Genomic DNA, 228,168 nt, shown 5'->3' on the forward strand with positions numbered 1-228,168 from the left:
TAAGTGTAGGAAAAATTTTACTGGAAGAATCCGCAAAAATTGGCTGGAAGGGTTTTTTAGCCATGTTTTCTGCTCATATTTCAATTGATTATATATGGCTAATGCTTCTAGCTGGTGGAGGAATAGTCTTCAAACTTATAGGCTATAAAGCTTATGCTTCTCTTCTGCTATTTTTAGGAACAACTTTAGTCTATTTTGCTATTAAGATAGCTTTAGATACGTTTTCTATTAATCTTTCTCCCAGAAAAGTTTTGGCCAAAAATAAATAATGAAACTGTAAGCTTAGATCATCGCGACCAGGTCCTTACCTCGTGAGATTGCTTCGCCCGCAATGACAGTAATGGAAAAGGAGCTCGCCGTGACAGGTAAAAAGCAACAACAAAAAATTGTCACCAACCGCCATTGGCTATCAACCAGCTACCAGTTTGTCATGCGAGGAGGCCTGTTTAAGGGGCCGACGGAGCAGTCTTTTAAACTACCATTAGCTAACTTCCATCAGCCAAGTATTCTTTAGTCTCTGTGAGCCCCTTCTCTTCTTGTCACTGCGAGCCCACTTGGGCGAAGCAGTCCCTGTCCCGAGCACAGCGAAAGGATCTCTAGGATAGAGATCGCCACGGTGACTGCGTTGCCTCGCGATGACAGAAAGGGGGCTAAACTGGAAGTTACGAGAGACTGCTTCGGACTTTATTGCGAGCAAAGCGAAGCAATCACCCCCCGCATGACCGGAATTGTCGCCTGTTCAATGCCCCATTGATACATAAAAATTTACTGAGCAATTCTGTTTTTAGCCATGCGATAGGAGAGCTTTATGGCTGCTACTAGGCTATCTTCTTTAGCCAGACCTTTCCCGGCTATGTCGTAAGCGGTGCCGTGGTCAACCGAAGTTCGAACTATGGGGAGCCCCAGAGTCAGATTAACCCCGTCTTCAAAGTGTAGAAGTTTAAAAGGTATAAGCCCCTGGTCGTGATAAAGGGAGACTACCAAATCAAAATGTCCGTTTATGGCCCGGTAAAATAGGCTGTCAGCGGGATAAGGGCCAGAGAGGGGTAAGCCCTCTTCTTTTGCTTTTTTAACCGCGGGCTCTAAGATGCGAGCCTCTTCGTCTCCAAAAAGGCCACCCTCGCCAGCGTGGGGATTTAGAGCCGCAATTGCCAGGCGAGGATTTTTAATGGCTAGGTCTTCTCGCAAAAAGTTATAAGCCAGACGAGTAACCTTCAAAATAGCCTCTATTGAAAGCAGTTCAGGCACTTTACTTAAAGGTTCGTGAATGGTTACAAGGACTATTTTTAACTTTTCCCCGTAAAAGGCCATGGCGTATTCTTTAGTGTTGGTAAGGGCGGCAAGCATTTCCGTGTGCCCGGGGTAAGGTTCGCCAGCAAGTTTTAAAGCGGTTTTGCTTATCGGACAGGTCACCAGGCCATTTAATTCACCGTTTAGGCACATTTTTAGGCCTTCTTTTATATAACGCACCATGGCCTTGGCAGTTTCAAGATTGGGCTTACCAGGAGTGTATTCGTCAAGCGAAGAAAGAGAAATAATTTGATTTTTATTAGGATAGGGGAGACGCAGGCGACGGGCCACTTCATTTAAAATAACTTTGTCCCCAAGAATGAAAAGCTCAAGGTCTTCAGGCCAGGATTTAGCCAGGGCCTTCAAGCAAATTTCCGGCCCCACTCCTGCCGGGCAACCCATCGTTACGCCAAGTTTAACTTTAGGCATAGTAAAAAATCTGGTTTTGGTGGCGTTTAGTTTTTGCCCGTCCCTTTTTTACTAGTTCTTCAAGCACTGATAGGGTAGCTTTAAAGTCACAGGAGAGAGCCTCGGCAATTTCTGAAGAAGGGGCAGGCCTACGGCTTATAAGCGCTAAAATTTCTTCTGCGCTTGGCTTACGCTTGCCGCTTTTTTCTTTCAGGGCCTCCCGGGTAATAACTTCTACCTCTCCCTTAAAAAGGGAAGCTATTTCTCGCAATTTATTTAACGGGAGGGCTTTAGCCTGACGATAGGCCGGAGGCCTATCCACTGAGTTTAGCTGAATTTTATCGGGAGAAATGTCTATTACTGTTTCGGCTAGGGCCCTGATTTCTTCTTCGTGGTCATTCACACCCGCTACTAACATGATCTCAAGCCATATCTCACCGGCAAATTCTTCTCTGAATTTTTTAAGACCTTCAATAATTTTTGAGGCGCAAAGCCCCTTTACCGGTTTATTTAATTTTTGAAAAATTTCTTCGTTAACGGCATCAAGAGAAGGGAGCACCAAATCGGCATTTAGCAAAGCTTTACGAACTTCTTTCCGCCAGAGAAGAGACGAGTTAGTAAGCACACAAATAGGACGGTCGGTAAGCTCTTTGGCAAAAATAATCAGTTCTTCTAACTCGGCGTGAAGAGTGGGCTCGCCTGAACCTGCAAAAGTAAGCACTTCAAAGCAAAGATTCTCATCAGCAAGCCTTTCTTGCAGGGCCTTTTTTATTTCTTCGGTAGGTCGGTAAAGGCGACGTTCAATAGTATGAACTTTGGTAGGCCCGATCTCACAATAAAGGCAATCAAAAGAGCATACCTTGGGGACAAGGGGATCCACCCCCAGAGATAATCCCAATCTCCTTGACTTTACCGGCCCAAAAACTACACTTGCTGGCCGCATTACGGTTTAGGAGCCATATTTTGAAAATTACAGCGGGCCACGATGTTTTTCATGTCAAGGTAGGCCTCTCGAGCTCGGTTAATATAATCGAGGAAGCAAGGAATTTCTTCAAGAAAAAGGGCCTGCGGGCCGTCACATAGGGCGCGATGCGGATCCGGATGAAATTCCACAAGCACCATATTGGCTCCGGATATCACTCCTTGAGCGGCTACATGGTAAATGTCTTTTATGCCGTCAGGAGCAGCCACTCTTGAACCTATAGGATGAGACGGATCAACGCAAACGGGAAGACGGGTGAGCCTTTTGATTACCGGCACATGCCCGAAATCAACCAGGTTACGGTGAGGATCTCCAAGATGAGTTCTTACCCCACGCAGGCAGAAGATAATATTGTGATTCCCCTCGCTGGCAATGTATTCACAGGCGTTTAAGCTTTCTTCTATGGTAAGCCCCATGCCTCGCTTGTAAAGAACTGGGAACTCTTGCTGATTGCCTACGGCCTTTAAAAGCTCAAAATTCTGGGCATTACGCGTCCCTATTTGAAGCATCACCCCTGTGGGATGGCCTGCTTTTTCTAGTTCTTCCCAGATTTCGTCTATATGATGCGGTGAAAGGACTTCCATAGCGATTATAGCGATATTGTATTTCCCAGCCAGTTCAAAAAGCCAGGGGAGACATTCTCTGCCATGACCTTGAAAGTCGTAAGGAGAAGTCCTCGGTTTATAAGCCCCCATGCGCGCTGTGCGCACCCCGGCTTCATTCATGGCCTTAAAAATGGCCTCTACATTTTCTTTGGTGTCAGCCGCACAAAGGCCCATGAACACGTGGAAGGAATCCTGGTCAAAGTGAAGACCTTTATAATCAAACCCTACAGGTTCTAAATCACCGTGGCGCCCAATCTGACGATACTTGGCCGAGACTCTGACTACCTTTTCAACTCCGGGTAAACTTTGAAGCAGCTCTACAGGAAGATCGTAATCTTCTCCAATAAGGTGGATTTCTATAACTTTACGTGTAACTCCCTGATATTCAGCTACTAAAGTCTTAATCCCCTTAAGCTCTGAAAGATATTTCATTAAAAATTTAAACTCCGGAGTTTCCTGGGTAATTTCGGGTTTAAGAATAATAATCATTCAAATCCACCTCCTAAAAACTTTAAAAAGCATTGTACCCCTCATTTTGAGCTTTGCAATTTTTAGAAATTTTAAATTTATTTACAGAGACCTTTGCACATAGATTGAGATTACTTCGCTACTTCGTGGCCCGCAATGACCCTGCTGGGCCACTTCGTCGGCCCTGCGGGGCTCCTCGTAAATATGAGTGAAAAGTAAAAATTGTTTACCACCAGCTATCAGCCATCTACCACTCAGTCACTGCGAGCGGAACGAAGCAGTCTCAGAGATTACTTCGTCGGCGCTACGCGCCTACTCGTAATGACCAGGTTGGGCCACTTCGTCGGCAATACTGGTATCCTCGCGTGTATAAGTAAGTGAGAAGTGACAATTATTTACCATCAGCCACCAGCCATCGGCCATCTGCTATTTTGTCACTGCGAGCCCGTACGGGCGAAGCAGTCTCTTAAATATAGCATTATTTTGTAAAGGTCTCTTAATAGAATTTTAAAAAGCTTATAGAATTTAAAAAGCTTGCATTTTTTTAACAAATAGATATTATAATCCAAAAATATTTTAAAGGAGGGTAACGATGGAGGTGGGTATGGTTTCTAGTATATGGATTTATCTTCTATCTATTGCTCCTCAAGTGCTTGGCGCTATTGTAATTCTTATCGTGGGGATTTGGCTTTCCAAACGCATTGCCAACATTTGTGAAAAATTACTTAAAAAAAGAGAAGTTGATATAACTCTTAGCCGGTTTTTGCGCGGGTTAATTTATTATGCCCTGGTAATCTTGGTTCTGATTGCGGCGGCTGGTCAGCTTGGTATAAATACCATGTCTTTTCTTACGGTCCTCGGTGCTTTAGGTTTAGCTGTTGGCTTGGCCCTTAAGGATTCTCTTTCAAACATTGCTGCTGGGGTGATGCTTCTCATTTTTCGTCCATTTAGGGTAGGAGATGCCGTCACCGTAGCTGGCGTTACGGGTGGAGTCCAATTGATTGGGCTTTTTAATACTATTCTTCACACCCCTGATAACCAGAAAATTATTGTGCCTAACGCCAAAATTTTGGGTGATATTATCACTAACATCACCGCCAATGATACCAGACGCATTGACCTGGTAGTAGGCATTAGTTACGAAGATGACATAGACAAGGCCAAGGCCCTACTCTGGGAAATGGCGGCTAAAGACCCGCGTATCTTGAAAGACCCGGCCACTACGGTAGCCGTGGCCGAGCTGGCCGACAGTTCTGTCAATTTGGTGTTTAGGCCCTGGGTAAAAACAAGTGATTACTGGGCCGTAAGGTTTGACCTCATTGAACAGATTAAAAAGACCTTTGACCAGGAAGGCATTAGCATTCCTTACCCACAACAGGATGTGCATCTCTTTGTAGAAAAGTCTCCAAAAACTCCCCAATAAATTTCCAAAAGGCCCGTGCTTCGCGGGCCTTTTCCCATAAGTTTATTTTTTTTAAAAACCGTTTAAAATAGGCTTAAATCCATTTAAAGGAGTTTTTTATGGCCCAAGTTGATAAGAAAAAGGCCATTGAAGCGGCTATTTCTCAAATTGAACGACAATTCGGCCGGGGTGCCGTTATGCGCCTTGGGGAGTCCCCTAAGATTAGAGATGTAGCGGCCATTCCTTCAGGTTCTATTGGTCTTGATATCGCCACCGGAATTGGAGGTATTCCTAAAGGTCGTATTACCGAAATTTTCGGCCCCGAGTCCTCTGGTAAAACTACGCTGGCCCTCCATGTAATCGCCGAAGCCCAGAAAGGCGGAGGCACGGCCGCTTTTATCGACGCCGAGCATGCCCTTGACGTACATTACGCCCAAAAGCTTGGCGTAAACGTAGATGACCTCCTAGTCTCCCAGCCTGATACCGGAGAGCAGGCCTTAGAGATTGCTGAAGTCCTGGCGAGAAGTGGCGGGGTTGATGTAATTGTAATTGACTCCGTAGCGGCCCTTGTGCCTCAAGCAGAGATAGAAGGCGCAATGGACGAAACACAGGTAGGCCTTCAAGCCCGTCTTATGTCAAAGGCTATGCGGAAACTAACCGCTGCTATCTCCAAAACCGGCACCGCCGTAATTTTCATAAACCAGATTCGTATGAAAATTGGTATGGGTGGTTATGGTAATCCTGAGACCACTCCTGGGGGTAATGCCCTTAAGTTTTATGCCAGCCTGCGTCTGGATATCCGCCGTATCGGCACTATCAAAGAGGCCAATGAACCTATTGGCAACCGGGTGCGGGTGAAAGTGGTCAAAAATAAAATGGCTCCTCCTTTTAAAGAAGCCGAGTTCGATATCTATTACGGCGAAGGGATTTCCAAGCTTACGGAAATTCTGGATCTGGGTGTAAAAATGGGGCTTATTGATAAAAGTGGAGCCTGGTACTCCTACCAGGGAGACCGTTTAGGCCAGGGGCGTGAAAACGTAAAGCGCACCTTTCTTGAAAAACCAGAATTAGTAGCTGAACTGGAAAGCAAGATAAGAGAGTTAGCCGGGCTGGCAAACACTGAAACCTCTGAAACCAAAGAGGCCCATGCCAAATAACTCCCTCAAAGACTACTGCTTTCTGGTTGTAGGCGATGTCATGCTTGACCGCTACTTCTGGGGAGAGGTGGAAAGGATCTCTCCAGAGGCACCAGTTCCAGTCTTTGCTCTCAAATCTATCACTATGTCCCTTGGTGGTGCAGCCAATGTCGCCAATAACTTAAGGGGGCTGGGGACCAGGGTAGAACTGGCCGGAGTAGTGGGGCAAGACAGTGAAGCCCAAGAATTTTTAAGTCTTGCCCAAGAAAAAAAGATAGGCACTAAGGCTATTATCCGAGATAGAGGCCGCCCTACTACGGTTAAAACACGCGTTATAGCCAGTTCGCAACAACTTCTCCGTATTGACGCCGAAAATACCGATACCCTTTCTGAAGAAAGCCTGGCCCTACTTAAAGAAGAAATAAAAGCATTGCTCCCCAAAATAAATGCCTTAATTCTTTCCGACTATGCCAAGGGTATTCTCTCTTCAGGAGAATTTTGTAAATGGCTTATTGAGAGAGCTAAAGAATTATCAATTCCCGTCATGGTTGATCCTAAAGGCCTTTTCTGGCGGCGTTACGAGGGAGCCACCTGCATTACTCCCAATCTTAAAGAACTCAAGGAAATCGCCAAAGAAGAGGGCCTTTATAGTTCTGATATGGCGAAGATTTGTGAACACTTAATCCGCAAATATGATCTTTCTTTTATGTTGGTAACTCTTGGACCAGAAGGTATGTACCTTCATCATCCTGAAATCAAGAGGCGTTTTCCGGCTAAGGCCCGTGAGGTTTACGATGTTTCAGGGGCAGGAGACACGGTTATAGCCACTCTTACCGCCTTTTATGCAGCTGGCTATCCTTTGGAGAAGGTGGTCAATATTGCGAACCAGGCCGCGGGCATAGTGGTTGGGAAAGTAGGCACCCAGCCTATCTTGTGGGACGAGCTCAAGCCTTTTCTTTAGGCAGGAATCAAAATTACTATCAGCTTATAAATTATCGGGAGCGTTAAGAAAGAAAAAATTATACCCAGCCCCACTAGCGAAGAAGCTAAATTAGGGCGCAAGCCGGCAATAGCAGCCATAGCCCCGGCTACTACCATAGGGGGCATGGCTGCTTCTAAAAGAGCAACCTGGACGGGAAGCCCTTTAAAACCCAAAAAATGGCAACTCAAAATAAATATTATCGGCGTAATTAATAATCTTATGATCAGTCCTGTAGCAAACGGTAGCAAATCATTAACTGGCATTTTTATTTCCAGCTGAAAACCTATTGACACCAAAACTACCGGTACTAGAGAAGCGGCTGTTATCTTAAAAAAGCTATCTAACCAGAGAGGATAACCAAGGTCCTTAAAAATTAAGGCGAGGATCAGGGCTATAAATGGGGGAAAAGAAATAACCTTACGGACAGCATCTTTAAGTGTTGGCCTGTGACCAGGAGCGTAAAGTGACAAAATTAAAGTACCATAAGTGGTGAGGGCTAAGAAAGAACCGAGCTGGTCATAAAGCACAGCAAAAGGTATTCCTTGAGAACCAAAAAACTGCTCGACCATAGGAATACCTAAAAAAGCGGTATTTCCCAAAGGAGTAAGCAGAAGCAAAGCCCCTGTGGTCTCTCGGTCAAAGCGAAACAAAAAAGACAATACCAGTACCAAGGTAGCGGAAACCAATACTACCAACCAGGGGAGTATTACAGGAACTAATAAATGCGTTGAAAACTGAATTTTAGGAACCTGTACAAAAATAAGGGCTGGAAGAGCAATGTAAATAACATATAAGTTGAGGGCTAGAGCCGTATCTTTAGGAAAGTCAGACAAACGCTTTAAGGAAAAACCTGCTATTAATATTAACAAAAAGGGTATAACCTTTTCCATGAGGCATTCCTTTATTTCCTAGGCTCAGAAAAAGATATTAAAAGACTCCGCCGATACGGAAATTCCAGTTGCTTTTCTCTTCGCCGGGCTTGGTGTCTATGTTAAAGCCCCATTCTATGCGCATGGGCCCCAGGGGAGAAAGCCAGCGAAGACCAAAGCCAACGGATTTTCTTAAGTCAGAGAATCGATAGCCTGTATCCGGGTCCCAAGCATTTCCCATATCAAAAAACACTACCCCTTTAAGACCCATACTTTTTACCAGTGGGAAAATAGCCTCTGTCTGTACAAAAAACATTTGCTCACCACCAATACGCTCACCGGTGGCAGGGTCAATGGGGCTTATATCTCCGTAGCGATATCCTCTAACTGAGTCAAGCCCTCCCAGATAGAACTTTTTAAAGACCGGTAGTTTCCCTCCACTTCCTTCGGTTATGTAACCTGCCCCCACTCGAATATGGCCTACTAGATCTTTAAAAAGCGGGTGATAGAAACTAAAATTAGCCGTTATCTTTTCGTAAGCGCTGTCTCCACCTAAAAAGCCCCCAGCGTGTTCGTAAAAAATAGAAGTCAATGACCCTCGAGAAGGATCAAAAAAATGGTTCCTTGAATCTCTAGTAACTCCTAATTCAATAGAACTGGTAATGTGAATGTCTGCTGACTCTCTAATAATGGCCGAAGTGTACTCAGAATAGTCTGTAAGATTTGAGTCATCGTATTGATAACCAAAGTGGAAACGAATATCTGGCCGCCATAAATAACCTATGTTAATGCCAAAGCCCTGGCTTTTGCGAGTATAATCATCGTATTCTCTAGTCCAATCATAGGCATTAAGCCCTAAAGAAAATTTGCTGTCGCGGAAATAAGGATCCGTAAAAGAAAGCTTGTAGCGTGTAGTTCTAGAGCTGAAATAACCTTGCAAAGCAAGAGTCTGCCCTTTGCCCAGGAAATTGCGTTGTGAAATTTCTGACGTGAAAACAAATTTATCTACAGAAGAATAGCCGGCTCCTATGCTAAAGGTACCAGTAGGTTGTTCTTTGACCTTAACTTTTATGTTCATCTGGTCTTCTTTGACGCCTTTTTCTGTACTTATGCGCACGTCTTCAAAGTATCCCAGACGTCTAAGACGGTTTTCACTTTTACGAAGCCTGGTGGCACTAAAAGGTCGCTGTTCTACGATGAGAAGCTCTCTTCTTATAACATTGTCTCGTGTGCGGGTATTTCCGGTAATTTCTATACGGTTCACGTAAACAAGAGGACCTTTATCTACTTTAAAAATTACATCTACTTGATGTTTTTTAAGATCACGGCGGATAATAGGTTCAACTCTCGCGTAAGCATACCCTTTATCAGCAAAAAGGTCTGTAATCTTCAAAATATCTCGCCGTAAGGCCTCACGGCTAAAGTACTTCTTTTTGGGCAATTCTAGTTTTTTGAGAATGAATTCTTTATCTTTGAAGAGGTCCTGCTTTATGTCCACCTGCCCCACAGTGTAACGTGGCCCCTCTTCAATGGGAATGGTTATATAAACCCACTCACCCTTACGTTTTATGCGGGGCTCACCCACTTTAACGTCTATGTAGCCGTGATTTTGGTAAAAAGCCACGATCTTGGGCAAACTCCGATAAAGCCCCCCATAACTGTAAACACCAGGTGGAATACCTCCGGTAAAAAACGTCTTTATCTTTTTTAGCCAGGAAAAATGTCCCTTTTCACTTACTTCAAGAAGTTTTTTAAGGTCATTATCAGAAAAGGCCTTATTGCCTTCAAAAGTGATTTTCTTGATATAAATCTTTTTACCTTCTTTTATTTTAAAGATGACTTCTACTTCTCGAGGATTAAGTTTTTTAACCTGAGTTTGTACCTTGGTGTCATAGAACCCTTTTTCTTTGTAAAAGAGTTTTATTTTTTCTGCAGCTTCGTCTATTTTGCGAAGATTCAAAATTGAAGACGTTTTAAGCTCGGTGATCTTTTGTAAATCTTTCTCTTTAATAGCCTTATTGCCTTGATAAACTATACGTTTTACTACTGGCTTTTCACGTACAATATATGTAACCACCAGGCCTTCTTTCGTTTGTTCTACATCTACCTTAACGTCGTCGAAATAACCCAGTTTATAGATATTTTTTATGTCTTCTCTTATTTTTTGGGGATCAAAAATATCCCCTGCTTTTAAGGAAAGTACCGGATAAATGGCATCGGCATCCATGCGTATATTGCCTTTAATTTTCACCTCAGCCACTATTTGTTGGCGAAGAAGGGTTTTTTCAATGAGATTAACCGTCTTTTGCGTTAACTCTTTAAGCTCTGTTATCTTTCCTTCGGAATAAAGACGTTTGGGGTATGGACTTCCGCAATTATAGACTTTCAAATCAAGGCTTACCTGACCGGCAATATACGTAAGCGAGCCAGAAACAACTGCGGAAACAGGAAATTTCTTACAATAAAAATTAAAGTCATGCTTGGCTTCTTCAGAAAAAAGAACTTTAAAGCCTCTATTTTCTAAGGAATCTCTGAGAAGATGGTTAATCTTTAAAAGCTTTTCCTGGTAATTTTTAGGAGCATTTATCTTCAAAGGTAAAAAAAGAAGAGTCTTTTTTTCAGCCAAAGCCTTATCAAGGCCTAGGCAACTCAAAAAAAACAAAATTGATAACAAAAATAAAGTTACTTTTTTAAAGTCCAAGGCCATGGTTCATCCTTTGGTAGTTCAATAATTTTTCTGTTACTCAAACCAAAAACCCGGTCCATTTTGGCTGCTAGCTCTGGATTATGGGTAACTACCACTAAGGTGGTAGCATGGGCTTGGTTAATGTACAAAAAAAGATCAACTATTCCCTGAGCCGTCTTTACATCCAGATTACCAGTAGGTTCATCAGCTAAAAGTACCGGAGGGTTTAAAACCAAGGCTCGGGCAATAGCTACTCTCTGCCTTTCCCCGCCAGAAAGTTCAGATACACGATGAGTTAGTCTATGCGAAAGACCAACCTTTTCAAGAATGGCTTCGGCAAGCTCTCGTGCTTCTTTAGTAGGCCTTCCTTCAATCAAAGCAGGGAGCATAGTGTTCTCGAGAGCATTAAACTCTGGCAATAAATGATGGAATTGGAAAACAAAACCCAGTTTTTTATTTCTAAAACGAGAAAGCTCTAGATCAGGGAGAGAAAAAACATCAACACCGAAGTGAAGCACCTGGCCACTGTCCGGACGGTCAAGAGTTCCTATGATGTGAAGCAAAGTCGTTTTTCCCACCCCTGAAGCCCCTACAATAGCCACTTTTTCACCAGCAAGTATTTCAAGGTCTGCACCTTTTAAAACCTCTACTCTCCCCAGACCTGAGCCGTAAACTTTGGTAAGATTTTTGGCCTCAATAGCCAGCTTAGTCATAACGCAGGACCTCAGCTGGAGGAAGTTTGGCCGCCTGCCGTGCAGGATAAACCGTGGCCAAAAGGGCCAGGAAAATGGCTGAAATGGAAATTAAAGAAATATCAAAAAAATCTACCAGTACGGGGAGCGTTTCTACAAAATATACATCTCCAGGGAGTTTAATAATAGGATAACGGTCAATGAAGAAACAGAGGGAAAGTCCCGAGAGGACTCCCAGGATAATCCCCGAAAGCCCAAGTAAAAACCCGGTTAACATAAAAATTTTAAGGATAGAACGATCAGACGCCCCGATAGTTTTTAAAATGGCAATATCCGCTTTCTTTTCTCCAACGAGCATAATCAGGGCAGCCACAATATTAAAGGCCGCTACCACGATGATAAGGGTCAAAATGATAAACATAGCTGCTTTTTCAAGCTTGAGAGCAGAAAACAGGCTAGCATTCATAGTGCGCCAATCAATCACCCAATAAGGGAATCCAAGCTTTTTAGCTACTAATTTAGAAAATTCTCCGGCGTAAAAAGGGTCAGTTATACGGACCTCTATGTTGGAAACGCCTTTTGTATCAGCCAGGTTTTGAGCAAGTCCTAAAGGAATAAAAGCCAGAGAAGAATCAAATTCATAAAGCCCGGTTTCAAAAATACCTCCAACCGTTAAAGTTTTCATCTTGGGCAGAAACCCCACTACCGTCGCCCGACCCTGAGGAAGAATAACAGTAACTTTGTCTCCCTTAGTTAAATCAAGGTTTTTGGCAAGACGCCAGCCTAAAATAATTACAGGTGCGTCTCCTTTAAGCTCGAGAAAACTGCCCTGCTTGAGTTTAATTTTCTTAAAAAATTTATTCGCCTCTTTTCCTGGAACCCCCCTAAGAATAACTCCAGACTGGCCTTCTCCTGCAGAAAGCATACCCTGGAGAATCACCGAGGGTAAAACATCTTCGACTTTTACCTCGCCTTTGCCTCGCAAACGGCCAAGCCAATAGAAAATACCTTGCTTTTTAAGGCTCATGCCTTTAATCTCTTGCATAACTTGCTGGTAGTTAGTGATAGGCCCCCCCATCTTTTGAACGATAACGTGGGCGTTAATGCCAAGAAGTTTATCACGCAACTCTTTCTGAAACCCTGACATCACCGAAATAACTACAATCAGGGCGCAAACACCTATAGCCACCCCAAGGATGGCCATCCCCGAAATAAAGGAAGTGAACCGGTGTTTCTTACGAGAAAGCAGATACCTAAAGGCAATGTACCATTCAAAACGGCTTATCATTTTTGCTCTGGCCTGAGATGAGGAAAAAGGATAACCTCCCTTATTGAGGGTGAATCAGTAAAAAGCATAACTACCCTATCAATACCAATTCCTTCTCCAGCAGCTGGGGGCATGCCATATTCCAGAGCCCGAATAAAATCTTCGTCTATCTCTGGGTGAATCTCCGGATCATCCTTTAAGCGGCGTTTAATTTGCTCTTCAAAGCGTGCCCGTTGATCCCGAGGGTCATTAAGTTCAGAGAAGGCGTTGGCTATCTCTCGCCCGGCAATAAATAACTCAAAGCGGTCGGCTACGCTTGGGTCTTTTTCATTACGCCTGGCAAGAGGTGAAATATCTACTGGGAAAGCAATGATAAAAGTAGGTTGAATAAGCTCAGGTTCAACCAGGGCGTCAAAGAGTTTGGCCCAAAGTTTACCCAGCACAGGCTCACGTTCATCAATCTTTATTTCTTTTTCTCGGGCAAAAGCAATAACTTTTTCGCGATCATCAAGGACTTCTTCAGGCACACCACCAATATCTATCAAGGCCTGTTTGAAGGGAATTTTAGGCCAAGGAGGAGTAAAATCTATTTCCTGGCCCTGATAAACGATTTTTGTATCACCTTTTAACTCACGGGCTAGACCTACAAATATTTCTTCCGTGCGAGTCATCAGGTCTTCATAAGTGGCATAGGCCTCATAAAACTCTAGCATAGTAAATTCAGGATTGTGTTGAATGGATATACCCTCATTTCGGAAATTGCGATTAAGCTCAAAGACTCTCTCAAAACCTCCCACCAAGAGGCGCTTTAAATAAAGTTCTGGGGCAATGCGGAGATAAAGTTCTCTTTCAAGGGCGTGGTGATAGGTTTTAAAAGGTCTAGCCGTAGCTCCCCCAGGAATTGGCTGCATCATCGGGGTTTCTACTTCAAGGAACCCCTGAGAAGAAAAATAACGCCTAAAATACTCAACGATTCGGGTACGAGTACGAAAAATCTCCCTTACCCGCTCATTCATAATAAGATCCAGGTAACGGCGACGATAGCGAAGTTCAACGTCCTGAAGACCGTGGTATTTTTCAGGCAGAGGCCTTAAGGCTTTGGTTACCAGCACTACCTCTTTGGCCAGGATAGTTAACTCACCGGTTTTAGTTTTAAAAAGAGAGCCTTCTACCCCGATTATGTCGCCCAGGTCAAAATATTTTTTGAAAAGCTTAAATTTTTCTGCTCCTAGTTCGTCTCTCTTAATGAAAACCTGTATGCGGCCAGTCTCATCTTGAATATGGATAAACATGGCCTTACCAAAATCGCGACGAGCCATAAGACGCCCAGCCACTTTGAACGTGGCCTCAAGTTTCTCAAGCTCCTCTGGCTGGTAATCTCCAAATATTTCTTTTATTGCACCGGCTTTGTCTTCAGGCTTGAACTGGTTTGGAAAAAGGGGGACACCCTGAGACTCAAGCTCTTCGGCCTTTTCACGTCTTACTTTTAATACCTGGCTTTCCTCGCTCACAAAAAACCTCCGTTACTCTTTGTTGAGGCGAAAGATAACGCCCTTATTAAATCTCGCAAAGGGGCAAATTTAGCCAAATAGTTTTTTCTGGCGGGCCTTAGGTTTAGTTTTGGAAGACTTTTCTTTTATGGGCAGTGTTTCAAAAAAAGGGCTCACTTTTCCTGAAAGCTTGTGGCCATAAAGAAAGCGACCTGTTTTAACCTGAGTAAAGTAAAAGCTCTCCTGAGCCCGGGTTACGGCTACATAAGCTACGCGCTTTTCCTCTGCTAGGTCGTAATCTTCCAAAAGGGTAAACGGAAGAAGACCATCTTCAGCCCCAACAAGAATTACAACCTTGAACTCAAGACCTTTGGCCTCATGAATAGTAAGAAGAGGTACCCCGTCTTTTCTTATAGAAATACTCGCAAAGGTTTTTAGCATCTCTAGACGAAACAAAAAGCCTTCTAAAGATTGACTTTCTAGCCAGGCCTCCTTTACTGAAGAAGGACCTTCAGCCAGATATGCCTCTAACTCTTTTAAGCTCTTAATACTTTTAGCTATATCGCTTAGGCTCTCAATAGCAGAAATTTCTTCTTTCAAGTTTTCTGAAGGCACTTGAAAAGGGATACCAAACTTAATAAAGGCCTCTTTTATCGGATTGAGTAAGGTTCGTACCCTTGATAAGATCGCTATTTCAGGAGGAGCAAGCCCTCTTTGGCTGGCCTCCATCTGGAGACCACCTAACAATTCGCTAACTAACTTGGCCACTCCTTTGGCCTCATTAAATGGCTTGTTAAAAGAAAGCCCTAAACGATTTCCACCCTTTTGCACAGCCTCAAGAGGCTCTAAAGGGAAACCTTGAGTTTCTCTAAGAGTCTCCGCAAAGTTAAGGACCTTTTCCGGTACCCGATAGCTTTTTTTGAGAAAATATATTTGAGGGGCAAGATAATCTACAAATTCTTTTATTACTTGGGGACAGGCCCCACGAAAACCGTATATAGCCTGGGCAGGATCACCTACCAGAAAAAATTCGGCCTTGGTAAAAGTTTTTAAAAACGAAGTAAGCTCCGGGTTAAGGTCCTGAAATTCGTCTATCAAAAGATAAACCTTTTCTTGTTGTAGATAATGCCCCGTAGCTTCTTTTAACAAGAGAGAAAAATCGTAAAGACCATGTAATTTTAAGGCCTCTTCCCAGAGAGAACGATAATGGTTTTCGCCTTTATCTAAGGCCTTTCTAAAATCCTTGAGGGAAAGGCCCTTACGCTTAGAAAGGTCTCTCGCTAAGGCCTTTAATTCTTCTTCTGTGGCCAAACGCGGCTTAATGCCTTTTGCTTTTAAAAGATCGTAGGCAAGGGCGTGAAAGGTATCTACCTTTACTCCTTTGATACCTATTGAGGCCAGCCTTTCTTTTAATTCCTGTGTGGTTTTAATAGTAAAGGTAAGAATTAAAACTTTCTCAGGATCAATCCCTTGTTCAAGCAAATGAATGGCTTTGGCTAAAAGAACTCTAGTTTTACCGGCTCCAGGACCAGCTACAACTAAAGTATTGCCTTTGGCCTTAACCGCTTGCTCCTGATACTGATCAAGAGAGATTGACGTCATAGGGGCATTTTAAACCAAGTGGAAAGGCAACGAAACAGCACCTAGGAATTCTAAATGGCCTGTTTCCAGGCCTCTTTTATGCTTTCTTTTACAAACAGTAGATGTTCAACAATGGTTTGATAAAGCTCTTCGTCAAGACCTAGCTTTTTGAGTAAAGGAGAAGGATCTTCTTTAGGCGCTCCGGGGAGTTCAGCAAGTTTTAATTGATGAGATATCAAATCTGCCAGTTTTATAACGGCTGGTTCGAAAAGAAACTTGCCTTTGTAAAAGGGATTATGATGAAATCTAGCCACTTTTATAAACTTTTCTGGAAGTCCCCAGCGTTGAAGGAGCCAACGCCCAATCCAAGTATGAGCCAGCCCAGCTTCAAGTTCAATGGCTAAAAGGGATTTTTCGCTATTTTCCTGAATAACAAGAATTTCTTCAAACTGATCAGGAAAAAGATGAAGGGTCGCCAATCTTCCTATATCGTGTAAAAGCCCAAGAGTAAAAAACAAGTCTTCATCTTCGGCATCTAACGATTGGGCAATTACTCTAGCCGTAATACCTGTAGCAATAGAATGGATCCAAAATTCGTGTACATCGAAATTTCTTATATTTTTGAGGGTTTTGAATACGCTAAAAACACAAATGCTAAAGGCTATCTCGCTAACTTCGCGCACCCCTAAAAACATGATAGCCCTGTCAAGGGTAGTTATCTCTTTTTGAGTAGAAATGTACGCTGAATTAGCTACTGAAAGAATTTTAGCGGTAATGGCTTGGTCATACCTGATAACACCTTCAAGTTCGGCAATGTCTGGATCCCCTGAGAGAAGTTCAAGTAAACGGTAGGCAATATCTGGTAAAGTTGGGAGTTTTTTGGCTTCAATTATCTTATTTTGGGGAGTACGTAGGGGTATCATATCAATGACCTCGGCTTGAGAGGAAGCTTCTTGCTGGTTTAAATTTTTTACCTGCATTTCTGGCATAAAATTCCTCCTTGGTACAAACATCGGAAAAGAATTCCAAAAACTTTAAATTAGCCCGAGAAGTTTTTGGGATATCCAAATTTGGCTATCATCAATGATATGAATAACGCCAATACCCTTTTCAGAGAGCTTACGGCTGATAAACCGTCGGTGGCAACGCCAGGGGAATTTTTCCGCACAAATAATAACGCTAGTGTCTCCTTCAATTAAGGCTAAAAGTCTATTTAAGCCTTCGGCAAAATCCTCAGTTTGCATATATTTTTCATAACCTTCACGCCTAAAACCACCAAGCTCTTTGCCAAGCCATACGTAATAAAAGCCTTCCTCTGCTAGTTTTTTAGAAAGAATTTCCTGATTAAAGTGGGGGAACCGCCGACTTTTAGGGAACGACCGCACATCAATCACCTGTTTTATTTTGTACTTTTTGAGTATCCTCAAAAACTCGTCGAAACTTCTGGTAGAGGTCCCAAGGGTATATACTACTTTTTTACTAGGTTCTTGTCTTTGCTCAGGCATGGTTTATCTTTGTAGCTGACCATAAATATTTAAAGGAGGTCAACACATGCCGATATATGAATTTGTTTGCAAGGACTGTCGCCATATATTTGAAAGCCTTTGCTTTACTTCTCGTGACATAGAAAGTGTAAGGTGTAAACGCTGTGGCAGCAAAAACGTAAGTAAATTAGTTTCTACTTTTAGTAGTCGAGTAGGAAGTTCGTCATCTTTTGGTGGAGGTTTTAGTAGCGGAAGTTCATGTGGCGGGCTGGGAGGATTTTCCTGAGCCTAGTTTAAACTGCAGGTAGCAGCAAAATGCTTGAAAAAATAGTCTCCTTTATCTTGCAAACCACGTCTCAGCTTGGTTATCCAGGAATTATTTTATTGATGGCCCTTGAGTCATCATTTTTCCCTTTTCCCAGTGAAGTAATCATTCCCCCGGCCGCCTATCTAGCGGCCAAGGGGGAATTCAATATTTGGTTGGTTATTGCCTCGGGGATTCTGGGAAGTCTTTTAGGGGCTTGGTTTAACTACTTCCTGGCCATGCGCCTAGGAAGACCAGCCCTTCAGCTACTCATATTGCGTTACGGGAAATTCTTCTTTTTACCGCCAGATACACTTTTACGTATGGAAAAATTCTTTGCTGAACACGGGCACATAAGTACTTTTGTGGGGCGCCTTATTCCTGGTGTTCGCCAGTACATAAGCCTTCCTGCAGGTCTTGGCCGCATGAATCTGGCCCTTTTTTCTTTTTACACAGGTCTTGGAGCAGGAATATGGGTATGTATTCTTGCGGCGGCAGGTTATCTAATAGGGGCCAACGAAGCCCTTTTAAAAGAGTGGCTACACCGCAGCTCAGCCTTTTTAATTCTATTTTCCGTAATGCTAGTAACTCTTTATGTCTATTTCAAACGCAGACGTTAAAGTAAGGGTTTTTGTTTAAGGCTATCTACGTCTAAAAAAGACGGTTCTTCCAAATAAAAGAGGAATCCCTTGGGCCTTTGGCCGAAAATGTGGGTAAGAATTTTTTGATAAAGGTTGACTTGTTCCTTGTGCGCCCGGCGGCGACCGCCAAGTTTGTATTCAATGACCACTGGGCCTTCCCTGGTTATCACCAGACGGTCAATCCGGTGAAGCATACCTGTTTTATCTTGCACTTCGATTTCTTTAAAAACTTCAACTCCTTCTTCGAAATAAGGTTTCACTTCTTCAAGTAATAGGGCCTTAGTTAATATTTTTCCGAGTTGTTTTTCCGTTTCAGAAAAATCCTCCCTAAAACGAGGATCAAAAAGGGCCAAGGCCCTTTTTAGAGCCTTTTTAACAAAAGATGATACCTCTTTGCGCTGGTATCCTTTAGGCAAAGAGGGCAAAAAATAAAGGGCCTGATGGGCAATTTCACCGTAGCTTATTTCCCGACTTCGTTCTCCCAAAAGCTCAAGATCGTAGCGGCGCACCCTCAGATTAAGACGCATTTCTAAACCCCAATTCGTTTAAAAAGGTTCTTACGATATCTCCTGTACCGAACTGTTCTCTTGGAGCCTTTTTTTCAGGTACAAAAACGAAGAGCTCCTCTTTGGCCCGGGTAAAAGCCACGTAAAGAAGATTTAAATTTTCCAAGGCCTGAGCCGCTCTTTCACGTAAAATCTTTTCTTTTACGGGCTGAGGATAAGGTTTTTGTACGTAGGCCAAGGTCCCCTCTTCAAGGGAAACAAGCTTTGAAGTCTTAATTTCCCAATGAATAAAGGGGAGAAACACAACGTCAAACTCAAGGCCTTTGGCTGCGTGAATGGTCAAAACACGCACAGCAGCAACCTCTTCCGGAAGCCCCAAACGCTCTTCGGGAGCCTTTTCTTCCCAGTGTTCAAGAAAAGAAGAAAGCCCTGCTCCCTCTTGTTCAAAAGCTAAGACCAGAGATAAAAACCGGTGTAAAAAGGCCTCCTCAGCAGGAAAACGCTCGTAAACTTTAAAAAGAAACATTATTTCGCGTACCAAATCATAAGGGGAAAGAAAACCCGCCTTGGCCAGCAATGGTTCAAGATAGTTTTTAAAGCCTTCTTTATCAAATTCTGCACAAGAGTCTTTTAGACAGCCTTTTTTACCAGCCTCTAGCCAAAATTCTTCTGGAAGATTTAAAAAACCTTTGGCCACAGGGCTCCTCAAAAAACCCGCAAGGGCCACGTTATCATAAGGATAGTCTAGAAAAGAAAGGAGCGAAATTAAAGCCTTAATCACGGGAGAACTGGTAAGGCGTAAGGCATTTTCAGTCACCGCGGGGATACCCATTTCAAAAAGAAGGCAGGCCATATCTTCAGCCTGGTTGTTAGTGCGCACCAAAATGGCCAGACTTTTTTGGCCAATAAGAGAACGTTTTTCTTGCAAAATGTCTTTCAACTTTTCTTTTAAAGCTTCTTCTTGGGCCTGGCGTGTATCACCCTCATAAAAGATAATTTTCACCTGGCCGCCTGGCTTTTTTTCGGGAAGTTTTTGGTTTGCCCGAGAAAAGGTGTTACAAATAAATTTGGCCAGTTCCTCAGCGTGCGAACTGGCCAAGTTCCTTCGTTTACGGTCTTCTTCTGGATGAAGCATTTTAAAGGCAATGTTTCGAGCGTGTTTTTCTTCAGCAAGGAGCTCAAAAAAACTGTTATTAAAGGACACCAGCGCCTCTTTAGCGCGCCAGTTAAAAGGTAGGGGTTCATCTATTAACTCAGCAGGTAGTTCCTGAGGCACCAGATTAAAAAGCCTAGGATCGCCTCCTCGCCAAACATAAATGGCTTGTTTTATGTCACCCACGTAAGTTAAGGTGCCCCCCTGGCTCAAAGCCTCTTCTACCAATGGTTTTAAGGCAGACCACTGTTGCTGGCTGGTATCCTGAAATTCGTCTATCAAAAAATGTCTAAATCTGGACCCAAGTTTACAGTAAACGAGGGGGACTCCTTCTTCGCGCAAGAATTTTTCTACTAATTCTATCCAGCCACCGCCGTGAATGAGGCCTTCTTGGCGGCGCAAACGTTCAAGTTCATTTTTTAGTTTCTCGTATAAACGGGCATAAGGTATAAGCCTTACGATGGCCCGCGCCAAAAGATATTCTTCAAGCCTTTCTTTAAATTCCGTATAGCGTTTTTCAACTTTTTCAGGGATAAAACGGCTTTTAAATAATTCTCTGGCATAATCTTTATGAAACGGAGTAGCGTTAAAGTGGCCAAGGGGGTCGAGGAATTTTTCTTCCCAGGAAGAATACCTGAAAACGAGCCCCTCCTCTTGAACCACGGCTAAAAAGTCCTTGGCAGCCTGTTCAACACTTTGGGCCAGTTCTTCAAGAAGGTAATCTTCTTTTACTCCAGCAAGGGATTTGCCTTTTAGTTCGTAGCGAAAGAGATCGAGTAAGGTTTTACGAATAGACTTTTCCGGGTTAAAGCCGCTTCTGGTTTCTATCTCTAGGAAAGTCAAAAGCACTTCACGAAAAACATTGCGAATATCACTTTCTCCTTCGCGTAAGGAAAGAAGTAAACGGTCGTAGGCCCTGGCTAAGAGGATATCTTCTTTCAATTCGGCCTCAAGGTCTGGCCTAAGGCCTGCCTCAAGGGCCACTCCCCTCAAAATACTAAAAATCAAGGAATCGATGGTACGCACCTGGAGGTCGTTGAAGTTTTCAAAAATTATTTTTAGCCACTTATGAGCAACTTCAGGCGAAAGCTTAGTTTGGGAAGCAAGGCTTTTACCGTAAGAAGTTTCAAGGGCAATACTCTTTAAGGCCTTTATAAGCCGTTCTTTCATTTCAGCCGCAGCCTTGTTGGTAAAAGTGATAGCCACTATGGAACGCAAATTGGCCGGGCTCGGAGGAAGGCTAGCCAAAAGTTCAAGAAACCGGCTGGTGAGCCTATAAGTCTTTCCCGCTCCTGCAGAAGCCTCTATTCTCAAAATAAAAGGGCTATTCATCTTTCGGACGTTTAATTTCCACTCTAAGGATTATCTCTTGTTTTCCATTAGGAGGAAGATTAAAGCGCCATATAACCTTGCCATCAGGATGTTTTTCCTGCCAGGGAGGATTAGCCTGTGCTTTGATTTTTACTTCTTTTTTTCGGCTTATTGGCACTTTATCTATGATTTCCAGGTCAAAAGGCCTATCATAGTGGTTGATAAACACAGTTTTTACCTCGCGCAAGCGGGTCTTCTTACCGAAAAAGCTATCTCCTTTGACATCCTTTAGGACAACCCGTTTTATTTCAATAAGAGAGGCTGGCCCGAAATAAACTTTTTGACTTATACCGGGATTTAAGGGGCCGATTTCCCCCTCCCCTACGAGAGCTCCATCCAGGTAAAAACGGGCCTTTAATCGAGGAAAACTCCTGTCAGGAATTAGGTCCGCCCTGAAAAAGGCTTTATTTACCGCATAAACCGGTGCTTCTAAAAGGAATTTTTCAACTTTAAATGTTTCTTCACCCAGAGAAATAGCAGTTGGCTTACCTGAAGGTAAGTCAACATAAGAGACTGTTACCCTTTCCCAAATATTTCCTGGAGACTTTTCTCTTTTTATTTCTTTTACGGCCTCTACAGTCTTTCGTAAAAGGAGCTTAGGCCGAGGAGAAAATTCATCTACTATCCAGGGAGTAAAGGGAGGAGGTTTTAGCACAGCAAAATCTTCCCCACGGGGATAAAAGATTATCTTTACTCCAGGCCAAGAGTTACCGCTCTTTTGGGTAATTAAACCCATGGCCCTGAGAAAGAGTTCTTTATCCTGGGTATTTAGTAAACATTCATAATTTTCGCGCCAGGAGATGAGCTTTCCAGCAGGATAGCGCACTTGAAAGCTCCCCTGCCCTTTTACCTGAATTATTAACGCTGAGGTGTTAAGAGAAACTATTTGACTTTCAAGTTCTTTAAGCTGTTTTTTTAGTGTTTCTCTCTCTTTTTCTTTGGCAAGCTTAGCTATAAAAAGCTTTTTCCACACCTGGTGATAGCTTTCAAAAACCTGCGGGGAAGGCGTTTCTCTCTTTCCTTTTAAGGCGTCTTCAACCAGAGATATTTCTCGGTTCAAGGTCTCTATATCTCTTTCTAAGGCATCAAGTTTTTCTCTGAGTTTTTTTACATTAAGACTTAGAAGATCTTTTTTGGAAACTTTTTCAAGAGAAATGGAGATGAGCCTTAATCCCGAAGAGGCCCTAAAATTTATTTCCTCAGGTGAGACTTCTTTGGCCAGAATCAGACGGTTAAGCCCGGCTTTTAAAGGGAATTCTTCTACGATAAAAATTTTATGCTGGTAAATCTCTATTTCTTTTACTTTGGCTTTAGCAGAACTAGGCAGAATAATTATTATTAGAAAATAGACCCAAAAAAGCTTTTTCACGGCAGGCCTCTAAAATTTTATTAAAAAGAATAACCAGATTTATGGGGACAGGCAAACCCTAATAAGCCTCGGAAATAAGATGGCGATTACCGATATTGACTTTTTTGAGCCCGTATTTTTTGGCTATGGCCAGGGCCATTTCTACATGACGCCTAGAAGTAGTAGGAAGGTCATCGAGGTAAAAAGTAGGGTAATAAGCCAGAAGAGACCAAGGAATATCTTTTGATAGAGAAGAGATAAAGGACGCTATCTTTTCCAGTTCTTCTTCGTCGACATAGCCTGGCACAAGAAGAGTAGAAGCAACTAAGGCCGGAAGTTCAGGGCGACCCTCGGCCATCTCTGCTAACAAAGCAAAATTCTCCCAGGTTTGCTTATTAGAAACACCACAAAGGGCTTGATGAACTGTGACACTGGCGGCTTTAAGGTCGATTTTTATACAGCCACCAGACCCGAGAGAAAGCCTCATCATTTCCTTTATAACGCGGAAGTTTTCGGCACCATTGGTTTCCCAGCACACGCGAAAGATTTTTTCTTTTCTGAGTTCACGAGCCTTATCTGCCCAAAAAATAGCATGAAGGGCCTGAGGCCCTGGATCTCCTCCAAAAAAACATACACAAGAAACATGTTCTTTAAGGTCAGCAAACATATTGGCACTAGAAATCAGAGGGCCTCCCAGCCTACGGTTTCTAAAATGCCAGTTCTGGCAATAAAGACAATTAAAGTTACACGCCTCGTAGAAGACCGCTAGATTGGCGTAACCTCGCTCAGGGCCAGGCAAATAAGCAAAATGGGGATAACCAGCCCCAGTCCCGCCAGGACAAACAAAATCAGCCACACAATTGGTGGGTAAAGGATCAAGATACCAGGATACATAGGCCCCATCTCGCCCGGGACCTATTAATCGGCCTTGGCGGTTTTGCCATACACCACAATAACCGTATTCACCTTCTAGAATACGACATTTATGATGACACAAGTTACAAGGAAGCCCATCGGGGGCCTTAGGAGGGACTTCTGGAAGGCCAAAATCCTTTCTAGTAAGCCGATGTATTTTTTCTATTTCTCTGCCAATTTCAGGCCATTTTTCCCGAATACAGCGCACACAAAAACCGATTTTTGAAGAAATAGTGACAGATTCCCTTCCACAGGCACGACAAACACCCATATCAGCTTTTTCTTTTTACCCTTAAACGAAAACCCTCTACTTTTTCTACAACTACTTCTGTGTCTTCGGGGATTTCTTCATCACTTATTGCCTGCCAGATTTCACCGTGTACAAAAACTTGTCCACCTTTAGGGCCAACCCGAGTAAGAGTTTTACCTGTTTCCCCAATAAGGCCTTCTGACCCAGTGGTAGGCTTACGCAAAACCGCTTTAGCGGCTAAAAAAGTTATACCTACAAAAAAGAGAGCTGTGCTTCCAAGTATGGGGAACAAGACTTCTTTGGCCAGTTTAAGACCTTCTGGACTTTGATCAAAAAGCATCAGAGAACCAAAAATAAGACTTAATAAACCGACCAGAGCCAAAAGCCCGTAACTGGTTAGCTTGATTTCTAAAAAGAAAAATAAGCCAGAGAGCAAAATCAACAGCAAACCAGCATAGTTAATCGGTAAAAGATGCATAGAATAGAAAGCAAAAATCAGACACAAAGCCCCTATTACCCCTGGAAGAATAGCCCCTGGATTTGAAAACTCAAAGTAAAGTCCGGCCAAACCTAACATGAGAAGAATATAAGAAATATTGGGGTTAGTTATCAGGCGAAGAAGTTTATCTCTAAATGATTCTTTGAGGGTTATAGTTTTAGCGTCTTTGGTCTTTAAGATAACTTCTTTATTGTTGGCTAAAAGCACTTTACGGCCATCTATTTTTTGTAGCAGATCGTTAGGATTTTCAGCAATTAAATCAATAACTTTTAGTTTAAGGGCCTCCTCCGCAGAGATAGAAACACTTTTCAGCACAGCTTTTTCCGCCCAGCGTGCATTCCGCCCCCTGAGCTTAGCTAAAGACTTGGCAAAAGCCGCTAAATCGTTAGCGGCCTTTCTCATCATTTCTTCGTCTTTTCCTCGTCCCATAGTCACTGGATGAGCCGCACCGATATTGGTGCCCGGAGCCATAGCAGCTATATGAGCAGCCAGAGTTATAAAGGTTCCCGCTGAAGCAGCATGAGCCCCTGAGGGATACACATAAACCACCACTGGGACCTCAGCAGATAAAATATTTTTTACTATTTTGCGAGTGGTAGAAACAAGACCACCCGGTGTATCAAGTTCAATTACGAGACAAGAAGCCCCTTCTTTCTCAGCCTTATTGATAGCTTTTTCTATTTTGGAATTAGTAATAGGAGTAATGGCTTCCTGAATAGGAAGAATATATACTTTTTCTGCTGCCAAGACATTTGGAACAAAAAGAAAAATTAAGAGAAATGATAAAAGGAAATATCGGGCCACTTTCTACTCCCAAAATTAAGTATTATCAAACATAAGTTAATAAACTACCCAATAGATATCAAACAATTTCGCCAAAATCTCTGCTTGAACATTGTGGCAATGCCTCCTAAACCCCCTGTTTACGGGCGGGGCAAAACCTCGCCTCTATTTGTTTGTGTAGGGACGGCCTGGAAGGCCTTATTATTCCTGCTACCTATACAAATGCGGTTGTAGGGTTAAGCGGGAATCTAGGATAAAAATTAAAGGGTAAAGTTTTCGGAATTTTAACCGATAGTATTTATGTAACTTTTGTTCAAAAAAACTTAACAAGTTTTAAAAAAAATAAAATAAATACTTGTTTTATCAAAAAAATTGATTAAACTTCCCTTTAATAGCAACAAAAATAAGGTTTAAAGGAGTTGATAAAATGGCTCTTACATTAAGACAACTAGAAATATTTTTGGCAGTGGCTGAAACCGGGCATGTTACCACCGCGGCTAAGAAGATTTTTTTAACCCAATCAGCGGTAAGCATGGCTATTTCAGAGATGGAAAATATTCTGAACGGCCCTCTGTTTGATAGACAGGGCAAAAAGTTGGTTTTGAACGATCGTGGAAGGTTTTTGCTGCCTCATGCCCGCGAAATAGTAAATAAAATTCGCAATTTGGAACTTCTTTTGTCAGAGCCTGAAAACAAAATTGTAGGTACCCTTCACGTAGGAGCCAGCACCACCATTGGCAATTACGTAATGCCATTTATCGTTAGTGCCTTTATAGAAAAATACCCCGATGCAGAAATCAAACTCATTGTAGGAAATACACGCCAAATTGAAGAGCAAATAGAAGAAGGCATTTTAGACATAGGTTTTGTAGGAGGCTCTGTTCATAGTGACAAAATCGATGTTAAACCCTGGCTTGAAGATCGTATTCATATAATTGCTGGGGCTAATCATCCTCTGGCCCAAAAAGATAAAGTAACCTTAAAAGACCTTGAAAAGGCCCGTTGGATTATACGTGAAGAAGGCTCTGGAGTAGCTGAAATCTTTGAAAACGTGATAGCCAAACAACTACCCAAAATAAACGTTTTCCTGCGGTTGGGTCATACAGAGGCCATTAAAAAAGCAGTTGAAGCTGGCCTTGGTATTACCTGTCTTTCGGTCCTTACAGTATGTAGAGAGGTTGAACACGGCTGGATTAAGATTCTTGATGTCCCTGAACTAGAAATAAGCCATCGTCTTTCTATGATTTTAAGAAAAGACAAGCTTAAAACCAAGCTTCTTTCAGAATTTATGAATTTCTGCGAAGTCCTTGAGGTATGTTGCCAAGCTCAAAGTGCTTGTTTTACTTCTCCTGAACAGCTCATTTCTATATTGTCAAATTATGAGAGCTTACCACAAGCACAAATAAGCCAATAAATGGGAAAAACAAATTCTCAAGAAGAAAAATGGGGGGCCGTTTTACGGCCCCTTCGTTTTGTAAGTCGAAATGATTTTGCCAATCTGAATAAAGTCAAAAACCTTGAAAACACTTTAAAAGACGCCTTAGCGCGAATAAAAGACACCCTTCCTCAAGAAATTTATTCTCAAATTTTTAATCTTTTGGATCGTCTAGATAAACTTTCTTTTGACGAAAAAAAGGCCCACCTTGAAAAAATTTTTTCTTTATTAGAAGACGCCTCTCAAGAAACTCTTCAAAAAGTCTGGCCACCACTTGAAGACGTTTACATAGATCTTGAAACTTATCGCTTATACCGCAAAGAATTAAGCAAACCTGTCCAATTTTTAAAAGGAGTTGGTCCTAAACTTGCTCACAAACTTGCCACCAGGGAAGTAAAAACTGTCGAAGATTTGCTTTTTTTTCTGCCAAGAACTTATGAAGACCGTCGTAAAATGCGTTTTATCGGTAGCCTAAAAACCGGAGAACAGGCAGTAGTAGAAGGGGAGGTTGTTCTTTCGGGAGTAGTCAAATTTAAAAGACGACGGGTTTTTGAAATCGTTATCTCTGATGGTACTGGTCTTTTGGCGGCCAAATGGTTTCATTTCAACGAAAAACGACACAGAGAAACCTTTCGCCCTGGACGCAAGGTCATACTTGCAGGAGAAATCTCGACTTTTGCCGGACGCAAAGAAATGATTCATCCTGAAGTGGAATTCCCTGAAGATGAAAAAGTAGGCCTTCATGTAGGAAGAATCCTCCCCGTTTATCCCACTATAGAAGGGGTTTCACCTAAAGTTTTACGTCGCATCATAGCTAACGCTGTAGAGGAATACGCTGAAAAAGCTATAAGCCCTATCCCGGCCAAAATTCTAAATAAAAGAAGACTTTTACCCGTTCCTTTAGCCCTTAAAGGAATACATTTCCCTGACCCTCAGGATGACATTTACATTCTCAATGAAGAAAAAAGTATTTACCACAAAAGCTTGGCCTTTGACGAATTCTTTTACCTAGAACTGGCTTTGGCTTTACGCAAATCCCAAATCGCCCGGGCTCCTGGTATAGCTTTCAAGCCAGGAACTCCCCGCGTAAGAAGATTTCTTAAAAGTTTGCCCTTTAAATTAACTAGAGCTCAGACCCGCGTTTTAAAAGAAATCGAAAAAGACATGACCAGCCCCTATCCCATGAATCGTCTTCTTCAGGGAGATGTCGGGTGTGGTAAAACAGTGGTAGCTTTTCTCGCCGCCCTTATCGCCATTGATAATGGCTATCAGGTAGCCCTCATGGCTCCTACCGAAATACTTGCCGAACAACACTATCTTAACTTTAAAAAATACGCAGGGCTAATTGGCGTGGAGATAGCTCTTTTAACCGGTGGTAAAACTGCTCGCGAAAAAAAGGAAATATACCAGGGCCTAAAAGAAGGCCACATTAACCTCGTAATCGGCACCCACGCCTTGTTCCAGGAAGCCGTTGAGTTTAAAAAATTAGGCCTGGTTATAGTTGACGAACAGCACCGTTTTGGAGTTTTACAAAGAGCAGCACTTAGACAAAAGGCCAAAGGCCTTGAACCAGATACACTGGTTATGACCGCTACCCCCATTCCCCGTACCTTGGCCATGACAGTTTATGGTGACCTCGATGTCTCCATAATTGACGAATTACCAGCAGGGCGAAAGCCAGTTAAGACTTATCTTTTTACCGCTAAAGATCGCCAGAAGGCCTACGAAATAGTAAGGCAAGAGCTTTCCAAAGGCCATCGGGCCTACGTTGTGTTCCCACTAGTTGAAGAATCCGAAAAGATGGATCTGCTGGCCGCTACTACAATGGCTGAACACCTGCAAAAAGAGCTTTTTCCTGATTATCAGGTAGGCCTTTTGCACGGAAAGATGAAACCTTCAGAAAAAGAAGCGGCTATGGCCGCCTTCAAAGAAGGCCGAACCCAGATTCTTGTCTCCACCACAGTTATTGAGGTGGGCGTAGATGTACCTGAAGCCACAGTTATGGTTATTGAAAATGCTGAAAGATTTGGCCTTTCGCAGCTTCATCAGTTACGAGGCCGAGTTGGTAGAAGTGCTAGAGAATCTTATTGTCTTCTGGTGGCCCATAAGCTAAAACCAGGAAGTGAGGCCTTAAGGCGCTTAAAAATCCTCTGTGAAACCACAGATGGCTTTCGTATTGCCGAAGAAGACATGAAAATTAGAGGTCCTGGAGAAATACTTGGTACTAGACAGTCAGGCTTTTTTGCCTTTAGACGCGCTGACCCTGTAAGAGATTATGATATGCTCGTGATAGCTAGGGAAGAAGCATTTTCTCTGTTAAAAGAAGACCCATTACTAGAAAATTATCCTTTGCTTAAAGAGATTCTCATGGAAAGATGGCAGGAACGTCTAAAACTTTCAGAAGTGGCTTAGGGAGGATGAAATGAGTATCGCGATTGGCATTATAGGTTTAGGCACGGTGGGTTCAGGAACTGTAAAAATTCTTTTCGAAAATCAAAGCCTAATTAAAAAGCGCCTGGGGTGTCCATTAATAATCAAAAAAATAGCCGTAAGGGATCCCTCTTTGCCCCGCCTAGTGGAGGTACCTGATACCCTTCTTACCACCGATGTAGAAAGTCTTTTTCGTGATCCTGATATCAAAATCGTAGTAGAGCTTATTGGAGGCCTTGAGCCTGCTCGTACCTTTATTTTACAAGCCATTAAAGCTGGCAAGCACGTGGTAACGGCTAACAAGGCCGTACTTGCTGAATACGGCCAGGAGATCTTTAAAGCCGCCAAAGAAGCTGGCGTTGATGTGGCCTTTGAGGCCGCTGTAGGCGGAGGTATTCCTATCATCAAGACGTTAAAAGAGAGCCTTGCCGGGAACCGCATACTGTCTTTAACTGGTATTGTTAATGGCACGTGTAATTACATTCTTACCCGCATGACAGAAGAAAACATCTCCTTTGAAGAAGTCCTCTCTCAAGCTCAAAAGGCAGGCTATGCCGAAGCAGATCCTAGCCTTGATATCGATGGCTTGGATGCTGCTCACAAATTGGTCATTCTTACTACCCTTGCTTATGGAACTGAGGTCTCTATCGATGACATTTATGTAGAAGGGATCCGTAATATTGAACCTACAGATATTGCTTTTGCTAAAGAATTTGGCTTTGTAACCAAGCTTCTAGCCATGTGCAAAGAAACAGAAGAGGGACTTGAAGTAAGGGTACACCCCACTTTAATACCAGAAAAACACGTACTGGCTTCAGTCAGAATGGCCTACAATGCTTTTTATATAAGAGGTGATGCCGTAGGCGATGTCTTACTTTATGGTCTTGGAGCTGGGCAGCTACCTACTGGAAGTGCTGTAGTCAGTGATATTATCGATCTTGCCAGAAATGTTCTCAGTGGAGGAAGTGGACGGGTTCCACCCCTTTCATACCAGCTGAGTGATTTAGCCAGGCTTCCGATAAAGCCAATGGATAAAGTGGTTTGCCGGTATTATTTTCGTTTTTCAGTACTTGATCGTCCAGGTGTTCTCTCAAAAATAGCCGGCATATTGGGACAAAATAACATAAGCATTGCCTCGGTGATCCAAAAAGGGCGCGAAGAAAAAGGCCCTGTTCCCATTGTAATGCTTACCCATGAGGCCAGAGAGGCTTCTGTGCGCAAGGCCCTTGAAGAAATAGATCAACTTAATATAGTTATTGCTCCTACTAAGTTTTTACGCATTGAAAAACCTTAAGTTAAATGCAAACAAAAACTTGATAAAAGTGAGGAGGCAGGCTACATGTTCCCTATTACCAAAGAAGATACTTGTTGTATCCTGGAATATAAGGGAGAGACTATGGAAAAGTTAAAACTTGTTATCTCTGAAAAGGAAATCAGGATCAAAATAGAAGAACTAGCAGAGGCTATCTCTCAAGATTATGCTGGAAAAAAGCCGGTCTTTATAGGTGTTTTAAAAGGAGCTTTTATCTTTCTGGCAGATTTGGTACGAAAGGTTTCCTTAGAAGGATTAGAAATAGATTTTGTTCGCCTAGCCAGTTATGGTCTTTCAGACACAACCTCAGGGGAAGTCAAAATCATAAAAGACATAGAGCTAGACCTTGAGAACAAGGACGTTTTAGTTATAGAAGACATAATTGACACTGGTATAACGCTAGATTTTTTTCTCAAACACTTGGAAAAATATAAACCTAATTCGGTAAAGGTTTGTTGTTTAATTGATAAACCTCAGAGAAGAGAAATAGAAGTCCCTATTCATTATCGGGGTTTTTATATCCGAGAGGGTTTTTTAGTAGGTTATGGCCTTGATTTTGCCGAAAAATACCGACAATTGCCAGAAGTTTACGAAATAGTTAAGGAGTAATCAGGTTGAAAAAATTTTTTAAGTTTGTTTTTTTATACTTTAAAAACAGCCCTTGGTATATGTGGGTAATACGTATCGGATTAGCTTTACTTTTATTTAAACTTTTTATGTGGTCTCAAAAGCTAGGTCAAATATCCAAAGGTGGGGGCTAAAACCCCCACCATCTATTTTCTTACCACCAACTTATAGTCTTATCCGCCTCAAAGATTAATTGTATCAGTTTGTCATAGTCCTGATCTTCTTTAGCTTCATAAAGTTTAAACTCAAGAGCTTCATTTCCTTCATTCAATATAGCTACCAACTTTTTTACTTCTTCGTTTGGTTCAGTTCTATATACATGGAGAATTTTCATGTGCATACCTCCTTACCAATTAATCAGCACAAGCTGGTGGTGGATCATGTTTTTGTTTAGGCAGGCCATATGGAATAACAACATCAGCTTCTTTTAATTTTTGAGCCAGTTCTTCAAGGGTAATAGGTGTAAGGCCTGCTTCCTCGATATTGTATTTTTTAGCTTCTTCGTCTTCTATAGTATCCACTACACAATAAACTTCTCCTTCCATATCGCGAATCCACTCAATGTTTTCTTTTACGTAATCATTAAGCTTGGGCATTTTTTGGTAAAAAATGCAAGCATGAGAATAGTGATTCTCAATAGCCTGTCCTAAAGTTGATCGTATAGCATCGGTAATATAAATACGATTGGCTATCAAAAAATATATTTTCAAACTTTCACTCATAGTCGCCTCCTTTTAAAGGACTATATATTTACCACATTGAGAAAGAAGCTCCCCATGAAAGGCTTGGGTACGCATCTGTTTAGGGCTCATACCAGCGGGAATATCTGTATCTACATCAAAACCTTCACACACATAAGAATCTGCACAAATTGCCAGGTCTTCTTCGGGAACCATTTTTACTAACTTGGCAAATTCAGAATGTTTGGTAAGATGGATGGCCTTGAAGGTGAGAAATATTTTTACTTTTTTACCGGCTCTTTGAGCCGCTTCAACTATCTTCATTAAATGGGTCATATATTGAGGATTAGTAACAAAAATCCCCAGCTTATCCGGATCTTTAGACATAAAAGCACCTCCTTTTTAGAAAATTATCCGCCCTTTTTAATATAGAAGCGTATGAAACCAGCATCTTCTCTTTCGCCTAAATATTCGTGACCAGCTCTTTCGCACCATCCAGGAAGGTCATTTCTTGAGCCAGGGTCAGTACCCAACACCTCTAATATCTGTCCTTTTTCCATCTTTTGGATAGCCTTTTTGGTCTTAAGCAAAGGCATAGGACAGGAAAGACCTTTACAATCTAAAGTAACATCTGCTTTGATCCCTTCGGGAGCTACTTTTACATCAGCCATAATTCTTCCTCCTCCTTTATTTGGATTTATTTGTTTATTTACATTTCTATTACAAATTTATTTGAATCTTCATTCCAGTCGATAATTATATACCAGAGCACACAAATAAAAGTTATTAAGAATAAAGTCCCACCATAACCTAGATACTCTGGCATAAATATAGCCTTACCTAAATAACCATTTTCTATTACTTCATATTCAGCGAAATAATGTCTTATAAGGGAGTTAGAAAGAGCAAAAAATATTACAACAACCCAAAGCTTTATCTGTCCTTCAGCTACTCTCCAGAGAGCTCCTGAACCACAACCACCTGCCACAACCATAGCTGCTCCAAAAATAAAACCTCCAAGTAAAGCTCCTAAACCAAAAGTAGGGGTTACATATACCATTTCTGGACGAATTTCTTGATATTTGAGAATAGAAACTCCAATAGCTCCCAATATAATACTAACCATTACAGCTTTACCCATAGAAGCCTCACCAGTAACAAAGGGCTCTCTAAAACCGTTAACCATACAAAAACGGCTACGATGTATTACATATCCAATACCAGCTGTAATAATGAGACAACCACCTAAGATCTCACCATTATCCATATCGCTGTTAAAATAGGCATAAGTAGCAACTATTAAGCCTACAAATAGTAAAAACCCAATATAAGGGCCAACTTTCTTGAAGCTTATTTCAAAACCACCTGAGCTGGGAAAACGTTCAAGCTCCCAGTAAAGATATTTAACACCTAAAATTACACCAAAAACTAAACCTACCGCCATCAAAAATCCGTTGGCCGCAAGATTTTGAATAGCCACGTAGAAACCACCTACATTACATCCCATAGCCAGAGCCGAACCCAAACCCATCAGAATACCGGCTATAATAGCTTTTACGTATTCGATCTTGGGAGGAAAACGCAGACCAAATTCACGGGCAAAGAAGGCGGAAATGGCCGCCCCCCATATATAACCAATATTTAATACAGAAGACGAAAACTCTAGAGGATGTGGGGGGGCTTCATCATAAAAACCTATACCGTAAAAAAACCAGTCTGCCCAATTTCTTATACCACCTACAATCCCCCATGGGCGGTACCACATTTCTAAAAAAATAGCAAATAAGGCCAACAATATGCCGCCCATCATAGGAGACCAGGTACTCACCGCGAAGGACCTCCAGCTTCTAGAAATGGCTTCTTTGAAGTCAGACATACATGACCTCCCTCCAAATTATATTTCTTTACTATAAAATACCAGGCTCTAATGTTGCCTATCAAAACTGAATAAAACTGTCAAATTCTTTGAATATAGAAAAAACTATTTTAATCTCCGAAATAAAAAGTTTTTTTCTTTCTGTCTATGATAATCTTGCCAAAAGGCAAAATGTGAAGTTTGTTTTAAAAAAACACAACTAAATTATTAATGTGAACATAGAAAAACAGATGACAATTTATGGACATTTTTATTCGGTCATGGCAAGCGCTAAAGTGACGAAACAATCCCATAAGCTTACCGAGGCGGCTATGTCGCCTCGCGATAATATTTTGTTGTACAAAAACATCCGGCTCAATAGTTTGAGAAAATTTTAAGTTTTTGAGCAATTTAAGGGGTTTATTATGAAACAAGTAAAATTTTTGTTTTTTTCATTTTTTATCATATGTCTGGCTTTAAAAGGGGTATGGGCTATGGAAATTGCTCCTGGACTTTACAAAACTGTTCTGGATAATGGGCTCACCTTAATAGTTGAAGAAAATCACCGAGCTCCAGTGGTTTCAGTCCAAGTATGGGTAAAAGCTGGAAGCGCTTATGAAAAAGACGACGAAGCCGGCATAACCCATTTAATAGAACACATGATTTTTAAAGGCACCGAAAAGCGCAAGCCTGGAGAGATTGCCGACACTATTGAAAGTTTTGGCGGAAATATAAATGCTTTCACCTCTTATGATTATACCTGTTATTACGTTAACGGCCCATCAGAGATCCTTGATACAGCTTTAGATGTCCTTTCTGATGCTATTTTTCACTCGGTTTTTGATCCCACCGAACTCGAGCGCGAAAAACAAGTGGTTTTAGAAGAAATGCGCATGCGGCAAGACCGGCCAGCTCTGGCCTTGGCAGAAGCGGTAATGCAAAAAGCTTATCTCAAATATCCTTATCGTCGTCCTATAATCGGCTATCCAGAAACAGTAAAGGCCATCACCCGTGATGATATTTTAAAATATATGGCTAGAAGATATCGTCCCGCCCATATGGCAGTGGTCATTGTAGGTGATGTAGAAGCCGAAACAGCACTTGCCAAAGCAGCGACTTATTTTGGCCAAGAACCTAAAAAGCCCCCTGTAGAAGTGAATTTCCCAAAAGAGCCACCCAAAAAAAAGCCCATTTTAGTTACTCTTAATAAAGAAGTTCAGGAAGGATATTTTCAGCTGGCTTTACCAGGTCCCAGCCTTTTAGACAAAGAGGCTCCAGTAATGGATGTTATCGCCGCTATTTTGGGGCAAGGTGAATCTTCACGCCTTTACCGCGCACTCAGACGAGAAAAAGGTATTGTACATACAGTTTATGCTTACACCTTCACCCCCAAAGGCCCAGGGCTCTTTGAAGTAGCGGGCACAGCCCCAGTAGAAAACCTACGTGAAAGTTTAAAAGAGGCTTTGGTAGAAATATTCCGTTTGAAATACGAGCCAGTTTTGCCTGAAGAGTTAAACAAGGCCAAAGTCATGGTAGCGGCTGATTTTGTTTATAGCCGTGAAACTATGCAGGGAGAGGCTCGCAAGCTTGGAGCCTTTGAAATGATTACTGGTGACCCATTAAAAGCCAAGGCTTATCTTGAGGCCATAAAAAAAGTAACTCCGGCCCAAATTAAAGAAGTAGCCCAGAAGTTTTTTACCCCCCAAGCAGTAGTAGCAGGGCTTCTAGCCCAAAATGTTTCTCAAATAATCTCCCAAGAAGAGTTAGAAAACCTAGTAGAAGAAGCGGAGATGGAGGCCTCTGGCATAACCCCGGAAATGGAACGCTGGGTAGCCCCAACGGTTAAAAAGAAGCTTCCAAACGGGCTAACGGTACTTATTACTCCCCAAAAAGACGTTCCTTCGCTAGCTATGACTTTAGTTTTTCCAGGAGGCCTTAGATTTGAAACCAAAGAAACCAACGGTCTTTTTAGGACCCTTGCCGGGTTATGGACCAAAGGCACCACTAAACATTCAGCTGAAGTGTTGGCTACATTGATTGAATCCATGGGTGGAGAGATTTCTGGTTTTTCCGGACGCAATACCTTTGGCTTAAAAGGCGTTTTCCTTGCTGATTATCTGGATAAAGCCCTTTCTATCTTTGCTGAAATAGCTGAAAATCCAGCCTTTTCGCAAGATGAATTAGAAAAACTCAAACCAGAACTACTTTCAGCTTTAGCTCGCCAGAAAGATGATCCCCTTCAACTGGCGGTGAAGGAATTTTATCGCCTTCTCTTTTCTCCACATCCATACGGCCTAAATATTTTAGGTTCTCCAGAGGTAATACAAAATCTCACAGCTGAAGACATAAAGAAGGCCTATGATTCTTTTGTTGCTCCTTCAAGAGGAGTGCTGGCCATTGTTGGCGACGTAGATCCTGAAAAAGTTTTGCCTTTAATAGAAAAATATTTTGGTACTTGGCAAAAAGAGGCTCCACCATTGCCAGAAGATAAGGAACCTGAGCCACTTCTTGAGCCTAGAATTTCTACCATTAACATGGACCGTGAACAGGTTCACCTTATCCTAGGCTTTAGAGGGCCTGATATATTCTCTCAGGACCGATATGCCATGGAAGTTTTAAACGCCATTTTAGCTGGGCAAGGCGGGCGCTTATTCAAAGAATTACGAGACAAAGAGGCCCTCGCCTATTCGGTTACTTCCTTTCTAACCTTAGGAATCAACACAGGCGGAATTGGTTTCTATATAGCAACAGAACCGGCCAAAAAGAAGTTAGCTCTAGCTGGGCTCTGGCAGGAGATCACCAAAATAACCCAAGAAGGCGTAACCGACGAAGAAATAAAACGAGCTAAAAGATGGTTAGTAGGGCGCTACTTAACAAGTCTCCAAACCAACAGTGCCCAGGCCATGGAACAGGCGGTAAATGAAATCCTGGGGCTGGGATATAATTACGGTTTGCGTTACATTCAAAAGATTCAAAATGTTGACTGGGAAAACATAAACGACGTAGCTAAAAAATATCTTCAAAATCAAAGCTATGTCTTAGTCACCGTAGGGCCAATTGAAGACTAGCCATTGATTCTCGCTTAAGCGGGAATCAATGGTACTAAAATAGCTGCCCTTGAGGCCAGTTATCGCGGGTTCACCCTGAAAGGACTCTAGGGTTACGCCCCCATACCTTGCCTCCAATAGTTACCAGGGGAGACTAGGGGTTATACATTTTAAAGGTTTCGTGTAAAGATTGAGCAATAGCTGAAAGGACAGCCAGCCATATAGCCAATTTGATACCGCTTTTTAAAGGAAAAGGTTGTTTTAAAAATTTGCGACAGATACCAGAAAACATGTAAGCCATAACACCACTATAAAAAAAGAAACTAAAAACCCACCTGAAAGACTCATAAATAGTTCTTTCGAGGTTTTCAGGATAATAGCGAATACTGAAAAGAATGCACAGAATAATTCCCGAAAAAAGGTATATTTTTTCTTTTAAGGTAAAAGAGGGCCAATTCATTCTAATCTTAAGTTTACTTTTTCCACGTAAGGTTTAAAAGCCTTGGTACCTTTTGCTTCACTTACCAGGGTTAAAATCTTTTCATCTTTTACTAGCAGGCCAGAAAGGATGGTTATCGGTGTATCCCTGAAGGCTTCGGGAAACAAAGGAGTGCTAGGCCCTAGAAGAATTACTTCTCGTGGTTTATGCAAATATTCAAAAATTTCTTCAAGGGTTTTATTTATAAGGGTAACCGAGGTAATTATAGCTACAGTGGCCTGGGGCAAAAGGTCAAACATATCACTTTCGCGAAGAGTTTCCGCGTGTCTAGCTGGATTTCTTTCAAATATCCATAGTTCCGCCACTTTATTTCTCAATTTTTGTGCCAGAGGTTCAAAATAACCCACCATAGCCACTCTATCTTCAGAAGTTATCGTGGCAAGTTTTAAAGGATCTCCCAAAAGATAGTCTTCTCTAGGATTATTCAAAATGGCATTTATAGTGGCTAACCCCACTCCCGCTTCTAACAGATTAGCCGAAAGGAAATACTTAGCCACTACGTCAGCAGGTTTCCCTGCAAAACTAACTTCTGGCGGCAGTATATTACAACTCAGTTTTTCTTCTAAAATGGTATAGCCCAAACCTATTTGGCCGCTATCAAGCTTTACGGCTGTATAACCAAGACCGAGGCGCACGTCATCTATCATGCGTCCTCGGCCTTGGGAAAGGGCTTTTTCTAAAAGGCGTTCGTAAATATTCATCTTAGGATTTTTTAAGGCCACAGCTTCCCATCTTCTCGAACTCTAGAGACTGAGTAGCTATTTTTTCAGCTATCTCTCCAAAGACTTTACCTAATTCACTTTCAGGATCAAGGGCTGCTGGTTTTCCAATTTCACCACTTTTGGAAAGATTTGGATCTAGTGGCACCTTGCCAAGCAAAGGTACTCTCAGATCTTTTGCTAGTTTCTCTCCTCCCCCTTCACCAAAAACAGGGATGACCTGCTCCTTACCATCTGGGCCTACTGTTTTGAGGTAGGACATGTTCTCTACAATACCAAAAATCCTGGTACCAAGTTCATTGAACATGTTTATGGAACGAACCACATCAGATAGCGCCACTTTTTGAGGCGTGGTAACAATGACCACTCCTCTTAAAGGGAAGACCTGAGCCACGGTTAAAGGTGCGTCACCAGTTCCAGGGGGTAGGTCAATTACTAAGAAATCAAGAACACCCCAGTCCACAGCTTCAGCAAGTTCTGAAAGGGCCCGATGTACCAAAGGACCACGCCAAATGATGGCCTGCCCTTCAGGAGCCAAAAATCCGAAGGACATGACTTTAATACCCCAGCGCTCAGGAGGTACCAAAAGATTATCTCTGGTAAAAGGTCTTTCACCTTGAAGTCCCATAAGCAAAGGGACATTGGGACCATAAATATCAGCGTCAAGGATTCCCACTTTATAGCCTTTTTTAGCAAGAGCCACCGCCAGGTTCACAGACACCGTGGTCTTACCTACTCCACCTTTACCACTGGCCACGGCAATAATATGTCTTATGTCTTTTAAGGCCTTTTTCTCAGGAACTTTCTTTTTACCGAGAATTTTTTCACGTTCTTCAGGGGTCATAGTAGTCAGTTCAACATCTACTTCTTTTACCCCTGGAACTTCAGAAACAGCTTTTTTGACATCACCAGCAATACGACCTTTCATAGGGCAGCCGGCTATAGTTAAAGCCACTACTACCTTTACCTTGTCACCATCAATTTTTACATCTCGAATCATTCCCAAATCTACCAGACTACGGCCAAGCTCGGGATCTTTAACCTTTTTGAGAACCTCCATTATCTCTTCACGCGTTGGCATAACTCGAACCTCCTATTTGTTAATTGAGACTTAATTTTAACACCGGTTAACCGGGTGACTAGAGGAAACTAAAGTTTTTTTTGTAAAAGAGATAGCTTTTAGCTAAATAAAATTTACTTACCTAAACAGAAATTGCTGAAAATGCGGTCAAGGAGGTCTTCGGTAGTGGTCTCTCCCGTTATTTCTCCAAGAGAGCTTAAAGCGTCTCTTAAATCAATAGCTATAAGTTCAGGGTAAATATCTGTCTTTTTGAGATTGGAGATAGCCTGTTCTGTTGCTTTTAAGGCGTTTTCAATGGCCATTTTTTGCCGCAAATTGGGCACTACCGAAGGGATAAATTCTTCCGTGCGACCAGTTACCAGCTCAAAAATGGCTTCAGCTAAAGCCTCAAGACCTTCACCTGTACGCGCGGAGATAAAAATAAGCTTTTCTTGAGGGAATATTTCGCGATAACGATTCAAATTTTCGTGAGAGGCAATGTCTATTTTGTTGATCACTACCAAGTGTGGCATGGCCTTTATTTCCTGGTAAAGCTTTAAATCTTCTTCAGTAGGCTCCAGAGAACCATCAAGCATAAAAATTACCACATCTGCGGTAGCAATCTTTTCTTTGGCCTTTTTAACCCCTATTTCTTCCACTAAGTCTTCTGTTTCTCTAAGGCCAGCTGTATCAATAAGACGAACAGGTAAGCCTTTTATAGTAGCAAATTCTTCGATAATATCGCGGGTGGTTCCAGGAATAGGCGTAACAATGGCCCTTTCTTCGGCAAGCAAAGCATTAAGAAGGCTTGATTTACCAACATTAGGGCGGCCTGCGATTACCACGGCAATACCCTCGCGATACAAACGCCCCTCCTGATAGTTTTTAAGCAATTCTTTAAGCGGCTCAAGAACTTGATTTTCTAAATTTTCCGCCAGTTCATAATGAGAAATAATCTCTACGTCTTCGTCGGGGAAATCCACGGCCACTTCTACTACAGCCAAAGCTGAAAGTAAGGCCTCACGCACAGGTCTTAATTTCTCAGCTAAAGCGCCGCGAAGCTGATTTAAGGCCAGCTTAAGACTTTCTTCCGAACGAGCGTTTATAAGGTCTAGCAGAGCCTCGGCCTGAGAAAGATCAATGCGGCCATTCAAAAAAGCACGCTTGGTAAACTCTCCTGGTTCAGCCAAACGAGCCCCTTCTTTTAAAACCAGTTCAAGTATCTTGGTTAACACCAGGTAGCCACTGTGGCCGTAAATTTCAAGGACGTCCTCGCGGGTGTAAGTGTGGGGCTTTCGCATCAAAGTTATTAAAACTTCATCAACAGGAGTCTCGGTTTCAGGATTTACTATGTAGCCATAATACAAGCGGTGGCTTTGAAATTCTTTGATTGGCTTCTTGGAACGGAAAAGACGTTTTAAAATTTTCTCTGAAAGACTACCACTTACTTTAATGACCCCTATGGCTCCCGGGCCAATAGGCGTAGCAATAGCGGCGATAGTGGCTTCCGTATATTCTAAATCCTTTAACTTCATTTAGGCCTTCGTCCAGAAAAACGACTACTCTGAGGGAAGATTACCACACGACGTTTTTGCCCTACCCCCCTACTGCGGCTAATAACCCCTTTCATTTTTTTTACTGCTAGGTGAATTTGACGACGATCACTAGCAGGCATCGGAGGGAGAAAAACCGGCTTTTTGGTTTTAATAGCTTCTTTGGCTGCTTTGCGGGCCAAACCTTCTAGTTTTTGGCTCTTACCATTTTTAAAGCCTTCAATATTAAGAGTTATTTTAGGCCCTACCCCTAATCTTTTGGCTACGATTTTGTTAATCAGATACTGCAAAGCATTTAAAGGCGCGCCATCTTTGGCCACGAATAATTTACTGTCAGGCCCGGAAAGTGAAAAAGAAATGCCATTTGGTTTAATTTCAAAAGAAAAGTTAATTTCCAAGTCACCACTAGTTATTAACTTAACTAGAACTCTCTGGGCTTCTTCTGCCCTTTTCTTTAAAAGGGTCTCAGGTTTTATGCTTGCTTTTATGCGCGCTTTTTTGGCTCCTATTCCAAATATACCTGTAGAACCCTGACTCAAAACCTCTATATCTAGATCGTCTCTTTCTACGCCAAAGTGTTTACAAGCTAATTCTACGGCCTGATCTAAAGTTTTGGCTTCGAATTCTTCAGATATCATGCCCTACTCCGCTCAAGCATTTTATTAGTAATCACCTGCTGAACAATAGAAAGAATATTATTGGTAAGCCAATAAAGAACTAAACCTGAGGGAAAGTTCACAAAAAGTATTGTAAAAAATATAGGCATTAAAAGCATCATTTTTTCCTGAGTAGGATCCATAGATGTAGGAGTCAATTTCTGCTGAAAATACATAGAAATTCCCATAAGTATAGTCAATACCGGAATGCCTCCTAAATAAGGGATATCTATACCCACCGGCAATCTATCAGGAGAAGAAAGGTCTTTTATCCAGGCAAAGAAAGGTGCATGGCGCAACTCAATGGCCATCAGAAGAACTTTATATAAAGAGAAAAATACTGGAATTTGAATTATCATAGGAAGACAGCCCATAAAAGGATTAACCTTATAAGTCTTATAGATACGCATAAGCTCTTGATTAAGTTTTTCTTTATCATCACCGTACTTCTCTTTTAATCTGGCGATAATGGGCTGAAGATCTTTCATCTTTTTCATGTTTTTCATACTAATGTGATTGAGAGGCCAAAAAATAATTCTAATAAGCACTGTTAACAAGATTATAGATATTCCATAGTTATGAGTGTATTTATAGAAAAATTTGAGAGCATAGAGAAGAGGTTTAGCTATAGGATCAAAAAAACCAAAGTGGATAGCTTTATCTAAATGATAGCCAACTTTTTTTAGTTCATCTAAACTCTTCGGGCCAAAATAAAGCTTTAAGTTTATTTGTTTCTCTTCATGAGGGGCAAAAGTAATTTTGGGAGTCCAAAGTATAAGTTCATCAGTATTTCCTTCTAAGCGTCTAAAAGTAACTCGCCAATCATTTCCTTTTGGAGGAATTATGGCCATAAGAAAATAAGGATCTCCATAAGCAACCCAATCTAAATCACCTTTATATTCAATAATCTTATCTTTTAGTTTAACTTCTTCATAAATACCGTTATGACTATAAGCTGGCCCTCTAAATACATAACGGTCAAGTTTGGCAACTGGATGTGAAGCCATCCTAAATAAAATATTATCAGAAATAGGTTTATCTGTAGGATTTTTAATTTTAACATCCAAATTAAAGAGATAAGAACCATCTTTAAAAGAAAATTTCTTATCTATAATTAGCGGAGTCTTGACAACGGGTTCAAAAAGAATATCTCCTTTCTGTTCTTTATCTAAAGTGAGTTCAAGAGGATTAGCTTTATAAGGAGAAATAGCCAATTTAGGAGCAATTGTGGGATAGACTTCAATAGGAAGCCCAAACTTAGGTGAATTAATTAAATCTACCGGAGGTGAATCAGGATCTAAAGTCTTCTTATACTTTAGCAGCTTAAAATGAGTAAAACGCGCCCCTGCTTCAGTAATTTGGGCCTCAAAAAGAGATGTATCTACTTTAGCTTCTTTTATATTCTGATAGTTCTTCTGTTCGGGAACTATTGCTTTTTGAGGGAAATTTTCTTTTTCTGTTTTTACAACTTGCTGAGTAGTAGTTACTGCTTTTTTTTGAGTTTGAGTTTTATGTGGAGAAAACAAAAGTTGAAAACCAACTATTACCAACATAGAAAGAATTATAGCTATAATGACGTTTCGTTCCATTTGGAAATTACTCCTTTATTCAATTTTTTAGGCCATAATGAAGGGAATCTTTCTGGTACAGGATCATAGCCACCTTTACATAAAGGGTGACAACGCATAAGCCTAAAGCAGGCTAAAATCAATCCCTTTATTACCCCAAACTTAGAAATAGATTCTATAGCATAATGACTACAAGTAGGATAAAAACGACAACTTTGAGGCAAAAAAGGTGAAAGTAATAATTGATATATTTTAATAACTTTTATAACTATTTTTCTCATACTTTTTAAATAATTCAACTAAATCTTTTTTAATTTTATCTTGAGGGATTTCTAATATTTTAGCCCTAGGAATTATAACTATATCATGACTTAAAGGGAAGATATCTCTATTTCTTCTAAATACTTCTCGCAAAATTCGTTTAATATAATTACGTTTCACCGCATTTCCTACCTTTTTGGAAACACTAAGACCTAATCTTGAATGGCCTAATTGATTTGGGGCTAGTATTATTCTTAAATAAGGTAACGAAAGGCGTTTACCTTGACGGTAAACCCTTTCGTACTCCCTGCGACGCCTTAGACGCTCATCTTTGGTAAAAGATTCTTTTTTTATACCGTAAGCCGCCAACGTCCCTTACGCCGCCTGTTAGCCAAAATACGCCTTCCTGAACGAGTTCTCATGCGAGCTCGAAAACCATGGCATCTTTTACGCTTGATACGACTGGGTTGATAAGTACGTTTCATAGCATTCCTCCAGATATATGATCTTCAAAATAACACAAAATAATATAAAAACGGCCTTAATTTTCAAAGGCCGTTGCCTCAACCTAATAACCATACCCCTTGCCAAGTGTCAACTACTCAGGGACAGGCAAATTTGCGCCTGTCCCTCAAAATTACTTGTGTTCTTTTTCAAAATGTTTGCGGAAAGCCTTAAACTTGGATAACAGCTCTTCAAACATCTTGGCACTGTGATTTTTGCCTTTAATCTCTTTTTTGAGGTCTTTAATTCGCTTGACTAAATCTTTGTATTCTTTCTCATAATCTTTTACATATCCTAAAAGTTCTGCTATTTTCAGCTGTTTTTCAGCCCGGTTTAAATATTCAATAGCCTTGTCTTTATCAGTTTTAGCAACTTTCGAAGCGGCCTTAACAAGCATTTCTGCTCTGACTATGGGCAAAGGAATAACTACAACGTCTTGTACAAGAGAAGAAAGAGCAGCATTTAAAAGAGTTTTGGCCTCTTCTATCTTACCTTGAGCAATGTACTTGACAGCAAGCTTTATGGTATCTGGATAAGTAGCCAGGGGAAGTTTTTCAATAATGATATCAATTTCTGACTGCAAGGTATTTAACAAAAGACGGGCTTTTTGCACATCTCCTTCATCAAGCAATTTCTGCACCTGTTTTAAAGTTTCTTCAATTTCTTTAGGGCCAGCTTGTAAATCAACAGCTACGGTAGAAACATTTATGGGCACATAAGCCAAATTAGGATTGGCCGCAAGCACCACTTCAAGTTTTCCTACGGCTTCCTGTAATACCTTGACCGCCTCATCTACTTTACCCTGGTCCAACAAAACCAAGGCTTTATGTGTATCTTCTACCGCTTTTATAGCATCTTCACTCAACTTGGCCTGAATGTTTTCGGCCGTCTTCTTGGCAGATTTTACTGCCCCTTTAGCAACCTCTTGAGGAGTAAGAGTTTGATTAGCCGCTAAGCTAACCGAAGAACACAATAACCCCACCAGCAACCACAAAACACTAAACTTTTTAAAACACTTCCACATAACAAACCTCCTTTTTAGATTTAATTATGTTTTTTGCCAAATGCCATACTTACGAGACTGCTTCGCCCATAAGGGCTCGCAGTGACACTCTAAAAAGAGTCCATTGCGAGGCTGCGCCCAGCAGCCGAAGCAATCTCTATCGCGAGGCGACATAGTCGCCGTGGCGATCAATCTATGGTTTTTGCCTGTCCTTTTTTTGTAAATCTATTTTTTACAATTTTGTTGTTTTGAACTAAAAGAAAAAATAAGTTCGCCTAGAGAGGGATCAAGAATTGCCTATCTGAACTTTAATGCTTAATGATAAAGGTTTACAGTTTAAGTCCTGCCCATTAAATTAACGCACCATGAAAAGAAGAATCTATCTCCGCAAAAAGACCCTTGAAGAAGCCATAAAAATCACCTTAGAGGCCTTTGCCTGGCCACGTTTTCTTAAAAAAGAGAATATCCCGGTAAAAAACGCCTTAGGCCGAATAACTGCTGAAGCTATCTATGCCAAGCGGTCAGTGCCGGCCTTTAATGCCGCCGCCATGGATGGCATTGCCGTACAGGCGGAAAAAACTTTCGGTGCTCACGAAAGTCATCCCCTACGCTTAAAAGTAGGCCAGGAAGCCTTTTTCGTTAACACCGGCGAGCCCCTTCCTCCTGACACCAACGCGGTCATCATGATTGAAGAAGTCCACCAGGTTAGCGAAGACGAAGTAGAGATAATGACTCCGGCCTTTCCCTGGCAGCACGTAAGAAAAATCGGCGAAGATGTTGTTGAAGGGGAACTCATTTTTCCGCCTTCGCATAAACTTGCGCCCTGGGACTTAGGGGCCCTTTTAGCCACCGGCCACCTTGAAATTCCTGTTAAAGAAAGGCCCAAAGTGGCTATTATTCCCACGGGAGATGAACTCGTTTCTCCTGAAGAGGCCACCGAAGAACTTCTTAAAGAAGGCCGTACCGTAGAGTTTAACTCCACCATGATTGCCGCCACCGTAGAAGAATGGGGAGGAAAAGCCCAAGTCTTTCCCATTGTCCCGGACATCCCCGAAGAGATAGAAAAAGTTATCCTGGAGGCCCTGGAGGCTGACTTCCACCTAGTGACGGTTTTAGCCGGCTCTTCAGCAGGTTCTAAAGACCATACTGCTAACCTCATTGAAAAAGAAGGCGAACTCCTCTTCCACGGCATAGCCATGATGCCCGGGAAACCCGCTATTTTAGGCCGTATCAAGGAAAAACCGATTCTCGGTGTCCCGGGCTACCCTGTATCAGCGGTGCTCGCCTTTGAAAAATTAATGAAGCCCGCTTTTTCCGCCATGCTAGGCGTAAGGCTACCTGAAAGGCCGAAAGTAACAGCCAAAGCCGGGCGCAAAATACCCTCACGCCTGGGCACCAGAGAATTTTTGAGGGTAAGACTTGGCGAAGTAGCCGGTGAAAAGGTTTTCATGCAGCTTAAAAGAGGGGCCGGAGCCATCACCACCCTTACTAAAGCTGACGCCCTTTGTGAAATTCCCGAAGAAGTAGAAGGCCTGGACGCTGGAACTAAAGTAACCTTGGAAATTCTGCGTCCCGAAAAAGACCTCTCGCACACCGCCCTGGTGCTGGGTAGCCATGATATGGCCCTTGATATTCTGGAAGAGTTTCTCAAAAAGGAAGCCCCGGAATATGATCTTTCTCTGGCCCATCTGGGAAGCCTTGGCGGGCTTTTGGCTTTAAGGGATAATCTCTCGCACTTTGGTGGAACTCATCTCTTTGACCCTGAAACAGGAGAATTCAATGTCCCTTACATTAAACGTCACCTGCCGGAAACCCCTCTGGTGCTGGTTCATTTTGCCTATCGTGAACAGGGCCTCATTGTTCCCAAAGGAAACCCTAAAAACATTACCCGCCTTGAAGACCTGGCCCGCGAAGACGTAACTTTTATAAACCGCCAGCCAGGGGCCGGAACCCGTGTATTACTTGATTACCACCTTGAGAAACTTGACTTAAACCCACGCCAGATAAAAGGCTACGAGACCGAAGAAACCACTCACTTAGGAGTAGCCATTGCCGTGGCTACTGGCCGGGCTGACGTGGGCCTTGGGATTCTTGCGGCCGCACGTCTTCTTTCTCTTGACTTTGTCCCCCTTTTCCCAGAGCGCTATGACCTAGCCGTGCGGAAGGACTTTTTCCTCTCACCCTTCTGGCAAAAAATCGCCTCAATCCTGGCTTCACAGGCCTTCCGGGAGAGGGTTTTAGCCCTTGGCGGCTACGATGTCTCTCAAATGGGAAAGATGCTTTACGAACAGTAGCCTTCTCAAGCTCTATACCTGGTAGTTTTACCAATATAGAACCGCAGATGAGAACTTTTATGCTTTGAGAAGTTATTGGTGTGTAAATCTTTAGGCCGTTACGGTTCACTTCTTCAACGATACCAAGGCCAAGATGTTTTTCTCCGTCACCAAGGGCGCAAAGAAGGTTAGGCGTAATTTTTCTTTGCCGCTGAACACTTATTGCTCGCCAGGATAGTTCTATTAGGTGACAATCTGAAAAATACTTTTGGTAAGCTGCCTCACGCCGCTTTTTTCTTTCAGGCAGAGTTTTGGGGCTGGCCATGGACGAGACCTCTAGCAAACGCACCGGGTAGTGCTTAAAGGCCTGAAGAAGGGGATAAAGCTCTCGCTCCCTTTGAAAGGCTAGAATTAAATCAGGCCTTATGTTCTCAATTTTAAAGGTTTTTAAGGCCACCCCCGGACCTTTAATTAAACCGGTGGTATTTATAACGGTTACTTCGGCCTGGCTTTCTCTGGCGAGCAGGCCCGTTCCTACTACCAGAGGTAAAAGATGCCCTACCGGGGTGGTAGAACCCACAAAGTAGAGTTTTTCAGCGCAAAAAGGTCTTTCTACTTTTAGTTCCTCTGGATTTTGGAAATGTTTGAGGCCTATGGTAGTGGGAGGGCCTACGTCTTTTTGACCTACATCAGCGTCAAGAAGTGCGGCTGATATTCCGTTTAGCAGAAGCTTTTCAATAAGATAAAGGGAAAAGGTGCTTTTACCCACATCAACTCCCCCAATGAGGATAACCTTAGACGGCTTGTTAGCTAGAATTTCCTCAGCCACCTTTTCCCAGGAAGAAGGGATATCAATTGTGTTTTGGTTTGACATCTCAAATAGGTCCTGACTCGACTATTAAAACTAAGATAAAACTAAAATTGGCTTAAGATAAGTTGTTTTAAAGAGACATTTATAAAAGGCGTTACTTAAGAGACTGCTTCACCCATACGGGCTCGCAGTGACACCTGAGAGAGTCATTGCGAGGCTGCGCCCAGCAGCCGAAGCAATCCTTGTCGCGAGGCGACACAGTCGCCGTGGCGATCAATCTATATTTTCCTTAATTTTGCAAAGATCTCTAAAGAGACATTTGTAAAAGACGTTACTTAAAAGACTGCTTTGCTTCGCTCGCAGTGACGGGATGGTAGATGGCTAACGGCTGATGGCAGGTGGTCGATGGCCAATGGCGGTTGGTGACAAACCCTTTCTCATTGCCATGCGGGTCCCTTTTCCCTTCCTGTCATTGCTAACAAAGTGAAGCAACGCTTTCGCGAAACGAATGTCTCGCCTTCCCCTATCGGCCCTTCCTCTCCGTACCACCCAATTAGTACGTCCACAAGTTCGCGGCAACTCCGGCAAACCATCGTTTCGACGACGGAGACCATTCCGCAATCCTTTCCCCCGGAGACTTCGGCGCGGTATACGCACTTCTTGCACGTAAATTCAATCCTGAATCCCATGAGAGTGTCCTCTGCGGTTGTCGCTTGTTTCAGAACCTGTCTGCATAACGCCCAAACTCACCTGCCGCTATGGAGCGCCAGCGGAATAGCGGTCAAGTGCACCCTATTGTTAGAATTTATTTTTTTATATAATCGAAAAACTGCAATAATTTTCACTCAAAAAGTTAAAACAGAATTATATAATTGAGTTAGCAATAAATTGAAGTTGGGCCTTTATTTTTTCTACAGATTGATTAACAGTCGTCTTAACTCTATTTATGCGCATTGTCTCTCCAGCTTGCAGTAGAGTTACTGGCTTTGATAAAGCAGTTGATATGCGTCCAGTTCCTAAAAAGTCGTCTAATAACAGAATATGATTATCAGGATCATCTGTTGTAAAATGTTGAATATTTCTACTTACAATATCTCTAATTTTCTCGAGATAGACTTTGGTCTGTTGATTGGGAATATTTCTCGCCCCAGACCTCGTTGACCATGTACAATGAGTAAGTATGACTAATTGAATTTTAGGGGTTACTCCGTCTTTGGGCATATTTCTACGAAATTCACTTGCGGGATTTTCTAAAACATCTATCAATAATTCTAAAGAGTTTATTGACTGTTGATCTGTTCGTACCGGTACAATTAAAGCGTCTGAAGCGTGCCAACTAAGATGAGTGGCACCAGAAAAGAATGGGGAAGTATCAATTAAAACATGTTGTAAATTATTTTCTTCTAGTTCTCTGTCAATTTCATATTTTAATGAGTAAAGGATATTTCTTAATGCTTCTTCTTGTTGTGAACCCGTTAATGTTTTTGCTTGATTTATTGCGGTAGATAATTGAGATGGTAATAAATAAAGTTCACTTGTTGAAGGGATATAGAATGCATTTTTATTTTGAAAAAATGGATTAGTCGCACCAATTTTCTTGGCTGTTCTTGATGGCTTGCCCAAACCTGGTAAAATATATGGCAGGATTAAATCTTTAACTGTTGTCCTGTTATTAGAAAAATATTGTGAATCATAAAAATATGACAAATTCCCTTGTGGGCAAGTATCAATAACTAACACGTCATTCAATAAATATGATAAATTGAACGCAATTGTTGTTTTACCAATCCCCCCTCTCAAATTACAAATAACATATTTTTTAAATTTAGGTAAATTAAGGGAAGAAATTCGACCAGTTACTATTTCATCTTGTCTATCAATAATTTTTTTAATATTTGCTAATTTGGTCTTTTTCTTTCTAATTGGTTTCATTGCTCTGCGTCCTCCTTTTTGAGGACAATGGTAACAACTAGTTTTCCTGATGTCAAGTAAAATGCGGAAAAATAATTGATGTAATTCTAACATTCCTTTTTGACCTGCGGCTGTGGGTTTAAAAATTTCTTTATTCCCCACCTCCAAATTTAGAATTACGTTACCATATCATCTACTACCTGCCAATAAATCACTCAAAATTAGCCGTATAAAGTTAATAAGTTTGACATAATAATGTTAGAAGATTAGTCATAGCTGCCATTATTCTCCCCTATCTTCTTGTCTATTATATCGGAAAAGAAGAAAAAGAGCTTAAAAATTTTTTTATCCTACTTTGGTTCAGTACGCTTTAAAAAAAAGCTATAAAGGATAGAGAATAATTTTAGAAATTGTGACAGAGATTGCTTCGCTTCGCTCGCAATGACGGAATAAAAAAAACACTAAATGACGGAATAAAAACCCTAAAATGACGGAATAAAAAGCGCTAAACAGGATAAAACCTGCCCACAATTATTCCTTTGCTTCCTTAAGCTCTATAAAAGAGCTGTATCTCAAGATTAGAGAAATTGATGTAAAAATTTACTGAGGTTCCCAAAAAGGTGGTTGTTATGATTCCATTATCCATTTTGCTAATTTTTCTTTAATCTTACGCAACCTTTCTGGAGATATCTTACCTATTCTTCCAATTAATATGTCTTTTTCTACAACCGCAAGCCTGCTTACCCGTATTACACTTTCTGTTTTCAGCCCTGAATCCTGAAAATCACTATCTTTGGGTGTAATTATTTCATCTATTTTTTCATTGTATTGATATACCCTGGAAGAAATCATACATATCAGCCAGTCTTCATAGTCGCCAGGAACTCTTTTTATTACAAGGGCTGGTCTTAGTTTTCCCTCCTGTAAATCTGTTTGTGGAAATTGAAAAAGAACTACATCCCCTTCTTGTATCATTTAGTATTTTTCCTTTATATCATCAAGAGAATATAAAGACTCTTCTGTTTCTAACCCTCGCATGGCTGTTTCAAGTGAAAATTGACTCCACTGCTTTCTTTCTTCTTCATTTACTTTTTTAGAAAGAAATTCTATAAAATCTAATATTTCTGATTGCTTATCTTCAGGTAGTGACTTAACTCTTTCAATTATCTTTTCAGCTAGACTCATAATTCACCTCTATGAAAATTTTGACTTTAATTTATTATATCATAACATTCTTTTTTGAGCTGCGGCCACAGAGATTGCTTCGCTTCGCTCGCAATGACGGAATAAAAAACCTAAATGACGGAATAAAAACCCTAAAATGACGGAATAAAAAGCGCTAACCAGGATAAAACTTGCTCACAATTATTCCTTTGCATCCTTAAGCTCTATCAGCATACATTGGACATAGCGTGGGTCGGGGATATCTTTTTCGTCGGCGAAGGCGAATTCTTCCTCGGCGCGGAAAAAACACAAGTCAAGAAAGCTTTTGAGGTGGTCTTCTTCAACCGGGGCAATTTCTCTGGCAAGCTTTTTAAAGTTCGCAAAAGTTTCTTCTTTTACTTTTTCACGCACCACACTGCGGTTGGACCCCGGATGTTTGGTAAGAAGTTTTGAAATCACTTCTGGCCATTTTCCCTGAACAATGGCTTCAAAGCGGAATTCTTTTTCGGTGAGCCAGTTTCCAAGGGAAGTAAGCACCAGGGTGCTCCATCTAATGTCTGCCGGTTCAAGGAGATTGGTCTTTTTAAGGGCAAGTTCGGCCAGCCATACCGGTGGCGTACCAAAGGCCTTCTGGATAAGAGGCGCCCAGTAGGCAATCTCAGAAAGCATCCTTCTTACTCGCTCTATTTCTTCTAAGCGCCTGAAGAAGCGAAATTCTTCGGCTGTGCCCACTTTTTCAGGCTGAAAAAGCATGATGCGGTTAGCGTCTTTGGCCGTTACTCCCTTAAGGTAAGAGGCATAAGGCTCATCTAAATGGCGAAAAATGCGAGAATCAAGGCCTTCCTGGGTGATAATTTCGTTGGCGTAGCGGCGCAGGTCGGTTATTAGCTTCTGGGCCAGACGAAAAATGTCTTCCAGAAAATAAGTCTCAAGGATTTTTACCGCGGCCTCAATTTGACCGTGAGCTAAATATTCCAGGCCTATGTTCAGGTAGCCGGCCACTTTGTCAAAAACCTTTCGAGCCTCTTCTATATCATCTATAGTGCCTATATCCACGATTAGAACCTTGTTAACCAGCCAGGCAAGCTCTCGTTTCAAGCGCTCTATCTGGCGATAATCCCTGACACGACTTATAGCTTCAGCCAAAAAATCAACGCCTTCGGTTTGGATAGCCGGCAAAAAGGCAGGGGGCGGAGTTTCTTCCTCTTCAGGAGCCGGAAGATAAGTTGGCTCTATACGGCGCAGGTGGTCAGGGGTAGTGGGCGCGTAAATGTCCACGGCTTCGTAATAATCAGGGATTCCCCAGTCAGCCAGGCGCGCCCTACGCCAGCGGTAAGCCAGTTCTTCTATTTCGGCCGGAAGTTCCCAGATAATAGATTCCATCAAATCCCGGTAGCGCGGTTGATCAAACTCCATGAGAATTTCAATCAAACGGCGGGCTAAAGGTTCAAATTTGTCCAGGCGAAAGTTTACGAAATACAGGTCATCAAGGGTATAAGGAGGAAGCCAGTCGCGGGCCTCGGTAAGGTCAACCCCATCAGGGCGTTTATAAACCTCAACCAGGCGCTTCATGAGGGTTACCAGAAACTCAAAATCTACCTGCTTTAACCAACGAGCCACCACGTCTTCGCTGGCCTCAAAAAGAAGGGTCAGCCAGGCCAGAGCTCGCTCTAAAACCAGCTGATCCTTGCGCCAGCAATCAAGATCAAAGAGAAACTGAAGTTGAAGCGGCGTGGCCATGGAAAGGAGGGTTACCGCCTCTTCTGGGCTTACGGCCTTAACCGTCCAGAAGAACTCCTGCGGTGGTAGGGCCTTAACCAGGCGCTCGGCCTGGGGAGAAAGCACTATAAGCCTTTCGCGCACTTCCCAGGGGGCCTGAAGGATAAGGGTAAGCTGCTCACGAAGGGAAAGCCCTTGCATGATTTCTTCGGCCTTTTCAGAAGGGGCGGTAAGTAGTTCTCGCCAGTCAGGAAGCTCTTTTTCCGGCCAGATGGGCTGCCTTTTACTTTTTAAGGCTTTCTCTTCGCGCTCTTTTTGTTTAGTAGTCATCTTCAATCACCCCCTGGTAATGTCTAAGTTGTGGCTTTTTCTCTGAAAAATCAACGGCCACCAGGTCAAAACGTACCTTTTTAGGCTTTATTTTTTCCTGCTGGAGATAAAGTTTGGCCAAAGTCAAAAGTTTTTTCTGTTTAGAAGGGGTTAAGGCCTCTTCAGGTGTTCCCTTGCGCAGGCTTTGCCTCGCTTTTACTTCCACAAAAACCAGCGTGTCTTTTCGTTTGACGATAAGGTCTATTTCGCCGTAACGCGTGCGCCAGTTTTGGGCTAAGACTTTGTATCCCTTAAGTTTAAAATAACGACAGGCGAGTTCTTCCGCGAAAGAACCCAATTTCTTCGGATCTTTGGGTTTCTGAAATCGGCTTAAAAGAGTAACGATGGAAGGGAGAAGGGCCATGGGCTTTTAGGGCCTCCAGATGTTGTTTGGTGGCGTAGCCTTTATGTTTCTCAAAGGCGTATTCAGGAAACCTTTGCGCCGCCTTAATCATAATATGATCCCGGGTGACTTTGGCTACAATTGAAGCCGCGGCAATGGACTTGCAAAGAGCATCACCATCTACGATGGCCTTCTGCAACCCCACCCAGGGAGTAACAAATTTTCCGTCAACCAGGGCAATTTCCGGCCGCGGAGTTAAGGCCTCAAGGGCCTCAGCCATAGCCTTGAGGCTTGCCTTAAGAATACCTATCTCGTCAATAACGTGGTTTTCTATCTGGGCCACGGCCCAGGCGATAGCTTCCTGAGTAATCAGACGATAAAGTTCTTCTCTTTTTTCTGGAGTGAGGCATTTGGAATCAGCCAGATCGGGATGATCAAAATCTTGAGGCAATATAACCGCTGCGGCCACCACGGGGCCAGCGAGAGCCCCGCGGCCTACTTCATCCACTCCGGCAATGTATTGGTAACGCCGATAAAACTGCTTTTCTTTTTCCCAGCGAACAGGTTTTACGAACAAACTAGCGTCTCTCCTTAATCCTTGCCGCTTTACCGGTACGACCACGGAGGTAGTAGAGGCGCGCCCGACGCACTTTACCCTTCTTGACTACTTCTATTTTTTCCAGACGAGGAGAATGCAAGGGAAAAGTGCGCTCAACGCCAATACCGTAAGAAACTTTACGCACAGTAAAAGTGGCGCCCGTGCCAGAGCCTCTTTTTCTGATAACCACGCCCTGAAAGACCTGAGTTCTTTCTTTGTCTTCCCCTTCTACGATACGAAAATAAACTTTCACTGTGTCTCCAGGGCGGAAGTCAGGGAGATCTTTGCGCAGGTATTCGTTTTCAATTTCTCTTACCACCGGGATCATGGTTTCCCTCCTTGTTTCTATTCCTTCCACCAGGTTTCGCCAAGCAGGCGATCTAATATAATAGCCGCTGCCGCGCGAACCGAAAGGTGGTTATAATCACTTTGAGCCCCTTTTACCGGCTCAAGTATATAATCACAATCATCTAGCAACTTTGGGGCCAGGCCCCAGGCGGTTCCTAAAAGTAACAAAGAAACTTCACCTTGCCAAATAAGTTTTCGCATAGGTAAGAATTTAATATTAGCATAATCTTCACGAGCGTCAGTACCTATCAGTATCGGCCGCTTTCCTTCTATTTCTTCAATCTCTTTTAAAACCAGCTTGAAAGAAGGAACAACCTTTAAAACTTTTAAGGCCTCTTCGCGATCGGGGTTATATACCCTACCATAGCCACTTTGCCAATAGGTAAGAAGCTCTTCCACGAGTTCCCTTTGTTCCCTTAAAGGCTGAACCACGTAATAACGTTTAACGCCATAGGTACGGCAGATGCGAGAAATATCGTGAAGGTCAAGATTAGTCACCGAAGAAGCAATAATCTTTCCTTCTTTATTGATTACCGGATAATGTATTAGAGCTACATAAAGTTTAGGGTCGCTCATCTTTTTCCCAGCCAAATTCTTTGAGAATCTTTTCGTCTTCAGGGGTGAGTTTGGCTTTTTTTAATAAATCTGGCCGGCGTTTCAAGGTGGCTTCAAGAGATTTCCGGCGCCGCCAGACCTCAATACGGGCGTGGTCTCCAGAGAGCAAAACCTCTGGCACCTGGTAACCCATAAAATCGCGCGGCCGGGTATATTGAGGATATTTAAGGAGCCCTTGGCTAAAAGATTCTTTTTCTACCGAGTCTCTTTTACCTACCACTCCTGGCACAAGCCTTGAGACCGCCTCAATAATCACCAAAGCCGCCACTTCCCCCCCAAAAACCACGTAATCACCGATAGAAATTTCATCGTCAATGAAATGCTCCCTTATGCGTTCATCAATGCCTTCGTAACGACCGCAGATGAGTAATAGATGGTCTTTCTCATAAAGTTCTTTTACTATTTCCTGGTTTAAAACCCTACCCTGCGGTGAAAGATAAACCACATAAGGGTGTCCCTCTTCTTTTACCTTTTGGATAGCCCGGTAAAGGGGCTCAGGCTTAAAAACCATGCCTTCTCCGCCACCAAAAGGACGGTCATCCACCATCTTGTGTTTGTCAAAAGCAAAGTCACGAAGATTTAACAAATTAACAGTAATAAGCCCCTTTTCTCGGGCCTTTTTTATAGCTCCTACTTCAAGAGGGCTTTCAAAATATTCAGGAAAAATGGTTATAATATCGTATCTCATTCTTTTCCTCTGTTGCCTGGCTTTTTATTTTGTGGTAAACGACAAAACAAATTTTAGCACTTTTAACTTTAAAAAAAAACGGTAGTCCAGTGAACGAAGAAGGTCGATCTTGCTACGTATTTATCGCGCTGAAAAAGGAGTGCTTTCTCTTGCGCCGCAAATTGAGCGGCCTTGCTGGGTTTGTCTAACCTCCCCCACTGAAGAAGAACTTCAGTATGTACAAGAATCTTTAAAGGTCTTTCCGGAATTTTTGCGCTATCCCCTTGATGAAGAAGAAATTCCTCGCATAGAACTTGAAGAAGACCAGCTTCTTATTATTCTTCGAGTCCCTGATCCACGCCACGAAGAAGGTTTTATCCGTTATGAAACAATCCCTATAGGCATAATACTTACCGAAGAAGCCATTATTACGGTTTGTTTAAAAGAAAACCCTGTCTTCGAAGATTTTCTAATGGCCTTAAATAAAGTCAAAAACTTTACCTTGGAAAGACCTATCCCTTTTCTTTTTCATTTCTTCTGGTGTATTGCCACTATTTATCTGCGTTATCTTAGATTAATAGACAAACTTATCACTGAATACGAACAGGAACTTTACCGTTCCATGCGGAATAAGGAACTGTTAAAGCTTTTAAACATTGAAAAAAGCCTGGTTTATTTTAACACCGCCTTACGAGCCAATGACATTGTTTTAAGCCGCTTACAGTCTGGTCGGTTTTTACGTCTTACTGAAGATGACTTAGAGCTTCTTGAAGACGTCCAGATTGAAAACCGCCAGGCCATTGATATGGCCAAAATATTTAGCGACATTTTAACCGGCACTATGGATGCTTACGCCTCAGTTATTTCTAATAACCTCAACATGGTAATGAAGTTTCTTACCTCAGCCACCATAGTGCTTATGCTCCCCACGCTGGTGGCAAGTATTTACGGCATGAATATCCAATTACCTCTTCAAAATTCTCCCCATGCTTTTGCCATTTTGATGACTATTTCGTTTATTCTTTCGGGTATTGTAGTTGCCCTATTTATCAAAAAACGTTTATTTTGACTGAGGGAAACCATCCATGACTTATTTAGAAGCTATAGCTTTAGGAGTTTTACAGGGAATTACTGAATTTTTACCTATCTCAAGTTCCGGCCATTTAATACTTGCGGAAAAATTTTTTCACATTAAAGGAACAGGCCTTACCTTTGACGTCTTTCTTCACCTAGGCACCCTTCTAGCCGTTCTTATCTATTTCTGGCAGGACTGGTGGAATATCCTTTCTTTCAAGCGAGATAAGAAGCACAATCCCCGCCTTTTATTCTATTTAATTTTAGCCACTATTCCTGGAGTAATAGCCGGCCTCTTTTTGGAAGACGCTGTGGCTACTGTGTTTCGTTCGGCTGAAAGAGTGGCTTTTATGTTAATAATCATGTCCATTCCTATGATTTTGGCAGAAATATTTTCCCGTCAGAAAGAATCAGTTTATCAGCTCAATTTACCTAAAGCCCTGATTATTGGCTGTGCCCAGGCCCTGGCCGTAATCCCCGGCACTTCTCGCAGCGGGATTACCATGTCAGCCGGCATGCTGGTAGGCCTTAAAAGACCTGAAGCCGCCAGATTTTCTTTTCTACTTTCTGCCCCCATAATAGCTGGAGCAGGCTTTTATGAAGCCCTTAAAGTATTGCAGGGCGGAGAACCTTTCAGTATCGTATATGTAATTGGCTTTTTGGCTTCGTTTATTTCCGGGCTTGCGGTTATAGCCTGGCTTTTACGCTTCCTCAGGACTCACACTTTTTACCCATTTGTGGTATATCGAATATTGTTAGCGGTATTTATTTTGTGGAGGCTTAATGGTTAGATTCTGGGGGCTTATTTTTATCCTTTGGCTGCTATGGCCAGCCTATTCTTTTGGCAGTTCGGCCCTTAATCGTGTTTACAATCAGGTTGTTACCCTGGTTGCCGCTCCTGTTAACGCCGATTATTTGAAATCTTCAGAAGTTCCCAAACAGGTAGCCTCAGGTGTTTTTGTCTCGAGAGATGGCCTTGTTCTGGCCCCTGCTTATCTGGTTCAAGGAGCCCGCTGGGTGGACGTAATTCTCCCGAATGGGACCTTTCTCGGAGGAAAAGTTTTAGGTGTTGATCACCTAAGCGGCCTTGCCCTTCTCAAAGTCAATTATTCTTATCAAAATTTGGGTGTATCCATTAGTAGGCGAAGGGTTCAGGTAGGAGAAGACATTTTTTTAGTAGGACGCCCACGATTTAAAGCCAGCTTAAAAGCCGGCAAGGTGATTGAAAATCCGGTAAGTGTGAGTTTTTCGTTTGGAACGCTTGCTAGTTTTTACGCTACCAATCTCTCTCTTGCAGGTATTGGTTCAGGGCCGGTTTTTAACGCCAGAGGAGAATTAGTAGGCTTTGCCTTAGACTTACCCAATCTCCACTTTGCTGGAGGTTTGAAAATTGTACCCTCTCACCTAATCCGTCCGGTAGTAGCCGCTTTATCCGAGAAAGGCCAGATGGTATGGCCTTGGCTAGGTGTGGAGGGGCTGCCACTTAATCCTACCCTCGCTAAAGTATTGAAACTACCTTTTAATCAAGGACTTTTAGTGACCAAAACCCTCCCGGGAAGCCCGGCCAGGAAAATAGGCCTGCTCGGCCAAAGGAAATCTATATCACTCGGGAATATCATTTATCCCGTAGGAGGCGATATAATTGTTAGCGTAGCGGGAAGAAGAGTTGGCTCTCAAGCAGATTTAGAACGAATCATTTTTGCCAAGAAACCCGGTGATATAGTAACTATAAAGTATTGGCGGGGTAAAAAATTTCATAATGTTAAAGTTTATTTAGGAAAAAGGAGTTTTTTACAGCCATGATTCAGGTACCGGAAAACATAAAACCCATTTATGATAAATTGGCCAAAAGATACACCCTCGAAGTAGAGCCTTTAAACATTCGCGGAAAAGTTTTAAACATTATTAAACCGGCCAATATTGAAGAACTCATCTCTGAGGATTCACTTGAAAAAGTAGAAAATTTCCCTTTTTGGATAAAGATCTGGGAAGCGGCCATAGTACTGGCCGATTTCATGGCCAGCATGAAACCTGTAAAAAGGGTGCTTGAAATTGGAGCTGGCCTTGGTGTGGTAGGGCTTACCGCTGCTCTTTTCGGCCACGAAGAAGTAGTTATTACCGACTTTGAAGACGAATGTCTTGATTTTTTGCGCTTAAACGCCGCCTTTAATAAGCTTGATAACGTAACTATTGAAAAGCTTGACTGGCGTACCCCCAAAGAACTTGGCCAATTTGATATTATTGTTGGGGCGGAAGTGGTATTTAGCGGCCGCTTATTTGAGCCTCTTTACCAGCTTTTTCACAAATACCTGGCCCCAAACGGAGTAGTTTACCTGGCCCACGATAAAGAGAGAATGCGCACCCTGGCGCCCTTCCTTTATCTCGCCGAAAAGGAATTTGAACAGGCCGTAAGTCAGAGAAAACTACGCACTGATGACGAAGTTTACGAAATTATCATCTCGCGTCTGATACCCCGGCAAAAAACTATGGAAACCAAAAGCTCAGCTTAAAAGCCATTAGATTGTTTCGCTATTTAGTGTTTAAAGGCCTTTGCAAAATTCAAAATAACATAGATAGATCACCACGGCGCCATCGGCGTCTCGTGACAGGGATTGCTTCCGCTGCTGACGCAGCCTCGCAACGGAAAGTGGGAACGCATCTCACAGTAACTGCCCGTTGTCACTGCAAGCCCCTTCCTTTGTCACGGTGAGCCTTTACCTTCTTGTCACTGTGAGCCCTTTCCTTCTTGTCACTGTGAGCCCTTTCCTTCTTTGTCACTGTGAGCCCTTTCCTTCTTTGTCACTGCGAGGAGCCAAAGGCGACGAAGCAGTCTCTGGGATTGCTTCGGCCTCTAGCGAGACCTCGCAATGACAGTGTTAAATTAAAACCATACAATGAATCAATTGTCGCCTATTTAGTGATTCCATTAGTAATCAAAGGAGACTTCGCCCTCACGGCTTAAAAGGCTCGCCATAGGTAGTCTCATTATCGCTGAAAGTAGAACCCTGCGGCTCACACAACGTGTGATTAATCGTTCAGAACGGATTAATTTTTGAAAAGGGCTGGACGGGCAGCCATAAAAAGGCTTACATTCTCAAAAATCAAAAAAACTAACGCCGCGAATAAATAGGCCGGTATTAATTCCTCAATAAGCAAGCTAAAAACAGCTAAAACAAAAAACACTATCGGAAAAATTTCTTGAATTTTACCTCTTTTAAAAAATAATAGACCTTCTCGCAAAAATATTAACACTACTACCAAAGGGATGAGTATCCAGAAATCTCCGGCCTTATTGGCAAAGATTATAATGATTGCTGGCCAAAGGGCGCCAGGAATAATCTTTAAAAAATCTTTTAAGCTAATTTGGGATAAGGCCAATTTAAGATAATCTAAAGCAGAGAGCCAAGTTACCCCAAGGGCTACTAAACTCAAAACCAGAATAAGGTGTTTTAAAGAAAGAAAAGATAAACAGGGTAAAGTCAAAGATAGAAAGATTACTATTAAAAATTTGGCCCCTTTTAACCTGGCAAGAATTCCTCCCAACAATAAGATAGCTCCAGCGCCTAAAAGAAAATAAACCGTATATGCCGAAAAAGTAACAACAGCTACTACTAATGCGGCCACAAACATCTGGATAGTGGTCTTCATTTTGGCCAGCCAGGTAACAGGAAGAGCCCCAGGCACTTTTCGTCTTAAAGAAGAGACCAAAAGTTCTCTTACAAAGATAGCTGCAGCCACCCAAATAGGCATAAAGCCCAGATGAGAAAGAAAAGTATAAAGAGCTACGATAAAAATCTTGTCAGCAATGGGATCAAGAAAAGCGCCGAGCGGGGTGGAACCATGCCTTCTGGCCAGCTTCCCGTCTAAAAAATCCGTAAGGCCAAGAAGAGAACCAATGCCCAGGGCCGTGAGCTTGGCCTCTGGGCCGCCATAAAGCAAAATACAGGGAAGCGGTAAAAGAATTATCCTCAAAAAAGTTAGATGATTAGCCGTTACCCTCATTCAATAGCTTTCAACTTTTCCCATTTTTCCTGACATTCCCGGCAGCGTGCCGCCCAGGGCATAATCTCAAGTCTTTTAGTCCTAAGCCACTTCCCACAATCAATGCAGCGACCATACTCACCTAGCTCTATACGAATGAGAGCCTGTTCTATTTCTTCAAGTTCTCTAATTTTAGGTTCAAGAGAGGCTAAGACTAAGTCTTCTCTGAGGTCAGCCAGAGCCAAGTCTTCTTCCTCACGCACCGTGCGAATTAGATCTTGATACTCTTCCCCGGCCTCGCGTTCAAGGGTATCAGCCACCTCACGCCATAGTTCTTTCTTTCTTTTAAGGAGTTTTTCTTTAAAATATTCAATCTCTTCTTCAGTAAGGGGGCGTCTTTCGTGTTTAGACATAAAAATCCTCCTATCTCTGCCAATAGACCCTCACCAACTTGTTTCCTTCTGACCATTTGAAGGTAAGATCTCCCTTGTAAGCCTTGTATACAGCACGCCCTAAACGCTGGGCCAGATTTTCCGTGGTCGTTTCGATGACCGTGCGGCCATCTTCTTCATACATGGAAATTATTTGCTGAAGAGGATTGTTTTGCCGCGCTCTTTCGTATTCGTTATTTATTACCCTTAAAATTTCGTCACGATGCTTTTCAAAAAATTCACCGGAGAGATAAAGATATCCCATAGGATAACGGTCAACCGCCTTACGACATCCCGGACACAAAAACTTAGGGACCAAATCGCTATCTTTAAACTCCTGGTAAAACTCCTCATCAATCAACCAGCGTTTATCACGAAAGACCGCGTGACAACGCGGGCAGATTGCCTCCCCCGAAGGATATTTTTTAGGAAGATAGGGATCATCTGTGGTTTGAAATTCCTGGGTCTCTGTAATCCACTTACGCCCTTTTCTGCCCATAGAAACCTCCTTTTAATGATGGGTTTTACGGCGTCCGAAACGACTAGCCAACCTGTTAAGAAGCTCAGCTATGGTTTCCGCATAAAGGGGGCCGCCTTTTTCTATAGTTTCTTCTCGCTTAAAACCCGGCATAATCAAAAGCCTTTTATTCCTCGCTGCTGTAAAGATAAGCACTTTTTCTGCCTCTGGTAAGGAGACTTCTTCATCTTTTTGGGCTTGAAAAACAAGGAGTGGTTTGCGCCACTTTTTAAATTTTTCAATAATCTCAAATGGATCTTTATCCGTATTTAAGCCCCGATGGGCCAGCCAGGAAATACCATCAACAACTGGACTATCCAAAATAAGGGCTGTAACCTCATGAGGGAGTTCTACTGCCAGAGAAAGGGCTACCCCTGCCCCCAAAGAGCGCCCCAGAAGAGACACCGGCCCTTTGCGGCCTTTTTCGGCAAATTTATCACGTAAAAAGAAAAAGGCTTCTTTGGCGTCGCTAAAAATGTTTTCAAAGGAGGCCTCACCAGGTAAGCCATGGGCTCCCCTATATCCTATAACTCCGAACGAAATATCATGCCCCAAGAAATACTGGCCAAGTTGATTGTATTTATCAACGGGCTCCTTTTCGGCTATAAAGAAAAATAGAATCGGCGCGGCTGAGGAAGCCAAAAAGAGCCTGGCCGGTAGTTTCCCTCCCTGCAAAGGAACTTCTACATCCTCTGCGCCGGTAGGAGGTGGAGAAAGGGGTTCCTGAGGGATTAAGTCCATTAAATTGGTCTGTCTTTCCATTCTTCTTCAAGCCTCTCTATTTCTTCGTCTTTTTGTTTAACCTGCTCTTCCCACGCCTTGCGACGCTCATAAAGGGCTACTTCAGCGGCTATAAGCCTTTCTTTAAAGCTAGGGTGAGAAAGGTAATTAAGGGCCGCCTCCAGAAATCGGCTCTTTAGCTGTTCAAAAAGGGCTTCACATTCTCTTTCATCCACAAAGGTTCTTTCTTTACGGTAGCGGTAATAAACCTTGCCCTCTTCTTCATCGCAAAAAACCTCATAAAGTTCCCGCCGTGAAAAGGCCTCGGGAGGCGCTTCAACCACTATCTGGGCAAGCATCCCCACTAGCCAGCGATCTCCCGCAAGTCTCCGTGAATAATCCCATATTTCAAGCACCAGGCCGTTTTCAAGGTCAATCTTTTCCACCAGACGGCCTGGCCAACGCGGCTCATAATTTTTGCTCGGAGGCAACCATTCGTAGGGCACAAAACCCTCCTTTCAACCTGAATTTAAGACATTATCCTACGGAAAAATAAAAGTGTCCAGTTTAAGATTTACTGAGGGCAAAAAGAAAGTTTGAGAGGTGAGAATAAATTAAAATCTACAGAGACTTTGCCAAAGTTTGAAAATTAAATAGATCACCGTAGCGACTACGTCGCCTCGAGAGAGATTGCTTCAGCTGCTTCCGCAGCCTCGCAATGGACTCGCTTGATGTCACGGCGAGCCATTGCCAGTTTGTCACTCCGAGGAGATGTCTCCATTTTGTCACTGCGAGGAGCTTTTAGGGAGATCCCTTCGCTGCGCTCGGGACAGGCGTAGCAGCCTCTGGAATATTACCAGCAGCCATTTTTGCTATAAGCCATCTGCCACTTTGTCACGGCGAGCTCCCTGTGGGCGAAGCAGTCTCTTAAATAAGCCATTTTGTAAGGACCTTTAAAATGAGTGCTTTGCCCCCGGTTCAAATTAATCTGCCCTGGGAGCAAAGCACTTAACCGCGACAAATATTACTTCTTATGCCGCAAACGATAAGCTAATAATGAACCACCAGCCAAAGCCAGTAACAGGATGGATGAAGGTTCAGGAATTGGGTTAAGGCGGACAGCGTCAATATAAACCCATGATTGGATAATGTCGTCTCCTGTATTTCCAGCATATATTGTAAGCGTTAGAGTATCAAAGGGATAATTTGTCAAGTCGTAAGTAAAAAGTTGCCAGCCGGTAAAATCAAGAGAAGTTTCATCTCCTGTAGTATCTATGTCTCCGGCATTGATAGAAAGAACTGGATTGCCATTAATCTGTATTTCAAAACCAGGCTCGTCCCACCCTGCAAAGTCCCAAGTGTAATAATTGTAATAAAGGCTTAAACTAGCCATTCCTGAAACGTTTATTATCTGCGAAATCCAGTTGTTAGTATAACCTTCTGTACCTCCTTCACCGGTAAAATCATTTGTATCATCATCATTAAAATCTACTGTTCCTATCCAGGCAGCGTAAAGACCTTCAAAGACAACACTACTTTGAACTCCTGCCTGGCCACCAGCAGCCCATCCTGTTAAATCTCCTGTCTCAAAACTGCCATTAATTATGACTGCCTGGACCGATAAAGGTAACACCAAACATAATACCAAACCAAAAACTAACCCCAAAATACCCTTCTTCATAACTTTAACCCCTCCTCTCTTCTTCTTTATTTTTCTCAAATCAAGCAAAATTAATGCCAGAAAATTTTCTTAGTAAAATCTAGGGCTTCTGGGAGGCTAAAACTGAAAAGAGAAAAAAATTTCCCTTTAAATAGATTTAAAGGGAAATTTAGTGGAAAATTTTTTCCAAAATTAGGCTCTGGATGGAAAAATTTTTCCACTCAAACATAAAGGGACAGGCAAAAGTTTGCCTGTCCCTTGTGCTTAGTGTTTAAAAACTCGCTGGCCGGTGAAGAGCATGGCCACGGGGGGATCCGCTTCGTTGCAGGCCTCAATGGACTCCCAGTCTCTAACCGAACCACCCGGCTGTATAATGGCCGAAATACCTTCCTTGATAGCCACATCTACAGCGTCCCTGAAAGGGAAAAAGGCGTCTGAAACCATCACCGAGCCGGGAAGGCCGGCCCTCTTGGCCCTGGTTTCTTCGTCTATTTCTATTTTCTGGGCCTCGGGCCTGAGCCCCTTTCGTATTTCAAGCTCAAGTTGTTTATAGGGAATTCCGTAGCGGTCATAACAAAGGAGGTCAGCATACTTGACATAGGCCTTGAAAATGGCGATTTCCGTAACGCCGACCCGGTCCTGCTCTCCGGTGCCAATAGCCACGGTGCAAAGGTCTTTTACGAAAAGAACGGAGTTCGAAGTTACGCCTATCTCTACCGCCCAGCCGAAGATCATATCTTCAATCTCGCGCTCGGTAGGCTCTCTCTTGCAGCGCACTTCCGTACCGTCAGGTTTTTTGGCCACCGCTGGTTTCAGATCTTCAGGCCCTCTAACTTTATTAACCTGGGACTGCTGAACAATAATGCCACCGTCAATTAAGCTTTTAAACTCAACGACCCTTTTACCCCAGTATTCTTCAAGCCTGTCTATCCGTTTGATACGAATTATGCGAAGGTTTTTGCGTTTTTTGAGAATCTCAACCGCCCCTTCCTCATATTCCGGCGCCGCCACCACTTCAAAGTATTCCCGACTAATAGCCTCGGCGCAGGCCTTATCCACCGAACGGTTAAGAGCAATGGCGCCACCGAAAGCGGCAATTCGGTCTGCCCGATAAGCCCTGATGAAGGCCTCTTCAATGGTTTCACCATGAGCCACCCCACAAGGGTTATTATGTTTTACGATTACACAGGCTGGCCGCTTGGCCAAATAACGTAAAATATTGAGAGAGTTATCCACATCGGTAAGATTGGTTTTACTAGGGTGTTTACCAAACTGGAGCATGTCTTCTTCAGATAGGCTTGAGACAAGGCCAAGGCCCGGCTCTATATACTCACATTCACCCAAAACCAGATTACCTCCTACCAGCTCGTAAAGAGCTGCCTCCTGATCAGGGTTTTCCCCATAACGCAAACCGCGCTCCTCAATGACCCCAGGCTCTACTTCTATCTTCCAGGTCCTTTTGCGATAGGTAAGGGTTTGGTCCCCAAAAGTTATCTTGATTTCATCAGGGAAATGGTCAGAAACAATGGTGCGATACATTTTTTTGATATCTTCGCTCACGGCACCCTCCTTAAACTTTTTTCTTCTTTAGGCCTACCCCAAACTTAAAATTTTCTCAAATGTTAATATCAAAAAATTTAAAACGGGATAGAAACAAAGTGGTAATAAAGACAAAAAATCTATAAAAATAATTAATTGAACGATTATTGTTTCAACAGATCCTGCCACCAGGAAGGAATGGCAAATGAGGCCTGGTGCACCGCGGGGTTATAAAACTTGCCGTGATAAGACCTTCTGGGCTTACAAGCAGAATCGGTTTTGCTTCCCAAGATAAAGGCAATTTCATCACCATAGCAGGGAACGGGGGCCCTGAGTATCTCTACCACAGGAAAGGCTTTTTGGGCCCGATGGTAGGCCATAGGTAAAGTTTCAGGAAAAAAACGAGGAATACTTGCCTGTTGAATAAAACAACCCTTTGGTTTTAAAACTCTGGCTATATTCTTGTAAAATTCTTCGGTATAAAGAACCACGGCCGGGCCAATTGGGTCTGTACAATCAACTATCACCAGGTCATAGGTTTCTGCCGGGGCTTCAGCAACAAATTTAGCTCCATCTGCTATGCGAAACTCTACGCGAGGATCACTATAATCTCCAGCTATTTCTCGCAAATACTTTTGGCAGGCCTTAAATACTTCCTGGTCTATTTCCAGTTGAAGAATAGACTTTATTTCTGAAATCTTTTGTAATTCGCGTATGACACCACCGTCTCCCCCACCGATAACAAGAACTTTTTCAGGTGGGGTTTCTAAAGAGGCCGCCGGGCAAAAGACAATAGTCTCGTGATAAATAAATTCGTCTTTTTCAGTAAATTGAGTTATCCCGTCAAGAACGAGGAAGCGCCCCCACAGCTCGTTTTTATAAATCAGCAAATGCTGATAAGGGGTGCGCTTCTCGTAAATGGGGATAACGTTATACCCGTGCGAATAATGCGGTGTGATTTTTTCGAACCACCAGTAGCGAGTCAAGTTTCCTCCATTTCAATAAGTTGTCCCCGTTTCATTTCCAGGGCGTGAACATAATGAGGCTTAAAGGCTTCCTTTAAACGCTCAAAAATCTCGTAAGCCTCTTCATCACTTCCGGCAAAAATGTCAATGGCCGCGTAACCATTTTCCGGCCAGGTGTGAATAAAGATGTGCGCGTCTCCAAAAGTGGCTTTAGCTGAAACGCCATAAGGAGAAAACTGGTAGCTAATTACCTCTCCCTGTTCATCGTGGTAATCGCCGCTTCCGCCGTAACGCAATGCCTTTTCTACTACTTTGGCGTCAGCCAGCAAATTAAATGGAGACTGCCACATCTCAACCAAAAGATGCGTAGAAATAAAACCTGTTTCAGTGGCCTTTTGGGCCCCCTGGGCGGGAAACCTGTCAATCTGGCAAACTGTTGCTGGTGCCCGCATTATTCACCTCCCCCCAGGCCAAAGCCCGGTTTTATTAGTTTTCCATAATAAATTAAGGCCCCCAGTTTTTCCCAGGAGCCTTACAGGCTGAACTAAGCTAATGGTCGGGACGGGCGGATTTGAACCGCCGACCCCCTACACCCCAAGCAGGTGCGCTGCCAGGCTGCGCCACGTCCCGCTGCGTCCCGATCCCGACAAATCTATAGCCACCTTAGGCCGTTTTGTCAACCTTTATATCTACTAACTACTAACCTCGGTGGACCATGATCTTTGAAATTATTCTTTATCTCGGCTCCCCAAAGGACTCTTAAGTAAAAAGCTCTCAGGTATAGTTGCTTTTTGCCAGAAATAAATTAACGCCCAAATAGCCATTCCTATAACAAAAGAAAGATACTCAGAGGGCATATCAAAATACCGATGGGCGAGATTGGGAACCAAGAAAAGGAAAGTAGCAAATAAAAAAAGAAGGCGCTGAATTATATTTAGTTTTTTCAATAGAAAACCCTGTACAGCAGATGAAAAACTCAACATTCCCATAAGGGCCATACCAAAAATAAAAGCTATTTTAAGTGGATTCTTGATGAACGTGACCTCGGTAAGATCCCAGCTATTTACTGAAGAAATTAATAGTAATTCCGTATTAAAGAAAAAGGCAAAAGGTAAAATGGCTGTTCTTATATCATAAGAAAAACCTTGGACACCAGTTTTTATAGGATTCGACTTAGCTATAGCGGAAGCAGCATAAGCAGCTATACCCACAGGAGGAGTGTCGTCAGCTAAAATTCCAAAATAAAATACAAAAAGATGAGCAGCTAATGCAGGAATAAGAAAACCATTGGCTTGAGCAAGTTGAAGAATAACAGGAGCTGCCAATGAAGATACTACAATATAATTTGCAGTAGTGGGAAGCCCCATTCCCAAAATCAAAGAAATAATAGCAGTAAGGAAAAGAATTATAAAAATATTTCCTTGAGAAATAGTATCAACCACATCTACAAGAACCTGGCCTATCCCTGTAATAGTAATACTTCCTACTACTATTCCTGCTATAGCTGTAGCCAGAGCAATTGGAATCATATTTCTGGCCCCAGTTACCATACCATGGTAAATATCTATGAATCCCTGTATAAAATCTCTTTTATTCAAAGGTTGTTTGGCAATTATCTTTTGAAAAATAGGCTGAATTATCATTAATACCATCATTACCCAGATAGCAGAAAAAGCAGACATTTGAGGAGATTGCCTTAAAATCATAAGTACATACAAAAGATAGACAACTGGAATAAAATAATGTAATCCACTAATGAATGTTTTTAGTTTAGGGGGCAATTTAGAAGGATCTTCTCCTCTCAAACCTAATTTCTTAGCTTCTAAGTGGACGATATAAAGAAGACCTATATAACTTACAATGGCAGGAATAGCCGCAGAGATAACAACGTCCATATAACTTAAACCAAGAAATTCAGCTATAATAAAAGCAGCAGCACCCATCACTGGAGGCATAAGCTGTCCATTAGTAGAAGCGGCAACTTCTACAGCAGCGGCTTTTTCGGGAGGAAAGCCCGCCTTTTTCATAAGAGGGATAGTAAACACTCCCGTGGTTACTACATTAGCTGTAGAACTTCCACTAATAATACCGGTTAGGCCGCTGGCTACTACAGCAGCTTTAGCCGGGCCACCGACGTATCTACCTAATAAAGCGTAAGCAAGTTTGATAAAATATTCTCCAGCCCCCGCTCTCTCAAGTAGAGCTCCAAAGAGAACAAAAAGGAAAACAAAACTAGCGGAAACACCTAAAGGGACTCCAAAAATGCCTTCGGTGGTTAAATAAATTTGACCGATTAGCTTCTCTAATGGCACATTTTTATGAGCTATTAAGTCGGGAAGATGTTCACCCAATTTATCATAAAGCAAAAAGGCAATAGCAACTAAGCTAAGAGCAATTCCTATTGCTCTTCTGCCGGCTTCAAGTAAAATAACAATAAATATTATACCTATCGCAATGTCTCTTAAAAGATAATCTCCAGCTCTGTTGGCAAGACCTGTAAAATCAATAGCAATATAAGCAGCTCCAATCATTCCTATAATAGCTAAAAGATAGTCATACCAAAAAACTTTCTCTAAGTATTTCTGTTTTTTCTTAATAGGATAAATCAAAAAAGTAAGGAATATGGCAAAGGCCAGATGAACACTTCTTATAATAGTGGAATTAACTGGAAAATATGATACGTATAGCTGAAAAACTGACCAACTAAAGGCAATAACAGATATGAGAGGGGCAAGAAAGGTATTTTCAAAAGTCCTTTGCCCCTCTAGCTCAATAAGAAGTCTTTCTTCTAAATCTTTGTCTATGTGGAGCGAGGCGCTTTGCTTTTCGGCCTCCTCCACATCTTTCCTTAAATCAGTCATTACAGAAGCCCTGCCTCCTTAAACGCTTTTACAGCACCAGGATGCATCATACTTTTATCAAAACCTTTAAGAAGGTCTTTTTTGGTAAGATGTTTGTATGCAGGATGCATTTTTTTGAAGGTATCAAAATTATCAAGAATTACTTTGACCATATTGTAAACAATCTTAGGATCCATCTTATCACTAGTCACAAGAATTGCTTTTACTCCAAAAGTATTAGTAGGATGATTTACACCCCTATACATTTTGGCAGGAATTGTTCCCCAAGCATAATATGGTTTATCTTCGACTAGTTTTTTAATACAAGGGACATTATCTAAATTAATCAAATCAATATCAACTGAGTTAGCCGCGTCTTTAATATTGGCTGTGGGATGGCCTACCATATAAAAATAACCTTCTATTTTTCTATCTTTTAATGCATTAGGACATTCGCTTGCTTTCAAATATTCTGGTGTGATATCTTTGAGACTTACTACGTTTTTACAATATTCAAAAATAGCTCTTGAGGTAGCTTCTTGGCCGCTACCAGGATTCCCTATATTAATAGTTTTACCTTTAAGATCATAAAAACTTTTTATTCCGCTATCTTTTCTTACAACTAAAGTCATAAGTTCAGGATGAATAGACATTACCACTCTTAAATTTTTGATAGGCTTACCTTTAAAACGGCCGGTACCAGTAAATGCCTGATAGACAACATCACTTTGAGCAATACCAAAATCAAGTTCTCCTTTTTTAATCATATTTACGTTATATACGCTTCCACCAGTAGATTCCACAGTGCATCTCACACCGGTAATCTTTCTCTCTTTGTTCATTAAACGACAAATAGCGCCACCAGTAGGATAATAAACACCTGTTACACTTCCTGTACCAATTGTTATAAACTTTTGAGCACTGGAAACTACTGGAAAACATAAAACAAGAGTTATTAAAGCTAAAACAGCACTCCATCCTTTCACGTTCATAATAACCTCCTTAATTTTTATTTTTATATGGCTGCGAACAGAGTTGTTTAAGAGAATTTGGTTTGTTTAAAAAGCCTTAACAGAAATTTAAAAAAATTTCAAGCTTTTCTTGAAGGCCTTTGTTTTCAATAAACTCTGGAACAAAACAGTTTTTTATCTAGCTGTCTCTCAATTTTGTCCTTTGTAATTTTTGACATTTTTCAGTCCAAATTTATTTAGCTTTACATAATATATTGCAACTTATAATCTATTTATCAAAAACTGAACTACAATAGTTATCTAAATAACAAAATACGATTTATATTTTCCAGATACTACGTAACTTCATAACAAAATTATTACAATTAGTTATTTTTATATCGTCAAGAAAGGCAAAATAATAATGAAGTCATTAAATAGGCGACAATTGAGTCATTGCGAGCAAAGCAAAGCAATTCTTGTCCGAGCGCAGCGAAGGAGTCTGTGAGACTGCTTCGGCCTCTAACAAGGCCTCGCAGTGACAAAGAGAGTTACTTAGCCTTAGCGATTATGTTAGCGATGACACTTTGTTAATCTAAAAATGCTCAGATTAATAATAAAGATATGACTTGAAACTATATAAACAATAAAAACTAAAAAGAATATATAAGATAACTACCTGAGATTCGTAACACTTGTTTTAAAATTTCGATGTTTTCAAAAACTCAAGTTAATTTTCTTGATAAATATGATTCTATTTTTCTTTTTATTTCTTTAATAGAAGAATTTGTTTGCTCTGCTATGTTTTTAAGATCTTCAAATTCTACTTTGAAATCTTTACATGGGAATTTAGCTTTTTTTACCCTAACTTTTCCCCACGGAGTAGATACTTCTTCTATTTGTCGTTCACAACTTATTCTTTTTACTTCTTTTAGGCGCACTCCTAAAGTCTTAGTTTCTTTTAAGACTAGGTAAGTAAGACTTAATACTTTATTAGGTTTAGCTAAAATAAAAAACTTAATTCCTGGACGACCCTTTTTCATATAAAATGGAACAAAGCCCACATCTAATGCTCCTGCCTCTAGAATTTTTTCCGCTACATAAGCCAATTCTTCTGGAGACTGGTCGTCTATGTTAGTTTCTATTTCTACTAAAGTTTCACAGATTAGTTCTTCAAAATTTTCAGTTTTTCCTAAAAAAAAACGCAACATATTTGGCCGGGACTTAAAAATAAAAGTTCCGGTACTAACTCCTATTTTTTCTAAAACCATAGAAGGTAGGGGGCCAAAATTTGAAACAAGCACTCTTAACAATGCTGCTCCAGTTGGAGTAACTGTTTCAGCTTCTTCAGGGATACCCACAACAGGAAGATCTTTCAAAATATTAATCGTCGCCGGGGCAGGAATCGGAATCTTTCCGTGAGAAGTGTCAATGACAGCTCTTCCCAAAGGGATTTCTGAGGCAAACAATCCTTCAATACCCAAAAAGTCAAGGCCGACAAGCACTCCAAAAATGTCAGCTAAAGTATCGTAGGCTGAAAGTTCGTGAAGATGAATTTCTTCTAATGGTTTACCGTGGGCTTCGGCTTCAGCCTCAAAAATGATTTTTAGTATCTCTTTAGCCTGAGTTTTTATAGATTCAGAAAAATCTAGCCTTTCAACCAAGCTTATTAGCTCGTGATATTTTTGAGGAAGAGAACCTTTTTCATAGGCGTCTATCTTTATACGTAAAGCTTTAAGTCCATTTACTTCAACTTTTTCACATTGCCAGTATATTTTCCCTGGAAGCCGAGCGAAGGTCTCATCAAAAATTTCCTTCGGCACCCCAGCTCCGTGCAAGGCAGCGAGAAACATATCCCCAGATATACCGCCTATTAAATCAAGATAAGCTAGGCGCATTTTTATCCAGATACTCGTAAATTATTTTTCGTTTCCAGTAAAAAAGACCTAAAAGTATTAGACTTAAGCCCCCCACTATGCCTAACATAACCCAATTTTTTTCATAAAGAGAAGCTCCCTGTAATACTAAAGCCAATGTCCCGGGGATTCTTCCCAAAACCATGATAACTAAAAACACTCTAAAAGGGATGGGGAAAAGCCCTACAAAATAATTAAGAGAATCTTTCGGAAACCCTGGGAAAAGATAACAAATAAAAATGGCCAAAAGTCCCCTGCGGCAAATAAAAATTTCTAAGCGCCGAAATTGCTTTGAACGGGAAAACTTCTTGGCAAAAAAACGACGAAAATAGCGAGCTATGTAAAAAGCAATTGATGATCCAATGGTAAGACCAATCATAGCGTAGATAAAACCCCAGAAAGCTCCAAAGAGATAACCTGCAATAAAGCCTGTTATCTCTCCGGGAAGAGGAGCTAAGACTATCTGAAGGACCTGAATAAAAATAAAAACCAGCGGCCCATAAGGCCCGTAACTTTCGACGGTCTGTCTTATTACATCGGGTCTATGCCAGAAAACTTCTAAAAATTTTGACCCATCAAGGTTAAAAATCATTAAAACGATTTTAAGACAAGTTGAAAAATAAAAAAGCCCCCATAAGGGGGGCTTTTAAAGGGAGGGATTATTAATTTTAGAGAATAGGTTTGCCGTTATAGGTAACGCTCTTAAGAATCTTCTCTCCTTTATGCACTACAATAGGAGGAAGTTTTCCGTAAAGGAGCTTTTCGTTGTACTGCTGGGCATCGTGGATACACCACCAGAGAAGTTTAACCAATTCTTTGGCACGTTTGTAAGAACGGTTATTATAATTTTGTTCTTTATAGATAATAATCCAGGTAAAAGAAGCTATAGGATAACCATTAGGAGCATCGGTGTTGGTAATAGAACAACGAGTATCATCGGGAATATTTTTAATATTAGCAGCAGCAGAAATAGATTCTAAAGTAGGTTTTATAAATCTTCCAGCTTTATTCTGGAGAGCAGCTACAGGAATGTGGTTTTCTATGGCGTAGGCAATTTCAATGTAGCCGATTGTTCCCGGAATCTTCTTAATATAAGCGGCTACCCCGGGATTACCTTTACCACCCATACCTACAGGCCATTTTACTGTCTTACCATGACCAACTTTTTCACACCATTCTTTGCTAACTTTGCAAAGATAGTCGGTAAAAATATAGGTGGTTCCAGAAGAATCAGAACGATGAGCCACAATAATAGGCAAATCAGGTAACCTTACATCATTAATTTTTTGAATAGCGGGATCATTCCATTTGGTAATTTTCCCTAAAAAGATATCAGCAAGCACTTTGGGAGTTAATTTTAACTCTGTTACTCCAGGAACGTTAAAACCAATGGCTACCGCACCAAGAGTCATCGGAATGTGAAGAATTGGCGCCGGAGCTTTAGCCAGATCAGAATCCTTCATAGGAGCATCGGTAGCCCCAAAATCAACCGTACGGGCCAAAAGCTGACGAATACCACCGCCAGAACCAATAGCCTGATAATTAACTTTTATACCTGTCTTTTTGTAATAAACATTAAACCACTTAGAATACAGGGGATAAGGGAAAGTCGCTCCTGCCCCAAGCAGAGTAAGCTTGGCAGCATGAACCCCTGTAACACTAAAAAGAAACAACATTAAAACCATCAACCATTTACGCATAACGCTTCCTCCTCTATTTTAAAGTTTTGCTCTATAATTAGCGCCTATCTTTGACAAAAGCTCTTCTAAATTGTTACAAATTTTTGACTTAATTCGAATTAATTTTTTCTTTGAAGACGGGACAAGTATTTCCGGGCTTCCAGTTATTCATTACCGGATCAGAAAAATCTTTATGGCAGGGAAGGCATAAGCCCACTCTCAAAATGCGCTTAATCTCTTCTGAAGTAAAAGCCCTTAAGTCTTTGCGCGAAAAATTTACAAATACTTTTCCGTTTAGATCCGTAACCGCCGAAAGCGGGAAATCTAGTCCAAGTAGCTCACTTTCTTTCCTTTCAGCGCTCTCAAAGTGCCACTCACCATTGCCTAAATAGCTGAGAGAACCATAACCAAGCCCCACGGTCTTGGCTGAAGTATGACAATCCTCACAAGTACGAGCCTTGCTCGTAGCGTGAGGGTCCATAAATGACCAGGTCATTCTTTTGAATTCTTTTTTTAGCTTTCCGTCCCGGGAAAGCACACTAACAAAGTCCTGTCACCCGGGAACAATAATTAGCACCTCATCGCCTTTGACACCTAGAGTTGGCTCATCAAGGCGCATATACGAACGAAATTCTTCCCAGGCACCTGGGGTTTCCGTATTGGTAAGTTTGTCTAACTGTTTTTCACGAGGGTCATAACGTATATGACATCCAAAACATTGAGGCACCCGTGGAGCATGACAGGCTTGACAACTAAGCCTTTTGTGCACTGGATGTTCACATTTTATAGGATCAGGAGGCTTAAGCTCATATTTTCGGCCATTTAATCCGGTCAAAATCCATTTTTTTCCTTCCTTTTTGACTCGAGGCAACTTGTTACCTTTACGAGTAATACCTTTCCCTCCGTGACAGGAACGGCAAGTTATCTCCAGGCTTTCTTCAAAATGATTATAGGCTTTCCCATCACCCATAGTTTCGTTAGCCACGTGACAATCCGTGCATACCAACCCGGCCTTGAAATGGATATCCGCGGGGATACGCCGTACAAAACGGCCATCAATTAGTGTTTCCGCCCCAAAGTCTCCATCAGTATAAGGGGTGCCGTAACCTTCGTCTTCATAAAGTCCTTGATAGGTAAGACCAATACGGCCGCTTCTATTGTGGCATCTTACGCAATTTTCCAAGGGAATCTTACGAGTGAGTATTGGGTGTTTGGCTCCTTTTGGGCCTTTTACTAAGTGGCAAGCCACACATCCCCCGCCTTTTTCCGCCAGAAAATCTGGAAGCTTACCCTTTTCCATCCATAAATGACAGGAGCCACAAAGCTTGCGGTAATAATCAAGGGCTAGTGAATTTTTCCCGGTTTTTAAGAGATACTCTACGCTGTCTTCGGGACGATTTTTGGCATCTTTAGGAATTTCTCCCCAGTAACGCAAAAGAACATTTATAATCCCTCTGTTAGTAGCCATAAGGGACTTTTTCACTTTGCCTGGCATTTCTGGATGACATTCAGGCCTCCCGCAAGTTTTTTCCACTACCCGCAGGTCCCCCGGATTTTTTACCATACCCGTATGGGCCAGGTCTTTATCCATGCGCAAGGGATTGCCTAAATGACAAGGGGAACAGCCTACCACTTCCCGGCTGTGGACTTTTTCAGGCGCTTCATCATGGCAGGCCAAACACATCTCCACCCGACCAGAAGTAGTGGTGAACACCTGAGGAGCCCTCTTGCGCTTCCATTCCTTAACCAGAACAAAAACTAAAAGGGCTATACCTAAAATAACAAAAATCTTTCTCATCGATTAAAGCCTACCCACATAAGAAAAAAGTAAACAACATGCCAAGCAAGCAAAATACCTGCTGAAAACTTAGGAAATTTTTTATACCCAAATAAAGCAACCACCGGTATAGAAGGGAAGACTACGCCAGCCCAAAATGGCGGCAAATGCCTGAGAAGCTCTTGAATACCTACAAAAAACCAAGGACCAAGGACAGAAAGGTCCGGCTCAAAAGGCCTCAGAAGTGGTGGGTAAATCAAAGTTAAAGCCGAGGCCAATAAGCCCATGAAAGCCAGATCATATATCTTGATTTTTTTAAGATTAAAGTGCCAACCACAAAGCCCTATAAACAAAAGAAAAGATACACAGATATGGGCGGCATAAATCCTGTGAACTCCTTCTTTGGAAACGGCCATTATAAGATGATTCAAAAAGCTACCTACTAACGGCACTTCAAGCAACAGGCTTTCAGCAATATGGCCGGCAGAAGAGCCTATTTCATCATTACGCACCACATAACCGGAAAAAAGAGCAAATACGGTGAGGGGAAAAGTAACTATTAAAAGGAACCAAGAAAACCAACTTTTGCGGGCATAACTTCTAAGCCTCAGGCTATCTACAATGTGGGCCAACAAAAACAAAAAAGCTAACTGGCCTGTGTAAAAATGAATTCCTCTGATAAAATCACCAAAAGGTAAAACCCCTTCTATACCAACCGTTGAAACAAGAGGCATCTCTACCCTAAAAGGAAAAGCCAGAAAAACTCCACTTATCAGGGCCAATAAAAAAGAATTAGCCGCCGCCCAGGCTATAAAAGGGTTAACCCGGGAGCTCAACGATAAGCCCCCCTTGTTTTTGACTAACAGCTAAAACTTCAAGGTCTTTTTTAGCCGGGCCAGCTATATATTGGCCGCTTTTAGTAAAACGGCTCTGGTGACACGGGCAGATAAAAATTTCTTGCCGAGGATCATAGTTTACCTGGCACCCTAAATGAGGACAGCGCCGCCAAAGGGCAAGCCAGCTATCCTGTTGTTTTACCAAGAAAAAATCTTTAGCCACATATAAATTTTTGTTTTTGAGCTCCTCCCCTTTGACCAACACCTTTTTAGGGGGCCGAGGGAAAATGTGCACAGCCATATAAAGACCGGTAACGGCCAATCCTCCCAAAAATAACTTGGCCCCAATACTTAAAAAGTCTCGACGGGAGCTTTGTTTCATTTATGAAGTTTTCTCCAATAAAGTTACACTTTCAAGGTGAAAAGTCTGGGGAAACATGTCAAAGGCCTTGACAGAAAGAATTTTAAAACCAAGCTTTTGCAAAATCTTAAGGTCTCGCGCGAGGGTGGGTGGATCACAGGAGATGTAAACTAATTTTTCTGAAACCACGTCAGGCAAAAAGCGAAGAATCTCTTTGCAGCCTCCCCGTGGGGGATCTAGTAAGGCCAAAGGAAAAGAGCGAGCTTCTTTGAAATAATTAATCAGGGCCTCTATGGCCGAATACACTTCAAAGGTTACCTGGGAAAGCCCCCACAAAGAGGCATTTTCCTGAGCATCGGCAATGGCCCGGTGGTCAGTATCAACACCTTCTCCACAATTAGTCCCGGTGGCCAGTGGTAACAAAAAATTCCCTATTCCACAATGGACGTCTAAAATTTCCTGGCCAGAGGCAAGGGGTAAAATCTCTTTCAAATAGGCCATAATATTGAGATTAATCTCCCAGTTAGCCTGGACAAAGACTCCAGGAGAGGCCCAGAAAAATACATCTTTTTCGGTACCGGCAATTTGTTTGGGTATAGGCATACGCCGGCGACCCCGGTCTTTGGCGTCTTTGGGGAATGGGCCTACCGGATTTCTTCCACGAATCCAATAATAAATAGCTTTGAGCACCGAAAGTTCTTCATAAATTTCGGCCAGATCCTCTTCACGGGGAGCAAGTTGACTCCAGAAAAGGAGCACCACTTTTCTTTCCGCCAGAGAAAGGGCCAGGTTCACTCGTTTAACATAAGGATGCAGGCGCTTCCAGGCCGGTATATCAGGGAGTTTTTTGATTACCTCGTTAATTTCCGGTGCAGCCAGAGCACATTCCCTAACCGGAACCAGATCATGAGAGCGACGCTTCAAAAAGCCAAGGGCCCCTGTTTCCTGATGCACGTGAAATTGCAGGCGGTTACGGTAAAAAAATTCTCTTGGCGAAGGCACAATACCTGAGACCAGCTCCTTAGCAGGAAGCTTTCCGGTGCGCTCAAGGGTTTCACAAAAAATAGAAAGCTTTTCTTCTAGCTGCCGCGTGTAAGGCAGATGTTGAAACTGGCATCCCCCACAAGAAGAAAAATACGGACAGATCGGTTTTCTGCGCTGAGGATCAGGCTCAAGGATCTCTAAAGGCCTGGCGAGCGAGTAGTCTCCAAGCCTTTGCGTTATTTTTATATGAACTTTTTCGCCAGGAATAACATCAGAGACAAAGACCACCTGGCCGTCAGGAAGCCTTGCCAGCCCCTCTCCACCGTGGATGAGCTTTTCAATAACTACTACGGCTTCAGGCTTCATGGTCAAAAGCCGCAGCAATAGGTCCTCGCGGGGTATCTATGACCCAAAAACCCTGCTTTATCAGTTCTTCGCGCAAGCGGTCAGCCTTTTCAAAAAGCCCTTTTTGGCGGGCTTCTTCTCGGCGTGCTAAAACTTCTTTAACTTCAGGTTCAGCAGCGATTTTCGCCTCGCGAATAATGGCCAAAACCTTGTTGACCTTGCTTAAAGCCTCTTTGACCTTCAATGTATCATCTTCGTCAAGACCTTCTCGGCTAAGTACTGGCTCAAGCCGATTGGTAAACTCAAAAAGAGCCGCAAACGCCTTGGAAATATTCAGGTCATCGTCTAAAGCTGCTTCAAAACATTCTAAAAAATTCTCTACAGTTTGGGCCACGGGAAAATCAGTCTGCCCGCTAGGCTCTCGCGCCAAAAACACCATAAAAAGGTCAAGCCCTTTTAGGGCTTTAGCCGCTTCATCTAGGGCTTTAAAAGAAAAATCAAGAGGCTTGCGATAATGAGTGCGCAAAAGAAAGTAGCGTATTCCCCGCCCAGAGTACCCCTTGGCCAAAAGCTCCGGGATAGTAATGGCGTTTCCGGCAGAAAAAGACATCTTTTTGCCCTTACGAGAAACAAGAGCCGAATGCAGCCAGAAACGAGCCGGAATTTTTCCCGTAAGGGCGCGGGCAATGGCTATTTCGTCTTCATGGTGAGGGAAGATAAGATCTGTTCCGCTAGTATGAATGTCAAATTCCTCGCCGAGATACTTGAGAGACATGGCCGCACACTGGATATGCCAGCCTGGACGCACCTTACCCCATTCGGTTTCCACATAAAACCCTTCTTTTAGTTCCTGAAGAGAAGCCCTCTTAAATAGGGTAAAATCAAGCGGATCGTCTTTTTCGTAATCTTCAAGGTCAACAGTTGCTCCAGTTTTTAATTTGGTAAGATCAATTTTTGAAAGAAGGCCGTAGTTTTTAAGTTTTGAAACATCAAAATAAACTGACCCGTGTCTTACGTAAGCAAAATCTTTTTCTATAAGACGACGAGTAAGTTCAATCATCTCCTCTATATGTTCACTGGCCCGCGGGTAAAAACTCGCCTGAGAAATATTGAGAGTTTTAAGGTCTTCAAAAAATTCATGAGCTACTCTCTGAGTTAGTTCTTTTAAAGGAATTTTATTTTCTAAAGCAGCTTGAATAGTCTTATCATCAAAATCAGTAAGGTTAACCACGTGAGTCACTTCATAGCCTTTGTATTCAAGATAGCGTCTCAAGAGGTCAGCTGTAATCATACGACGGTAAAGCCCAAGATGAGGCCTTCTATGAACAGTAGGACCACAGGTGTAAATACCCACCAGGCCTTCCTTTAAAGGCTTAAAGGCCTCTGTTTTTCTCGTCAGGGTGTTGGTAAAACGTGGCCCTTGTTTGGGCAGGTCTTCAAAGTCCCAAAGGGACGTAGAAAGATAGCGCTCACCCCCATCAGGGAAGATAACGACTATTACACCTTCGTCTATGCGTTTAGCCAGCTCAAGGGCCCCGTAAAGAGCGGCCCCTGAACTCATGCCCACAAAGATACCTTCTTCCCTGGCCAGGCGGCGAGTAAGCTCAAAAGCCTCTTCATCAGGCACGTTTATGATTTCCGCAAGAATCTTCTTATCAAAAATGCCCGGCGGGTAGGACTCTTTCATATTTTTAAGGCCCTGCAAACGATGGCCTGGTAAAGGCTCAACCCCTATAACTTTTGCTGGGAGATTTTTATCTCTGAAAAAACGGGCCAGGCCCATGAGGGTGCCTGTAGTCCCCATACCGGCTACAATATGGGTTACTTTACCCTCGGTGTCTCGCCAAATTTCAGGTGCTGTACCGTAATAATGGGCCTGCCAGTTGGCAGGATTATTGAACTGGTCGGTAAGATAATATTTATCGGGATATTTACGGGCGAGTTCATAGACCGCTTCAATAGCCCCGTCTGTTCCCTTTTCCGCAGAGGTGAGCAAAATCTCCGCACCAAAGGCCCGCATAATTTTACGGCGCTCAATGGAAGCTGCCTCACTCATGGCTATTAAGCAACGGTAGCCCTTAACTGCTGAAACCAGCGCCAGGCCTATGCCGGTATTTCCGCTTGAAGCCTCAATGATAATCTTCTCTCGGGTTAGCTCTCCAGATTCTTCAGCGGCTTCTATCATAGAAAGGGCAATGCGATCTTTTACCGAACCGCCAGGGTTTACGGCTTCAATTTTTCCGTAAATCTGGACTTTGGGGTTAGACCTAAGCCTCCTGATAGGAACCAAAGGGGTATTACCAATGCGGTCTAAAATATTTCCATATTTTTTTCTGGCCATAATTAGTCTTTATAAGCGAAAAATAAACACTAGCCAAGTTAATCTTCTCCGGCCAGGCCATATTTAGCCAGTTTGTAACGCAACACCCGCTCAGATATTCCCAAAAGTTCGGCGGCCCTTGTCTTTATCCCCTGGGCCTCTTCCATGGCTTGTTTTATACGATCTTTTTCGAGGAGGGACACTGCTTCTGGTAAAGGTAACGTGTAAAAAAGATCCGTCTTTTTCTTTTCGTTTTGCAGCTTCATGGGTAACGGGAATCCTTCAAGGGTGATTGCCTCTCCTTCTTCAGTTAAAATAACCGCACGTTCAATCAAGTTTTCAAGCTCCCGTACGTTTCCAGGATAATGATGAGAAAGCAAAGCATCGAGCGCTTCTCGGCTAAACCCCTGAAGCGTTTTTTGGTGTTTTTGGGAAAATTTATCTAGGAAATACTGGGTAAGGGGCAAAATATCTTCGCGCCGTTCTCTTAAAGGAGGAATCCTTATAGTAAAAACATTTATCCGCCAGAAAAGATCTTCGCGAAATCTGCCTTCTTCCACCAAAGTCTCGAGATCTTTATTGGTAGCGGTGATAATCCTTACATTTACTTTGGTTTCCTTGGTCGCCCCTATCCTCCTAATAAGGCCTTCTTGAAGTACCCTTAATAACTTGGCCTGTAAAGAAAGGGGCATATCGCCTATCTCATCAAGGAAAATACTTCCTCCATCAGCCATCTCAAAAAGCCCGGGCTTGGCTTTGTCAGCTCCAGTAAAAGCCCCTTTTTCATGACCAAATAGCTCTGACTCAAGGAGCCCCTCGGGAATAGCGGCACAGTTCACCTTAATAAAAGGAGCATTTTGCCTGGGACTTAAACGGTGAATAAGATTAGCAATAACCTCTTTGCCTGTCCCCGACTCGCCTAAAATGAGAACCGTAGCATCAGTTGAGGCCACTTTGGCTACCAGACGCAATGTATCTTTCATCTTAGGGCTTTCGGCTATGATATCCGGCACATCAGGTGGCGAAAGCTCTTTTAGCTGGGCCCTTAATTTTTCCACCTCACGCACTAGGCGAAGCTCTTTCAGGGCCTTTTCTATGATAAAAATTAGTTCCTCAAGGTTTACCGGCTTGGTAAGGTAGTGATAAGCTCCGCCTTTTATAGCCTCTACCGCCCGTTCTACCGTAGCGAAGGCGGTAAGCATTATTACTTGGGTAAGTGGTTGCTTTTCTTTTAGCCATTTTAGAAGGGAAAGGCCGTCTTCATCAGGCAGCTTCCAGTCAAGTATGGCCAGGTCAAAAATCCGTTCTTCAAGGAGTTTTTTGCCTTCAGCGGCGTTAAGAGCACAAGAGACATCAAAACCTTTATGCCGCAAGTAATCTCCAAGAATTTTGGCCTGAGGTTTATCATCTTCTACAATAAGAATTTTGCTATTCATGGGCTTTAGGAAAATAAATTTTAAAAACGGTACCTTCTTTGGGCTTAGAAATAAAAGATACTCGGCCACCGTGGGCTTCGGCAACCTTACGCACTAAATAAAGCCCTAAACCAAAGCCATTTTCTTTAGTAGTAAAAAAAGGCTCAAAAAGTTTATTTTGAACAGAAAAAGAAACCCCTTCTCCGCTATCTTTTACGTAAAAACATACCTCTTTATCTAAAATCTCATAACCCAGTTCTATAGTTCCGCCAGCAGGAGTGGCCTCTATGGCATTATGTAACAGATTCTCAAGGGCCCTGAGACACCATCTTTTATCTATCCAAATGGTTGCCGAAGGTCCTTTTTCTACAATGAAAGTCAAGCTAAGGCGCTCAATCTTTTCTCTGAATTTTTCTTCTAGCTCTTCAATTACGTCTAAAACGTCAATTTTTTGGGGCCTTGTTTCAAAACCCCGAGTATAAGAAAAAAGCTCACCGGTAAGTTCCGTAAGCTTTTGTGCTTCGTTTTTTATCATATCAATTATTTCAGGTGAAAGTCTTCTAGTTTCACTCATGTACTGAAGGCCCATAACAATACTATTTAAGGGATTTCTTATCTCATGGGCCACCATGGCTGACATTTTACCCATAGCCGCTAGTTTTTCTGAAGCCAAAAGCTTTTCTTCCAGTTCCTTTTGGCGGCGGGCAAACTTTTCCAGATAAAAAAGGCCTGAGGCCAAAAGCGCCGTTCCCGCTATTAAAATACAGGCACTCAAAAAAATGAAATTGGCAAAGGCTTTGTGGGCAAATTTTATATCAAGGCCAAGGAGGAGAAAAAATTCTCGATCAGGTAGGGCCTCAAATTTTTGACAAACATACCTGACATTTCCTCTATTAAAACCCTGGTAGCAACTCTTAAAAACCGTTTCCGGCAAAGACAGGTTTTGCGGAAAGGTATTTAGAAGGATTTTACCTTTTTCTTTTACTAAAACACCAACCAGTTGAGGCTGACCTTGGAGTTCATCTGTTAGCCAGGCTAAATCTTTCAAATAATCAGGAACATCCGGTAATAATGCGATGGTTTCAACATAAGCGGTAAGGCGAGCTTTAAGAAAATTTAAAGTACTTCTAGCTTCTCTGGCCATGCTTTTATCTAAAAAGTGGCGGAAATAAAACCCTTCAATAACAATAGCCAGTATTAAGACTCCAATGGCTAAAAAAAAGGTAGTTTTGTAGCCTAAAATTTTTTGTGACATTATCTTTCTGTACGCCAAAGAGGCTCGCCACATTCATTCCGAATACGAAAAACGCCAAAGTCTTGACTAGAGATGACAATGGGAAAAAGTAAAAGACCTTTTTGAATGGCTACAATCCTAACATGCTCGCCAACCTTCAAATAAAAACCCTGTTTTTTCCAAAACCAATAAGGACCAAGGCGCACATGATAAATATTGCCGTAAGAATCTCGAACTAACGCAATGGGATGCTTAACCGCCACCACCTCACCAGTAATAATAACCTGAGGTAGCCCATCACAGGGGTTCTGGGCAAAAACCGGATTACCTATAATGGATGACAAAAGAATAACTATCGCTAGCGAGTACATCATATCTTTCTAATATAGCACATTTTATACCATATTAGATAGTTTCATTTTCTTTAACTTTATTTACTTAGGCAACTTTCTACCCCTGACAATAGCGAATAAAAAAGCCTGAGAGGATTTTATCGAAAAATTCGCTAATGATTTAGACGCTAGAAGCGTCAAGATTTTCAAAAAATTCGACAAATTTGTCCCTGTTAGAAAAGACTACTTTAATAATCTAGGCGTTTTTAAATAACAAAATGTCATAGTGGGCAAACGTAATCGCCACGCCAAAGTAACCCTTCACTGTCACTGCGAGGCCTCGTTAGAGGATGAAGTAGTCTCAGAGATTGCTTTCTATTCCGTGGTTTGCAAAATACATGTCACATTTTTTTCATAAAACGGCAATCAATTGTTAACACACAGTTAAATTTTAAAAGATAAATTTTCAGCGATCAAAAGGAGAACAAATGACTATAGAACTTAAAAATATAATAAAAAAATTTGGAGATAAAGAAGTCATAAAAAATCTAAGTCTATCTATAGATTCAAAAAAGTTTACAGTCTTACTTGGAGAGTCAGGTTCTGGAAAAACGACTGTTTTGAGAATAATAGCCGGGTTAGAAAAAATCGATAACGGAAAAATAATTATAGATGGCAAGGATGTAACTTATAAAGAAGCTCATGAACGTGGAATTTCCATGGTTTTTCAATCATATGCTTTATTTCCTCACATGACAGCCAAAGAAAATATTATATTTGGACTAAAAGTGAGGAAGGAAAAGAAAGATACTATAGAAGCAAAACTAAAAAGAATAGCATCATTATTAAACATTACAGAAATATTAAATAGAAAGCCATCACAGCTATCAGGAGGACAAAGACAAAGAATAGCTCTGGCTAGAGCTATTATCTCTGGAAGGAAAATATGTCTTATGGACGAACCACTTTCCAATCTTGACGCTAGACTAAGGGACAATATGCGAAAAGAATTAAAAAATTTACAGCAGACGCTAAATTTAACAGTAGTATATGTAACTCACGATCAAATAGAAGCTATGAGTATGGCGGATAAAATTATTCTAATTCGTGAAGGAAAAATAGAACAAGAAGGAACACCTTACGAACTTTATAATTTTCCAAAAACCATCTACACTGCAAAATTTATAGGAACACCTCCTATGAACGTAATCACAATTGAAGAAATAAAAAAAGAAAATATCTTACCAAAACTTAAATTTCCTGAAACAGCAAAATATATTGGCATAAGACCTGAAAACTTCGAAATAAATACAAAGAAAATATTTTTTGGCACTGGAGAAATAAAGTTTACTGAATACTGTGGAAGCGAAACTATTCATACTATAAAAATTGGAAAAATTTTAATCTATTTAAAAACCTCTTCAAAAACAAATATTAAAGCAGGAAAAAGAATAAAAATATATTGCGATTATAATGATTTAAGGTTTTTTGATAAAAATGGCCAATTATTAATTGAAAACAAAATAAAAGGAGGGGTAGGCAATGAAAAAAACGTTAGGAGCATTGATTCTACTACTAATTATGGCGATCAACTTGAAAATTTGTTATGCAGCTGAAAAAATTAAAATTACTTTTTGGCATGCAATGGGAGGATCAAGAGCAGCTTTTATAAATAGAATGGTTGAAGATTTCAATTATACACATCCTGGAATAGAAGTTAAAGCAGAATACAAAGGCAGCTATAGAGACACCCTAAACAGTGCTATTCTTGCCTATAAACAGGGTAATGCTCCTCACATTGTACAAATTTTTGAGGTTGGAACACAGTTGGCATTAGATTCTCATATTTTTATGCCTTTTCAAGACACAATAAAACCAACAGATTATGCATTATTAGACGATTTTATCAAACCTGTAGCTAATTATTATAGAATTAAAGGAAAATTTAACTCTGTTCCTTTTAACTCTTCAAATCCAATTCTTTATTATAACAAAACTATGTTTAAAAAAGCTGGTCTTGATCCTGAAAATCCTCCGAAAACTTTTAATGAAGTCATAAAAGCTTGTAAAAAGCTAAAAAAAGCAGGAGCCAAATATTGTATTACCTGGCCTCTACATTCCTGGTTTGTTGAACAATGGGTCGCAGAACAGGGCGCTCTTTTGGCTAACAATAAAAATGGTAGAAAGGCAAGGGCAACTGATATCTATATCAATTCTGAAGCGATGAAAAAAATCATGAAATGGTGGAAGATACTTTACGACAAAGGATATTATGCCTATTCTGGAAAGCCTGAAGACTGGGATGGGGCTAACAACTTATTTATTTCTGGTCAAGCACCTATGCTAATCACCTCAACATCCGATGTAACTATTTTAGAAAACGCTGCTTTTGAACACGGATTCAAATTGGGAACAGCTTTTATTCCTATTCCCGATGGTACTGAAAGAAACGGCGTAGTTGTTGGAGGTGCAAGCCTCTGGTTAACTAAAGGGCATTCTAAAAAAGAAATTGAAGCAGCTAAAGAATTTTTACTTTGGTTTACAAATACTGAAAATGAAGTCCGCTGGCACAAAGGTACTGGTTATTTCCCTGTAAGAGAAAGCGCTGTTAATGTATTAAAATTTGAAAAATGGTTTGATAAACATCCTGCTTATAAAGCAGCATTTGATCAGCTTCTTCAAACAAAAGTCAATAGAGCTACCCAAGGCGCTTTAATAGGAAATTTTCCAGAAATTAGAACAATAATTGAAGAAGCAATACAAGAAATACTTGCTGGCAAACCAATTAATTACGTTTTAAACGAAGCGGATAAAAAAGCTGATAATGCTCTTAAAAGATACAACGATTCTATAAAATAAACTTAAAAGGGAGGGCTACGTCCTCCCTTTTAAAAGCACATGACACAAGACTATAATATTTATAAAAATAAGTGGATAGCTCTTTTACTACTTTTACCTACAATTTTAATCTTACTACTTTTCTTATATTATCCAATACTAGAAACATTTCTTCTATCGTTATATAGAGTAGGATTTTTAGGACTTACTAAAAAATTTGTTGGCTTAGATAACTATAAATATATCTTTAGCTCTAAAGACTATATTAAAATTTTTAAAAACACAGCCGTTTTTATTGTTCCCAGTATATTATTAAGTATAACAATTGGTTTTATTATATCCCTTTTCTTAAATAGCAAAATAAAAGGTATAAGTTTCTTTAGATTATTACTTATATGGCCTTATGCTTTACCTCCAGCGGTAGCTGGTGTCATCTTCTTATTTTTATTTAATGAACAATCTGGCATAACTAATTTTCTACTAAATAAAGTATTACAAATTCAAATTCCCTGGCTGTCAAATAATATTTTAGCAATGGGAGTTCTGATTATTGCTTTTGTATGGAAAATGTTAGGGTACAATATAGTTTTCTATCTAGCCGCCCTCCAAAATATCCCAGAAGAGCTTTTAGAAGCTGCCAGTCTAGAAGGAGCTTCTTATTTTCAAAAAATTTTTAAAATAATTTTACCCCTTCTTTCTCCCATAAGCCTTTTTTTATTAATAACAAATACAATTGCTGCATTTTTTGAAAGTTTCGCTTTCGTCGATTTAATCACTAAAGGAGGACCTGCAGGAAGTACGACTATTTTAATTTATAGTATTTATAGAGATGGCTTTGAGTATTTTAAAACCGGCATAGCTGCAGCACAATCTGTAATTCTTTTTATATTTGTCGTTATACTTACATTAATTCAATTAAGAGTATCCTCTAGGATGGTTCACTATGAAAGATAAGTTTCTATATATAATCTTATCTCTTTTTGTTTTTTTAATAGCATTTCCTCTAATATTAGCTTTTATTTTTTCCACTCAAACTCCAGCAGAAATATTTAGTTACCCACCAAAACTTACCATAGGTAGTGCTTTTTTAGAAAACTATAAAATAGCTTGGCAAAAATATCACTTAGGAAAATATCTTTTCAACACCATTTTTGTAGCCTTTTTTGTAACTACTGGTAAAGCTATCATTTCTTTTATGGCTGCTACCGCTATTGTTTATTTTTCTATTCCATTTAAAAGAGCAATTTTTCTTTTTATACTTTTTACATTAATGATGCCGACGGAAATTATGATTATTTCTTTATTTAATATCATTACAAAATTAAAGCTAGTTAATTCATTTGGCGCTTTAATCCTTCCCTTCTTAGCTTCAGCTACAGGAACTTTTCTTTTTAGACAACATTTCCTTCAAATCTCAAGAGATCTTTTAGACGCAGTAAAAATAGAAGGTGTTAATCCCTTACAATTTATGTTTAAAATTCTTCTTCCCATGTCAAAAAACATATTAGCAGCTCTTTTACTTATCGAATTTGTTTATGTATGGAATCAATATCTGTGGCCACTAGTAATTATTAGAGACAACTCAAAACAGCTTATACAAATCGGACTTAGAATGATGACAACAGGTCAAGATGCCACTAACTGGGGAGTTGTAATGGCAGGCGCAATAATTTCTTTATTGCCAGCATTATTAATATTTTTCTTCCTTCAAAAATATTTTTCTCAAGGCCTTGCTTTTAAAAGTGAAAAATAATTAAAAATTTTTTCCTTTTAATACTTTTCTAATCTTATCTGGTATATTTGTAGTAATAGAGTTTACTCCCATTTTAGAAAATTTCTTAGCAATATCTTCATCATCTATTGTCCAAACATTCCAGTAGAGTTTTTTACTAACTATTTTAAAGGCATGCTTCTCCCATATATCCAAGTTACTATCAGTTGATATACCAGTAAGATTAATATATTCTATTTTTTCTATTATTCTTTCTATTGGTTCGTCTTCAGATATATTGTATCCATATTCAACTATCCATAAAGTTCTAACATTTTTATTAAATTTTTGCCATTCTAGCAAAAAACTATAATCAAAACTAAAAACCATTAATCTTTCTTTTTCTTTAACTTTTTCCAAAGCAGAAAATAAGGGAAAAGCCGCTTCTTTACCGGACTTAATTTCTATATAAATTTCTAAATCTCTAAACTTATTTATTACTTCTTCTAAAGTAGGTATTTTCTCTCCTTTAAACTGTGGTCCAAACCAACTACCAACATCAATTGCTTTCAATTCTTCCAAAGTAGCTTTACTAACTATAACGTTTTTATCCCCTGTACGCTCAGTTGTTTTATCATGTATAACCACCAATTTATTGTCTTTTGTAAGATGAACATCCAATTCAATCCCATCAGCCTGTAATTCCTGAGCTATATAGAAAGCAGCTATGGTGTTTTCAGGGGCGTAATAGGAAGCACCTCTATGAGCAATAATTTTTATATCCATAACAAACCTTCGCTGTCACTGCAAGGCTTCGTTAGAGGTCGAAGCAGTCTCAGGGATTGCTTCGCTTCGCTCGCAATGACTCAATTGTCGCCTATTTAGTGGCCCCATTCCTGTGAAAACATCGACCAATAACCACCAACTCTAGTTCAAGAGAGATTCCTGTGCGTGGTCAAAGCCTACAATTTGTTGTGCCTGCTGGTGGTCGGTCAGGTTAATATCGCGCTCTTTGGCTTCAGTGGGGGCTACGACCTTACCTCGCTGTTTTATGCCGCTACCACTTTATACCCAAGTCTTTCTGCTTCTTCTTTTATTTTTGTCAATAATCTCTCCCTATTTATCTGCTTCAGATGATTTGCCCCTAATTCCCTGTATTCCTGACCCTCTTTGATGATAAAATACACCGCTTTCAATATCTTATGCGCTATGGCCCCTATGGCTTTCTTAGGCCCTCGACGAGCACGAAGTTGCCTATATTTTGCCGCATAATATGTCCCTTTCTTCCTCGTGGCCGCCCAAGACACCTCTATCAAAACGCTTCTTAAAGGATGTTTCTTTACCGGGCTCTTGCCGCTAATCCTCTTTCCTCCACTTTCGTTATTCCCTGGACAAACTCCTGCCCAACTGGCTAGCGCCCTCTCATTTGAAAAACTTCTCAGATCCGGCCCTACTTCTGCCCAAATAGCTCGCGCTGAAACTTCACTTACTCCTGGTATCCCTTTTAATCTCTCTATTAAATCTTCATGGTGTCTCATTACTTCCTTGATCCTTATATCCATAATCCCTATCTCTTTTTCCAGAGTCTCTATTATGCTTAAGAGCGAATGCAAAAGAAAACGATGATGCTCTTCGAAAAAGCCACAAATAGAGCGATAGAGCTCTTCTACTTTCTTCTTAAGTTTCCCTTTAGCACAAACCCTAACTTCTTCAAGGCTAGGCTTGGGGGTCTCTAAAAGTAATCTCATGATTTGACGACCTGTTTCCCCAAACAAATCTGAAACTACATTGTCTAGCTTAATATTTGCTGATTCAAAAAGCTTTTGAACTCTTTTCTTATAATCAGCAAGCGTTTTGACATGTTTCTGTCTAAGTCGTACTAGCTCTCTCCAGAAACGAACTTGTTTTGGGGGAATATAACTTGCCCGTAGCAGACCTACACGAAGTAATTCTGCTAACCAGCGGCTGTCTGAGACATCCGTCTTTCGTCCAGGGACATTTTTGATATGCCTGGCATTGACTAAGATCACTTCCACATAGCCTTCTAAAATATTGTGTATAGGCTGCCAGTAAACACCTGTGCTTTCCATGGCTACAATGGGACAATCTTTTTCGATCAGCCATTCTCTCAGGGCTATAAGATCGTCGGTAAAAGTTTCAAATTCTCGAACTTCGACTTCTATAGAACCATCAGGAAGAGTCTTTAGGATACATGCTGAGACGAAACGCTTATGAACGTCAAGGCCACAACAAATGGGATGAATAATTCTTAAAACCTGGTTATTTTCTTTTTCAGGAGCCATGGGTATATACCTCCTTTTTAAAGACTTTTTGAAGCAACAAAATATCCATGGCTCCTCTCTTTTCAATGTTTTCATGCCTTCGTTGTGCCCCTTTGGGGCATGGAGGTTAATAAAACATTACTTGCTGGCTAGCAAAGATAACGTCTCTTTTTAATACAAACAGTTTTTCCGAACTTTCGACAAATTTGTTTTAAAACAATCAAGATTACTTAGCTTTTTAAGCACTCTAAAATAAATAAGTCAAAACTACTGTCTGTTGAAATTCGCTAGGACCTAAAAAACGACTTTAGTTGTTCCGAACATAGCGAAGAATTTCTCCTAGCATCCCTGTTGGACAAATAAAATTGGCATCTATCTTGCTTATTCTAAAAGTGTCAAAAAGAAAGGAGGTAGCCATGAAAAAGATAATTCTATGTTTAATGCCATTATTATTTTTAATAGTCTTAAACAGTTGTACCACTACCCAGCAAAGTGCTTCTTACCAAGGAGCAACTTTAGGGGCAGCAGTAGGGGCTGTAACTGGAGCCATGTTAGACAACAATAATCCCTGGCGAGGCGCAGTCATTGGAGCCACAGCTGGAGCTGTATTGGGAGGGGGACTTACAGAAATAAGTTCTCAGGCCTCTGCCAACGCCGCCAGCACCGGACATACAGTGGTATATCGGCAGGGTGATAACGTAGTTGAAGCCACACCGCTTTCCTACAACCAACAAACAAAATGCCACAAAATACGCAAGCGTATCTGGAAAAAAGGCCGTTTGATTGAAGACCGCGTTGAAGAAGTATGTGAGGCCCACAAAACTACCAACTCTTACTTTTGATTACTTTTGATATAGAGTGTTAACCGGCCCGCCTATCCTCAATGTGAGCCTGCCACCTTGCGGCAGGCTCTTTCTTTGCTATTTTGCTTTTATCAATGGAGACCTTTGCAAAATATGCCATACTTAAAGAGACTGCTTCGCCCATACGGGCTCGCAGTGACACCCTAAAAGGGTCATTGCGAGGCTGCCCCCAGCAGCCGAAACAATCTCATGTAATTGTTTCGCTTCACTCACAATGACAAAAAGGCATTCGCAATGATAGCATTTATTTTCTAAAATGATCATTGAAGACTTTTTAAATTATTTACAAAACGAAAAAAGGGCCTCTCCAAACACGGTGCGTTCATACGCTACAGATCTTTATCAATTAAAAGAGGCCTTAGGGAAGGACCCCGCTCAAGCCACTCTCCCTGAAATCAGGCTATATTTGGCAAAATTGGCGCAAAAAATTTCTCGCGCAAGTCTTGCGCGAAAGCTTTCAAGTTTTAAGGCCTATTTTCGTTTTTTAAAAAAGAATAATAAGCTCAACGACGAGCGGCTTTTATTCCTTAAAGGCCCAAAGCTTGAGCGCAAACTGCCCCGGGTTTTAAACGTTGACGAAGTGTTTGCCATGCTTGAAAAGCCAACCGGAGACGACTTCTTGGCTTTGCGGGACAAAGCCATTCTTGAAATTCTTTACGGAGCAGGGCTAAGGGTCTCTGAGTTGGCTTCTCTTTCTATTGATGATGTGCTGCTTGACCTCCAAGTATTTCGCATAAAAGGTAAGGGGGGAAAAGAAAGGCTCACCCCCTTTGGCCAAAAAGCCAAAACCGCTCTTTTGACTTACCTTGAGGCCCGTGAAAAGCTACTTAAGCGCAAAAAGAAGGAAACGCGGCATCTTTTTTTAAGTGTGCGCGGCAAACCTTTATCCAGCCGGAGTATTCATAGAATAGTTAAAAAATACGCTCTTTATCTAGGTTTGCCAGAAGTTTCACCTCATACTTTAAGACATTCCTTTGCCACCCACTTGTTAGAAGCCGGTGCTGACCTTAGAGTTATTCAAGAAATGCTTGGGCACGCGCGCTTGGCCACCACCCAGCGCTATACACACCTTGATTTTTCAAGGCTTGCCCGAGTTTATGACGATTCACATCCCAGGGCTAAAAGGAGTAAAAAAAATGAAGGGAACAACGATTATCGCCGTAAAAAAAGACGGTAAAGTCGTAGTAGCTGGTGACGGACAGGTCTCTCTTGGAGAAACAATTATCAAACACAAAGCCCGCAAAGTAAGACGGCTTTATCACGGAAAAGTCATTGTAGGATTTGCCGGGGCCACCGCTGACGCTTTAACTCTTTTTGAAAGGCTTGAAAAGAAGCTTGAAGCTTATGGTGGGCAACTGGTGAGAGCCGTAGTAGAACTAGCTAAAGACTGGCGTACAGAAAGGACCTTAAGACGCCTTGAAGCCATGCTCATTGCCTGTGACAAAAATCACATGTTTTTGCTATCAGGGGCAGGTGACGTGATGGAACCTGATGATCAGGTGCTCGCCATTGGCTCAGGTGGTTCTATGGCCTTAGCTGCGGCCAAGGCCCTTTTAAAACACACGGACCTCCCCCCACGAGACATTGCCCTTGAAGCCATGCAAATTGCTGCTTCAATTTGTGTTTATACGAACGACCAAATCGTAGTTGAGGAATTATAGGAGGAAATTATGGAAAAGCTTACCGGAAGCGAACTTACACCACGCCAGATAGTAGCCGAACTTGATAAGTATATAATTGGCCAAGACAAGGCCAAAAAGGCTGTAGCCATAGCGCTTCGCAATCGCTGGCGAAGACAACAGGTGCCGCCTCCTCTATCAGAAGAAATTTACCCCAAAAACATTATCCTTATCGGCCCCACCGGTGTGGGTAAAACAGAGATAGCTAGAAGGCTTGCCAAACTTTCTAACTCCCCCTTTCTAAAAATAGAAGCCACCAAGTTTACCGAAGTGGGCTACGTGGGCCGAGACGTAGAATCCATGATAAGGGATCTCGTCCACATAGCCGTAGAAATGGTCCGCGAAGAAGAACAAAAACGCGTGCAAGAAAAAGCCACCTACCTGGCTGAAGACAGAATCCTTGACCTGCTTCTCCCTCCACCCTCTGACACAGATAGCGCCACCTTTGCTTCTACCCGGGAAAAATTCCGCGAAAAACTTCGCCGGGGAGAACTTGATGACAAATTCGTCGAGATAGAACTGGCCGGGAAACCTGCTCCAATGGTAGAGGTGCTCGCCGCCACCGGACTTGAAGACCTGGAACAGCAAATTCGCGACATGATGGGGAATCTTTTTCCCAGACGCCCCAAACGCAAAAAAATGAAAGTAAAAGAAGCCCTTGAACTTCTTAAGCAGGAAGAAGCCAACCGCCTGGTGGATATGGACAAAGTGGCCAAAGAAGCCATCAGGCGGGTAGAAACAAGTGGCATTATCTTCATAGACGAGATAGACAAAATTGCCGCCAGAGCCGGCGGAGGTAGTACCCCTGATGTTTCCCGCGAAGGAGTGCAACGGGATCTGCTGCCCATTGTGGAAGGAACCACCGTAAACACCCGCTATGGCATGGTGCGCACGGACCATATTCTTTTTATAGCCAGCGGTGCTTTCCATGTGGCCAAACCGTCTGACCTTATCCCTGAGCTTCAAGGGCGATTTCCTATCAGAGTGGAACTTGATCCTCTAACGGAAAAAGACTTCGTCCGCATTTTAACCGAACCAGAAAACGCCCTGATAAAGCAATACAAAGCCTTACTTGAAACCGAAGGCGTAATCCTTGAATTTACACCTGAAGGCGTAGAAGAAATCGCCCGTATTGCTTACGAAGTAAATGAACGCACTGAAAATATCGGCGCAAGAAGGCTTTACACCGTTATGGAAAAACTGCTTGAAGACATTTCCTTTGAGGCTCCAGATGTGGCGCCAACTAAAATTGTTATTACCGCAGAGTACGTGCGGGAGAAATTGGCCAACGTGGCCCAGGACTTAGACTTGAGCCGCTTTATTTTGTAATTTATGTGGCCACGCCTTTATCCTGCACCAGAGAAGAGCCCCAGGCTGCTTTTTGCCGATAAGGAAGGCCGTATTTACGACCACCCTTATCTCCTGGCCATGGGGCTCTCTGGCTACGATGTGGTTTTGCCAGAAAGGGAAGACTTTATACCTTTGCCCGTAGGCAGTGCTCTTTATGTTTTGCCTGAGCGCTATCCTATTGGCTATGACCCCCATAAAGATGAACCAGTGGTCCTTAAGGAAAACCCCTTTGCTCCAGGCGAGCCTGTTTTCGCCGTGGCAGCCTATCTGGCCCCGGCGCACACTCAGGTTTATCTCTGCCCTTATTTGGAAAGCCGAAAAGAGCTTCCGCCGCTTCCTCTTTTTTCTTATGCCGCGGCAGGCTGGCACCGAGGGCGTTTTTGGGCTACGGCCTTTAGGTCTGACTTTGATCATCGTCAGGAAGTTCGTTTTTTTAATGAAGAACGCATAGAAAAGGCGGCTAAGGAATTCTTAAGACGCTTTCCAAATAACCGTTTTGTCAAACATCTGGTAGAAAACTGTGTAAGGCGTTACCGTTGCCCAGCAGCCAGAAACTTTGTGCTTAAACGCTTTGAGGCCCCGGCTCCGTGTTCTCCATCCTGTAACGCCAGGTGTATTGGTTGCCTTTCCTGGCAGGCCGAAGACGGCCCCCACATTGCCCAGGAAAGAATAGCCTTTGTGCCCACGGCGGAAGAAATGGCTGAAGCCCTGATTCCCCATTTAAAGGGGGCCCAAAGAGCCATGGTTTCTTTTGGGCAGGGCTGCGAAGGCGAGCCTTTGCTTCAGGCTGGGCTGATAGAAAAAGCCATAAAACTTATGCGCCAGGCCACCAGGCGAGGCACTATAAATCTCAATACTAACGCTAGCCTCCCTGATGAAGTAGAAAGGCTCCGTAAGGCCGGGCTTGACAGTATAAGGGTAAGCCTTTCAAGTGCTAGAGACAATTATTATAAGGCCTATTTTAGGCCCAGAGGTTATGATTTACACAACGTCAGGGAAAGTATCAGGCGCATGAAAAACCTCGGCGGCTTTGTGTCATTAAACCTTTTTGTTTTTCCCGGATTTACCGATGAAAAAGAAGAGTTTGAAGCCCTATGCGATATGGTATCTTTGGGGATTGATTTTATTCAGCTACGTAATCATGCAATAGACCCTATTTGGTATTTAAAAAAGATAAATTTTGAGGCTGGTAGCGAATGTTTAGGCATAAAAAATTTAGTAAAAAGGCTTGGCGAAGAATTCCCTCGCTTACGTTTCGGTTATTTCAACCCTCCATTAAGATAGCTCTTATTTTACTTGTTTTCGCTGGAAATGCCCTTGCCCTGGATAGATACGTTTGGGATAGCCATCATACTGTGGTAGGGGAAGTTAAGAAACACGTCATTTCTGAAAATGAAACTTTACTTGATATCGCCCGCTGGTATGACCTAGGTTATAATCAAATCATACTGGCTAATCCTAAATACGACCCCTGGATCCCCCCTCCGGGCAAGGAAGCTGTTATTCCTACTCAATACGTATTACCCAGTGTAAAAACAGGCTTAGTAGTCAATCTTGCGGAAATGCGTTTGTATTTTTTTACAAGAGAAGGAAATAAAAAAATAGTTTATACCGCTCCTATAGGTATTGGCACAGATGGGAAACTTACTGAACTAGGAATTTATACCATTGTTCGCAAAAGAAAAAACCCCCCCTGGCATGTACCTGAATCTATCAGGAAAGAAGAACCTGATTTGCCAGAGGTAGTACCCCCTGGCCCGAATAATCCCTTGGGAACGCGAGCACTTTATCTTTCCCGAGGCTCATACATGATCCACGGAACTAACAAGCCTTGGGGAATAGGAAGACGTGTAAGTCACGGCTGCATGCGCCTGTACCCAGAAGATATTGAGGCTCTTTACCCACTAGTTCCCGTAGGTACTCCGGTAACAGTAATATACGAGCCTTATAAATTAGGCGTAAAAGATAACAAAATATATTTGCAAGTCTTTCCAGACTTTGAAAATAAAGTTGCTTCTTCTTTTGCGGAAATTATGCGATTAGCCAATATTTTAAAAAAAGAACAAGGTGGTAAAATTATCCTTTACTGGATGGAAATAAGAAAATATTTAGAGAATAAAGACGGTATCCCTCATATAGTAGGTGAAATTAGAGGGATACCGCCGGCTAAAAATTAAAATTATTTGGTCAAGCTCTTTTCGAAAACACGTTCAATTTTGCTGGCCGCAGCGTCGGCTTTAGCAGCGGCTTGAGCTGCTCTATTAGCTGCAGCATCAGCTCTCTGAGCCGCCATGGTAGCTGCCTGAGCCGCAGCCTCAGCCCTCTGAGCCGCAGCTTCTATGCGAGCAAGGGTTTCCTGGAGATTCTGGCACTGAGCAGCTGCTTCTTTGGCTTCTTGAGAAGCCTTAATGGCTTCCTGCATCAAAGCCTTGTCCTCTGGCTTAAGACCAGTAGAACATCCTATAGGGACCAAAAGCAAAGAAGCAAGACTAGCCATACCAAGCCATTTTTTAAACCGTTTCATAAATACCTCCTCTCTCTTGTCTTAATTATTAAGTTTTATATACGAGTATTAAGGCCAATTTGCAAGCTTAAAACAGGATATTAATTAAAATTTTTGTTAAAATGCATCTATTCCAATAATCCAATATACTAATAATCTCAAATTATTAAACATTTTTAAAGCAACCTTTACGAAAGCTTAGAAAATAGATTGAGATCGCACAGCGAGACTTTCGCCTTTCAATAGGGATTGTTTCGCTTTGCTAGCAAAGACTTTTTAGGGTGTCATTGCAAGGTCTCTCAGAGTGTCACTGCGAGGAGCCGAAGGCAACGACGCACTCTCTTGAGCCACCAGCTACCGGCCATCTGCCATATGCCATTTAGTCACAGCAATCCCGTATGTCTCTTAAGCAAAACATTTTGTAACGATCTCTTTCTATGTGGCAAATTATTAGGCTTTATTGAAATTATGGGAAAGGGAAAAAATTGAAGATTTTCACCTATGGTAAAGGGTTGAAAATAAAGCGTTTTAAAAATATGTAATTTTAAAGTTCTCCTCTTCCTCTGCCCGAAAAGTATTATAGAGGACGGAACAATGAATATCTACTTTAACAAAATTCAAAATGTTATAAAAAATTACGGCCGCCAAGCTGGCCGAAAAATCTCTTGGCACAGAGAAAGGCCTACTCCTGATAAAGTAACTATATCGGAAGAAGGTAAAAACTTATTAAATCAGCTGGCTTGGCGTTTAAATAAACAACAAGAACCAGGGGTTGAGAATAATGAAAAAACTTTTAAGTTTAAAATTGTTGATGCCGAAAAAGGATTAGAGGAAACCGAAGAAATATCTTCGGAGGAAAAATCTAAGCTTTTAGAGAGGGTCGTCGCCAAAATATTAAAGGCGAAAGGAGATAACCGATGAAAATAGAAAATCTTTACCAAAAATTTAATGTTCAGACGGAACAGGTTAAACAGGCCCAGACCCAAGAGCTCAATCAAAAAGCAACCCAAGCAAACCAGCAACCTGCTGTTGAGCGAGACCGGGTAGAAATTTCCCAAACAGCGCGAGACATCAAAAAGATTGAATCTATAGTGAAAACCTCCCCTGATGTTCGAGCCGATAAAGTAAGGGCCATTAAGGAACAAATTGAATCTGGCACTTATCAGGTAGATTCTAAAAAAGTAGCCAACGCCATGTTAGCTGACCTCTTGAAAGATATAGCTTAGAAACCATCCCCCTCCTCAATTTTAAAGGGAGGCTCTCCGCCTCCCTTTTTGTTTTTGGAAAAGCCTGTTATATTATTCATAATGATTGTTAAACTTACAGAAATATTAAACTAATGACATAAAAATTGTTATTTTATTTATAAAACAATGAAAACATCTGTAATTGTATCAACTTACAATCGTCCTTCAGCATTAAAAAAAGTAATAGATGGACTAATAAACCAAAAACATCTACCAAATGAAGTGATTATTGCAGATGATGGTTCGAATAATGAAACTAAAATATTAGTAAAAAATATAAAAAAAAGGGCTCCTTTTCCAATTATACATATATGGCAACGAGACAAAGGTTTTAGACTTAGCAGAATAAAAAATAAAGCTATTAAAATCGCCCAATATGAATACATTATTTTTTTAGATGGAGATTGTATACCTCATAAATTTTTTATTGCAGATCACCTTTTCCTAGCCGAAAAAGGATATTTTGTTCAAGGAAAAAGGATTCTAGTAGGCCAAAAAATAGAACCTTTTTTCTCTTATAAAGAAGCAAATTCTTTAATATTTCTTTTAAAAGCCATATTAACAAATAAAATATCTAATTGGCATCATATTTTTCGAATAAAAAAATTCCCTTGTTTTAAAAATAGAAAACTGAGAGGCATAAAAGGTTGCAACATGAGCTTTTTTAAAGAAGATCTTATAGCAATAAATGGCTTTAATGAAGACTTTATAGGATGGGGACGAGAAGATTCAGAGTTAGTAGTAAGATGCTATAATTATGGATTATATCGCAAAGAACATCCTTTCCTAGCTATTTGTTTCCATCTTTGGCATCCCCCTGCACCTAAAAATAATTTATTAAAAAATGAGCTTCTTTTAGAAAAAATTTTAAAAACAGATAAATACTTTTGTGATAACGGAATATTAAAAAGAAAATAATATTATTAACAATGAAAAAGATTCCTATTTCGGTTATAATTATTACTAAAAATGAAGAAAAACGTTTGATTCCCTGTTTAAAAAGCATTTCTTTTGCTGATGATATAGTAATTTTAGATTCGGGAAGTGAAGATAGAACAATAGAAATTGCTAAAAATTTCGGCTGTAGAGTTTTTGTAGAAAAATGGAAAGGATATGGGCCTCAAAAGCAAAGTGCGTTAGAAAAGACTAAATATAAATGGGTATTAAGTCTAGATGCTGATGAAAGAATACCACAAGAAACAGCAGAAACCATTAAAAATATAATAAAACAACCAAATGCTTCCGCTTATAGTTTTTGTAGAAAAAACTTTTTTCATGGTAAATGGATAAAAAGATGTGGTTGGTGGCCAGATAGAATAATAAGACTTTTTGATAAATCTACAGGTAAATTTGAAGGATTAGTTCATGAAAGATGGGTTACATATGGAAAAACTATTAACTTACAGGCATATATAGAACATTATTCTTTTGATAATTATTCATCAATGTTAAAAAAATTAGACGTTTATTCTGAGCTAGCAGCTATAGAATTATTCAAAAAAGGGGTTAAACCATCTATTATTACACCATTTTCTCATTCTATATGGTCCTTTTTAAAAATATATTTATTAAAACAGGGCTTCCTAGAAGGACTAGATGGATTTATTATATCATTCTTAAATGCAGCTGGACACTTCTTTAAATATGCCAAATTAATAGAATTGTATCGCTACTCAGACAAAATTGAATATAAACACTAGCATTCTAAAGTAGTTCTCCTAATACATAGCCCTATTATAAAACTAAAAGTAACTAGCAACATATGAATAAATAACACATTTTCAGTAAATCCGGATACAATCATATGGATACAAGCACACAAAGAAATATATCCTAACGGATTATTACTTAATATGAGTTTCTTGGAATAGATCAGAATTTTATAAAAAATATATAACAAGGCTGTTAATCCTAAAAGCCCATTAGTTGCCAATACAAACATAAACATATTATGAGGATGATTATATCGGGCAAGTAAAGATGGGAATTTCCCACTTTTTACATATTCTTTTGCAGCAATGATATAATCGCCTGTCCCGACGCCCAAAAAAGGATTTGACATAAACATTTTAAAAGAAGCCTTCCACATAACAAAGCGTGAACCAATAGAAGTACCAACAATTCCAGACTGATATTTAGAAATATCGGAAAAAATTAAATTTACTCTTTGATTAACTACATTATTAAATTTATAGAGAGAGATTAAAAACACAAAAATTACTGCAAATACTATTAATAATATCTTTTTCTGTTTTCTAAAAACAACTAAAAGTAAAATCATAAAAGTGACTAACAGCCCCAACCAGGCAGTTCTTGAAGTAGACAAAATTATAGAAACTAAACCAATCAAGATAAAAGAGAAAAGAAAAAATTTCTCAGTAAACTTTAGAGAAAGCCTATAAAAAATCAAAAATATAGTGGCTACATAAAAACCAAATGAATTGATGTTTCCAACCCAAATATGATGAACTCCTAAAGGACGAAACGGTATAAGCGTTGAGTCTTTTATAAAGATACCAAAATAACTTAAAAACCCTATTACATCAAAAACAATCAATCCAAACAAAAAAGAAAAAAAAATCAACTTGACCCGACGATTGCTTAAAAAACAAGAATCTAACAAAACAGAAAAGAGCCAATAAACCAATATCAGGTTAACTAGTGTTTTTGCCCGCTTAAAACCTTCAACATAATCTTCGCTATAAACAACACCAAAAAAAGAAATACCTACTAGAAACAAAAAAGGATAAAGCAACGGCTGTTTAATATTACTAAATACTTGCTTTCTAAGCTTAGAGCTAAAAAGAGAAAAAATCACAACTTGCAAATAAATTAGTATCATTATTATAGTATTAATACTTTTAGAAAGAACTATAGTAAATGCAAATAAAATCAACGAAATAATCAAAGCAAGAAAAAATTTTTCTAAACTTTTATCTTTATCGTTAGCGATGATCATTTCACCAATTTAAAATGCTTTTTGCTAAAATCCAGATTAAATAATTTCTCGAAAAACAATAAAACACGATGTTTCTTTTCTCTCCAGGTTAACTTATAATTGGGATCCGCTCGAAATATTCCTTCTGCGGGTGGTAACCAGTCTTCTATAACTTTTGGATGCTTACCTTTGAACTCTCGTAAAATTTTAGGATCAATTTTATCATATTTTTTTTCTTTATATTCTTTGCCCCAATACTTTTCTACCTTTTGTAACTTTAGATTCATTTGTTCTTCACTTCTTATCCAACCGTAATGATATATCTTAGCCCCAGTCATAGCTGCTTTGGGATAGCGACCTCTTTTATAATTATTTACAACAAGAAAAAATAAACCTTTTGGAGCCCATACAAACAAATTATTTTTAATTATTCTTACTTCTTTTCTATACCATCCAGGAGACCATATATAGGTATTTTTATTACCATAAAAATGGATATAATCAAAAGCTAAGGCTTCTACATCGGGATCATTTAAATATTTTTGCATAGCTCTTTTTATTTTTGGTAAATCATCTTCATGTATAACTTCATCGGCTTCCAGATAAAAAGCCCAATCTCCTGTGCAATTAAAAAGAGCAATACTTTTTTGCTGACCATACACAAAACCTTTTGTTCTCATATTTTCATTCCATTGTGTATGGATAATTTTTAGTTTTGGAGTATCTATTTCTTTAAGTTTTATTTCAGTATTATCTTCACAAGGACCTAAGGCCACAATAAATTCATCTACTATCGGTAAAATAGACTTTATAGATTGAACAAATGGATAACCCAACATTTCTGCATTTCTTAAAAAGGTAAAACCGCTAACTTTCATTGCAATTCCTCTTTAATGCCTCACAAAAGATTCGTATAATTCTTCATATACATGACATTTTTGTAGCAATTCTTCGTGTTTTCCTTGAGCAATTATTTTACCTTTTTCCATAACTACTAAAATATCTGCATTTTTTACGGTGGATAAACGATGGGCAATAAGAATAGTTGTTCTATTTTTCATCAGGTTATTCATGGCCTTTTGTACTAGCTGTTCGGAAACTGAATCTAAATGACTGGTTGCTTCGTCTAAAATTAATATAGGAGGATTTTTAAGTATGGCTCTAGCAATAGCTATTCTCTGCCGCTGGCCCCCTGAAAGGTTAAAACCTTTTTCTCCTAGCAAAGTATCATATCCTTGAGGCAAGTCTTTAATAAATTCATGGGCATAAGCTAGCCGTGCTGCCTGTTTTATTTCTTCTCTGGTGGCTTCCGGTTTTCCAAAAGCAATATTTTCTGCCACCGTTGCATTAAAAAGTATTACGTCTTGAGAAACCAAACCTATAAGAGCTCTTAAAGATTTTAAGTCAAACTCTTTTAAATCTATATTATCAAGAAAAATCTTTCCAGAAGTAGGATCGAAAAAGCGAGGAATCAAAGAAATTAAGGTACTCTTTCCAGCACCACTTGGGCCCACGATAGCTAAAACTTTTCCTGATGGAATAAGCAAATCTATGTTCTCAATAGCAGCTTCTTCTGCCCTGGGATATTTAAAAGTTACACTTTTAAAGTTTATGCCAATTTTTGGAGGGAAAGCTTTAATTTTTCCAGACTCTTCTTTCGGCAAGCCCGAAAATTCTTCAAGTCTCTCAACGGCAGCTAAAGCTTCATGACTTTTGGCATAAGCTGAAGACAATTTTTTTACCGGATTAAATATCATCAGAATAGCTGTAAGCACTGAGAAAAAATCTCCAGGACTTATGGCTCCTTTTATAATCAAGTGGCCTCCGTAAGCAAAGACAGCTCCGCCACCAACCCCAGCCATAAGGTTGGCGAAAAACTTAGTTCCTTCATTATATTTTGTAAGCTTCAAAGAAAAACGATAAAACTGATTTAAAGCATGATTAAAGCGTTTTAACATGTACTTTTCTTGCGTAAACACCTTTATATCTTTTAAACCCTGTAGGCTTTCAGAAAGATGGCTGGTAAGATTGGCCATCTCCTGTTGGGCCAAGTGTCTGGTCTGGTGAGATTTTTTGGCCAGTTTCCTTGAAATTAAAGCTACGGCAGGCAAAACCGTTAAAGCAAGAAGAGTTAAGTCCCAACTTCGCCATAATGCCACGCCAATTAGAATTACTATTGTTGAACTTTCAAGGACTATAGTTCTAAAAACATCAGTTAAACTTGTTTCTACTATGTTAGTATCGTTAATAACGCGTGATACCAATCTACCAGAAGTCTCTCGTCTCACTTGAGAAAGAGGTAAAAAAAGAAGTTTTTCAAATATATCGGCACGTAATTTATTGGTTAACTTAAGTGCAGCTATGCGCATAAAGTAAGCCTGACAAAAAACAGAAAGGCCTCTAAAAAGGAAAACTACTACTATCGCTAGGGGAACAAATTTAAGATAATGATAGTTTTCTTTTAAAAAAACATTATCCATTAATGGCTTTACTAACCAGGCAACAGAACCTGAAAAGATAGAAGCAATAAAACTAAAGATGATAGACAAAAATATTAAAAACCAATAAGGTTTAACGAGTTGCCAGAGCTTTAAAATAGAGGAATCTTTTTTCATTTCAAGTGACCAGAAATATTAAATTCCAGGAAGGCCAAAAATAAAATTTGGCGGCCCCACGGGGACTCGAACCCCGGTCTCTGGCGTGAGAGGCCAGTATCCTAGGCCACTAGACGATGGGGCCGTCATGTCTTCTCTAAACTTAGCTACAGCTAAACGGCCTGTCAAGAAACCGCCTCCCGATTCTGAACTTCTAGAGAATCCGCTTTCTGCAGATGATAGGCCCTTATAAAACCGTCTATATCCCCATCAAGCACCGCCTCTACGTTTCCCACTTCTACTCCTGTGCGGTGGTCTTTAATAAGCCGATAAGGTTGTAGCACGTAAGAGCGTATCTGGCTACCCCAGGCAATTTCTTTTTTCTCGCCGTAAAGTTTTTGCCTTTCCTCTTCTTTTTTGCGGCGCTCAAGTTCATAAAGCCTGGCTTTCAATATAGCCATGGCTATGGCCTTATTGCGATGCTGGGAGCGCTCGTTCTGGCACTGGACCACGATACCCGTTGGCAGGTGCGTAATACGCACGGCACTTTCAGTCTTGTTAACATGCTGGCCACCATGGCCACTGGCACGCATAGTTTCTATTTTTAAGTCTTCCGGCCTGATTTCTATCTGGATATCTTCTTCAATTTCAGGGATCACGGAAACCGAAGCAAAAGATGTATGCCTCCGGCCACTGGCGTCAAAGGGAGAAATCCTTACCAGCCGATGAATCCCTGACTCGGCCTTTAAGTGGCCATAGGCATAAGGGCCTTCCACCATAAAGGTTACTGATTTTATGCCGGCCTCTTCTCCAGGAAGAATATCAATTATCCTGGTCTTAAAGCCCTTTTTTTCCGCCCAGCGAAGATACATACGAAGAAGCATCTCAACCCAGTCCTGAGCTTCTGTGCCCCCTGCCCCAGCGTGAATAGTAACAATAGCGTTAGAGGCATCATGAGGGCCAGAAAGAAAAAGTTTAACCTCTTCTTCTTCTATAGTTTTCTCTAAATTTTTAAGGCGGGCTTTTACTTCTTTAAGTGTTTCCTCATCATCTTCCTCTACACCCAGCTCAAAAAGAACTCTCGTATCTTCAAATTCCTGTTCTAGCTTTTCCCAGGAGGCTAAAAGGTCTTCAAGGCGTGCCCGCTCCCTTAAAACTTCTTTGGCGTCTTTACGGTCCCAGAAGCCTTCTTTGACCAGCTCTTTTTCCAGTTCTTTGAGTCGTTCTCTTTTAGCCGCTGGATCAAAGACACCTCCTTAAACTTGATATACGTTCCTCAAGTTTTTCAATCTGCATTTTTATCTCAGCTGGATTAAGGGTCATCAAACCAGATTTGGCTTCCATAACTCCTTTTTTCATCTTCTCCTCCCCCACCAATTTTTGACGATTAAAAGCAAAGAACTCAATACACAAGCAATCGCCCACCAATCTCCATATCTAGTATAACAGCTTTCATAAGATAAATGTCTGACTACTACCGTAGGATACGCCTCTTTTTCGAGGGGAGTTCGAAGTATAATGCGACCATAGGGATCTATCAACCCACTAATCCCGGTATTGGCGGCTCTAACCAGATAACGCCTGTTTTCCACAGCTCGAAAAACCGCCTGGGCAAAATGCTGGTAGGGCCCGGCACTGGTACGAAACCAGGCATCATTGGTGGCTACCAGAAGTACCGTTGCTCCTTTTTTTACCTGTTCACGGGCCAAATCCGGGAATACGCTTTCAAAACAAATCAACCCACCAAAGGCCTCTCCAGGCTTTATCACAAGCGGTGAATGTTTTGGCCCAGGACTATAGCCTCCAGCAGCCACAGCAAAAGTTCGCAAAAAAGGTAATACATCTTCAAAAGGGACAAACTCCCCAAAGGGCACCAGGTGTTGTTTATCGTAAATGGCTTTTACATGTCCATTTCGGTCAAGCAAAAACAAGCTGTTAAAAATTTTGTAGCCGTTATTCTCGCGTTCTAATCGAGGAGTCCCCAAAATTAGATATACTTTGTGGAAAGCCACCCAGTTCGCTATCTTTTGAGATAAATTCCTCTCCAGGCCAAAGTAAAAGGGAAGAGCGGTTTCTGGCCAAATTATTACCTCTGGTTTTTCTTTTAAGGCCCTTTGCGAAAGGTTCAAATATTTTTCAAGGCTTTCTTCTTTTAATTCCGGCTTCCATTTTACATCCTGAGGGATATTGCCCTGAATAATGGCCACTTTTTGAGGCGTACCAGAAAATTTGTGATCCAAGGCCTTTGCACCGTAAAGGTAGGCACCCAAAAAAACCACCAAGGCCAAAGCTATAGTGTAACGGGCCTTAAATTGCTCGGTTATAAAGGCAAAGCAGGCATAATTAATCAGATAAAGCACAAAAGAAACTGCGTAAACGCCTCCAAGAGAAGCTATTTGAATCAAAAAAATATTTTCGTACTGGGTGGTGCCCAAAAAACCCCAGGGAAAAGCAAAAGGCACTTTGGCTCGTAAAAACTCAAAAGAGGTAAAAAGAGCAGCGCAAAACAAGGCATTTAGAGGACCGAGTCGCAACAAGCCAAGCTTCTCAGAAAGCCAGAAAGGAATGGCCAGATACAAAGCTAGATAAGCGGCCAGAAGAGAAAGAACCCCCACCGCGGCTAAAAACGGCAGCCCCCCAAAATCCATCATTACATTTATAAGCCAGTAAAGGAGGCCCCAAAAATAAACAAATCCGAAGATAAAACCAAGTCTAAAGCCCTGGCGAGAAACCTTTATGGCCTCAAAGACCAACCCTAGCGCAAAGAAAGCTAAAAAAGAAAAGCCTGCTTTAGGATGAGCTAGAAAAAGTAAACTTCCAGAAATAATGGCTAAAATATAAGGCCACATCAGATATCTTTCCTGAAACGGATCTTTTTAATTCGCCTTTCGTCAGCGGAAAGGACCTCCACATGAAGGCCATCAAAGCGAAACCGCTCTCCCTTTTCAGGGATACGGCCTGCCTGATTGATTATAAAACCAGAAATAGTTTCGTAAGGCCCTCTGGGAAGCTTTATTTTCAAAATCCGTTCTACGTCGTCTATTCTAACTAAACCATCGGCAATATACCAGCCTTCCTGATCTCTGGGGAAAACCGGGGTTTCTTCTCCAAGTATTTCTTCAAACAAATCAATTAGCGTAACCAGCCCCACGATAACGCCGCTTTCGTCGATAACCAGGGCAATCTGTTCTCTTCGTTTTCTAAATTCTGTTAATAGGTCAATCAATTTCAGATTTTCCGGAATTATATAAGGGGCTCGCAAAAGCTCTTTGAGGCCTGACGGATTATCATTCTTACACAAACGAAACAGGTCTTTTATATGAGTAATTCCTACAATTTGGTCAAGGTCTTTTTCATAAACCGGATAACGAGTATGAGGTTTTTGAAGAATAGTCTCTTTTATTTTTTCAAAATCAGCATTTACTTCAAGGGCCACTATGTCTTTACGGGGTACCATTACTTCCCGTATAGGAACATTGCGCACCTCAAGTATATTGATAATTATCTCCCCTTCTTCGGGAGAAAGAAGCCCTTTATCTTCACCTTCTTCTATTAACTCGGTTATTTCTTCGGTGAATTCTCTGGCTTCTTCCTGGGGAGACTTCCTGAAAATCTCTTTTATGGCTTTAAAAACCGAGGGTTTTTCCTCAGACAAAAGGGACCTCCGCACTTTTTTTCTGTAGTTTAACGTCCTTTGATGAAGCTAAAAGGCTTCTACCCAGTAACGTACCTAAAATGGCGAGAAAAATGGTCGTGGCATCGGCGTATCGGCCTACTATAAAAAGCTGGCCAACTTCTGCTACTAACGAAAGCAAAAAAGCTCCCCCAATAGAACCTTGAATAAGCCCCCAAAAGACAAAACAAAAAAGCTCTCTAAAAAGGGAAAAAATAGCACCGAAAGAAACATTATCATAAAAATACTTAAACGGTATCAAAGCGTCTATTTTAAATGAAGGATGCCGAAAAGAAAAAGGAGCCCAAGCCTCAAGCAGATAACAAATAGCAAAGGCCCAAACATAAAAATCTTTTTGTTTTATAAAAGACTTAAAAAGGAATGCCAAAATCAAACGCAAAAAGGATTTAATAGGATTTAAAACTATACCTACCACCAAATACCTAAACCCTTCTATCAGTAGCCAAAAGAATCCTAAAGAGGCCCAGGAAAACCTTTTAAAGGCATAGGCCATAAAAAAAGAGGATAAAAAAACATTGTTTAAACCCGGAGAAAAAGAGATGTGTTTGAGCTTATATTTTAAGTCTCCGATATCCAAACTGGGAATAAAAGGCTCGGCCAAAAGATAAAAAACCATAAAAAGGGCAAAGTATTCATCAAGGCTAAACCTGGACTTTCTAGGCAGGGAAAGAAAAGGCGCGGCTAAAAATCCGGCCACTGCTCCCAATGTATTTGTAGCTACATCAGTAAGAGAGGAGATTCTTTCTGGCAGAAACTGTTGAAAAAATTCAAGGGTGAAAGAAAATATAGCGGCAAAAAAGAATAACATCGCTAGGGAAATCCATTTTCGATAAGTCTTAGTGGCGTAAAACCAGAAGAAACCTATAGGGAAAAAAAGTAAAAAATTGCTGAAAATATCAGATAAAGAATGCTTTTCAGGATGTAATAGAAAGATTTTTAGCTCAATTTCCCTAAAATTTCCTAAAAAATTAAAAGGATAAAGGGTCAGATACACGATAATGGATAGGGAAATTAGCAAAAAAAATGAAGTAGTTTTCCCCTTCAAACTGGCCCTCTCTTTTTATTTTGGTAAAGTTAAGCCATGATTCTTTTTAGATATTTGAGTACTGAACTCTGGAAAAACTTTGTAATCACTCTTTTAAGCCTTACCTCTTTACTCCTTTTTACCAGATTTATCGGACTTTTGGTAAGCCTCACTGAGGAAAATTTGGGTGTCAAAGATTACTTACGCTTGATAACCTATTTCTTACCCCTTTTACTTTCCTATGCTTTACCTTTAGCGGCCTTAATGGCCTCACTCTTCCTTTTTATGCGGCTTGTTCAAGATAAAGAATTACTAGCCCTAGAAAGCCTTGGTCTTTCTTTTGAAAAGCTTTTACGGCCGGTATTTCTCTTTTCGATAATCACTTTGATAATTACTTATTTTATTACCCTTTCTTTTATTCCCTGGAGCAAACATGCTTATCGGACCTTTCTCTTTGAACTCACTAAAAGAAAAATAGAAAATGGTATTCCCGCTAAAACTTTTGTGCCTATCACTAACGGGTTAACCATGTTTGTAAAAAAGTCCTGGGAAAAAGGAAAAAACTTCGCCATTGTTTTTATCCTTGATGAAACCCAGAAGGGGCAAAAAGGGCTTATTTTTGCTAAAAAAGGCTGGTTTACCCTGAAAGATGATATCTTAGAACTCCATCTGGACAAGGGGAGTGTACACTTGATAAGCAAGGACTATTCTTCTGTCCAGGAAATTGAATTTCAAAAATATGTTTACCGAACCAGACTTAAAGAACTCAAAGCCACCAGAACTCCAAGCCGCGGTGAAATGAGCCTTAAAGAACTAAAAGAGAAGACCATTTCTTTGCCCCCTAATGATCCCAAGCGTGCCAAATATATAACTGAGTATTATCGTCGTTTAGCCTTTCCCTGGGCGGCTTTTTTTCTCCCTATTTTAGGAGCTTATCTTGGGAGTATGATAAAAACCTCCGGCAGAGTAACAGGAGGAGTAGTGGCTGTTATTCTTTATTTGGGCTATTATTTTTTGCAATCTCTGGGGATAAGCCTGGCTGAAACCCAAAAACTATCTCCTCTTATGGCTTCTAATATACCCAATATATTTTTGATTTTGGTACTAACTTTGCTATTCTGGGCAACTAAAAAAAGACTAATCAGGCCGTACTAAATGAAGATATACATCCGCTATCTATTAAAACCTTATTTTACTGTAGCTGCTTTGATATTCCCCGTCTTTATCAGCATTTACGCCCTTATAGAGTTTTTTGACAAGTTAGATAATGTACTTAAGGCCAAAGTTCCTCTCTATTTTTTACTAGAATATATACTCTGGCGCATCCCCGAAATCTTGTTTGACCTTTGGCCGGTATGTCTGGTGCTAGCCGGGCTTTTGGCCTTTGCTTTTCTGGCTAGAGGAAATGAACTTATTGCCTTTAGGTCTCTTGGTTTTTCGGCTATGCGACTTGCCTTCCCCTACGTAACCTTTGCCCTTCTCTTTTCTCTACTATTTGTCATTGTTTCTGATTCCCTACTTCCAGAATCGGCTTACCGATCAACCTTTGTTTGGGAAACTAAAATCGGTAAAAAAAATCCCCAGGGCGTTATCCTCAAAGGGAAACTCCACTTTAGAGGAATAAATTCTTTTTTTATAGGACAGCTGATAACCTCTTCGGTTACCTACGTAAGAAATGTTGTTTACGCCAAGGTGGATTCACAGGGGCAACCAGTGCGCATTATCTGGGCCAAAGAAGCTATTTTTAAAAACGGCCGCTGGATTTTTAAAAACGGAGTCGTAAAAGAAAAAAAGAATCACTTCATACCTACGTGGTTCAATGAATATTCCTTAATACTTGAGTTTGATCCGGATACAGTTATGCTAGTAAAAAAGACTCCAAGACTTCACAGCCTCCAAGAACTCTGGGAACAACGAAGTTTTCTAAAGCAAGCTGGCCTACCAACAGTGGTAACGGAAAGTGAAATTACTTATCGCTTGTGTTATCCTTTGCTTTCAGCCGCTCTGCTTCTATTTTCTCTTCCTGTATTGATGGGTCAACGTGGACGTGAATCTTTAGGCAAAGGCTTAAGCCTAAGTATCTTCTTTATGACCACGGGCCTAATAGCTTTTTTAATCTTCAAATATATTGGCGATAAAGGCCTTGTATCGCCTCTTTTAATTCAACCTTTAGGCCTCGTTTTTATTTCTTTAACAGGTGTTATGTTATTTAAAATTTTCAGGGTGTGACCATGCTTAAAATAGGGCTTGTTTCTTATTTGAATACGGCACCCCTTGTTTGGGGGCTTAACAAACAAAAAACTGCCTGGGGAATCTACGAGGCTCACCCAAGTGAGCTTAACCGATTACTTTCTCAAGGCGAACTTGATATGGCTCTGGTGTCTTCGTTTGAGTACGCCGCCCACGCAGAAAACTACCTACTCCTGCCAGACATTTCTATTTCCGCCACGGGGAGAGTGGGAAGTGTACTTCTTTTTTCGCGGCTTCCCCTGGAAAAGCTCTCTCACCAGGAAATAGTGTTAACCAGGGCCAGCGCCACATCAGTGGCTTTGCTCAAACTTTTACTTGAAGACTTTTGTGGCCTTAAGCCGCTTTATCGCCCCGGCACTTACGAAGAGAGCCGCGATGCCTCGGCTTATCTTGCTATTGGAGACGAGGCTCTTATCCTCAGAACCAAAAATAATTTTTTAGAATGCCACGATCTCGCCGCCCTCTGGATGGAACATACAAGGCTTCCCTTTGTCTTCGCGGTCCTTGCCGTGAGAAAAGAAGCCTGGGAACAAAAGAAAGACACCATAAAGGCCTTTGCCCGTGAACTCTATCTCTCCCGGGCCAAAGGCACAGCAGCCCTGGGCGATATAGCCAAAGCATGCCGAAACCTCACTTCATTAGGAATCAACGAATGCCTAGTCTATTTAAAAGGCATTGAATATGACTTATCTGGCTTAAAACAGGAGGCCTTACGCGTCTTTTTCAGACATCTGGTAAGGCGCGGTGAAATTCCTAAGCTTCCTGAACTTAAATTTGTGGAGCTATGATGATTAACGCCCTCTCCGTTGACGTGGAAGAATACTTTCAGGTAGTAGCCTTCGCCAAAGTGGTAAAACCTGAAGACTGGGACGTCTTCCCCCCGCGGGTGGAAAAAAACACCAAGCTTGTCCTTGACCTTCTAGCTGAGGAGGGCGTTAAAGCCACCTTTTTTTGCCTAGGCTGGGTGGCTAAAAAATATCCAGCTCTTATCCGCCTTATCGCCCAAGCCGGTCACGAAGTGGCCTCTCACGGCGTAAGCCACAAGCCTCTTTTTGAAATGACACCAGAAGAATTCCGTAAGGAGGCCCGCGAAAGCAAAAAAGTTCTTGAAGATATAGCTGGCCAGGAAGTTCTGGGCTTTCGCGCCTCTACTTATTCCGTCACCCGAAAGACCATCTGGGCCCTAAAGATACTTGCTGAAGAGGGCTACGCTTACGATTCAAGCATCTTTCCCATTTATCATGACCTTTACGGTATCCCCTCTGCCCCGCGTCGCCCTTTCGTGATCAAAGAACACAATCTCAAAGAATTCCCTGTTTCTACGGCCCGTTTAGGAAAAATGAACATTCCTGTGGCCGGAGGGGGCTATTTTCGGCTTTTTCCTTATTTTTTGACCAGGTATCTCCTAAAGCGCGTAAATAAAAAAGAAAAACTTCCCTTTGTTTTTTACGTACACCCCTGGGAGTTTGACCCGTCCCAGCCGCGCATAAAAGCGCCACTTAAATCTCGCTTCAGGCATTACCAAAATTTGTCGAAAACTAAAAAAAGATTCCATAAACTTTTAAAAGACTTTTCTTTCGCGCCGTTAAAAGAAGTTTTAAAATCTCTAGAGTCACTACCCAAAGTTAGCTTAAAAGAGCTGGTTGATGAGGGTTAAAAGAAAAATTCTCAACTAGAAAATAAGAATTGTAGGAGAATAAAAATGAAACTTAAAATCGTTTTAGAACCTAGCGAAGAAGGTGGATATACCGTATATGTTCCCGGATTGCCAGGATGTATTAGTGAAGGTGATACTGTAGAAGAAGCCCTTCAGAATATTAAAGAAGCTATAGAGTTATACCTTGAGCCCGTTGAAGATGATTTAGTCTCTTTTGCAGAAAAGCAAGTCAAAATAATAGAGTTAACTATATGAGTAAAGTCCCTAGCCTAAACTATGATAAAGTAATAAAAGCTCTCCAGAGAGATGGATGGGTTGTGGTGCGGCAGAAAGGGAGCCATATAAGGCTTCATAAATACACGAAAGATAAGAAATTGAAATTAATAGTTCCTGCACATAAACCGATTAAAAGATCAACTTTATCTCATATTTTAAAACAAGCAGGATTAAGTGTGGAAGAATTTTTGGAACTTTTATAACATTTAAAAATTTTGCAAAAAAAACAGAGACTGCTTCGCCCATACGGGCTCGCAGTGACAGTGAAGGTTACTTTGCTTTAGCGATTATGTCAGCGGCGATAATTTGTCGTGTAAAAACACTCGGATTAATTGTAGCCTAAAAGAGCTGGTTGATAAGGGTTAAGAAATATTCTAAACCTTTAAATAGATCTTTCAAAATTTTATGCTTCAGGAGACATAGTATGAAAACAAAAAACGTTTCTATTCCAATAGATATAATAATTGAAATGTTGAAAAAGTTAAATGAAGAAGAAAAGCAGGAGATTTTTGAAAAAGTATTTTTAGAAGAAGATACTTCCCCTTTAACAATTGAAGAAAAACAAGAAATAGAAAGATCAGAACAAGAATTAAAGAATAAAGAGACTATTTCATGGCCTTTTGGCACATAGAATTTTCAAAACAGGCATATAAAACTTATAAAAAATTAGCAAAAGGATATCAGAAAAAGATAGATAGTATTTTATATCTCTTGATAAATAAAGAAAGAATAGACATAAAACCTGTAGCAGGAGAAGAAGACATTTACAGGGTAAGAGTTGGAAAGTATAGAATGTTAATTAAAGTTTATAAAAAAGAACGCATTATTTTAGTAGTAAAAATAGGACCAAGGGGAGATATATATAAGAAATAATTCTAAAATTTACTTCAGCACACAGCTAACTAAAGGTGAAATTTTGCAAAAAAAACAGAGACTGCTTCGCCCATACGGCCTCGCAGTGACGAAATGGAGTCAGCTCCTCGCAGACACAGGAAGGACGGCTCTTCGTAGAGACAGTAAGAAATATTGTCATTGCGAGCTACTTTACATTGTCATTGCGAGCGAAGCGAAGCAATCCTTGTCCCGAGCGCAGCGAAGGGATCTCGGAGACTGCTTCGTCGCCCTCGGCTCCTCGCAGTGACAAAGAAGGAAAGGCCTCGCAGTGACAGCGAAGGTTACTTTGCTTTAGCGATTATGTCAGCGGCGATAAATTTGTCGTGTAAAAACACTCGGATTAATTGTAGCCTAAAAGAGCTGGTTGATGAGGGTTAAGAGAGTATTTTTAAACGAAATCCCCGACTGGGACGACTTAATAAAGGATTTCGCCCCTGGGCCGTATCATCACCTGGCCTGGCTTAAAGCTGTGGCTAGGGCTTACGGCCACGCCCCTGTTTTTTTGCTGGCCTATGAAGGCCAAGAGCTCCGTGGGGCGCTGCCACTGGTTATCTTTAAAGGCTTTCGAGGGAAAAGCCTAATCTCGCTTCCCTTTGGTGATTACGGCGGGCCCCTTGCTTCTGACGAAGAAGCCCAAAAGGCCCTTGTTTTTCACGCTCAAAAAATAGCCGAAGAAATAGGCCCTCTTGAGATCAGGTTTCCCGAAAAACCGGCCTTTCTTCCGAAAAATAGCGGCCAGGTAGCCAAAGTAAGACTTCTTCTTCCCTTGCCAGACGAAAGCGACGACCTTTGGAAGGCACTCAAATCAAAAGTGCGCAGCCAGGTGCGGCGCCCCATGAAAGAAGGCGCCGAGGCGGTAGTAGCCGGAGTTGAACTTTTGCCAGCCTTTTACCGCATTTATACCAAAACCATGCATTACCTGGGCTCTCCGCCCCACGCCCTTTCCTGGTTCAAAAGCATCGTTTCTTTTTACGAAGATAAAGCCAGAGTGGTTATGGTTCACCTTAAAGGGAAACCTCTGGCGGCAAGCATTATCATTTTTAGTAACGAAACAGCCACGGTGCCCTGGGCCGCTTCACTGAGAGAATATAAACGCATAAGCCCCAACATGCTCCTTTACTGGCAGATGCTCTCTCTCGCCATAGAAAAAGGAGCCAAAATTTTTGACTTTGGCCGTTCAACACCTGGTAGTGGCACCTATCGCTTCAAAAAACAATGGGGAGCTGAAGAAAAAGCGCTCTTTTGGTACCGCGTGCCAGCCGAAGAAGAAAAGGTCTCAAAAGTGCGGCCCCTGATAGAAAAAATCTGGCAAAAACTTCCAGAAAAGGCCGCAAATTACTTGGGGCCGAAGCTAAGGGGGCGCATCGCCTTATGAAGCGCGCCATCTTTATTGCCCACCGCTTCCCCTTTCCCCCCAACAAAGGCGATAAACTAAGGGCCTATAACATCCTGAAATACTTGACCAGGCGCTACGAAGTAAGCCTTATCTGCCACCTTGACGAAGAAAGAGACCTTAACGAGCTTAACCGCCTGGACTTACCCCTTAAAAATGTATTTTTTGACTTCAAGCCCAAAAAATGGCGAAAACTTGCTTCTTTTAAGGCTTTACCCAAAGGTAGTCTGTCAGTAGTTTACTTTTACGCCAAAGAGTTGCAGGTCCGTTTCAATCAACTAGTAAAAAAAGATCCAATAAGTCTTATTTTTTGTTCGTGTGCGCCGGCCGCTGAATATGTTTTCCGAGGGCCTGAAACTAAAGCCCGCCTTTTTCTTGACTTTATGGACGTGGACTCGGAAAAATGGCGTCTTTACGCTGAGAGATCAGGGTTTCCCTGGCGCTTGGTGTATGCCCTTGAGGCCGGTCGCATGCGGACATACGAAAAGAAAATCGTCAAGGCCTTTGACCGGGTCTTTCTGGTCTCCGCGGCTGAAGCTGCGCTTTTTCAAGAGAAGGTGGAAAGTAGCCCGAAAGTAACGGTGCTTGAAAACGGCGTTGACCTTGATTTTTTCAGCCCGGCTTATCGTTCAAAACTTAAAAAAAACGGGCCAACTGTGGTTTTTACCGGAGCTATGGATTACTGGCCAAACGCCGAAGGGGTAATCTGGTTCGCCAGAGAAATCTGGCCGCTGGTAAAAAACGAGTTCCCTAAAGCCACTTTTTACGTTGTAGGCAAAGACCCTTTGCCGGAAGTAGAAGCTCTATCTAAAGAACCAGGGGTTCAGGTGACAGGTTTTGTGCCAGACGCCCGCGATTATATCTCTCTTGCTGATGTGTGTGTGGCCCCACTCAGGCTGGCCCGCGGCATTCAAAACAAAGTGCTTGAGGCCATGGCCATGGCCAAACCCGTAGTGGCCACACCAGAGGCGGCTGAAGGTATCACGTTTCAGGAAAGCGAGCTTCTCGTAGCTCACCAGGCAAAAGATTTTGCTGAAGCCGTTAAGGAATTATTGAAAAACCCAGTCAAGGCCCATAAAATAGGCCGGCTCGCCCGCAAGAGAATGGAAAAAGACTATAGCTGGGAGAAAAAGCTAGAGGTGCTTGATGCTTACCTACCCTGAGCCCGTAATATGCCACGTGGCCCACGCTTTAAACCCGGGCGGCACAGAACGCCTGGTCTGCGAGTTGGCCCGCGCCTTTAGCAAAAAAGCCAAAGTAATAGTGGCTACCCTTGAAGAGCCCGGAAAATGGGGGCTTGAGTTGCGGCAAGAGGGCATCCCGGTTTTCCCCCTTTTTCGGGAGCCAGGTATTGATTTAAACCTGGTCTGGAATTTGAGCCGCCTTATAAGAGAACATCGGATAGCGCTGATTCACGCCCACCAATACACGCCTTTCTTTTATGCCGGCCTGGCCAGGCTTTTTAACCCGGGGGTTAAACTCATTTTTCATGAGCACGGCCGCCATTACCCGGAGGTATTAAAACGTCCGAAAAACATCTTTAATCGCCTGGTGCTTCAGCCACTTGCCAGCGAAATAGTGGCTGTATCAGAAGAGGTCAAAGAAAGGCTTGTAAAATATGAAGGCCTTTCCCGAAAACGAATACGCGTGATTTATAACGGTATCATTCCGCCGGAAACAATCCCTGCGGGAGAAAAGGAAAAAATCAGAGCCAGGCTCGGCTTTAGCAGAAAGGATTTTATAGTGGCCACAGTAGGGCGTTTTGACCCTATAAAGAACCTGCCTATGCTTCTTAAGGCCATTGCCATGGCGAGGACCAAAGCCTCCCAAATTAAAGGGCTTCTCATTGGTGACGGGCCGGAAATGGAAAAATTAAAGGCCCTGACAAAAGAACTCGGGCTTTCTGAACACATAATTTTTACAGGCTTTCGCCAGGACGCGGTGAAACTGGTGCAAGTGGCCGATGTTTTTGCCTTATCAAGCTTCAGTGAAGGCACTTCGTTGGCTTTGCTTGAGGCTATGGCCGTGGGGCTTCCGGCGGTGGTTACCGCTGTTGGCGGAAACCCTGAAATAGTCAAAGACGGCCAAACCGGCCTCCTGGTGCCAAGTGATGACGAAGTAAAGATGGCCGCGGCCTTAAGCCTGCTTGCTGAAGAGCCGAATCTCAAAGTTAAAATGGCTGAGGCGGCCCAAAAGCACTTTTTTGAGCACTTCACCTTTGCCAAAATGGTAAAAGAATTTGAAAAACTATATGAAGAGACTTTGGCCGCATAGGAAAAAAGTGAGAAGGTCTTTCTCCTGTCACGGCAAGGAGCCGTGTGGGAGATCCCTTCGCTGCGCTCGGGACAGGCGAAGCAGTCTAAAGAGGATTAAATGTGCGGGATAATCGGCATAATAGACCTTTCAGGTGTTTCTAAAAAAGACGAGGCGATGGTCCGCCAGGGCCTGGCCCTCCTGAAGCACCGTGGCCCTGACGAAGAAGGTGTCTTTAAAGACAACCAGGCCGTGCTTGGGCATGTGCGCCTTTCCATAATTGACCTCTCTAGCGGCCGCCAGCCCATGGTGGACGAAGAACTCACCGTGGTCTTTAACGGTGAAATTTATAACTTTCTTGGGTTGCGGAAAGAGCTTGAAGCCCTGGGACATAAGTTTGAAACCCGAAGTGATACCGAAGTAATTCTTAAGGCCTATCGGGAATGGGGCCCAGATTGTGTGGAAAGGCTATCTGGCATGTTTGCCTTTGCCCTCTGGGATGCTGCTAAAAGGCGTCTTGTCCTGGCTAGAGACCGCCTGGGCAAAAAACCGCTTTATTACACCGTGAAAGGCCAGCACCTCGCTTTTGCCTCGGAGATAAAGGCGCTTTTACCGGAGCTTGATAAAAAAACTTTAGACCCAGAAGCCCTTGACTGCTATTTTTCCTTCGGCTTTGTACCCTCACCCAAAAGTATTTTTTATGGCATTAAAAAGCTACCTCCAGCCCACGTGGCTGTCTTTTCGGAAAACGGGCTATCTCTCAAACGTTACTGGGAAATAAAGTTCTCTCCCCGGCCTTACACCCTTGATGATGCCCTTGAAGAATTCTTTACCCTTTTTGAAAAGGCCGTATCTATCAGGCTCATAAGTGATGTACCTCTTGGGGCCTTTCTTTCTGGCGGAATAGACTCACCGCTGGTGGTAGCCCAGATGACCCGCCTCCTTGACCGTCCGGTGCTTACCAATAGCATTGGCTTTGACGATGAAAAAACGAGCGAATTGCCACTCGCCAGAGAAATTGCCAGGCACCTCGGCACAGACCACCGCGAATATCTGGTTAAACCTGAAGCCGCCGAAATTCTTCCCGGGTTAATTTATCATCTTGATGAGCCCCTGGCGGACTCAAGTGCCCTTCCCACTTATTATGTGTGCCAGATGGCGCGGCAAAACGTAACTGTAGCGCTCTCTGGGGACGGCGGCGATGAGTCCTTTGGAGGCTACACTTTTCGCTATTTGCCTCATCTCTTTGAAAGCCGTTTGCGTAAAAGAATCCCGCTTCCCTTAAGAAGCACTTTCTTCAGGCTCCTTGGCAGCCTTTATCCGCGAGCCTCGTGGTTGCCTAAGCCTTTACGGCTCAAGACCATTTTTCAAAACCTGGCGGTATCAGATGTTAGGGCCTTTTATCAGGATCTCGTTTGGCTTCCGGTTGATATTCGCGAAGAAATTTATTCAGCGCAGTTTAAAAAAGAGCTTGACGGGGCAAGCCCTTTTGAATGGATATACCCTCTTTACCAGCAGGTAAAAGAGCTTGACCCGATGAGCCGGGCCCAGTTTGTTGACCTGAATTTTTATCTACCAGAAGACGTCCTGGTCAAGGTGGACCGTATGAGCATGGCCGTGGCGCTTGAAGTGCGCTCACCACTTCTTGATTATCAACTGGTTGAGTTTGCCGGAAAACTCCCCCTTAAACTCAAAGTCCGCGGAAATACAGGAAAAATACTTTTGCGCGAGGCCCTGAAAAAGTTCCTTCCAGAAGGGCTAATCTCAAAGCCCAAAAGGGGCTTTGCCGTACCAGAGGCCAAGTGGCTTAGGGGTGAACTTAAACCTTTTCTGGAAGAAGCCCTGGCGGCCAATGATTCGTTTATCTGGCAATATTTAAGCCGGGAAAAAGTTAAGGTCTTGTGGCAGAAGCATTTATCTGGCCGTTTCAATCTCGGTGTGTTTTTCTGGGGGCTTATGATTTTGCGCCTCTGGGAAAAGGAGTTCTTCTATGAGGCTTAGGGTTTTACAGCTTGGCAGCCCCACCGGGCTTTACGGCGCTGAGCGCTGGATCCTGGCGCTAATCAAGTATCTTGCCCCAGAGAAGGTAGAAACCATTGTTGGTGTCATCCGTGATGACCCGGCCCTTTCTGCGCCGCTTCTCTCTGAAGCCCAAAAGCTCGGCTTTGAAACCGTAGCCATTAACGCTTACGGCCGTTTTAACCCCGAAGCCGTCAAAAAATTAAGGGCCTACCTTAAAGAAAAAGGCATTCATATTCTTCACACCCATGGCTACAAACAGGATCTCGCCGGATTTCTCGCCACCAGAGGCTTAAAGACCAAGATCATCGCCACTCCCCATGGCTGGAGCAAGGAACCCGACTTTAAGCTCGCTGTTTACGAGACTTTAAACCGTCTGGTGTTTCTCGGGCTGGATAAGGTAGTTCCTCTGTCAAAAGAGATTTATCAGGGGCTCTTGCGCATTCCGGGGCTTAAACGCAAATTAACCCTTATCGTCAACGCCGTTGACCTCTCCGAGATTGAAGCGGTAAAAGACGTGCCAGAAGAAGTCCTCGCCCGCAAAAAAGAGGGCTTTTTCATTCTTGGTTACATCGGCCAGCTCATTCATCGCAAGGGGTTGGATATTCTTTTAAAGGCGCTTTCCCATAAAGAGCTTTCAGATTGTTTTCTTTTCGTGGTAGGCGAAGGCCCTCTCAAAAACGAGCTTAAAGCCCTGGCCAAAAAGCTTGGCCTTTTTTCACGGGTAGCTTTTACCGGCTATCGTGAAGACCGCTTGAACTTTTTACGCGGTTTTGATGTCTTCGTATTGCCTTCTCGTCTGGAGGGAATCCCCCGTTGCCTTATGGAAGCCATGGGTATGGGGAAACCGGTAGTGGCCTCAGCCATTGAGGGCGTGATGGATTTAATCCCTGAAGACGGTGAAGGTGGCCTGCTCTTTCCAGTGAAGGACGCACACGCTTTAGCCCAAAAAATCGCCATTTTCAAGGGAGACCAAAAGCTCAGGGAAAATATAAGCCAAAAAGCCCGCCAGATTGTAGCGGAAAAGTTTTCCGCCGAGCGCATGGCCAGGGAATACGAAGCCCTTTACCAGAGCCTCTTTTCTTAAGGGGGAGTAGAGACATCGCTGACATAAGTCGCCAGGACGAAGGCCTCTAGCTGTCGCGGCGAGGCCTCGTTAGAGGCCGAAGCAGAGATCCCTTCACTTCGCTCGGAGTGACATAATAGTAGCTGGCTAATGGCTAATAGCTGATGGCTAATCACTTTTCACTTGCGAACCCAGATAGCAAAGCAATCTCCCCTTGCCATCATTATCCCACGTTGTCACGGCAAGCCCGTATAAGTAGTCTCGCAAATAAAGCATACAAAGGACTTTTACCAGCCGATTTCGGAAAATAGCTTTTCCAGGTAGGCAAGGCCTGGTATTACGTCTTCAGGGCGATGGGCCTCGTAAGTCACCAGGGGTTTTATCCCCTTCTTGGCCAGTTGAGCAAACATGTTTTTAAAAGGGATTTTTCCCTGGCCAGGGGGCAGGTGATCGTCCCAGGTGCCATCGTTGTCATGCACGTGGAGCTCAAAAAGGCGCTGGCCAAAAGCCTCAACCCAGGGCTCCCAGGAAGACTTGGCAAAGGCCAGAGCATGGCCAGCATCAAAGCAATAGCCCAGGTTTGGCGAAGCAATCTTTTCTACAACATCTGTTAACCAGCTTGGGTCAGGCTCAAGCACGTTTTCTACCGCCAGTTTAAGTTTTAAATTCTCAGCTTCGCCAGCCAGCGAAATAAAACTTTCTCTAACGGCCTCCTGCCATTTCTCCCGGCGCTCAAGGTGATAGGCCGGGCTGTAACCGGTGTGCAAGACCACTACTTCAGGCCCAAAAAGAGCCGCCACTTTGAGGGCTTCTTTCAGGCGTTTCACCGTTGCGTTTTTTATGGCGCTATCAAGCGCTCCCAGAGAAAGGTCCCTAAAAGGACTGTGAACGCTGCACTTTACCTGATGTTCTTTGAGTATTCTTGCCGCGGCTTCAAAGTCCTCAAAAGAAAATAGATCAAGGGCTCCGTCGTCAAGGCCTACTTCAAGGCTTAAGCCCTGCTCAAGGGCCAAGGGTAGATATTTTTCAAATAGAACAACAGGAAGGGCAAGATGCACCTCTTTTTTAATCTTTTCTGAGATCACAAGGCCTCCTGGTAAAAAGCCGCTATGGCCGCAGCTATCTTTTCCTGGTCCTCTTTTGAAAGGAAAGGATGCATGGGCAGGGAAATTACCTCTTGCGCAAGCCTTTCCGCCTCTCGCAATTCGCCCTGAGCATAGCCAAGGTCTTCAAAAGCTGGCTGTAAGTGAAGTGGCCGAGGGTAGTGAATAGCCGTAGGGATCCCTTTTTCAGATAAAAAATTTGCCAGCTCATCTCTTTTGGTCACGCGCAAGGTAAACTGGGCATAAACCGAATAGCATTCTTCGGGAACCTGTTGAAACTCAACTGGCAAATCTTTTAAAAGCTCACGATATCTTTTAGCCACTTCCTGGCGCAGCTCTAATTCGCGAGAGAAGTGTTTAAACTTTACCAGAAGAAGGGCGGCCTGGAGGGTATCAAGCCGCGCGTTTAAGCCCTGGTGTTGATGAAGATAACGTTCTGTCTGGCCGTGCACCCGAAGGGCCTTTATTTTTTGGGCAAGGCCCTCGTCATCAGTAAAGACCATGCCAGCGTCTCCGTAAGCCCCAAGAGGCTTGGCCGGGAAAAAAGAGGTAGCTGAGGCCACGCCAAAACTCCCTGACCTGCGCCCGGCACACTCAGCTCCTAAAGACTGGCAGGCATCTTCTATAAGCCAGAGCCCTTCCCTATCGCAAAAAGTTTCAAGCTCTGGTAAGTAAGCCGGAAGGCCAAAGAGGCTTACAGCTACCACTGCTCGCACTTGATAGCCTTTTTGGCGAGCTTTTTCCAGGGCCTCTGAAACGGTCTCAGGGGTGAGGAGAAAAGTTTCAGGATCTATATCCGCAAAGATGACCCTTGCGCCAACACGTCTTATTACCTCAGCCGTAGCCACAAAAGTAAAAGGAGTGGTAATAACGGCGTCTTGGGGGCCAAGTTCAAGGGCTTTGAGGATTAACAAAAGGGCATCTGTGCCTGAAGAAGTGCCTATAGCGTATTTAGTGCCCACAAACGAGGCCAGTTTTTCTTCAAGCTCTTTTACCTCAGGGCCAAGAATGTAGCGCCCGCTTCTTAAAACTCTTAAAGCCGCTTCTTCTAACTCTTCCTGATACAGGCGATATTGCTTTTTCAGGTCAATAAATTCCATGGCCTCATAATTTACTACCTGGGAAAAATTTTTCTAGAAAATTTTCTGCTAGGCCCAATAATCTGACTCTTTGTGGTGTTTGGGATAGGTTGGAAGAAAAGCTCTTTGGAAAAAGAAGAGAGGACCACAATAGCCGAAGGAAGCTAAACCGCACCTTCTCTTTTGAGAACTACTTTTATAGTTTTGACAAGAATAATGAAATCTAACCACAAACTCCAGTTAAGTACATACCAAACGTCCATTTTTAGCCGGTCTTTAAAAGTCAAATTATTTCTTCCACTAACCTGCCATAATCCAGTTATACCTGGTCTAGTCAGAAGAATCAGACTTTGATATTGGGCTAGATTTTCTTTTTCTCTTGGTAAGTATGGCCTCGGTCCGACCAAAGACATATCTCCCTTAATAACATTAAAAATTTGGGGTAATTCATCTAAAGAAGTTTTTCTTAAAAATTTACCCACTCTAGTTACCCTCGGGTCAAAAGTTTTTAATTTTTTAAATAAAATCCACTCCTCACGTGCTTCCGGGTTTTTTAACAAATATTCTTCTAACATCTGATCGGCATTCTCATACATACTACGAAATTTGTACACTTTTATAGGTTTACCAAAACGACCTATTCTTTCATGGACAAAAAGAACTGGACCAGGAGAATCTAATTTGATTAGCAATGCAATAACTGCCATTATAGGTAAAAGAATAGGCAAAAGTAAAAAAGACAAAATGCAATCTATCAGTCTTTTAAGTAATCGATTTGTGGGAGACTTTAGATTGTTTTTTACTTTGATAAGAAACAATTTTTCGTTGAAAAGAGTCTGTGTTTCTGTATTTAACATACCAAAATTAGCAAGTTCAGGGATAATACACACTTCTTTCACAAGATTCTGAACGTTGCTAAGAATACTGGAAAGATGACCATTAGGAAAAGCATTACTATTTACAAAAATGGTATCTACTTTTAAAAAAGAAATAAACTTTGTAAGCTGTTTTAATGGAGAATATACCTTTACTCCATTAATTACTTTATTTTGATAAATAACATTATCATCCAACAAACCAACTACTTGATAACCTAAAAAAGAGTCATTAGAAAGAGATTTAATAAGTTTTTCCACTCCTTCAGAAACTCCAAGTATAAGAACTTTTCTTCGATAACGAGTAAAGTGAAAAAGCAAAATTTTAAGAAAGTAACGAAATAACGGAAAAATCAAAAAAGAGGAAACAAACATCAAACCAAGTGCGAGACGGCTTACCTGAGGGCCCAATTTTTTAATAAAAATTAAAGTAAAGATGGCTAAAAAAGCTAATATCAAAGCTCGGAAAATTTCTCTTGTCTCTTCCCAAAAACACAATCTTCGGTCATAAAGACGCTGATATATCATGAAGAGCGGAAAAGGCAGGAATAGCCACCAATTAGCAAAAATAAAAAATCCCTGGCTTAGAGAGTATGCAGGTATAGCATGAAAAAAATCACCCAATAAAATACGAATAAAAATAGCTATAAAAAATGAAGCGAACAAAGCCAAAATATCTGTCAAAAATAAAAACAAATAGTAATCAAGAGGGTCAGCAAGCCTAGGGAAAGTTTGCTGACGAGAAACGGATATACCCTTTAAAGAAGAGCTATATCTTTCTACTTCTTCTTTTAATGATAATCCTTTCACCTACCACCCCAGAAGATATTAACAAAAAATATACAGTTTATTTTTCTTCAAGCAAGCCTAATTTCAGCAAATCATAAAATGGTGCTCCGAAGGTGATATAAACCCATGTGTTCAAGATTTTTTTCCTAAGAAAATGACTTGATAAGAAGTTGGGCTAAACCCAGGAAGACTGCGAAGCAGTCTCATAAAACCTCTTCCCACTCAAAGCCTACGATATTGCGTTCTTTTTGGCTGAACTCAATCCCTATAAGATAAATCTTCCCGCACCCTGTAAGATACTTTTCGTGATACTTCTTGGCTTTTAGTTGCTCAAGGGCTCTTCCCTCCGGCTCTATCTCCACCACCTTAAATTCAAACAAATAACACCTATCCTCAAATCTTACCGCCATATCTAGCCGGCCTTTACTCGTAGACTCTTCTACTCTTACATCTAAGCCCAAGGCCGCAAAGTAGGCGTAAAACACACTGGCGTAAAATCCTTCGTAGCGATGCAACTCCGTCTTACGATACCAGTCATGTGGTATGCCCGCAAAAATGGCCTTAAAGACTTCCAGCAGCAAAGGAACATCGCCACTTATGAGAATTCTGGCAAGTTTAGTTTTGTTATGCGTTTTGGTGGAAATGTCTTCAAATATATAGTTTAGCACATGGTCTGCCAGGGCTTTTTTAACCTCTATGTTCGGATACTTGAGTTTGTAAACTGCTTCGCCAGGAAGAAGCTCTATTTTTTCGGCTATAGTGAGATAACCGGTTTGGAAAAGAAGGGTCTCAAGTTTTATGTTTTCAACTTCAAAGCTTTCAATGAGTTCTTCTCCCGCTTCAAGGTTCTCCAGGTCAGGCAGGCAGTAGCGTTTTTCAAATAGGAGCTTGATGAGAAAAGTGGGCGTGCCGGTCTCAAACCAGTAGGGCCTGAAGATCTTTTCCCTCAGGAAAAGCAAAATATCAAAAGGGTTATAAACGGGCTCTCCTAGCCAGGAGTAGCCATTATACCAGCGGCGGACTTCGTCTAAATCAACCCCTTCAAGACGATCGGCAAAGACTGTTTCAAATTCGCTTTGCGTGTAACCGCAAATGGTGGCAAAAGATGGCGAGATAGTTATGTCTTCAAGGTTGTTCAGACCAGAAAAGAGAGAGACCTTGCTGAACTTGGTAACACCGGTGATGAAGACGAACTTAAGATACGGGTCAGCATCTTTTAAGACCGAGTAGAAGTTTTTAAGTTCCTCGCGTATTTCGGTAGCAGTTTCTGTTTTGTTTATATTGTCAAGGATTGGTTTGTCGTATTCGTCTATGAGGACTACTACTTTTTGACCGCACTTTTGGTAGAGGGTTTTAATGAGTTCCATAAAACGATCTTTAATATTTGAATACTGTAAATTGAGTTGGTAGTCTTTTTCGTGTTCTTTAATAATTACTCTTTCGGTTTCCTGGAGTTCCTGCACACTCCTATGTACCCCGCTACCAAACGAAATGTAAATAACCGGATATTTAATGCTCCAATCCCAATTATCCTCTAAGTAAAGGCCCTCAAAAAGTTCCCTTTTGGCTAAAAAGGCCTGGCGTAAGGTGTCAAGAAATAGGCTTTTACCAAAACGCCGCGGACGAGAAAGAAAATAATATTCTCCTTCTTCAACCAGTTTTTTAACAAACCGGGTTTTGTCAACATAGTAATAATTTTCCGTACGAATTTTTTCAAAACTCTGAATACCTACAGGAAGCTTTTTCTTCATACAAACATTATAACAGAAAAAACTTAGTCAGGGCATGCAAGCGTGCCCTGACTAAAACTAATCTTTCACCGGCTCAATGGTTACGAGAGGGCGAATCTTTTCAAGTTTTTTAGGACCAATGCCTTTTATCTCAAGTAATTCATCAACACTCTTAAATGGCCCATATTTTTCACGATACTCAACGATGGCGGCGGCTATTTTAGGGCCAACTCCTGGTAGGTTAGCGAGTTCTTCCTGACCGGCCACATTCAAATTAATAGAACCCGCCCATGCCGAGACCACCAGAAACACACTAAACAAAATACCCAGCCATAAACTTTTAAGCTTCCTCATACCCACCTCCTGAGTTATTTAAATAAAGTTTTCGGCCAGGAAGCGGGTTAGCTTAAATTTGGATCATTTTTTCGGTATAATTTTGCGAAACCTTTGCAAAATATCTTATTCAAGAGACTGCTTCGCCCATATGGGCTCGCAGTAACACCTGAGAGAGTCATTGTATGGTTTCAATTTAACCCTGTCATTGCGAGGCCTCGCTAGAGGCCGAAGCAATCCCAGGGACTGCTTCGTGGCCCTACGGGCCTCCTCGCAGTGACACCTGAAAGAGTCATTGTATGGTTTTAAGTAAAGGGCAAAAGCATTAAAGTAAAAAAGTTGGTAGGGAGGGACAGGCTGTTGAGTCATGGAACGTTTGCTTTTTAGCAAACTGTTCGATCGCAAGATTAGCCGTCCTTCCCTGTGTTTGAACAGTATCCGGGACGTTTCCAATTACGGAAACTGTCCGTATACAAGGCTAAACCTGGAAGGACCTCCCTACCAACAATCTTTATTTTATCTCAAAGAAAGGAGAATTGAAGACCTATGAAAAATTTATCTTTTCTTGGGGTGGATGTGGCCAAGGATACATTGGTTATTTTTGATGGCCAGAAGGTTTACGAGTTTCAAAATGAAAGGGGTTTAAAGAAATTTAAGAGGAAGTTTTTTAAGAAGAAAGAAGACAGGAAGAAAAGGGTGGTGATATACGAGCCCACAGGGCCATATTCGGTATTTCTGGAGGAGTTCTGTGCTACGAATATGATAAAAGTAGTATCCATTAACCCCAGAAAAGTCCCCCGTTTAAGAGAAGTATTAGGTCATAGAGCAAAAACAGATAATCTTGATGCGAAACTGTTATACGAATATCACAAGATAGTTAGCGAAGAAGAGATCAAAGAAATAGAATATAACGAAAATTTAGAGAAATTATCTTTATTGTTAAGTGAGTATCAATTACTTCAAAATATAGAAAACAAGTTATCTAATTTTCTAGAGTATTTAGATAGAGTACCAGTAGATAGTAAAGAAAGCAAAAAACACATACAGAAAAACTTAGAAGAAACAAGGCAGAGGCTTCAGAAGATAAAGAAAGAGATGGAGGAATTAGTAAATAAAGATGACGACATAAACAAAGGGGTTAAAGAAATAGAGAAAGTTAAAGGTATAGGGAAGATGATAGCGACATATTGTTACATCTTTTTTCGGAAGAGGCGGATAAGAAACCGGCGGGAGGTAGTAGCTCTAGCAGGATTGGACCCGGAAGTAAAGGAATCTGGTAAGAGGAAGCTGGTAACCAGGATAAGCAAGAAAGGGGATAATAGGTTAAGGAGTTTGCTTTTTATGGGGGCGCTTAGTGCCATAAGATGTAAAGAAGGGGGACTAAAAGAGTATTACGAAAGTTTGATAAAGAGAGGAAAACCGAAGAAAGTGGCCATAATAGCCTGTGCCAGAAAATTATTGATATTTGCTTTCTATAATTACAAAAAATGGCAAATGGAAGCTCAAAGTGCTTGACAAAAACCACAGTATCTTGCGAGGGTGCGCCAGCAGCCGAAGCAATCTCTGTTGCGAAGCGCTAAGCGCTAAGCGCTGTGGCGATCAATCTATATTTTCCTTAATTTTGCAAAGATCTCTTCGCAAACAACGCTTTATCCAGGCATTCTTTCGCAATAACAGACGAAGAATGAAAAGTGAAAACTTAGAAATACCTGTTAACCATTAACCATTCGCCAGCTACTATCTCGTCACTACGAGGAGCCGTCCAGGGAGACCCCTTCACTGCGCTCAGGACAGACGAAGCAGTCTCTGAGTCATTACCAGCAACCATCTGCTATAAGCCATTCTCACATTTGTCACTACAAGCGAAGCGAAGTAGTCCCGAGATTCCAGATTCCTTCGCTTTGCTCGGGGCAGGGACGGCTTCGGCCTCTAACGAGGCCTCGCCATAACATGAAAAGTTAATTTTTAAAAACTAGTTGATAATTTTCCGAGAATTTGCTAATTTTTCGAAAAAATCTCGGAGTTTTTCATGACCAAAAATAAAATACTCAAGCGAGATATAATAGACAATCTGCTAAAAAATATTTCCAACGATTATATCCTGATAATAGTTGGAGCCAGGCAAACTGGCAAAACTTCTGTCCTTCTATATCTACAGAATCTACTCGGTAAAAAAGAAGCTGTTTCTTATCTTTCTCTAGAAGATCCGACTTTGCTATCACTTCTCAATGAACATCCCCATGATTTGTTTGACATAATTGGCCCAGTCACTGAAAGACATATTGTTTTAATTGATGAAATCCAATATCTAAAAGATCCTTCAAATTTTTTAAAGTATCATTACGATTTTAATCGCGATAAACTCAAACTTATCGTAACAGGCTCTTCTGCTTTTTATATTGACCAAAAATTCAAAGATTCCCTAGCTGGTAGAAAAAGAATTTTCTTATTAAAACCACTGAGCTTAAAAGAAGTTCTTTACTTTAAAAGTATAAAAATTCCCAATTTACACATAAATAGAGATGAATATATTTCTTATCCTTTACTATATAGAGATAAAATAGCCGGCACCATAAAAGAAATGCTGATATATGGTTCATATCCAGCAGTTGTTCTTGAAAATAACAGTGAAGAAAAGAGAACAATCCTTTACGAACTTGTTAGCTCTTATACTAAAAAAGATATACTGGAAAGTGGTCTTACTTCTCAAGAGGAATATTTTTTATTTTTGAAAATTTTGGCCTCACAAATAGGAAGCTTAGTTAATTTGTCAGAGATAGCCTCTACTCTAAGGATATCCCGTTACAAGATAGATAAATTTGTTTCCATTGCTTTAAAATGTTTTCATCTTTATCGTATTCGTCCTTTTTTTAAAAATGTTCGCAAAGAATTATCCAAAACTCCTAAATTTTATTTTTTTGATTGTGGTTTAAGAAACGCCTTGCTAAATAATTTTGAACTTTTGAATACCCGCCAGGACACCGGCCAGTTATTTGAAAATTTCGTTTTTAATTTTTTGGGAGATCTTTTTGGTTATGAAAATATCCAGTTTTGGCGCACTAAAGACAAAAATGAAATAGACTTCATAGTTGAACAGAAAAGGGCTGTTGAAGCCAAATACAGCGACAGTTCTATCAAATTAGGCCGTTATCGTTATTTTTTAGAAAAATATAATCTGCCTTTACACTTTCTAATTTTTAAGAGAAGTAGTACCTCTCGTCTAGATAAAGACCCACGTCTAAAATTCATATTTTTTACTTGATGCGTTGTTTCTACGCGGGGCGATATGTTACCAAGTCATCTAAACAAGAGAATCTATCTCATAAAATCTCTTCCCACTCAAAGCCTACTATATTGCGTTCTTTTTGGCTGAACTCAATCCCTATAAGATAAATCTTCCCGCACCCTGTAAGATACTTTTCGTGATACTTCTTGGCTTTTAGTTGCTCAAGGGCTCTTCCCTCCGGCTCTATCTCCACCACCTTAAATTCAAACAAATAACACCTATCCTCAAATCTTACCGCCATATCTAGCCGGCCTTTACTCGTAGAATCTTCTACTCTTACATCTAAGCCCAAGGCCGCAAAGTAGGCGTAAAACACACTGGCGTAAAATCCTTCGTAGCGATGCAACTCCGTCTTACGATACCAGTCATGTGGTATGCCCGCAAAAATGGCCTTAAAAACTTCCAGCAGCAAAGGAACATCGCCACTTATGAGAATTCTGGCAAGTTTAGTTTTGTTATGCGTTTTGGTGGAAATGTCTTCAAATATATAGTTTAGCACATGGTCTGCCAGGGCTTTTTTAACCTCTATGTTCGGATACTTGAGTTTGTAAACTGCTTCGCCGGGAAGAAGCTCTATTTTTTCGGCTATAGTGAGATAACCGGTTTGAAAAAGAAGGGTCTCAAGTTTTATGTTTTCAACTTCAAAGCTTTCAATGAGTTCTTCTCCCGCTTCAAGGTTCTCCAGGTCAGGCAGGCAGTAGCGTTTTTCAAATAGGAGCTTGATGAGAAAAGTGGGCGTGCCGGTCTCAAACCAGTAGGGCCTGAAGATTTTTTCCTTCAGAAAAAGCAAAATATCAAAAGGGTTATAAACGGGCTCTCCTAGCCAGGAGTAGCCATTATACCAGCGGCGGACTTCGTCTAAATCAACCCCTTCAAGACGATCGGCAAAAGTTTTTTCAAATTCGCTTTGCGTGTAACCACAAATAGTGGCAAAAGATGGCGAGATGGTTATGTCTTCAAGGTTGTTCAGACCAGAGAAGAGAGAAACTTTACTAAATTTGGTAACACCGGTGATGAAAACGAACTTAAGATACGGGTCAGCGTCTTTTAAGACCGAGTAGAAGTTTTTAAGTTCCTCGCGTATTTCGGTAGCAGTTTCTGTTTTGTTTATATTGTCAAGGATTGGTTTGTCGTATTCGTCTATGAGAACTACTACTTTTTGACCGCATTTATCAGCCAGCTTTTGGAAGAGTTCATTGGCTTTATCTGGAATAATATTTTTAGTCAAACAAACATCGTAAAACTGGGCATGATCATCTAAAATATAATTTATCTTTTTCTGGAGAATTTCCTTTTCTCTGATAACTCCGCTACCAAACGAAATGTAAATAACCGGATATTTAATGCTCCAATCCCAATTATCCTCTAAGTAAAGGCCCTCAAAAAGTTCTTTTTTGGCTAAAAAGGCCTGGCGTAAGGTGTCAAGAAATAGGCTTTTACCAAAACGCCGCGGACGAGAAAGAAAATAATATTTTCCTTCGTCAACCAGTTTTTTAACAAACCGGGTTTTGTCAACATAGTAATAATTTTCCGTGCGAATATTCTCAAAACTCTGAATGCCTACAGGAAGTTTTTTCTTCATGCAAACATTATAACAGAAAAAACTTAGAAAGTGTTTATTTTTCAATCAAGATGATTGGGACTTCTTTTATATCATTGAGTTTAGGATCACCTCCGAACCTACAAGTCAACATTGAAAATCGCAAGGCAAAGATCTCAAAATCATTCACAATAATTTCCCTCTTGCGAAGTGGCACTTACGAAGTGGGAAATTATAAAATCTTTAGCCTTTCCAGAGAATAAACCCACCTTTTTTCAAGAATACCAAGGATTTTCATACTTACGAAGTGGGGAAAAGTTAAGGTGATATGACATTAAGATCCTTAAAATAACTGCGGTAAAATCCTTTATCTCTAGTTAAAAGTCGATCACATTGTACCAGAGCATGGCCACCTATCAAAAAATCAGCTGCAATCCGTCTTTTTTTATTGCTCCGTTTTATATACTCAGACCAGCATCTAGCTGCCATAAGAGAAGCTTCAAAGCTCATCGGAGAAAACTGAATTCCTATTTCTTTAAGAGTGTTAACAAGTTCATCTCGAGCATGAGAATAAGCTACGGCAACTTCGGCCCATACTACTTCACAAGCAACTGCTATTCCCTCAAGTAAACATCTTTTTAAAGCTTCCTTAGAAAGGAGACCATAAACTGGATCTGGCTCAAGAATGTCTATAAGAATGTTGGTATCAACAGCTGTTATCATCTGTATATTCCCGAAGTTGTTTCATTATTTCATCTGTGCGTCTACCACGACCAAATTTTCCATAAGCTCGATCTACAGGATCCAAAGGCTCTATTTTTGTGGCTATCAAGTAACCATTTTTTTCCCTAAATTCTAAAATCGTTCCAGGACGAATCCCCAAACGTTCGCGCAATACTTTGGGAATAGTAACTTGCCCTCGCTCAGCTACTTTTACCCTCATTTAATCCTCCCAAATTCTTCTGGTATGAAATTTAAATTATGATTTCATACTTGTCAAAAACCTATTTTCCTTCTTTACTTGGCCCTCCTCCTCACAACAAAGTGCGCTTACAAAGTCGGAAAAAAGATAAAATTTATTCCTTAATCCCTAAAGGCCTTGGTTTTGGCCAATGATAACCCTTCTTAGAAAGACCTAGTGTCTCCTGAAGGGATTTTCTAATCAATTCTGTAACTGTAATATTTCTCCGTTTTGCTTCTTCTACTAAAGCTATTTTTTCCTTTAAAGGAATCCGTATAGTAAGGGTAACCTTTGGATCCGTTGATTGGCTAATTTTTGCTCTTGCCTTCATCTTTTTTCTCCTCAAAAACAAATCCTCCTTTTAAGCTTTCTTATAGGGCATTCTTGATCTACTTCCTGCCCAAGTGCTTCATATTCGGGATCTTTATGGACCAGTATGGCGCCTCTTATCTTTGCTATGGCCGCTATAATAGCATCTGCTAACGAGAGACGATGTAGTGCTTTAAACCTTCCTGCCGTAAGCAAAATAGCTTCGTCAAGATTCCATAGAAATTCAAAGTCTAAACTTTTCAAAAGCGCATATCTTCGATTGGCTATCTCCTCCCCTTTCTCTCGATAAGAAATGTAATAGATTTCTAATAGAACCATAAAAGGCATTAAAATCCGCCCGGTCTTAAGTATTTCCTCAACTCTATCCGCTCCCTCTTCATCTTCCATATAAGCTAACCAGGCCGAGGTATCCAAAAGAAATAAGGTATTATTCTCGGATCTCATCTCTTTTCCTTTCTCGGAGCAATTTCTTTCCCAGATTCTCTCCCTTTGCTATCCCCCTTAAAGCCTTCAGGGGATCTTCAGGAAGAGGCACCACCCTAATGTTCTCTCCGGTGTCTATCCATAGCAAAGTAGTCCCCCTTTCTATCCTGTACTTTTTCCTGAGAGGAGCAGGCACTACCGTTTGCCCTCTTTTTGTAACCGTACTTTTCATGGTACCCTCCGAACCGCAATTCTTAGATTTAAGATACAAGGCAAAAACAAAAATTACAAGACGCAAATCAATAACCTTAGCATTTCACTTTAAAGCGGGACCAGGGTCATTAGGCAGGCGACAATTGCGATCACTACAAAGCCAGTGGCTTCACAAAGCCAGTGGCTTCGCAAACAACGCTTTGTCCAGGTATTCTTATGAAGCTTACTTTGCTTAGCTCGTAATAACAGGCGAAGAATGAAAAGTGAAAAGTTAGAAATACTTGTTAACCATTAGCCATCGCCATTCGTCAGCTACTATCTCATCACTGCGAGCAGAGCAAAGCAGTCTCAGAGATTACAAAGTCGGCCCAAGGGCCTTCTCGTAATGAACCAGCTAGACCACTTCATCGGCCCTACTGGCCCCCTAACGCTGACTGAACGACAATCAGCCACCAGCAGAACTTTTTCACTTCTTCAACTACTCAACAACCCAACCACTCAACCAACTCCTCCCTCCAATCAGCTATCTCTATATTTAACTTTTTGCAGATCCTAGAATTACTCATAGCAGAAAAACGTGGTCTTTTGGCTGGTAAATCAAAATCTGCCTGAGAGGCTGGATAAATAAACTTTTTTATCCCTTTAATCTTGAAAAACGCTTTCGCCCACTCATAACGGGAAGCATATCCGGAGTTTACAAGGTGATAAAGCCCTTTTAATCCTGTATCAAGAGCTTTTAAAGTTACCTCAACTATGGTTCTCGTTGATGTAGGCACTGAAAACTCATCACAGGCAATTCTTAAATACTCCTGTTTTTCTGCCCACTGCATAAGCTTGTAAAGAAAATTTTGCTTTCCCTCTCCATACACCCAGCTTGTACGAAAAATTAAATAATTCTCAAGATTATCTCTTATAAAATTCTCTCCATAAAGCTTGCTTTTTCCGTAGTTATTCAAGGGATTTGTATCATCTTCTTCAGTATAAAGACCCTCTTTTTCTCCATCAAAAACATAATCTGTAGAATAATGGACTAAAAAACTATTATATGTTCTGCAGGCATAAACAAGATTGCATACTCCTCCAAAATTAACCCTCATTGCCTCCCAGGGAAACTCTTCAGCCCTATCCACAAGATTATAAGCCGCACAATTTATAACCACATCTGGCCTAAATTCTTTAAAAACTTCTAAAACTCTAGTTAAATTTCCTATGTCGCATTCTTCTCGGGATAAAAACAAACACTTATACTTAGACTGCTCTCTTAAGACATTTCCAAATGTGCTTCCAAGCTGCCCTCTTTTTCCTAAAATTAGTACTTTCATCACTTATTAATCCGAGCGTTTTTTACACGACAAATTATCGCCGCTGACATAATCGCTAAAGCAAAGTAAGCTTCGCTGTCACTGCGAGGCCTCGTTAGAGGCCGAAGCAGTCTCATGGATTGCTTCGCTTCGCTCGCAAAATGACTCACTTGTCGCCTATTTAGTGACCCCATTAATATTTTCCGTAAACTTTTTCCCAATAGCTCTTTAAAAATTTTACTTTCTCTTGCACCCAGTCCAAATTATCTAAATACCACCTTACTGTTTTCTCTATTCCTTCATCAAACTTTACCTTGGCTTTCCAGCCAATTTCTCTTTCTATTTTTGATACATCCAAGGCATATCTAAAATCATGCCCAGGTCTATCTTTTACAAAACTTATTAAATCTTCCGATTTGTTTAAAAGGCTTAAAATTGCTTTTACTACTTCTATATTTCTCCTTTCCTCTCCGCTTCCCACATTGTAAATCTCTCCGGGTTTTCCCTTTGCTATAATCTCAAAAACAGCTTCTGCACAATCACTTACATAAAGCCATTCCCTTATGTTTTGTCCCCTCCCATAAACAGGTATAGGCTCATTATTTAAAGCTTTCAGTATAACAACAGGGATCAGCTTTTCTGGATACTGCCAGGGGCCATAATTGTTTGAAGGCCTAACTGTAATTACAGGTAAACCATAAGTCCGATAATAAGCCCTACCAAGCATATCTGCCGAGGCTTTACTTACAGAATACGGAGAATTGGGATTTAAAGGAGTCTCCTCCGTAAATTTTCCCTCTTCCCCAAGCTCTCCATATATCTCATCTGTAGCAATATTAATAAAAAGCTTCACATTAAATTTCTTTGAAACATCAAGCAATACTTGAGTGCCCTTTACATTAGTTTCCATAAAAGGAGCAGCATCAAGAATGCTTCTGTCCACATGGCTTTCTGCCGCCCAGTGAACAACAACATCTGGTTTTTCTATAGAAAAGATAATTTCCATTAACTCTAAATTTGCTATATCTCCCTTATAAAAATGAATATTATCCCAAACGCTTTTTATTCTTTCTATGTCACCTGCATAAGTTAATTTATCTATCACCACAACTTCATAGCCATTTTTAACAGCCTGCCTTACAAACTCACTCCCTATAAACCCCGCGCCACCAGTCACCAAAATCTTCATCGCTTCCTCCTACTACTCAACAATTCAACTAATCAACCACTCAACCACCCAACCACTCAACCAAAAACGACGCCTTTCTATCCTTTTCCGAAAGAATAGGTTCTTCCTTCAAAGGCCAGTTTATACCTATATCAGGGTCATTCCACCTGATACTTCTGTCATGTTCCGGCGAATATTCACTACCTGAAACCTTATAAATAATCTCTGCTTCCTCAGAAATGGTCAGAAAACCATGAGCAAATCCCTTAGGTATCCAAAGCATTAGTTTGTTTTCTTCGGAAAGTTCTACTCCTACCCACTTTCCAAAACTTGGACTTCCTTTTCTTATATCAACAGCCACGTCAAAAATTTTTCCCCTTATGCATCTTACAAGCTTTCCTTGAGCTTTAGGCTCGATCTGAAAGTGTAGTCCTCGTAGCACATTCTTTATAGATTTTGAATGATTATCTTGGACAAAATCCGTATCAATTCCGGCCCTTTCAAAATCAGACTTTTTATAGGTTTCCATGAAAAAACCTCTTTCGTCACCGAACACTTTCGGTTTTACGATGATCACCTCTGGGATTTCCGTTTTTATGAATTCGAAGGGCATTTCTCCTCCTTCTTTAGTGAAGAGTGAACAGTGAACCAGTAAATAGACAGAAAATCAATCTTTCTTTTTCTCTTTCAAATACTTTATTAAACCTATTAGCATCCTTCTTATAAAGATTAACTTTTCTATCTCAGAATTTATTACATCAATATATGACAACTCTTTTGCAATAATTAATTGTGTTTCAAGCTCCGCCAATGAACCCAAAGAGATATATAAAAATTGCACCAACTCATTATCAGAATTTCTAGCACAACCTTCTGCAATATTTGACGGCACAGATATTGCCGCTTTTCGCAACTGACTAGTTAAACCATACAACTCATTTTTAGGAAATTTCTCTGTTATTTCATATATACGTTTTACAAACTTGATACTTTCTTTCCATACCTCCAAATCTTTATGATCCATTTCCACCTCTCTTCACACTTCACTCCTCATCCTTCACTCTTCACTTCCTTCACTCTTCACTCTTCACTATTTCACACAAATACCTCCCATACTCCGTCTTCCGAAGAGGTTTGGTGAGTTCTAAGAGCTGTTCCCGTGTAATCCAGCCATTGCGGAAGGCAATCTCCTCAATACACCCAATCATAAGTCCGGTTCTTTTTTCAATAGTAGCCACAAACTCTCCCGCTTCAAGGAAGCTGTCATGCGTTCCAGCATCAAACCAGGCAAAGCCTCTTCCAAGAAGCTTCACTTTGAGCTTCCCACGCCTTAGATATTCCTCGTTTACGCTTGTGATTTCAAGCTCGCCTCTATCGGAGGGCTTCACGTTCTTGGCAATTTCCAGGGCCTCGTTGTCGTAAAAATACATGCCCACTACGGCAAAGTTTGACTTTGGCTTTTTGGGCTTTTCTTCAAGGGAGATTACATTTCCCTGGTCATCAAGTTCTACAATTCCAAACCTTTCTGGGTCTTTTACATAGTAGCCAAACACATAGGCCCCGCCATTCTTTTCAATTTCCTGTCGAGCTTCATCCATGATTTTCACCAAATCATGACCAAAGAAGATATTGTCTCCCAACATGTAGCAAATATTATCGTCGCCGATAAAATCTTCTGCTAAAACCAATCCTTCCGCCAGTCCATTTGGCTTTTTTTGAATTTGATACTGAATATTTATTCCCAGATGCGAGCCATTTTTAAGGAGCTTTTGGAAGTCGGCTAGATCTTCTGGCTTTACGATAAAGAGGATATCTCTTATTCCAAGAAGCATAACCAATGACAGAGGATAATAAATCATAGGCTTATTGTAGATAGGAAGAAAATGCTTATTGATAGCTAACGTGACCGGATAAAGCCTTGTTCCACTACCACCTGCGAGGATTATGGCTTTCATCAATTAACCCTCCTCACATAAGGATTTAAAAACTTTCAAATACTCTGCAGAAACTCTATTCCAATTGTAAATTTCTTTTATTTTTCGGCGATTCTTCTGAATAAATACATCTCGAAATTCATCAGTATATTTCTTTATTATTTTGGCAATATCTTCTGGAGTTTTAAAGTAAAAAGCCTCCTCTCCAAGAACATAACGATTAAAGGGATTGTCGTGAGCAACAATATAAGAGTTAGAAGCCATAGCCTCAAGTAAAGATGGATTAGTTCCACCAACAGAATGACCATGAAAATAAAGTTTAGAATACCAACGTAAAGAGCTTAATTTCTCATAATTGTATATTCCTCCAACAAATCTTATACTTTCTATATTTTTATATTTTCTTAGCAAATATTTTGCATATTTGTTTCTCAAACCACCAACGACAATGAAAGGCTCCTTATTCTTCGATAAAATATACCCATCTAATATCATTTCTATATTATTTTCAGGTTCTAAACGAGATACTAGCATATAGTAGGAGTAAGGCTCAAGATCAAATTCTCTTAAAAAATCCATATTAGGATTATCAAATAATCTTGCTCCATACGGAATAAATGTAATATTCTTCAACTTATAGTTTTTAACATAGTAATCTTTAATTCCTGGATTATCTGCTATAAGGTAATCGCTCAAATAAACAGCTCTCTTTTCACAAAATTTTATAAACTTCTTTAAAATTGAATTCCACTTGCTCCTTTTGCATTCTAAGCCATCCATATTAGTAACAAACTTAGCTCTTGTTTTTTTCTTTAAATAAAAAAACAAGGCACTGGGAACATACCCCAAATTGAGAATAATGTCAAAATTTTGTTTTACTGCATCTTTTAAACATAAGAAATCATAAACGAATATTCCTCCTATTCCAAATTTACTTTCTTTAGAGAAAACATGTTTTATCTTAACCCCATTCCATTCTTTCCCTTTATAAGGGTGTTCGTCGGGGTTGTATACAACTACCTCATGCCCCTTCTTTACCCAATAAACAGATAAGTTTTCTGCATTTTGTTCAAAACCACCATAATTATTAGGTATTCCTCTTGTTCCAAGGATTGCTATTTTCACTAACCTACCTCCGATTTAAAAATTTTCTCAAGAAAATCAACTATTCTACATGTCGCTTTCCCATCCAAACTATAGAGATAATTTTCAAGAAAGTTTTTACATTTATCCAAATACTGCATATATGTACTAATAGAACATCTTCTTTTAAAAGCAGATTTGACAGCTTCTACCAAACAATCTTCGTCTGCAAAAATACCAACATCATACCTTTGATATGGAATAGGATTAGGAAAGCCTCTTAGCTCTAAATTAACTAAAATTAATCCCTTTGCGATAGCTTCTATCCCAACTGTTGAATTGCCTACAATAGCAATATCCCCAGGTCTCAACTCTTCAGGTATTCCAACAGAATGAATAATTTTAACTTTCTTGCCACAAGGAAATTTTTTCAAAATTCCTTTATAAAAATTCATATCTTCAGATGGATGTATCTTGAGAAATACATTTTTAAAAAAATGTCCAGGTAAAGACAAAAAAGATTTTATAATTCTGAAATTAATAGACAAATCAATAGGATTTGTAAAAAGACAAATATTAGGGCAAGATTTTAAAAATTGCTCAATTTTATTCATATTCAAATTGTCTACAACAAACGATAAAGTATCATATCTTGGACATCCTGTTACAATAATTTTTTCAGATGGTGTACCTCTTTCCAAAAACCAGTTTTTAGATTCTTCTCCCCATACGAAGATTTTGTTAGCAGTTACAGGAACGTAAGCATATTCCCATATAGGTGCCCCATGTTGTATTACAAACGTTTTTATTCCTTCCTGCTGGGCAAGTAAAAACAACATCCTTGAAATTTTGTGAGCATCAGTAGAACTTACAATAATTTTCGGAGAAAGTTCCTTCAAGAAAGCTCTTGCTGATACAATTTCTCTTACAGTTTGTGTTACTTGTTTATCAAAGAATTTCAGTATCTGTTCGATAAACTTGTCGGGTAACTTAGCGGATTTCTTGAAATTGGAAATTAAACAATCTTTATATTGTTTAATCTGCTTTCTAATTGATCTTGCCTTCTTATATATGTTCTTTTCCATAGAAATGGTATAAAATTCACTCAAAAAATATATGGATAAATTTTCCGAGATCTGTTTCTTAATGTTTGCGTCTATTGTTACTGCTGCTACGGAAATCTTTCTCTTTAATAATTCCTGCGCCACAAGATTTAAATTTTTAATCATCGGTTTATTGTTTACGTCGTAAATCAGTAAAACATCGCAATTCTGTTTCTTTTTTTGATTCTTGAAAGAAAGAGCTTTGGAGTGAAAAAATCTAAGGTGCCATTCGTATCCTAAACGTTTTATCATGTTTTTTAAATTTCTTGTATTAGCAACTGAATTTGCTTGCGGATAAAATTTTTCGTAAATGTAAATTTGAAGTATGCGACCTAAGGATAAATTCGCAAATAACGATACATCCTCGTTTCGACATATATACCAATTGCGAGATATATTAAGAGCTACTTTTTCATTTACTTTCTCTATACTCATCTTTTAAAACCTTCTTGGACTTCCTATCTGATAACACAAAAGCTATCAAAGGAGCAATATAATTACCGGGTAAGGGTGCCATTAATGCATGACCTGCCAAAAGAGAATGCGCTAAAAATAATGATAATAAGAAGGTTATTAATCCAAATTCCTTCTTTCTTCCCATCAAAAACTTTTTTGTTGAAGCAAAAAGAAAATAAAAATAAAAAAGATAAATAACAATCAAAAATATTAGACCATAACAACCCCAAATATCTATCCAGTCAACTTCTACATTTTTTCCAATTTTGCTATAATAAGCAAATTGACCCTCTTTTTGAACATTGAAGAAAAAAACAGAAGGAGTATTACCAAACAAAATACTACACACAGAACTATTGAATAAAACTTCAATACCAACTTCTTGCAGATCACCTCTTGCATTAAAATACTGCAAAAAATACAATATCTTTTGTATAAGATACTCATTATTAAGTAAATTAACGTATGCATTATAACTAGTAACAGAAACAATAAAGAGAAAAAAAATGCATCTTATACTATTAAACTCATAACTAAGAGATCTCTTACAGTAAAATTCACAAAAAAGCGCCAAAAATAATATAATGACAGGTACAACTATAGAACCTAAAATACTAGTTCTTGTAGCTAAAATAATCATCCCAATTACTATGGACACAAAATATAATAAATAAATCTTTTTTTTTGAATATAAAAATAACCAAACTGTAATAGCCTCTACAATCAACAAACTTAAAGCGATTTCATTAGGGCTCAAAAGAATACCTCTAGATCCTATCGTAGTTACTGTATATGTTGGCTTTCCATAACCAAGAAGAAAAGGAAAAATAATAGCTAAAGATTCTATAAAACCTGCTAAAGATAGAGTATTCAATATCAAATATCTAAAATTTTTGTATCTTAAGAGAAAAACATATATAAACATACTTATAACTGGAATATAGAGTACTTTAAAAAAACGAGAAATTTCAAAAAAAAGGTATACATTATAATTAGAAAAAAAACTATAAATCTGTGTCAAGAAAAATAATAGAATTAAAACAAATATCAAAGCTTTCCATCTTACAGAAATTTTTCTCGAAAGAAAAATTACTAATATCCCCACTATTTCTATAGTTCCTCTAAAAATAGCACTAACAGAAAGACTTAATTCCTGAGTACCAAGAAGACCATTTATAATGTCCGTAATGATACCACCTATAAATAAAGCTATTACTAAAAGCTTTGCTAACGATTCTCTTCGTAATTTAAAAAAACAATTTACTTTCATAAAATCTAATTTACTTCCACACCTTAATTGCATATTCTATTTCCATAACTCCAAGCTCTTTCCTATAATAATTTCTAGTGAATTAATTTCTTCTTGAAAAACATTTTTTAAAAAGTATCTATCTTTTACTGACATTTTAGGCAATATAAAAGGTTTTTTGTTTAAATTATCTATAAATCTAAATCCTTTTCTAAGAGGTCGATATATAACTTTAGGCAAATTTTCTTTAAGTCTATCCATGGTTCTTATCTTGGCCCACAAAAGATTTAACCATTTAAACTTATAAATTTTAGCAGCATTTTTCTTTTCTACATATTCAATATTAAAAGAATCATCAACACCTAGAAATCTAAAAATCTCTCCAAAAAATTTAGAAGGTTCTTTACTAAATTCTTCGAGAATAATAAACTTCATCTGAGTCTTTGGAAAAAATTTTAAAAATCTCCTTATATGAGTCGCATACATACCATACCTCACAATATACTCATTCAAATTACCATCCTTCACGCTTCTAATGACATCCTCAAAGCTTCTAGTCTCCTCCCCCATTTTCACTCTATGCCAATAATGAGACCATGCTCTATCTACTGGATTACGCATAATAAATATTAACTTAACATTAGTAATAACTTTATAAATTCTCTCTGAAGCATGTTCGTCAACCATATATTCAACTGTTGCTTCTCCTATTGCTTTCTCACCATTCCAGTGATCAAATTGAGATTCATACCACTTTAAGTCTTTTTTTCCCCAATATTTAGTAAAATAAGCTGGTTCTTTTTCTTTTGACATCAGAATTTCTGGATGTCTTCCTAAATAAAAATATAATGTAGAAGAACCACTTTTAGCTGCTCCAGCAATAATAAAATTAGGCAGCATTTTCTCCCCCATACTTTTTTAGAATAAAAATAATCGCAATAAAAGAACAAAAAGAAAAAATAAGGTAACTAATAGCACTTCCTAAGGCAACACCCACTATTCCATATCCAAATTTCACAAACATAATACTTAAAATAATATTCAAAACAACAGAAAATAAAGTAACAAACAAATAAATGATTTGTTTGTTAATACTTAAAAGAAACACCCCAAAACTATTGGCAATAGTTAAAAACACAAAACCAACTACTATAATCTTTATAACTTCGATACTGGGCAGATAAGAAGGCAAGAATATTTCGACAACAATCGGAAAAAAGATACATATTAAAATAGCTAATGGTATAACTATAACTAAACTCAAAAACAATTGTTTAAATTTCAAGATCACCAATATACGTAAATTACCATATTCTCCAAATGATTTAACCATTCTGGGATATATTTGCTCAGCTAAAGATCGGGGTAGCAGGAAAAGAGAATTTCCAACTAAAAGGCCCAGCGAATAGAATCCTAAACTTTCGGAATCCATATAAGCAGAAATGATCCATCTATCGGCTGATGTAAATAAACCATAAAACAAAGCAACCAACATTATAGGAAAACCTATTTTTATCAACCGTATTAATTCTTTTTTATCAAAATCTATAACTGGACGAAAACAAATTTTTTTCTTAATATATAGACAAATTACAAATATTACTAAGGCCTGCCCTAATATAAATCCTAAAAGTTTATACTTTATAGTTAAAGGTATCACAATTAGAGGCAAAGACACTGAAAATAGCATTTGCTGTAAGCTCATAATCTTGAATTGAATGGAAGATTTTAAGTAAACTTGAAAGTAATGATATAATTGAGTGGCAAAAAAAAGAATCACCATACTAATTAACGCACACTTTAATAACCTATCTTTAATAAGCAATACAGAAAAGAGAAAAACCACAACACTTAGAAAGCTAAAAACTAACAAATATGAGAAAGTTACACTTCTTATTTTGTTTACCCTATCAAAATCTTTCTTTCCAATAAAAAAGGGAATTTCTCGATTCATAGCTGGAATTACTCCAAAATGTGTAATTCCCCTATAAAGTAAAAACAAACTTAATAAGCTCCACCATCCATATTGTTTTGGACCTAAAATTTTTGCTGCTACAAAAAAACAAAAAAATCTTGAAAATTGGAAAGAAATTGTTGTAAGCGAATACCAAAATGTTTCTTTTAAGAATTTCCGTTCTCTATTTTTTAATTTCGTTCCTATTAACAATGTCAAATTAAACATAAATGTCTGACCATTTTATAAGTTGATCTTCTTCTATATTGTGCACTACCTTTTTCCCGACAACCTCATCAATAAACTTGGGACTTATTCCATGTGCAGGCCTTTTCCAAGTCAAATCTTCATATTCAATCACTTTCCCCTTAGGAATAAGCTTCTTAGCAACTAAACTTCTTCTTGCATTTTTCCGAGCTGGTTCCTCAGAAGGTAAAGCATACTTTCTAAAATCGCCAAGCAGCTCAAAAATTCTTTCTAAGTTACTTTTAAAAATTTTTAAGTCTTCCTTGTCCATAGCATGATAATGATCATTACCCGATAAAGTTTTATCAAAAGTAAAATGCTTCTCAATAATTACAGCTCCAAGTAATACTGCTACTTCTAATGTTTTCATGTCTTTTGGCAATGTATGGTCTGAATAACCTATAATCTTATCTGGGAACTTTCTTTTTAAATCAAGAATCATTCCAAGATTTGCGTTTTTGTCTTCTGTTGGATAATTTAAAACGCAATGGAGCAAAGCTAAAGGATTACCATATTTTTCTATCCAAAAAACAGCTTCTTCTATTTCCCAAATATAGGAAGCTCCCGTAGAAAGAATAATAGGCTTTTCAAATTGACAAATATATTCTATAAAGGGTTTATTAGTAATATCAGAGGAAGATATTTTAAAGGCAGGCATTAGATCGTTCAAAAATTTTGCAGACTCCAAATCAAAAGGTGTACTTAAAAATTCTATCTCCACATCATCACAGTACTTTTTTAATTCCTCAAACTCCTTTTTCCAAAATTTATCATATTTTTTGAAGAGTTCATATTGGCTTTTGGTAGGTTCTTTTGTCGTATCCCAATAGGCTGGTGAGTATTTGGAAGCGAGAGTTTCTGCTTTATAACTTTGAAATTTTATTGCATCAGCTCCTCCCTCTTTAGCTTCTTCTATTAAACGTTTAGCTAAATCCATCTTCCCTTCATGGTTTACTCCCGCTTCTGCAATAATATAGGGAACATAAATTCGTTGATCATATGAATTGAAATCTTTAAAAAGCTTTAAAAGTTTACTCATTTTTTCCTCCATTATTTTCAATTATAGATTTTATAAGATTAATAACTCTTTCTCTACCCTTCCTAACTTCTTTCGAAAGCATCAAGCGATTCATTAATTTTCTTTCTTCAAAGTTATTAATAAGTCTTTTAAATACATCCAAAATTTCTTTATTTGATACATTTATTCCTAAACCCAAATTAATAAATCCATTCTCAGAATTTGCGAAAAAGTGCGTCAGTTCTCTTTCATTTTGCGCCAAAACTATAGTTGGAGTCCCTATACAAGCTATTTCATATACAGTTCTTCCAGCTGAGGTAAAAATAATATCAGCATCTAACATATATTGAGAAATATTTTTTATATTTTCAAACATTTCGATATCTTTAAAATTTGATAAAGAATCTTGGTATTTATAACCTAAACCTAAAATAACCTTAATTTTTATTCCCTGTTGCACGCAGTAATCATAAATACTTTTCAATGTTTTAAGAGTAAGATTGTTGGGATCTGTGCCTCCAAATGTAATTAGCACATTTTGTACTTCAGGAGACACATTTTTAAATTTGGAATAAATAAATTCATCACGTGGTACAAAATATTTATATCCAAAATAATGATTTGGAAGAGGCTCTCGTTCAGGATAGAGAGCATTTATAACAAGATCTGCATATCTTGCTCCTTCCCCTAAATCTTCAAAATTGATAACCGTATAACCTTTATTTTTAAGTGACAGGACATATTCCTTAGAAGTATCTAAAATATCATTGATTACCACATCCGGATCTATCTTTTCAATATCATCTAAAATATTTTCAGATTGCTGTAAAATAACAGGATAATTATACTCTTTTATTTTTTGCAATCCCAATATACTTTTTTTATCAACTAAAAACAGGAGATCATGCGATGTAATATTATTTGCTATTATTAAAGTCCTGTACACATGTCCTAAACCTATTTCTCTATAACCTGACACTACAAATAAAATTTTTTTCTTATTTAATAGATATTCACATAGATTCCAATCTTCATAAGTATCTATATCAATAGCTTCTATTTCCGAAAGAAGATATAAATTTATATTTTTACCTATTCTCGTCCCATATTTTAAAAGATTTTCTGATTTACAGATAATAAATCCTCCTGTCTCTAAATAAATGGGTTCTAAAAATTGCCTATTAACTCTTTCTTTATATAGTGGCACAAATTTTCCATGCTCTTTCTTCCACATTAAATGGGCAAACTTTTTGGCAGATATAATCGTATCGTATTGGGAATCAAGAAATTCTTTGATAGCACTTATTAAAGTTCTTGCTTTAAGAAGAGGTGAAGTTGGTTGTATAGTAATTATATAGTCATACGTTTGCTTACATTCTTTACTTAAAGACTTAAAAACATCTAAAATCACTTCATCTAAAGTGGTTCTATCATCCGCAAGTTTCTTTGGGCGTTTATGAATTTTAGCTCCAAACTTTTCTGCTATAGCGATAATTTCTTCATCATCACTACTAACATAAACATCAACATCAAAATCTTTAGCAGCTTTTAATGCAGTTTTTATAGAATAATAAATTAAAGGTTTCCCTGCTAAATTTCTAATATTTTTTCTCGGAATTCCCTTTGAACCACCTCTTGCCGGAATTATAAGTAAGCCCTTCATGAACTACTCCTATAAGCCCGAATTTTTCCGGCCCCAGAACCCGCACCAAGTAGGGCAGAGTGACCAGCGGCAAAATATAATTCGCTCCTTGAAGAACCGAAAGGGAAATGAAGTTTTCTAAAAGCCGGCGTTTGTCTTTGTCCCGCAATTTGGCGATGATCATAGTGTTAGTGTTAGTGTTAGTGTTGGTGATGGTGTTAGTGTTGGTGTTGGTATCACTATCACTTCCCCTTCCTGCTCCTCTGCAACAAAGATGATGAAAGCGATCTAAGCATTTTTGAAATTTGGTTAACCTTTTCTATCAACTCGACATATTTGGACTCATCTAAATACCCCAAGTCCTTAGCCAGCAATAAATGATATTTCAATTCTCCTACAGAACCATTTGCAATTCCTACAAACTGTCTAAATTCTTTTGAACTATGTCTATGACTACCTTCCATCAAATTTGAACAAATAGAACTAGAAGCTCTTCTTATTTGAGATACCAGAGCAAACTTTTCACTTTTTGGAAATTTTCCTGTTAATTTATATAATTCCAAAGTAAGTCTATGTGCCATTTTAAAAACTTCTAAATCTTCTGTCTTTTTTATTTTAGTGTTAGTGGTGTTGCTAGTGCTGGTGCTGGTGATAGTGTTAGTGTTGGTGTTCCTACCACTACCACTATCACTACCACTCACTAAATCCTTCCATCCATTCGCCATCTATCAACCTCTATCACCTCTACAACCTCTTCAAATCCCACTAAACGGATTTACAATCTTTAGCCTGTTTTCAATCACCTGCCCATCCTGCATGTCTTCTGTATAAAGAATTGAACAATTGCTTTCCAATGCTGAAGCCACTATAAGACTATCCCAAAATGACAAATTGTACCGAATTCTTAATGTATTAGCTTTCATATAAGTAGTTAAATGTAGACTTACTATATTTGTAATTTTTATTACATTTTCATGAATCAATTTCACAACTTTTTCATCTGGCAATTCAAACTTTCTAACAAGATTCCAATGGCATTCGTTAACTACTTGAATAGATATGAAAATTTGTGCCTGCTGTTTTAGTAATTCTTCAAGCACTAGTAAAGAAATTTCTCTTTTATTTTTATCAGCCTCTAATTCACTTTCTGTAAGCCCGTATATCCAAATATTTGTATCTACAAAAACTCTATCTTCTTTCATATATTTCTTCCCGTGCTGTAATTTTTGAATAAGATTTTACTTTTATAGGTTGATAGAAACCTTTAGGCAAAAGCCCTCTCTTTTTAATTTTATATTTTTTCAAGAGCATCTGATAAAACTCCATTAATTCTTTTTTGGCCTCATTGGGTAAGATTTCAAGGTCTAACTGTTCTTGGTTTAATTCTTCCATTTTTGGTCCTCCTGCATTTTTTACTATCATTAAGTTTTTTAAATTCCACCAAACGAATTTATAATCTTTAGCTTCCCCTCAATCACTTGATAACATTCCCACAATCACCTGTCCATTTGATTTTAGTGTTAGTGTTGGTGCTAGTGTTGGTGCTAGTGCTGGTGCTAGTGCTGGTGTTAGTGTTGGTGTTAGTGCTCCTACCACTACCACTAGCACTAACACTCATTAACCCGCCCTCTCAAGCAAAATCTCCATTCCCTTCTCATATATCCGGCTGTTGCCAGTTACCTTGAGCTCCAGCGGATCATAAAATAGTATCTCTTTCTCCGCCCAGGCCTGCAGAATCCTCCTTTTATCCGCCTTTAATCCGCTTATATCAAAATACCCTTTATCCACTATCTCTTTCGCCACCTTCACAAAAAACTCTGTCTCCTCTTCACCAAACTCGGCTAAATACTCATCTATCTCCGTATACGCCAACCAGGCTTCTCTTTTTAAAAATTCTTCTAAATTCTCTCCCTTCTTCCTGGCTTTTATTGCTTCTAAAATAAATGAAATAGCGCCACCTAAATACTCCCAAATAACCTCTATTTCTTCTTTCCTGAAATTCTCTATTTGAAGCCATTCAAAAACTTTCTCTCTGCTTAGATGGTCTATCTTTTTAAACCTACTCGTAGCTTTCATCCTTGCATCATTATATATCCGCTCTATAAATACCGTGTTTGACGTAAGAATAACCACATGGCCTAAATGCTTCTCTTTTGTCAGGCTTACACAAAAGTTTAAAAACTCCTTGAGCAGCTCCCTATTGCTATTTATGTATAAATCCTGAAGCTTCTGTATCTCATCTATTATTAAAATCGGCCTCTTATTTTGCGCTTGGTTCTCTATCTCTTCCATCAACGCCTCAAATAAATCTTTCTCCCGCGCTTCTATTTCCTTGATCTTCTTCCTCTCTATAGAAAACACCCTTAATGAAAAACTCTTGTTACTCTCTACGGTTTCCTTATACACGTCGTCCGGCACTATAAACGCATGCAAAAACGTCTTATAGCTGGAAATCAGCTTGCGGCGCAAATTTATGTACTTCACCCAGAATTTGCTCTTCTCCCACCAAGCGCCCTCTCCTAGCAGCTTCTTCTCCACCACATACTCTATCACCGTCGTCTTACCGCTTGACTTCGGCCCATATACCCAGAGTATCCTCTGCGGAACTTCATTAAACCAGTCAACAAAAAACTCTATCTCCTCTTCCCTATCTATAAACGGCGCCCCGCGGTAGGTCTCTATCTTCATTTTCTACTCCGTTTTGGTTTAGAGGTTGTAAAAGAAAGAAAATATCTTAATTCTTCCAGAAAACTTCGGGGAATATAAAGATTCCTTAAATATTCTTTCTTGGTTTTCTTCGAATGTCCTTCAACAATGTTTGCAGGCACAGAATAAGTGGCTCTTTTAATTTGATCTCCAAGAGAATAAGTCTCTGCCCTGGAAAAATCTCTTGTCAAACTATAGACTCCTAGTACCATATCGTGAGCCTTCTGCCATACTACTATTATTCCGAGCATTTTTGCACGACCAAACGTTATTACAAGGCTCCATAATAGCCCTGCCCTCTCTTTGTCACTGCGAGGCCTCGTTAGAGGCCGAAGCAGTCTCACAGACCCCTTCGCTGCGCTCGGGACAAGGATTGCTTTGCTCTGCTCGCAATGACAGGGAATAAGAAAATATCTTAGCCCCTCAAGCGAGCCTCTAAGATATAATGATACCTTAAAAATTCTTTCTTGCTACGTTTAGAAGTCCCCTCAACTATGTTTGCAGGCACAGAATAAGCCAACCTTTTAAAATCTTTTAGCAATTCATAAGCTTTCTACCATATTACCAAATTATCACCTCTACACCCTCTACAACATCTACCCTCCCAAAATTTTAAAAGATTACTTTGGCCGTTTCCAATTTTGCAAAACAGGACAAAAGTGGCTAAGATTTGCCAAGAAGAACAAAAAGGAGAGAGGTGAGTTATGGCAGGGCACTCTCATTGGGCACAGATAAAGCGTAAAAAAGCAGCTCAGGATGCCAAGCGAGGCAAGATTTTTACCAAGCTTATCCGGGAAATTATGGTAGCCGCTCGCATGGGCGGAGGAGACCCCAGTGCTAACCCGCGTTTACGTGCTGCTATCCAGGCCGCCAAAGCCGCTAATATGCCCAAAGAAAACATTGAACGGGCTATTCGTAAAGGCACTGGTCAAGAACCTGGTACAACCTGGGAAGAGGTTACCTACGAGGGTTACGGCCCCGGTGGTGTGGCTGTTCTTATAAAAAGCGTTACTGATAACAAAAGGCGCACGGTTTCTGAATTAAGACACATCTTTAGCAAATGTGGTGGAAATCTGGCCGAGCCTGGAGCAGTAGCCTGGGTGTTTGAACAAAAAGGGCTTATTCTTGTAAATCGCAACGAAACAGATGAAGAAAAACTCCTTGAAGCTGCTCTGGAGGCTGGAGCTGAAGATGTCAGAGAATACGAAAGCGAATTTGAAATTATCACCCTTCCAGAGGATCTTGAAAACGTCAAAAAAGCTTTAGAAGAAGCTGGTTTTGTCATCCAGTCAGCAAGGGTTACCATGGTTCCTAAGTCAACGGTTAAAATAGAAGACGAAAAAACTGCTCAGCAAATGCTTCGCCTCATGGAAACCCTAGAAGACCACGACGACGTCCAGCAGGTTTACGCTAATTTTGATATTCCAGACGAACTCATGGAACGGGTAGGTGCAAATATTTAATGAGAGTTCTAGGGATAGACCCAGGGTCTCGAGTAACAGGCTTTGGCCTGGTGGAAAAGGGTGACGTCCCTTTGGCTTGGGGAGTAATTCGCCTTAAAGAGAAAGACTTGGCCCAACGTCTTTTTCGCATATATTCTGAGATTCTCGCTATCATAAAACAGTTTGAGCCAGAAGTTATTGCTTTTGAAGAGGTTATTCCTGAGACTTATCCGCGGGCAGCTCTTAAGCTGGGCCAGGCTCAAGGGGCTGCCCTTCTGGCCGCAGCCCACGCCAAAATACCAGTATTCTTTTATCATCCCTTGGAGATAAAAAAGGCTATCACTGGCTATGGGAATGCCTCTAAAGAACAACTGCGCTATATGGTAATAAACATTCTTGGCCTTGAAGAAGAACTTCCTGTTGACGCTTCAGACGCTCTCTCTGTAGCCCTTTATCATTTGCAAAATCATAAATGGGAAAATGTTAGCTCAAGTTAAAGGTAAAATCGTAAAAAAAATCCCAGGTAAAGTCTTTATGGCCACGGGGCCGGTGGTGCTTGAAGTTACCGTGCCCTTAAATTTGAGCCAAAATCTTCCTCAAGAAGGCGAAGACTACACTCTTTACACCACCTTGCGCTTACGAGGAGAAGTCCTTGAGCTCTATGGCTTTAACAGCTGGGACAACAAGATTTTCTTCGAAAAACTTATTTCTATTTCTTCGTTAGGGCCAAGGCTTGCCTTGAATATCCTTTCAGTTTTTGAACCTGAAGAATTCATAGAAGCAGTGGCCAAAAACGATGTCAAAAAGCTATCTGAGGTCCCGGGCATTGGCCCCAGACGGGCAGAAAAACTTTGCGTAGAATTGCGTGCGCGCCTTGAGCTTTCGCCTCAAACACAAAGTCCTTTATGGAATGAAGCGCTCTCAGCCCTGTTGAACCTCGGCTTTGCCGAAAAAGAAGCCCGCAAGGCCTTAAAAAATGTTTTTAAAGAGGGAGAAGATCTTACAGTCTTGATTAAAGAGGCCCTTAAGAGACTTTCAAATGGCTAACGTGGAGATACGTCCTAAAAACCTTGCTGATTACATTGGCCAGGAAGACGTAAAAAGAGAACTCAGCGTTTATCTAAAAGCAGCCAAAGCCCGCGGCGAGGCCCTTGACCACGTTTTGCTAACCGGGTTTCCTGGCCTGGGTAAGACTACACTTGCCCACATCATTGCCCATGAACTCGGAAGCAAACTCCACGTGACTTCTGGGGCAGCCCTAGAACGCCCTGGGGATCTAGCCGCCATCCTTTCAAGCCTCTCAGAAAGAGACGTGCTTTTTGTGGACGAAATACACCGTCTGCCTAGCTCTGTAGAAGAGATTCTTTATCCAGCCATGGAAGACTTTAAGCTTGACATCGTAGTGGGCAAAGGCCCTGGGGCACGTATTCTAAGGCTTAGTCTTCCGCGTTTCACTCTAGTAGGAGCCACTACCAGAAGTGGCCTTCTGTCTGCCCCCTTAAGAGACCGCTTTGGCATAACCTTCAAATTGGATTTTTATAACGAAGAGGAGCTTTTAGCCATTGTACTTCAAACCGCTAAAGCCCTTGATATTGAAATAGACCGGGAAGGGGCCTTAGAAATTGCCAAACGTTCCCGGGGAACACCGCGTATTGCTAACCGCCTATTAAAGCGCGTGGTGGACTTTGCTTGTGTGGAAAAAGTAGAAATTATTACTAGAGAACTGGCGAGAAAAGCCCTTTCTCTTATGGACCTAGATGATATAGGGCTTGGGCCGTTTGATCGCAAGCTCCTTAAAGTAATCATGGAAAAATTTGATGGGGGCCCGGTGGGGCTTGATACTCTGGCCACAGCCCTTTGTGAAGACCCGCGTACCCTGGAAGACGTTTATGAACCTTTCCTCATCAGGCTCGGCTTTATCCGTAGAACCAAAAGAGGACGGGTGATAACTAACCGCACTTACGAATATTTTGCCAAAAGGGGTATAAGTCATGGCAAACTTTTCTAAAATAACGGTACCCGAGCTTATAGCTAAAAAAGGCCGGGAAAAAATTTGTGCCCTTACGGCCTATGATGTCCTCTGGGCCAGGCTCCTTGACGAAGCAGGTATTGATTTAATCTTGGTGGGAGACTCTGCGGCTATGATCGTCCTCGGCTATGAAGACACCCTTCCCATCACCATGGAAGAGATGCTTATTTTTGCCAGAGCCGTTTCTCGCGGAGCAAAAAGAGCGCTGGTGGTGGGTGATATGCCCTTTCTTTCTTATCAGATAAGCCCCGAAGAGGCTATAAAAAACGCCGGGCGTTTCCTTAAAGAAGGCGGCTGTCAGGCGGTAAAAATAGAAGGCGGCGAAGAGATGGCCGAAACCATAGCAGCGGTAGTAAAAGCCGGTATCCCGGTCATGGGCCATATAGGGCTCACTCCCCAGCGAGCCCATGCCCTTGGCGGCTTTAAAGTCCAAGGGCGTGACCTTGAATCAGCTAAGAAACTTATAAACGATGCCAAGGCCCTTGAAGATGCAGGAGTGTTTTCTTTGGTGCTTGAGTGCGTACCCAAAGAGCTTGCCGCTTATATTACCAGGGAAGTTTCGGTCCCCACCATTGGCATTGGCGCCGGACCTCATTGTGATGGCCAGATCCTTGTACTTCCAGATCTGCTTGGACTTTTTGAGGCCTTTAGACCTAAGTTTGTCAAGTTTTATGCCAATTTTGCCGAAGAAGGCCGCAAGGCCCTAAATGCCTACTTACAGGAAGTAAAAGAAGGGGTATTCCCCGGGGCTAAAGAAAGTTTTTCTTTGAGTGACGAAGTCAAGAAAGCTTTAGGGATTAATGTAGGGGAGGCCTAAAAGCCTCCCTATATTAAAAAATTGTCAAAAATTACGAATTCTTTAAACTATCACGCATAGAACGTAACACTTTAGCCAGTTTAGGCCACATAGTCACCCCGATAAACTCCCAGCGAGCTATTTTAGGAATACCTATTTCTTTAAAAATCTTTTCCATAAACTTAAAACGCCGTGTTTCCATATCATTTCCCCAGAGATGATGACAATTTTTAGGCGGGCAACCAGCTACCAATACCCCGTCAGCTAGATCTCTAGCAAGAATTTCAAACACTATTTCGGGATTAAGTGAAGCAGAACATCTAATTCTAATACTTCTGTAACCTTCTGGAATCTTTTCTCCGTAAACTCCCATCAGATCTCCCGCAGCGTAAGAACACCAGTAACACAAGAAAGCCAGAAGCCGAGGTTCACCAGGGGGGCAGTTTTCAAAGGCTACTTCAGCCATCTTTAGTAGCTGATGGTCTTCAAGGTTTAATAGCCTTATGGCCTTTGAACCGCAGGTAGCCGAACAAAGCCCGCAACCTTTACAAAGGGCAGCTTCTATCCGGGCACCGTTTTCGTCAAAGTTTATCGCCCCGTGAGGGCAGACCGCCACACACATTCCACAACGAGAACATTTTTCCGTTTCAACTACGGAAACATACTTGGCCTCACGCCCTTTTAAGGCCTCATGGATCCTTAAGGCCGCGGCCTGTCCTGATTCTACGCTTTCTTGAACGTCTTTAAAGCCTTTGGCCGTACCTACGGCAAAGACTCTTTCCACATGAGTTTCGAGAGGATTTATAACCCTTGGCTGAAATTCGTAAGGGAAGCCATACTGGTCTAGCTCAACTCCAAACATTTTGGCTATTTTGACGCCAGAGGGTACCAGAGGTTCGGCAAGGACTACCAAATCCGCCTCAAATTCTCCATCTTTAGTAACCACTTTAAGCCAGCCCTCTTCGCCTGGTTCAACTTTTTCTACCTCGGTTTGTAGGAAACCAACTCCTTTAGCTTCTGCTTCCCGACGAAAGGCCTCAAAAGCCCGGCCACAGGAACGCAAGCTCTTGTAATAAACGTTTACTTCAGTACCAAGGTAGGCCATGGATAAGCGCACGGCGTGTTTCATGGCCGCCAAACAGCAAAGTCTTGAGCAATAGCCTACTTCGTCTTTCTGGCAGAGAACAAAAGCTATGCTTATAGGTGGTTTGCCTTTGAACTTATTGGCCCAAAGCCTTTCAAATTCAAGCATGGTAACAACATTTGGCAGGTGGTAGGAAAGCTTTTCAAAGGCATTCATATCATAACCGGAAAAACCAGTAGCTAAAGCTACGGCTCCATAGGTTTCTTCAAAGATTTCTGGTTTGGCTTGAAGATCAATGGCCCCGGTGGGACAGACTTTCTCGCATTCACCACATTCTGTACAGGCTTCCCTTATCAGGTGATACACGTTGGGAACCGCCAGCTTAAAGCTCTTGTCTATAACTTTGCGATCTTTGAGACCTATATCAAAATCATTGGGAACGGTTTCAGGGCATACCACCGCACACTCTCCACAACCCATACACTTTTTAGGATCTACGAACTGAGGCCCCTTTTCTATGGTGACGATAAAATTACCGTCTTTCTTTTTGACTTCGGTAACTTTAGAAGAAAGGAACAAAGAAACGTTATCCTGCCAAAGGGTTTCACGGGCTATAACCGGCCCAATACACTCGCTGGTACAAACCGAAGGGTAACCTTCTGATTGCCAAAGAAGAGGAATCTGGCAGGCGTGGCCGCCAATATACGACTTTTCCTCTACCAGGGTAACTTTTACTCCCAGATCTCCCAGACTTTTGGCACAACTCATTCCCGCCACTCCGGCTCCGATTACTAAGGCTTTTTGGGCAATTTCTCGTGAAGCATGGGCTGGCTGGTTAGTGATGAGCTTTTCAAAACCCATTTGAAGCAGGTCAAGGGCTTTGGCGGTGGTGGCCGAAGAATCTTCATGAATCATAAAACATTGCTCTTTTATATTCACAACTTCAGCAAAACCAGGATCTATTCCAAGAAAAGAGAGGAGTTTTCCCAAACGTTTTTCATCAAAGCTAAGTGAAGAACGCTCAGAACAACCCACAAAAAGCAAGTGGGTAAAGCGCTCTTTGTACTCAGCAAGTTTGTCTTCTGGGCATAAGCAAAAGTCAGAAAATTTCAAAACAACTTCTACGTCTGGCAAAGATTGGGCTTTTTCAGCCAACGAAGAAAAATCTATTTTCTTTTCCAAAAGGCCTCCACAAGAACACAAAACCACGCCTATACTTCTATTTTCATTTTTCAAGGCCCCCATCCTCCTTTGTGTTTTCTTATTTTTTCGCTATACGCCCAGTTTTTTTGTTTGTCAAATTGTTTCTCAGTATCAAAAAACATTTTTAAATGATTTTGAACAAGCTAAAAGATTTTATTGATGACTAGTCTAAAATTTTTAGAAAATCTTTGAAGATTAAACAAAAACTTTGTTAATAGGTCATTAAACAGGCGACAATTGAGTCATTGCGAACAAAGCGAAACAATCCTTGTCCCGAGCGCAGCGAAGGGATCTGTGAGACTGCTTCGGCCTCTAACGAGGCCTCGCAGTGACGGCGAGAGTTACTTAGCCTTATCGATTATGTTAGCGATGACACTTTGTTAATTAAAAATGCTCGGATTAATAGTGGGGCTAGTTGATTGATATAAATTAGCTCAAGGGGCGGTTATGATCTGCCGCCCCTAAACACTAAAGTATAACTGAGCAGTCTATTAAACAGAGTATTCCAGAATCATAAACTCAATGGTTTTAGCTTTAATTTTTTAATTGGTTTTCGAGAATCTATCGGCTTTAGTTTCAAAAGTAATTTTCCATCTTTTAATATGAACGGAGCAAGAGGAGCTAGTTTTGGAGGATCTTTAAAGTAAGGTGTCTTTTCAGGAACATAATAATCAACTACTAAATATCCACGGTCTTTGTCATAATAAACTACTACGCCAACTTTATATTTGTATTTCTGCGTATCATAACCTTCTTCTGTAAGGCAATAATTAAAAGCATTTTCTTTCAGATGGACACCTATTACTGTTGACTCAGTAAATGATATAGTGTGAGTAGTAATTTTTTCATTGGTGTATGTTTTCTTTGTTTTTGAAGACATACCAGGAATAACATTTCTCACCATATCAAAAAAATCTTTTTTATCCATTTTAAGTTGGCTACTTCGTTTATCCTGTGTTACTTGAATATTGGCCTCACTTAATCCTATTTTTAAATATCTGGAATCGCACATAACATTAAAGGATAAACTTCCAATTTCATTCTTAGCTAGATAATTATAAAGTAAACTTTTTCTTTCTGGATAAGAAGCAACATATCCTGTAACATGCGTAGAAGAAATATACTGAGGAACAGTATCTATATCAGTGACTTCTATATCTACAGGAACATAGATTAAAACATATTGCCTTTCGCCATTTTCAAAGGCTATCTCTTTAGGGAACAAAATGGGATAAGCAAAAATTTTATATGTTGTTTTTATAGTAATAGCTGTGTCATATCGGTCAGCCTTTAATCCGTAGCCAATGGTTTTAGTGGTTACCTTTTCTGAAATTGTACTTGTAGATTTTTCAAAAATTCGCCTTACTTTAAAATCCATTAAGTCAATCAAAGGAGCATCCATTTTAGAATCACGAGTAATCAAAACTCCTTCTTTAGCTTCTACTTTTAAACCATTTTCAAGCTCTGTTACCCTATCAAAAGAAGCATAAAAATAGCTTCCATCTTTTCTGATCAAAGCCTTTTCCTTGGGAGGGGCATTAATTATAGCCACTATCTGTTCTATTCTGGTAGTGACTTTGCCTACTTTTGGTGAGCCTACCACTACAGAATTCCCATCTATATCACCAACCGCAAGACTGTCATATCTTTCAAAGTCGGGATCTATCTTTTGAGCTATAATACGTCCTCTATAATCATAAACTCTAACAATATCATCTTTAGCGTAGGCCACAATAATATCTTCGTAGCCATCTCTATTTATATCTCCCACTGCCATTTGGCTATATTTATCATACTTTACTTTAAAAGGTTTTCCTTTTAAATTACCCTTCATGTCGTAAAAATAAATAGTGCCATCATTATTAAGAAAAACGATTTCGTCAATTCCGTCACCATCTACATCACCAGCACTAAGCCTATCATCAATATTAAAAATACCTTTACCAGAAAAATTACTAATACGGAGAACTCTTCTTACTTTGGGATTATAGAAAAAGACTTTTATTTTATTTTCTGAAGCGTCTCCCATTATTATTTCATCTATTCCATCTCCATTAACATCCCCAGTAGCTATCTTATCATTTTTTTCATAGCCAACATTAATAGAGGCTAATCTAGAGCGAGTTTTAAATGACCAGACTTCTAAAGTATCTCTTGCTCGACTACCCAATACAATATAGTCGTAACCCTTACTATTCTTTTCTAAATATCCAGCAGCCAATCCGTCATCTCGCTCATAATTGGCCGCAAGTGTACTATAGATAACATGCATATCTGGTGCGTATGCGACTATTTGACCAGCATAGTTTTTATTTTCTCTTTTCTTACCAAAAGCTATGATAATTTCGTCTTCAAAATTAGCAGCCACGTTTCCACAAATAACAGTGTCATTTCTATCAAATTTATTAAATAATTGTTTATCTAATATTCTAACAGCTCGGTTTTTACCATAAGATAAATTCCTATAGTCAAATACCTGCAACCCGTCTTTAGACACATCTCCGATAATAAGTTCTACATCAGAAATTATCCGTCTTTTTTTCAGGGGATCATTTTGCGCTAATACATCAAAGGAAAAAGAAAAAAACAACATTAACGCCATCATGAACTTCACTAAATAGCTAAATTTCATAAAATTCCTCCTTAATTTATTAGATTCATTTATTAAACAGATGACAATTGCACCGTCATTGCGAGCGGAGCGAAACAATCTCAAAATTACTCCTGAGATTACTTCGTCGCTCCCAGCAGACCTCCTAATAACAAAAAAAGGGTCATTTACCTCGCCCACTACAGAGCCTTTGTGACAGCTTTGTCGTATAAAAACGCTCGGATTAATAAATTAGATTCGTCTTTAAAAATACTGACAAAAAATTCAAACTAACGGAACTTAACTTTCAATTAAATTGTATTAAAATGTCACTTTTTTCTCTTTATATCTAGGGAATACGTCCAAAATTAAAGAAATCCAAACAATTTACTTGAATTTGTCTGAACGCATCAAAGAATCTACTCTCCATGATGTGACAATTAGATCGGATTTTGACTATGCTGTAAGCCCTCAAAACAGCCTATATCCCCTTGAGTGGAAATCTGGAAGAAACTGTTTTTTTGCTTGGCTCTCTTTTGTTTCATGGTTATTATACCTCTTGAACAGGAGAAATTTATGTCTTCTTTTACTTTTACTGACAGAATTAGAGAAATAAGCCGGCCTTTTTTATTACCCATCGTCAACTTTCTAGCGCGGCTGAAAATTCCTCCTAACGCTGTTTCGCTGGCAGGCTTCCTCGGCTGTGCGGCCACAGGTGTGGCCATTGCTTTTGGCTATTTTCAGCTAGCTGGCCTTTTACTTTTGATTTTTGGCCCTCTTGACGCTATAGATGGCCTTTTAGCCAGGAGTACAGGTAAGAAGTCAATTTTTGGAGCCTTTTTTGATTCTACCCTTGATCGTTACGCAGAAATTGCCATTTTTGGCGGCTTTTTATATTTTGCGTTTAACACCCAAGCGCCTTTAGTAGGTTATCTGGCTTTTGCCGCTTTGTGCGGCTCTCTTATGGTGAGCTATACTAGAGCACGGGCAGAGGCACTTGGCCTTGACTGCAAAGTAGGGCTGCTTACGCGTTTTGAACGCCTGGCCCTTTTAACTGGTGGCCTTTTATTAGATTGGTTTGTTCCTGTTTTGGCTATTCTAGCCGTGTTTGCTAATATAACTGCCCTTCAGCGAATATTCCATGTCTGGCGTCAAACAAAAAGCTGAACCAGGCACTCTTTACGTAGTCGCTACTCCTCTTGGCAACCTGAGAGACATAACTCTGCGAGCCCTGGATATATTGGAATCCGTTGATATTATTGCCGCAGAAGACACACGCACTACTTTAAAACTCCTTAATGCCTACCAGATAAAAGGCCCCAAACTTGTTCCTTATCATGAACACAATGAAAAAGAAAAGGCTTCCCTTTTGATTGAAAAACTTTTGGCTGGTCAAAGTGTAGCCCTGGTAAGTGAGGCAGGAACTCCTGGCATTTCTGACCCAGGTGCTTATCTGATTCGTCTCGCCCACGAAAAAGGACTAAAAGTTAGGCCGGTACCTGGCCCTTCGGCTATTTCTACGGCTCTTGGTGTGAGCGGTCTAAACCTAAAAAATGGCTTTATTTTTTTAGGATTTCTCCCTTCTAAGAGAGGTGAACGCCAAAAATTATTACAACAACTCAAAAACGAAAAAAGGCCCTTTTTGTGTTACGAAGCCCCTCATCGCTTAAAAGCCATGCTAAAAGACGCTCTAAAGATACTTGGGCCAAGAAGGATTTTTGTGGCCAGGGAGATGACCAAAAAATTTGAAGAATACTTCTGGACTGACCTTCCCTCCCTGCTTGAAAAAGTTAAAGATAATAACCCCCGTGGAGAATTTACCCTTATAATAGAAGGAGCTCCTGAAAAATTAACACGGCAGATAAACCCCGAGGAAAGGCTTCGTGTTTTCCTAAACCAGGGCCTAAGCCTTAAAGAAGCCGTAAAGCTGGTGGCTGAAGAAACTGATATTTCCCGAAAAGAGATTTATCCATTAGCGCTAAAAATCAGGGATTCTCTTCTAAAAAAGCCTTGACCTCGGCAAAAAAGGCCGGAAGAATCTCTTCTTCTTTCACCTTTTTTACAATTTTACCCTTGCGAAAAATAAGACCTACTCCCTTTCCTCCAGCAAGCCCTACATCGGCTTCACGCGCTTCACCAGGGCCGTTTACCACACAGCCCATTACTGCGAGTTTAATAGGCTGTTCAATTTTTCTGGCAAATTTTTCTACCTCTTCGGCAATAGGGAAAAGGTCTATTTCACAGCGACCACAGGTAGGGCAGGAAATTATTTCTGGCCCACGCTCACGCAAGCCCACGGCCCGCAAAATTTCATAGGCCACGTGAATTTCCTCTTCAGGGTCTCTGGTGAGAGAAACCCGAAGGGTATCGCCTATACCTTCTGAAAGCAAAAGGCCAAGAGCAAAGGCACTTTTTACCGTTCCCGCAATAAGGCCCCCGGCCTCAGTTACCCCGAGGTGGAGGGGAAAATCGCTTTTTTCAGAAAATAGCCGGTAGGCGTTAACAGTAGTCCATACGTCTGAGGATTTGAGAGAGACTTTTAGATTTTCAAAACCGAGGTCCCCCACTATAAAATCAAGGTGACGCAAAGCACTTTCTACCAAGGCTTCTGCTGTTGGTCCTTTATGTTTGCGCAAAAGATCTTTTTCAAGAGAACCGGCGTTAACTCCTATTCTGATAGCAGCTCCTTGCTCTTTAGCGGCTAAAACTACTTTGCGCACGTTATCCAGACCTTTAATATTTCCGGGGTTTATGCGAATGCCATCGGCTCCAGCTTCGAGGGAAGAAATAGCCAGCCGCCAATCAAAATGAATGTCAGCTACCAGGGGAATTCTAATTTGATTTTTTATTTTTTTAATGGCCTGGGCTGCTTCTTCATCAGGCACAGCTACTCTTATGAGCTCACAGCCTACTTCTTCAAGGCGCTTAATCTGCGCCACGGTAGCGACGATATCGCGCGTGTCGGTATTGGTCATTGATTGCACCAATACCGGCTGGCCACCGCCAATAAAAACGTTGCCGATACGGATAGTTCTAGTATTCTTTCTAGTAATTTTAGGCATTTCTGTTACAAAATGAGTTGCAAAGCTTTTTCATCTGATTATAACATCTTTTAGTTGTTTATAATATGGGCAAAATTTATGGAGGCAGCCTTGAATTTAGTCAAAGCAAAAAAAGAAGCCCAAAAGTACATAAAATTAATGCCAAAGCTGGTTAAGTTGCTTTATAAGCTAATAAAAGACCCTAGAGTGCCCGCCAAAGATAAGACCATTTTAGCCGCGGCCATAGTCTATCTAATGAATCCACTTGATTTTATTCCGGATATGATCCCTTTTTTTGGCATGGTAGATGACCTCTATCTGGTGGGCCTTGCTCTTTTGCGTTTACTTTATCACACTGACGAACAAGTTTTACGGGACAACTGGGAAGGTGAAGAAGATATCGTTTCTCTAGTAAAAAAGATTGTCGAAATAGGAGCCAAGCTTTTACCTCCGCGGGTGCGCGAGGCGGTTCTTGGCAGTTTTGAATAAAATTCTTATTTTCTAACATCGAGTTAATATTTGCCAGAAAAATTTTGTTAGGGGGTTATAAATGGGTGATAAGAAGATAAAACTCGCCATAGCGGGTGTAGGAAATTGTGCCAGTTCTTTGATTCAAGGAATCTTTTACTACCGTGATAAAGGCCTTGATAGCACCCAGGGGGTTATGTTTCCAGAAATAGGCGGCTATAAACCCTGGGACATTGAAGTAGTAGCTGCCTGGGACATAGACGAACGCAAAGTAGGTAAAGATGTTTCTGAGGCCATTTTTGCTCCACCCAATTGCACCACTGTATTTTACCCTGATGTGCCCAAGTTTGGCACTATTGTTAGAAAAGGCAAAGTGCTTGATGGCTGTGCCTCTCACATGAAAGATTATCCGCCAGAAAAGTCCTTTGTCCTTTCCTCGGAGAAAGAAGACGAACTTGAAGACGTAGTTGCTGTTCTTAAAGACTCTGGAGCCGATGTACTCATCAATTACGTACCTGTAGGTTCTGAACAGGCAGCTCGCTTTTATGCGGAAGCCTGCCTTAAAGCCGGGGTGGCCTTTATAAACGCCATGCCTACTTTTATCGTCTCAGAAGAATGGGGTAAACGTTTTGAAGAAGCTGGTATCCCCGCTGTAGGTGACGATATCAAGAGCCAGGTAGGCGCTACCATAGTTCATCGGGTACTTACCAAGCTCATGATAGACCGTGGTGTGCCGGTTAAGCGCTCTTATCAGGTAAACTTTGGTGGCAACACAGACTTTCTTAACATGCTGGCCCGTGAACGTTTAAGTACTAAAAAAGTTTCCAAAACAGAAGCGGTAACTTCCCTTCTCCCGTACGACATCGGGGCTGACAATATTCACATTGGCCCTTCTGACTGGATACCCTGGCTCAAGGACAATAAAATTGCCTACATTCGTCTTGAGGGCGAACTTTTTGGCGGTGTGCCCATGTATATTGAATTAAAACTAAGTGTTGAGGACTCTCCTAACTCAGCTGGTTCAGCCATGGATGCCATTCGCTGCGCCAAACTGGCTAAAGACCGTGGCATTGCTGGGCCACTTCTTTCCATCTCGGCCTATACCATGAAACATCCGCCTAAGCAGTATCCTGATGACGTGGCCAGGCAAATGGTTTTAGAATTTATTGAAGGCAAGCGCGAACGTTAGGAGGAAGCCAATGTTCTCTTTTTCTGAACGTTTACAAAAATTGCCACCTTATCTTTTTGTTGAGCTTGATCGTATGAAGGCCGAAGTCCAGGCCAAAGGTGTTGACGTGATAGACCTGGGAGTGGGAGATCCAGATCTTCCCACTCCTTCTCATATAGTTGAAGCTGCCAAAAAAGCCCTGGATAAACCTGAAAATCACCATTATCCCTCAAGTGCAGGTATGCTTTCTTTTCGGCAGGCCGCGGCCAACTGGATGAAAAACCGCTTTGGGGTGGAGCTTGATCCTCAAAAAGAGGTAGTCGCTCTTATTGGTTCCAAGGAAGGTATTGCCCATTTCCCGTTGGCTTTTGTAAACCCTGGAGACGTAGTGTTGGTACCCACTCCTGCTTATCCTGTTTATCACATCGGTACTCTTTTCGCCGGGGGAGAAACTTATTATATGCCGCTTCTACCTGAGAATAATTTTTTGCCAGACCTAAAAAGCATTCCTGAAGATATTCTTTCTCGAGCTAAAATCTTATGGCTCAATTATCCTAATAATCCTACCGCAGCGGTAGCAGATAAAAACTTTTTCGCCGAAGTAATAGCCTTTGCCAAAGAACACAATTTAATAGTCGCTCACGACGCCGCTTATACAGAACTATTTTTTGATGACTATGTACCACCGAGCATACTTGAAGTAGAAGGAGCCAAAGAAGTAGCCATAGAGTTTCACAGCCTTTCTAAAACCTATTGTATGACTGGCTGGCGTATTGCCTTTGCCGTGGGGAACGAAACCCTCGTTACCGGCCTTACCAAAGTAAAAAATAATGTTGACTCGGGTGCCTTTCAGGTAGTTCAGGAAGCAGCTATAGCCGCCCTTACAGGAGACCAGCAGTGCGTGGCTGATTTTAGAAATATCTTCAAAAAACGTCGTAATGTTTTGGTTGAAGGCCTCAAAAAACTTGGTTTTCAGGTTGAGGCCCCCAAAGCCACTTTTTACGTTTGGGCAAGAGTCCCTGAAGGCTATACCTCAGCTGATTTTGCCGCCAAGCTCTTAAAAGAAGCAGGCATTGTAGTAACTCCTGGCAACGGCTTTGGTGAACCGGGAGAAGGCTTTTTCAGAGTAGCTTTAACCGTTGATGAAAAGCGCCTTGAGGAGGCTATAAAACGGATCTCCTCCCTCAAGTTTTAAAACGAGCTTTTATTGGTATAGGTTCAAATTTAGGCGATCGTAAATTTTTTTGTCAGAGGGCCCTATGGGCCCTTAAAAAATTACCCGGTGTTTATCTTATAAAATGGTCTAGTCTTTATCTCACGCCTCCAGTAGGATTTTCTTCTGATAGGTATTTTTATAATCTGGTAGCAGAGATAAAAACTTCTCTTTCACCCTGGGCATTACTCTTCAGTTTATGGCAGATAGAGTTAGCCAATGGGCGTAAAAGAACAGGAAAAGTAACAGATCGTTCTCTTGACCTGGATATTTTGCTTTACGAAGGGGCAACTTTTGATTCTAAATTGCTTTCCTTGCCTCACCAAAAACTCCATGAGCGCTCTTTTGTTTTAATCCCACTTGTTGAATTGCTTCCTCACGAAAAACATCCTATTCTTAATAAGACATATGAAGAACTTTTAGCTAAGCGGCCACCTTCTGAGAAGAGGGCCATAAAAATTTTGGGGCCGTTATGTTTAGAATAATACTTATTATAGTCCTTTTTTTGCTTATCTGGTTTACCATTAAAGCCATCTGGAAGGATTTACGGCAAGCACGCCCTAAGGCCAAAACTTCAAGTTCTCCACCCGAAGTAACCGATAAATTAGTTAAAGACCCGGTTTGTGGGGTTTACTGCCCTCGCAAAACAGCTTATACCGCTATATGGCAAGGAAAAGTATATTACTTTTGCAGCGAAGAGTGCCGACAAAAATTTTTAGCCGAAAAAGGGGCCAAGGCCTCTTCATCTGGCTAATAATCTTATTCTTGTTGTATTGCTCCACTTCCTATGCCGAACTTTATTATTACAAAGACGCTTCAGGCAACATTTACATAACCAATATCCCTACAAACAAGCCTCTTTGGAAAAACACAAAAGCAAAAATTCCTGAAAAGATTTTCAAAAAAGCTGGAAGGCTTTACGGGATCGACCCGGCCTTACTCAAAGCTATGGCCAAAGTAGAATCAAATTTTGACCCTTACGCCATCTCTCCCAAAGGGGCCAGGGGACTTATGCAACTGATGCCCTCTACAGCTAAAATTTATGGGGTAAGGAATTGTTTCCATACGGAAGAGAATGTAAAAGCTGCCGCGGCTTTTTTAAAAGACCTATTGGAAGAGTTTGAAAATCTCGAACTAGCTTTAGCGGCTTATAACGCCGGGCCCAATAAGGTAAAAAAATTCAAAAAAATACCACCTTACCCTGAAACCCGCCGTTATGTAAAAAAAGTCCTCTATTTTTATTCAAAATATAAAAAATGAAAATTTTTGTCGATTTTTCTATTTTACATCTTAAAAATAGACATATTACGCTTTACAATATAAGTAACAATATTACGTTTAGCCATTTGAGAGGAGGAAGCCGTGAAAATATATTTTGATCCAGATATACCAGCAGACATACAGGAAGACATCAAACAAGTTGTGGAAGAACAGATTGAAGGTCCGTGCCCTTCTTGTGGTTGCGACGAGATCTATGTCTCTTTGATTGGAAATACCCTAGATGTAAAGTGTTACGACTGTGGCGAAAGCTTCTTTGAATTAGAACTTGAGGTAGAGGAGCAACAAACAGCTTAAACTTTGTTCCGCTCAATAAAGGCGTAGGCATTATGGGCATGGATAGACTCAAAATTTTCAGCCTCAACCGAGAACCAAATAATCTTTTGGTTCTCGGTAAAGCGCCGACATACTTCCCTTACCACGTCTTCCACAAACATAGGGTGGTCGTAAGCCCACTCGGTAATAAACTTTTCGTCGGTTCTTTTAAGTAAAGGATAAACAGGCGAAGAAGCACACTCTTCTACTATTTCTATTAGCTCTTCAATCCAGATAAACTTTTTAAATCTTACCTTTACCCTCACGATTCCTCTTTGATTATGAGCCCCTCTTTCGCTTATTTCTCTAGAGCATGGACAAACCGTCATAACCGGAACTTCTACTTCGAGGACTAGGTCACGAAAATCTTCGCCCATAGAACCTAAAATTCGACAATTATATTCCATAAGCCCTATAGCTTTAGAAACAGGGGCTTCCTTTTCCATAAAGAAGGGAAAAGACATTTCAATATGGGCGACTTTTGCCGTGAGGCGTTTTCTCATCTCCTGTAAAATACAAAGGATTTTTTTTATATGAATTTCGTGGCGGAATTCATTTAGAATTTCTACAAAACGGCTCATGTGAGTGCCTTTAAAATGGTGGGGCAAGTCCACGTACATATTGATTTGGGCCACAGTATGCTGAATACCTTTGCGGCGGTCAAGAATTGATATAGGATAGCGGATTCCCTTTATACCGACTTTGTCTATCTCTATTTGACGATGGTCTGGTAAGCTTTGGACGTCTTTAAGTTTATCCATTGGTACTCAATTGTTTTTCAAGCTTCTCTACCAGCAAATGGGCTATCTTTTTAGGTTCGTCAATTTCTATTACAGATTGGCCGCTTCTTTCGGCACCAGCCAAATCCTTGTTGTTAAAAAAATAGACTAAAAGAGGGCTATCTAATTCTTTTTCAAGAAAAACTATATCTTCTTTGTCCGATATATTATTCCCTACGAAAAATATATTTTTGACCCCTAGGTCTTTGGCCATTTTAGCAATTTGTTTGGCCGTCTCTATACTGCCTAGATAAGGCTGAACTACGATTAATACCGCGTCAATAGCGGAAATAGTAGCTCGGCCAAAGGGTTCCACTCCGGCCTCAAGGTCAATAACTATAGCTTCTTTACTCTGTAACAACAGAAAAGAAAGAAGACGCCTTAAAACAGTTTGTTCCGGACAGGCACACCCTCCACCTGCTTCTTTAATGGCACCGAGGACCATTAACTTTAAACCATTGCGAACAAGAGTAAACTTTTCAGGTAGATCATCTACTTTAGGATTTAGTGAATAAAAAGGACCTTCTTTTTCAGCTCTAGCCGCTAAAAGATCTTTCATTTCTGCTATAGGAGTAACCTTATCTGCCTCTTTGAAACCGAGTAAACGAGCCAGATGCGGGCTTGGATCAGCATCTATGGCTAGGACCTTATAGCCTTTTTCCAAAAGGGCCCTGCATAAAAGAGCCGCAATAGTTGACTTTCCTACTCCACCTTTGCCACATATAGCTATTTTCATGACAAGAATTTTTAGCAGGTAAAAAAGATTTTTGCCAGTATTTATTTTTTGTTTGACCCTGCTGTAAAACTTGATTTCGCCTGTCCCTGTTTTACGTTTATGTTTTGCGTTCAAAATATTGAAACATTAAGGAGGAGTTATGCGGCTTAGTCGTTATTTTATTCCTACCTTGAGAGAAGACCCTGCTGAAGCTGAAGTTATAAGTCACAAGCTTCTATTACGAGCCGGTATGATAAGAAGGGTAGCCTCGGGAATTTACACTTTTCTCCCTTTAGGTCTAAGGGTCCTGCGTAAAGTAGAAAATATTGTGCGCGAAGAAATGAATAGAGCCGGGGCCCTTGAAGTTCTTTTGCCTTTGGTTCAACCTGGAGAATTATGGCAGGAAACCGGCCGTTGGGACAAATTTGGCAAAGAGTTATTACGGTTTAAAGACCGCAAAGAACATGATTTCTGCCTTGGTCCTACCCATGAAGAAGTCATTACTGACCTGGTAAGAGGAGAAGTTCGCTCCTATCGCCAGCTACCCCTCATCCTTTACCAGATCGCCACTAAGTTTAGAGATGAGATAAGGCCGCGTTTTGGTCTTATGCGGGGGCGAGAGTTCATCATGAAAGATGCTTACAGCTTTGATGCCGATGAAAAGGGCCTTGATAAAAGCTACTGGCTCATGTATGAGGCTTATGAACGCACTTTTAAAAGATGCGGCTTAAAATTTAGGGCCGTATTAGCTGATACTGGGGCCATCGGAGGTAGCGAATCTCACGAATTCATGGTCCTGGCTGATACCGGTGAAGATGTTATTGCCACCTGTCCGGCTTGTGGCTATGCCGCTAATTTAGAAATGGCTGAGGCCAAAAGAGAATTTTCCTATCCAGATGAACCAGAAAAACCTTTAGAAAAAGTTGCTACCCCTGAAGCCAAACGAGTTGAAGAAGTAACGGCCTTTTTGGGAGTTCCTCCTGAAAAGTTAGTCAAAACATTAATCTATGTCGTAGATGGCCAGCCTCATGCCGTGTTAATAAGGGGGGACCATGAACTAAACGAGATAAAGCTGAGAAAAGCCTTAGGAGCAGAAGAATTAGAAATGGCTGACCCGGAAACAGTAGAAAAGCTCACGGGAGCTCCCGTTGGTTTTGCTGGTCCGGTGAGGATTTCTGGCGTAAAAATTATTGCCGATAAAGCTATTTGGGGGCTGAAAAACTTTATCGTAGGGGCTAACGAGGCTGATGCCCATTACGTAAATGTCAATTATCCCAGAGACTTTGAAATAGAGGCCTTTTTTGACTTGAGAAACGTAACTGAGGGAGACCTATGCCCTAAGTGCGGTAAGCCGCTTGAGTTGGTGCGCGGAATAGAAGTAGGCCATGTATTTAAACTTGGCACCAAATACAGTGAGGCTATGGGAGCTACCTTCCTTGATGCCGAGGGCAAAGAACGACCGTTTGTAATGGGTTGCTACGGCATAGGTGTTTCTCGTACCATGGCCGCAGCAATTGAGCAGAACCATGATGAAAACGGAATCATCTGGCCAATAAGTATAGCTCCTTTTCAGGTCATTCTGCTCACACTTAATCCCAAAAGCACAACATTAATGGAATTTTCAGAAAAGCTTTATAAAGAGCTTGAGGCCCAAGGCCTTGAAGTTCTCTGGGATGAAAGAGATGAGCGTCCAGGTGTCAAATTTAAAGATGCAGATTTAATTGGCATCCCCTATCAATTAGTAATAGGCAAAACCTTTGAAAAAGAAGGAAAACTTGAAATTAAAGAAAGGGCCACTGGAGAAAAAAGGCTTTTAAGTGAGGAAGAAGCCCTAAACTTCCTAAAAGAAAAGGCTAAAACAACTTCTGGTGAGTAAAGAGAGACTTGATAAACTGTTAGTTAAACGAGGCCTGGTGGAGAGTAGAGAAAAAGCCCAGGCTATGATTATGGCCGGCCAGGTTTATGTTAATGGCGAGCGTGTGGATAAGGCCGGCCATAAAGTCCCTGTTGAGGCAGATATTCAAATAAAAGGAAGACTTCCGTTTGTTTCTCGAGGTGGCCTCAAGCTTGCTCACGCTCTAACACACTTTGGTTTAAACGTTAAAGGGTTAGTATGCGCGGATATCGGTGCCTCAACCGGCGGCTTTACTGACTGTTTATTACAGGCCGGAGCCCAAAAAGTTTACGCCATCGATGTGGGAAAAGGCCAGCTTCACTATAAACTACGCAGTGATCCTCGAGTTGTGGTATTTGAAGAAGTAAATGCCCGTTATCTTACAGAAAAAGACCTGCCTGAACCAGTAGATTTAATAACTATAGATGTCTCTTTTATTTCTCTTACGAAAATTTTACCAGCAGCCTTACGCATTTTAAAACCCGGGGGAAAGATAGTCGCTTTGATAAAACCCCAATTTGAAGTAGGTAGAAACAAAGTAGGTAGAGGCGGGGTTGTTCGCGACCCGGCTTTACACCAAGAAGCTATAAAAAAAATAGAAGATTTTGCTACTAAAGAGCTAAATCTAAAGTCATATGGTGTGATAGAGAGCCCTATCTTAGGCCCTGCCGGGAACAAAGAATTTCTAATACTTTTAGCAAAAACCGACAGCTAAATAAGTTGGCTTATCAAATCAATAATGTTATAAAAGCAAAAATTAGGGATTTTAAAAGGGGGTATTTTATGCTGGTTAAAGAATGGATGACCGAAGATCCCATAACCATAGACGAAAATGCATCTATCATGAAAGCTGTCCAGATAATGAAAGAACATAGTATGCGGCGCTTACCAGTAGTCAAAGCCGGCAAACTAGTGGGTATTATCACAGATAGGGATATTCGTGAAGCCACACCCTCAAGAGCCACTACCTTGGATATTCACGAACTCTATTATTTGCTTTCAGAAATAAGAGTAAAAGACGTAATGACTCCAAACCCCATTGCCATAAGTCCTGATGTAACCGTTGAATACGCTGCCGTTGTTATGCTAGAAAACTGTATTTCTGGACTTCCCATCGTAGACGAAGAAAACCACGTTTTAGGTATTATTACCCAAACCGATATTTTTAAAGTCCTTATTCATATTACGGGCATCTACTACGGCCCCTGGCAGGTAGCTTTTTTACTGCCTGCTAAACCAGGGCTAATTTCTGAACTAGTACAAAACATTCGCACCTGGGGAGCTCGCATTGTCACTGTACTGAGCGCCTACGAAGGGCTTGAGCTTGAAAGAAGACGCGTTTATATACGCCTAACAGGAATAGAAGAAGAAAAATTCAAAGAAATGATAGAGGCCCTAAAAGAAAAGTATGAGGTACTTTACTGGGTAAGAGATGATCTCTCCTACATCCCCAGAAAGGAAGAAAGATCTAAAAGCCGAGAGGCCTCAAAATTTCTCTAAAGATATTAGGTAATATACTCCTGCGCGGTAATGAATTTTTGAGTTCAGGAACATTTTCTTCTTTAAACGGAGTAAGGATAATTTCTTCTCCGCGAAGTGGGTCGAAATCTTTTGTTTCTACAAAAACTATTCCTTTTGGAGGTTCGGGGGCTTCTTCTTTGTAACTGTCAGGTCTGCTTTTCATTACCTTTACCCACAAAGGACAGGCGGCTCGACCTCCTGTTTCTAGCCTTCCCAATGGTTTAACCTTATCATAACCTATCCATACTCCGCAGGTTATATCGGGAGTAAATCCTATAAACCAGGCATCTTGGTAATTATCAGTGGTTCCTGTTTTCCCAGCTGCCCAGACTCCTAATTGCTTAGCACAACGACCGGTACCTTCTCTAACTACTTCGTGTAATAAAAATTCCATAATGTAGGCAGTTTCTGCGGAAAGAACCCTCTTAGACGATCTTTCCAGAGGAATCTCTTGGCCGTGTCGGTCAAAGATACTGTCAACTAAAGTCTCTTCTTTAAAAACTCCCTGGTTGGCAAAAACAGAATAAGCTCTGGTTAGCTCTAGAAGAGAAAGTCCACTACTTCCCAAGGCCACAGAATAATTTTTAGCTAAAGGGCTTTTTATCCCTAAACTTTTGGCCATCACAAATAAATCCGGAAGCCCTACTGCATAAGCCAATTTAACCGCTGCTGTATTACGAGAATGTACCAACGCCGTACGCAGACTTATAATCCCGAAATAATCTCTATCAAAATTTTTGGGCTGCCAGTAAGAGCCTGGTCTAGCTCCTGGAAGGACAATAGGCTCATCTACAATTTTACTAGCTGCAGTGGCTATGTCTTTTTCGATGGCTGTAGCCCAGATAATGGGTTTAAAAGCTGAACCAGGCTGCCTTCTAGCCTGAACCGCCCGATTAAACTGATTGTGCTCATAGTCTCTTCCGCCTATCAAGACCCGCACAGCCCCTCTTTTATTATCAAGACAAATTATGGCTCCTTGCGGGATATCCTTATGCTTGTTTCTTTTGGCAATTAGTTCTAACTGTTCTTTTAGTTTTTTAATGGCTTCTTCTTGCCATAGCAGATCAAGCGAAGCATAAATGGTGTAACCACCGGTATAGAGTTCTTTACCGAACTTTTTTTCCAGGCGATATTTCAAAATACTCAAGAAATAAAGGGCTTCTTTTTTAGGAGAAAAATCTCCTGGGTTCAACTTTAAAGGACTGGCCATGGCTTTTTTGGCCGTCTCAAGGCTGATGTAACCCTCTTCAGCCATCCTCGTAAGTACGTAAGCCCGCCTTTTAAGGGCAAGTTCGGGATTGCGAAACGGATTATAACGGCTGGGAGCAGGCGTTAAACCAGCAATAAGCGCGGCTTCTGGTAAGGTTAGCTCCCAGACATGTTTATTAAAATAAGTACGAGCCGCAGCTTCTACTCCGTAAGCTCCGGCACCCAGGTAAATTTGGTTAAGATAAATGGTTAATATCTCGTCTTTGGTAAGAGCTGAGTCTATTTGCCAGGCCAGGATAGCTTCTTTAAGTTTTCGCTTAAAAGTTCGTTCACGAGTTAAAAGAAGGGCTCTGGCCACCTGTTGAGTTATAGTGCTTCCTCCTTGAACTATTCGCCTCTCTTTTATGTCCACAATAAGAGCCCGTAAAATACTCCAAAAATCAAGCCCTTGGTGTTCGTAAAAACGGGCATCTTCTGCAGAAACAAAAGCTTGAATTAAATAAGGGGGTACCTGAGAAAGAGGAACAGGAAACCGCCTTTCTTTATACCAGTAAGCCAATACTTCACCGCGATGGTCAAGAACAGTGGTAGCAGCTGGGGGTTCGTACTTAGCTAGTTTAGAAATACTCGGAAGATTAAGTGAAAAATAAAAGTAAACCAGAAATAAAATTAGCCCTAAAGATATTGCCGCAGCGCTAAACAACACTATAGTCAGGTGAAAATGAGTAAGTATTCTTTGTTTTTTGGGACGTCTTCTAGGCATCTTTAACTCTCAGAGAACGCAAACGATTAAGGGCCGCAGCTAGCTCCATTGGCCTGAAAAAAGCAAGGTCTCCCCGGGGCATTCCACTCAAACATTTAAGCCCCTTAGTTTTTACAGTCATTTCTATAAAGTTTAACCCTTCTAGCAAATTTTTCCCCTGCTTTATTTGTTCGGCCAAAAGAGGAAGGGCTAAACTGATAGCTCTAGTTTGATCTACAGAAACTATCTGTTCCACTGCTGAAAGATCAATAACTTCTTTTCCCCAAAGAACGGTGTCTCTGGATTTTGCTTTAGGACTTTTTGAAACTTTGGGGAAACTTTCAGGAAGAAAATACCTGGAATTTGGTTTTTTAAAAGGGGGGACGTCTTCTTTTAGGCGATTTGAAGGATATTTTTGGATAATATTTCTGGCCTCTATAGTGGCATCTTTGGGAAGATAATTGTCCATCACTATTACTGTATCAGCCACATCAAGATAATCTCCACAGCCACCAATTACCAGTATGCTTGATACACCAAAAATTTCATATAATTCACGTACTCTATCAAGAAACGGTGTAATGGGTTCTTTCTCTTTACTTACTAGCATCTGCATTCTTAGATCACGAATCATAAAGTTAGTAGCTGAGGTGTCTTCGTCAATAAGAAGGACATCGGCGAAAAGCTCAAGGGCTTCCATGATATTGGCCGCCTGACTAGTAGAACCAGAGGCACAGTCAGTAGTAAAAGATTTAGTATCAAGACCTAAAGGCAAATTATTTATAAAAGGTGAAATATCTACACCGGTAATCTTGCGGCCATCTTCAGCACGAATTTTTACTGCTAAAGGAGAAGTTACAACTAGCTCCCGCCCATCTCCTGGTATGTGATTGTAAATACCAAGTTCAAGGGCCCGCAAGAGAGTAGATTTTCCGTGAAAGCCACCACCAGCAATTAAGGTAACTCCTGGACGTATTCCTAAACCCCGCACTCGGCCACGATTGGGAAGATCTATCTCTACAGCTAAAGAATCAGGAGCCTTAAAAGGTACGGCATTTTTTGCCGGTTTCGGATCTATCCCGGAAGCCCTTGGTAAAATACTTCCATCCGCTACAAAGGCTATAAGGCCCAAAGCTTTTAGCCTATCCCGTAAAAAATCGGCATCTTCATTTATTTCCACAAAAGCCTTGAGGAAAGTATGGTCTAATTCCGGGTAACAAAGGGCTTTGGCTAATTTGGGCAGATAATCCAAGAGAATTTTCTGGGCTTCTTTAGCTAAAATACGACGCCCTGCGGCCGGAAGCCCTACAAAAAAACGCAGCTCAATACCTCCGTTATCATCTAGTTCTAGGGCTGTGCGAGGAAGAATTTCCTGCCCTGGGCCGTGAACTTTTATTAATCCACCTTTGCCTGTGCCAATTTTGCGGGAAAACTTTTGAGCTAATTGAGAAGCTTTATAAGCCAGATAATTTTCAAGTCCTACCTTTCGTGAAGGATTATTGTAAAAATGGGAAGGGATTTGGGCCAGATCTCCAGGAATTTTTAATCTCAGTAAACTTGGAGGGGCAAATGGGTCTGACTGAACTTTATCTATAAAAAGTGTGCCTTCTGAAAATTGATAAACACCTTTTAGCTCTTTGTAAGCACCATATCCTTGGCCACCTATGCGTTTAAGTTTGGCGCTAAGAGTTTTGGCATCCATATTAAGCTCTTCTTTTAAAGGCCCAGAGAATATGACTACGCGGGAACTCCCTGGCTATTAGTCGGGCTAAAATTTTTTGGAGATCTTTTAGATCTCTGGCCACGTGATCTTCATTAAAAAAGCCTCTTTCTTCCACTAAAAAAGCGTCTTCAACTTTTATTACCCTTACGATGCGATTTCTTTTTTTGCACAGCAAATCAATACATTCACCTACATCTAAATCTTTACACTGGGAAAGACTCCAGTTAAGTGCCTTTTCTATAGCAACGCGGGCCATACCTTTTGCATTTTAGGTCAAAACCACACAAAAACAAGATAGCCTTTTCGAGAACAAGTTTTTCCATTAGAAAATAACATCATCTTATTTAAGGAGGAAACAAGTGTTTATACCTGAAGGCTTTTCTTTTGGAGCTATAGCTAGCGGTATCAAGAAAAAGGGGTTTGATCTCGGTTTGATTTATGCGGAAAAACCCGCTTTGGGAGTAGGGGTTTTCACTACCAATCTGGTAAAAGCTGCACCTGTCCTTCTGGGGCAAGAGGTTCTAACTAGAAATAATAAATTTCGAGCCATAATAGTAAATAGCGGCTGTGCCAATGCCTGCACCGGAGAAGCAGGGCTTTTAGACGCCAAAGAAATATCTTCTTATCTCGCTCAAAAACTTAATTGCTCTCCAGAAGAAATACTTCCCGCCTCAACAGGCGTTATAGGTGAACGTCTTCCCAAAGAAAAGATTATTAAAGCTATACCTTCTCTTATAGAAAAGTTATCTCCCGAAAGATATCAAGATTTTGCAAAAGCCATTATGACTACTGATGCTTTTCCCAAAATAGCTAGTCGGCAAATTGAAATTTCTGGAGTAAAAATAAATATTTTAGGCATCGCCAAAGGTGCTGGAATGATAGCTCCCAATATGGCCACCATGTTAGCTTTTTTACTTACTGATATCTCTCTTCCCCAGGAAAGACTAGCAAAAATTTTAAAAGCCGTTGTTAACAAAACTTTTAATAGAATTACCGTTGATGGAGATACCAGTACTAACGATACTGTTTACTTAATGGCCAGTGGTCAAAAAAAAGAAGTAGAAAAAAAAGATATGACAACTTTTGAAAAAGCACTTTATGAAGTATGTTATGAACTGGCTTCTTTTATTGTTAAGGACGGAGAAGGTGCTACAAAGTTAGTAAAAATAAGCGTAACAAATGCTAAAAGCGAAGAAAAAGCTCTAAAAATGGCTAAAACTATAGCCAATTCTCTCCTAGTAAAAACAGCCCTTTTTGGAGAAGACCCAAATTGGGGCCGTTTTCTGGCAGCTATGGGAAGAGCAGGCGTAAATTTTGATCCAAATAAAGTTGATATTTATGTAAACAAAATAAAAATTGTAGAAAATGGTCTAGGGATAGGAAAAGAAAACGAAAACAAAGCTCATCTGGAAATGAAAAAACCAAACTTTTCAATAACTATTGACTTAAAAGAAGGAGATTATAAAGCTTATTATTTAACCTGTGATTTAAGTTACGATTATGTAAAAATCAATGCCGAATACCGAACTTAAAAATCAAAATAAAGAAAAGGGCAAGAAATCTGAAGAAGAATTAGGTTTTTGCGCTAAAGATGGAGAATACCGTCTTATAAAAGAAGGTTGTCCTTATCCTAAAGATTATTGTCCTTATCGAAAAGCTTGTCTTATTCATTTTATATCAAAAAAAGGAGGCGATTTTTAGTGCGTATCCTTTTAACCAATGATGACGGTATTTTTGCTGAAGGTCTTTGTGCTTTATACGATGCTTTGTGTGATCAGCATGAAATTTTTGTTGTAGCTCCAGAAGCCGAAAGAAGTGCCGTAGGTCATGCCATTACTATAGCTGATCCTCTAAGAATCAAAAAAGTCAAAAGAGGAAATATATTTTTTGGCTATGCTGTTAGTGGTACCCCTGCAGATTGTGTAAAAATTGCTTTAAAAGAGATTATCCGTTCACCAATAGATTTAGTTCTTTCAGGCATTAATAGAGGAGCAAATGTTGGCATAAATGTGCTTTACTCAGGAACGGTTTCAGCTGCTACCGAAGGAGCTATTCTCGGTTATCCAAGCGTAGCTGTATCTCTAGATGAATATAAAGAACCTGATTATTGTTTTGCCGCTTATTTTATCAGCTGTCTTTTGGACTTTTTAAAAGAAAACAAAATAAAAAATTCTTTTTGTTTGAATGTTAATATTCCCTTTTTACCAGCACATAAAATAAAAGGTATTAAATTTGTCCCTCAAAGCACCAAGCCTCTTATTGAAAGGTTCGAAAAAAGAATTGATCCTCATGGAAATCTTTACTACTGGCAATGTAGTGAAGAATTTACCGAAAAAGACCCAAACACCGATGTAGTTGCTTTAAAAGAAGGCTACATTACCATAACTCCTCTCTTCCATAACTTAACTTCTTTTGAACTACTTAATAAAATTTCTTCTTGGGAAATTCACTACTAAAGAAATTTTTTCTATTTTAAGTCTTGACATTTATAAACATTTGTTTCTTAATAAAAGAAAAACAAAGGAGGGTTATAAATGGCCAGAAAGCGTAGCAGACCTATCACCAAAGAAGATGTAAAGTTTGTCTTTGAAAACTATCTTAACATGTCCGCTGCTGAAATTGCTGAAAAATTAGGTATTAGTAAGTTTCAAGTAATGAAAATCGTTACTGAACTTCGCAAAAGAGGGGTAAACATTCCTAAGAAAGTCGGCAAAAGAGAAAATCCCATTGACGCGTTCGTTAAAGAACTTAAAGAAGCAGGAAAAGTATAGTTTTCCTTTTTACAGGCACCATTCCCATCAAAAAAAGTTAAAAGGGATGTCTTTATGGCATCCCTTTTAATTTTTTAAAATGACGCTCAAAAATTATTAATCCGAGTGTTTTTTACACGACAAAGTATCGCCACTGACATAATCGCTAAAGCAAAGTAACCTTCGCTGTCACTGCGAGGCCTCGTTAGAGGTCGAAGCAGTCTCAGGGATTGCTTCGCTTCGCTCGCAATGACTCAATTGTCGCCTATTTAGTGACACCATTAATATCTGAATTATCTACTAGCGTTCTCAAGCTAATAATGATTAAGAGTCTTTCAGTTAGAATGAATACGCCGAAAGATGCGGAACATATCAACTCCTAAAGTAGCCTCTTCTATTCTAACTTTCAGCACTCTATAACTCTGAGAAATTACTTCAAAGTTGTTTTGCCTGTCCCTCGACTTTTATGGTATGTTGAGACCAGAACAAAGGAGGTTGTTATGCATCAAAACCATCCCCACAACGCTGAACAAAAATTTATTCCCAGGCTAGTAGCTTGGGAGCTTACCAGACACTGTAATCTTGATTGTGTTCATTGCCGAGCCGCGGCCAGCCGTGGGCCTTATCAAAACGAATTAACTACTGAAGAATGCTTCCGCATATTAAAGGAAATAAAAGAAGTGGGAAATCCCATTATTATTTTGACTGGAGGAGAACCCCTTCTCAGAGAAGACATATTTGAAATAGCCCAGGAGGCCTCTCGTTTAGGATTCAGGCCAGTTATAGCTACCAACGGAATCCTTATAACAGATGAAATAGCAAAAAAGATGAAAGAAACCGGAGTAGCCAGAGTCTCCATAAGTCTTGATGGAGCAACTGCTGAATCACACGATAATTTCCGCAAAGTAAAAGGCGCTTTTGAAGGGGCCCTAAAAGGTATCTCTATATTAAAAAAAGCCGGCATACCATTTCAAATCAACACCACTATCACTGAAGTCAATGTTGAGGAAGTCCCAGCTATTTTAGAGCTAGCTTTAAAGCTTGGAGCAGTGGCTCATCATATCTTTTTGTTAGTACCAGTTGGACGGGGAAAAGAAATGGCCGACCAGGCCCTCACTGCAGAAAAATACGAAAAAGTCCTACACTGGTTTTATGATCAAAGGAAAAAAGTACCTGAAGGGTTCCACCTTAAAGCCACCTGTGCTCCTCATTATTACCGTATTTTACGCCAAAGGGCGAAAGAAGAAGGTCAACAAGTTACTTACGAAACTTTTGGTTTAGATGCCGTAACTCGCGGATGTTTAGCAGGTACTGGTTTTTGTTTTATTTCTCATCGAGGAGTTATCCAACCATGTGGCTATCTTGAGTTAAATTGCGGAGAACTCAGGAAACAAACCTTTCCAGAAATTTGGTGGCATTCTGAAATATTTAAAAATTTACGAAATTTTAAGGTTTATAAAGGCAAATGTGGAAGATGTGAATACGTACGTGTTTGTGGCGGCTGTCGGGCTAGGGCCTATGAAGCCACTGGTGATTATCTTGACGAAGAACCTCTTTGCACCTACGAACCCAAGAAAGGGGGTTAGCCCCCCCTTTCTTTACTCAAAATATTTTTCTTCGATTTCAATACCAGCTTTTTTAAGGCGCTCATAATCTTCTTTTAATAAAGCATTAGCTAAATTTCTATTAGCCAGCTCTTCTTCATAACTTTCGCTAGGAAATCCCATAGCATAAAATCTTTCTATCTTGTAAGTTTCGCCATCTACTTCAAACTCAAAAATAGCCCCCAAGATATATGCTTCTTTTTCTTCAAGAATTTGAGCTTCTGGATGGATTTTTAACACAATAGGACGCTTGAGAAGAGTGACTTTGGCTTTTACTTTTTTGCCTTGTTTGGCCATTTCTACTATTTGTGCTAAACGATCGACTCTTTCCATAATTAGACCTCCTGCTTTTTTTGAGAGAAATAGGTATTACTTTGGTCCTGGTCAAGCTTTCGGAGATAGGTAAACTTTGGAGCTTTGTCAATCCTTTTATCTTGCCACGCCACTTGCACCTTGGTATAACTCCGACCATGAAGGATATAGAAATAAAGTTTCAAAATACACTTACTAGAAAAAAAGAAGTCTTTGAGCCGCTCTCTCCGCCTAGGGTCACCATGTACGCCTGCGGTGTCACCGCTTATGATGAATCACATTTAGGTCACGCCCGGGCCGCGGTGGTCTTTGATGTTCTCTTTCGTTTTCTTAAGTTTCTCGGCTTTGAAGTTATTTATGTGCGCAATTACACCGACATAGACGACAAAATTATCAAACGGGCTTATGAAGTGGGGGTTAGCCCCAAAGAACTCGCCGAGCGTTACATAAAATCTTACGACGAAGACATGAAGGCCCTAAAAGTCTTAAGGCCTACATATGAACCTAAGGCCACCGAACACATTCCCCAAATAATTGCCTTGATTGAAACGCTTATTAAAAAAGGCTTTGCCTATGTGGCCGATGGAGATGTTTATTTTTCTGTAGAGAAATTCCCAGAATACGGAAAGCTTTCTGGCAGAAACCTTGAAGAATTAAAGGCCGGTGCTCGCATAGCTGTTTCAGAAAAAAAACGCCATCCCCTTGATTTTGCTCTCTGGAAGGCGGAAAAACCAGGAGAGCCTTCTTGGGACAGCCCCTGGGGCCGAGGACGCCCTGGCTGGCACATTGAGTGCTCGGCCATGGCCATGTATTACCTTGGTGAAACTATAGACATCCACGGCGGTGGCCTTGACTTGATTTTCCCTCACCACGAGAACGAAATAGCCCAGAGTGAAGCCGCCACCGGTAAACCCTTTGTGCGCTACTGGCTCCATAACGGCATGGTAACCGTTGGCCGGGAGAAGATGTCAAAAAGCCTTGGGAATTTCGTCACTATAAAACAAATGCTCTCCCGCCATCACCCTGAGGCCATAAGGTTATTCTTACTTTCTATGCATTACCGGAGCCCCCTTGACTATACGGAAAAAGTCGTCTCTGACCACGAAAAGGCCCTTGAAGGTCTTTACGAAACTCTTTATTTAATTGAAAAGTTACGCCCTAGCTCGGAAAAGGCCCCTGAAAATCAACAAAAAAATCTTGCTAAAATAAGCGAAACCATCAAAAACTTTGAAAACGACTTTATCTCAGCCCTGGCTGACGACTTAAATACCGCTCGGGCCATAGGCTCTCTTTTCTCTTTAGAAAAGGCCCTTAACAATCTCCTCAAGCTCTGCGCTCGTAAAGTAGCAGAAGACCACTTAAAACTGGCAAAAAAAGGCAAAACTCTGGCCACTAAACTTGCGGGAAGCCTTCTTGGCATACTTGAAGAAAGCCCGGAGGCCTTTATTGAAAGGAAACGCTCCCAGGCCCTTTTGGCCAAAGGTCTTGACCGAGATGAAATAGAAAGGCTCATCAAAGAAAGAGAAGAAGCGCGCAAGGCCAAAAACTTTGAAAAGGCCGACGCCATCCGCGATGACTTAGCCCAAAAAGGTATTATAATTAGAGACACTCCCTGGGGAACTTTCTGGACGGTGGAACATGAAGCTTCCAGTTAATTGGGTGGACATCGCGGTTATAGTCATAATGGCTGTGCTCATTATTAGAAACGCCTGGACAGGTTTTTTTCGAGGTCTTTCTTCTTTTGCCGGGCTTATAGCTGGTTACGTAATAGCCTTGAAGTATAGTGGCTTAATTGAAGGTATAATTGCTCCCTGGCTCTCAGGCCAGTGGGTTAAAATTGCCTCCTATGTTTTGGCCTTTCTAGTAGGTTTTTTAGGAATATTCATTTTAGCTGAGCTTTTAACCTACTTTTTAAAAAAAACCAGGCTTTCCTGGATTGACCGTTCACTTGGTGCTATTCTTGGTGCCGTAAAAGGTTTTTTACTTCTGGCCGCTATCTTTATTCTTGTTACCACCTTTTTCCCTCAGGGAGATAAATATTTCCGCCATTCTTATACTTATCCTTATATCATGAAAGGGGCTCGTTTTATTGTCGGTTTTTTACCCACAGAAATCAAAGCCCGCTTCAATTACAACCTGCGGAGAATTTTAAGTAATGAAAGGCAAATTTGACGACCTTGGACCTCTTTTCGTAAAGCTGGTAGAAATTGTCGCCCGTCTGAGAGGGCCTGGTGGCTGCCCGTGGGACCAGGAGCAAACTCCTGAAACCCTCAAAAAATATGTTCTTGAAGAGGCTTATGAAGTCTTTGAAGCCATAGGTGAAGAAACACCGCTCTCGGTCTGTGAAGAAATAGGCGATCTTCTCTTTTTGCTTGTGTTTATCGCTTATCTTTACGAAGAAAAAGGTGATTTTGAACTGGCAGATGTATTAAAACTCTGCGCGGACAAGATGATTCGCCGCCACCCTCATGTGTTTGGAGAAAATACTCTGACAAACCCTGATGAAGTAGTAGCCCAATGGCAAAAAATCAAAGAAAAAGAGGCCAAAGACAAAGGCAAAAAGTCTTCGGTGCTAGGGAACCTGCCCAAAGCGCTTCCTGCCCTTCAGCGGGCCTTTCGCCTGGGAGAAAGAGCAAGCCGCGTAGGTTTTGACTGGGACAAGCCAGAAGAGCTTTTTCCGAAACTTCACGAAGAAATAACGGAGCTAAAAGAAGCCCTCACTAAAAAAGACAAAAAGGCCTTAAAGGAAGAAGTAGGGGACTTGCTTTTTACCGTAGCCAACCTTTCTCGCAAACTGGGAGTAAACCCCGAAGAGGCCTTACGCCTTGCCAACGAAAAGTTTGAAACTCGCTTTCGCCAAATGGAAAGCCATTTTAAAGACAAGGGTAAGAACTTAAACGAAGTTTCTCTCGCCGAGATGGACGCCGTTTGGGAAAAGGTTAAGAAAAGCTAATCTATCTGGGCAAGGCCCTGGAGCTTCCCGGCCCAGAAAGAAGTGGCCTTGGGATAAATCTTGGCAAACTCTACATGGAGATACTCGTCTTTCCATTCCTCACGGCGGATTTCAATACGCACCTGCGCGGTGCGAAAGTGGGCCATAAGGGCTTCAAGGGATTCTTTACGGCGCAAACGCACCTTGAAGACCTCCTCTACTGGTTCGCCCTGGGCTACTTTGTCTAGAAGTTCTTTCATCTCACCGAAAAAGGCCTCTCCAAGCGCTTGATAAAAATTCTCGTCAAAGGGCTGGTCTAATTCCCAGCGGGTGATAGTCATGCGCACCAGACGATGAACGATGTAGCTGGCGTCAAGCTCGCCAATATAGGGAAAGGCCACCCGCAGGTCAGAAACATTTGAAGACGAGGTAACATACTTTATAACCCGGCCGTCTTTAAAGGACACGGGTTTTAAAACTACGCCCTCCCGGCCTTCCTCTTCGTAGCGGAGAATAAGTCCTTTTAAAGGATCAATCTCCTGTGGACTATACGGCCCGCTTATTTCCGGAGTCCTGAATTCATATTCTCGCAAAAGGGCATATTTTTTTTCTGGCGCAAGGAACTTTTGCCTTTCAAGATCAAAGATATCAAACACAAAGAAGGCCACGTCTTCTTTTATGTAGGGCGGCCATTCAGACACAAAGGGATTTTCCGGGCCTGCTACTTCGCAGCAGATTACATAACGAGGATATTTTTCAAAGAACTCGGGAAGCATGGGTAAAAAATCAGGCCAGCGGTCGGTGGCAAAAGGGCACACGTAGCCACGGCGGGTGAAGGCCTTTATCTCGCCAAAAACATTGGCCAGCCTAACATTGTAGCCTTCTATCTTTTCCTCGGCGTAGAAAGGACCGTAAATATAGCGCGGAATGCCGGTTTTAAGCACAAACACCCTGGGGATACTGGGAAAACCCGGCATAAGAAGACCTGGGCCAATTACCGTTCCCGCCGGAAACCCCCGAAACTCTCTCCTGAAACGAAAGGCTGGCTTCTTTAAGCCCTCAATAAAAAGAAGCTTGCTCTGCTCTAAGGCCTTCTCCAGGTCTTCTAACCTGACTTTGCGAAGGGGTCTCAGGGCTTGATAAACTTCACGCAAAAGCTCAGTCTGTTTTTTGAACTCTTCTTCAATCATAGCTCTCCTTTGTTAAAAGATGGGTCACCTCACCAGGAGTATCAAGGTCTCCTTTAACTTCAGGCGTAAATTCCGGCAAAAATTGTTTTATTACCCAGAGATTGGTAAAAAAATGCCTGGTTAGCCTAGAGCAGTCAAAATAAAAAGGCACTCGGGTTAAGGCCAGAGGCACCAGAAGCTGGTCCGCCAGATATGGGTCAACGGCCTTACCCGTGCGATAAAAGTCAAAAAAGGCACGAACGGCTTCTTCAGCCACTTTTTCCGCAGGTTTCCCTTTTTTACCCAGGGCAAAAAAGCCGGCACGCTTTTCCTGTTCATTATAAGCGAGAAAAACCACGGTGCCCGGACTTTTGGCCCGGGCCTTTTCCAGAAAGACAATAGGCTCAAAGCCTTTTTGGGCTAGAAGCTCTGAGGCCGCCTTGGCCTGCCGCGTGCGTATGTGCGAAGGCAGATCCTCGGTCACAATAGAGAGTACTTTTACCCGCTTGCGCTTATAAGGCCCTTTTAAAACAAAAGGGCCTCTTGCTTCTTGATGAGGAGCTATCTTTATTACCACCTCTCCGCCACCAGCCGGGTAAAAACCGTAACGTCTTAGTTCAAATTCAAAAGAAAAGCCAAGAGGCCCAAGCACAGGACCGTAAACTTCGGCCAGGAAATGAAAACACGGGGCATGAGGCACATGTGTCCCGCCTTTTAACAATAGCTTTGAAGCGCCGGCCAGGGCCAGGGGAAGGCCCACTGTCTGAAAAACAAGGGCCGTTGAACCAGCAGTGCCAATATCAAAGTGGTAAGAACCTGGCTTTGCTCTCCCCGGCTTAAAAGTAAGATTGAGAGACCCAACCTGAGCGCCTTCAACTTCTGCCCCTGAAACCTTTTGAGCGGCCTTAACACAAGTAAGATGCTGGGGCCTCAAACCCGGCTTTGGCCTTTTGGCCCGAATGTTTACCAGCTCAAAGGGCTTTCCTGTAAGCAGAGAAAGGGTAAGCGAGGTACGAAGTATTTGCCCTCCCCCTTCGCCATAAGAGCCGTCTATGCGAATCATAGCCGATGACACGCTACGAAATGTCCTTTGGCAATTTCTTTTAAAGCAGGGGCTTCTCTTTCACAAGAAGATAAGGCCTCCTGGCAGCGAGGGAAGAAGGGGCAGCCCGTAAATTCAAGGGTAGGGTCAGGGGGTTCGCCTTTTATGTGGCTCATTAGCTTGCGCCTGGCAGGATCAGGCTCGGGCACGGACTCAAGAAGCAGGCGCGTGTACGGATGGTGAGGCCTACTCATAAAATCCTCAGTCGGAGAAATTTCTACCACCCGGCCAAGGTACATAACCGCCACCCGCTGGCTTAAAAATAGCACCAAAGGTAAATCGTGCGAAATGAAAAGATAAGTTAAGTTCCCTATTTTTTTGAACTCAAGGAGCAGTTTAAGTATCTGGGCCTGAACAGAAACATCAAGGGCAGAGGTTGGCTCATCAAGCACCAGCACTTTGGGCGAAAGGATAAGGGCCCTGGCTAGCGCTATGCGCTGGCGCTGGCCGCCGCTAAACTGATGGGGATAACGATCCATATCTTCTTCACGAAGCCCTACCCTGGTTAGCATTTCAGCTACTCTAGCACGAAGCTCTCTTTTAGGGGCCAGACGGTGAATCATTAAAGGCTCAGCCAGAAGTTCGTAAATTTTTTTGCGTGGGTTAAGAGAGGCGAAGGGATCCTGAAAGACGATTTGTATTTTGCGGCGATACGGACGTCGTTCTTTCTCAGAAAAGGCTGAAAAATTTACCCCTTCAAAAAAGACTTCACCTTCTTCAGGTGTTTCAAGACCTAGGGCCAGACGTGCCAGCGTGCTCTTACCACAACCAGACTCCCCCAGGATGCCCAGGACTTCGTTTTCATAAACGGAAAGATTTATATGACGCAGGGCATAAAAGGCCTTTTTGCCGGCGAAAAAACCACGGCGCAGGTGATAAACCTTTGAAACATCACGAAACTCAAGCGTAATTTTATCCAAATGTAATTCTCCTTTTCGTCAGCGCGAGAAATACTCGCTACGCTCGGGACAAGGATTGCTTCGCTTCGCTCACAAGTATAAAAAGTTAGCCACCATAATAAAAAATTTCCACCATTCTGTCACTGCGAAGAGCCGGAGGCGGCGAAGTCTCTTAAGTAAAACATTTTGCCAGGGTCTTTTTAAAAAGATTACGAGACCTTTGCAAATATCTTAGTCAAGAGACTGCTTCGCCCATAAGGGCTCGCAGTGACAGATAGAAAATAGACTCGCAGTGATAACCACAAAGAGTCATGGTATGGTTCCAATTTAACCCTGTCATTGCGAGGCCTCGTTAGAGGCCGAAGCAATCCCAGGGACTGCTTCGTCGCCTTCGGCTCCTCGCAGTGACGCCTGAGAGAGTCATTGTATGGTTTTAAGTAAAGGGCAAAAGCATTAAAGTAAAAAAAGTTGGTAGGGAGGGACAGGCTGTTGAGTCATGGAACGTTTGCTTTTTAGCAAACTGTTCGATCGCAAGATTAGCCGTCCTTCCCTGTGTTTGAACAGTATCCGGGACGTTTCCGCTTACGGAAACTGTCCGTATACAAGGCTAAACCTGGAAGGACCTCCCTACCAACAATCTTTATTTTATCTCAAAGAAAGGAGAATTGAAGACCTATGAAAAATTTATCTTTTCTTGGGGTGGATGTGGCCAAGGATACATTGGTTATTTTTGATGGCCAGAAGGTTTACGAGTTTCAAAATGAAAGGGGTTTAAAGAAATTTAAGAGGAAGTTTTTTAAGAAGAAAGAAGACAGGAAGAAAAGGGTGGTGATATACGAGCCCACAGGGCCATATTCGGTATTTCTGGAGGAGTTCTGTGCTACGAATATGATAAAAGTAGTATCCATTAACCCCAGAAAAGTCCCCCGTTTAAGAGAAGTATTAGGTCATAGAGCAAAAACAGATAATCTTGATGCGAAACTGTTATACGAATATCACAAGATAGTTAGCGAAGAAGAGATCAAAGAAATAGAATATAACGAAAATTTAGAGAAATTATCTTTATTGTTAAGTGAGTATCAATTACTTCAAAATATAGAAAACAAGTTATCTAATTTTCTAGAGTATTTAGATAGAGTACCAGTAGATAGTAAAGAAAGCAAAAAAACACATACAGAAAAACTTAGAAGAAACAAGGCAGAGGCTTCAGAAGATAAAGAAAGAGATGGAGGAATTAGTAAATAAAGATGACGACATAAACAAAGGGGTTAAAGAAATAGAGAAAGTTAAAGGTATAGGGAAGATGATAGCGACATATTGTTACATCTTTTTTCGGAAGAGGCGGATAAGAAACCGGCGGGAGGTAGTAGCTCTAGCAGGATTGGACCCGGAAGTAAAGGAATCTGGTAAGAGGAAGCTGGTAACCAGGATAAGCAAGAAAGGGGATAATAGGTTAAGGAGTTTGCTTTTTATGGGGGCGCTTAGTGCCATAAGATGTAAAGAAGGGGGACTAAAAGAGTATTACGAAAGTTTGATAAAGAGAGGAAAACCGAAGAAAGTGGCCATAATAGCCTGTGCCAGAAAATTATTGATATTTGCTTTCTATAATTACAAAAAATGGCAAATGGAAGTTCAAAGTGCTTGACAAAAACCACAGTATCTTGCGAGGCCTCGTTAGAGGCCGAAGCAACGCTCTCGCGAAGCGCTAAGCGCTGTGGCGATCTATCTATATTTTCCTGAATTTTTGCAAAGATCTCATTACAATTATTAAGCCTCAAAAAACTTGGAACATCTGTGTTTCAATTTTTTATCAAAAGTTAATATTTCGCCTTTTTGTTTATGAGCTTTTACGCACAGAAAACACTCAAGCCAAATAAGACCTTCAGATTCAAAAAATAAGTTTAAGGCTTCAAGCAATACTTTCTTGTCACGATTGACCACACCCCTGTATAGCAAAAGGTCTTTCAGGGCTTCCGCAGTTTCTCTTGCTGGAATACTGTAAGTTTTAGTAAGCACATAAAAAGTTTCCAACAAAACTTCCGGAAGTATAATAGCTTTTTGATATCCTTGTCTCAGATCTTCGAAAAAAGGACAAATTTCTTGGTATTGTTCCTCAATATCGGCCAAAAGATAGCGCAAAAGAACATTGGTATCAGGGAAGATCACGGTACCCATCGGCTACTTTTTGCCAGGCAATCTCTCGTTTTTCTGAATGAGAAAAATCTTCTTTAACGTATTTTTTGAATATTCCACCTACGTTTCTAACGGATTCAAGAATTATTTTCCCCTCTACTACTCTAAAACGCACTAAATCTGTTCCCAAAATCTGCCGCATTTTTTTGGGAATAGTAACCTGACCTTTAGAAGAAATTTTTAGCATAGCTTCCATGTTTTACTCCAGGTGAAATTCTTTACTAAGAGTGCTTGACCATCTAGAAGCCCAAACTCAAGCACCACTTGCATAAAAACACCTAACCAAATGCCCTTTGGCTACTTCCTGCCACGAGGGCTCTTTCTCTAAACAAACTTTACGAACAATAGGGCAGCGGTCAGAGAATTTACATCCCTTGGGCCTGGCCCCGGGCGGGGGCACCTGACCTGGCAGAGGTTTCAGCTCTTTTTTATCGGGACGAGGCAATACTTCAAGAAGGGCCTTAGTGTACGGGTGAAGAGGCCTTGAGAAAAGCTCTTCACAGGTAGCCTTTTCCACCAGACGGCCGGCATACATTACCGCCACGTAATCGGCTAAAGTGGCCACTACCCCCAGGTCGTGTGAAATAAGCAGGATGGAAAGATTTCGTTTTTCTCGCAAAGTGGCCAGAAGCGCAAGTATCTGCGCTTGAATAGTAACATCAAGAGCTGTGGTAGGCTCATCGGCAATAAGGAGAAGAGGATCTCCAGCCAGGGCCATAGCTATCATTACCCGCTGGCGCATACCCCCTGAAAGCTCGTGAGGATAAGCTTTAAGACGAGACTCTGGCGCAGGGATCCCTACTTCTGCCAGGAGCCTTGCCGCTTGGGCCAGGGCTTCCTTGTGCGAAAGCCCCTTGTGCCACTCAAGAACCTCGGCAATCTGTGTGCCCACAGTGAAAACAGGGTTAAGGCTTACCATTGGGTCCTGAAAAATCATGGCCACTTTGGCGCCACGGATTTTGCGCATTTCCTCTGGAGGGAGTGAAAGAATATTTTTCCCTTGAAAAAGTATCTCGCCGCTCGTTACTTCAAGGCCGGGAGGCAAAAGGCGCATAATAGCAAGCCCTGTCAAACTTTTGCCACAACCAGATTCTCCTACCAGGGCAAGTATCTTCCCGGAGGGTAGGAAAAAGGAGACATCCTCCACTACCGGAACCCTTGACTTACTATATGAAATGTTTAGAGCGTTAATTTCCAGCAGATTCATCTTGACACAAGCTTAACCGTCCCCATTTTTTCAAGCAACTAAAATAAGGAGGCTTTGCCATGTTTCCCATTCAGGATAGCGCCCCAAGGCGAGGGGTACCGCTGGCTACTTACTTCTTGATAGCGGTAAACGTAGCCATTTTTCTGGTAGAAGTTTCTCTTCCCAAAGAACTCCTCCAGCAAATAGTTTTCTATCTGGGGGTAGTGCCAGCGCGTTACACCGGAGGCCTTAACGATGTAGGCCCAGGCCTGAAGTACCTAGCCCTTTTCACTTCACTTTTTCTCCATGGAAGTTGGATCCATCTTTTTGGAAATATGTGGACGCTCTGGATCTTTGGCGACAATGTAGAAGACCGCATGGGGAGTTTACGTTTTCTGGCCTTCTATATCTTGTGCGGGCTGGCGGCGTCTTTTACCCATATTTACTTTCACCCAACTTCCACTGTCCCTACCATAGGCGCTTCAGGGGCTATTTCAGGGGTGCTTGGCGCCTATTACGCTCTATTCCCGCTGGCCAGAGTAATTGTTATGATTCCCGTCTTTATTTTTCCGTTCTTTTTTGAATTGCCGGCGGTGTTTTATCTCGCCTGGTGGTTCTTTTTACAGGTCTTTTCCGGCACGCTTTCCATTGTTCACGGTGAGATCGTTGGTGGCGTGGCCTGGTGGGCTCACGCCGGAGGCTTTGTTGCTGGTCTTCTGCTTCACCGGTTTTTCTGTAAACGAGGCTTCCGCAAATATTTCTTTGATGAGTACCGACCCTGGGGCGTTTTGGCCCTATATCAAAATAAAACAAATCGTTAAGGAGGTGTAAGATGACAGGTTTTGACATTTTTTGGATTTTCTTCATTTTAATGACGCTTCAACCTTTGATGCGGCAGCGATTTTTAGAAGCCGCCCGGCAGCGCATGATTGAAAAGATTGAAAAGAAGAGAAACTCGCGTGTAATTTTGCTGGTGCACCGCCAGGAAACCATGAGCTTCTTTGGCTTTCCCGTAATGCGCTACATTGACGTGAACGACTCCGAACAGGTAATTCGGGCCATTCACATGACTGATCCTGATGTCCCCATTGATTTGGTCTTACACACGCCAGGTGGTCTGGTGCTGGCTGCCCTTCAAATTGCCAAGGCCTTGAAACGTCATAAGGCCAAGACCACGGTTTTTGTGCCGCACTACGCCATGAGCGGTGGAACCCTGATTGCCCTTGCGGCTGACGAAATCGTTATGGACGAACACGCGGTGCTCGGCCCGGTTGACCCACAACTTGGCCAGTATCCAGCCGCTTCTATCGTCAAAGTGAAACAGGAAAAACCCGTAGAAAAGATCGATGACCAAACTTTGATTTTGGCCGATGTTTCGGAAAAGGCTTTAAAGCAGATGAAAGAACAGTTAAAGGAATTGCTTTCCGATAAGTATCCTGCAAATAAAGTAGAAGAATTAGCCGAGATTATGTCTCAGGGGCGCTGGACTCACGATTATCCCATAACCTTTGAAGAAGCGAAAAAGCTTGGTCTTCCCGTGCGCACGGACATGCCTGCGGAAATCTATCAGCTAATGAATCTCTTCCCACAGCCGGTAAGATATCAGCCTTCAGTCCTGTACGACCCAAGCCCCAAACGAGCCAGTGAAAACAAAATAGAATCATTGGTAAAGAGCTTAAAGTAAGATGAAGGGCGGGAAGCTCCCGCCCTTAACGAAATTACTTGTTTAAAAGTTTTCGCAAAAGTTCTTCGGCAACACTTTTTCCGCCGAGACCAAAAGCTAGGGCAAAGGCTAAGCCAGCACCAATACACAATGAAAAAACTACGATCTTGACTATATCTGGAGACAACCCAACGAAAGGAAGAGCAATAAAAACCGCCGCCACAATAAAGGCCACCTGAATGGTTTTAGCCAAAGACTTGTTAGCAATTTTTTGCGAAAAAGTACTTCCAAGAAAAATACCGGCAAACAAAATTAGAAAAGCTACCACTAATTTAAAGGCTATTAAAATAAAAGAGTAAGTTAACTGATAAAGAGCAGTGGCTTCTAAATAGTTAAACGCCTGAGATAAACCGAGAAGAACAGCAAAGGTGACAACTAAATACCTTACTATTTCGCTAAAATTAACACCTTCCCCAAAAATACCAGTTTTCCTGATAGCATCTTCCAGATTAAGATTCCTTACAACACGAGCCAAAATATCAGCAAGGATTCTTCCCACATAAAAGGCTATTCCCAGAATTAAAATAGCGGCGATTACTTTAGGAATGGCTTCAAAAATAGTAGTAAGCATACCAACGGCAGGCTTAGTGATAGCTTCTATCTGAAGCGTGTTAAGAGCAGCAATTATTACGAAAATTACTATTAAGCCATAAACAATATTGCCTACAACGGTAGCAATGTTTTTAAATCCGTATTTTTCCGCTAAAGATTTAATTTTTATAGTTTCGAGAAGAGAAGATATAAACTCTCGGGCTATTTTAGCAAAGAGAAAACCTATGACCAAAATGACAATGGCCCCTACAATATTGGGCATGTATGCCGCTACCTTATTGAGTAGATCAAGAAAAGGCTCAGTAACATACTTGAGTCCAAGAACTTCCAATACGGCCACTACGGTGATTAAAAGAATGAAGTAATAGACTAAGTTACTGGTGCTTTTTAAAAATTCTTCTTGATTTTTAAATGCACTTATCTTGCCTAAACCCTTTAAAGTGCCGCTTCTTAAAATACGAGCGACAACCCAGCCAACTATTAGTAACGCTAAAGCTTGGATCGCCAAAATCAAATAGGGCAAAAGGTTATTTAACCATTCCATTTTAAACCTCCTTACGCCTTATTTAGTAATTTTATAAAAATGTATTATATATTATTCAGTAAAAATGTCAATATAGTATATAAAATAATCTAGTAAAATATATGAATAAAATAATTTTAAATTGTCATCTATTAGAATTAACTAAATTTAATAAGAATCTTTGCAAAGACAGAACGTTAGTTGAGATCGCCTCAGACTACGTCGCCCCGCGACAGAGAAATAGCAAAGCAATTTGACTTAACAGGGAAAGAAGGGAAAAAGTTAAAACCATCTGACGACCAAGATTTAAAAATAAAAAAGCCCCGCAAGCGGGGCTTTTTAACTGGGTACTCTTAAGGGTAACTACCCTCTGAACTAGCAGCTTCAGCCACTTCCGCAATTGCGCATATCACAAGCGGCAAAATCCATAGCCGTGGCTTCACGAACTTCGTCTATCTTGATTTTCATAATTACGTTGTGGCCAGCAGCAGGGTGATTAAAATCAGCCACGACTTTGCCGTCTTTTTTAGCTATTACTAAAAACATAAGCTGGCGGCCAGTAGGAGTAACTTCTTGATAATATTCGCCTTCTTTAACCTGGTCTGGATTTTTGAGCTGGTCAAGAGAAATTTCCTGGACAAGATTTTTGTCATAAGGACCGTAAGCCTGCTCAGGCGGGATAGTAACGGTGATTTCTTCACCTTCTTTAGCACCAACAATAGCTTGTTCAATAATAGGCATGAGAGGATCACGGCCAAGGAGAAAGCTCACTTTCATAGGCCTGGCAAACCAGGCTGGAGTTTCTTTGCCTTCAATTTCGAGCTGGTAGCTCAGGGTAATTACTTTGTTAGGGGCAACGGTTTTGTCTTCCATTTCTTCCTCCAAAATACAAATTGTAAAATTTTACTCTAGCAAACAAGTCAACTATCGTCAAAATTTATTTTTGTTTAATCAACTATTGTTAAAATTTATACTAAAGACCTTTGCAAAATATTTTACTTAAAAGACTGCTTCGCCCTTGCGGGCTCGCAGTGACAAACTGACCGGTGGCTGGTGGTAGATGGAGGATGGCAGAAGAGACTGCTTCACTCCGTTCGCAGTGACAACAAGAGGGCATCATACGAGTCTGTGTCAGTAGGCAAAGCAACATCTGTTTAATTTTTAAAGATCTCACCTAGATTAACGCTTAAGCGTTGGGGGCAAAGCGGGAATCTTGGTTTCTTTTGTATTTTCCAAAATTTTTGCTATTTTAATCTACGCTTAAGGGTAAAATAAAATGGGAGGATATATGGACCGGAAGCTTTTAGATCAACTCAAAAAGAAAGTACAAGCAGAACTGGTAAAAAAAGAAAGGGAAACCTTAGAGTATTGGCTTCAGGAACTTCAAAAAATATATGCTAAAAAACACCAAACTCTTCCTGAATTTAAAGCGGATGTGCGCCAATTTATGGAACGCATGAAAAACAGACTCGAAGTCTTAAAGACCAAAGGTCTATAGTTTAACTACTCCTTAAAACTAAGTTATTTTTAGAGTTAGTCTTTTGGTAAAAAGGCTACCTTCTTTAAATTCCACTGCCCAGAAAGGCATAATTGCCAGACCTTGGGTAGTTAAATCAAAGCCGGCCTCAGATTGACTGACCGTCTTCACCGGGAACATAAAAAAGCTTGCTTGTTCTTCTAGTTTGAGAACAAATTTTTCTTTTTTAGGACCTTCTATTGCCAACTCTTTTCCAGAAAAGCTCACCGGCTTAGTAAAATCTATTGTTTGGCCGTCAACTTTTATATTTCCTTTACCATAAGCCAAAAGCGGCGGATAAATATTTAATTCCACCCCGAAGAAACATCTAGTTTTTTGAGAAGCACGATACTCCAGTTCATAGGAAACATCTAAAACAAGACCCGATTTCTCCAGTTTTATCTTTTTGCGCAATAAAAGGGGCCTTCTTGGAGAACCTGGGGGATAAAGACCACCATCACGGAAAAATATCAGTTCTTTTCCCTTTTTATGGCAGTTAAAAGGCTGGTTAGCAAAGTCTCCCCATTCAGCAAAATCACATCTAACAAAATCAGAAAGCCTACGATTTGGATCAAAAAAGTGCTCAATTAAGCTATGCCTTTCATACCAGTCATAAACCAAGGCCTTTAATACTTCTTCAGAAGGCTTTTTGCGAAGGGTATGGATGCTTGAAACTCCTTCTTCAAAATCAACAGGTTGTTCTTCTGGGTATTTTATGGCTTCGTGATAGGCTTCAAAGCGTCTGGTAAGAACGTTCGTGTAATTGTGTGGATGGCAAAGCCGTGACCACTCTATCAGCTGTGCACCATAAGAAGGTTTAAAAATAGCCACGGCTTTGGCCGAAGAAAAGAATATTTCTTCCTGGCCGTCATAATCAACATCACAAGTATCAATTTTTGCTTTTTGCTTTGCCCTTAATTTGCCTTCAGCAGATAATAGCTTCTGCCATACCGCCTGGCGTAAATGGGGCAGATAAAGACCGCCGAAGATCCCGTGCCAATATGCATCATTACACTGGGAGGCAAGAAGATCGAGCCTGGCCTCAGGGTCGATCTTTCGCCTTGAAAGCTCGCTCACTTGCAGCATGCGTTTATGGAGATGATTTGACTCTGGATACTTAACAAAAAAATTTCGCCAATGACCACCTCTTATAAAAGCAGAAAAGCGAGTTTTTTCAGGTTTGAGACGCTTTAAAAGCTCCTCAAGTTCAAGAATTCGCTTGGCCGGAAGGGCCCATTCTTCCATTTCTGAGTATGAAGCTGTAGGCAAGTAGGCCAGCCCATTTGGCTTAACTTTTTCTAACGCTTGCGCATAAGTCATAAGTTCAATTTTTTCTTCTTCAATCCACTGGCCCATAGTCTTCAAAAAAGTCTCAAGCCAACCTTCTTCAAAGACCCACTTTTTAGTCCCAGGCCATACTCCAAATTTTTCGCCATCGTCAAAATAAACGGCAAGCCGTCCTCCCCGAGAAACCACATCAGCAAGATAAAGTCCAAGCCTTTCTACTGGCCAGAAAGGGATTGCGTAACGCAAAGTCTCATCTATTGGGAAAACCGCAAGCTTGTGCCCTTCAGCCTCAGTAAGATAGTAACCATACAAGTCGTTTTTTTCGAAACCCGTGACGAGAAAATGTCGGTCGTCAACAACTACATATTTTATCCCTAATAAGGCCAAGTCCTCCACCAGTGGCTGATCCCACACACGCTCAGTAAGCCAGAGGCCTATTGATGTCTTCCCAAACTGTTTCTTTATATAGTCTTTATGACGAAGAATCTGTTCTTTACGGTCCTCTCTAGGGATAACGGCCAAGATAGGTTCAAAAAAACCCCCTACCACTGGCTCGATTTGGCCTCGGGAAATTAATTCTCCTAAAAGCTCGAAAGTGGTGGGATGATTATCTTCCCACCACTTGAGTAAAATACCGCTAACATGAAGGCTTATACAAAAGAAAGGATATTTGGCCAATATTTTCAGGAAAGGGTAATAACTTTCTTCAGTCAGCCGCCTTATCACAGAATCAAAATTGCCAAGGGGTTGATGATTATGGACTCCAAAAACAAACGGCAATTTCATTTGGGCCTCCTACTCCTAAGTGCGAGGGATTTCTAACATACGAGTTACCGCCCGGTAAGCCTTGATCCTTATATCTTCAGGAACCTTTACCGTGGGAGATAAAGTTTCGAGCGATTTTTTTAAATCTTCAAGGGAAATAATCTTCATGGCCTCGCAGAGCATCTTTTCTGAAGCCGGATAAAATTCTTTATCGGGGTTTTGTTTTTTCAAAGGATATAAAAGCCCAACCTCTGTACCTATAATGAATTCTTTAGCTTTGGACTCGCGAACATAGCGTAACATACCGCTGGTTGACCTTACGGCATCAGCCAGGTCAATTACCTCAGGGCGGCATTCTGGATGGGCTATAAAGAGAGCCTCTGGATGTGCTTTGCGCGCCGCTTTAACCTCTTCCACCGTTAACACATCATGGAAAGGACAATAGCCTTCAAAATAGTGAATTTTTTTATCTTTTAAAAAACGCTGGGTGTAGCGAGCTAGATTTTTGTCCGGGATAAAGATTACTTCTTTTTCCGGTAAAGCCTTAACCACATTTACAGCGTTAGCTGAAGTGCAACAAATATCAGAGACGGCCTTTATTTCTACATAGGAATTGACATAAGTTACCACAGGCGCGCCAGGATATTTTGCCTTAAGGGCTTCTACATCTTCAACGGTTATCATATCAGCCATCTCGCAGCCCGCCTCTACCCGTGGGAAAACTACCAATTTGTCTGGCGAAACTATGGCCGCGGTCTCGGCCATAAAGCGCACCCCGCAAAAGACAATAACTTCCGCCTCGGTTTGAGCGGCTTTCAGGGAAAGTTCAAGAGAATCACCAACAAGATCAGCTACATCTTGAATCTCTGGGGGCTGATAATTATGGGCCAAAATAATGGCTTTACGATCTCGCGCAAGCTCTCTTATCTCTTGCTGAAGTTCATTCAAGGCTGGCTGTTCACCCATAAAATCACCTCTGTCTTATTATCTCAACATCTCTTGGAGGTTCAAAGTGAAAAATGGACGATTTAAGTTTAACATTTCGTTTTATTTTAAAAAATTTAATTTTCGTAAGGTTTTCGAGCTGATCCCAAAACCATATCTCTTTAATGGCTCCATTTTCAGGAGTAACAATTAGACAAATTTTTTGTACCTGAGTTTCCTGATCTTTAGGAATAAGAGTAAGGGCTACCTTTTTTTCAGAAAGTTTTTCAAAGGAGCTAAGCTCAAAATCTCGCAAAATGTCAGCCTGACCTTTGAGAAAATTAACTGTAACCTTAGAAGATAATGATTGATCTAACGGAAAAACCATCACCTGTTTATCCTTAGGGCTATAAACATAAATGGTTTTACCGTCAAATATGACCAGAAGTTTCTCAGGCCACTCATATTCCCAGCGCATAAGGCCGGGTTTTTTATAAAAAACTTTACCTTTAGAAATCTTTACCTGGCCACCTCTTTTGAAAAGAACTTCTTGTTCAAATTCACCAGCAAAACTTTTGGTTGCCTGATAATAAGCCTCAACGCGCTGGGCTATCTCGGTCGGCAAGTTTGCCGCCCAAAGCGACTTATTTATCAGGACTCCTAAGCACAGGACGAGGACGAACACCATCTGACGGACCAACGATTCCCTCCTTTTCCATTCTTTCTATCATGCGAGCAGCTCTATTATAGCCCACTCTTAAACGTCTTTGTAACATAGAAATAGACGCTTGGCCGGTTTGCACTACGATTTGTACAGCCTGTTCATAAAGTTCATCAACTTCATCGTCAGCAATTTCTGAACCACCCTCTTCGGTTACCGTAAACTCTATCTCGTAAGCGGGTTCACCCTGGGATTGCAGGAATTCAATCACCCTTTTTACTTCTTCTTCGCTTATATAAGCCCCATGAATACGCTTTAATTTTGAAGTTCCAGGAGGCAAAAAGAGCATGTCTCCAGCACCAAGGAGCCTTTCTGCTCCACCTGTGTCTAAAATGGTACGAGAATCAGTACGAGAAGATACTTGAAATGAAATCCTAGCAGGAAAATTCGCTTTTATAATACCGGTTAACACATCTACCGATGGCCTCTGGGTAGCCAAAAGCAAATGAATACCTGAAGCCCTAGCCATTTGGGCTAATCTAGTAAGAGACATTTCTACATCTTTTGACGAAACTACCATGAGGTCTGCCAGCTCATCCACCACTATGACAATATACGGGAGCTTTTCTTCTGCCTGGGCGTTATAAGATTCAAGGTTTCTCGCCCTGGCTTCTTCAAGGAGCTGATAGCGCCTTTCCATCTCAGCTACTGCCCATTTTAAGGCCAGAGTAGCGGTTTTGGGCTCAAGTAGTACCGGATGTAAAAGATGAGGAATGCCGTCATAAACCGAAAGTTCAATACGTTTAGGATCTATAAGGAGCAAGCGTACTTCTTCAGGAGTAGCCTTAAAAAGAAGGCTCATAAGCATGGAATGGAGGCACACACTTTTCCCTGTCCCAGTGGCTCCAGCTATGAGGAGGTGGGGCATTTTGGCCAAGTCTGTAACCACTGGACGTCCTGAAATATCTTTTCCCAGGGCCAGCGTCAGCTTTGATTTGGCTTTACGATAGGTCTCACTGGCAAGAATTTCTTTCAAATAAACAATCTCCCGTTCACGGTTAGCTACCTCTATACCTACAGCTGATTTGCCAGGTATCGGGGCTACAATACGAACACTTGCCGCCTTAAGCCCAAGGGCTAAGTCATCGGCCAGAGAAGAAATCTTATTGATTTTTATACCAGGAGCTGGTTCGTATTCATAAACTGTAATTACCGGGCCTGGACAAATCTCTGTTACCTTTCCTCTTACCCCAAAGTCTTCAAGCTTTTGTTCGAGAAGCTTGGCTCTGGCCAAAAGCTCTTCTTTACTTTCGCGTTTTACCTGAGGCGGAGGATCATTCAACAAGTTTAATGGAGGTTTTTGAAATTTCTGCCCTATACTGGGGGTAGGCAATTTTTTAGACTCGTCTTTTTCTGGAGTATAAAGGTCTTCTTCTGGCTCAGGGTAGATTTCTTGAGCCTCTGGAATTTGTGGTTCAAAGGCCGAAACCAGTTCTCTTGCTTCCTGAACCGGAGATTCATGAGTTTCTCTTGAAAAGAAAGTTTTAAACTTACTTATCAAAAAGACAACGAAGTTTTTGGCCCTTTCTAAAAGCTCTTTTGGAGAAAAGCCGGAAATCAAAGAAAGTGCTACCAACTGAAACAAAACTATGATGAGGAAAAGCCCTGGTTTACCTAAAAGGGCTACTAACTGTTTGCCTAAAACGCCTAGGAGGCCACCGTTTAATGGATAAGGCCCAATTTCTCCATGAAGGTTGGCCAATGGTTCCAGAAAAGAAACCGAAGATATAAAAAGAACCGCCGCCACCAGAAGCCTTAATCCCTGTTTTTGGCCGCTAAAAAGCCAGATTCCTCCAAGGATCAAAAAAATAGGGACAAACCAGGCCCCAATACCTGCAAGATCAAAGAAAAAGGCAGATATATAAGCCCCGATAAGACCGGTAAAATTTTTAACCTGAATAGCTCCAACACGACCAAAACCAGGATCATCAGGGTGATAACCCACCAAGGCTAAAAAAATAAAAACTCCAAGAGCTAGTAAAACTATACCTATAATTTCGTGTTTAAAACGATTAAACATTTTTTAAGGAGACTCTTCTTTGAGAAAAGCCAACCCCTGACTAATCAAGCCAGACCAGCCCAATTGTTTTAGTATCGGCCATATCTCTTCATCTGAAAGAGACGAAAAGCGTGCTAACAGTAAAAGAGAAGGATTATCCTTTAAAAAAATAGCCACAAAACCCTTTTTTTCTTTGGGTGCATAGCTAATCAAGGCTCGATAACCATCTATCTGACGGTATTTCAAAATAAAGTCAGGTGTTTCTACTTCAAGCCTACCCTTAAGAGTTTGAGCTAACTTTTCCCCTTGCGTCCCACCGGCGAAAAGGACTTCTAGTCTGGCGCCATCTCCTCGCTCATAGAAGCGACGAATATAAAAGGCCTTTTGTTCTCCACCAGCGTATTTAAGATAATGCGGCTCAGAGGCCTTCCAGCCGGCAAGATCTTTAAGAAAAGAAAGTTCCGCCTTTGAGGCCCAAACTACCAAAGGAGACAAACAAAGAAATAAGACGAATAAAAATCTCTTCATAAATGCCTCGTAAAAATTATTTTTTAAAAGATACCACGAATGCAGCATTTCTAAAAATCAAATGTAAAAATTAGGGACAGGCAAAACAAAAATTAAAGATGAATTCTAAAGATAAGCCGAGTATAATGACTTCAATTTTCAAAGTTTCGGGAGGAGCAAGTGGATCAAATAAAAGATATCCTCTGGCCCTGGCAAAAAGAAAAAGGCCTTGAGGCCTTAGAAATATATGCTTATGAAGAAAAAGGCCTAAAAATAGAAAAAAAAGACCGCCGACTAGAAAAATTTCAACCTTATGAAGAACACGGGCTGGCCATAAGAATACTGAAAGATGGGGCTCTGGGGTTTTCTTTCACCACTTCTTTGGCTCCAGAAGATGTTTTAAACGCGGCCTTTAAGGCTTATGAAATGGCCTCGGTTATGGAAAAAGACGCTTACTCTTTACCAGGCCCCCAGGAATATCCCATTTTACCGCCGGCAAGAGAAGAATTAATTTCTGCAGAAGAAGGACTTGCTATTCTTGAACAAGTAGAAGAAACAGCTTTTTCTTATGACTCACGCGTAAAAAGAATTCAAGAAGCTGGCCTTAGTCATAGCCAGGGGAAACTTTACATAGCCAATACAAACGGCCTCGAAGCTCAATGGGACTACGGCGGCTTTTCTTTGGTAGCGGTAGTGATAGCCATGGAGGGAGAAGAAGCCCAAATGGGCTGGGAATGGCAGCTATTTCCCTTGAGAGAGAGGATAAAACCTGAGGAAATAGCGCAAAAAGCCGCTTATCGGGCGGTAAAAAGACTTGGGGCTAAGCCAATTTCTTCCCGAAAAATCCATGTTCTCCTGCCGCCTCACGTAGCAGTAGATTTCCTAGAGCTACTTTCAAGTTCGTTTCTGGGAGATAATCTAGTTAAAGGCAAATCTGTTCTCAAAAATAAACTTGGCCAAAAAGTATTTCCCTCATTTATAAACATTATCGATAACGGAGTTTTGGTTGATGTTATAGGCACAAGACCTTTTGATGACGAAGGTATTCCCCAACGCGAGACAGTCTTAGTTAAAGAAGGGAAAATAGAAAATTTTCTCTTTGACTCTTATTGGGGTAAAAAAGCAGGTTTCCCATCTACCGGTAATGCCAGGAGGGGAAGCTTCAAAGATCAACCCTCTGTAGGGCTTACCAATTTTTATCTTAAGCCAGGAGAATACCCTCCAGAAAAAATTACAGGCAAGTTATCAGAATTTTTTGAGGTCTTAGAAGTTTTAGGCATGCACACTGCTGATCCCATTTCAGGAGAATTCTCGTTAGGCGTTTCTGGTCTTCTTCACCGCAACGGAGAAATTATCCCTGTAAATGGCATGGCTATTTCAGGTGATATTTTTTCACTTTTTGAAAAGATTGAAGCCCTAGGCAATGACCTCACTTTTTACAGCAACATTGGGAGCCCTAGCATTCTTACCGCTAAGCTTGACCTTGCTGGTAGCTAGTTTGTCCTCAATAAAAACAAAGAACTTAAGCTTTTAAAAAAAATTGGAAGTAATATTAAAAAAATTATCTCTTTTAAAGATAAGTAAAAACACAAAGCTATGATATAGCTTTGTGAAAAAAATGGAGGGGCTTTATATGAAAGATTTAGCACAAATAACAGTTAACAAAGTGATGACACGATCGCTAAAAATTGTAGATATCGATACTTCTTTTGAAGAAGTGGTTAAAACTTTTAATGAAACCAAAGTACACGCCCTCATCGTAGTAGGGCCCGGTGGTGAATTTATGGGGATTTTGAGCCATTCCGATATTATAAAAGGCTTACAAGAATATGGTCCTAAAATATTTGTATTAACTGCTGAAGACCTTATGCATCCTAAACCCTTCACTATTGACCCCAATGCAAACCTCAAAGAAGCAGCGGCCATAATGGTTAAAAACAGGATCCATCGTCTTTTAGTTATCTCCTCTCATGCGGGGAAATATATCCCTATAGGTGTTCTTTCGGCTACTGATATAATTAAAGCCGTAGCCAATACTTAGAAGGAGGATATCCAAATGACAGCCAAAAAGTTAAGCGCGCTGATTTTTATTTTGGTCTTATTTTTAGGGACACGGGTTTGGGCTTTTGGACTTGAAGCAGCCGGGGGCTTTTGGAGTGAAAACCCTAGTGGAGATATCTCTTATAAAGGAGATAGCCTGTCAGTAAAAGACGACCTTAGATACGATACCGAATATAAACCTTTCGGAAGAGTTAAAATTGACCTCCCTCTCATAAATTTTTACCTGGCATATACGCCTGTTAATTTTGAAGAAGAAGGAGAACTAAATAAAACTTTTACTTTCGGAGATAAAACTTTTAATGCTAATGTGCCTTTTGATAGCTACCTAAAAATGCAACAATATGACCTTGGTGTTTACTGGGGAATTCCTTTTCTTAAATCTGTTACTGAAGCGGCCACTTTAGGATTTGCAGGGATAAACGTGGAACTTGGCTTAAACGCTAGAGTCATGAACGTAGAAGCAGGTATTGAGCAGCAAAACCTCAAAGAAGATACCTCTTTTACTGTGGTTATCCCGTTACTTTACGGCGGCCTGAGTATAGATTTTGGTAAAGTAAGTCTTGAAGGTGAGTTCCGCGGCATCGCCTACAATAACAACCATTATTACGATGCTATTGGAAGGCTTAAATTTTATATATTTAGCACTCCTTTGGTTGGGCCGTCGGCCTTTGTTGGTGTGGGTTACCGGTATCAAGACTTAAAATTCGATGTTGACGATTTTAAAGGCACCTTTACTTTATCAGGTCCCTTTGCTGAACTTGGAGTTAATTTTTAACCTGCTTTTTAGGGTGATAAGTACAGATCTGAAACCTTTTGCAAAATGCTATACTTAAGAGACTGCTTCGCCCATACGGGCTCGCAGTGACAGTGTGGTAGATGGCTAATGGCTGAGGGAGGAAAATACGGCTTCGCTCCGCTCGCAGTAACTAAATGGTAGATGGCAGATGGCTGATGGTAGATTGCTCTCACTTCTCACTTATATTTACGAGGAGCCCCGCAGGGCTGACGAAATGGCCCAGCAGGGTCATTGCGAGCCCGTCCCTTTTCAGTCATTGCGAGCAAGCCGCAGGCGAGCGAAGCAATCTCAGGGCCAAAACAACGCTCTCGCGAGGCGAAAGTCTCGCCGTGGTCATCAATCTATGTTTTTTAAATTTTGTAAAGGTCTCAGAAAAATTTTTATAGGAGGGAAGTTATGCCCGTTGAAAGGACTTTGAGTCTTATCAAGCCAGATGGAGTAGAACGCAATTTAATAGGTCAGGTGTTGAGTTTTTTTGAAAAAGGCGGCCTTAAAATCGTGGCCATGAAGATGCTTCACCTCACCAAGGCCCAGGCCGAAGAGTTTTACATCGTCCACAAGGAACGCCCTTTTTACCAAGAATTAACCGAGTACATGGCCTCTGGCCCTATTGTAGCCATTGTCCTTGAGGGCGAAAACGCCATTGCCAAGTGCCGCGAAATTATGGGAGCCACTGACCCGGCTGAAGCTGCCGAGGGTACTATTCGTAAAACATTTGCTTTGAGCAAGGGAGAAAACACGGTTCACGGCTCTGACAGCCCTGAATCAGCTGCCAGGGAAATAGCCTTTTTCTTCAGTGAACTTGAGATTTGCCCTCGTTCATGACCGAAGAAGAAATCCTTGCCTTTTTCCGGAAAAAATCTAAGCCGGTTCACCGGGAAGTCATCTGCGGTATCGGTGATGACTGTGCCGTAATCTCAAGGGGCTCCTTCTGGGAGCTCCTTACCACCGATACCATGGTGGAAAATGTCCACTTTGACTTCGCCTACTTTGATCCGTATTTTGTGGGGAGAAAGCTTGCGGCCGTTAACCTGAGTGATATTGCCGCCATGGGTGGAGAGCCTGCTTATGCTCTGCTTAATCTGAGCGTACCGGGCATCTCTGAGAGGGAGCTTCCTCTCTTCTGGGAAGGGATAACTACTAAGCTTGCAAACTACGGGGCCGAAGTGATTGGCGGAGATGTTACCCGCAACCCTGAGCGCTGGCACCTTACCCTTACCCTAATAGGCCATGCTCCTTCAGGAGGGGTTATCTTTCGTCAAGGGGCCAGGCCGGGGGATCTGATTTTTGTATCTCGTCCGCTTGGGGCTTCAGCCGGGGCGCTTGAGTTATGGCAACAAGGCTTTGAACCGCCCGAATCTCTTAAACGAGCTCACCTTGACCCTGAGCCGGAAATAAGGCTTGGAAAGGTATTAGCACAGGAAAACCTTGCTTCGGCCATGATGGACATCTCAGACGGCCTGCTTCTTGATCTGGCCAGACTTTGCCGGGCAAACAGCCTGGGGGCAGAAATAGAAGCCGAAAAAATTCCTGTCCATGAGGCTTTAAACGAAGTTTCTCTTTCTCAAGAGCCTATTTTTTATGCTCTTTCCGGCGGAGAAGATTTTGCCCTTCTTTTTACCGTCCCACCTGAGAAAGAAAGATTTTTGCGTTTAAAACTCGGCTCGCAAAGGCTTTTTCAAATAGGCTACATTATAGAAGAACAAATTATTTACTTAATAAAAAACGGCCAAAAAGAAAAAGTCTCCCCTTCTGGCTTTGACCACTTTGCTTAAAAGAGATGCTTCACCTGTTGGCTCGAAGTGTCAGGAAGCTGTCATTGGGAGCGAAGCGAAGTAGTCCCGGTCCCGAACGAAGCGAGAGTTCTCTCCCATGAACCTGGCGAAGAGCCTTAAGATCGCCACAGCGACTGACGTCGCCTAGCGTTAACGCTTTGGCCACCCAAAACACTTTAACAATTTTTCCCTTTGAACTTGACACGGCATTTACCGTGCCTATGGTTCAATTGTTTGGAAATTCTAACGAGGAGGCGGAATATGCTTATCAAGAAAGAACATGCCGAAGCGCTTTTGAAACTCCTTTCATTTGAAGAGGAAACTCAGACTAAAGGCATGGAAATTTTAGAGGCCGATGAGGACCTTTACCTTGAACTGGAAATGCAGGCACTGGTGCGCCAGTCAGCCCCTTTAAAAAGGGAACTTACTTACTTGGGGAAAGAACTTGCCCTTGTGCTTCGCGACTTAATTGACCGCGAAAAACTCCCTTCTCCGGAAAAGTGGCCTGAGGGCTTTCGTTGGCTGGGCACAGAGATTGTGGCCATGCTTGAGGCAGCAGGTTTGGCCGGCCAGGTTGGCCCTCTTGCTGTAGAGCCCTTACAGCAAAGAGGCCTTGCTGCACAAATAAAAGACAAAGAAACCGGCAAAGAGTACATAGGCTTAACTGAGGCCGGAAAAAGAATTTTTGAAATTTATCAGGCCCTTGAACCCGAGCTTGAAATTTCAGCAGAGCTGGCCCAAGAAATTCGCAAGCTTCCAGCCGGCCCGGCTAGGGCTTCGCTTCTTACCATTGATACTCATACCAAACATCTCCTTGAGGCCATGCGTCTTATTGCTTATAGCGTCCCCACTTCTGACATTTACGCCTTTACCGCCCTAGGCCAGGCCGTGAAAAAGGCTCTCACCTACGGTGGTTTTGGTGAAGGGGATGTGCTAACCAGCGACATTCTCTGGGCGCTCGCTGATGTGGCTGATGAAAAAGAAGTCCCAGAAGCTACCATCGCTATTCTTCAAAGCCTCGGTTACATTGACCAGAACAAAGAACTTCTCCCCGCAGGTTACTGGGCCTTAGAAGTGTTACGCCTTTGGAAACGAGAAGTTACTCCTGACGCCTGGACGGTAGCCATAGAAGAAGAGGAAGTTGAAATACTTCAGGCCATTGAGCATCTCTGGCAAAAGGCGGAAAACAATCCTGAAGAAACGCCTACCTTTAAAAATCTACGGGCGGAGATGATTGACCGCAAAATTAAGCAATACAAAGAAATTTTAGCTCGTTATGGCCGTAAAATTGAAGAAATGCCCGAAAAATATCAACAAATCGCCAGCCAGTTTATGGAAGCAAAAGACCTGGCCCGCTGGTACGACGACAACTTTTCTCTACGCTTAAGCCTTTATAGCCTTGAATCTTTTAACTTGATTCATACTACTGAAGATCAAAAGGGTAGAGAAGTCTTTGAGCTAACTGATTTTGGCCGAAAAGTCATCAAAGACCAGGAAGTCAAAGTACGCGAGATTTCTTCAACCGCCGTAAAAGCCATTACCATTACTCACCGCTCCTTTTCGGCGCCAAATGTGGAATGGGTGGACGAGGCCTTAGAAGAAGGGCTTTTGGGGACAGGCGAACCCACTCGCTCTGGCTACTTTTACGCCGAGCTTGCGGAAACCATCTCAAGAATGCCTCATTTAACGCGCTATGAAGCCGAAATTTTGGCTTCTATTCCCAGCCGTGGCATTAGCGTGGAAGACCTGTTTGATATGGTAGGTGAAGGCAAAAGAAGGCGTTTTAAATGGGCACTTGAGAAACTAGAAGCCCGTCATCTTATAAATGTCATGCCTGACGGAAACATAATTGAGACCGAGGCTGGGGAAATGATTGACCGGGCTGTTTCAGGTGTGCCTAAAAACTTCGGCCATCCTATTAACCCTTTGATTTATCGTGTGCTAAAGGCCCTAGCCGAAGTGGGAACACTCTTCGTTAAAGAAAAGCGTATAAGGATTTTGCCTAAAAACATAAAAGAGGCCATAAAGCGAAGTGGGCTTCCGGCCATCGTCTTTGACGAGGCTTTAAAAGCCGCACGCCACGCTGGTTATGTGGGCAAAAATACCATCACCGAAGCAGGTTATTTAATACTCCAGGCCGTTGATAAGATGAACCCGCACGAGGAAGTAAGGGTATTTTACGCCGGGGAGGAAGCTTAATGAAGTATTACTTAGTGGCCCATACTCCGCTGGCTGCTGAAGCGAAGGGTTTCCCCCGCGAAGGGGGGAAGCCCTATTTTCCCGGCCAGCTTTTGCGAGAATCCATTGAAGAGGCGCTTTTCTTTTACGCCCTTGGCAAACACCCTGATTTTGCCGAACTCGTGCGGGTATTCCTTATGGCCGGAAATTTTGACAAAATCGCTTCGGTCAAAGACTTTCTCTTGGAAAGGCTCCGTGAAAGATACCTTGAGCTGCAAGAGCTAGTTTTGCCGGAAAAAATCTGGCTTGAAGAAATCACCAGCCGCTTGGTACACACCATTGAAGTTTCAACTGGACGGATTTTGAAAAAGAGAGAGCACCAGGTCTTTATTGGTGTGGCTGAGTTTGAAGCGGAAATTCCGCAAGTAATGAAATATGCAGGCTTAAGTTATTGTGAAGGCCTGGCTCGGGCCGAGCTCAGGCATCTCAGAGAAACCATGTCCAAGCTTGTGCCCTTTTACGAAGACTTAACCAACCGGCTGCGAAACTTCCAAATTCCACTCAGGACCGGCTACTGGACTGACGATCCCTTCGGTGGCCTGCTTCTGGCTTACTGGCGAGTAAAAGAAGTGCGTGAGGTTATCAAACGCCGCTTAAAACGTGACCCACTTCCTGAAACGGTTCTTTATTCGCCTAAAGACAAAGCTACTTTTGGCTGGATAGAGATTACCGAAAATGTGTAAAAAGGAAGTTACCACCAAGATTTCCGCTTAAGCGGGAATCTTGGTATATATTATCGATTATTTCATTGGCATTACACGCTTTTCTTCGACTTACTTCTTCGACTTACTAATCCCGCCTTTTCCGTACATAAATTCTGATAGGATAGAAAATTTAAATTTTGCCTGTCCCTGTTGTGAAACCTATATTTCTTTAGAAGAAGATTAAGGAGGTTTATCATGAGAGAGCTCTGCCGTTATAAAGACCCGGTAAAAAATCAAGAACTTTGCCTGTCCCTCTTCCAGGTAGATGAAATTCTAATCCCCTCTTTTCAGCGGGATCTTTCTGAGGGGCTAAAACGCAATCTAGAACTGGCCATTGAAAAATTAGGTTTTCTTCATCCTATTGTCGTGGTTGAAGGTGATGAAGGTTACTACGTAGTTGATGGCCGCCATCGCTTAGAAGCCTTAAAAGAACTAGGTTATCAGGAAATTATTGGCATTATTGCTCCTCAAGAACTAGCTCTCCATATCCTGGAATTTAACACCGAAAAGCCTCCAAATGTAAAAGAAAAGTCCAAGCAAGCTTACCGTCTTTTTTATGAGTTTCTCGAAAAAGAACCACAAACTTTAGAAATAGACCTTATTAGTTTTTTTAAAGAACCTTCACTTATAACCTTTGGTTTTATACTTGAAGAATTTGAACCAAGGTTTCCCGCCAGCTTTTATGAGTCTTTTGTCTCCAAAATAGATAATTTTTTACACGAACCATTAGAGGAAGCCTCTAAAGAAAGACGCCGCAGAGCCGAAAAACTCGTGGAGTTAAACCAACAGGTTAATGAAACTTATGCCCGATTAGGCTTGACAAACGCCCTACTTAAGGGAGAAATTGTTCGCAAAGCTGTACAGCGCGCTTATGGAATAAGGGTACGAAAGATTGACGACGAATTCTACGAAGCCATTGAAAAAGTAAAAGAGGCTTTAAATAAGATATCACCTGAAGACATAGGTGGCCATGAAATATAGCCCTGACTTTCGCCCTAAATTAAGAGCAATTGATATTATCCCTTTTAATTGGCAGGGGAAAGAAGCCTTTCTTTTACGAGACCCATTGGCTTACAGTGAAAACCCTTTAGTGGTTCCCAAAGAAATGGCTCCTCTTCTAATCGCCCTTGATGGACAACACTCTTTGAGGGACATACAGGTAATGCTTACCAGAAGTCTTGGCCGTCTGGTTATGCTTGAAGAAATAGAAGATTTTCTGGCCACCCTTGAGAAAAATCTCTTCCTTGAGACTGAATTTTTTACTAAAAAACGCCAGGAACTTGAAAAAGATTTCAGTCAATCAAAAGTTAGACCTTCATCTCATGCTGGTCACGCCTACCCCCTAAAGCCTGATGAATTAAAAACCTTTTTAAACCAAATACTAAATCTCTGGCCTAAACGGCCAAACTACAATCCCCGAATAATAATTGCTCCACATATTGACTTTCGTGCTGGGGCGCAAACTTTTGCCGCTGCTTATCAAGGGTTATCATGGCCCAAAGGGGCGAGAGTTATCGTTTTGGGGACAGGCCATTTTTTAGAAACACCTGTTTCTTTGGCATATAAAGACTTTGAAACCCCTCTTGGTTTAGTGAAATATGACCGAGAATTTGTTGCCGAACTTAGCAAAAAGATAGATGAAGATTTACGCGGGCACGAATGGGCCCACAAAAGCGAACATTCTATAGATTTCCAAGTAGTTTTTTTGAAACATCTTCTAGGAGAATTTTCGTTGGTTCCCATTTTAGTAGCCAGCCCCCAAGGCCATAGAAATTTTTTTAAAAAACTGGCAGAATCCCTGAGAGACCTGCTAGACGAAAAAACTTATTTAGTGGTAGGAGTTGATTTTTGTCATCTGGGTCTTCGTTACGGTGATCCCACTCCAGCAGGTGAAAATGAAAAACAAAAAGCCAGAGAATTCGATTTTAATCTTTTACAAAAGGTTTTAACCTTTGATGCCGATAGAATTTACGAGATGTTAGCTAAAGATGATTACTATAAAGTCTGCGGCTTTGGGCCTTTATATCTTTTGAGTCTTATTTTTTCAGGAGAAAAATTGTCAGGGAAAATTCTTCACCAGGAAGCTGTTGATTTTGGTGAAGGTTCGATCGTTTCCCTGGCAGCGGCTGCTTTTTTTGACTAAAAATGCTATAAAGAATTTCATGGAAAAAATAGCTGAACGAGACTTTTCTTTTTGCCTAACCTGCCAGACTTGTACTAACGGTTGCCCTTGTGTCTCTCTTATGGACTATTTACCTCACCAGCTAATGCGGCTTTTACAATGGGAAGAATTTGAAGAGGCCCTAAAAAGTAAGGCCATCTGGGTATGTGTAGGGTGTAATGCCTGTACTCACGCCTGCCCCATGGGCATAGAAATCCCTGAAATTATGGACATTTTAAGGCAAGAAGCCATAAAAGTTGGGATTATAGCTGAAAAAGACATCTATGAATTCCACCGACAAATGTTGCTCTCTTTGAAGCGTCATGGCCGTGTAAGCGAATTTGAACTAATTTTGGCTTATAAAACGAAAAAGGGACATTTCTTTGAAGACATAACACTTGGCTTGCAAATGCTTACCAAAAAAAAGATGAAGCTTAAACCTGCTCGTTTAAAAGAGCGCAAAAAAATTAGAGCTTTTTTTGAAAAATGTCCTCTATAACTAAATTTGCTTATTATCCTGGATGTTCTCTTGAAGGGTTGGCTACTGAAGCTGAAGAAGCCCTCCTTGAAGTAGCCAAATACTGGGATATAGAACTCATAGAAATTCCTGACTGGAATTGCTGTGGTAGTTCCTCAGCACATAACCTTTGTGAAGACTTAGCCCGTAAACTTACCTGGCGTATTCTTGCCTCCTTGCCGAATAATACTTCTGAAATTCTCACCTTATGCCCCAGCTGTTTTGATCGCTTAAGGCTTGGCCTATTCGAAGCCCAAAAAAATCCCAAAAAATTCTTGACACTTTTTGGCCAGAAGCCAAATCCTTCTTGGAAAATAAGACACTTTGTAGAGGTATTAGCTTCTTTCCCCTGGCACAAAATAAAGGGTAAGCCCCTTTCTGGCCTACGTTTGGCCCCTTATTATGGCTGCTTACTTTACGTGCCAGCGAAACTTCCACCTCCCATGGAAGACGGTCTTATGGAAAAAATGCTTTCTTCTTTAGGGGCAGAAATTGTTCCCTGGCCTTACGCCAAACAATGTTGCGGAACATATCTCTCAATAATTAAACCTGATTTTGTCTCTGGAATCGTACGACGCATGATGATGGAGGCCCAAAAAATACAGGTCGATGCCCTGGTTACCCACTGTGTTATGTGTCAGATGAATCTCGAAATGCGAGCTCCTGTAAAAGTAGATCTTCCCGTTTTTCACCTGAGTGAATTGCTGGCCCTGGGTTTAGGACAGGCCCACATCTCTTGGTTTAAGAAACATCTTTTAGACCCCTTGCCTCTTCTATTAAAAAAAGGTTTTTGCTAAGGCTTTTTTTTCTCGAAAAACCAGGATAAAAAACGTAAAAGTTCCAAGTTTTAATACAATGAAAAAAATTACTCTTTGTCTATTTTTGATATTGGTCTGCCCTGCAATAACTACCGCCGCTAATAAATGGCATATAGAGGCGGATACTCTTTCTTTTCTGAAAAGTAAAAAGCTACTTATTGCCGATGGCAATGTTATCATTAGCAATAAAGATAACGTTATTTACTGTTCTCGTTTTATCTACGAGCTGCCTTCAAAAAAAGCTATTCTATATGGACCTATAACCATAGACACAGACGGGGACATCGTCCAAAGCTCTCACGGCTGGTTAAATCTCGAAACATATAAAGGAGAGTTTGAACACGTTCGCCTCTACTTAGGGCCAGGCAAAGTGCAAGCTCTTGCCTTTGAAACGGCAAGAGTACAAATTTTAGCCAAAAAGGTAAGAATCCTTGGCCAGGGAACCTATCTTGCCCAAAAAACAACCATAACCACTTGTGATATTTGTAAAAATGGAAAATGCAGCCCTGACTGGAGTTTTTGGGCCAGAAAGCTAAAGGTTACTCCAGAAGGTAAGGCCTACGCCAGAGATATTACCTTCAACGTCAAGCGAATACCTCTTCTTTATAGTCCTTATCTCAGTATTGGTATCAAAACAAAACGTCATAACGGTTTTTTGATTCCTCGTTTAATCCAAAGTACAAGAGAAGGATTTGGTCTGGAAATTCCCTATTTTTGGGCCATAAATGACAGTTTTGACTTGACTTTTTACCCTTTTTACACAGGCAAAAGAGGGTTTATGACCGGCCTTGAAGCCAATTACGCTTTAGGAGAAAACAGTTTTGGTACCTTCAGAACAAGATATATTAAAGATCGATTAAAAGATAATGACTATAATGCAGACGGAATTATTCGTTCAAATAAAAATCGTTACTGGATAACAGGAAAGATTGATCAGGAGCTAGCCAAGAACTGGCCATTGAGATTAGATATAGACATTCTTTCTGATAAAGATTTCCTGTATGAATTTTTAGGTGGATCTCTTGGTTTTGACCAGAGCAACTCCTTTTACTTAAACCGCTTTGGCCGCGGTCTTGATGAAAAAAATAGCTTTTATCGTACTAATCGAATTTGGTTAACCCATTCTTTCGGTCATTATTTCTTTCAAACAAGTGCTACCTACTACGATAGCGTTTTTCCTGGTTGGCAGGAAGAAATCCTAAATCCTCTCCCGCGTGTTTATTTTTCCCGTTTAACCACTCCTATTTGGGGACCAATAAATTTTTCTTTCGAAGAAAACTACACCCATTGGTGGCGAGAGAAGGGTTTTCGAGGACACAGGCTTGACCTTACTCCGGAAATAAGTCTTAACCCTTCACCCTGGAAACCTCTAGATTTGAGAATAGCGTATCGTCTAAAACACACTTCCTATCTGGTAGATTGGCAGGATAATCATCAATATGAATACCTAAACCGAACCCTTTATGAAATAGAAACCCGGGCTGGTCTTAATTTTAGCCGTATATATCCTTTTAGCCGCTTCGGCGTTGTTGGCTTCAAACATGTTTTAAGGCCAAAAATCACCTATCTTTATCGTCCTGAAACTAATCAGAACGATCTACCAACATTTACCGTCGAAGATAGGTTACCCAAGAGCAATGTTTTAGATTATGGTCTGTTACAATTTGTCACTGCTAAAGAAAAGGATTCTTCAGGAAATATTCGTTATTCTGACTGGCTGCGTCTGTGGGTTCATCAAAGTTTTGATTTTAATGAAGCCACTAGAAAATTAGAAGGCTCCGATGACAAACGGCATCCCTTTTCCGACCTTTTCGCCGAAGGGGAAAGTAATTTTCTACACAAAATCTATATTCGGGCAAGCACCTCTTATAACTTCTACGGTCTAGGTTGGACCACAGCTAATCTTTCTCTCAACTTACGCAATACCAGAGGAGAAAACATAGGCTTTGATTACCGATGGGATAAGGTAAGAAAAATAAAACAAATCAACCTGAATTTACGCAAAAATGTTTACCACGGGTTTTGGTTTGCTTATAACGCCCAGTATAGCTTAAAAGAAGGTGAACTTTCTTCCTCTTCTATGGCTTTTGAATATCGCACCAAGTGCTGGTGGGGAGTTATTAAAATCTACCAGAACCCCGACGAAACTCGCTATTCGTTTTACATAAACCTTGTAGGCATAGGCGGCTGGGGACGCTAGTTTGACTGTAAGTCTAAAATTCTTCCTGACCAAGCTCTAAGATAAGAGCCTCTTCATCACATTCTGGAAATTTAGGACATTTCACACAATCAGCCCATACTTTGTGGGGAAGCTCGGTCTTTTCAATGTCTTTAAAGTGCAATTTACGAAAAAAATCAGGGGCATTAGTTAAAACAAAAACTTTAGGGACCCCTAAATCTCTGGCTTCCTCTAAACAGGCCTTGACTAAATTTACCCCAACACCTTCTCCTTGGTATTCTTCACTTACTACCAGAGAACGAATTTCGGCAAGATCCTCCCAGCAGATATGCAAAGCACAAGCCCCGGCGATAAGGTCTTTCCCTTCAGGCGCAAAGACAAAAAATTCACGAATATTTTCGTAAATTTCAGCCAGCGGCCGGGGCAAAACCTGGCCTGTCTTAGAAAAATGCACAATTAAACGATGGATGTCGCGAGCGTCCTTTAAACGAGCCTTTCTAATCATTAGTTACTTATTCTCTGAACATAAAAACTTTTCAGCTTTTCACGAGCTTTTATTTGTTCTCCAAAGGCCTTGGCTTCAGCTAGCGTAGCAAAACGCCCCACATAAACCCTATACCACGTACCTTTTTGCGGGAGTGTTACCTTTTTAATAGTTACCTCATAACCCCTATCTCTCAGATAAGAAGCGTACTTTTCAGCATCGGCTTGGCTCCTAAGAGAAGCCACCTGGACAGCATAAAAAGACTTAGGCTTTTCTTTTTTAGGCGGAACAACTTTTTGAGGCCGGGCAACCTTGGAGCTTTCTTGTAATGCCTTAGGCTGCTTTGTGGCTTTTTCAGACTCCGGCAAAACAGGAGTAGCTGGCTCTACTTTTTCCGGTTTTTGCGTAACGGCGTTTTGAGCCTGAGAAGTGGGCTCCTTAACCAGAGGAGGAGGTTTTACTTCTTCAAATACAGGTGGCGGTTCGATGTTTTTCTTTGATGAAAGTGCTTTTTGGCTAACAGGAGACCCTAACGAATGCACCTTGGTAGAAACCATTTTTTGGCCGAAATAAAAACCCAGCACAAACATCCATAAAAACAAACAAATCAAGAGACCAAAGGAAAAAATAAGCCCTGGCCAGCCTAACTGAAACTGAAAGCGCTTTTTCTTAGGTGTCTTTTTAGCCATTACATCCTCTCAGGGGCGCTTACGCCTAAAAGATTTAACCCTGTTTTAAGAACCTGTTTTACTGCTTTAGCCAAGACTAGTCTAGCTTTGGTAAGGTCCAAATCTTCACTTAAAAAACGATGCTTGGTGTAATAATCGTGAAGAGCTGTAGCTAAATCAAGAAGATAAAAAGTCACCAAATGAGGCTCAAATTTGGTGGCCGCGGCTTCTACGGTATCAGGAAAATAATCGAGAAGTTTTAGAATAGCAAAGTCTTCAGGTTGATTAAGAAGGCCTAAATCAACTTCAGTTGCTTTAGGCACGGTTAAGCCAGCTTCTTCAGCCTTTCGAAAAAGGCTAGCTAGCCGCGCGTGGGCATATTGAACATAATAAACAGGGTTCTCACGGCTTTGTTTTTTGGCTAGCTCTACATCAAAGTCAAGAGGGGTATCCGCCCGACGAGTAAGAAAAATAAAGCGAGTAGCATCTTTCCCCACCTCGTCGATTAATTCCCGAAGGGTAACAAACTCTCCAGCCCGAGTGGACATGCTCTTTAGCTTGCCCCCCTCAAGCAGATTGACCATCTGAATGAGAATTACCTTGAACTGATTCTCTTCAAGCCCAAAGGCTTTGATTACCGCTTTCATACGAGGAACATAACCGTGGTGGTCGGCCCCCCAGATATCAACTACTTCGTCAAAACCCCGCACCAAAAACTTGTGGTAATGATAGGCAATATCCGAGGCAAAATAAGTAGGCTCCCCACTTGCCCTTATTACTACCCGGTCTTTCTCATCACCGAATTCTTTCGCTTTAAACCAGATAGCGCCGTCTTTTTCGTAAAGGAGTCCTTTTTCTTTGAGAAAAGAAAGCGCCTTTTCAATGTAAGTTTCTTCATGAAGAATTTTTTCAGAAAACCACTGGTCATAAACCACACCAAAATCTTCAAGGTCCTTCTTAATGCCAGCCAGAATTTCTTTAACCGCAAATTCTTTGGCAAGGGTAATGGCTTCTTCTTCAGGTAAACTCAAAAACTCTGGATTCTCTTTAAGCAAAGAACGAGCAATATCTATAATGTATTCGCCGCGGTAATGGTCTTCTGGAAAATCGATCTTTTCTCCACTTAATTCTTTAGCTCGCAGATAAACAGAACGCCCTAGTATCAGCATCTGCCGGCCAACGTCGTTTATGTAGTACTCTTTTTCAACATTAAAACCAGCCATGGCCAGAATACGGGCAAGTGTATCTCCTACCGCAGCACCACGTCCGTGGCCAATGTGAAGCGGGCCTGTGGGGTTGGCAGAAACAAACTCTACTTGAAATTTTCGCCCTGAGCCTAAGTCGCAAGCACCGTAATTTTCAGCAGACTTTTCTATTTCTAGAGGAACCTTTTGCCAATAATCTTTGGCTATAAAAAAGTTAATAAAACCCGGGCCAGCGATCTCTATCTTTTCAAAAAGGTCTTTCCGAGAATTAAGTTTTTCCACAAACCAGGAGGCGAGTTCTCGTGGATTCTTTTTAGCCTGGCCGGCCAAGCTTAAGGCAATGTTAGTAGCGTAATCTCCATGGGCTTCATTTTTAGGAGGTTCTACTTGAAAACGCGCCTTAACACCTTCAGGCAAAATGCCTTCTTCCTTAGCCTGTTCACAAAATTTTTCGAGTTCTTTATAGATTATTTTGGCAATCATGGTTTAAGGGTAACGTCTCTCGTAAAGTCTGGGCAGCGAAAAGGACTTCCGGTATCGCGGGTAAAACGTTTTTGACAAGTCTCTCGCCAGGCACACACGGCACACAAAGCCAATTCCTCAGCTAAAGAGCCAGATTCTTTTATAACCTTGGCTTCAGCCACTTTTAAGCGAGCATTTCCCACAAGTAAAGCTGCTTCACGAAGCTTAGTAGCAAGCTTGGGCTGGCCCTCTTCTTCAGCCTTATCTGCCCATATTCCGAGTTCTTTAGCCTCTTCAGCCAATAATTTTTCCCATTGTGAAAGCTTTTCTTCTAACTGTTTTAACATTTCGCTCATTTATTGCTTCCTTTTGGTTTTATAAAAACCTTATGTTTTAAAAAGTCTATGGCTACAATTTCGCCTTCCACTTTTTTAGGTTCTTCAAAAAAAGATTTAAGTACCAGGCCGTCTGGTTTAACTTCTATTTCGATTACATCATTCATAATCTCTTCTTCCTGACCATTTCCAAGCCAAAAGGCCTTAGCCTGGCACATAAAAACCTCCCTATAAAAACTTCTTTTAAAAGAACTCTCTAAGGCCTAATTGTCAACCAGTTGTTTAGCACTCAACAATCAAATATCTACTGTCCCGAACGAAATGTGTTATCGCAAGGCACTAGCGGCGCTGTGGCAATCTTAAGCAAAAAATTCGAATTTTACAAAGATCCCCACAATTTTTAGAATAAAAGTCTTCTATGCTGATCAACCCTTTTGGCCGGACCAATAATTGGTTCCAAAACTTCTCTAGCACGACGCACCACTTGCCGAGCTAAAACCAAGGCTTCCTTTGCAGCTTCAAGGGACGGGTTTTTAGTAAGCTCTTTGAGGCGGTTTATATTATTTTTTATTTCTTTAGCTAATTCAGGCTCACAGGCCTTATCCAGTTCGGCAAGGATTTTTTCAAAAGAAGGCTTCTCTTTAGGAGCTTCTATTTGAACTATAGCCCAAAGAGCTCGTACAGCCCTATCAATTGCTTCATTAGCAAATTTCAAGATCTTTTCAGGGTCTTTCTCTTCTTCAGCAAAGGCTATTTGTTCTTCGGCATACTTAAAGTAAGTTCTAGCCCGAATGTAATAGGGCATTATACCTCCCCCCGCAACCGGCGATAAAAATGCTCGGTAAGCTTTTCGTCTGCAAGCTCACAAATTTCAAAAAGAAGTTCTATCATATCGAGCATTTCTGCCTGGCCATCAGGGGGACGGGCCTCAAGGTCTTCTATAAAAGCTCCGCTTTCCAGGTACTCTTTAAATTCTTTAAGCTTTTTAAGGGTAAGCATTACTCCGCCCTCTCTACGTACGCTCCAGTACGGGTATCTACTTTTATGAGATCTCCTTCATTAATAAAAAGGGGTACTTTAATTACCGCTCCGGTTTCAAGCTTGGCTGGCTTTGAACCACCAGAAACCGTATCTCCTCTCACACCCGGTTCGGTTTCCACCACTTTTAACACTACAGTAATGGGAAGGTCTATACCAATAGGCTTACCTTTGTAGTAGAGGACTTTGACATTGATATTTTCCTGGAGATATTTCCAGGCGTCTCCCAGTTGTTCCTTGTCGAGGTAAACCTGGTCATAATCTTCTAAGTCCATAAAAACGTAGCGATCGCCTTCGGCATATAAATACTGCATTTCTTTTTCTTCAAGGTCTGGACGCTCAAACTTCTCCCCAGAACGAAAATTAGCTTCTAAAACTCGACCAGTAATTAAATCGCGCAACTTAGTTCGTACCGTGGCCTGCCCTTTAGCCACTTTTGAGTGCTGAAATTCTATAATTTCGTATGGTTTTCCATCCCATTCAATTTTTAAACCACGCCGAAAATCTGAAGTAGAAATAGACATAAATCTCCTCCTATTTAAAAATAATCAAGCGCTCACCATCTTTTACCAGACCATAACGCTTCCGCGCAATCTCTTCATAGGCCTGAGGATCACTCTTTAGGCGTGAAATCTTGGCGGAAAGGTGAGCTTTCGTCAAGAGGAGATTTTCTTTTTGAGAGGATAAATGGGCAATTTGACGATCTAGATAAAAATAAGAAAGACTACCAACAACAAACAAAAATAAAAAAGACAATATCAAAGCCTTTAAAGATAAAAAATCCCAAAAAGAATTGAATTTCTGCGAAGATTTCTTCTTTTGTCCTTTAGGCAAAATTTTTGAACGTCGTTTAGCTTTACTTTTAGGCCTGTAAACAGAAATCATAAGCTACCTAAATAAGAAAGGGGCGAGATTCGCCCCTTTCAACTTAGTCTGAGTAATACTTATAGTGATCTTTCTTAGTCATCTGGCGAAGCCTTGAAAGAGCTTTCTTCTCAATCTGCCTGATACGCTCACGAGAAACACCAAAACGCTTACCAATCTCTTCAAGGGTATATTCGCTTTCCTCGCCTATTCCGAAACGTAAACGAATAATTTTTTCTTCACGAGGAGAAAGGGTCGATAACAAATTACGCACTTTTTCAGAAAGATCCCTATCTTTTACCTGTTCAAATGGTGAAGGACTTTCTTTATTTTCGATAAAATCTCCCAGAGTGCTATCTTCGTCTCCAATTGGCAGTTCTAAAGAAACTGGTTCTTTAGAGGCCTCAAAGATAGCCAAAATCTTTTCCTGTGGAATACCTGTACGCTCAGATATTTCCGCAGGTGTAGGTTCACGCCCAAGCTCTTTTACCAGCTCATAAAAAGCCTTAAAGAACTGGCTACGCAACTCAAGGAAATGCACTGGCAACCGAATAGTACGAGTTTTATCGAGAATAGCTCTGGTAATAGCCTGCCTTATCCACCAGGAAGCATAAGTGCTGAACTTATTCCCTTTGCTGTAGTCAAAACGAAAGACAGCCCTCATAAGACCGAGGTTACCCTCCTGAATAAGGTCTGCCAGAGAAAGCCCTTGCCCCATATAGCGTTTGGCAATAGAGACCACCAACCGCAAGTTGGCCTTGACCATTTCATCTTTGGCCTTTTCAACTTGAGCAGCCCTTTCTTCAATAGCCCGACAAAGCTCGGCAATAGATTCATCTTCAGGATATTTCTTGTGGATCTCCTGCACAGTTCGGACCATAATGTTTAAATGACTCTTCTTAGGTTTAAGGCCCGGATCTCTTTTCTTCCAAAGTCTTATCTGCTCACGCAACTCTTCCATCTCAGGAAGCTCAGAAGGATGTTCCATAATAGAATTCACTATAAACTGGAAGCCGCCTCGGATTATTTTAGAAAGCTCTTCTTCTTTCTCAGGAGTTAGAAGTTCATATTTGCCCATCTCGCGCAGGTATGCAGAGGTAACTTCTTCAGATTCAGAAGCCGCTATAGGTTCTTCTTCCTCTTGAGTAACCACTTCTTCGATTTTCTTTTCAGGGGAACGCTCTGGCCAGTCAGGGTGATCCTTTTCAAAAAGTTCTTTCTCGTCAAGGACTTCTATGTTATTCTTGTAGAGAAAATCAAAAATTGCTTCTATCTTTTTAGGATCACCAAATTCTTCAGGAAGGAGGTCATTTAAGGCCTCGTAAGTAATAGCTCCGTCCTTCCCGGCCTCTAATAACTTTTCCTCTAAATTTTGAACCTTTGTCTTCTTTTTCATAAATCTCTCACCTGCCCCTTAGGCAAACTCGGTTTATAAAATTAAGCCTTTAATATTTAACACTTTTTATTCATATCGGCAAGTATTTAATTTTCGATTAATATTAACATCAATATAACTATTTAAAAATAATTTGTAAATATTCTAAACTAATAAGTTTTCATTTAAATTGAAACCTAATTGCAAGATGGTAAATCTGGATTAAAAGTCAAGGGTAATTATGACGGATAAAGAAAAGAAAAAGCTTGAAAAAATGCTTTATTATGCTTTAGGGCGACGGCCTGATGAATTTGGCCTGGTTCCGCAAGAAGGCTTTGTGCGCTTAAAAGACTTGCACCGGGCTCTCATTGAAGTGGATGGTTTCAAAAATATTCGCTTAAAAAAGCTTAAAGACTTCTTCCTTATTTTTAAGCCTGAACGTTTTGAGTTTAACGAAGAAAAAGAAATAGTACGGGTAAAACCTGAGTTGGCCGCAGAAGAAATTTATATCAGGGAGTTTAGCGAAAATCCTCCGACCATTTTGTACGTAACTGTAAAGCCCAAGGCTTGGATAAAGATTTCAGAAGAAGGGCTAGCTTCGGAAGCTATTGTCTTAACTCCAGATAAAGAACTGGCCCAAAAGATGGCCAAAAGGAAAGGGGCTCTGGTTATCAAAGTAGATACTAAGAAGGCCATGAGTTTAGGAACCATTTTTGAACGCTTTATTGAAAAGTTATTTTTGACCAGTTGGATTCCTGCTGAAGCTTTAAAAGGTCCGAAAGTAGATGAAGCTTTTAAAAAACGCTATCTGCCACCTCCTAAAAAAGAAAAAAAACCGCCAATAATTCTCGAGATTGAACCTTCTTTTCAAGAAGAAACAAAACCTGCAGAAGAAGTTCTTCCTTATCGCAAGATCACTAAAGGTCGCAAAAAAGACCCTGCTTGGAAAAAGGCCCAACGCATTAAACGACGCGAAAGACTTTAAGTACTTTGAGTTTTTCATTTGACTAATGTCTACCAAAAAAGTATTTTTGAAGGCAAAAAGGAGGCCGGGGTGCCACTTCCAGACAAGCAAGGACATTTTGGACCCTTTGGCGGACGATATGTTCCAGAAACCTTAATGCCAGCTCTTTTTGAGCTGGAAGAAGCCTATCGCCATTACAAGCGAGATAAGTCCTTTAAAAAAGAACTTGATTTTTACTTCAAAACTTATGTAGGAAGGCCAACCCCTCTTTATCCCGCAAGCCAGCTAGCTAAAAAATTAGGCGGGCACTTAAAAATCTACCTCAAACGCGAAGACTTAACTCATACTGGTGCGCACAAAATAAATAACACCATTGGTCAGGTACTTCTGGCCAAAAAAATGGGAAAAAAGCGCATTATTGCCGAAACAGGAGCTGGCCAGCATGGCGTCGCTACAGCTACGGCTGCCGCCCTCCTCGGCCTTGAATGTATTGTCTATATGGGTGCCAAAGACACTGTGCGCCAGGAAATGAATGTCTTCCGTATGGAACTTCTAGGAGCCAAAGTTATCCCTGTCTATTCTGGCACCCAAACTTTAAAAGACGCTATAAATGAAGCCATAAGAGACTGGGTTACCAATGTGGAAACCACTCATTACGTAATCGGCTCGGTAATGGGCCCTCACCCCTATCCCATGATAGTGCGTGATTTTCAAAGCATAATTGGCAAAGAAACCAGAAAACAAATACTTGCGGCTGAAGGACGTTTGCCAGATGTTCTCATCGCCTGTGTAGGCGGAGGCTCAAACGCCATGGGTTTATTTTATCCCTTTGTGGAAGATCAGATGGTCAAAATGATAGGTGTTGAAGCGGCAGGTACAGGTCTTGATACCGACAAACATTCCGCCACTCTTACCGTAGGTGAACCAGGAATACTCCACGGCATGATGACCTATCTCCTCCAGGACAAAGTAGGCCAAGTAAAAGGGGCTCATTCTATAGCCCCGGGGCTCGATTATCCAGGTGTCGGGCCAGAACATTCCTTTTTAAAAGAAACTGGCCGAGCTGAATACGTAACCGTTGATGACCAAGAAGCCCTCTCTGGTTTTAGACTACTTTCTGAAACTGAAGGCATTATCCCTGCCCTTGAAAGCGCTCACGCCGTGGCTTATCTGGCTAAAATAGCTAAAAAACTCCCTCAGGGGACCATTGTAGTGGTTAATCTCTCTGGCCGGGGAGATAAAGACGTAGCGGCAGTGCGTGAATACCTGCGGAGGAAAAGTGATGACTAGAGGCGCACGAGCGGTAGAAGATGCTATCCGTAAGGCTAACGAGCGTGGTGAAGCGGCTCTTATCCCTTTTATAGAAGGAGGCGACCCTGACCTTTCTGCTACCGAGGACCTACTGTGGGCTCTGGCCGAAGCTGGGGCAGATGTCATAGAACTGGGTTTTCCTTTTTCAGACCCTTTAGCTGATGGTCCCGTTATTCAGGAGGCCGCTCAAAGAGCCCTGCGCCACAACCCGACTATCGATCAATTCCTTGATCTAGTCGCCAAACTACGCCAAAAAGGCTTTAAAGTGCCGCTAGTGATCATGGGTTATTTGAATCCATTTTTTCGGTATGGGCTGGAAAACTTTGCTAGAAGAAGCCGAGATGTCGGCCTTGACGGCGCTATTATTCCGGACCTTCCTCTAGAAGAAGCTAAACCCTGGTTAAAAATCGCCCGCAAACATAAACTGGCTAGCATTCTTTTGGCTGCTCCTACCACGCCCCCTGAAAGGCTTGAAAAAATTGCCAAGGCTTCAAGTGGTTTTCTCTATTATGTTTCTATAACCGGTATCACGGGGACGAAAAAGGCTATTCCTGAAGAGCTTGCTTTAAAACTTGATCTAGCTAAAGAGCTAAGCCCAGTGCCTGTAGCTGTAGGCTTTGGCATATCAAATCCTGAACAGGTAAAGGCCCTTTCACTTCATGCAGACGCCATCATAGTGGGAAGTGCCATTGTTAAGCTCATAGCCCGACACGCTGAAGAAAGAAAAAAACTTCCAGAGCTTGTTGGCCGCTTTGTAAAAGAACTTAAAGAGGCTACCAAACGTTAAGATGAAAGTTCAGGTGCCTCGCCATTTTGCCGAGATTCTGGCCGAAGAATCTCCTATGACCTTTGCTCACTATATGGAACTGGCTTTATATCATCCTGAGTACGGTTATTACGCGCGCAGTCCTAAAATTGGTAAAAAAGGGGACTACATTACCGCTCCTTCTATTCATCCGGTTTTTGGCGCCACCGTGGCCAAACAAATTATTGAGATATGGGAGATAATGGGAAAGCCCCAAGACTTCGTAGTCTGCGAAGCAGGGGCAGGAGAAGGTTATCTTGCGTTAGATATCCTTGATTATCTGAAACAAAAAGATTTCGCTTTCCCCTACTATATACTTGAACCTTTTTCCGCCAATCGTTTGCGCCAGGAAGAAGTCCTTGAAAAACATTTTGACCAGGTAAAGTGGTTCTCTTCCTGGAAAGAAGTTCCTTCTTTCAAAGGAGTTTTTATTTCCAACGAACTTTTTGATTCTTTTCCTGTGCATTTGGTCCAAAAAACAGAGAGCGAATTGCGAGAGGTTTATATCAGCTTTAAAAACGGTGTTAAAGAGCTTTTAGCTGAGCTCTCAAGGCCTGAAATCCTTCAAAGGGTAAGCCCTTTTGTTTCTACCTGGAAAGAAGGCTACCGCACGGAAGTTTGCCTAGCATATGAATCTTTTTTAAAAGGCCTTTCTCAAAAACTTATACAGGGGGTGATCATTACTTTTGATTACGGTTACGGACGGCGGGATTATTATCATGAAGAAAGAACAAGAGGTACTTTGCTTTGTTTTCAGGAACATCGTATCTTTGAAAATCCTTATCTTTTTCCTGGAAAATGCGATCTTACCGCCCACGTTGACTTTACCGCCCTTAAAGAAATAGGCGAAAAACTTGGCTTTTGCACTTACGGTTTTACTTCCCAGGCCTCTTTTCTGGTGGGGCTTGGAGTTGAAAGACTCCTTGCCGAAATCGGACGAACTCAAACTAAAGACATAGAAGCCCTAAAAATGCTTTTACTGCCCCAGGGGCTTGGCATGAGCCACTGGGTCCTTATCCAGGGCAGAGGCCTTTCTCTTGAAACAAAATTTTCGGGTTTTAAGCTGAGCAATCGTTTAAAAGTACTCTGATATGGCCAGAATCTTTCAAATAGAAAAGAAGTGTCCGCAAACAAAGGCCCGCACAGGATTTCTCTTTACCAGGCGGGGGATAATTGAAACTCCGGTTTTTATGCCCGTAGGCACGCAGGCAAGCGTTAAATCATTAACTCCAGAAGATGTCAGCGGCCTTGGCGCACGCATTATCCTTGCCAATACTTATCATCTTTTTTTAAGGCCAGGGCACGAATTAATAGCCCGCCTGGGAGGACTTCATTGTTTTATGAATTGGCCTCGCAGTATCCTCACCGATAGCGGGGGCTTTCAAGTATTTAGTCTGGCCAAACTCTGCAAAATTGAAGAAGATGGCGCCAGATTCCAATCTCACCTTAACGGACAAGAGTATTTACTTACTCCAGAGCTTTCCATGGAAATACAGGCTGGCCTTGACTCTGACATTCGCATGGTCCTTGACACCTGTATCCCTTATCCCTGTCCTTATGAAGAAGCTAAAAGGCTCACAGAACTAACCCACCGCTGGGAAGAAAGATCTCGTCTTGCCTGGCAAAAAAATCACCGAGAATCATTGCTTTTTGGTATAACCCAGGGGGGGATGTTTGAGGACCTACGCCGTTATTCCGCTAAAGTTATTACTAGTCTTGACTTTCACGGCTACGCCATTGGGGGCCTGAGCGTGGGAGAACCTCATGACCTAATGCTTAAAATGCTAGAGGCCTCCATTGAAGAACTTCCTGAAGGAAAACCCCGTTACCTCATGGGAGTAGGTACTCCTCACGATATCCTTGAGGCCGTATCTCGTGGTGTGGACATGTTTGACTGTGTTTTACCTACGAGAAACGCCCGGCGTGGTACCCTTTATACTTCTTTCGGGAAAATCAGCATCAAACAGGCCCGTTATAAAGACGACGATCGTCCCATAGACCCTGAATGCCAGTGCTACACCTGCCGCAATTATTCGCGTGCTTATTTAAGGCATCTATTTATGGCCGGAGAACTCCTGGTTTACAGGTTAAATACCATCCACAATCTCCACTTTTATTTATGCTTTATGGAAAGGATAAGAAATGCTATAAGAAAGGGACATTTTGAAGAATTTAAAAAACACTATTATGAGAGAAAGGAGGAAGTTGAATGTTAGGATTAGCTTTTGCTATGGCGGGTAATCCGCAACAGGGAGCGGGGAATCCTTTAATAGGTTTTATTCCCTTAATTTTAATCTTTGTGATTTTTTATTTTTTGCTGATTAGACCCCAGCAGAAAAGGGCCAAAGAACATCAGAAGTTTCTTGAAAATTTAAAGCGGGGAGACCAGGTCTTTACCTCTGGTGGGCTTGTCGGTCGGGTAGAAAAAGTTGACCATGATCTTGTTCACTTAGAAATTGCTCCTAATGTAAAAGTAAAAGTAGTTAAGGCCTACATTGCCGGTCCGCTAAATCCCCCAGAGCCTAAGTAGTGACACTTAATGACGGCCAAAGTCTTAGCCGTCCTGGGAACAATGTCATCGGTGGGCAAAAGTCTGCTCACCGCTATTATTTCTTACCATTTTGCTAAAAAGGGTCTAAAGGTTTCACCTTTTAAGGCCCAAAACATGTCTCTAAATGCTTTTGCTACCACAGAAGGCGAGATGGCCTACGCCCAGGTCTTTCAGGCCTGGGCTGCTGGCCGTAAACCCAGCGTAAAAATGAATCCACTACTTTTAAAGCCTTTGGGAAACATGACCTCTGAAATTATATTTCTAGGGAAAACTCAAGGGATTTTGCCTTCTGGGAAGTTTCAAAAATTTAAGGCCGGTTTTAAAAAACAAGTTTTTTCCGTTTTTGAAGACATTTTGGCGGAAAATGATTTAGTGGTTATAGAAGGCGCCGGAGGGCTTGCCGAACTAAATCTCCTTAAAAATGATTTTGTAAATTACGAGATCGTCTCGCGTTATCAAATTCCTTTTCTTTTGGTGGGCGACATTGACCGAGGAGGTATTTTTGCCCAGATCTGGGGAACTTATGAACTGGTACCTGAGCTTAAACCTCTTTCAGTTGGCTTTGCAATCAATAAATTCCGTGGAGCGCCAGAACTCTTTGAAGATGGTATAAAAATCCTTGAACACAAAACCCAAAAACCCTGTCTTGGGCTTTTGCCCTTTTTGACCTTGAAGCTCTTCGAAGAAGATAGTGCTTCTTTAGGGCTCCCTAACCAAAAGTTTAGCTCAGGGCCCGAAAAATTAAAAATAGCTGTGGTTTATTATCCCCATATTTCCAACTATCTGGATTTTGATCCTCTAAAATTTGAACCAGATGTAGAAGTGATATTAACGGCTGAACCCCAAGAACTCTTAAAAGCCCATGTCATCATACTCCCTGGTAGCAAGAATACCATGGCGAGCCTTAATTTTCTGAGGGAAAAAGGCCTTTCTGAAACCATAAAGTCTCTTTCTCGCCAAAAAATACTTATCGGGCTTTGTGGTGGTTTTCAAATCCTTGGCCAAAAAATAAGCGATGAGGGAGTAGAAAACCTCGGAGAAGTGCCAGGCCTTGCGCTTTTACCCCATGAAACACGTTTTTTCCGCCCTAAAATTGCCACCGCACAGGAAATAACTCTAAACTGGCCTTTTTTTCAGGGAAATTTGAAGGGTTTTGAAATCAGGTATGGAAGGAGTTTTTTAGGAGGGCAAGAAATTTCACATTTATTTAAAGAAAATATTTTTGGCAGCTATCTTCACGGCATATTTTATGAAGACGACTTTCGTCACGCTTTTCTTTCTTATGTTAGGGACTTATTCGGGTTTGAACCTCGACCAAAAACTTTTTTCCATGAGTTTGTTCAGCAACAAATAACAAAAATTTGTAAAGATTACGCCTTTAAAAGATTTCTAAGCAGATTGGAAAAGGCCCTTTTTATTCCATAATATCCCAATTCAGGTATATATCCTCACGAGTTAAGGGAAGATCATTTTCGCCTCGTTCACGATTTTTAACTAGCAAGCTTTGAAAAACGCTCTGTTCATTTATGGAAAAAGCATAAGCTGAGCCGGCCATGTAAAGCCGCCACACCCGATAAGTAGGCTCATCTACAAATTGGCGAGCTTTTTCGTAATTTTTTTCAAGATTTTTCACCCAGTGGCGTAAGGTGAGCACATAATGTTCCCTTAAGGACTCAACGTCTCTTATTTCAAAGCCCACTCTTTCAGCCACGGTAAGAGTTTTATATATTGGCAAAAGTTCACCATCCGGGAAAACATAACGGTCAGTAAAAGACCATCTTTTTATACGCCAGCTCCAGTCTGCGGCGATACCGTGGTTTAGAAAAACTCCGCCCGGTTTCAAAAGCTTCCAGGCCTTACGAAAATAAGTCCAAAGTTTAGAACTCCCTACGTGTTCAAACATGCCAATGCTTACCAACTTGTCAAAAGGTTCTTTCTCATCTAGCTGACGATAATCAAGGAGGCGAACTTCGGCTAAATCTTCAAGTCCTTCCCTTTTTATCCATTCGTTGGCATATTTCACTTGATTTTCACTGAGGGTAATACCCAAAATCTTTACTCTATATTTCTTAGCTGCATAAATAACAAAGCCTCCCCACCCACAACCTATATCAAGCACCCGTTCGCCGGGTTTCAAACGCAATTTACGGCAAACAAGTTCTAGTTTGTTTTTCTGAGCTGTCGCTAAATCCTGGTCAGGACTTCTAAAATAGGCACAAGAATAGACCATCATTGGGTCAAGATAAGTGGCGTAAAATTCTGGAGGCAAATCATAATGATAAGAAATAGCCTGTTTATCTCTTTCTATGGAATGGGTTTTACCTTTAAGCTTAGCTGCTTGACGCCCTTCTAAACGCCTGGCTCTACGAACTGACATCCTAAGCTTAAAAAGGCTGCGCCAAAAGAAGGGGTTCGTCAAAAGACGAGGATAAAGCTGGCGCAAGTATTCGCCTAAGGGAAAGACAGAATAAATATCACCCTCAAAATCTAGGTCATCGTAAATATAAGCTTCACCCAGCCGAACATCCGTTGGGAAGGCCAATAGATGAGCCAAAATCCCTGGATTTTTAATGACTATGGTAACCTTTGGTTCTTTCAATCCTGGAGGGGCCCATTCTTCCCCTGTCCAGAAACGAACCTTGAAGTAAGCTGGACTTAAATTTTTAAAAATCAAATTTAGAAGAGCAATATTTTCTGAAACCAACTTTGGCTCCATCATATCTAAAACATAAATCTTGAAAATAATATGACAAGTATTCCGTCGAAACTAGTTGCAATTGACACTTAATCTCAAAAAGGTTATTTTTAGATTGAATCCATAAAGAGGAGGTTTAGCTATGCCAGGGTTAGATCGCACAGGTCCTTTAGGTGAAGGCCCAATGACTGGCCGAGGTCTCGGGCTTTGTACACCTGAAGGCAAAGCTTTTTTGGCTAGAGGTCCATGGGGCCGAGGCTTTGGCTGGGGGCGAGGCTTTGGTTGGGGACGTGGTCTGGGTTGGCGTCACGGTTGGGGACGTGGTTTTGGCCGCGGTTGGTGTTGGCGTTTCTTTGGAGGCTTTGGCGGGGGACGCGGTTTTGGCTGGGGCTGGCGCCGATGGCTAGCCTCTCTTACGCCTGAAGAAAGAAAAAAACTCCTTGAAGAAGAGGCCAATTTTTATCGTGAACAGCTTGAAGAAATAGAAAAAGAACTTAAAGAAGAACAAAAAGAATAACTGCCATCTCCCTCCTTATCTCTATAACCGGGGGAAGCCTTGTCTTCCCCCATAGTATTTTGTACAAGTAATTAATGTTCAATTTATTCAAGAAAAAACTTCCCAGGCTTCGTTCTGCTCAAATAGAAGTTTCTACTTATTGTCAGTTCCGCTGCCAAATGTGCCCTCACCATCTTTTTTATGACATCTGGCAGGCTAAACATATGGATCTAGTACTTTTTGAAAAAATTCCTTTGGCACAATTCAAATTCGTTCATTTGCAAGGCTGGGGAGAACCATTGCTACATCCTGATATTCTCAAGATGATCGATATAGCTGCCCGATACACGAAAGTTGGCTTGACCACCAATGGTTATTTTTTAGAGAGAATTCTTGATCATGTAGAAAAACTTGATTATCTCGCTATATCCATTGCCAGCCCCGATGAGAAAAAGCACCGAAACATTAGAAAATGCGCCCTTAAGCCTATAATTGAAGAAGTTAAATTCATCGCCAGGCAAAAAACTCGCCCAAAATTAGTACTTTCTACCGTTATGATGCGAAGCACTATAGAAGAACTGCCCGATTTAATAGAATTAGCAAAAGATTGCGGAGTCGATGAAGTTATAGCCAACAATCTTGACTATATTCCCTCGACTACTCTGGCGGAAGAGGCCATATTTTGGTTATCCCCTAATGAAAAAGAACATTTTAACCAAATAATAGCCCAGGCAAGGCAAAAAGCGGAAAAACTGGAAATAGCCTTTGAGGCCAAACCATTAAAAGCTGAAGAAGTTATAATATGCGCTGAAAGGCCCCATGAATCTTGCCTAATTACCGTTACCGGACAAATCTCGCCTTGCGTTTATTTACATTTGCCCACCAAAAACGAATTTTTACCAAGATTTTTTAATAACCAGGAAATAAAAATACCAAAAGTCTATTTTGGTAATCTAACCAAGAACTCATTTACAGAAATATGGTTTAGAAAAGAGTATCGCCTTTTTAGAGAACAATATCTCAAACGTGAAAGAGCGCTTTACTCGAGTTTACTCTTAGACTTCCCTGAACTTCCTTCTTTTTGCAAAACCTGTTATAAAGCTTACAGCCTTTAAGTTAATAAAACATCATATATTTAAAAACTATACTTTTTGTTAGTTTTCTTTCACCCATACCTTTAAACAAGACAAATAATTAGTATCAAAAAATTGTTCGCCAAGAAGTTTTGCAAAATTTTTATATAAATTACTATAAAATAGCAAACCTTAGAAAGAACTTAGGAGCAAATATGAATTACGTAAACAATGTAACTTTAATAGTAAGTGAATTATTGAAACGCGTAACAACTCTTTTTTTAAAAATGAATCAATTAAAGATATGACCGTATCCCTTTAGAAATTGCCTCCAAGAACTCTAAAAGTATTCGTTATTGTGTTTATAGAGATCGTGCAGAGCTTAAATATAGAATAATGGCCATACTTGGATTTGGCATAGAAGATGAAAAAGATGAATTAACCCCACTATCCGATTATGCAGAAAAGGCTTTACTTAGAGAAAAGCCAACAGCTCCAGTTCTTATGGTTAACGATGTTATATGTAATAGTTGTAGTAAAAGCACCTATTTTGTAACCAATGCATGCCATGGATGTGAAGCGCGTCCCTGTTTAATCAACTGTAAAAAGAATGCTATTAATAGTAAGAGGTAGAGCAGAGATTGATCCAGA

The 228,168-nt window shown here is 41.2% G+C and carries 232 protein-coding genes, 2 tRNA genes and 3 pseudogenes (2 of these 237 running past the window's edge); 98 read left to right on the forward strand and 139 right to left on the reverse strand.

Annotated features, from left to right (window positions below; genetic code table 11):
- Together THEIN_RS03000 and THEIN_RS12195 are read left to right on the forward strand one after the other, a co-directional pair.
- A protein-coding gene (locus tag THEIN_RS03000) for a LysE family transporter (RefSeq protein ID WP_013907221.1) crosses the window boundary here: on the forward strand, positions 1 to 269 show its final stretch. It extends 427 nt beyond the left edge of the window; 269 of the gene's 696 nt are visible here — the last part of the coding sequence; its start codon lies off the left edge, out of view; it ends in the stop codon at positions 267 to 269.
- 89 nt (positions 270 to 358) lie between these two features.
- Positions 359 to 514 carry a hypothetical protein gene (locus THEIN_RS12195; RefSeq protein WP_169311142.1) on the forward strand — a complete coding sequence of 52 codons (156 nt, stop codon included), beginning with the start codon at positions 359 to 361 and terminating at the stop codon, positions 512 to 514.
- Positions 515 to 765: 251 nt separating this feature from the next.
- Here the strand turns inward: THEIN_RS12195 and pdxA are convergent, their stop codons facing one another.
- The 3 genes from pdxA to THEIN_RS03015 are packed head-to-tail and all read right to left on the reverse strand — an operon-like array spanning position 766 to position 3,774.
- The gene (pdxA, locus tag THEIN_RS03005; protein ID WP_013907222.1) at positions 766 to 1,719 is read right to left on the reverse strand and encodes a 4-hydroxythreonine-4-phosphate dehydrogenase PdxA; all 954 of its coding nucleotides are present in this window, start codon (positions 1,717 to 1,719) and stop codon (positions 766 to 768) included.
- Positions 1,712 to 2,641: a radical SAM protein gene (locus THEIN_RS03010; protein ID WP_013907223.1), complete on the reverse strand. Its 930-nt coding sequence runs from the start codon at positions 2,639 to 2,641 to the stop codon at positions 1,712 to 1,714. Before THEIN_RS03010 ends, pdxA begins: the two co-directional genes overlap by 8 nt.
- Positions 2,641 to 3,774 carry a 3-deoxy-7-phosphoheptulonate synthase gene (locus tag THEIN_RS03015; RefSeq protein WP_013907224.1) on the reverse strand — a complete coding sequence of 378 codons (1,134 nt, stop codon included), beginning with the start codon at positions 3,772 to 3,774 and terminating at the stop codon, positions 2,641 to 2,643. Before THEIN_RS03015 ends, THEIN_RS03010 begins: the two co-directional genes overlap by 1 nt.
- A gap of 571 nt (positions 3,775 to 4,345) precedes the next feature.
- On the opposite strand from THEIN_RS03015, the gene THEIN_RS03020 reads away from it, so the two are divergent.
- The 3 genes from THEIN_RS03020 to rfaE1 all read left to right on the forward strand — a co-directional run bounded on the left by THEIN_RS03020 (position 4,346) and on the right by rfaE1 (position 7,252).
- The gene (locus tag THEIN_RS03020) at positions 4,346 to 5,176 is read left to right on the forward strand and encodes a mechanosensitive ion channel family protein (RefSeq protein WP_013907225.1); all 831 of its coding nucleotides are present in this window, start codon (positions 4,346 to 4,348) and stop codon (positions 5,174 to 5,176) included.
- Between the two features lie 98 nt (positions 5,177 to 5,274).
- A complete protein-coding gene (gene recA, locus THEIN_RS03025) occupies positions 5,275 to 6,312 on the forward strand; it encodes a recombinase RecA (protein WP_013907226.1) in 1,038 nt (345 codons plus the stop codon).
- Positions 6,302 to 7,252, forward strand: a complete 951-nt coding sequence (gene rfaE1 / locus THEIN_RS03030) for a D-glycero-beta-D-manno-heptose-7-phosphate kinase (RefSeq protein ID WP_013907227.1) — start codon at positions 6,302 to 6,304, stop codon at positions 7,250 to 7,252. Before recA ends, rfaE1 begins: the two co-directional genes overlap by 11 nt.
- Here the strand turns inward: rfaE1 and THEIN_RS03035 are convergent.
- The 8 genes from THEIN_RS03035 to THEIN_RS03070 all read right to left on the reverse strand — a co-directional run bounded on the left by THEIN_RS03035 (position 7,249) and on the right by THEIN_RS03070 (position 17,363).
- Positions 7,249 to 8,163: an AEC family transporter gene (locus tag THEIN_RS03035; protein WP_013907228.1), complete on the reverse strand. Its 915-nt coding sequence runs from the start codon at positions 8,161 to 8,163 to the stop codon at positions 7,249 to 7,251. The two genes, rfaE1 and THEIN_RS03035, sit on opposite strands and share 4 nt — an antisense overlap.
- 37 nt (positions 8,164 to 8,200) lie before the next feature.
- The gene (gene bamA / locus THEIN_RS03040; RefSeq protein WP_169311143.1) at positions 8,201 to 10,768 is read right to left on the reverse strand and encodes an outer membrane protein assembly factor BamA; all 2,568 of its coding nucleotides are present in this window, start codon (positions 10,766 to 10,768) and stop codon (positions 8,201 to 8,203) included.
- 56 nt (positions 10,769 to 10,824) lie between these two features.
- Positions 10,825 to 11,541, reverse strand: coding sequence for an ABC transporter ATP-binding protein (locus tag THEIN_RS03045; protein WP_013907230.1), 717 nt, complete (start codon positions 11,539 to 11,541; stop codon positions 10,825 to 10,827).
- Positions 11,534 to 12,808, reverse strand: coding sequence for an ABC transporter permease (locus THEIN_RS03050; protein ID WP_013907231.1), 1,275 nt, complete (start codon positions 12,806 to 12,808; stop codon positions 11,534 to 11,536). Before THEIN_RS03050 ends, THEIN_RS03045 begins: the two co-directional genes overlap by 8 nt.
- On the reverse strand, positions 12,805 to 14,298 hold the full coding sequence (gene lysS, locus THEIN_RS03055) for a lysine--tRNA ligase (protein ID WP_013907232.1): 1,494 nt from the start codon (positions 14,296 to 14,298) through the stop codon (positions 12,805 to 12,807). The genes THEIN_RS03050 and lysS overlap by 4 nt, the downstream gene beginning before the upstream one ends.
- A gap of 69 nt (positions 14,299 to 14,367) precedes the next feature.
- On the reverse strand, positions 14,368 to 15,879 hold the full coding sequence (locus THEIN_RS03060; protein ID WP_013907233.1) for an ATP-dependent helicase: 1,512 nt from the start codon (positions 15,877 to 15,879) through the stop codon (positions 14,368 to 14,370).
- Positions 15,880 to 15,929: 50 nt separating this feature from the next.
- Entirely contained in the window at positions 15,930 to 16,847 is a 918-nt protein-coding gene (locus tag THEIN_RS03065; protein WP_013907234.1) for an HDOD domain-containing protein, read from the reverse strand.
- A 45-nt stretch (positions 16,848 to 16,892) separates the two neighbouring features.
- Complete coding sequence (locus THEIN_RS03070) at positions 16,893 to 17,363, reverse strand: DUF488 domain-containing protein (protein WP_013907235.1); 471 nt, start codon at positions 17,361 to 17,363, stop codon at positions 16,893 to 16,895.
- Between the two features lie 46 nt (positions 17,364 to 17,409).
- Between THEIN_RS03070 and THEIN_RS11910 the strand changes: the two genes are divergently transcribed.
- Positions 17,410 to 17,628 carry an FmdB family zinc ribbon protein gene (locus THEIN_RS11910; RefSeq protein WP_013907236.1) on the forward strand — a complete coding sequence of 73 codons (219 nt, stop codon included), beginning with the start codon at positions 17,410 to 17,412 and terminating at the stop codon, positions 17,626 to 17,628.
- Positions 17,629 to 17,657: 29 nt separating this feature from the next.
- Positions 17,658 to 18,266 carry a DedA family protein gene (locus THEIN_RS03075; RefSeq protein WP_013907237.1) on the forward strand — a complete coding sequence of 203 codons (609 nt, stop codon included), beginning with the start codon at positions 17,658 to 17,660 and terminating at the stop codon, positions 18,264 to 18,266.
- Here THEIN_RS03075 and THEIN_RS03080 read toward each other — a convergent pair.
- From THEIN_RS03080 to THEIN_RS03100, 5 genes are read right to left on the reverse strand one after another with little or no spacing between them, the layout of a single operon-like run.
- On the reverse strand, positions 18,263 to 18,814 hold the full coding sequence (locus THEIN_RS03080; protein ID WP_013907238.1) for a PD-(D/E)XK nuclease family protein: 552 nt from the start codon (positions 18,812 to 18,814) through the stop codon (positions 18,263 to 18,265). The two genes, THEIN_RS03075 and THEIN_RS03080, sit on opposite strands and share 4 nt — an antisense overlap.
- The gene (locus THEIN_RS03085) at positions 18,804 to 21,278 is read right to left on the reverse strand and encodes a UvrD-helicase domain-containing protein (RefSeq protein WP_013907239.1); all 2,475 of its coding nucleotides are present in this window, start codon (positions 21,276 to 21,278) and stop codon (positions 18,804 to 18,806) included. Before THEIN_RS03085 ends, THEIN_RS03080 begins: the two co-directional genes overlap by 11 nt.
- Positions 21,271 to 22,686 carry a DUF4139 domain-containing protein gene (locus THEIN_RS03090; RefSeq protein WP_013907240.1) on the reverse strand — a complete coding sequence of 472 codons (1,416 nt, stop codon included), beginning with the start codon at positions 22,684 to 22,686 and terminating at the stop codon, positions 21,271 to 21,273. The genes THEIN_RS03085 and THEIN_RS03090 overlap by 8 nt, the downstream gene beginning before the upstream one ends.
- 58 nt (positions 22,687 to 22,744) lie before the next feature.
- Complete coding sequence (locus tag THEIN_RS03095) at positions 22,745 to 23,851, reverse strand: radical SAM protein (protein ID WP_013907241.1); 1,107 nt, start codon at positions 23,849 to 23,851, stop codon at positions 22,745 to 22,747.
- A 1-nt stretch (position 23,852) separates the two neighbouring features.
- Entirely contained in the window at positions 23,853 to 25,076 is a 1,224-nt protein-coding gene (locus tag THEIN_RS03100; protein ID WP_217125051.1) for an NfeD family protein, read from the reverse strand.
- Between the two features lie 463 nt (positions 25,077 to 25,539).
- Here THEIN_RS03100 and THEIN_RS03105 point away from each other — a divergent pair, with 463 nt between their 5' ends.
- From THEIN_RS03105 to hpt, 4 genes are read left to right on the forward strand one after another with little or no spacing between them, the layout of a single operon-like run.
- A complete protein-coding gene (locus THEIN_RS03105) occupies positions 25,540 to 26,526 on the forward strand; it encodes a LysR family transcriptional regulator (protein WP_013907243.1) in 987 nt (328 codons plus the stop codon).
- A complete protein-coding gene (gene recG, locus THEIN_RS03110) occupies positions 26,527 to 28,959 on the forward strand; it encodes an ATP-dependent DNA helicase RecG (protein WP_013907244.1) in 2,433 nt (810 codons plus the stop codon).
- Between the two features lie 10 nt (positions 28,960 to 28,969).
- Positions 28,970 to 30,271, forward strand: coding sequence for a homoserine dehydrogenase (locus tag THEIN_RS03115; protein WP_013907245.1), 1,302 nt, complete (start codon positions 28,970 to 28,972; stop codon positions 30,269 to 30,271).
- A 45-nt stretch (positions 30,272 to 30,316) separates the two neighbouring features.
- Positions 30,317 to 30,898 (forward strand): hypoxanthine phosphoribosyltransferase, encoded by a 582-nt coding sequence (hpt, locus tag THEIN_RS03120; RefSeq protein WP_013907246.1) that lies wholly within the window; start codon positions 30,317 to 30,319, stop codon positions 30,896 to 30,898.
- A gap of 172 nt (positions 30,899 to 31,070) precedes the next feature.
- On the opposite strand, the gene THEIN_RS03125 is transcribed toward hpt, so the two are convergent.
- The 5 genes from THEIN_RS03125 to THEIN_RS03145 are packed head-to-tail and all read right to left on the reverse strand — an operon-like array spanning position 31,071 to position 33,472.
- Positions 31,071 to 31,256: a hypothetical protein gene (locus THEIN_RS03125; protein ID WP_217125052.1), complete on the reverse strand. Its 186-nt coding sequence runs from the start codon at positions 31,254 to 31,256 to the stop codon at positions 31,071 to 31,073.
- A gap of 13 nt (positions 31,257 to 31,269) precedes the next feature.
- Positions 31,270 to 31,638: a hypothetical protein gene (locus tag THEIN_RS03130; protein ID WP_013907248.1), complete on the reverse strand. Its 369-nt coding sequence runs from the start codon at positions 31,636 to 31,638 to the stop codon at positions 31,270 to 31,272.
- A 12-nt stretch (positions 31,639 to 31,650) separates the two neighbouring features.
- Positions 31,651 to 31,983, reverse strand: coding sequence for a hypothetical protein (locus THEIN_RS03135; RefSeq protein ID WP_013907249.1), 333 nt, complete (start codon positions 31,981 to 31,983; stop codon positions 31,651 to 31,653).
- A 23-nt stretch (positions 31,984 to 32,006) separates the two neighbouring features.
- Positions 32,007 to 32,267, reverse strand: a complete 261-nt coding sequence (locus THEIN_RS03140; protein WP_013907250.1) for a sulfurtransferase TusA family protein — start codon at positions 32,265 to 32,267, stop codon at positions 32,007 to 32,009.
- Between the two features lie 38 nt (positions 32,268 to 32,305).
- Positions 32,306 to 33,472 (reverse strand): YeeE/YedE thiosulfate transporter family protein, encoded by a 1,167-nt coding sequence (locus THEIN_RS03145; protein ID WP_013907251.1) that lies wholly within the window; start codon positions 33,470 to 33,472, stop codon positions 32,306 to 32,308.
- 404 nt (positions 33,473 to 33,876) lie between these two features.
- On the opposite strand from THEIN_RS03145, the gene THEIN_RS03150 reads away from it, so the two are divergent.
- Positions 33,877 to 36,519 carry a M16 family metallopeptidase gene (locus THEIN_RS03150; protein WP_013907252.1) on the forward strand — a complete coding sequence of 881 codons (2,643 nt, stop codon included), beginning with the start codon at positions 33,877 to 33,879 and terminating at the stop codon, positions 36,517 to 36,519.
- Between the two features lie 133 nt (positions 36,520 to 36,652).
- Here the strand turns inward: THEIN_RS03150 and THEIN_RS12200 are convergent, their stop codons facing one another.
- The 10 genes from THEIN_RS12200 to THEIN_RS03195 all read right to left on the reverse strand — a co-directional run bounded on the left by THEIN_RS12200 (position 36,653) and on the right by THEIN_RS03195 (position 44,342).
- Positions 36,653 to 36,799 carry a hypothetical protein gene (locus THEIN_RS12200; protein ID WP_169311144.1) on the reverse strand — a complete coding sequence of 49 codons (147 nt, stop codon included), beginning with the start codon at positions 36,797 to 36,799 and terminating at the stop codon, positions 36,653 to 36,655.
- A gap of 155 nt (positions 36,800 to 36,954) precedes the next feature.
- Positions 36,955 to 37,719 (reverse strand): DUF364 domain-containing protein, encoded by a 765-nt coding sequence (locus THEIN_RS03160; RefSeq protein WP_013907254.1) that lies wholly within the window; start codon positions 37,717 to 37,719, stop codon positions 36,955 to 36,957.
- A complete protein-coding gene (locus tag THEIN_RS03165) occupies positions 37,700 to 38,797 on the reverse strand; it encodes an Mrp/NBP35 family ATP-binding protein (RefSeq protein WP_013907255.1) in 1,098 nt (365 codons plus the stop codon). Before THEIN_RS03165 ends, THEIN_RS03160 begins: the two co-directional genes overlap by 20 nt.
- Positions 38,798 to 38,910: 113 nt before the next feature.
- A complete protein-coding gene (gene mnmE / locus THEIN_RS03170) occupies positions 38,911 to 40,311 on the reverse strand; it encodes a tRNA uridine-5-carboxymethylaminomethyl(34) synthesis GTPase MnmE (RefSeq protein WP_013907256.1) in 1,401 nt (466 codons plus the stop codon).
- On the reverse strand, positions 40,308 to 40,967 hold the full coding sequence (gene jag, locus THEIN_RS03175) for an RNA-binding cell elongation regulator Jag/EloR (protein ID WP_013907257.1): 660 nt from the start codon (positions 40,965 to 40,967) through the stop codon (positions 40,308 to 40,310). The genes mnmE and jag overlap by 4 nt, the downstream gene beginning before the upstream one ends.
- On the reverse strand, positions 40,964 to 42,574 hold the full coding sequence (gene yidC / locus THEIN_RS03180; RefSeq protein ID WP_013907258.1) for a membrane protein insertase YidC: 1,611 nt from the start codon (positions 42,572 to 42,574) through the stop codon (positions 40,964 to 40,966). The genes jag and yidC overlap by 4 nt, the downstream gene beginning before the upstream one ends.
- Positions 42,553 to 42,834 (reverse strand): membrane protein insertion efficiency factor YidD, encoded by a 282-nt coding sequence (gene yidD, locus THEIN_RS03185; protein WP_013907259.1) that lies wholly within the window; start codon positions 42,832 to 42,834, stop codon positions 42,553 to 42,555. Before yidD ends, yidC begins: the two co-directional genes overlap by 22 nt.
- Positions 42,806 to 43,183 (reverse strand): ribonuclease P protein component, encoded by a 378-nt coding sequence (gene rnpA / locus THEIN_RS03190; protein WP_013907260.1) that lies wholly within the window; start codon positions 43,181 to 43,183, stop codon positions 42,806 to 42,808. Before rnpA ends, yidD begins: the two co-directional genes overlap by 29 nt.
- On the reverse strand, positions 43,165 to 43,299 hold the full coding sequence (gene rpmH / locus THEIN_RS11915) for a 50S ribosomal protein L34 (RefSeq protein ID WP_013907261.1): 135 nt from the start codon (positions 43,297 to 43,299) through the stop codon (positions 43,165 to 43,167). Before rpmH ends, rnpA begins: the two co-directional genes overlap by 19 nt.
- Positions 43,300 to 43,451: 152 nt before the next feature.
- Entirely contained in the window at positions 43,452 to 44,342 is an 891-nt protein-coding gene (locus THEIN_RS03195) for a YfdX family protein (RefSeq protein ID WP_013907262.1), read from the reverse strand.
- A gap of 344 nt (positions 44,343 to 44,686) precedes the next feature.
- Between THEIN_RS03195 and THEIN_RS03200 the strand changes: the two genes are divergently transcribed.
- Positions 44,687 to 46,615, forward strand: coding sequence for a molybdopterin biosynthesis protein (locus tag THEIN_RS03200; protein ID WP_013907263.1), 1,929 nt, complete (start codon positions 44,687 to 44,689; stop codon positions 46,613 to 46,615).
- A 247-nt stretch (positions 46,616 to 46,862) separates the two neighbouring features.
- On the opposite strand, the pseudogene THEIN_RS12335 reads toward THEIN_RS03200, so the two are convergent.
- From THEIN_RS12335 to trmD, 10 genes and pseudogenes are all read right to left on the reverse strand, one after another.
- Positions 46,863 to 47,468 (reverse strand): annotated as a pseudogene (locus THEIN_RS12335) (Clp1/GlmU family protein); the annotation flags it as partial.
- Positions 47,469 to 48,269: 801 nt separating this feature from the next.
- The gene (locus THEIN_RS03210; RefSeq protein ID WP_217125053.1) at positions 48,270 to 49,478 is read right to left on the reverse strand and encodes a ParA family protein; all 1,209 of its coding nucleotides are present in this window, start codon (positions 49,476 to 49,478) and stop codon (positions 48,270 to 48,272) included.
- Positions 49,479 to 49,943: 465 nt separating this feature from the next.
- Positions 49,944 to 50,291 (reverse strand): type II toxin-antitoxin system PemK/MazF family toxin, encoded by a 348-nt coding sequence (locus tag THEIN_RS03215; RefSeq protein ID WP_013907265.1) that lies wholly within the window; start codon positions 50,289 to 50,291, stop codon positions 49,944 to 49,946.
- Positions 50,292 to 50,501, reverse strand: a complete 210-nt coding sequence (locus THEIN_RS03220; protein ID WP_013907266.1) for a DUF2281 domain-containing protein — start codon at positions 50,499 to 50,501, stop codon at positions 50,292 to 50,294.
- A 180-nt stretch (positions 50,502 to 50,681) separates the two neighbouring features.
- Positions 50,682 to 52,529, reverse strand: coding sequence for a DUF6178 family protein (locus THEIN_RS03225; RefSeq protein WP_013907267.1), 1,848 nt, complete (start codon positions 52,527 to 52,529; stop codon positions 50,682 to 50,684).
- Positions 52,519 to 52,866, reverse strand: coding sequence for a YraN family protein (locus THEIN_RS03230; protein ID WP_013907268.1), 348 nt, complete (start codon positions 52,864 to 52,866; stop codon positions 52,519 to 52,521). The genes THEIN_RS03225 and THEIN_RS03230 overlap by 11 nt, the downstream gene beginning before the upstream one ends.
- Entirely contained in the window at positions 52,826 to 53,488 is a 663-nt protein-coding gene (locus THEIN_RS03235; protein WP_052299030.1) for a ribonuclease HII, read from the reverse strand. Before THEIN_RS03235 ends, THEIN_RS03230 begins: the two co-directional genes overlap by 41 nt.
- 1 nt (position 53,489) lies before the next feature.
- On the reverse strand, positions 53,490 to 53,834 hold the full coding sequence (gene rplS / locus THEIN_RS03240) for a 50S ribosomal protein L19 (protein WP_408033336.1): 345 nt from the start codon (positions 53,832 to 53,834) through the stop codon (positions 53,490 to 53,492).
- Positions 53,835 to 53,854: 20 nt separating this feature from the next.
- Positions 53,855 to 54,433 (reverse strand): RNA methyltransferase, encoded by a 579-nt coding sequence (locus THEIN_RS03245; RefSeq protein ID WP_013907271.1) that lies wholly within the window; start codon positions 54,431 to 54,433, stop codon positions 53,855 to 53,857.
- Complete coding sequence (trmD, locus tag THEIN_RS03250) at positions 54,420 to 55,160, reverse strand: tRNA (guanosine(37)-N1)-methyltransferase TrmD (protein WP_013907272.1); 741 nt, start codon at positions 55,158 to 55,160, stop codon at positions 54,420 to 54,422. The genes THEIN_RS03245 and trmD overlap by 14 nt, the downstream gene beginning before the upstream one ends.
- 109 nt (positions 55,161 to 55,269) lie before the next feature.
- Between trmD and THEIN_RS03255 the strand changes: the two genes are divergently transcribed.
- Genes THEIN_RS03255 through THEIN_RS03270 form a run of 4 tightly spaced genes read left to right on the forward strand, consistent with a single transcriptional unit; the run spans position 55,270 to position 58,723 of the window.
- Positions 55,270 to 56,208 carry a magnesium transporter CorA family protein gene (locus THEIN_RS03255; RefSeq protein ID WP_013907273.1) on the forward strand — a complete coding sequence of 313 codons (939 nt, stop codon included), beginning with the start codon at positions 55,270 to 55,272 and terminating at the stop codon, positions 56,206 to 56,208.
- A 16-nt stretch (positions 56,209 to 56,224) separates the two neighbouring features.
- Positions 56,225 to 57,004, forward strand: coding sequence for an undecaprenyl-diphosphatase UppP (gene uppP, locus THEIN_RS03260; protein WP_013907274.1), 780 nt, complete (start codon positions 56,225 to 56,227; stop codon positions 57,002 to 57,004).
- Positions 56,997 to 58,016, forward strand: coding sequence for a S1C family serine protease (locus THEIN_RS03265; protein ID WP_013907275.1), 1,020 nt, complete (start codon positions 56,997 to 56,999; stop codon positions 58,014 to 58,016). Before uppP ends, THEIN_RS03265 begins: the two co-directional genes overlap by 8 nt.
- The gene (locus tag THEIN_RS03270; protein WP_013907276.1) at positions 58,013 to 58,723 is read left to right on the forward strand and encodes a class I SAM-dependent methyltransferase; all 711 of its coding nucleotides are present in this window, start codon (positions 58,013 to 58,015) and stop codon (positions 58,721 to 58,723) included. The genes THEIN_RS03265 and THEIN_RS03270 overlap by 4 nt, the downstream gene beginning before the upstream one ends.
- A 535-nt stretch (positions 58,724 to 59,258) precedes the next feature.
- On the opposite strand, the gene THEIN_RS11505 is transcribed toward THEIN_RS03270, so the two are convergent.
- The 24 genes from THEIN_RS11505 to THEIN_RS03390 all read right to left on the reverse strand — a co-directional run bounded on the left by THEIN_RS11505 (position 59,259) and on the right by THEIN_RS03390 (position 83,057).
- A complete protein-coding gene (locus tag THEIN_RS11505) occupies positions 59,259 to 60,215 on the reverse strand; it encodes a CDP-alcohol phosphatidyltransferase family protein (protein ID WP_013907277.1) in 957 nt (318 codons plus the stop codon).
- Positions 60,212 to 60,607: a TraR/DksA family transcriptional regulator gene (locus THEIN_RS03280; protein ID WP_013907278.1), complete on the reverse strand. Its 396-nt coding sequence runs from the start codon at positions 60,605 to 60,607 to the stop codon at positions 60,212 to 60,214. Before THEIN_RS03280 ends, THEIN_RS11505 begins: the two co-directional genes overlap by 4 nt.
- Before the next feature lie 10 nt (positions 60,608 to 60,617).
- A complete protein-coding gene (locus THEIN_RS03285; protein WP_013907279.1) occupies positions 60,618 to 61,124 on the reverse strand; it encodes a BCAM0308 family protein in 507 nt (168 codons plus the stop codon).
- 12 nt (positions 61,125 to 61,136) lie between these two features.
- Positions 61,137 to 61,904, reverse strand: a complete 768-nt coding sequence (locus THEIN_RS03290; RefSeq protein WP_013907280.1) for an alpha/beta hydrolase — start codon at positions 61,902 to 61,904, stop codon at positions 61,137 to 61,139.
- Complete coding sequence (locus THEIN_RS03295; RefSeq protein ID WP_013907281.1) at positions 61,883 to 62,368, reverse strand: hypothetical protein; 486 nt, start codon at positions 62,366 to 62,368, stop codon at positions 61,883 to 61,885. The genes THEIN_RS03290 and THEIN_RS03295 overlap by 22 nt, the downstream gene beginning before the upstream one ends.
- A 518-nt stretch (positions 62,369 to 62,886) precedes the next feature.
- Positions 62,887 to 63,543 carry a PEP-CTERM sorting domain-containing protein gene (locus THEIN_RS03300; protein ID WP_013907282.1) on the reverse strand — a complete coding sequence of 219 codons (657 nt, stop codon included), beginning with the start codon at positions 63,541 to 63,543 and terminating at the stop codon, positions 62,887 to 62,889.
- Between the two features lie 243 nt (positions 63,544 to 63,786).
- A complete protein-coding gene (locus THEIN_RS03305) occupies positions 63,787 to 65,082 on the reverse strand; it encodes a phosphoribosylaminoimidazolecarboxamide formyltransferase (RefSeq protein ID WP_013907283.1) in 1,296 nt (431 codons plus the stop codon).
- Positions 65,083 to 65,225: 143 nt separating this feature from the next.
- Positions 65,226 to 66,047 carry a polyamine aminopropyltransferase gene (gene speE, locus THEIN_RS03310; RefSeq protein ID WP_013907284.1) on the reverse strand — a complete coding sequence of 274 codons (822 nt, stop codon included), beginning with the start codon at positions 66,045 to 66,047 and terminating at the stop codon, positions 65,226 to 65,228.
- Positions 66,044 to 66,478 carry an adenosylmethionine decarboxylase gene (gene speD / locus THEIN_RS03315; RefSeq protein ID WP_013907285.1) on the reverse strand — a complete coding sequence of 145 codons (435 nt, stop codon included), beginning with the start codon at positions 66,476 to 66,478 and terminating at the stop codon, positions 66,044 to 66,046. The genes speE and speD overlap by 4 nt, the downstream gene beginning before the upstream one ends.
- Before the next feature lie 101 nt (positions 66,479 to 66,579).
- A tRNA-Pro gene (locus THEIN_RS03320) sits at positions 66,580 to 66,656 on the reverse strand.
- A gap of 98 nt (positions 66,657 to 66,754) precedes the next feature.
- Entirely contained in the window at positions 66,755 to 68,887 is a 2,133-nt protein-coding gene (locus THEIN_RS03325; RefSeq protein WP_013907286.1) for a TRAP transporter permease, read from the reverse strand.
- Positions 68,887 to 69,858: a TAXI family TRAP transporter solute-binding subunit gene (locus THEIN_RS03330; RefSeq protein WP_013907287.1), complete on the reverse strand. Its 972-nt coding sequence runs from the start codon at positions 69,856 to 69,858 to the stop codon at positions 68,887 to 68,889. Before THEIN_RS03330 ends, THEIN_RS03325 begins: the two co-directional genes overlap by 1 nt.
- A 683-nt stretch (positions 69,859 to 70,541) precedes the next feature.
- Entirely contained in the window at positions 70,542 to 71,714 is a 1,173-nt protein-coding gene (gene larC / locus THEIN_RS03335) for a nickel pincer cofactor biosynthesis protein LarC (RefSeq protein ID WP_013907288.1), read from the reverse strand.
- Positions 71,695 to 72,324 carry a TVP38/TMEM64 family protein gene (locus THEIN_RS03340; RefSeq protein WP_013907289.1) on the reverse strand — a complete coding sequence of 210 codons (630 nt, stop codon included), beginning with the start codon at positions 72,322 to 72,324 and terminating at the stop codon, positions 71,695 to 71,697. Before THEIN_RS03340 ends, larC begins: the two co-directional genes overlap by 20 nt.
- Positions 72,325 to 72,400: 76 nt before the next feature.
- On the reverse strand, positions 72,401 to 73,432 hold the full coding sequence (gene pstS, locus THEIN_RS03345; protein WP_013907290.1) for a phosphate ABC transporter substrate-binding protein PstS: 1,032 nt from the start codon (positions 73,430 to 73,432) through the stop codon (positions 72,401 to 72,403).
- Between the two features lie 88 nt (positions 73,433 to 73,520).
- The gene (locus THEIN_RS03350; RefSeq protein WP_148236927.1) at positions 73,521 to 73,907 is read right to left on the reverse strand and encodes a hypothetical protein; all 387 of its coding nucleotides are present in this window, start codon (positions 73,905 to 73,907) and stop codon (positions 73,521 to 73,523) included.
- Between the two features lie 57 nt (positions 73,908 to 73,964).
- Positions 73,965 to 75,209, reverse strand: a complete 1,245-nt coding sequence (locus tag THEIN_RS03355; RefSeq protein WP_041434483.1) for a hypothetical protein — start codon at positions 75,207 to 75,209, stop codon at positions 73,965 to 73,967.
- Positions 75,206 to 76,024: a cytochrome b N-terminal domain-containing protein gene (locus THEIN_RS03360; protein ID WP_013907292.1), complete on the reverse strand. Its 819-nt coding sequence runs from the start codon at positions 76,022 to 76,024 to the stop codon at positions 75,206 to 75,208. Before THEIN_RS03360 ends, THEIN_RS03355 begins: the two co-directional genes overlap by 4 nt.
- Positions 76,008 to 76,406, reverse strand: coding sequence for a QcrA and Rieske domain-containing protein (locus THEIN_RS11510; protein WP_013907293.1), 399 nt, complete (start codon positions 76,404 to 76,406; stop codon positions 76,008 to 76,010). The genes THEIN_RS03360 and THEIN_RS11510 overlap by 17 nt, the downstream gene beginning before the upstream one ends.
- Positions 76,407 to 77,753 (reverse strand): 23S rRNA (uracil(1939)-C(5))-methyltransferase RlmD, encoded by a 1,347-nt coding sequence (gene rlmD / locus THEIN_RS03370; RefSeq protein WP_013907294.1) that lies wholly within the window; start codon positions 77,751 to 77,753, stop codon positions 76,407 to 76,409. It abuts the gene before it with no gap.
- A complete protein-coding gene (cysS, locus tag THEIN_RS03375; protein WP_013907295.1) occupies positions 77,725 to 80,055 on the reverse strand; it encodes a cysteine--tRNA ligase in 2,331 nt (776 codons plus the stop codon). Before cysS (THEIN_RS03375) ends, rlmD begins: the two co-directional genes overlap by 29 nt.
- A gap of 38 nt (positions 80,056 to 80,093) precedes the next feature.
- A complete protein-coding gene (locus tag THEIN_RS03380; RefSeq protein WP_013907296.1) occupies positions 80,094 to 81,470 on the reverse strand; it encodes a sigma-54-dependent transcriptional regulator in 1,377 nt (458 codons plus the stop codon).
- A complete protein-coding gene (locus THEIN_RS03385) occupies positions 81,463 to 82,704 on the reverse strand; it encodes a two-component system sensor histidine kinase NtrB (protein ID WP_013907297.1) in 1,242 nt (413 codons plus the stop codon). Before THEIN_RS03385 ends, THEIN_RS03380 begins: the two co-directional genes overlap by 8 nt.
- On the reverse strand, positions 82,704 to 83,057 hold the full coding sequence (locus THEIN_RS03390) for a MamS/MamX family magnetosome protein (RefSeq protein ID WP_013907298.1): 354 nt from the start codon (positions 83,055 to 83,057) through the stop codon (positions 82,704 to 82,706). The genes THEIN_RS03385 and THEIN_RS03390 overlap by 1 nt, the downstream gene beginning before the upstream one ends.
- A gap of 446 nt (positions 83,058 to 83,503) precedes the next feature.
- Here THEIN_RS03390 and THEIN_RS03395 point away from each other — a divergent pair, with 446 nt between their 5' ends.
- The 4 genes from THEIN_RS03395 to THEIN_RS03410 are packed head-to-tail and all read left to right on the forward strand — an operon-like array spanning position 83,504 to position 87,606.
- A complete protein-coding gene (locus tag THEIN_RS03395) occupies positions 83,504 to 84,631 on the forward strand; it encodes an ABC transporter ATP-binding protein (protein WP_013907299.1) in 1,128 nt (375 codons plus the stop codon).
- On the forward strand, positions 84,558 to 85,874 hold the full coding sequence (locus THEIN_RS03400; protein ID WP_013907300.1) for an ABC transporter substrate-binding protein: 1,317 nt from the start codon (positions 84,558 to 84,560) through the stop codon (positions 85,872 to 85,874). The genes THEIN_RS03395 and THEIN_RS03400 overlap by 74 nt, the downstream gene beginning before the upstream one ends.
- A 39-nt stretch (positions 85,875 to 85,913) precedes the next feature.
- Positions 85,914 to 86,807, forward strand: a complete 894-nt coding sequence (locus THEIN_RS03405; RefSeq protein ID WP_013907301.1) for a carbohydrate ABC transporter permease — start codon at positions 85,914 to 85,916, stop codon at positions 86,805 to 86,807.
- Positions 86,797 to 87,606, forward strand: coding sequence for a carbohydrate ABC transporter permease (locus THEIN_RS03410; RefSeq protein WP_013907302.1), 810 nt, complete (start codon positions 86,797 to 86,799; stop codon positions 87,604 to 87,606). Before THEIN_RS03405 ends, THEIN_RS03410 begins: the two co-directional genes overlap by 11 nt.
- Here THEIN_RS03410 and THEIN_RS03415 read toward each other — a convergent pair whose 3' ends face one another.
- Positions 87,607 to 88,350, reverse strand: a complete 744-nt coding sequence (locus THEIN_RS03415; protein WP_013907303.1) for a glycerophosphodiester phosphodiesterase — start codon at positions 88,348 to 88,350, stop codon at positions 87,607 to 87,609.
- A gap of 263 nt (positions 88,351 to 88,613) precedes the next feature.
- Positions 88,614 to 89,867, reverse strand: coding sequence for an IS110 family RNA-guided transposase (locus THEIN_RS03420; protein ID WP_013907304.1), 1,254 nt, complete (start codon positions 89,865 to 89,867; stop codon positions 88,614 to 88,616).
- Between the two features lie 395 nt (positions 89,868 to 90,262).
- On the opposite strand from THEIN_RS03420, the gene THEIN_RS03425 reads away from it, so the two are divergent.
- The 6 genes from THEIN_RS03425 to THEIN_RS03450 all read left to right on the forward strand — a co-directional run bounded on the left by THEIN_RS03425 (position 90,263) and on the right by THEIN_RS03450 (position 95,915).
- On the forward strand, positions 90,263 to 90,688 hold the full coding sequence (locus THEIN_RS03425; RefSeq protein WP_013907305.1) for a YMGG-like glycine zipper-containing protein: 426 nt from the start codon (positions 90,263 to 90,265) through the stop codon (positions 90,686 to 90,688).
- Positions 90,689 to 90,965: 277 nt separating this feature from the next.
- Positions 90,966 to 91,886: a site-specific tyrosine recombinase/integron integrase gene (gene xerA / locus THEIN_RS03430; protein WP_013907306.1), complete on the forward strand. Its 921-nt coding sequence runs from the start codon at positions 90,966 to 90,968 to the stop codon at positions 91,884 to 91,886.
- Entirely contained in the window at positions 91,846 to 92,370 is a 525-nt protein-coding gene (hslV, locus tag THEIN_RS03435) for an ATP-dependent protease subunit HslV (RefSeq protein ID WP_013907307.1), read from the forward strand. Before xerA ends, hslV begins: the two co-directional genes overlap by 41 nt.
- Before the next feature lie 9 nt (positions 92,371 to 92,379).
- Positions 92,380 to 93,717, forward strand: coding sequence for an ATP-dependent protease ATPase subunit HslU (gene hslU / locus THEIN_RS03440; RefSeq protein ID WP_013907308.1), 1,338 nt, complete (start codon positions 92,380 to 92,382; stop codon positions 93,715 to 93,717).
- Between the two features lie 3 nt (positions 93,718 to 93,720).
- Positions 93,721 to 95,022, forward strand: coding sequence for a radical SAM protein (locus THEIN_RS03445; protein ID WP_013907309.1), 1,302 nt, complete (start codon positions 93,721 to 93,723; stop codon positions 95,020 to 95,022).
- Between the two features lie 71 nt (positions 95,023 to 95,093).
- A complete protein-coding gene (locus THEIN_RS03450) occupies positions 95,094 to 95,915 on the forward strand; it encodes a L,D-transpeptidase family protein (protein WP_217125054.1) in 822 nt (273 codons plus the stop codon).
- Between the two features lie 2 nt (positions 95,916 to 95,917).
- Here THEIN_RS03450 and THEIN_RS03455 read toward each other — a convergent pair whose 3' ends face one another.
- A complete protein-coding gene (locus THEIN_RS03455) occupies positions 95,918 to 96,262 on the reverse strand; it encodes an alanine-zipper protein (RefSeq protein WP_013907311.1) in 345 nt (114 codons plus the stop codon).
- A gap of 573 nt (positions 96,263 to 96,835) precedes the next feature.
- On the opposite strand from THEIN_RS03455, the gene THEIN_RS03460 reads away from it, so the two are divergent.
- From THEIN_RS03460 to THEIN_RS03475, 4 genes are all read left to right on the forward strand, one after another.
- Positions 96,836 to 97,162, forward strand: coding sequence for a hypothetical protein (locus THEIN_RS03460; RefSeq protein ID WP_013907312.1), 327 nt, complete (start codon positions 96,836 to 96,838; stop codon positions 97,160 to 97,162).
- Positions 97,159 to 97,467 carry a flagellar biosynthesis anti-sigma factor FlgM gene (gene flgM, locus THEIN_RS03465; protein ID WP_013907313.1) on the forward strand — a complete coding sequence of 103 codons (309 nt, stop codon included), beginning with the start codon at positions 97,159 to 97,161 and terminating at the stop codon, positions 97,465 to 97,467. The genes THEIN_RS03460 and flgM overlap by 4 nt, the downstream gene beginning before the upstream one ends.
- 147 nt (positions 97,468 to 97,614) lie before the next feature.
- Positions 97,615 to 98,406: a glycosyltransferase family 2 protein gene (locus THEIN_RS03470; protein WP_013907314.1), complete on the forward strand. Its 792-nt coding sequence runs from the start codon at positions 97,615 to 97,617 to the stop codon at positions 98,404 to 98,406.
- Between the two features lie 11 nt (positions 98,407 to 98,417).
- Complete coding sequence (locus THEIN_RS03475) at positions 98,418 to 99,188, forward strand: glycosyltransferase family 2 protein (protein ID WP_013907315.1); 771 nt, start codon at positions 98,418 to 98,420, stop codon at positions 99,186 to 99,188.
- Here THEIN_RS03475 and THEIN_RS03480 read toward each other — a convergent pair.
- The 8 genes from THEIN_RS03480 to THEIN_RS03515 all read right to left on the reverse strand — a co-directional run bounded on the left by THEIN_RS03480 (position 99,185) and on the right by THEIN_RS03515 (position 107,759).
- Complete coding sequence (locus THEIN_RS03480; protein WP_013907316.1) at positions 99,185 to 100,447, reverse strand: O-antigen ligase family protein; 1,263 nt, start codon at positions 100,445 to 100,447, stop codon at positions 99,185 to 99,187. The two genes, THEIN_RS03475 and THEIN_RS03480, sit on opposite strands and share 4 nt — an antisense overlap.
- Positions 100,444 to 101,304, reverse strand: coding sequence for a glycosyltransferase (locus THEIN_RS03485; protein ID WP_013907317.1), 861 nt, complete (start codon positions 101,302 to 101,304; stop codon positions 100,444 to 100,446). The genes THEIN_RS03480 and THEIN_RS03485 overlap by 4 nt, the downstream gene beginning before the upstream one ends.
- A gap of 12 nt (positions 101,305 to 101,316) precedes the next feature.
- Entirely contained in the window at positions 101,317 to 103,041 is a 1,725-nt protein-coding gene (locus THEIN_RS03490) for an ABC transporter ATP-binding protein (RefSeq protein WP_013907318.1), read from the reverse strand.
- Positions 103,042 to 103,089: 48 nt separating this feature from the next.
- Positions 103,090 to 103,165 (reverse strand) — tRNA-Glu (locus THEIN_RS03495).
- A 40-nt stretch (positions 103,166 to 103,205) separates the two neighbouring features.
- Positions 103,206 to 104,343 (reverse strand): peptide chain release factor 2 gene (gene prfB / locus THEIN_RS03500; RefSeq protein WP_013907319.1). Its coding sequence is split into 2 segments (ribosomal slippage): positions 103,206 to 104,273 and positions 104,275 to 104,343, totalling 1,137 coding nucleotides; the frame shifts between segments, so codons are not numbered across the junction.
- 32 nt (positions 104,344 to 104,375) lie between these two features.
- Positions 104,376 to 105,869: an apolipoprotein N-acyltransferase gene (lnt, locus tag THEIN_RS03505; RefSeq protein ID WP_013907320.1), complete on the reverse strand. Its 1,494-nt coding sequence runs from the start codon at positions 105,867 to 105,869 to the stop codon at positions 104,376 to 104,378.
- A complete protein-coding gene (locus tag THEIN_RS03510; protein ID WP_013907321.1) occupies positions 105,869 to 106,675 on the reverse strand; it encodes a hemolysin family protein in 807 nt (268 codons plus the stop codon). The genes lnt and THEIN_RS03510 overlap by 1 nt, the downstream gene beginning before the upstream one ends.
- Positions 106,668 to 107,759, reverse strand: coding sequence for a VanZ family protein (locus THEIN_RS03515; protein ID WP_013907322.1), 1,092 nt, complete (start codon positions 107,757 to 107,759; stop codon positions 106,668 to 106,670). The genes THEIN_RS03510 and THEIN_RS03515 overlap by 8 nt, the downstream gene beginning before the upstream one ends.
- A 36-nt stretch (positions 107,760 to 107,795) precedes the next feature.
- Here THEIN_RS03515 and THEIN_RS03520 point away from each other — a divergent pair, with 36 nt between their 5' ends.
- From THEIN_RS03520 to THEIN_RS03580, 13 genes are all read left to right on the forward strand, one after another.
- Positions 107,796 to 108,893: an LptF/LptG family permease gene (locus THEIN_RS03520; RefSeq protein ID WP_013907323.1), complete on the forward strand. Its 1,098-nt coding sequence runs from the start codon at positions 107,796 to 107,798 to the stop codon at positions 108,891 to 108,893.
- Entirely contained in the window at positions 108,894 to 109,967 is a 1,074-nt protein-coding gene (locus tag THEIN_RS03525) for an LptF/LptG family permease (protein ID WP_013907324.1), read from the forward strand. It begins immediately after the preceding gene.
- Positions 109,968 to 109,969: 2 nt separating this feature from the next.
- The gene (locus THEIN_RS03530; protein ID WP_013907325.1) at positions 109,970 to 110,776 is read left to right on the forward strand and encodes a menaquinone biosynthetic enzyme MqnA/MqnD family protein; all 807 of its coding nucleotides are present in this window, start codon (positions 109,970 to 109,972) and stop codon (positions 110,774 to 110,776) included.
- A complete protein-coding gene (locus tag THEIN_RS03535; RefSeq protein WP_217125055.1) occupies positions 110,773 to 111,645 on the forward strand; it encodes an XrtA system polysaccharide deacetylase in 873 nt (290 codons plus the stop codon). Before THEIN_RS03530 ends, THEIN_RS03535 begins: the two co-directional genes overlap by 4 nt.
- A 45-nt stretch (positions 111,646 to 111,690) precedes the next feature.
- Positions 111,691 to 111,900, forward strand: coding sequence for a type II toxin-antitoxin system HicB family antitoxin (locus THEIN_RS03540; RefSeq protein WP_013907327.1), 210 nt, complete (start codon positions 111,691 to 111,693; stop codon positions 111,898 to 111,900).
- Positions 111,897 to 112,124, forward strand: a complete 228-nt coding sequence (locus THEIN_RS03545) for a type II toxin-antitoxin system HicA family toxin (RefSeq protein WP_013907328.1) — start codon at positions 111,897 to 111,899, stop codon at positions 112,122 to 112,124. Before THEIN_RS03540 ends, THEIN_RS03545 begins: the two co-directional genes overlap by 4 nt.
- 221 nt (positions 112,125 to 112,345) lie before the next feature.
- Positions 112,346 to 112,552, forward strand: a complete 207-nt coding sequence (locus THEIN_RS03550) for a hypothetical protein (protein ID WP_013907329.1) — start codon at positions 112,346 to 112,348, stop codon at positions 112,550 to 112,552.
- Positions 112,534 to 112,794 (forward strand): type II toxin-antitoxin system RelE family toxin, encoded by a 261-nt coding sequence (locus tag THEIN_RS03555; RefSeq protein WP_013907330.1) that lies wholly within the window; start codon positions 112,534 to 112,536, stop codon positions 112,792 to 112,794. Before THEIN_RS03550 ends, THEIN_RS03555 begins: the two co-directional genes overlap by 19 nt.
- 388 nt (positions 112,795 to 113,182) lie before the next feature.
- A complete protein-coding gene (locus tag THEIN_RS03560) occupies positions 113,183 to 114,190 on the forward strand; it encodes a GNAT family N-acetyltransferase (protein ID WP_013907331.1) in 1,008 nt (335 codons plus the stop codon).
- On the forward strand, positions 114,187 to 115,371 hold the full coding sequence (locus tag THEIN_RS03565) for a TIGR03087 family PEP-CTERM/XrtA system glycosyltransferase (RefSeq protein ID WP_013907332.1): 1,185 nt from the start codon (positions 114,187 to 114,189) through the stop codon (positions 115,369 to 115,371). Before THEIN_RS03560 ends, THEIN_RS03565 begins: the two co-directional genes overlap by 4 nt.
- Positions 115,355 to 116,482 carry a glycosyltransferase gene (locus tag THEIN_RS03570; RefSeq protein WP_013907333.1) on the forward strand — a complete coding sequence of 376 codons (1,128 nt, stop codon included), beginning with the start codon at positions 115,355 to 115,357 and terminating at the stop codon, positions 116,480 to 116,482. Before THEIN_RS03565 ends, THEIN_RS03570 begins: the two co-directional genes overlap by 17 nt.
- A gap of 99 nt (positions 116,483 to 116,581) precedes the next feature.
- Positions 116,582 to 118,462, forward strand: a complete 1,881-nt coding sequence (asnB, locus tag THEIN_RS03575; RefSeq protein ID WP_013907334.1) for an asparagine synthase (glutamine-hydrolyzing) — start codon at positions 116,582 to 116,584, stop codon at positions 118,460 to 118,462.
- A complete protein-coding gene (locus tag THEIN_RS03580) occupies positions 118,452 to 119,567 on the forward strand; it encodes a glycosyltransferase family 4 protein (RefSeq protein ID WP_013907335.1) in 1,116 nt (371 codons plus the stop codon). Before asnB ends, THEIN_RS03580 begins: the two co-directional genes overlap by 11 nt.
- A 266-nt stretch (positions 119,568 to 119,833) precedes the next feature.
- Here the strand turns inward: THEIN_RS03580 and THEIN_RS03585 are convergent, their stop codons facing one another.
- From THEIN_RS03585 to THEIN_RS03605, 5 genes are all read right to left on the reverse strand, one after another.
- Positions 119,834 to 120,631, reverse strand: a complete 798-nt coding sequence (locus tag THEIN_RS03585; protein ID WP_013907336.1) for a sugar phosphate isomerase/epimerase family protein — start codon at positions 120,629 to 120,631, stop codon at positions 119,834 to 119,836.
- Complete coding sequence (locus tag THEIN_RS03590) at positions 120,628 to 121,749, reverse strand: DegT/DnrJ/EryC1/StrS family aminotransferase (RefSeq protein WP_013907337.1); 1,122 nt, start codon at positions 121,747 to 121,749, stop codon at positions 120,628 to 120,630. The genes THEIN_RS03585 and THEIN_RS03590 overlap by 4 nt, the downstream gene beginning before the upstream one ends.
- Before the next feature lie 143 nt (positions 121,750 to 121,892).
- Positions 121,893 to 123,413, reverse strand: a complete 1,521-nt coding sequence (wbaP, locus tag THEIN_RS03595) for an undecaprenyl-phosphate galactose phosphotransferase WbaP (RefSeq protein WP_013907338.1) — start codon at positions 123,411 to 123,413, stop codon at positions 121,893 to 121,895.
- A 182-nt stretch (positions 123,414 to 123,595) separates the two neighbouring features.
- Complete coding sequence (locus THEIN_RS03600; RefSeq protein ID WP_013907339.1) at positions 123,596 to 125,143, reverse strand: ATP-binding protein; 1,548 nt, start codon at positions 125,141 to 125,143, stop codon at positions 123,596 to 123,598.
- 57 nt (positions 125,144 to 125,200) lie between these two features.
- On the reverse strand, positions 125,201 to 125,476 hold the full coding sequence (locus tag THEIN_RS03605; RefSeq protein ID WP_013907340.1) for a ComEA family DNA-binding protein: 276 nt from the start codon (positions 125,474 to 125,476) through the stop codon (positions 125,201 to 125,203).
- A 525-nt stretch (positions 125,477 to 126,001) separates the two neighbouring features.
- On the opposite strand from THEIN_RS03605, the gene THEIN_RS03610 reads away from it, so the two are divergent.
- Complete coding sequence (locus THEIN_RS03610) at positions 126,002 to 126,970, forward strand: IS110 family RNA-guided transposase (protein ID WP_013907341.1); 969 nt, start codon at positions 126,002 to 126,004, stop codon at positions 126,968 to 126,970.
- A gap of 514 nt (positions 126,971 to 127,484) precedes the next feature.
- Complete coding sequence (locus THEIN_RS03615; RefSeq protein ID WP_013907342.1) at positions 127,485 to 128,717, forward strand: ATP-binding protein; 1,233 nt, start codon at positions 127,485 to 127,487, stop codon at positions 128,715 to 128,717.
- Between the two features lie 58 nt (positions 128,718 to 128,775).
- Here the strand turns inward: THEIN_RS03615 and THEIN_RS03620 are convergent, their stop codons facing one another.
- The 25 genes and pseudogenes from THEIN_RS03620 to THEIN_RS12515 all read right to left on the reverse strand — a co-directional run bounded on the left by THEIN_RS03620 (position 128,776) and on the right by THEIN_RS12515 (position 148,609).
- Entirely contained in the window at positions 128,776 to 130,323 is a 1,548-nt protein-coding gene (locus THEIN_RS03620; protein WP_013907343.1) for an ATP-binding protein, read from the reverse strand.
- A gap of 276 nt (positions 130,324 to 130,599) precedes the next feature.
- Positions 130,600 to 131,004 (reverse strand): type II toxin-antitoxin system VapC family toxin, encoded by a 405-nt coding sequence (locus THEIN_RS03625; RefSeq protein WP_013907344.1) that lies wholly within the window; start codon positions 131,002 to 131,004, stop codon positions 130,600 to 130,602.
- On the reverse strand, positions 130,988 to 131,224 hold the full coding sequence (locus THEIN_RS03630) for an AbrB/MazE/SpoVT family DNA-binding domain-containing protein (RefSeq protein ID WP_013907345.1): 237 nt from the start codon (positions 131,222 to 131,224) through the stop codon (positions 130,988 to 130,990). The genes THEIN_RS03625 and THEIN_RS03630 overlap by 17 nt, the downstream gene beginning before the upstream one ends.
- A 133-nt stretch (positions 131,225 to 131,357) precedes the next feature.
- Complete coding sequence (locus THEIN_RS03635; RefSeq protein WP_013907346.1) at positions 131,358 to 131,573, reverse strand: hypothetical protein; 216 nt, start codon at positions 131,571 to 131,573, stop codon at positions 131,358 to 131,360.
- 11 nt (positions 131,574 to 131,584) lie between these two features.
- Entirely contained in the window at positions 131,585 to 132,016 is a 432-nt protein-coding gene (locus THEIN_RS03640) for a PIN domain-containing protein (protein WP_013907347.1), read from the reverse strand.
- Positions 132,000 to 132,227: an AbrB/MazE/SpoVT family DNA-binding domain-containing protein gene (locus THEIN_RS03645; protein ID WP_013907348.1), complete on the reverse strand. Its 228-nt coding sequence runs from the start codon at positions 132,225 to 132,227 to the stop codon at positions 132,000 to 132,002. The genes THEIN_RS03640 and THEIN_RS03645 overlap by 17 nt, the downstream gene beginning before the upstream one ends.
- A gap of 463 nt (positions 132,228 to 132,690) precedes the next feature.
- The gene (rfbD, locus tag THEIN_RS03650; protein WP_013907349.1) at positions 132,691 to 133,530 is read right to left on the reverse strand and encodes a dTDP-4-dehydrorhamnose reductase; all 840 of its coding nucleotides are present in this window, start codon (positions 133,528 to 133,530) and stop codon (positions 132,691 to 132,693) included.
- Between the two features lie 172 nt (positions 133,531 to 133,702).
- Positions 133,703 to 134,698: a dTDP-glucose 4,6-dehydratase gene (gene rfbB, locus THEIN_RS03655; protein ID WP_013907350.1), complete on the reverse strand. Its 996-nt coding sequence runs from the start codon at positions 134,696 to 134,698 to the stop codon at positions 133,703 to 133,705.
- A 40-nt stretch (positions 134,699 to 134,738) separates the two neighbouring features.
- Positions 134,739 to 135,290, reverse strand: a complete 552-nt coding sequence (gene rfbC, locus THEIN_RS03660) for a dTDP-4-dehydrorhamnose 3,5-epimerase (protein ID WP_013907351.1) — start codon at positions 135,288 to 135,290, stop codon at positions 134,739 to 134,741.
- A 54-nt stretch (positions 135,291 to 135,344) separates the two neighbouring features.
- Positions 135,345 to 135,701, reverse strand: coding sequence for a four helix bundle protein (locus THEIN_RS03665; protein WP_013907352.1), 357 nt, complete (start codon positions 135,699 to 135,701; stop codon positions 135,345 to 135,347).
- Between the two features lie 49 nt (positions 135,702 to 135,750).
- Complete coding sequence (gene rfbA / locus THEIN_RS03670; RefSeq protein ID WP_013907353.1) at positions 135,751 to 136,632, reverse strand: glucose-1-phosphate thymidylyltransferase RfbA; 882 nt, start codon at positions 136,630 to 136,632, stop codon at positions 135,751 to 135,753.
- Between the two features lie 3 nt (positions 136,633 to 136,635).
- Positions 136,636 to 137,736, reverse strand: coding sequence for a DUF1972 domain-containing protein (locus THEIN_RS03675; RefSeq protein ID WP_013907354.1), 1,101 nt, complete (start codon positions 137,734 to 137,736; stop codon positions 136,636 to 136,638).
- The gene (locus THEIN_RS03680) at positions 137,736 to 139,232 is read right to left on the reverse strand and encodes a glycosyltransferase family protein (RefSeq protein WP_013907355.1); all 1,497 of its coding nucleotides are present in this window, start codon (positions 139,230 to 139,232) and stop codon (positions 137,736 to 137,738) included. Before THEIN_RS03680 ends, THEIN_RS03675 begins: the two co-directional genes overlap by 1 nt.
- Positions 139,210 to 140,523, reverse strand: coding sequence for an O-antigen ligase family protein (locus THEIN_RS03685; RefSeq protein WP_169311145.1), 1,314 nt, complete (start codon positions 140,521 to 140,523; stop codon positions 139,210 to 139,212). The genes THEIN_RS03680 and THEIN_RS03685 overlap by 23 nt, the downstream gene beginning before the upstream one ends.
- 36 nt (positions 140,524 to 140,559) lie before the next feature.
- The gene (locus THEIN_RS03690) at positions 140,560 to 141,414 is read right to left on the reverse strand and encodes a sulfotransferase domain-containing protein (RefSeq protein WP_083817649.1); all 855 of its coding nucleotides are present in this window, start codon (positions 141,412 to 141,414) and stop codon (positions 140,560 to 140,562) included.
- Positions 141,392 to 142,669, reverse strand: a complete 1,278-nt coding sequence (locus tag THEIN_RS03695) for an oligosaccharide flippase family protein (protein WP_169311146.1) — start codon at positions 142,667 to 142,669, stop codon at positions 141,392 to 141,394. The genes THEIN_RS03690 and THEIN_RS03695 overlap by 23 nt, the downstream gene beginning before the upstream one ends.
- A 7-nt stretch (positions 142,670 to 142,676) precedes the next feature.
- Positions 142,677 to 143,741, reverse strand: a complete 1,065-nt coding sequence (locus THEIN_RS03700) for an N-acetylneuraminate synthase family protein (protein ID WP_013907359.1) — start codon at positions 143,739 to 143,741, stop codon at positions 142,677 to 142,679.
- Positions 143,734 to 145,383, reverse strand: a complete 1,650-nt coding sequence (locus THEIN_RS03705) for a cytidylyltransferase domain-containing protein (RefSeq protein ID WP_013907360.1) — start codon at positions 145,381 to 145,383, stop codon at positions 143,734 to 143,736. Before THEIN_RS03705 ends, THEIN_RS03700 begins: the two co-directional genes overlap by 8 nt.
- Positions 145,367 to 145,546: pseudogene (locus THEIN_RS11930) on the reverse strand (oligosaccharide flippase family protein); the annotation flags it as partial. The pseudogene THEIN_RS11930 and the gene THEIN_RS03705, both read right to left, overlap by 17 nt.
- A gap of 58 nt (positions 145,547 to 145,604) precedes the next feature.
- Complete coding sequence (locus THEIN_RS03710; protein ID WP_013907361.1) at positions 145,605 to 146,087, reverse strand: four helix bundle protein; 483 nt, start codon at positions 146,085 to 146,087, stop codon at positions 145,605 to 145,607.
- A 30-nt stretch (positions 146,088 to 146,117) separates the two neighbouring features.
- Entirely contained in the window at positions 146,118 to 146,564 is a 447-nt protein-coding gene (locus THEIN_RS03715) for a PIN domain-containing protein (protein ID WP_013907362.1), read from the reverse strand.
- Positions 146,551 to 146,754, reverse strand: coding sequence for a hypothetical protein (locus tag THEIN_RS03720; protein ID WP_013907363.1), 204 nt, complete (start codon positions 146,752 to 146,754; stop codon positions 146,551 to 146,553). The genes THEIN_RS03715 and THEIN_RS03720 overlap by 14 nt, the downstream gene beginning before the upstream one ends.
- 225 nt (positions 146,755 to 146,979) lie before the next feature.
- Entirely contained in the window at positions 146,980 to 148,050 is a 1,071-nt protein-coding gene (locus THEIN_RS03725) for an ATP-binding protein (protein ID WP_013907364.1), read from the reverse strand.
- Positions 148,047 to 148,319, reverse strand: a complete 273-nt coding sequence (locus THEIN_RS03730) for a four helix bundle protein (protein WP_013907365.1) — start codon at positions 148,317 to 148,319, stop codon at positions 148,047 to 148,049. Before THEIN_RS03730 ends, THEIN_RS03725 begins: the two co-directional genes overlap by 4 nt.
- A 164-nt stretch (positions 148,320 to 148,483) precedes the next feature.
- The gene (locus tag THEIN_RS12515; RefSeq protein ID WP_083817651.1) at positions 148,484 to 148,609 is read right to left on the reverse strand and encodes a four helix bundle protein; all 126 of its coding nucleotides are present in this window, start codon (positions 148,607 to 148,609) and stop codon (positions 148,484 to 148,486) included.
- Between the two features lie 163 nt (positions 148,610 to 148,772).
- On the opposite strand from THEIN_RS12515, the gene THEIN_RS03735 reads away from it, so the two are divergent.
- Genes THEIN_RS03735 through panB form a run of 5 tightly spaced genes read left to right on the forward strand, consistent with a single transcriptional unit; the run spans position 148,773 to position 152,356 of the window.
- Positions 148,773 to 149,531, forward strand: a complete 759-nt coding sequence (locus tag THEIN_RS03735; RefSeq protein WP_013907366.1) for a YebC/PmpR family DNA-binding transcriptional regulator — start codon at positions 148,773 to 148,775, stop codon at positions 149,529 to 149,531.
- Positions 149,531 to 150,007: a crossover junction endodeoxyribonuclease RuvC gene (gene ruvC / locus THEIN_RS03740; protein ID WP_013907367.1), complete on the forward strand. Its 477-nt coding sequence runs from the start codon at positions 149,531 to 149,533 to the stop codon at positions 150,005 to 150,007. Before THEIN_RS03735 ends, ruvC begins: the two co-directional genes overlap by 1 nt.
- The gene (gene ruvA, locus THEIN_RS03745; protein WP_013907368.1) at positions 149,991 to 150,557 is read left to right on the forward strand and encodes a Holliday junction branch migration protein RuvA; all 567 of its coding nucleotides are present in this window, start codon (positions 149,991 to 149,993) and stop codon (positions 150,555 to 150,557) included. The genes ruvC and ruvA overlap by 17 nt, the downstream gene beginning before the upstream one ends.
- Positions 150,550 to 151,518, forward strand: coding sequence for a Holliday junction branch migration DNA helicase RuvB (ruvB, locus tag THEIN_RS03750; RefSeq protein WP_013907369.1), 969 nt, complete (start codon positions 150,550 to 150,552; stop codon positions 151,516 to 151,518). Before ruvA ends, ruvB begins: the two co-directional genes overlap by 8 nt.
- Positions 151,502 to 152,356 carry a 3-methyl-2-oxobutanoate hydroxymethyltransferase gene (panB, locus tag THEIN_RS03755; protein WP_013907370.1) on the forward strand — a complete coding sequence of 285 codons (855 nt, stop codon included), beginning with the start codon at positions 151,502 to 151,504 and terminating at the stop codon, positions 152,354 to 152,356. Before ruvB ends, panB begins: the two co-directional genes overlap by 17 nt.
- Positions 152,357 to 152,387: 31 nt before the next feature.
- Here the strand turns inward: panB and THEIN_RS03760 are convergent, their stop codons facing one another.
- Positions 152,388 to 154,655, reverse strand: a complete 2,268-nt coding sequence (locus THEIN_RS03760; protein WP_013907371.1) for a hydrogenase iron-sulfur subunit — start codon at positions 154,653 to 154,655, stop codon at positions 152,388 to 152,390.
- A 478-nt stretch (positions 154,656 to 155,133) separates the two neighbouring features.
- On the reverse strand, positions 155,134 to 157,254 hold the full coding sequence (locus THEIN_RS03765) for an FG-GAP repeat domain-containing protein (protein ID WP_013907372.1): 2,121 nt from the start codon (positions 157,252 to 157,254) through the stop codon (positions 155,134 to 155,136).
- Between the two features lie 534 nt (positions 157,255 to 157,788).
- Between THEIN_RS03765 and THEIN_RS03770 the strand changes: the two genes are divergently transcribed.
- Positions 157,789 to 158,379 carry a CDP-alcohol phosphatidyltransferase family protein gene (locus THEIN_RS03770; protein ID WP_013907373.1) on the forward strand — a complete coding sequence of 197 codons (591 nt, stop codon included), beginning with the start codon at positions 157,789 to 157,791 and terminating at the stop codon, positions 158,377 to 158,379.
- Positions 158,354 to 159,226: a 16S rRNA (cytidine(1402)-2'-O)-methyltransferase gene (gene rsmI, locus THEIN_RS03775; RefSeq protein WP_013907374.1), complete on the forward strand. Its 873-nt coding sequence runs from the start codon at positions 158,354 to 158,356 to the stop codon at positions 159,224 to 159,226. The genes THEIN_RS03770 and rsmI overlap by 26 nt, the downstream gene beginning before the upstream one ends.
- On the opposite strand, the gene ispG is transcribed toward rsmI, so the two are convergent.
- The gene (ispG, locus tag THEIN_RS03780) at positions 159,198 to 160,274 is read right to left on the reverse strand and encodes a flavodoxin-dependent (E)-4-hydroxy-3-methylbut-2-enyl-diphosphate synthase (protein ID WP_013907375.1); all 1,077 of its coding nucleotides are present in this window, start codon (positions 160,272 to 160,274) and stop codon (positions 159,198 to 159,200) included. The two genes, rsmI and ispG, sit on opposite strands and share 29 nt — an antisense overlap.
- A gap of 90 nt (positions 160,275 to 160,364) precedes the next feature.
- Here ispG and THEIN_RS03785 point away from each other — a divergent pair, with 90 nt between their 5' ends.
- From THEIN_RS03785 to THEIN_RS03815, 7 genes are all read left to right on the forward strand, one after another.
- Positions 160,365 to 160,742: a YkvA family protein gene (locus THEIN_RS03785; RefSeq protein WP_052299033.1), complete on the forward strand. Its 378-nt coding sequence runs from the start codon at positions 160,365 to 160,367 to the stop codon at positions 160,740 to 160,742.
- 61 nt (positions 160,743 to 160,803) lie between these two features.
- Entirely contained in the window at positions 160,804 to 161,910 is a 1,107-nt protein-coding gene (locus tag THEIN_RS03790) for an inositol-3-phosphate synthase (protein ID WP_013907376.1), read from the forward strand.
- Between the two features lie 10 nt (positions 161,911 to 161,920).
- Entirely contained in the window at positions 161,921 to 163,084 is a 1,164-nt protein-coding gene (locus tag THEIN_RS03795) for an LL-diaminopimelate aminotransferase (RefSeq protein ID WP_013907377.1), read from the forward strand.
- A gap of 17 nt (positions 163,085 to 163,101) precedes the next feature.
- Positions 163,102 to 163,587 carry a 2-amino-4-hydroxy-6-hydroxymethyldihydropteridine diphosphokinase gene (gene folK, locus THEIN_RS11940; RefSeq protein ID WP_245523091.1) on the forward strand — a complete coding sequence of 162 codons (486 nt, stop codon included), beginning with the start codon at positions 163,102 to 163,104 and terminating at the stop codon, positions 163,585 to 163,587.
- On the forward strand, positions 163,575 to 163,856 hold the full coding sequence (locus THEIN_RS03805) for a YHS domain-containing protein (protein WP_013907379.1): 282 nt from the start codon (positions 163,575 to 163,577) through the stop codon (positions 163,854 to 163,856). Before folK ends, THEIN_RS03805 begins: the two co-directional genes overlap by 13 nt.
- Positions 163,857 to 163,867: 11 nt before the next feature.
- Positions 163,868 to 164,362 (forward strand): lytic transglycosylase domain-containing protein, encoded by a 495-nt coding sequence (locus THEIN_RS03810; RefSeq protein WP_169311148.1) that lies wholly within the window; start codon positions 163,868 to 163,870, stop codon positions 164,360 to 164,362.
- A gap of 102 nt (positions 164,363 to 164,464) precedes the next feature.
- Positions 164,465 to 164,677 carry a hypothetical protein gene (locus THEIN_RS03815; RefSeq protein ID WP_013907381.1) on the forward strand — a complete coding sequence of 71 codons (213 nt, stop codon included), beginning with the start codon at positions 164,465 to 164,467 and terminating at the stop codon, positions 164,675 to 164,677.
- Here the strand turns inward: THEIN_RS03815 and folE2 are convergent.
- Both folE2 and THEIN_RS03825 read right to left on the reverse strand, forming a co-directional pair.
- Positions 164,674 to 165,456, reverse strand: coding sequence for a GTP cyclohydrolase FolE2 (gene folE2 / locus THEIN_RS03820; RefSeq protein WP_013907382.1), 783 nt, complete (start codon positions 165,454 to 165,456; stop codon positions 164,674 to 164,676). The genes THEIN_RS03815 and folE2 overlap by 4 nt on opposite strands.
- Positions 165,449 to 166,324: an ATP-binding protein gene (locus THEIN_RS03825; RefSeq protein ID WP_217125056.1), complete on the reverse strand. Its 876-nt coding sequence runs from the start codon at positions 166,322 to 166,324 to the stop codon at positions 165,449 to 165,451. The genes folE2 and THEIN_RS03825 overlap by 8 nt, the downstream gene beginning before the upstream one ends.
- A 25-nt stretch (positions 166,325 to 166,349) precedes the next feature.
- Here THEIN_RS03825 and THEIN_RS03830 point away from each other — a divergent pair, with 25 nt between their 5' ends.
- The 3 genes from THEIN_RS03830 to THEIN_RS03840 all read left to right on the forward strand — a co-directional run bounded on the left by THEIN_RS03830 (position 166,350) and on the right by THEIN_RS03840 (position 169,583).
- Entirely contained in the window at positions 166,350 to 168,065 is a 1,716-nt protein-coding gene (locus tag THEIN_RS03830) for a proline--tRNA ligase (protein WP_013907384.1), read from the forward strand.
- Positions 168,058 to 168,798 carry a TlyA family RNA methyltransferase gene (locus THEIN_RS03835; RefSeq protein WP_013907385.1) on the forward strand — a complete coding sequence of 247 codons (741 nt, stop codon included), beginning with the start codon at positions 168,058 to 168,060 and terminating at the stop codon, positions 168,796 to 168,798. The genes THEIN_RS03830 and THEIN_RS03835 overlap by 8 nt, the downstream gene beginning before the upstream one ends.
- A gap of 68 nt (positions 168,799 to 168,866) precedes the next feature.
- On the forward strand, positions 168,867 to 169,583 hold the full coding sequence (locus THEIN_RS03840) for a CBS and ACT domain-containing protein (protein ID WP_013907386.1): 717 nt from the start codon (positions 168,867 to 168,869) through the stop codon (positions 169,581 to 169,583).
- On the opposite strand, the gene THEIN_RS03845 is transcribed toward THEIN_RS03840, so the two are convergent.
- Genes THEIN_RS03845 through THEIN_RS03855 form a run of 3 tightly spaced genes read right to left on the reverse strand, consistent with a single transcriptional unit; the run spans position 169,552 to position 173,534 of the window.
- Positions 169,552 to 171,576, reverse strand: coding sequence for a penicillin-binding protein 1A (locus tag THEIN_RS03845; protein ID WP_013907387.1), 2,025 nt, complete (start codon positions 171,574 to 171,576; stop codon positions 169,552 to 169,554). The genes THEIN_RS03840 and THEIN_RS03845 overlap by 32 nt on opposite strands.
- Entirely contained in the window at positions 171,569 to 173,257 is a 1,689-nt protein-coding gene (locus THEIN_RS03850; protein ID WP_013907388.1) for an ABC-ATPase domain-containing protein, read from the reverse strand. Before THEIN_RS03850 ends, THEIN_RS03845 begins: the two co-directional genes overlap by 8 nt.
- Position 173,258: 1 nt before the next feature.
- Positions 173,259 to 173,534 (reverse strand): hypothetical protein, encoded by a 276-nt coding sequence (locus THEIN_RS03855; RefSeq protein ID WP_013907389.1) that lies wholly within the window; start codon positions 173,532 to 173,534, stop codon positions 173,259 to 173,261.
- Between the two features lie 103 nt (positions 173,535 to 173,637).
- Between THEIN_RS03855 and argJ the strand changes: the two genes are divergently transcribed.
- The 5 genes from argJ to ahbD all read left to right on the forward strand — a co-directional run bounded on the left by argJ (position 173,638) and on the right by ahbD (position 177,614).
- On the forward strand, positions 173,638 to 174,810 hold the full coding sequence (gene argJ, locus THEIN_RS03860; protein WP_013907390.1) for a bifunctional glutamate N-acetyltransferase/amino-acid acetyltransferase ArgJ: 1,173 nt from the start codon (positions 173,638 to 173,640) through the stop codon (positions 174,808 to 174,810).
- Positions 174,791 to 174,979 (forward strand): hypothetical protein, encoded by a 189-nt coding sequence (locus THEIN_RS03865; protein ID WP_013907391.1) that lies wholly within the window; start codon positions 174,791 to 174,793, stop codon positions 174,977 to 174,979. Before argJ ends, THEIN_RS03865 begins: the two co-directional genes overlap by 20 nt.
- Complete coding sequence (gene surE, locus THEIN_RS03870) at positions 174,979 to 175,734, forward strand: 5'/3'-nucleotidase SurE (RefSeq protein ID WP_013907392.1); 756 nt, start codon at positions 174,979 to 174,981, stop codon at positions 175,732 to 175,734. Before THEIN_RS03865 ends, surE begins: the two co-directional genes overlap by 1 nt.
- 78 nt (positions 175,735 to 175,812) lie before the next feature.
- Positions 175,813 to 176,049 carry a helix-turn-helix domain-containing protein gene (locus THEIN_RS03875; RefSeq protein ID WP_013907393.1) on the forward strand — a complete coding sequence of 79 codons (237 nt, stop codon included), beginning with the start codon at positions 175,813 to 175,815 and terminating at the stop codon, positions 176,047 to 176,049.
- Positions 176,050 to 176,528: 479 nt separating this feature from the next.
- Positions 176,529 to 177,614, forward strand: a complete 1,086-nt coding sequence (gene ahbD / locus THEIN_RS03880; RefSeq protein WP_013907394.1) for a heme b synthase — start codon at positions 176,529 to 176,531, stop codon at positions 177,612 to 177,614.
- 12 nt (positions 177,615 to 177,626) lie between these two features.
- Here the strand turns inward: ahbD and THEIN_RS03885 are convergent, their stop codons facing one another.
- Positions 177,627 to 177,965, reverse strand: coding sequence for a hypothetical protein (locus THEIN_RS03885; protein WP_013907395.1), 339 nt, complete (start codon positions 177,963 to 177,965; stop codon positions 177,627 to 177,629).
- 146 nt (positions 177,966 to 178,111) lie between these two features.
- Here THEIN_RS03885 and cysS (THEIN_RS03890) point away from each other — a divergent pair, with 146 nt between their 5' ends.
- The 3 genes from cysS (THEIN_RS03890) to mazG are packed head-to-tail and all read left to right on the forward strand — an operon-like array spanning position 178,112 to position 180,897.
- Positions 178,112 to 179,599 carry a cysteine--tRNA ligase gene (gene cysS, locus THEIN_RS03890; RefSeq protein WP_041434986.1) on the forward strand — a complete coding sequence of 496 codons (1,488 nt, stop codon included), beginning with the start codon at positions 178,112 to 178,114 and terminating at the stop codon, positions 179,597 to 179,599.
- Entirely contained in the window at positions 179,583 to 180,116 is a 534-nt protein-coding gene (locus tag THEIN_RS03895; RefSeq protein WP_013907397.1) for a CvpA family protein, read from the forward strand. Before cysS (THEIN_RS03890) ends, THEIN_RS03895 begins: the two co-directional genes overlap by 17 nt.
- Positions 180,100 to 180,897, forward strand: a complete 798-nt coding sequence (gene mazG, locus THEIN_RS03900; protein ID WP_013907398.1) for a nucleoside triphosphate pyrophosphohydrolase — start codon at positions 180,100 to 180,102, stop codon at positions 180,895 to 180,897. Before THEIN_RS03895 ends, mazG begins: the two co-directional genes overlap by 17 nt.
- Here the strand turns inward: mazG and THEIN_RS03905 are convergent.
- The 3 genes from THEIN_RS03905 to THEIN_RS03915 are packed head-to-tail and all read right to left on the reverse strand — an operon-like array spanning position 180,894 to position 184,067.
- Positions 180,894 to 182,066: an RNA ligase gene (locus tag THEIN_RS03905; RefSeq protein WP_013907399.1), complete on the reverse strand. Its 1,173-nt coding sequence runs from the start codon at positions 182,064 to 182,066 to the stop codon at positions 180,894 to 180,896. The two genes, mazG and THEIN_RS03905, sit on opposite strands and share 4 nt — an antisense overlap.
- Positions 182,059 to 183,108, reverse strand: coding sequence for an RNA 3'-terminal phosphate cyclase (gene rtcA, locus THEIN_RS03910; RefSeq protein ID WP_013907400.1), 1,050 nt, complete (start codon positions 183,106 to 183,108; stop codon positions 182,059 to 182,061). Before rtcA ends, THEIN_RS03905 begins: the two co-directional genes overlap by 8 nt.
- Positions 183,105 to 184,067, reverse strand: a complete 963-nt coding sequence (locus tag THEIN_RS03915; protein ID WP_013907401.1) for an ABC transporter ATP-binding protein — start codon at positions 184,065 to 184,067, stop codon at positions 183,105 to 183,107. Before THEIN_RS03915 ends, rtcA begins: the two co-directional genes overlap by 4 nt.
- A 654-nt stretch (positions 184,068 to 184,721) precedes the next feature.
- On the opposite strand from THEIN_RS03915, the pseudogene THEIN_RS12520 reads away from it, so the two are divergent.
- Positions 184,722 to 185,691, forward strand: a pseudogene (locus THEIN_RS12520) (IS110 family RNA-guided transposase).
- Between the two features lie 122 nt (positions 185,692 to 185,813).
- On the opposite strand, the gene THEIN_RS03935 reads toward THEIN_RS12520, so the two are convergent.
- The 3 genes from THEIN_RS03935 to THEIN_RS03945 are packed head-to-tail and all read right to left on the reverse strand — an operon-like array spanning position 185,814 to position 187,446.
- Entirely contained in the window at positions 185,814 to 186,221 is a 408-nt protein-coding gene (locus THEIN_RS03935) for a type II toxin-antitoxin system VapC family toxin (RefSeq protein ID WP_013907404.1), read from the reverse strand.
- Positions 186,199 to 186,435 carry an AbrB/MazE/SpoVT family DNA-binding domain-containing protein gene (locus tag THEIN_RS03940; RefSeq protein ID WP_013907405.1) on the reverse strand — a complete coding sequence of 79 codons (237 nt, stop codon included), beginning with the start codon at positions 186,433 to 186,435 and terminating at the stop codon, positions 186,199 to 186,201. The genes THEIN_RS03935 and THEIN_RS03940 overlap by 23 nt, the downstream gene beginning before the upstream one ends.
- A 57-nt stretch (positions 186,436 to 186,492) precedes the next feature.
- A complete protein-coding gene (locus THEIN_RS03945; RefSeq protein WP_013907406.1) occupies positions 186,493 to 187,446 on the reverse strand; it encodes an ABC transporter ATP-binding protein in 954 nt (317 codons plus the stop codon).
- Positions 187,447 to 187,505: 59 nt separating this feature from the next.
- Between THEIN_RS03945 and THEIN_RS03950 the strand changes: the two genes are divergently transcribed.
- Both THEIN_RS03950 and THEIN_RS03955 read left to right on the forward strand, forming a co-directional pair.
- Complete coding sequence (locus THEIN_RS03950) at positions 187,506 to 188,246, forward strand: rhomboid family intramembrane serine protease (protein WP_013907407.1); 741 nt, start codon at positions 187,506 to 187,508, stop codon at positions 188,244 to 188,246.
- An 11-nt stretch (positions 188,247 to 188,257) separates the two neighbouring features.
- A complete protein-coding gene (locus tag THEIN_RS03955) occupies positions 188,258 to 189,109 on the forward strand; it encodes an SDH family Clp fold serine proteinase (RefSeq protein ID WP_013907408.1) in 852 nt (283 codons plus the stop codon).
- Positions 189,110 to 189,143: 34 nt separating this feature from the next.
- Here the strand turns inward: THEIN_RS03955 and THEIN_RS03960 are convergent, their stop codons facing one another.
- Both THEIN_RS03960 and THEIN_RS03965 read right to left on the reverse strand, forming a co-directional pair.
- Entirely contained in the window at positions 189,144 to 190,244 is a 1,101-nt protein-coding gene (locus THEIN_RS03960; protein ID WP_013907409.1) for a mechanosensitive ion channel, read from the reverse strand.
- A gap of 363 nt (positions 190,245 to 190,607) precedes the next feature.
- Positions 190,608 to 191,096, reverse strand: coding sequence for an FKBP-type peptidyl-prolyl cis-trans isomerase (locus THEIN_RS03965; protein WP_013907410.1), 489 nt, complete (start codon positions 191,094 to 191,096; stop codon positions 190,608 to 190,610).
- 403 nt (positions 191,097 to 191,499) lie between these two features.
- Here THEIN_RS03965 and THEIN_RS03970 point away from each other — a divergent pair, with 403 nt between their 5' ends.
- Complete coding sequence (locus tag THEIN_RS03970; RefSeq protein ID WP_148236932.1) at positions 191,500 to 191,721, forward strand: ASCH domain-containing protein; 222 nt, start codon at positions 191,500 to 191,502, stop codon at positions 191,719 to 191,721.
- 18 nt (positions 191,722 to 191,739) lie between these two features.
- On the opposite strand, the gene THEIN_RS03975 is transcribed toward THEIN_RS03970, so the two are convergent.
- From THEIN_RS03975 to THEIN_RS03995, 5 genes are read right to left on the reverse strand one after another with little or no spacing between them, the layout of a single operon-like run.
- On the reverse strand, positions 191,740 to 193,812 hold the full coding sequence (locus THEIN_RS03975) for an alpha-amylase/4-alpha-glucanotransferase domain-containing protein (RefSeq protein ID WP_013907412.1): 2,073 nt from the start codon (positions 193,810 to 193,812) through the stop codon (positions 191,740 to 191,742).
- 15 nt (positions 193,813 to 193,827) lie between these two features.
- Positions 193,828 to 194,757: a quinolinate synthase NadA gene (gene nadA / locus THEIN_RS03980; RefSeq protein WP_013907413.1), complete on the reverse strand. Its 930-nt coding sequence runs from the start codon at positions 194,755 to 194,757 to the stop codon at positions 193,828 to 193,830.
- Between the two features lie 4 nt (positions 194,758 to 194,761).
- Complete coding sequence (gene lolA, locus THEIN_RS03985) at positions 194,762 to 195,340, reverse strand: outer membrane lipoprotein periplasmic chaperone LolA (RefSeq protein ID WP_041434503.1); 579 nt, start codon at positions 195,338 to 195,340, stop codon at positions 194,762 to 194,764.
- A gap of 19 nt (positions 195,341 to 195,359) precedes the next feature.
- On the reverse strand, positions 195,360 to 197,456 hold the full coding sequence (locus THEIN_RS03990; protein WP_013907415.1) for a DNA translocase FtsK: 2,097 nt from the start codon (positions 197,454 to 197,456) through the stop codon (positions 195,360 to 195,362).
- Between the two features lie 3 nt (positions 197,457 to 197,459).
- Positions 197,460 to 197,963 (reverse strand): hypothetical protein, encoded by a 504-nt coding sequence (locus tag THEIN_RS03995; protein ID WP_013907416.1) that lies wholly within the window; start codon positions 197,961 to 197,963, stop codon positions 197,460 to 197,462.
- 159 nt (positions 197,964 to 198,122) lie between these two features.
- On the opposite strand from THEIN_RS03995, the gene THEIN_RS04000 reads away from it, so the two are divergent.
- The 12 genes from THEIN_RS04000 (at position 198,123) to THEIN_RS04060 (ending at position 211,212) form a co-directional block, all read left to right on the forward strand.
- Positions 198,123 to 199,439 (forward strand): TldD/PmbA family protein, encoded by a 1,317-nt coding sequence (locus tag THEIN_RS04000; protein ID WP_013907417.1) that lies wholly within the window; start codon positions 198,123 to 198,125, stop codon positions 199,437 to 199,439.
- Positions 199,440 to 199,575: 136 nt separating this feature from the next.
- Positions 199,576 to 199,983 (forward strand): CBS domain-containing protein, encoded by a 408-nt coding sequence (locus THEIN_RS11520; RefSeq protein ID WP_013907418.1) that lies wholly within the window; start codon positions 199,576 to 199,578, stop codon positions 199,981 to 199,983.
- A 15-nt stretch (positions 199,984 to 199,998) separates the two neighbouring features.
- On the forward strand, positions 199,999 to 200,778 hold the full coding sequence (locus THEIN_RS04010; RefSeq protein ID WP_013907419.1) for a TIGR04219 family outer membrane beta-barrel protein: 780 nt from the start codon (positions 199,999 to 200,001) through the stop codon (positions 200,776 to 200,778).
- 417 nt (positions 200,779 to 201,195) lie between these two features.
- Positions 201,196 to 201,624, forward strand: a complete 429-nt coding sequence (ndk, locus tag THEIN_RS04020) for a nucleoside-diphosphate kinase (RefSeq protein ID WP_013907420.1) — start codon at positions 201,196 to 201,198, stop codon at positions 201,622 to 201,624.
- The gene (gene thiL, locus THEIN_RS04025) at positions 201,621 to 202,574 is read left to right on the forward strand and encodes a thiamine-phosphate kinase (protein WP_013907421.1); all 954 of its coding nucleotides are present in this window, start codon (positions 201,621 to 201,623) and stop codon (positions 202,572 to 202,574) included. The genes ndk and thiL overlap by 4 nt, the downstream gene beginning before the upstream one ends.
- Positions 202,575 to 202,835: 261 nt before the next feature.
- Positions 202,836 to 204,773: a DUF505 domain-containing protein gene (locus THEIN_RS04030; protein WP_013907422.1), complete on the forward strand. Its 1,938-nt coding sequence runs from the start codon at positions 202,836 to 202,838 to the stop codon at positions 204,771 to 204,773.
- Positions 204,773 to 205,495 carry a hypothetical protein gene (locus tag THEIN_RS04035; protein ID WP_013907423.1) on the forward strand — a complete coding sequence of 241 codons (723 nt, stop codon included), beginning with the start codon at positions 204,773 to 204,775 and terminating at the stop codon, positions 205,493 to 205,495. Before THEIN_RS04030 ends, THEIN_RS04035 begins: the two co-directional genes overlap by 1 nt.
- A 216-nt stretch (positions 205,496 to 205,711) precedes the next feature.
- The gene (locus tag THEIN_RS04040) at positions 205,712 to 206,497 is read left to right on the forward strand and encodes a ParB/RepB/Spo0J family partition protein (RefSeq protein ID WP_013907424.1); all 786 of its coding nucleotides are present in this window, start codon (positions 205,712 to 205,714) and stop codon (positions 206,495 to 206,497) included.
- Entirely contained in the window at positions 206,487 to 207,659 is a 1,173-nt protein-coding gene (gene amrB, locus THEIN_RS04045) for an AmmeMemoRadiSam system protein B (protein WP_013907425.1), read from the forward strand. Before THEIN_RS04040 ends, amrB begins: the two co-directional genes overlap by 11 nt.
- A 19-nt stretch (positions 207,660 to 207,678) precedes the next feature.
- On the forward strand, positions 207,679 to 208,176 hold the full coding sequence (locus THEIN_RS04050; RefSeq protein WP_148236934.1) for a 4Fe-4S dicluster domain-containing protein: 498 nt from the start codon (positions 207,679 to 207,681) through the stop codon (positions 208,174 to 208,176).
- Complete coding sequence (locus tag THEIN_RS04055) at positions 208,164 to 208,991, forward strand: heterodisulfide reductase-related iron-sulfur binding cluster (RefSeq protein WP_013907427.1); 828 nt, start codon at positions 208,164 to 208,166, stop codon at positions 208,989 to 208,991. The genes THEIN_RS04050 and THEIN_RS04055 overlap by 13 nt, the downstream gene beginning before the upstream one ends.
- A gap of 58 nt (positions 208,992 to 209,049) precedes the next feature.
- A complete protein-coding gene (locus THEIN_RS04060; RefSeq protein WP_013907428.1) occupies positions 209,050 to 211,212 on the forward strand; it encodes an LPS-assembly protein LptD in 2,163 nt (720 codons plus the stop codon).
- Between the two features lie 13 nt (positions 211,213 to 211,225).
- On the opposite strand, the gene THEIN_RS04065 is transcribed toward THEIN_RS04060, so the two are convergent.
- The 10 genes from THEIN_RS04065 to THEIN_RS04110 form a co-directional block, all read right to left on the reverse strand.
- Complete coding sequence (locus tag THEIN_RS04065; protein ID WP_013907429.1) at positions 211,226 to 211,696, reverse strand: N-acetyltransferase; 471 nt, start codon at positions 211,694 to 211,696, stop codon at positions 211,226 to 211,228.
- On the reverse strand, positions 211,696 to 212,364 hold the full coding sequence (locus THEIN_RS04070; RefSeq protein WP_013907430.1) for an SPOR domain-containing protein: 669 nt from the start codon (positions 212,362 to 212,364) through the stop codon (positions 211,696 to 211,698). Before THEIN_RS04070 ends, THEIN_RS04065 begins: the two co-directional genes overlap by 1 nt.
- Positions 212,364 to 214,031 (reverse strand): arginine--tRNA ligase, encoded by a 1,668-nt coding sequence (argS, locus tag THEIN_RS04075; RefSeq protein WP_013907431.1) that lies wholly within the window; start codon positions 214,029 to 214,031, stop codon positions 212,364 to 212,366. Before argS ends, THEIN_RS04070 begins: the two co-directional genes overlap by 1 nt.
- Positions 214,028 to 214,366, reverse strand: a complete 339-nt coding sequence (locus tag THEIN_RS04080; protein ID WP_013907432.1) for a hypothetical protein — start codon at positions 214,364 to 214,366, stop codon at positions 214,028 to 214,030. Before THEIN_RS04080 ends, argS begins: the two co-directional genes overlap by 4 nt.
- The gene (locus tag THEIN_RS04085; RefSeq protein ID WP_013907433.1) at positions 214,363 to 214,563 is read right to left on the reverse strand and encodes a CooT family nickel-binding protein; all 201 of its coding nucleotides are present in this window, start codon (positions 214,561 to 214,563) and stop codon (positions 214,363 to 214,365) included. Before THEIN_RS04085 ends, THEIN_RS04080 begins: the two co-directional genes overlap by 4 nt.
- Positions 214,564 to 214,745: 182 nt before the next feature.
- Complete coding sequence (locus THEIN_RS04090; protein ID WP_013907434.1) at positions 214,746 to 215,150, reverse strand: hypothetical protein; 405 nt, start codon at positions 215,148 to 215,150, stop codon at positions 214,746 to 214,748.
- Entirely contained in the window at positions 215,150 to 215,344 is a 195-nt protein-coding gene (locus THEIN_RS04095) for a hypothetical protein (protein WP_013907435.1), read from the reverse strand. Before THEIN_RS04095 ends, THEIN_RS04090 begins: the two co-directional genes overlap by 1 nt.
- The gene (gene efp, locus THEIN_RS04100) at positions 215,344 to 215,907 is read right to left on the reverse strand and encodes an elongation factor P (RefSeq protein ID WP_013907436.1); all 564 of its coding nucleotides are present in this window, start codon (positions 215,905 to 215,907) and stop codon (positions 215,344 to 215,346) included. Before efp ends, THEIN_RS04095 begins: the two co-directional genes overlap by 1 nt.
- 10 nt (positions 215,908 to 215,917) lie before the next feature.
- Positions 215,918 to 216,268, reverse strand: a complete 351-nt coding sequence (locus THEIN_RS04105) for an FtsB family cell division protein (protein ID WP_013907437.1) — start codon at positions 216,266 to 216,268, stop codon at positions 215,918 to 215,920.
- 43 nt (positions 216,269 to 216,311) lie between these two features.
- Complete coding sequence (locus THEIN_RS04110; protein WP_013907438.1) at positions 216,312 to 217,643, reverse strand: sigma-70 family RNA polymerase sigma factor; 1,332 nt, start codon at positions 217,641 to 217,643, stop codon at positions 216,312 to 216,314.
- Between the two features lie 220 nt (positions 217,644 to 217,863).
- Here THEIN_RS04110 and THEIN_RS04115 point away from each other — a divergent pair, with 220 nt between their 5' ends.
- From THEIN_RS04115 to THEIN_RS04145, 7 genes are all read left to right on the forward strand, one after another.
- Positions 217,864 to 218,607 carry an RNA 2'-phosphotransferase gene (locus tag THEIN_RS04115; protein WP_013907439.1) on the forward strand — a complete coding sequence of 248 codons (744 nt, stop codon included), beginning with the start codon at positions 217,864 to 217,866 and terminating at the stop codon, positions 218,605 to 218,607.
- A 69-nt stretch (positions 218,608 to 218,676) separates the two neighbouring features.
- Entirely contained in the window at positions 218,677 to 219,876 is a 1,200-nt protein-coding gene (gene trpB, locus THEIN_RS04120) for a tryptophan synthase subunit beta (protein WP_013907440.1), read from the forward strand.
- Positions 219,869 to 220,684 (forward strand): tryptophan synthase subunit alpha, encoded by an 816-nt coding sequence (gene trpA, locus THEIN_RS04125; RefSeq protein WP_013907441.1) that lies wholly within the window; start codon positions 219,869 to 219,871, stop codon positions 220,682 to 220,684. Before trpB ends, trpA begins: the two co-directional genes overlap by 8 nt.
- Before the next feature lies 1 nt (position 220,685).
- On the forward strand, positions 220,686 to 221,792 hold the full coding sequence (locus THEIN_RS04130; protein WP_013907442.1) for a class I SAM-dependent methyltransferase: 1,107 nt from the start codon (positions 220,686 to 220,688) through the stop codon (positions 221,790 to 221,792).
- Between the two features lies 1 nt (position 221,793).
- On the forward strand, positions 221,794 to 222,918 hold the full coding sequence (tgt, locus tag THEIN_RS04135; RefSeq protein ID WP_013907443.1) for a tRNA guanosine(34) transglycosylase Tgt: 1,125 nt from the start codon (positions 221,794 to 221,796) through the stop codon (positions 222,916 to 222,918).
- On the forward strand, positions 222,912 to 223,232 hold the full coding sequence (gene yajC, locus THEIN_RS04140) for a preprotein translocase subunit YajC (RefSeq protein ID WP_013907444.1): 321 nt from the start codon (positions 222,912 to 222,914) through the stop codon (positions 223,230 to 223,232). The genes tgt and yajC overlap by 7 nt, the downstream gene beginning before the upstream one ends.
- A 9-nt stretch (positions 223,233 to 223,241) precedes the next feature.
- Complete coding sequence (locus THEIN_RS04145) at positions 223,242 to 224,678, forward strand: cobyric acid synthase (RefSeq protein WP_013907445.1); 1,437 nt, start codon at positions 223,242 to 223,244, stop codon at positions 224,676 to 224,678.
- On the opposite strand, the gene THEIN_RS04150 is transcribed toward THEIN_RS04145, so the two are convergent.
- The gene (locus tag THEIN_RS04150) at positions 224,668 to 225,972 is read right to left on the reverse strand and encodes an SAM-dependent methyltransferase (protein ID WP_013907446.1); all 1,305 of its coding nucleotides are present in this window, start codon (positions 225,970 to 225,972) and stop codon (positions 224,668 to 224,670) included. The two genes, THEIN_RS04145 and THEIN_RS04150, sit on opposite strands and share 11 nt — an antisense overlap.
- A gap of 118 nt (positions 225,973 to 226,090) precedes the next feature.
- Between THEIN_RS04150 and THEIN_RS12135 the strand changes: the two genes are divergently transcribed.
- The 4 genes from THEIN_RS12135 to THEIN_RS11525 form a co-directional block, all read left to right on the forward strand.
- A complete protein-coding gene (locus THEIN_RS12135; RefSeq protein ID WP_013907447.1) occupies positions 226,091 to 226,465 on the forward strand; it encodes a DUF5320 domain-containing protein in 375 nt (124 codons plus the stop codon).
- Positions 226,466 to 226,539: 74 nt separating this feature from the next.
- Positions 226,540 to 227,559: a radical SAM protein gene (locus THEIN_RS04160; RefSeq protein ID WP_013907448.1), complete on the forward strand. Its 1,020-nt coding sequence runs from the start codon at positions 226,540 to 226,542 to the stop codon at positions 227,557 to 227,559.
- A gap of 354 nt (positions 227,560 to 227,913) precedes the next feature.
- Positions 227,914 to 228,150 (forward strand): hypothetical protein, encoded by a 237-nt coding sequence (locus THEIN_RS12140; RefSeq protein ID WP_148236936.1) that lies wholly within the window; start codon positions 227,914 to 227,916, stop codon positions 228,148 to 228,150.
- Positions 228,128 to 228,168, forward strand: partial view of a [Fe-Fe] hydrogenase large subunit C-terminal domain-containing protein gene (locus tag THEIN_RS11525; RefSeq protein ID WP_052299035.1) — the beginning only. Its footprint extends 643 nt past the window's final position; 41 of the gene's 684 nt are visible here — the first part of the coding sequence; its start codon is at positions 228,128 to 228,130; the stop codon falls past the right edge of the window. The genes THEIN_RS12140 and THEIN_RS11525 overlap by 23 nt, the downstream gene beginning before the upstream one ends.

The organism is Thermodesulfatator indicus DSM 15286 (genome assembly GCF_000217795.1).
GTDB classification, from domain to species: Bacteria; Desulfobacterota; Thermodesulfobacteria; order Thermodesulfobacteriales; family Thermodesulfatatoraceae; genus Thermodesulfatator; species Thermodesulfatator indicus.

Coding starts and splice junctions, on each gene's coding strand:
- hslV (WP_013907307.1), top strand. CDS start 91,846: ATGAAGGGAACAACGATTATCGCCGTAAAAAAAGACGGTAAAGTCGTA.
- rsmI (WP_013907374.1), top strand. CDS start 158,354: ATGTCTGGCGTCAAACAAAAAGCTGAACCAGGCACTCTTTACGTAGTC.
- rtcA (WP_013907400.1), bottom strand. CDS start 183,108: ATGATTCGCATAGACGGCTCTTATGGCGAAGGGGGAGGGCAAATACTT.
- THEIN_RS03060 (WP_013907233.1), bottom strand. CDS start 15,879: ATGACGTCAATCTCTCTTGATCAGTATCAGGAGCAAGCGGTTAAGGCC.
- THEIN_RS03765 (WP_013907372.1), bottom strand. CDS start 157,254: ATGAAATTTAGCTATTTAGTGAAGTTCATGATGGCGTTAATGTTGTTT.
- argS (WP_013907431.1), bottom strand. CDS start 214,031: ATGATTGCCAAAATAATCTATAAAGAACTCGAAAAATTTTGTGAACAG.
- THEIN_RS03075 (WP_013907237.1), top strand. CDS start 17,658: ATGCTTGAAAAAATAGTCTCCTTTATCTTGCAAACCACGTCTCAGCTT.
- THEIN_RS03485 (WP_013907317.1), bottom strand. CDS start 101,304: ATGAAAGTTAGCGGTTTTACCTTTTTAAGAAATGCAGAAATGTTGGGT.
- THEIN_RS04150 (WP_013907446.1), bottom strand. CDS start 225,972: ATGATGGAGCCAAAGTTGGTTTCAGAAAATATTGCTCTTCTAAATTTG.
- THEIN_RS03490 (WP_013907318.1), bottom strand. CDS start 103,041: ATGAAAAAAGATTCCTCTATTTTAAAGCTCTGGCAACTCGTTAAACCT.
- THEIN_RS03565 (WP_013907332.1), top strand. CDS start 114,187: ATGAAGCGCGCCATCTTTATTGCCCACCGCTTCCCCTTTCCCCCCAAC.
- THEIN_RS03385 (WP_013907297.1), bottom strand. CDS start 82,704: ATGTCACAAAAAATTTTAGGCTACAAAACTACCTTTTTTTTAGCCATT.
- panB (WP_013907370.1), top strand. CDS start 151,502: ATGGCAAACTTTTCTAAAATAACGGTACCCGAGCTTATAGCTAAAAAA.
- pstS (WP_013907290.1), bottom strand. CDS start 73,432: ATGCGTAAATGGTTGATGGTTTTAATGTTGTTTCTTTTTAGTGTTACA.
- THEIN_RS03600 (WP_013907339.1), bottom strand. CDS start 125,143: ATGAAGAAAAAGCTTCCTGTAGGTATTCAGAGTTTTGAAAAAATTCGT.
- THEIN_RS03570 (WP_013907333.1), top strand. CDS start 115,355: ATGCTTACCTACCCTGAGCCCGTAATATGCCACGTGGCCCACGCTTTA.
- THEIN_RS04160 (WP_013907448.1), top strand. CDS start 226,540: ATGTTCAATTTATTCAAGAAAAAACTTCCCAGGCTTCGTTCTGCTCAA.
- THEIN_RS03555 (WP_013907330.1), top strand. CDS start 112,534: ATGGCCTTTTGGCACATAGAATTTTCAAAACAGGCATATAAAACTTAT.
- THEIN_RS03150 (WP_013907252.1), top strand. CDS start 33,877: ATGAAACAAGTAAAATTTTTGTTTTTTTCATTTTTTATCATATGTCTG.
- THEIN_RS03895 (WP_013907397.1), top strand. CDS start 179,583: ATGAAGCTTCCAGTTAATTGGGTGGACATCGCGGTTATAGTCATAATG.
- THEIN_RS03015 (WP_013907224.1), bottom strand. CDS start 3,774: ATGATTATTATTCTTAAACCCGAAATTACCCAGGAAACTCCGGAGTTT.
- THEIN_RS03380 (WP_013907296.1), bottom strand. CDS start 81,470: ATGAATAGCAAAATTCTTATTGTAGAAGATGATAAACCTCAGGCCAAA.
- THEIN_RS03645 (WP_013907348.1), bottom strand. CDS start 132,227: ATGAAAAGTACGGTTACAAAAAGAGGGCAAACGGTAGTGCCTGCTCCT.
- THEIN_RS03665 (WP_013907352.1), bottom strand. CDS start 135,701: ATGGATCATAAAGATTTGGAGGTATGGAAAGAAAGTATCAAGTTTGTA.
- yidD (WP_013907259.1), bottom strand. CDS start 42,834: ATGAGAAAAATAGTTATAAAAGTTATTAAAATATATCAATTATTACTT.
- THEIN_RS03395 (WP_013907299.1), top strand. CDS start 83,504: ATGACTATAGAACTTAAAAATATAATAAAAAAATTTGGAGATAAAGAA.
- THEIN_RS03885 (WP_013907395.1), bottom strand. CDS start 177,965: ATGGAAAGAGTCGATCGTTTAGCACAAATAGTAGAAATGGCCAAACAA.
- THEIN_RS03735 (WP_013907366.1), top strand. CDS start 148,773: ATGGCAGGGCACTCTCATTGGGCACAGATAAAGCGTAAAAAAGCAGCT.
- THEIN_RS03135 (WP_013907249.1), bottom strand. CDS start 31,983: ATGTCTAAAGATCCGGATAAGCTGGGGATTTTTGTTACTAATCCTCAA.
- THEIN_RS03460 (WP_013907312.1), top strand. CDS start 96,836: ATGAATATCTACTTTAACAAAATTCAAAATGTTATAAAAAATTACGGC.
- THEIN_RS12140 (WP_148236936.1), top strand. CDS start 227,914: ATGGCCATACTTGGATTTGGCATAGAAGATGAAAAAGATGAATTAACC.
- hpt (WP_013907246.1), top strand. CDS start 30,317: ATGTTCCCTATTACCAAAGAAGATACTTGTTGTATCCTGGAATATAAG.
- ahbD (WP_013907394.1), top strand. CDS start 176,529: ATGCATCAAAACCATCCCCACAACGCTGAACAAAAATTTATTCCCAGG.
- THEIN_RS03540 (WP_013907327.1), top strand. CDS start 111,691: ATGAAACTTAAAATCGTTTTAGAACCTAGCGAAGAAGGTGGATATACC.
- THEIN_RS03875 (WP_013907393.1), top strand. CDS start 175,813: ATGGCCAGAAAGCGTAGCAGACCTATCACCAAAGAAGATGTAAAGTTT.
- THEIN_RS03145 (WP_013907251.1), bottom strand. CDS start 33,472: ATGTCTGACTTCAAAGAAGCCATTTCTAGAAGCTGGAGGTCCTTCGCG.
- THEIN_RS03725 (WP_013907364.1), bottom strand. CDS start 148,050: ATGAAGATAGAGACCTACCGCGGGGCGCCGTTTATAGATAGGGAAGAG.
- THEIN_RS04010 (WP_013907419.1), top strand. CDS start 199,999: ATGACAGCCAAAAAGTTAAGCGCGCTGATTTTTATTTTGGTCTTATTT.
- THEIN_RS03965 (WP_013907410.1), bottom strand. CDS start 191,096: ATGGAAGACAAAACCGTTGCCCCTAACAAAGTAATTACCCTGAGCTAC.
- trpA (WP_013907441.1), top strand. CDS start 219,869: ATGACTAGAGGCGCACGAGCGGTAGAAGATGCTATCCGTAAGGCTAAC.
- THEIN_RS03330 (WP_013907287.1), bottom strand. CDS start 69,858: ATGAACGTGAAAGGATGGAGTGCTGTTTTAGCTTTAATAACTCTTGTT.
- ispG (WP_013907375.1), bottom strand. CDS start 160,274: ATGCCTAAAATTACTAGAAAGAATACTAGAACTATCCGTATCGGCAAC.
- yajC (WP_013907444.1), top strand. CDS start 222,912: ATGTTAGGATTAGCTTTTGCTATGGCGGGTAATCCGCAACAGGGAGCG.
- THEIN_RS03960 (WP_013907409.1), bottom strand. CDS start 190,244: ATGGAATGGTTAAATAACCTTTTGCCCTATTTGATTTTGGCGATCCAA.
- THEIN_RS04145 (WP_013907445.1), top strand. CDS start 223,242: ATGACGGCCAAAGTCTTAGCCGTCCTGGGAACAATGTCATCGGTGGGC.
- THEIN_RS04070 (WP_013907430.1), bottom strand. CDS start 212,364: ATGGCTAAAAAGACACCTAAGAAAAAGCGCTTTCAGTTTCAGTTAGGC.
- ndk (WP_013907420.1), top strand. CDS start 201,196: ATGCCCGTTGAAAGGACTTTGAGTCTTATCAAGCCAGATGGAGTAGAA.
- THEIN_RS03550 (WP_013907329.1), top strand. CDS start 112,346: ATGAAAACAAAAAACGTTTCTATTCCAATAGATATAATAATTGAAATG.
- speD (WP_013907285.1), bottom strand. CDS start 66,478: ATGCGGGCACCAGCAACAGTTTGCCAGATTGACAGGTTTCCCGCCCAG.
- THEIN_RS03715 (WP_013907362.1), bottom strand. CDS start 146,564: ATGAAAGAAGATAGAGTTTTTGTAGATACAAATATTTGGATATACGGG.
- THEIN_RS04030 (WP_013907422.1), top strand. CDS start 202,836: ATGCTTATCAAGAAAGAACATGCCGAAGCGCTTTTGAAACTCCTTTCA.
- THEIN_RS03475 (WP_013907315.1), top strand. CDS start 98,418: ATGAAAAAGATTCCTATTTCGGTTATAATTATTACTAAAAATGAAGAA.
- THEIN_RS03455 (WP_013907311.1), bottom strand. CDS start 96,262: ATGAAACGGTTTAAAAAATGGCTTGGTATGGCTAGTCTTGCTTCTTTG.
- THEIN_RS03530 (WP_013907325.1), top strand. CDS start 109,970: ATGCTTAAAATAGGGCTTGTTTCTTATTTGAATACGGCACCCCTTGTT.
- lnt (WP_013907320.1), bottom strand. CDS start 105,869: ATGTGGCCTTATATTTTAGCCATTATTTCTGGAAGTTTACTTTTTCTA.
- THEIN_RS04105 (WP_013907437.1), bottom strand. CDS start 216,268: ATGATTTCTGTTTACAGGCCTAAAAGTAAAGCTAAACGACGTTCAAAA.
- THEIN_RS12135 (WP_013907447.1), top strand. CDS start 226,091: ATGCCAGGGTTAGATCGCACAGGTCCTTTAGGTGAAGGCCCAATGACT.
- asnB (WP_013907334.1), top strand. CDS start 116,582: ATGTGCGGGATAATCGGCATAATAGACCTTTCAGGTGTTTCTAAAAAA.
- THEIN_RS03840 (WP_013907386.1), top strand. CDS start 168,867: ATGCTGGTTAAAGAATGGATGACCGAAGATCCCATAACCATAGACGAA.
- ruvB (WP_013907369.1), top strand. CDS start 150,550: ATGGCTAACGTGGAGATACGTCCTAAAAACCTTGCTGATTACATTGGC.
- THEIN_RS03215 (WP_013907265.1), bottom strand. CDS start 50,291: ATGATACAAGAAGGGGATGTAGTTCTTTTTCAATTTCCACAAACAGAT.
- rpmH (WP_013907261.1), bottom strand. CDS start 43,299: ATGAAACGTACTTATCAACCCAGTCGTATCAAGCGTAAAAGATGCCAT.
- THEIN_RS03220 (WP_013907266.1), bottom strand. CDS start 50,501: ATGAGTCTAGCTGAAAAGATAATTGAAAGAGTTAAGTCACTACCTGAA.
- THEIN_RS03690 (WP_083817649.1), bottom strand. CDS start 141,414: ATGGGGGAGAAAATGCTGCCTAATTTTATTATTGCTGGAGCAGCTAAA.
- THEIN_RS03020 (WP_013907225.1), top strand. CDS start 4,346: ATGGAGGTGGGTATGGTTTCTAGTATATGGATTTATCTTCTATCTATT.
- ruvC (WP_013907367.1), top strand. CDS start 149,531: ATGAGAGTTCTAGGGATAGACCCAGGGTCTCGAGTAACAGGCTTTGGC.
- THEIN_RS11505 (WP_013907277.1), bottom strand. CDS start 60,215: ATGAGGGTAACGGCTAATCATCTAACTTTTTTGAGGATAATTCTTTTA.
- THEIN_RS03935 (WP_013907404.1), bottom strand. CDS start 186,221: ATGGGTACCGTGATCTTCCCTGATACCAATGTTCTTTTGCGCTATCTT.
- THEIN_RS03070 (WP_013907235.1), bottom strand. CDS start 17,363: ATGCCTGAGCAAAGACAAGAACCTAGTAAAAAAGTAGTATATACCCTT.
- THEIN_RS03610 (WP_013907341.1), top strand. CDS start 126,002: ATGAAAAATTTATCTTTTCTTGGGGTGGATGTGGCCAAGGATACATTG.
- THEIN_RS03990 (WP_013907415.1), bottom strand. CDS start 197,456: ATGTTTAATCGTTTTAAACACGAAATTATAGGTATAGTTTTACTAGCT.
- THEIN_RS03520 (WP_013907323.1), top strand. CDS start 107,796: ATGATTCTTTTTAGATATTTGAGTACTGAACTCTGGAAAAACTTTGTA.
- ruvA (WP_013907368.1), top strand. CDS start 149,991: ATGTTAGCTCAAGTTAAAGGTAAAATCGTAAAAAAAATCCCAGGTAAA.
- THEIN_RS03830 (WP_013907384.1), top strand. CDS start 166,350: ATGCGGCTTAGTCGTTATTTTATTCCTACCTTGAGAGAAGACCCTGCT.
- THEIN_RS04110 (WP_013907438.1), bottom strand. CDS start 217,643: ATGAAAAAGAAGACAAAGGTTCAAAATTTAGAGGAAAAGTTATTAGAG.
- THEIN_RS03640 (WP_013907347.1), bottom strand. CDS start 132,016: ATGAGATCCGAGAATAATACCTTATTTCTTTTGGATACCTCGGCCTGG.
- THEIN_RS03845 (WP_013907387.1), bottom strand. CDS start 171,576: ATGCCTAGAAGACGTCCCAAAAAACAAAGAATACTTACTCATTTTCAC.
- efp (WP_013907436.1), bottom strand. CDS start 215,907: ATGTCTATTTCTACTTCAGATTTTCGGCGTGGTTTAAAAATTGAATGG.
- THEIN_RS03270 (WP_013907276.1), top strand. CDS start 58,013: ATGATTCAGGTACCGGAAAACATAAAACCCATTTATGATAAATTGGCC.
- THEIN_RS04050 (WP_148236934.1), top strand. CDS start 207,679: ATGGAAAAAATAGCTGAACGAGACTTTTCTTTTTGCCTAACCTGCCAG.
- THEIN_RS03865 (WP_013907391.1), top strand. CDS start 174,791: ATGCCGAATACCGAACTTAAAAATCAAAATAAAGAAAAGGGCAAGAAA.
- THEIN_RS03080 (WP_013907238.1), bottom strand. CDS start 18,814: ATGCGTCTTAATCTGAGGGTGCGCCGCTACGATCTTGAGCTTTTGGGA.
- THEIN_RS04065 (WP_013907429.1), bottom strand. CDS start 211,696: ATGATTAGAAAGGCTCGTTTAAAGGACGCTCGCGACATCCATCGTTTA.
- THEIN_RS03470 (WP_013907314.1), top strand. CDS start 97,615: ATGAAAACATCTGTAATTGTATCAACTTACAATCGTCCTTCAGCATTA.
- THEIN_RS03085 (WP_013907239.1), bottom strand. CDS start 21,278: ATGAATAGCCCTTTTATTTTGAGAATAGAGGCTTCTGCAGGAGCGGGA.
- THEIN_RS03325 (WP_013907286.1), bottom strand. CDS start 68,887: ATGACTGATTTAAGGAAAGATGTGGAGGAGGCCGAAAAGCAAAGCGCC.
- THEIN_RS03405 (WP_013907301.1), top strand. CDS start 85,914: ATGACACAAGACTATAATATTTATAAAAATAAGTGGATAGCTCTTTTA.
- THEIN_RS03065 (WP_013907234.1), bottom strand. CDS start 16,847: ATGCCAGAAATGCAGGTAAAAAATTTAAACCAGCAAGAAGCTTCCTCT.
- THEIN_RS03535 (WP_217125055.1), top strand. CDS start 110,773: ATGATGATTAACGCCCTCTCCGTTGACGTGGAAGAATACTTTCAGGTA.
- THEIN_RS03850 (WP_013907388.1), bottom strand. CDS start 173,257: ATGGATGCCAAAACTCTTAGCGCCAAACTTAAACGCATAGGTGGCCAA.
- THEIN_RS04060 (WP_013907428.1), top strand. CDS start 209,050: ATGAAAAAAATTACTCTTTGTCTATTTTTGATATTGGTCTGCCCTGCA.
- pdxA (WP_013907222.1), bottom strand. CDS start 1,719: ATGCCTAAAGTTAAACTTGGCGTAACGATGGGTTGCCCGGCAGGAGTG.
- rfbB (WP_013907350.1), bottom strand. CDS start 134,698: ATGAAGATTTTGGTGACTGGTGGCGCGGGGTTTATAGGGAGTGAGTTT.
- rfbD (WP_013907349.1), bottom strand. CDS start 133,530: ATGAAAGTACTAATTTTAGGAAAAAGAGGGCAGCTTGGAAGCACATTT.
- THEIN_RS03995 (WP_013907416.1), bottom strand. CDS start 197,963: ATGAAGAGATTTTTATTCGTCTTATTTCTTTGTTTGTCTCCTTTGGTA.
- rfbC (WP_013907351.1), bottom strand. CDS start 135,290: ATGCCCTTCGAATTCATAAAAACGGAAATCCCAGAGGTGATCATCGTA.
- THEIN_RS04040 (WP_013907424.1), top strand. CDS start 205,712: ATGAGAGAGCTCTGCCGTTATAAAGACCCGGTAAAAAATCAAGAACTT.
- nadA (WP_013907413.1), bottom strand. CDS start 194,757: ATGGGTGAACAGCCAGCCTTGAATGAACTTCAGCAAGAGATAAGAGAG.
- THEIN_RS03225 (WP_013907267.1), bottom strand. CDS start 52,529: ATGACTACTAAACAAAAAGAGCGCGAAGAGAAAGCCTTAAAAAGTAAA.
- THEIN_RS03710 (WP_013907361.1), bottom strand. CDS start 146,087: ATGGCGAATGGATGGAAGGATTTAGTGAGTGGTAGTGATAGTGGTAGT.
- THEIN_RS03590 (WP_013907337.1), bottom strand. CDS start 121,749: ATGGAATTTATTGACCTGAAAAAGCAATATCGCCTGTATCAGGAAGAG.
- THEIN_RS03580 (WP_013907335.1), top strand. CDS start 118,452: ATGAGGCTTAGGGTTTTACAGCTTGGCAGCCCCACCGGGCTTTACGGC.
- THEIN_RS03355 (WP_041434483.1), bottom strand. CDS start 75,209: ATGAGAAAGATTTTTGTTATTTTAGGTATAGCCCTTTTAGTTTTTGTT.
- THEIN_RS04090 (WP_013907434.1), bottom strand. CDS start 215,150: ATGCCCTATTACATTCGGGCTAGAACTTACTTTAAGTATGCCGAAGAA.
- THEIN_RS11520 (WP_013907418.1), top strand. CDS start 199,576: ATGAAAGATTTAGCACAAATAACAGTTAACAAAGTGATGACACGATCG.
- THEIN_RS03805 (WP_013907379.1), top strand. CDS start 163,575: ATGTTTAGAATAATACTTATTATAGTCCTTTTTTTGCTTATCTGGTTT.
- THEIN_RS03795 (WP_013907377.1), top strand. CDS start 161,921: ATGTTCTCTTTTTCTGAACGTTTACAAAAATTGCCACCTTATCTTTTT.
- THEIN_RS03010 (WP_013907223.1), bottom strand. CDS start 2,641: ATGCGGCCAGCAAGTGTAGTTTTTGGGCCGGTAAAGTCAAGGAGATTG.
- THEIN_RS04080 (WP_013907432.1), bottom strand. CDS start 214,366: ATGAGCGAAATGTTAAAACAGTTAGAAGAAAAGCTTTCACAATGGGAA.
- THEIN_RS03165 (WP_013907255.1), bottom strand. CDS start 38,797: ATGCCAACGCGTGAAGAGATAATGGAGGTTCTCAAAAAGGTTAAAGAT.
- rfaE1 (WP_013907227.1), top strand. CDS start 6,302: ATGCCAAATAACTCCCTCAAAGACTACTGCTTTCTGGTTGTAGGCGAT.
- uppP (WP_013907274.1), top strand. CDS start 56,225: ATGACTTATTTAGAAGCTATAGCTTTAGGAGTTTTACAGGGAATTACT.
- tgt (WP_013907443.1), top strand. CDS start 221,794: ATGGCCAGAATCTTTCAAATAGAAAAGAAGTGTCCGCAAACAAAGGCC.
- THEIN_RS03700 (WP_013907359.1), bottom strand. CDS start 143,741: ATGAGTAAACTTTTAAAGCTTTTTAAAGATTTCAATTCATATGATCAA.
- THEIN_RS03730 (WP_013907365.1), bottom strand. CDS start 148,319: ATGCTCGGAATAATAGTAGTATGGCAGAAGGCTCACGATATGGTACTA.
- THEIN_RS03105 (WP_013907243.1), top strand. CDS start 25,540: ATGGCTCTTACATTAAGACAACTAGAAATATTTTTGGCAGTGGCTGAA.
- xerA (WP_013907306.1), top strand. CDS start 90,966: ATGATCATTGAAGACTTTTTAAATTATTTACAAAACGAAAAAAGGGCC.
- THEIN_RS03130 (WP_013907248.1), bottom strand. CDS start 31,638: ATGAGTGAAAGTTTGAAAATATATTTTTTGATAGCCAATCGTATTTAT.
- folE2 (WP_013907382.1), bottom strand. CDS start 165,456: ATGGATAAACTTAAAGACGTCCAAAGCTTACCAGACCATCGTCAAATA.
- THEIN_RS03420 (WP_013907304.1), bottom strand. CDS start 89,867: ATGGCTCCTGAAAAAGAAAATAACCAGGTTTTAAGAATTATTCATCCC.
- THEIN_RS03350 (WP_148236927.1), bottom strand. CDS start 73,907: ATGACCTGGTCATTTATGGACCCTCACGCTACGAGCAAGGCTCGTACT.
- THEIN_RS03445 (WP_013907309.1), top strand. CDS start 93,721: ATGTGGCCACGCCTTTATCCTGCACCAGAGAAGAGCCCCAGGCTGCTT.
- THEIN_RS11910 (WP_013907236.1), top strand. CDS start 17,410: ATGCCGATATATGAATTTGTTTGCAAGGACTGTCGCCATATATTTGAA.
- THEIN_RS03635 (WP_013907346.1), bottom strand. CDS start 131,573: ATGAAGGCAAGAGCAAAAATTAGCCAATCAACGGATCCAAAGGTTACC.
- THEIN_RS03280 (WP_013907278.1), bottom strand. CDS start 60,607: ATGTCTAAACACGAAAGACGCCCCCTTACTGAAGAAGAGATTGAATAT.
- THEIN_RS03125 (WP_217125052.1), bottom strand. CDS start 31,256: ATGCACATGAAAATTCTCCATGTATATAGAACTGAACCAAACGAAGAA.
- THEIN_RS03940 (WP_013907405.1), bottom strand. CDS start 186,435: ATGGAAGCTATGCTAAAAATTTCTTCTAAAGGTCAGGTTACTATTCCC.
- flgM (WP_013907313.1), top strand. CDS start 97,159: ATGAAAATAGAAAATCTTTACCAAAAATTTAATGTTCAGACGGAACAG.
- amrB (WP_013907425.1), top strand. CDS start 206,487: ATGAAATATAGCCCTGACTTTCGCCCTAAATTAAGAGCAATTGATATT.
- THEIN_RS03050 (WP_013907231.1), bottom strand. CDS start 12,808: ATGATAAGCCGTTTTGAATGGTACATTGCCTTTAGGTATCTGCTTTCT.
- THEIN_RS03195 (WP_013907262.1), bottom strand. CDS start 44,342: ATGTGGAAGTGTTTTAAAAAGTTTAGTGTTTTGTGGTTGCTGGTGGGG.
- yidC (WP_013907258.1), bottom strand. CDS start 42,574: ATGGAACGAAACGTCATTATAGCTATAATTCTTTCTATGTTGGTAATA.
- THEIN_RS03770 (WP_013907373.1), top strand. CDS start 157,789: ATGTCTTCTTTTACTTTTACTGACAGAATTAGAGAAATAAGCCGGCCT.
- THEIN_RS03245 (WP_013907271.1), bottom strand. CDS start 54,433: ATGAGCGACCCTAAACTTTATGTAGCTCTAATACATTATCCGGTAATC.
- THEIN_RS04115 (WP_013907439.1), top strand. CDS start 217,864: ATGACGGATAAAGAAAAGAAAAAGCTTGAAAAAATGCTTTATTATGCT.
- THEIN_RS04095 (WP_013907435.1), bottom strand. CDS start 215,344: ATGCTTACCCTTAAAAAGCTTAAAGAATTTAAAGAGTACCTGGAAAGC.
- larC (WP_013907288.1), bottom strand. CDS start 71,714: ATGCGCCTAGCTTATCTTGATTTAATAGGCGGTATATCTGGGGATATG.
- THEIN_RS03680 (WP_013907355.1), bottom strand. CDS start 139,232: ATGAGTATAGAGAAAGTAAATGAAAAAGTAGCTCTTAATATATCTCGC.
- recA (WP_013907226.1), top strand. CDS start 5,275: ATGGCCCAAGTTGATAAGAAAAAGGCCATTGAAGCGGCTATTTCTCAA.
- thiL (WP_013907421.1), top strand. CDS start 201,621: ATGACCGAAGAAGAAATCCTTGCCTTTTTCCGGAAAAAATCTAAGCCG.
- THEIN_RS03950 (WP_013907407.1), top strand. CDS start 187,506: ATGTTTCCCATTCAGGATAGCGCCCCAAGGCGAGGGGTACCGCTGGCT.
- THEIN_RS03620 (WP_013907343.1), bottom strand. CDS start 130,323: ATGAAGAAAAAACTTCCTGTAGGCATTCAGAGTTTTGAGAATATTCGC.
- mazG (WP_013907398.1), top strand. CDS start 180,100: ATGAAAGGCAAATTTGACGACCTTGGACCTCTTTTCGTAAAGCTGGTA.
- THEIN_RS03300 (WP_013907282.1), bottom strand. CDS start 63,543: ATGAAGAAGGGTATTTTGGGGTTAGTTTTTGGTTTGGTATTATGTTTG.
- THEIN_RS04055 (WP_013907427.1), top strand. CDS start 208,164: ATGTCCTCTATAACTAAATTTGCTTATTATCCTGGATGTTCTCTTGAA.
- THEIN_RS03265 (WP_013907275.1), top strand. CDS start 56,997: ATGGTTAGATTCTGGGGGCTTATTTTTATCCTTTGGCTGCTATGGCCA.
- THEIN_RS03290 (WP_013907280.1), bottom strand. CDS start 61,904: ATGGAAAGACAGACCAATTTAATGGACTTAATCCCTCAGGAACCCCTT.
- THEIN_RS03970 (WP_148236932.1), top strand. CDS start 191,500: ATGGGAGGATATATGGACCGGAAGCTTTTAGATCAACTCAAAAAGAAA.
- THEIN_RS03285 (WP_013907279.1), bottom strand. CDS start 61,124: ATGGGCAGAAAAGGGCGTAAGTGGATTACAGAGACCCAGGAATTTCAA.
- THEIN_RS03975 (WP_013907412.1), bottom strand. CDS start 193,812: ATGAAATTGCCGTTTGTTTTTGGAGTCCATAATCATCAACCCCTTGGC.
- THEIN_RS03410 (WP_013907302.1), top strand. CDS start 86,797: ATGAAAGATAAGTTTCTATATATAATCTTATCTCTTTTTGTTTTTTTA.
- THEIN_RS03480 (WP_013907316.1), bottom strand. CDS start 100,447: ATGATCATCGCTAACGATAAAGATAAAAGTTTAGAAAAATTTTTTCTT.
- THEIN_RS03200 (WP_013907263.1), top strand. CDS start 44,687: ATGAAAAGAAGAATCTATCTCCGCAAAAAGACCCTTGAAGAAGCCATA.
- THEIN_RS03045 (WP_013907230.1), bottom strand. CDS start 11,541: ATGACTAAGCTGGCTATTGAGGCCAAAAATCTTACCAAAGTTTACGGC.
- THEIN_RS03605 (WP_013907340.1), bottom strand. CDS start 125,476: ATGAGGAAGCTTAAAAGTTTATGGCTGGGTATTTTGTTTAGTGTGTTT.
- THEIN_RS03525 (WP_013907324.1), top strand. CDS start 108,894: ATGAAGATATACATCCGCTATCTATTAAAACCTTATTTTACTGTAGCT.
- recG (WP_013907244.1), top strand. CDS start 26,527: ATGGGAAAAACAAATTCTCAAGAAGAAAAATGGGGGGCCGTTTTACGG.
- THEIN_RS11510 (WP_013907293.1), bottom strand. CDS start 76,406: ATGAAACAAAGCTCCCGTCGAGACTTTTTAAGTATTGGGGCCAAGTTA.
- THEIN_RS03115 (WP_013907245.1), top strand. CDS start 28,970: ATGAGTATCGCGATTGGCATTATAGGTTTAGGCACGGTGGGTTCAGGA.
- THEIN_RS03625 (WP_013907344.1), bottom strand. CDS start 131,004: ATGATAACAGCTGTTGATACCAACATTCTTATAGACATTCTTGAGCCA.
- jag (WP_013907257.1), bottom strand. CDS start 40,967: ATGATATCTGAAGAATTCGAAGCCAAAACTTTAGATCAGGCCGTAGAA.
- THEIN_RS12200 (WP_169311144.1), bottom strand. CDS start 36,799: ATGGCTTACATGTTTTCTGGTATCTGTCGCAAATTTTTAAAACAACCT.
- THEIN_RS03720 (WP_013907363.1), bottom strand. CDS start 146,754: ATGGAAGAATTAAACCAAGAACAGTTAGACCTTGAAATCTTACCCAAT.
- cysS (WP_013907295.1), bottom strand. CDS start 80,055: ATGGCCAGAAAAAAATATGGAAATATTTTAGACCGCATTGGTAATACC.
- THEIN_RS03340 (WP_013907289.1), bottom strand. CDS start 72,324: ATGATTTTTAACCTTGATGGGTCAAAATTTTTAGAAGTTTTCTGGCAT.
- THEIN_RS03855 (WP_013907389.1), bottom strand. CDS start 173,534: ATGGCCCGCGTTGCTATAGAAAAGGCACTTAACTGGAGTCTTTCCCAG.
- THEIN_RS03425 (WP_013907305.1), top strand. CDS start 90,263: ATGAAAAAGATAATTCTATGTTTAATGCCATTATTATTTTTAATAGTC.
- THEIN_RS03955 (WP_013907408.1), top strand. CDS start 188,258: ATGACAGGTTTTGACATTTTTTGGATTTTCTTCATTTTAATGACGCTT.
- THEIN_RS03945 (WP_013907406.1), bottom strand. CDS start 187,446: ATGAATCTGCTGGAAATTAACGCTCTAAACATTTCATATAGTAAGTCA.
- THEIN_RS03095 (WP_013907241.1), bottom strand. CDS start 23,851: ATGGGTGTTTGTCGTGCCTGTGGAAGGGAATCTGTCACTATTTCTTCA.
- THEIN_RS04130 (WP_013907442.1), top strand. CDS start 220,686: ATGAAAGTTCAGGTGCCTCGCCATTTTGCCGAGATTCTGGCCGAAGAA.
- THEIN_RS03415 (WP_013907303.1), bottom strand. CDS start 88,350: ATGGATATAAAAATTATTGCTCATAGAGGTGCTTCCTATTACGCCCCT.
- THEIN_RS04085 (WP_013907433.1), bottom strand. CDS start 214,563: ATGTGCCAGGCTAAGGCCTTTTGGCTTGGAAATGGTCAGGAAGAAGAG.
- THEIN_RS03905 (WP_013907399.1), bottom strand. CDS start 182,066: ATGATTGAAGAAGAGTTCAAAAAACAGACTGAGCTTTTGCGTGAAGTT.
- THEIN_RS03390 (WP_013907298.1), bottom strand. CDS start 83,057: ATGATGTACTCGCTAGCGATAGTTATTCTTTTGTCATCCATTATAGGT.
- THEIN_RS03790 (WP_013907376.1), top strand. CDS start 160,804: ATGGGTGATAAGAAGATAAAACTCGCCATAGCGGGTGTAGGAAATTGT.
- trmD (WP_013907272.1), bottom strand. CDS start 55,160: ATGAGATACGATATTATAACCATTTTTCCTGAATATTTTGAAAGCCCT.
- THEIN_RS03560 (WP_013907331.1), top strand. CDS start 113,183: ATGAGGGTTAAGAGAGTATTTTTAAACGAAATCCCCGACTGGGACGAC.
- THEIN_RS03400 (WP_013907300.1), top strand. CDS start 84,558: ATGAAAAAAACGTTAGGAGCATTGATTCTACTACTAATTATGGCGATC.
- hslU (WP_013907308.1), top strand. CDS start 92,380: ATGGAAAAGCTTACCGGAAGCGAACTTACACCACGCCAGATAGTAGCC.
- THEIN_RS04035 (WP_013907423.1), top strand. CDS start 204,773: ATGAAGTATTACTTAGTGGCCCATACTCCGCTGGCTGCTGAAGCGAAG.
- THEIN_RS03705 (WP_013907360.1), bottom strand. CDS start 145,383: ATGAAGGGCTTACTTATAATTCCGGCAAGAGGTGGTTCAAAGGGAATT.
- mnmE (WP_013907256.1), bottom strand. CDS start 40,311: ATGAAGTTAAAGGATTTAGAATATACGGAAGCCACTATCGCCGCTATT.
- THEIN_RS03035 (WP_013907228.1), bottom strand. CDS start 8,163: ATGGAAAAGGTTATACCCTTTTTGTTAATATTAATAGCAGGTTTTTCC.
- THEIN_RS03545 (WP_013907328.1), top strand. CDS start 111,897: ATGAGTAAAGTCCCTAGCCTAAACTATGATAAAGTAATAAAAGCTCTC.
- THEIN_RS03630 (WP_013907345.1), bottom strand. CDS start 131,224: ATGAGGGTAAAAGTAGCTGAGCGAGGGCAAGTTACTATTCCCAAAGTA.
- THEIN_RS03685 (WP_169311145.1), bottom strand. CDS start 140,523: ATGAAAGTAAATTGTTTTTTTAAATTACGAAGAGAATCGTTAGCAAAG.
- THEIN_RS03615 (WP_013907342.1), top strand. CDS start 127,485: ATGACCAAAAATAAAATACTCAAGCGAGATATAATAGACAATCTGCTA.
- rfbA (WP_013907353.1), bottom strand. CDS start 136,632: ATGAAAGCCATAATCCTCGCAGGTGGTAGTGGAACAAGGCTTTATCCG.
- THEIN_RS03140 (WP_013907250.1), bottom strand. CDS start 32,267: ATGGCTGATGTAAAAGTAGCTCCCGAAGGGATCAAAGCAGATGTTACT.